184 protein-coding genes, 4 tRNA genes, 1 pseudogene and 1 riboswitch (1 of these 190 running past the window's edge) are annotated in these 230,686 nt (G+C 40.0%); of the genes and pseudogenes, 122 read left to right on the top strand and 67 right to left on the bottom strand.

Annotated elements, in window-relative coordinates; genetic code table 11:
- The 9 genes from B9Y81_RS01955 to B9Y81_RS01915 form a co-directional block, all read left to right on the top strand.
- On the top strand, positions 1-21 hold the end of the coding sequence (locus B9Y81_RS01955) for an SAM-dependent methyltransferase (protein ID WP_085535307.1). 696 nt of this gene lie to the left of the window's left edge; 21 of the gene's 717 nt are visible here — the last part of the coding sequence; the start codon falls outside the window, past its left edge; the stop codon is at positions 19-21.
- A 279-nt stretch (positions 22-300) separates the two neighbouring features.
- Entirely contained in the window at positions 301-2,796 is a 2,496-nt protein-coding gene (locus B9Y81_RS01950; protein ID WP_085535306.1) for an FtsK/SpoIIIE family DNA translocase, read from the top strand.
- Positions 2,793-3,425, top strand: coding sequence for an outer membrane lipoprotein periplasmic chaperone LolA1 (locus B9Y81_RS01945; protein WP_085535305.1), 633 nt, complete (start codon positions 2,793-2,795; stop codon positions 3,423-3,425). The genes B9Y81_RS01950 and B9Y81_RS01945 overlap by 4 nt, the downstream gene beginning before the upstream one ends.
- A gap of 25 nt (positions 3,426-3,450) precedes the next feature.
- Positions 3,451-4,392 (top strand): thioredoxin-disulfide reductase, encoded by a 942-nt coding sequence (gene trxB, locus B9Y81_RS01940; protein WP_085535304.1) that lies wholly within the window; start codon positions 3,451-3,453, stop codon positions 4,390-4,392.
- A gap of 13 nt (positions 4,393-4,405) precedes the next feature.
- On the top strand, positions 4,406-5,170 hold the full coding sequence (locus B9Y81_RS01935; protein ID WP_176221439.1) for a glycerophosphodiester phosphodiesterase family protein: 765 nt from the start codon (positions 4,406-4,408) through the stop codon (positions 5,168-5,170).
- A gap of 17 nt (positions 5,171-5,187) precedes the next feature.
- Positions 5,188-6,663 (top strand): glycoside hydrolase family 10-like protein, encoded by a 1,476-nt coding sequence (locus tag B9Y81_RS01930; RefSeq protein ID WP_245832380.1) that lies wholly within the window; start codon positions 5,188-5,190, stop codon positions 6,661-6,663.
- A gap of 69 nt (positions 6,664-6,732) precedes the next feature.
- Entirely contained in the window at positions 6,733-7,188 is a 456-nt protein-coding gene (locus B9Y81_RS01925) for a hypothetical protein (protein ID WP_085535301.1), read from the top strand.
- 88 nt (positions 7,189-7,276) lie between these two features.
- Complete coding sequence (locus B9Y81_RS01920) at positions 7,277-9,502, top strand: TonB-dependent receptor (protein ID WP_085535300.1); 2,226 nt, start codon at positions 7,277-7,279, stop codon at positions 9,500-9,502.
- 21 nt (positions 9,503-9,523) lie between these two features.
- Positions 9,524-9,841, top strand: coding sequence for a cation transporter (locus B9Y81_RS01915; RefSeq protein ID WP_085535299.1), 318 nt, complete (start codon positions 9,524-9,526; stop codon positions 9,839-9,841).
- 53 nt (positions 9,842-9,894) lie between these two features.
- On the opposite strand, the gene B9Y81_RS01910 is transcribed toward B9Y81_RS01915, so the two are convergent.
- Positions 9,895-10,131: a hypothetical protein gene (locus tag B9Y81_RS01910; protein WP_085535298.1), complete on the bottom strand. Its 237-nt coding sequence runs from the start codon at positions 10,129-10,131 to the stop codon at positions 9,895-9,897.
- Between the two features lie 176 nt (positions 10,132-10,307).
- On the opposite strand from B9Y81_RS01910, the gene B9Y81_RS01905 reads away from it, so the two are divergent.
- The 8 genes from B9Y81_RS01905 to metH all read left to right on the top strand — a co-directional run bounded on the left by B9Y81_RS01905 (position 10,308) and on the right by metH (position 19,505).
- The gene (locus B9Y81_RS01905; protein ID WP_085535297.1) at positions 10,308-10,835 is read left to right on the top strand and encodes an RNA polymerase sigma factor; all 528 of its coding nucleotides are present in this window, start codon (positions 10,308-10,310) and stop codon (positions 10,833-10,835) included.
- A 3-nt stretch (positions 10,836-10,838) separates the two neighbouring features.
- Positions 10,839-12,077 (top strand): porin family protein, encoded by a 1,239-nt coding sequence (locus B9Y81_RS01900; RefSeq protein ID WP_085535296.1) that lies wholly within the window; start codon positions 10,839-10,841, stop codon positions 12,075-12,077.
- Between the two features lie 40 nt (positions 12,078-12,117).
- On the top strand, positions 12,118-12,912 hold the full coding sequence (locus B9Y81_RS01895) for a BFO_2992 family lipoprotein (protein WP_085535295.1): 795 nt from the start codon (positions 12,118-12,120) through the stop codon (positions 12,910-12,912).
- 123 nt (positions 12,913-13,035) lie between these two features.
- Positions 13,036-13,794 (top strand): BFO_2992 family lipoprotein, encoded by a 759-nt coding sequence (locus B9Y81_RS01890; RefSeq protein WP_085535294.1) that lies wholly within the window; start codon positions 13,036-13,038, stop codon positions 13,792-13,794.
- A gap of 18 nt (positions 13,795-13,812) precedes the next feature.
- Positions 13,813-14,382, top strand: coding sequence for a Yip1 family protein (locus B9Y81_RS01885; RefSeq protein WP_085535293.1), 570 nt, complete (start codon positions 13,813-13,815; stop codon positions 14,380-14,382).
- A gap of 13 nt (positions 14,383-14,395) precedes the next feature.
- A complete protein-coding gene (smpB, locus tag B9Y81_RS01880) occupies positions 14,396-14,857 on the top strand; it encodes an SsrA-binding protein SmpB (RefSeq protein ID WP_085535292.1) in 462 nt (153 codons plus the stop codon).
- Between the two features lie 3 nt (positions 14,858-14,860).
- Positions 14,861-15,811, top strand: coding sequence for a nucleoside recognition domain-containing protein (locus B9Y81_RS01875; protein ID WP_085535291.1), 951 nt, complete (start codon positions 14,861-14,863; stop codon positions 15,809-15,811).
- On the top strand, positions 15,804-19,505 hold the full coding sequence (gene metH, locus B9Y81_RS01870; protein ID WP_085535290.1) for a methionine synthase: 3,702 nt from the start codon (positions 15,804-15,806) through the stop codon (positions 19,503-19,505). Before B9Y81_RS01875 ends, metH begins: the two co-directional genes overlap by 8 nt.
- Positions 19,506-19,581: 76 nt before the next feature.
- On the opposite strand, the gene B9Y81_RS01865 is transcribed toward metH, so the two are convergent.
- Entirely contained in the window at positions 19,582-19,908 is a 327-nt protein-coding gene (locus tag B9Y81_RS01865; protein WP_085535289.1) for a cupin domain-containing protein, read from the bottom strand.
- Positions 19,909-20,045: 137 nt separating this feature from the next.
- Between B9Y81_RS01865 and B9Y81_RS01860 the strand changes: the two genes are divergently transcribed.
- Positions 20,046-21,773: a tetratricopeptide repeat-containing S1 family peptidase gene (locus B9Y81_RS01860; protein WP_085535288.1), complete on the top strand. Its 1,728-nt coding sequence runs from the start codon at positions 20,046-20,048 to the stop codon at positions 21,771-21,773.
- A 189-nt stretch (positions 21,774-21,962) separates the two neighbouring features.
- Here the strand turns inward: B9Y81_RS01860 and B9Y81_RS01855 are convergent, their stop codons facing one another.
- A complete protein-coding gene (locus tag B9Y81_RS01855) occupies positions 21,963-22,913 on the bottom strand; it encodes a methylenetetrahydrofolate reductase (protein WP_085535287.1) in 951 nt (316 codons plus the stop codon).
- Between the two features lie 85 nt (positions 22,914-22,998).
- On the opposite strand from B9Y81_RS01855, the gene B9Y81_RS01850 reads away from it, so the two are divergent.
- Complete coding sequence (locus B9Y81_RS01850) at positions 22,999-24,018, top strand: branched-chain amino acid aminotransferase (protein WP_085535286.1); 1,020 nt, start codon at positions 22,999-23,001, stop codon at positions 24,016-24,018.
- 80 nt (positions 24,019-24,098) lie between these two features.
- Here the strand turns inward: B9Y81_RS01850 and B9Y81_RS01845 are convergent, their stop codons facing one another.
- Both B9Y81_RS01845 and B9Y81_RS01840 read right to left on the bottom strand, forming a co-directional pair.
- Positions 24,099-24,770, bottom strand: coding sequence for a porin family protein (locus tag B9Y81_RS01845; RefSeq protein WP_085535285.1), 672 nt, complete (start codon positions 24,768-24,770; stop codon positions 24,099-24,101).
- Positions 24,767-26,566 carry a LysM peptidoglycan-binding domain-containing protein gene (locus B9Y81_RS01840; protein WP_085535284.1) on the bottom strand — a complete coding sequence of 600 codons (1,800 nt, stop codon included), beginning with the start codon at positions 26,564-26,566 and terminating at the stop codon, positions 24,767-24,769. The genes B9Y81_RS01845 and B9Y81_RS01840 overlap by 4 nt, the downstream gene beginning before the upstream one ends.
- A gap of 82 nt (positions 26,567-26,648) precedes the next feature.
- Between B9Y81_RS01840 and B9Y81_RS01835 the strand changes: the two genes are divergently transcribed.
- Genes B9Y81_RS01835 through B9Y81_RS01820 form a run of 4 tightly spaced genes read left to right on the top strand, consistent with a single transcriptional unit; the run spans position 26,649 to position 32,457 of the window.
- On the top strand, positions 26,649-27,983 hold the full coding sequence (locus tag B9Y81_RS01835) for a T9SS type B sorting domain-containing protein (protein ID WP_085535283.1): 1,335 nt from the start codon (positions 26,649-26,651) through the stop codon (positions 27,981-27,983).
- Positions 27,967-28,956, top strand: coding sequence for a lytic transglycosylase domain-containing protein (locus B9Y81_RS01830; RefSeq protein WP_085535282.1), 990 nt, complete (start codon positions 27,967-27,969; stop codon positions 28,954-28,956). The genes B9Y81_RS01835 and B9Y81_RS01830 overlap by 17 nt, the downstream gene beginning before the upstream one ends.
- Positions 28,957-28,970: 14 nt before the next feature.
- The gene (gene uvrA / locus B9Y81_RS01825; protein ID WP_085535281.1) at positions 28,971-31,820 is read left to right on the top strand and encodes an excinuclease ABC subunit UvrA; all 2,850 of its coding nucleotides are present in this window, start codon (positions 28,971-28,973) and stop codon (positions 31,818-31,820) included.
- A 22-nt stretch (positions 31,821-31,842) separates the two neighbouring features.
- Positions 31,843-32,457 carry an IMPACT family protein gene (locus tag B9Y81_RS01820; protein ID WP_085535280.1) on the top strand — a complete coding sequence of 205 codons (615 nt, stop codon included), beginning with the start codon at positions 31,843-31,845 and terminating at the stop codon, positions 32,455-32,457.
- 4 nt (positions 32,458-32,461) lie between these two features.
- On the opposite strand, the gene B9Y81_RS01815 is transcribed toward B9Y81_RS01820, so the two are convergent.
- The gene (locus tag B9Y81_RS01815; RefSeq protein ID WP_085535506.1) at positions 32,462-32,932 is read right to left on the bottom strand and encodes a GAF domain-containing protein; all 471 of its coding nucleotides are present in this window, start codon (positions 32,930-32,932) and stop codon (positions 32,462-32,464) included.
- 131 nt (positions 32,933-33,063) lie between these two features.
- Between B9Y81_RS01815 and B9Y81_RS01810 the strand changes: the two genes are divergently transcribed.
- The gene (locus B9Y81_RS01810) at positions 33,064-33,696 is read left to right on the top strand and encodes a cytidylate kinase-like family protein (RefSeq protein ID WP_085535279.1); all 633 of its coding nucleotides are present in this window, start codon (positions 33,064-33,066) and stop codon (positions 33,694-33,696) included.
- Here the strand turns inward: B9Y81_RS01810 and B9Y81_RS01805 are convergent.
- The 3 genes from B9Y81_RS01805 to B9Y81_RS01795 form a co-directional block, all read right to left on the bottom strand.
- Entirely contained in the window at positions 33,681-34,646 is a 966-nt protein-coding gene (locus tag B9Y81_RS01805) for a hypothetical protein (protein WP_085535278.1), read from the bottom strand. The genes B9Y81_RS01810 and B9Y81_RS01805 overlap by 16 nt on opposite strands.
- An 89-nt stretch (positions 34,647-34,735) precedes the next feature.
- Positions 34,736-36,388, bottom strand: coding sequence for a DUF4153 domain-containing protein (locus B9Y81_RS01800; protein WP_085535277.1), 1,653 nt, complete (start codon positions 36,386-36,388; stop codon positions 34,736-34,738).
- 11 nt (positions 36,389-36,399) lie between these two features.
- Positions 36,400-37,347: an NAD(P)H-dependent flavin oxidoreductase gene (locus B9Y81_RS01795; protein ID WP_085535276.1), complete on the bottom strand. Its 948-nt coding sequence runs from the start codon at positions 37,345-37,347 to the stop codon at positions 36,400-36,402.
- A gap of 95 nt (positions 37,348-37,442) precedes the next feature.
- Between B9Y81_RS01795 and B9Y81_RS01790 the strand changes: the two genes are divergently transcribed.
- Positions 37,443-39,560, top strand: a complete 2,118-nt coding sequence (locus B9Y81_RS01790) for a M3 family metallopeptidase (protein WP_085535275.1) — start codon at positions 37,443-37,445, stop codon at positions 39,558-39,560.
- A 316-nt stretch (positions 39,561-39,876) separates the two neighbouring features.
- Here B9Y81_RS01790 and B9Y81_RS01785 read toward each other — a convergent pair whose 3' ends face one another.
- Complete coding sequence (locus B9Y81_RS01785; RefSeq protein ID WP_085535274.1) at positions 39,877-40,086, bottom strand: PG1828 family lipoprotein; 210 nt, start codon at positions 40,084-40,086, stop codon at positions 39,877-39,879.
- 619 nt (positions 40,087-40,705) lie between these two features.
- Here B9Y81_RS01785 and B9Y81_RS01780 point away from each other — a divergent pair.
- From B9Y81_RS01780 to B9Y81_RS01765, 4 genes are all read left to right on the top strand, one after another.
- Entirely contained in the window at positions 40,706-43,639 is a 2,934-nt protein-coding gene (locus tag B9Y81_RS01780; protein WP_085535505.1) for a SusC/RagA family TonB-linked outer membrane protein, read from the top strand.
- 20 nt (positions 43,640-43,659) lie between these two features.
- Complete coding sequence (locus B9Y81_RS01775) at positions 43,660-45,225, top strand: RagB/SusD family nutrient uptake outer membrane protein (protein ID WP_085535273.1); 1,566 nt, start codon at positions 43,660-43,662, stop codon at positions 45,223-45,225.
- Positions 45,226-45,488: 263 nt separating this feature from the next.
- Entirely contained in the window at positions 45,489-47,801 is a 2,313-nt protein-coding gene (locus B9Y81_RS01770; protein WP_085535272.1) for a TonB-dependent receptor, read from the top strand.
- 5 nt (positions 47,802-47,806) lie between these two features.
- Entirely contained in the window at positions 47,807-48,685 is an 879-nt protein-coding gene (locus tag B9Y81_RS01765) for a DUF4249 domain-containing protein (protein WP_176221430.1), read from the top strand.
- A gap of 65 nt (positions 48,686-48,750) precedes the next feature.
- Here B9Y81_RS01765 and B9Y81_RS01760 read toward each other — a convergent pair whose 3' ends face one another.
- From B9Y81_RS01760 to B9Y81_RS01740, 5 genes are all read right to left on the bottom strand, one after another.
- Positions 48,751-50,073 carry an MATE family efflux transporter gene (locus B9Y81_RS01760; RefSeq protein WP_085535270.1) on the bottom strand — a complete coding sequence of 441 codons (1,323 nt, stop codon included), beginning with the start codon at positions 50,071-50,073 and terminating at the stop codon, positions 48,751-48,753.
- A gap of 183 nt (positions 50,074-50,256) precedes the next feature.
- Positions 50,257-51,672 (bottom strand): MFS transporter, encoded by a 1,416-nt coding sequence (locus B9Y81_RS01755; protein WP_217809487.1) that lies wholly within the window; start codon positions 51,670-51,672, stop codon positions 50,257-50,259.
- A gap of 244 nt (positions 51,673-51,916) precedes the next feature.
- The gene (gene nadD, locus B9Y81_RS01750; protein ID WP_085535268.1) at positions 51,917-52,498 is read right to left on the bottom strand and encodes a nicotinate (nicotinamide) nucleotide adenylyltransferase; all 582 of its coding nucleotides are present in this window, start codon (positions 52,496-52,498) and stop codon (positions 51,917-51,919) included.
- Complete coding sequence (gene gmk, locus B9Y81_RS01745; protein ID WP_085535267.1) at positions 52,495-53,061, bottom strand: guanylate kinase; 567 nt, start codon at positions 53,059-53,061, stop codon at positions 52,495-52,497. The genes nadD and gmk overlap by 4 nt, the downstream gene beginning before the upstream one ends.
- A gap of 5 nt (positions 53,062-53,066) precedes the next feature.
- A complete protein-coding gene (locus B9Y81_RS01740; RefSeq protein ID WP_176221438.1) occupies positions 53,067-53,939 on the bottom strand; it encodes a YicC/YloC family endoribonuclease in 873 nt (290 codons plus the stop codon).
- Positions 53,940-54,248: 309 nt separating this feature from the next.
- Here B9Y81_RS01740 and B9Y81_RS01730 point away from each other — a divergent pair, with 309 nt between their 5' ends.
- Complete coding sequence (locus B9Y81_RS01730; protein ID WP_085535265.1) at positions 54,249-56,672, top strand: TonB-dependent receptor; 2,424 nt, start codon at positions 54,249-54,251, stop codon at positions 56,670-56,672.
- Here B9Y81_RS01730 and B9Y81_RS01725 read toward each other — a convergent pair.
- The 4 genes from B9Y81_RS01725 to B9Y81_RS01710 form a co-directional block, all read right to left on the bottom strand.
- Positions 56,669-57,661, bottom strand: coding sequence for an alpha/beta hydrolase (locus B9Y81_RS01725; RefSeq protein WP_085535264.1), 993 nt, complete (start codon positions 57,659-57,661; stop codon positions 56,669-56,671). The genes B9Y81_RS01730 and B9Y81_RS01725 overlap by 4 nt on opposite strands.
- Positions 57,658-57,930: a DUF4884 domain-containing protein gene (locus B9Y81_RS01720; RefSeq protein WP_085535263.1), complete on the bottom strand. Its 273-nt coding sequence runs from the start codon at positions 57,928-57,930 to the stop codon at positions 57,658-57,660. Before B9Y81_RS01720 ends, B9Y81_RS01725 begins: the two co-directional genes overlap by 4 nt.
- Before the next feature lie 46 nt (positions 57,931-57,976).
- Positions 57,977-58,735, bottom strand: coding sequence for a 4Fe-4S binding protein (locus B9Y81_RS01715; RefSeq protein WP_085535262.1), 759 nt, complete (start codon positions 58,733-58,735; stop codon positions 57,977-57,979).
- Positions 58,736-58,825: 90 nt separating this feature from the next.
- Positions 58,826-59,611, bottom strand: coding sequence for an AraC family transcriptional regulator (locus tag B9Y81_RS01710; RefSeq protein ID WP_085535261.1), 786 nt, complete (start codon positions 59,609-59,611; stop codon positions 58,826-58,828).
- Positions 59,612-59,975: 364 nt separating this feature from the next.
- Between B9Y81_RS01710 and B9Y81_RS01705 the strand changes: the two genes are divergently transcribed.
- The 5 genes from B9Y81_RS01705 (at position 59,976) to B9Y81_RS01685 (ending at position 66,933) form a co-directional block, all read left to right on the top strand.
- On the top strand, positions 59,976-60,830 hold the full coding sequence (locus tag B9Y81_RS01705) for a sugar phosphate isomerase/epimerase family protein (protein WP_085535260.1): 855 nt from the start codon (positions 59,976-59,978) through the stop codon (positions 60,828-60,830).
- Between the two features lie 21 nt (positions 60,831-60,851).
- A complete protein-coding gene (locus B9Y81_RS01700) occupies positions 60,852-62,054 on the top strand; it encodes a Gfo/Idh/MocA family protein (RefSeq protein ID WP_085535259.1) in 1,203 nt (400 codons plus the stop codon).
- 256 nt (positions 62,055-62,310) lie between these two features.
- Positions 62,311-63,717: an MFS transporter gene (locus tag B9Y81_RS01695; RefSeq protein WP_085535258.1), complete on the top strand. Its 1,407-nt coding sequence runs from the start codon at positions 62,311-62,313 to the stop codon at positions 63,715-63,717.
- Between the two features lie 70 nt (positions 63,718-63,787).
- The gene (locus B9Y81_RS01690) at positions 63,788-66,106 is read left to right on the top strand and encodes a TonB-dependent receptor (protein WP_085535257.1); all 2,319 of its coding nucleotides are present in this window, start codon (positions 63,788-63,790) and stop codon (positions 66,104-66,106) included.
- Between the two features lie 38 nt (positions 66,107-66,144).
- Positions 66,145-66,933 carry a histidine phosphatase family protein gene (locus B9Y81_RS01685; protein WP_085535256.1) on the top strand — a complete coding sequence of 263 codons (789 nt, stop codon included), beginning with the start codon at positions 66,145-66,147 and terminating at the stop codon, positions 66,931-66,933.
- A 241-nt stretch (positions 66,934-67,174) separates the two neighbouring features.
- On the opposite strand, the gene B9Y81_RS01680 is transcribed toward B9Y81_RS01685, so the two are convergent.
- The 8 genes from B9Y81_RS01680 to B9Y81_RS01645 form a co-directional block, all read right to left on the bottom strand.
- The gene (locus B9Y81_RS01680) at positions 67,175-68,542 is read right to left on the bottom strand and encodes a sensor histidine kinase (RefSeq protein WP_085535255.1); all 1,368 of its coding nucleotides are present in this window, start codon (positions 68,540-68,542) and stop codon (positions 67,175-67,177) included.
- Positions 68,539-69,228: a response regulator transcription factor gene (locus B9Y81_RS01675; protein ID WP_085535254.1), complete on the bottom strand. Its 690-nt coding sequence runs from the start codon at positions 69,226-69,228 to the stop codon at positions 68,539-68,541. Before B9Y81_RS01675 ends, B9Y81_RS01680 begins: the two co-directional genes overlap by 4 nt.
- A gap of 37 nt (positions 69,229-69,265) precedes the next feature.
- On the bottom strand, positions 69,266-70,516 hold the full coding sequence (locus B9Y81_RS01670) for a TolC family protein (protein ID WP_085535253.1): 1,251 nt from the start codon (positions 70,514-70,516) through the stop codon (positions 69,266-69,268).
- Positions 70,513-73,617, bottom strand: coding sequence for an efflux RND transporter permease subunit (locus B9Y81_RS01665; protein ID WP_085535252.1), 3,105 nt, complete (start codon positions 73,615-73,617; stop codon positions 70,513-70,515). The genes B9Y81_RS01670 and B9Y81_RS01665 overlap by 4 nt, the downstream gene beginning before the upstream one ends.
- A gap of 6 nt (positions 73,618-73,623) precedes the next feature.
- The gene (locus tag B9Y81_RS01660; RefSeq protein WP_085535251.1) at positions 73,624-74,733 is read right to left on the bottom strand and encodes an efflux RND transporter periplasmic adaptor subunit; all 1,110 of its coding nucleotides are present in this window, start codon (positions 74,731-74,733) and stop codon (positions 73,624-73,626) included.
- Between the two features lie 48 nt (positions 74,734-74,781).
- Complete coding sequence (locus B9Y81_RS01655; protein ID WP_085535250.1) at positions 74,782-75,483, bottom strand: MgtC/SapB family protein; 702 nt, start codon at positions 75,481-75,483, stop codon at positions 74,782-74,784.
- Positions 75,484-75,495: 12 nt separating this feature from the next.
- Complete coding sequence (mgtA, locus tag B9Y81_RS01650; protein WP_085535249.1) at positions 75,496-78,153, bottom strand: magnesium-translocating P-type ATPase; 2,658 nt, start codon at positions 78,151-78,153, stop codon at positions 75,496-75,498.
- Between the two features lie 540 nt (positions 78,154-78,693).
- Positions 78,694-79,332 carry a DUF1847 domain-containing protein gene (locus tag B9Y81_RS01645; protein ID WP_085535248.1) on the bottom strand — a complete coding sequence of 213 codons (639 nt, stop codon included), beginning with the start codon at positions 79,330-79,332 and terminating at the stop codon, positions 78,694-78,696.
- An 84-nt stretch (positions 79,333-79,416) separates the two neighbouring features.
- Here B9Y81_RS01645 and B9Y81_RS01640 point away from each other — a divergent pair, with 84 nt between their 5' ends.
- Complete coding sequence (locus tag B9Y81_RS01640; protein WP_085535247.1) at positions 79,417-80,316, top strand: IS1595 family transposase; 900 nt, start codon at positions 79,417-79,419, stop codon at positions 80,314-80,316.
- A 293-nt stretch (positions 80,317-80,609) separates the two neighbouring features.
- Here the strand turns inward: B9Y81_RS01640 and B9Y81_RS01635 are convergent, their stop codons facing one another.
- From B9Y81_RS01635 to B9Y81_RS01610, 6 genes and pseudogenes are all read right to left on the bottom strand, one after another.
- Positions 80,610-80,915 (bottom strand): helix-turn-helix domain-containing protein, encoded by a 306-nt coding sequence (locus B9Y81_RS01635; protein ID WP_085535246.1) that lies wholly within the window; start codon positions 80,913-80,915, stop codon positions 80,610-80,612.
- The gene (locus tag B9Y81_RS01630) at positions 80,887-81,228 is read right to left on the bottom strand and encodes a type II toxin-antitoxin system RelE/ParE family toxin (RefSeq protein WP_085535245.1); all 342 of its coding nucleotides are present in this window, start codon (positions 81,226-81,228) and stop codon (positions 80,887-80,889) included. Before B9Y81_RS01630 ends, B9Y81_RS01635 begins: the two co-directional genes overlap by 29 nt.
- A pseudogene (locus B9Y81_RS15475) lies at positions 81,225-81,581 on the bottom strand (Fic family protein); the annotation flags it as partial. The pseudogene B9Y81_RS15475 and the gene B9Y81_RS01630, both read right to left, overlap by 4 nt.
- Before the next feature lie 523 nt (positions 81,582-82,104).
- Complete coding sequence (locus B9Y81_RS01620; RefSeq protein WP_085535243.1) at positions 82,105-82,470, bottom strand: helix-turn-helix domain-containing protein; 366 nt, start codon at positions 82,468-82,470, stop codon at positions 82,105-82,107.
- A 4-nt stretch (positions 82,471-82,474) separates the two neighbouring features.
- Positions 82,475-82,771 carry a type II toxin-antitoxin system HigB family toxin gene (locus B9Y81_RS01615; protein WP_085535503.1) on the bottom strand — a complete coding sequence of 99 codons (297 nt, stop codon included), beginning with the start codon at positions 82,769-82,771 and terminating at the stop codon, positions 82,475-82,477.
- A gap of 192 nt (positions 82,772-82,963) precedes the next feature.
- Positions 82,964-83,034, bottom strand: a tRNA-Cys gene (locus tag B9Y81_RS01610).
- Between the two features lie 469 nt (positions 83,035-83,503).
- Here B9Y81_RS01610 and thrA point away from each other — a divergent pair.
- Genes thrA through thrC form a run of 3 tightly spaced genes read left to right on the top strand, consistent with a single transcriptional unit; the run spans position 83,504 to position 88,491 of the window.
- Complete coding sequence (gene thrA / locus B9Y81_RS01605) at positions 83,504-85,939, top strand: bifunctional aspartate kinase/homoserine dehydrogenase I (protein ID WP_085535242.1); 2,436 nt, start codon at positions 83,504-83,506, stop codon at positions 85,937-85,939.
- 26 nt (positions 85,940-85,965) lie between these two features.
- Positions 85,966-87,171 carry a cofactor-independent phosphoglycerate mutase gene (locus B9Y81_RS01600; protein WP_085535502.1) on the top strand — a complete coding sequence of 402 codons (1,206 nt, stop codon included), beginning with the start codon at positions 85,966-85,968 and terminating at the stop codon, positions 87,169-87,171.
- Positions 87,172-87,177: 6 nt separating this feature from the next.
- Entirely contained in the window at positions 87,178-88,491 is a 1,314-nt protein-coding gene (gene thrC, locus B9Y81_RS01595) for a threonine synthase (RefSeq protein WP_085535241.1), read from the top strand.
- Positions 88,492-88,547: 56 nt separating this feature from the next.
- Here the strand turns inward: thrC and B9Y81_RS01590 are convergent, their stop codons facing one another.
- From B9Y81_RS01590 to B9Y81_RS01565, 6 genes are all read right to left on the bottom strand, one after another.
- Positions 88,548-88,985, bottom strand: a complete 438-nt coding sequence (locus tag B9Y81_RS01590) for a DUF695 domain-containing protein (RefSeq protein ID WP_085535240.1) — start codon at positions 88,983-88,985, stop codon at positions 88,548-88,550.
- 12 nt (positions 88,986-88,997) lie between these two features.
- A complete protein-coding gene (locus B9Y81_RS01585; RefSeq protein ID WP_085535501.1) occupies positions 88,998-89,897 on the bottom strand; it encodes a bile acid:sodium symporter family protein in 900 nt (299 codons plus the stop codon).
- 95 nt (positions 89,898-89,992) lie between these two features.
- The gene (locus tag B9Y81_RS01580; protein ID WP_085535239.1) at positions 89,993-91,984 is read right to left on the bottom strand and encodes a glucosamine-6-phosphate deaminase; all 1,992 of its coding nucleotides are present in this window, start codon (positions 91,982-91,984) and stop codon (positions 89,993-89,995) included.
- A 70-nt stretch (positions 91,985-92,054) separates the two neighbouring features.
- A complete protein-coding gene (locus B9Y81_RS01575) occupies positions 92,055-93,992 on the bottom strand; it encodes an ABC-F family ATP-binding cassette domain-containing protein (RefSeq protein ID WP_085535238.1) in 1,938 nt (645 codons plus the stop codon).
- A gap of 67 nt (positions 93,993-94,059) precedes the next feature.
- Positions 94,060-94,332, bottom strand: a complete 273-nt coding sequence (locus B9Y81_RS01570; protein WP_139822876.1) for a hypothetical protein — start codon at positions 94,330-94,332, stop codon at positions 94,060-94,062.
- Positions 94,333-94,394: 62 nt separating this feature from the next.
- Positions 94,395-94,607 (bottom strand): Abi family protein, encoded by a 213-nt coding sequence (locus B9Y81_RS01565; RefSeq protein WP_262494093.1) that lies wholly within the window; start codon positions 94,605-94,607, stop codon positions 94,395-94,397.
- Between the two features lie 316 nt (positions 94,608-94,923).
- Between B9Y81_RS01565 and B9Y81_RS01560 the strand changes: the two genes are divergently transcribed.
- From B9Y81_RS01560 to B9Y81_RS01545, 5 genes are read left to right on the top strand one after another with little or no spacing between them, the layout of a single operon-like run.
- Entirely contained in the window at positions 94,924-95,490 is a 567-nt protein-coding gene (locus tag B9Y81_RS01560) for a phosphatase PAP2 family protein (RefSeq protein ID WP_139822875.1), read from the top strand.
- Positions 95,487-96,224, top strand: a complete 738-nt coding sequence (locus tag B9Y81_RS01555; RefSeq protein WP_085535234.1) for a copper homeostasis protein CutC — start codon at positions 95,487-95,489, stop codon at positions 96,222-96,224. The genes B9Y81_RS01560 and B9Y81_RS01555 overlap by 4 nt, the downstream gene beginning before the upstream one ends.
- Before the next feature lie 58 nt (positions 96,225-96,282).
- Positions 96,283-96,483 (top strand): PspC domain-containing protein, encoded by a 201-nt coding sequence (locus tag B9Y81_RS15140; protein ID WP_095996234.1) that lies wholly within the window; start codon positions 96,283-96,285, stop codon positions 96,481-96,483.
- Between the two features lie 3 nt (positions 96,484-96,486).
- Positions 96,487-98,508, top strand: coding sequence for an excinuclease ABC subunit UvrB (uvrB, locus tag B9Y81_RS01550; RefSeq protein WP_095996233.1), 2,022 nt, complete (start codon positions 96,487-96,489; stop codon positions 98,506-98,508).
- Positions 98,509-98,512: 4 nt separating this feature from the next.
- Positions 98,513-99,358, top strand: a complete 846-nt coding sequence (locus tag B9Y81_RS01545; protein WP_085535233.1) for an N-acetylmuramoyl-L-alanine amidase-like domain-containing protein — start codon at positions 98,513-98,515, stop codon at positions 99,356-99,358.
- Here B9Y81_RS01545 and B9Y81_RS01540 read toward each other — a convergent pair.
- Entirely contained in the window at positions 99,355-101,523 is a 2,169-nt protein-coding gene (locus tag B9Y81_RS01540) for a DUF5686 family protein (protein WP_085535232.1), read from the bottom strand. The two genes, B9Y81_RS01545 and B9Y81_RS01540, sit on opposite strands and share 4 nt — an antisense overlap.
- A 167-nt stretch (positions 101,524-101,690) precedes the next feature.
- Here B9Y81_RS01540 and B9Y81_RS01535 point away from each other — a divergent pair, with 167 nt between their 5' ends.
- The 6 genes from B9Y81_RS01535 to B9Y81_RS01510 all read left to right on the top strand — a co-directional run bounded on the left by B9Y81_RS01535 (position 101,691) and on the right by B9Y81_RS01510 (position 110,634).
- Positions 101,691-102,392: a Crp/Fnr family transcriptional regulator gene (locus tag B9Y81_RS01535; RefSeq protein WP_085535500.1), complete on the top strand. Its 702-nt coding sequence runs from the start codon at positions 101,691-101,693 to the stop codon at positions 102,390-102,392.
- A 491-nt stretch (positions 102,393-102,883) separates the two neighbouring features.
- Entirely contained in the window at positions 102,884-104,605 is a 1,722-nt protein-coding gene (locus B9Y81_RS01530; RefSeq protein WP_085535231.1) for a phosphoethanolamine transferase, read from the top strand.
- Positions 104,589-107,066, top strand: a complete 2,478-nt coding sequence (locus B9Y81_RS01525; protein ID WP_245832379.1) for a hybrid sensor histidine kinase/response regulator — start codon at positions 104,589-104,591, stop codon at positions 107,064-107,066. The genes B9Y81_RS01530 and B9Y81_RS01525 overlap by 17 nt, the downstream gene beginning before the upstream one ends.
- Positions 107,067-107,470: 404 nt before the next feature.
- The gene (gene proS, locus B9Y81_RS01520) at positions 107,471-108,952 is read left to right on the top strand and encodes a proline--tRNA ligase (protein WP_085535230.1); all 1,482 of its coding nucleotides are present in this window, start codon (positions 107,471-107,473) and stop codon (positions 108,950-108,952) included.
- 84 nt (positions 108,953-109,036) lie between these two features.
- Positions 109,037-109,846: an alpha/beta hydrolase gene (locus tag B9Y81_RS01515; RefSeq protein WP_085535229.1), complete on the top strand. Its 810-nt coding sequence runs from the start codon at positions 109,037-109,039 to the stop codon at positions 109,844-109,846.
- 68 nt (positions 109,847-109,914) lie between these two features.
- Complete coding sequence (locus tag B9Y81_RS01510) at positions 109,915-110,634, top strand: hypothetical protein (protein WP_085535228.1); 720 nt, start codon at positions 109,915-109,917, stop codon at positions 110,632-110,634.
- Between the two features lie 460 nt (positions 110,635-111,094).
- On the opposite strand, the gene B9Y81_RS01505 is transcribed toward B9Y81_RS01510, so the two are convergent.
- A complete protein-coding gene (locus B9Y81_RS01505) occupies positions 111,095-112,027 on the bottom strand; it encodes a DUF5106 domain-containing protein (protein WP_085535498.1) in 933 nt (310 codons plus the stop codon).
- A 93-nt stretch (positions 112,028-112,120) separates the two neighbouring features.
- On the opposite strand from B9Y81_RS01505, the gene dnaG reads away from it, so the two are divergent.
- From dnaG to B9Y81_RS01485, 4 genes are all read left to right on the top strand, one after another.
- Positions 112,121-114,163, top strand: a complete 2,043-nt coding sequence (gene dnaG / locus B9Y81_RS01500) for a DNA primase (protein WP_085535497.1) — start codon at positions 112,121-112,123, stop codon at positions 114,161-114,163.
- Between the two features lie 15 nt (positions 114,164-114,178).
- Positions 114,179-115,105 (top strand): ABC transporter ATP-binding protein, encoded by a 927-nt coding sequence (locus tag B9Y81_RS01495; protein ID WP_085535227.1) that lies wholly within the window; start codon positions 114,179-114,181, stop codon positions 115,103-115,105.
- Positions 115,102-116,412, top strand: a complete 1,311-nt coding sequence (locus B9Y81_RS01490) for an ABC transporter permease (protein WP_085535226.1) — start codon at positions 115,102-115,104, stop codon at positions 116,410-116,412. The genes B9Y81_RS01495 and B9Y81_RS01490 overlap by 4 nt, the downstream gene beginning before the upstream one ends.
- Before the next feature lie 208 nt (positions 116,413-116,620).
- On the top strand, positions 116,621-119,164 hold the full coding sequence (locus B9Y81_RS01485; RefSeq protein ID WP_245832378.1) for a DUF5686 and carboxypeptidase-like regulatory domain-containing protein: 2,544 nt from the start codon (positions 116,621-116,623) through the stop codon (positions 119,162-119,164).
- Between the two features lie 57 nt (positions 119,165-119,221).
- On the opposite strand, the gene B9Y81_RS01480 is transcribed toward B9Y81_RS01485, so the two are convergent.
- Positions 119,222-119,713, bottom strand: coding sequence for a Dps family protein (locus B9Y81_RS01480; RefSeq protein ID WP_085535225.1), 492 nt, complete (start codon positions 119,711-119,713; stop codon positions 119,222-119,224).
- Positions 119,714-119,957: 244 nt separating this feature from the next.
- Here B9Y81_RS01480 and B9Y81_RS01475 point away from each other — a divergent pair, with 244 nt between their 5' ends.
- The 4 genes from B9Y81_RS01475 to B9Y81_RS01460 all read left to right on the top strand — a co-directional run bounded on the left by B9Y81_RS01475 (position 119,958) and on the right by B9Y81_RS01460 (position 124,770).
- Entirely contained in the window at positions 119,958-121,997 is a 2,040-nt protein-coding gene (locus B9Y81_RS01475) for a M3 family metallopeptidase (RefSeq protein WP_085535495.1), read from the top strand.
- Positions 121,998-122,113: 116 nt separating this feature from the next.
- A complete protein-coding gene (locus B9Y81_RS01470; protein ID WP_085535224.1) occupies positions 122,114-122,566 on the top strand; it encodes a dCMP deaminase family protein in 453 nt (150 codons plus the stop codon).
- Positions 122,559-124,283 (top strand): S41 family peptidase, encoded by a 1,725-nt coding sequence (locus B9Y81_RS01465; protein ID WP_085535223.1) that lies wholly within the window; start codon positions 122,559-122,561, stop codon positions 124,281-124,283. Before B9Y81_RS01470 ends, B9Y81_RS01465 begins: the two co-directional genes overlap by 8 nt.
- Complete coding sequence (locus tag B9Y81_RS01460) at positions 124,240-124,770, top strand: 5-formyltetrahydrofolate cyclo-ligase (protein ID WP_245832377.1); 531 nt, start codon at positions 124,240-124,242, stop codon at positions 124,768-124,770. Before B9Y81_RS01465 ends, B9Y81_RS01460 begins: the two co-directional genes overlap by 44 nt.
- A 1-nt stretch (position 124,771) precedes the next feature.
- On the opposite strand, the gene B9Y81_RS01455 is transcribed toward B9Y81_RS01460, so the two are convergent.
- Both B9Y81_RS01455 and recF read right to left on the bottom strand, forming a co-directional pair.
- On the bottom strand, positions 124,772-125,065 hold the full coding sequence (locus B9Y81_RS01455) for a DciA family protein (protein ID WP_085535221.1): 294 nt from the start codon (positions 125,063-125,065) through the stop codon (positions 124,772-124,774).
- Between the two features lie 3 nt (positions 125,066-125,068).
- On the bottom strand, positions 125,069-126,166 hold the full coding sequence (recF, locus tag B9Y81_RS01450; protein WP_085535220.1) for a DNA replication/repair protein RecF: 1,098 nt from the start codon (positions 126,164-126,166) through the stop codon (positions 125,069-125,071).
- Positions 126,167-126,633: 467 nt separating this feature from the next.
- On the opposite strand from recF, the gene B9Y81_RS01445 reads away from it, so the two are divergent.
- The 12 genes from B9Y81_RS01445 (at position 126,634) to B9Y81_RS01390 (ending at position 135,453) form a co-directional block, all read left to right on the top strand.
- The gene (locus B9Y81_RS01445) at positions 126,634-127,320 is read left to right on the top strand and encodes a tetratricopeptide repeat protein (protein WP_085535219.1); all 687 of its coding nucleotides are present in this window, start codon (positions 126,634-126,636) and stop codon (positions 127,318-127,320) included.
- 2 nt (positions 127,321-127,322) lie between these two features.
- On the top strand, positions 127,323-127,805 hold the full coding sequence (ribH, locus tag B9Y81_RS01440) for a 6,7-dimethyl-8-ribityllumazine synthase (protein ID WP_085535218.1): 483 nt from the start codon (positions 127,323-127,325) through the stop codon (positions 127,803-127,805).
- A 44-nt stretch (positions 127,806-127,849) separates the two neighbouring features.
- Positions 127,850-127,932: transfer RNA gene (locus tag B9Y81_RS01435), tRNA-Tyr, on the top strand.
- A gap of 7 nt (positions 127,933-127,939) precedes the next feature.
- Positions 127,940-128,012 (top strand) — tRNA-Gly (locus B9Y81_RS01430).
- Positions 128,013-128,223: 211 nt separating this feature from the next.
- Positions 128,224-129,735 (top strand): PCMD domain-containing protein, encoded by a 1,512-nt coding sequence (locus B9Y81_RS01425; protein WP_085535217.1) that lies wholly within the window; start codon positions 128,224-128,226, stop codon positions 129,733-129,735.
- An 89-nt stretch (positions 129,736-129,824) separates the two neighbouring features.
- Positions 129,825-130,949, top strand: a complete 1,125-nt coding sequence (locus B9Y81_RS01420) for a PCMD domain-containing protein (protein WP_085535216.1) — start codon at positions 129,825-129,827, stop codon at positions 130,947-130,949.
- A 9-nt stretch (positions 130,950-130,958) separates the two neighbouring features.
- Positions 130,959-131,717 (top strand): porin family protein, encoded by a 759-nt coding sequence (locus tag B9Y81_RS01415; protein WP_085535215.1) that lies wholly within the window; start codon positions 130,959-130,961, stop codon positions 131,715-131,717.
- A 91-nt stretch (positions 131,718-131,808) separates the two neighbouring features.
- Positions 131,809-132,330 (top strand): DUF4199 domain-containing protein, encoded by a 522-nt coding sequence (locus B9Y81_RS01410; protein ID WP_085535214.1) that lies wholly within the window; start codon positions 131,809-131,811, stop codon positions 132,328-132,330.
- A gap of 13 nt (positions 132,331-132,343) precedes the next feature.
- Complete coding sequence (locus B9Y81_RS01405) at positions 132,344-133,300, top strand: glycosyltransferase family 2 protein (protein WP_085535213.1); 957 nt, start codon at positions 132,344-132,346, stop codon at positions 133,298-133,300.
- Complete coding sequence (locus B9Y81_RS01400; RefSeq protein WP_085535212.1) at positions 133,297-133,821, top strand: nitroreductase family protein; 525 nt, start codon at positions 133,297-133,299, stop codon at positions 133,819-133,821. Before B9Y81_RS01405 ends, B9Y81_RS01400 begins: the two co-directional genes overlap by 4 nt.
- A gap of 7 nt (positions 133,822-133,828) precedes the next feature.
- Entirely contained in the window at positions 133,829-134,398 is a 570-nt protein-coding gene (locus B9Y81_RS01395; RefSeq protein ID WP_085535211.1) for a manganese efflux pump MntP, read from the top strand.
- A gap of 26 nt (positions 134,399-134,424) precedes the next feature.
- Positions 134,425-135,453, top strand: coding sequence for an FAD:protein FMN transferase (locus tag B9Y81_RS01390; RefSeq protein ID WP_085535210.1), 1,029 nt, complete (start codon positions 134,425-134,427; stop codon positions 135,451-135,453).
- Positions 135,454-135,455: 2 nt separating this feature from the next.
- On the opposite strand, the gene B9Y81_RS01385 is transcribed toward B9Y81_RS01390, so the two are convergent.
- From B9Y81_RS01385 to B9Y81_RS01370, 4 genes are all read right to left on the bottom strand, one after another.
- Positions 135,456-137,123, bottom strand: a complete 1,668-nt coding sequence (locus B9Y81_RS01385) for a formate--tetrahydrofolate ligase (protein WP_085535209.1) — start codon at positions 137,121-137,123, stop codon at positions 135,456-135,458.
- Between the two features lie 100 nt (positions 137,124-137,223).
- On the bottom strand, positions 137,224-137,871 hold the full coding sequence (locus B9Y81_RS01380) for an HAD family hydrolase (RefSeq protein WP_085535208.1): 648 nt from the start codon (positions 137,869-137,871) through the stop codon (positions 137,224-137,226).
- A gap of 31 nt (positions 137,872-137,902) precedes the next feature.
- A complete protein-coding gene (locus B9Y81_RS01375) occupies positions 137,903-139,198 on the bottom strand; it encodes an MATE family efflux transporter (RefSeq protein ID WP_085535207.1) in 1,296 nt (431 codons plus the stop codon).
- A 19-nt stretch (positions 139,199-139,217) separates the two neighbouring features.
- Complete coding sequence (locus B9Y81_RS01370; protein WP_085535206.1) at positions 139,218-140,363, bottom strand: DUF4861 domain-containing protein; 1,146 nt, start codon at positions 140,361-140,363, stop codon at positions 139,218-139,220.
- Between the two features lie 491 nt (positions 140,364-140,854).
- Between B9Y81_RS01370 and B9Y81_RS01365 the strand changes: the two genes are divergently transcribed.
- The 3 genes from B9Y81_RS01365 to B9Y81_RS01355 all read left to right on the top strand — a co-directional run bounded on the left by B9Y81_RS01365 (position 140,855) and on the right by B9Y81_RS01355 (position 144,513).
- Complete coding sequence (locus tag B9Y81_RS01365; RefSeq protein WP_085535205.1) at positions 140,855-142,189, top strand: NADP-specific glutamate dehydrogenase; 1,335 nt, start codon at positions 140,855-140,857, stop codon at positions 142,187-142,189.
- A 165-nt stretch (positions 142,190-142,354) separates the two neighbouring features.
- The gene (locus B9Y81_RS01360; RefSeq protein WP_085535204.1) at positions 142,355-143,785 is read left to right on the top strand and encodes a RapZ C-terminal domain-containing protein; all 1,431 of its coding nucleotides are present in this window, start codon (positions 142,355-142,357) and stop codon (positions 143,783-143,785) included.
- Positions 143,782-144,513, top strand: a complete 732-nt coding sequence (locus tag B9Y81_RS01355) for a nucleotidyltransferase family protein (protein WP_085535203.1) — start codon at positions 143,782-143,784, stop codon at positions 144,511-144,513. Before B9Y81_RS01360 ends, B9Y81_RS01355 begins: the two co-directional genes overlap by 4 nt.
- 20 nt (positions 144,514-144,533) lie before the next feature.
- On the opposite strand, the gene B9Y81_RS01350 is transcribed toward B9Y81_RS01355, so the two are convergent.
- The gene (locus B9Y81_RS01350) at positions 144,534-147,491 is read right to left on the bottom strand and encodes a PEP/pyruvate-binding domain-containing protein (protein ID WP_085535202.1); all 2,958 of its coding nucleotides are present in this window, start codon (positions 147,489-147,491) and stop codon (positions 144,534-144,536) included.
- Positions 147,492-147,702: 211 nt separating this feature from the next.
- On the opposite strand from B9Y81_RS01350, the gene gdhA reads away from it, so the two are divergent.
- Entirely contained in the window at positions 147,703-149,037 is a 1,335-nt protein-coding gene (gene gdhA, locus B9Y81_RS01345; RefSeq protein ID WP_085535201.1) for an NADP-specific glutamate dehydrogenase, read from the top strand.
- A gap of 71 nt (positions 149,038-149,108) precedes the next feature.
- Here gdhA and ruvC read toward each other — a convergent pair whose 3' ends face one another.
- Positions 149,109-149,666, bottom strand: coding sequence for a crossover junction endodeoxyribonuclease RuvC (ruvC, locus tag B9Y81_RS01340; RefSeq protein WP_085535200.1), 558 nt, complete (start codon positions 149,664-149,666; stop codon positions 149,109-149,111).
- The gene (locus B9Y81_RS01335; RefSeq protein WP_085535199.1) at positions 149,663-149,977 is read right to left on the bottom strand and encodes a DUF4286 family protein; all 315 of its coding nucleotides are present in this window, start codon (positions 149,975-149,977) and stop codon (positions 149,663-149,665) included. The genes ruvC and B9Y81_RS01335 overlap by 4 nt, the downstream gene beginning before the upstream one ends.
- Before the next feature lie 68 nt (positions 149,978-150,045).
- Between B9Y81_RS01335 and B9Y81_RS01330 the strand changes: the two genes are divergently transcribed.
- From B9Y81_RS01330 to B9Y81_RS01205, 26 genes are all read left to right on the top strand, one after another.
- A tRNA-Ala gene (locus B9Y81_RS01330) sits at positions 150,046-150,119 on the top strand.
- 831 nt (positions 150,120-150,950) lie between these two features.
- Complete coding sequence (locus B9Y81_RS01325) at positions 150,951-151,529, top strand: RNA polymerase sigma-70 factor (protein WP_085535198.1); 579 nt, start codon at positions 150,951-150,953, stop codon at positions 151,527-151,529.
- Positions 151,530-151,733: 204 nt separating this feature from the next.
- The gene (locus tag B9Y81_RS01320) at positions 151,734-152,525 is read left to right on the top strand and encodes a FecR family protein (RefSeq protein ID WP_176221428.1); all 792 of its coding nucleotides are present in this window, start codon (positions 151,734-151,736) and stop codon (positions 152,523-152,525) included.
- 143 nt (positions 152,526-152,668) lie between these two features.
- On the top strand, positions 152,669-156,061 hold the full coding sequence (locus B9Y81_RS01315) for a TonB-dependent receptor (RefSeq protein WP_085535196.1): 3,393 nt from the start codon (positions 152,669-152,671) through the stop codon (positions 156,059-156,061).
- 87 nt (positions 156,062-156,148) lie between these two features.
- Entirely contained in the window at positions 156,149-158,032 is a 1,884-nt protein-coding gene (locus tag B9Y81_RS01310) for a RagB/SusD family nutrient uptake outer membrane protein (protein WP_176221427.1), read from the top strand.
- A 17-nt stretch (positions 158,033-158,049) separates the two neighbouring features.
- Positions 158,050-159,372, top strand: coding sequence for a Gfo/Idh/MocA family protein (locus B9Y81_RS01305; protein WP_085535161.1), 1,323 nt, complete (start codon positions 158,050-158,052; stop codon positions 159,370-159,372).
- A 4-nt stretch (positions 159,373-159,376) separates the two neighbouring features.
- Positions 159,377-160,291 carry a sugar phosphate isomerase/epimerase family protein gene (locus B9Y81_RS01300; RefSeq protein ID WP_085535162.1) on the top strand — a complete coding sequence of 305 codons (915 nt, stop codon included), beginning with the start codon at positions 159,377-159,379 and terminating at the stop codon, positions 160,289-160,291.
- 453 nt (positions 160,292-160,744) lie between these two features.
- Complete coding sequence (locus tag B9Y81_RS01295; RefSeq protein ID WP_095996239.1) at positions 160,745-164,071, top strand: SusC/RagA family TonB-linked outer membrane protein; 3,327 nt, start codon at positions 160,745-160,747, stop codon at positions 164,069-164,071.
- 19 nt (positions 164,072-164,090) lie between these two features.
- Complete coding sequence (locus B9Y81_RS01290) at positions 164,091-165,650, top strand: RagB/SusD family nutrient uptake outer membrane protein (protein WP_085535193.1); 1,560 nt, start codon at positions 164,091-164,093, stop codon at positions 165,648-165,650.
- A gap of 18 nt (positions 165,651-165,668) precedes the next feature.
- A complete protein-coding gene (locus tag B9Y81_RS01285; protein WP_085535192.1) occupies positions 165,669-166,433 on the top strand; it encodes an SGNH/GDSL hydrolase family protein in 765 nt (254 codons plus the stop codon).
- A gap of 116 nt (positions 166,434-166,549) precedes the next feature.
- A complete protein-coding gene (locus tag B9Y81_RS01280) occupies positions 166,550-167,500 on the top strand; it encodes a Kelch repeat-containing protein (RefSeq protein WP_176221426.1) in 951 nt (316 codons plus the stop codon).
- Positions 167,500-168,654 (top strand): sialidase family protein, encoded by a 1,155-nt coding sequence (locus tag B9Y81_RS01275; protein WP_085535190.1) that lies wholly within the window; start codon positions 167,500-167,502, stop codon positions 168,652-168,654. Before B9Y81_RS01280 ends, B9Y81_RS01275 begins: the two co-directional genes overlap by 1 nt.
- Before the next feature lie 21 nt (positions 168,655-168,675).
- Positions 168,676-169,152, top strand: coding sequence for a hypothetical protein (locus B9Y81_RS01270; RefSeq protein WP_085535189.1), 477 nt, complete (start codon positions 168,676-168,678; stop codon positions 169,150-169,152).
- A 2-nt stretch (positions 169,153-169,154) separates the two neighbouring features.
- On the top strand, positions 169,155-169,604 hold the full coding sequence (locus B9Y81_RS01265; protein ID WP_085535188.1) for an L-2-amino-thiazoline-4-carboxylic acid hydrolase: 450 nt from the start codon (positions 169,155-169,157) through the stop codon (positions 169,602-169,604).
- Positions 169,601-170,479 (top strand): dihydrodipicolinate synthase family protein, encoded by an 879-nt coding sequence (locus B9Y81_RS01260; RefSeq protein ID WP_085535187.1) that lies wholly within the window; start codon positions 169,601-169,603, stop codon positions 170,477-170,479. Before B9Y81_RS01265 ends, B9Y81_RS01260 begins: the two co-directional genes overlap by 4 nt.
- A gap of 4 nt (positions 170,480-170,483) precedes the next feature.
- A complete protein-coding gene (locus B9Y81_RS01255) occupies positions 170,484-171,734 on the top strand; it encodes an MFS transporter (protein ID WP_085535186.1) in 1,251 nt (416 codons plus the stop codon).
- A gap of 1 nt (position 171,735) precedes the next feature.
- Entirely contained in the window at positions 171,736-172,692 is a 957-nt protein-coding gene (locus B9Y81_RS01250; protein ID WP_085535185.1) for an aldo/keto reductase, read from the top strand.
- Positions 172,693-172,696: 4 nt separating this feature from the next.
- The gene (locus tag B9Y81_RS01245) at positions 172,697-173,476 is read left to right on the top strand and encodes an SDR family oxidoreductase (protein ID WP_217809486.1); all 780 of its coding nucleotides are present in this window, start codon (positions 172,697-172,699) and stop codon (positions 173,474-173,476) included.
- 17 nt (positions 173,477-173,493) lie between these two features.
- Positions 173,494-174,672 carry an N-acetylglucosamine-6-phosphate deacetylase gene (locus B9Y81_RS01240; protein WP_085535183.1) on the top strand — a complete coding sequence of 393 codons (1,179 nt, stop codon included), beginning with the start codon at positions 173,494-173,496 and terminating at the stop codon, positions 174,670-174,672.
- 22 nt (positions 174,673-174,694) lie between these two features.
- On the top strand, positions 174,695-175,639 hold the full coding sequence (locus B9Y81_RS01235) for a 6-phosphogluconolactonase (protein WP_139822873.1): 945 nt from the start codon (positions 174,695-174,697) through the stop codon (positions 175,637-175,639).
- An 11-nt stretch (positions 175,640-175,650) separates the two neighbouring features.
- Entirely contained in the window at positions 175,651-176,967 is a 1,317-nt protein-coding gene (locus B9Y81_RS01230; RefSeq protein ID WP_085535181.1) for a neutral/alkaline non-lysosomal ceramidase N-terminal domain-containing protein, read from the top strand.
- A gap of 1 nt (position 176,968) precedes the next feature.
- The gene (locus B9Y81_RS01225; RefSeq protein ID WP_085535180.1) at positions 176,969-178,399 is read left to right on the top strand and encodes an FGGY-family carbohydrate kinase; all 1,431 of its coding nucleotides are present in this window, start codon (positions 176,969-176,971) and stop codon (positions 178,397-178,399) included.
- A gap of 5 nt (positions 178,400-178,404) precedes the next feature.
- A complete protein-coding gene (locus B9Y81_RS01220) occupies positions 178,405-179,010 on the top strand; it encodes a KpsF/GutQ family sugar-phosphate isomerase (protein ID WP_085535179.1) in 606 nt (201 codons plus the stop codon).
- Positions 179,011-179,016: 6 nt separating this feature from the next.
- Positions 179,017-179,718, top strand: a complete 702-nt coding sequence (locus B9Y81_RS01215) for a triose-phosphate isomerase (protein ID WP_085535178.1) — start codon at positions 179,017-179,019, stop codon at positions 179,716-179,718.
- A 41-nt stretch (positions 179,719-179,759) separates the two neighbouring features.
- Positions 179,760-180,260 (top strand): secondary thiamine-phosphate synthase enzyme YjbQ, encoded by a 501-nt coding sequence (locus B9Y81_RS01210; RefSeq protein ID WP_085535177.1) that lies wholly within the window; start codon positions 179,760-179,762, stop codon positions 180,258-180,260.
- 4 nt (positions 180,261-180,264) lie between these two features.
- Positions 180,265-180,930: a transaldolase family protein gene (locus B9Y81_RS01205; RefSeq protein WP_085535494.1), complete on the top strand. Its 666-nt coding sequence runs from the start codon at positions 180,265-180,267 to the stop codon at positions 180,928-180,930.
- 65 nt (positions 180,931-180,995) lie between these two features.
- On the opposite strand, the gene B9Y81_RS01200 is transcribed toward B9Y81_RS01205, so the two are convergent.
- Genes B9Y81_RS01200 through B9Y81_RS01190 form a run of 3 tightly spaced genes read right to left on the bottom strand, consistent with a single transcriptional unit; the run spans position 180,996 to position 184,647 of the window.
- Positions 180,996-181,529 (bottom strand): acyl-CoA carboxylase biotin carboxyl carrier protein subunit, encoded by a 534-nt coding sequence (locus tag B9Y81_RS01200; RefSeq protein WP_085535176.1) that lies wholly within the window; start codon positions 181,527-181,529, stop codon positions 180,996-180,998.
- 46 nt (positions 181,530-181,575) lie between these two features.
- Positions 181,576-183,087: an acetyl-CoA carboxylase biotin carboxylase subunit gene (accC, locus tag B9Y81_RS01195; protein WP_085535493.1), complete on the bottom strand. Its 1,512-nt coding sequence runs from the start codon at positions 183,085-183,087 to the stop codon at positions 181,576-181,578.
- Between the two features lie 15 nt (positions 183,088-183,102).
- A complete protein-coding gene (locus B9Y81_RS01190) occupies positions 183,103-184,647 on the bottom strand; it encodes an acyl-CoA carboxylase subunit beta (protein ID WP_085535492.1) in 1,545 nt (514 codons plus the stop codon).
- A 1,269-nt stretch (positions 184,648-185,916) separates the two neighbouring features.
- Between B9Y81_RS01190 and B9Y81_RS01185 the strand changes: the two genes are divergently transcribed.
- The 12 genes from B9Y81_RS01185 to rpmA all read left to right on the top strand — a co-directional run bounded on the left by B9Y81_RS01185 (position 185,917) and on the right by rpmA (position 199,931).
- Complete coding sequence (locus B9Y81_RS01185) at positions 185,917-187,230, top strand: ATP-binding protein (protein WP_085535175.1); 1,314 nt, start codon at positions 185,917-185,919, stop codon at positions 187,228-187,230.
- A gap of 1,910 nt (positions 187,231-189,140) precedes the next feature.
- Positions 189,141-189,665, top strand: a complete 525-nt coding sequence (locus B9Y81_RS01175; RefSeq protein WP_085535173.1) for a zinc ribbon domain-containing protein — start codon at positions 189,141-189,143, stop codon at positions 189,663-189,665.
- A gap of 3 nt (positions 189,666-189,668) precedes the next feature.
- Positions 189,669-190,466 carry an inositol monophosphatase family protein gene (locus B9Y81_RS01170; protein WP_085535172.1) on the top strand — a complete coding sequence of 266 codons (798 nt, stop codon included), beginning with the start codon at positions 189,669-189,671 and terminating at the stop codon, positions 190,464-190,466.
- A gap of 14 nt (positions 190,467-190,480) precedes the next feature.
- Positions 190,481-191,704 carry a sugar MFS transporter gene (locus B9Y81_RS01165; protein WP_085535171.1) on the top strand — a complete coding sequence of 408 codons (1,224 nt, stop codon included), beginning with the start codon at positions 190,481-190,483 and terminating at the stop codon, positions 191,702-191,704.
- A gap of 100 nt (positions 191,705-191,804) precedes the next feature.
- Entirely contained in the window at positions 191,805-192,824 is a 1,020-nt protein-coding gene (gene pheS, locus B9Y81_RS01160; protein ID WP_085535170.1) for a phenylalanine--tRNA ligase subunit alpha, read from the top strand.
- A 69-nt stretch (positions 192,825-192,893) separates the two neighbouring features.
- Positions 192,894-193,280, top strand: coding sequence for a fluoride efflux transporter CrcB (crcB, locus tag B9Y81_RS01155; RefSeq protein ID WP_085535169.1), 387 nt, complete (start codon positions 192,894-192,896; stop codon positions 193,278-193,280).
- A 4-nt stretch (positions 193,281-193,284) separates the two neighbouring features.
- Positions 193,285-193,923: an endonuclease III gene (nth, locus tag B9Y81_RS01150; RefSeq protein ID WP_085535168.1), complete on the top strand. Its 639-nt coding sequence runs from the start codon at positions 193,285-193,287 to the stop codon at positions 193,921-193,923.
- Entirely contained in the window at positions 193,920-194,768 is an 849-nt protein-coding gene (locus B9Y81_RS01145; RefSeq protein WP_085535167.1) for a hypothetical protein, read from the top strand. Before nth ends, B9Y81_RS01145 begins: the two co-directional genes overlap by 4 nt.
- Before the next feature lie 195 nt (positions 194,769-194,963).
- Entirely contained in the window at positions 194,964-195,518 is a 555-nt protein-coding gene (locus tag B9Y81_RS01140) for a DUF3332 domain-containing protein (protein ID WP_085535166.1), read from the top strand.
- An 84-nt stretch (positions 195,519-195,602) separates the two neighbouring features.
- Complete coding sequence (locus B9Y81_RS01135; RefSeq protein WP_085535165.1) at positions 195,603-198,989, top strand: glycoside hydrolase family 2 TIM barrel-domain containing protein; 3,387 nt, start codon at positions 195,603-195,605, stop codon at positions 198,987-198,989.
- A gap of 343 nt (positions 198,990-199,332) precedes the next feature.
- Positions 199,333-199,650, top strand: a complete 318-nt coding sequence (gene rplU, locus B9Y81_RS01130; RefSeq protein ID WP_085535164.1) for a 50S ribosomal protein L21 — start codon at positions 199,333-199,335, stop codon at positions 199,648-199,650.
- A gap of 23 nt (positions 199,651-199,673) precedes the next feature.
- Positions 199,674-199,931: a 50S ribosomal protein L27 gene (rpmA, locus tag B9Y81_RS01125; RefSeq protein ID WP_085535163.1), complete on the top strand. Its 258-nt coding sequence runs from the start codon at positions 199,674-199,676 to the stop codon at positions 199,929-199,931.
- A gap of 64 nt (positions 199,932-199,995) precedes the next feature.
- Here the strand turns inward: rpmA and B9Y81_RS01120 are convergent, their stop codons facing one another.
- The 3 genes from B9Y81_RS01120 to B9Y81_RS01110 form a co-directional block, all read right to left on the bottom strand.
- Positions 199,996-200,910: a sugar phosphate isomerase/epimerase family protein gene (locus tag B9Y81_RS01120; protein ID WP_085535162.1), complete on the bottom strand. Its 915-nt coding sequence runs from the start codon at positions 200,908-200,910 to the stop codon at positions 199,996-199,998.
- Positions 200,911-200,914: 4 nt separating this feature from the next.
- Entirely contained in the window at positions 200,915-202,237 is a 1,323-nt protein-coding gene (locus B9Y81_RS01115; RefSeq protein WP_085535161.1) for a Gfo/Idh/MocA family protein, read from the bottom strand.
- 294 nt (positions 202,238-202,531) lie between these two features.
- Entirely contained in the window at positions 202,532-203,686 is a 1,155-nt protein-coding gene (locus B9Y81_RS01110) for a XylR family transcriptional regulator (RefSeq protein WP_085535160.1), read from the bottom strand.
- 197 nt (positions 203,687-203,883) lie between these two features.
- Here B9Y81_RS01110 and B9Y81_RS01105 point away from each other — a divergent pair, with 197 nt between their 5' ends.
- The 4 genes from B9Y81_RS01105 to B9Y81_RS01090 all read left to right on the top strand — a co-directional run bounded on the left by B9Y81_RS01105 (position 203,884) and on the right by B9Y81_RS01090 (position 207,450).
- Positions 203,884-204,561, top strand: a complete 678-nt coding sequence (locus B9Y81_RS01105; protein WP_085535159.1) for a response regulator transcription factor — start codon at positions 203,884-203,886, stop codon at positions 204,559-204,561.
- A gap of 6 nt (positions 204,562-204,567) precedes the next feature.
- Positions 204,568-205,842, top strand: a complete 1,275-nt coding sequence (locus B9Y81_RS01100; RefSeq protein WP_085535158.1) for a sensor histidine kinase — start codon at positions 204,568-204,570, stop codon at positions 205,840-205,842.
- A gap of 304 nt (positions 205,843-206,146) precedes the next feature.
- Positions 206,147-206,590 carry a PepSY-like domain-containing protein gene (locus B9Y81_RS01095; RefSeq protein WP_085535157.1) on the top strand — a complete coding sequence of 148 codons (444 nt, stop codon included), beginning with the start codon at positions 206,147-206,149 and terminating at the stop codon, positions 206,588-206,590.
- Between the two features lie 32 nt (positions 206,591-206,622).
- Positions 206,623-207,450: a PepSY-like domain-containing protein gene (locus B9Y81_RS01090; RefSeq protein WP_085535156.1), complete on the top strand. Its 828-nt coding sequence runs from the start codon at positions 206,623-206,625 to the stop codon at positions 207,448-207,450.
- A 17-nt stretch (positions 207,451-207,467) separates the two neighbouring features.
- On the opposite strand, the gene B9Y81_RS01085 is transcribed toward B9Y81_RS01090, so the two are convergent.
- The 9 genes from B9Y81_RS01085 to B9Y81_RS01045 form a co-directional block, all read right to left on the bottom strand.
- Positions 207,468-208,106, bottom strand: coding sequence for a DUF3256 family protein (locus B9Y81_RS01085; RefSeq protein ID WP_085535155.1), 639 nt, complete (start codon positions 208,104-208,106; stop codon positions 207,468-207,470).
- A gap of 306 nt (positions 208,107-208,412) precedes the next feature.
- Positions 208,413-212,000: a DUF5074 domain-containing protein gene (locus tag B9Y81_RS01080; protein WP_085535154.1), complete on the bottom strand. Its 3,588-nt coding sequence runs from the start codon at positions 211,998-212,000 to the stop codon at positions 208,413-208,415.
- Positions 212,001-212,026: 26 nt separating this feature from the next.
- On the bottom strand, positions 212,027-213,496 hold the full coding sequence (locus B9Y81_RS01075) for a DUF5074 domain-containing protein (protein WP_085535153.1): 1,470 nt from the start codon (positions 213,494-213,496) through the stop codon (positions 212,027-212,029).
- An 18-nt stretch (positions 213,497-213,514) separates the two neighbouring features.
- Positions 213,515-214,714, bottom strand: a complete 1,200-nt coding sequence (locus B9Y81_RS01070; RefSeq protein WP_085535152.1) for a cell surface protein — start codon at positions 214,712-214,714, stop codon at positions 213,515-213,517.
- A gap of 8 nt (positions 214,715-214,722) precedes the next feature.
- A complete protein-coding gene (locus B9Y81_RS01065) occupies positions 214,723-215,895 on the bottom strand; it encodes a YncE family protein (protein ID WP_085535151.1) in 1,173 nt (390 codons plus the stop codon).
- Positions 215,892-217,943, bottom strand: a complete 2,052-nt coding sequence (locus B9Y81_RS01060) for a TonB-dependent receptor (RefSeq protein ID WP_217809485.1) — start codon at positions 217,941-217,943, stop codon at positions 215,892-215,894. Before B9Y81_RS01060 ends, B9Y81_RS01065 begins: the two co-directional genes overlap by 4 nt.
- A 107-nt stretch (positions 217,944-218,050) precedes the next feature.
- Positions 218,051-218,254, bottom strand: a riboswitch (cobalamin riboswitch).
- Between the two features lie 210 nt (positions 218,255-218,464).
- Positions 218,465-219,361 carry a DMT family transporter gene (locus B9Y81_RS01055; protein ID WP_085535150.1) on the bottom strand — a complete coding sequence of 299 codons (897 nt, stop codon included), beginning with the start codon at positions 219,359-219,361 and terminating at the stop codon, positions 218,465-218,467.
- 6 nt (positions 219,362-219,367) lie between these two features.
- Positions 219,368-220,126, bottom strand: a complete 759-nt coding sequence (gene truA / locus B9Y81_RS01050) for a tRNA pseudouridine(38-40) synthase TruA (RefSeq protein WP_085535490.1) — start codon at positions 220,124-220,126, stop codon at positions 219,368-219,370.
- A gap of 48 nt (positions 220,127-220,174) precedes the next feature.
- Positions 220,175-222,460, bottom strand: a complete 2,286-nt coding sequence (locus B9Y81_RS01045) for a GH92 family glycosyl hydrolase (RefSeq protein ID WP_085535149.1) — start codon at positions 222,458-222,460, stop codon at positions 220,175-220,177.
- Positions 222,461-222,866: 406 nt separating this feature from the next.
- Between B9Y81_RS01045 and B9Y81_RS01040 the strand changes: the two genes are divergently transcribed.
- The 6 genes from B9Y81_RS01040 to B9Y81_RS01015 all read left to right on the top strand — a co-directional run bounded on the left by B9Y81_RS01040 (position 222,867) and on the right by B9Y81_RS01015 (position 229,900).
- Positions 222,867-223,724: a helix-turn-helix transcriptional regulator gene (locus tag B9Y81_RS01040; RefSeq protein ID WP_085535148.1), complete on the top strand. Its 858-nt coding sequence runs from the start codon at positions 222,867-222,869 to the stop codon at positions 223,722-223,724.
- A 795-nt stretch (positions 223,725-224,519) separates the two neighbouring features.
- Positions 224,520-225,791, top strand: a complete 1,272-nt coding sequence (locus B9Y81_RS01035) for a replication-associated recombination protein A (protein WP_085535147.1) — start codon at positions 224,520-224,522, stop codon at positions 225,789-225,791.
- A gap of 143 nt (positions 225,792-225,934) precedes the next feature.
- Positions 225,935-227,002 (top strand): 3-phosphoserine/phosphohydroxythreonine transaminase, encoded by a 1,068-nt coding sequence (serC, locus tag B9Y81_RS01030; RefSeq protein ID WP_085535146.1) that lies wholly within the window; start codon positions 225,935-225,937, stop codon positions 227,000-227,002.
- A gap of 2 nt (positions 227,003-227,004) precedes the next feature.
- On the top strand, positions 227,005-227,928 hold the full coding sequence (locus B9Y81_RS01025; RefSeq protein ID WP_085535145.1) for an NAD(P)-dependent oxidoreductase: 924 nt from the start codon (positions 227,005-227,007) through the stop codon (positions 227,926-227,928).
- A gap of 25 nt (positions 227,929-227,953) precedes the next feature.
- Positions 227,954-229,201, top strand: a complete 1,248-nt coding sequence (locus B9Y81_RS01020; protein WP_085535144.1) for a DUF1015 domain-containing protein — start codon at positions 227,954-227,956, stop codon at positions 229,199-229,201.
- A gap of 66 nt (positions 229,202-229,267) precedes the next feature.
- Positions 229,268-229,900 (top strand): HAD family hydrolase, encoded by a 633-nt coding sequence (locus tag B9Y81_RS01015; RefSeq protein ID WP_085535143.1) that lies wholly within the window; start codon positions 229,268-229,270, stop codon positions 229,898-229,900.
- Here the strand turns inward: B9Y81_RS01015 and B9Y81_RS01010 are convergent.
- Positions 229,897-230,664, bottom strand: coding sequence for a DeoR/GlpR family DNA-binding transcription regulator (locus B9Y81_RS01010; RefSeq protein WP_085535142.1), 768 nt, complete (start codon positions 230,662-230,664; stop codon positions 229,897-229,899). The genes B9Y81_RS01015 and B9Y81_RS01010 overlap by 4 nt on opposite strands.
- Positions 230,665-230,686 lie beyond the last annotated feature (22 nt).

The following is a 230,686-nucleotide window of genomic DNA, read 5'->3' as shown; positions in this document are numbered from 1 at the left end:
CATGTTATTCTTAGTTATTGACCATTACTTTGTAAGGAGTTGTATATATTGTCGTTTCCGGAGTCAATTTACACATTGAAACGCTGAATAGATCTCTGTCACAGATTCAATGGGGCATAAAAACGTTTTTCTCAAAAATCATATTCCTGCTTTTATTTTTGGTGCGGTAAATTTTCATCCGTAAATTGGCATTGGTTTTCTACCGGGTATGTCCGATATATTTATTCAATAATTCTGCATACCTTTGTAAGAAGTAAGTCCGTTCGTTTATTGGGGGCTTATTAATAATGATACGTTTATATGGCAAAAAAGAATAGTACGACAAAGCAAGGTAATGGTAGTTCGGGGGAAGGGAAGATAAATTCTATTAAACTGTTTTTTACAAACGAACGTACTCGTTTTGTGACAGGACTGATTATAATGATTTTTACACTGTATCTTGCTCTTGCTCTTATCTCATTTTTCTTTACAGGGGGTGCGGATCAAAGTAAAATAGAGCATGTTCCGGTGGGTGATTTATTGGCAAATCGTGGTTCGGTGGCAAACTGGACCGGCGTGAGAGGCGCGTATATCTCCGACTTGTTAATGAATCGTTGGTTTGGTATTTCCTCTTTCATGATTTTATACTTTTTTGCATCCTGGGGAGCCAAATTGATGAGCCTTAAACGGGTGGTGTTGTTCAGGCGTTTCTTGTTTTCTGCTGTGATGCTTGTTTGGGGCTCTGTTTTTTGCGCGTTTTTCTTTATCAAAGGATATGAAGATTCTTTCCTTTATTTGGGAGGGCAGCACGGGTATTATATTTCGGAAGTGCTGATTAATAATATAGGTATACCGGGTACTTTGTTGTTGCTTGTGGGTTCTTTTCTGATTATTTCCATTTTTGTGTCTAAAAAAACAATTCCATTCTTGCAGAAAGTCTTTACGTTTGGTTGGTTGAGGCGCTTTAAAAAAGGAGATAAACAAACGGATACAGATGACGATCTTGATGAAAATGATGCGGATGAACGTGTGTTTGATACGGAAAAAGAATTGGAGAAAGCGGAAAATGAAAAACTGAAATATGTCAAGAAACCGGGTACAACAATTAATATACCCGAAGATGAAGATAGTATTTTTGAAGTAACAGTTCCGGGCGAAGAGGATACTTACCTGCCATCTGAACCGGAAAAAACAAAACCGGAGGGAGAGAAAGAAGGCGAAAAGGCTGATGCGAACGATCCTGAATTTACGGTAGAGGTTCCGGTGGGCGACGAAGAGCCTTTTGATGCTTCTGAAATGGGTGAGTATGATCCGAAATTGGATTTGTCTTCATTCCGTAATCCAACGATCGACCTGTTGAAGAAGTATGATACAGGTGATCGTCAGGTGGATATGGAAGAACAGATCGAAAATCAGAAAAAGATTAAGCAAACACTCGAAAATTTCGGTATCAGTATTGCTTCTATTAAAGCTACTGTTGGACCGACCATCACACTGTATGAAGTAATTCCGGATGTGGGGGTTCGTATCGCTAAGATCCGTAACCTGGAAGATGATATAGCACTAAGCTTGTCTGCTCTTGGTATTCGTATTATTGCCCCTATGCCGGGTAAAGGTACAATCGGTATTGAGGTGCCGAACAAAGATCCTCAGATTGTTTCGATGCAGTCGGTAATTGGTTCGCGTAAGTTTCAGGAAAGTAAATACGACCTTCCTGTAGCTTTAGGAAAAACGATTACGAATGAAATATTTATGTTCGATCTTTGCAAGATGCCGCACTTATTAGTTGCCGGAGCAACCGGACAGGGTAAGTCGGTAGGTTTGAATGCGGTCATAACTTCCTTATTATATAAGAAACATCCTTCGGAACTGAAGTTCGTATTGGTTGACCCGAAAATGGTTGAGTTCAGTATTTATTCTTCTATCGAGAAACATTATCTTGCCATGCTGCCGGATGCGGATAAGCCGATCATTACTGACTTTACGAAAGTGATTCAAACGCTGAATTCATTGTGTAAGGAGATGGACGACAGGTATGACCTGCTGATGAAAGCGCATACGAGAAATATTAAAGAGTATAACGATAAATTCATCAACCGTCGCCTGAATCCACAAAAAGGACATAAGTTTATGCCTTATATCGTAGTGATTATTGACGAGTTTGGTGATTTGATTATGACTGCCGGTAAAGAAATAGAACTTCCTATTGCCCGTATCGCTCAAAAAGCCCGTGCGGTAGGTATTCACATGATTATCGCGACTCAGCGTCCGTCAACCAATATTATTACGGGTACGATCAAGGCCAACTTCCCTGCGCGCGTGGCGTTCAGAGTTTCGTCTATGATCGACTCACGTACGATTCTGGATTCTCCGGGCGCAAATCAGTTGATTGGACGCGGAGACTTATTGTTCTCGCAGGGTAACGACATGACACGTGTTCAGTGTGCCTTTGTTGATACACCCGAAGTAGAGCAGATATCGAATTATATCGGCAATCAGGTAGGTTATCCTACGGCATTCGCCCTGCCTGAGTATATCGGAGAAAACGATGGCGAGAAAGTTCCGGGGGCGGTTGATTTATCGGATAGGGATCCGTTGTTTGATGAGGCAGCTCGTTTGATTGTAATACAGCAACAGGGATCAACTTCATTGATTCAGCGCAAGTTCGCTATCGGGTATAATCGCGCAGGACGTTTGATGGATCAGCTGGAAGCCGCAGGTATTGTTGGTCCGTTTGAAGGAAGTAAAGCTCGTCAGGTTCTTTTGCAGGACGAATATAGTCTGGAACAATTATTAAACGCATTGAGAGAAAGATGAAAAATATATTATTGTTGATGATGTTATGTGTTTCGGTCGTTGTATCGGCACAAAACGCTACCTCTATTTTAGATAAGGCGGCTAAAGCCTATGACGATGCGAATGGTGTGAAAGCGGAATTCGCGATGCGTATCCGTTCGGACAAGCACCAGACTACCGAAAGTTTTGAAGGCGAGATTCAGATAAAAGGCAATAAATTCAGTTTGAAAACGCCGGATGTTTTGACTTGGTTCGACGGGAAAACACAATGGACATACATGCTTCGTACAGAAGAGGTAAATGTCTCTAATCCGGACGGAGAAGAACTTCAGTATATGAATCCGGCTTTGTTGTTGAAAAATTACAAAAAAGGATTTGATACGAAGTATAAGGGCGAAAGTACCGCGGCAAACGGAAAATCAGCTTATGATGTAACGCTTATTCCACGAAAAAAGGGAAGCGTAACTCAGGTGGATCTGCAGATAGAAAAACTATCTAATTTCCCTGCAGCTTTGACTGTTGTTTCGAAAGACGGAATGACAAGTACCATACGTATTATGAATATCAAAACAGGATTGAACCAATCGGATGATAGTTTTGTTTTCAATGCGTCTGATTTCCCTGAAGCGGAAGTGATAGATCTTAGATAAAAATAAAATATAAAAACCAGATAGTATGACAACAGAAAAAGTACGTTGCCTGATTGTAGGCTCAGGACCTGCCGGATATACGGCTGCGATTTATGCTTCACGTGCTAATTTAGCACCCGTTCTTTATGAAGGATTGCAACCCGGTGGACAGTTAACCACAACAACTGAAGTGGAGAATTTCCCCGGTTATCCACAAGGAATCACAGGACCGGAAATGATGGAAGACCTGAAAAAGCAGGCAGAGCGTTTTGGCGCTGATATCCGCATAGGAATGGCTACTAAAACTGACTTATCTCAGGCGCCCTATAAAGTGACGATTGACGATGAAAAGGTGATTGAAGCAGATGCCCTGATTATTGCTACCGGAGCTACCGCAAAATATCTCGGATTGGAAGATGAGAAGAAATACGCGGGAATGGGTGTTTCAGCCTGTGCTACCTGTGACGGATTCTTTTACAGAAAGAAAGATGTGGCTGTAGTAGGTGGTGGCGATACCGCTTGTGAAGAAGCCCTTTATCTGTCAGGATTGGCTAAAAAAGTATTCCTGATTGTGCGTAAGCCATTCTTGAGAGCTTCTAAAGTAATGCAAGACAGAGTGCTGAATGCGCCGAATATAGAGGTGCTGTTTGAACATAATGCAATCGGACTTTTTGGAAAAAATGGAGTTGAAGGGGTGCATTTAGTGAAACGTCTGGGAGAAGCGGATGAAGAAAAACTTGATATTGCTGTGGATGGCTTCTTTCTGGCTATCGGACATAAACCGAATTCTGATATTTTTAAACCCTGGATTGAAACGGATGAAGTGGGATACATAAAAGTAGAACCGGGAACGCCGAAAACAAAAGTACCGGGTGTGTTTGCCGCCGGTGATGTGGCCGATCCTCATTATCGTCAGGCTGTAACTGCCGCTGGAACCGGCTGTATGGCTGCTATCGAAGCCGAACGTTATTTAATGAACCAAAAATAAAACCACAAGTATGATGAAGTTCCCGAAAACGATCATTTTAGTACTCAGTTTGGTAACGGTACTTTCTGTTACAGCGCAAAACAAAAGTCAGGTAATCGCGCACCGCGGTTACTGGAATACGAAATCCTCCTCACAGAATTCGCTGAAAGCCTTAGAAAAAGCACATGAAATAAATGTGTACGGCTCCGAATTTGATGTTCATTTAACAGCAGATAATGTTTTAGTGGTATATCATGATGATAGGATCGATGGCAGGCGTGTTCAGGATTTGAATTATGCCGATCTGACTAAAATGAGGTTGTTGAACGGAGAAAAAATGCCCACGTTGGAAGCTTATCTGAAAAAAAGCAAGAAGCTGAATGGGTTAAAACTTATTTTTGAGTTAAAATCGCATGCTACTCCGGAAAGAAATCGTGAGGCTGCCCGTAAATCTGTAGAGATGATTGAGAAGATGGGATTAGGGGAGCGTACGGAGTATATCACTTTTAATCTGGATGCCGGAAAAGAATTTATTCGTATCTCTCCACATACACCGGTTTTTTATTTGAACGGAGAACTGGCACCGGCCGAACTGAAAGAATTAGGTTTTGCCGGTCTGGATTATCATGTGAATGTAATGAGAAAAAATCCGGAATGGTTCGAAGCGTGTAAGGCTTTAGGCCTGAAAACGAATGTCTGGACTGTAAATGAGCCGGACGCGATAAAAGAAATGGCGGATTATGGAGCTGACTTTATAACGACAGATACTCCGGAAGTAGCATTGGATGTTGTAAAATAATAATGACAGCTTTTCTGATGAGGAAATCAGTTTTTTTGTATTTGTTTTGTGCTTTTATATCTTTAAATCTCTATGCCGAAGTTCCCAAAACGGAAATCAGGGCGGTATGGCTCACAACAATCTATGGATTAGATTGGCCGAAACGCCCGGCTAAAACCGAAATGGAATACAAGCGTCAACAACGGGAGTTGTGTGTGCTGCTGGATAGTCTTCAGGAGGCTAATTTCAATATGATATTATTGCAGGTACGATTGCGGGGAGATGTGATTTATCGTTCCGCAATCGAACCTGCTTCTAAAGTGTTTTCAGGGCAGTATGGAGTAATGCCCGGTTATGATCCGCTAACTTTTGCTATTGAAGAATGTCATAAACGAGGAATGGAATGTCATGCATGGTTTGTGACCTTTCCGGTAGGTGCGGAAAAAACGGTAAATGAACAGGGAAAACGCTCCATAGTGAAGCGGCGCCCGGAGTTGTGTAAACGACATAACGGAGAATGGTATCTTGATCCCGGAGTGCCCGAAACACGTACTTATCTGCGTTCCTTAGTTAAGGAACTAATCTCAAATTATGAAGTCGATGGCATTCATTTCGACTATATTCGCTACCCGGAACAGGCGCATCGCTTCCCCGACAAAGCTGTCCATCGTAAATACGGAAAAAATAAATCGCTTGCGGAATGGAGGAGAGATAATATTTCTCTTCTTGTATCGGAAGTCTATGATGATGTGAAAAAACTAAAACCCTGGGTGCAGGTGAGCTCTTCGCCATTAGGTAAGTTTAGTCGTATACCCAAGCATCCGAATGCAGGGTGGACTGCTTATGAAAGCGTTTATCAGGATGTGAGAAAATGGCTGCAGGATGGAAAGCACGATATGATTGTGCCTATGATGTACTATCTGTATAATGATTTCTTTCCGTTTGTAGATAATTGGGTGGAGAATTCGAATGGACGATACATCGTGCCCGGTCTTGGTGCTTACCGGATGGAGAATTCGGAGGGTAACTGGGAACTGAATCACTTGACGGATCAGATAGATTACAGTAGGAGTTTCGGTGCAAACGGTGCCTCATACTTCAGGGCCGATAATGTAATGAATAATGATAAAGGATTATTTAGCGAACTAAAGCATACCTATTATAAATACCCTGCCATGCTTCCCCCGCTGACCTGGCTGAGTAACGAGCAACCCGTTTCTCCTGACGAAATTAAAGTAGAACGGATCGGTAATGAACTGAAACTTTCGTGGGAACAGCCCGAAGGAAGTGAAGCTGCTTATTATACTGTTTATTTTTCACAATCAGATACTCTTCAGACTGAATCTCCCCAATCAATTCTGGCAACCGGTGTAAGAAGCACCGTGCTGTATCTACCCGTGAACGGAACAACCGAACAGGAGTTCAGCTTCTCGGTTTCTGCTTCTTCTAAATACCGCATTGAAGGTATACCCTCGAAGGAAACGTATTATTATTATTCTAACTATTCCAAATAACCGGATATTTCGTTAAATAATGTTTTAGTATATCGTTCGTATACTAAAAGAACCGTATTTTTGTTTCGGATGAAGCAACTACTTAAATATACACTGATTTCTTTACTCGCCGGATTAATTTTTTACGGTGGAGCCGGTGTGAATTGGGTTACTTATTGCTGTAATGAATGCTCTAAAGTAGGTATTCGTGCTGCTGTATCTGAAAGCTGCTGTAGTACACATACGTACAAAAACAAAAAAGACAAACGGGTAGAGGCAGAAGCTAAAGAAACCGGAACTTATTCGTTGGTGCGTGGGCTTCATAATTGTGGCGTTGAACGGGTTAACTTTGAATGGACATCTCTTGAGAATGAACGTTCGCTGACTATCCTGCCGTTTATTACCGATACCTTGTATCATTTATCGTACACTTACTTGCTGACTGATTCGGAACAATCGGCAGGTGTATTTATCGAAGAGGGTGATCCTCCCTCTGCTTTACTTCCCCGAACTTATCTTACCTTACTTACTACGCTTTTAATTTGATTTGCGGAATTTGATTTTCAGGATGTAAATAGGCTTACATCCCGAATTATTGTATGTATCGAATCCAAATCAAATTAAACGTATTTCTATGTTAAAAATAAGACAATCAAGTATTATTCTGTTACTGTTATTTATTTCTTTCTCGGTGTTGGCTGGAAAGAAAATTACCGGTCGCGTGTTAGATAAATCCAATCAGCCTGTGATAGGGGCTAATGTGTATTGGGAAAAAAGCCGGAAAGGAACGACAACCGACCTGGATGGTCGTTTTGAGTTGAATCGTGAAGGAGGAGAAGCACGCCTGGTAGCCAGCTATATCGGTTATACTCCGGCTACTGTAGACGTGGGAGATGCGGATCAGAAAATTGAAATAAGCCTCAAAGGAGAAATCGAACTTCAGGAAGTGGTGGTTAGCGAACGACGGGCAGGAACGATTGCTTCGCGTACAAGCGTGTTGCAAACGCAGAAAATAACTTACGATGAGTTATGCAGAGCCGCTTGTTGTAACCTGGCGGAAAGTTTTGAAACAAACCCTTCGGTAGATGTTTCTTACGCGGATGCGGCTACCGGTGCGCGTCAAATCAAATTGTTGGGACTTTCCGGCACGTATGTGCAGATGCTTACTGAGAACTATCCCAACTTCAGAGGGGCAGCTTCTTTGTATGGGCTTGATTATGTTCCGGGCACATGGATGGAAAGTATTCAGGTTTCTAAAGGAACATCGTCTGTAAAGAACGGTTATGAGGCATTGGCCGGACAAATCAATGTGGAATTTAAGAAACCTCCTACGGCGGATATCTTTTCGGCAAACCTGTTTATTAGTGATGCCGAACGCTATGAAGCGAACGCTGATGCGTCCTGGCATATCAACGATAAACTATCGACAGGGCTTTTTGTACATTATTCAAAAGATAATAACGAGCATGACCGCAATGGCGACGGATTTTTGGATATGCCCTTAAAAGAGCAAGTGAATTTGATGAACAGATGGAGTTATTCTTCCGGCAATTATGTGTCTCAATATGGGGTGAGATACCTGCACGAAGATAGAACCGGAGGACAAATTAATCATTCCGATCAAGGCGAGATACACGACCCTTATCGCATTCACTTCAACACGAACCGCGCAGAATTATTTACCAAGCAAGCATTTATCCTAAATCCAGAGAAAGTGGAAAGTGTAGCCCTTATACTTTCGGGCTCGTACCATCAGCAACTGTCCGATTACGATAAATCACCCTATAATATATACCAAAAGAACCTGTACGCCAGTTTGATGTATGAGAAGGAGTTCTCTAAGGAGCATAGTCTAAGCACGGGGCTTAGTCTGAATCATGATGGTTTTGACGAAAACATAACACTTGCCGGTGTACGTACGCCTTATAACCGGAAAGAAACCGTGCCCGGTGCTTATGTGCAATATACATACAATCTGAATGATAAATTAATCTTGCTGGGAGGCGTAAGGGCCGACTATAGTTCGCTTTACGACTTCTTTGTTACCCCTCGCGTACATGTTAAGTATAATCCGTTTGATTGGTTTCACGTACGTGCTTCGGCGGGTAAGGGATTTCGAACGGCAAACGTTTTGGCAGAAAACAATTTCCTGCTTTCAAGCAGTAGGAAGATGATTATCGCTGATAACCTCAAGCAGGAAGAAGCATGGAATACCGGACTGAACTTGTCGTTTTACGTACCTCTGTTTGGAAAAGAACTGACTTTGAATGGGGAGTGGTATTACACCGACTTTATAAATCAGGTGGTTGTAGATGTAGATAGTGATCCTCACGCCGTAAGTTTTTATAATCTGGATGGCCGGTCGTATTCAAATAGCTTCCAGATAGAAGCTACGTATCCGTTTTTCCGTGGCTTTACGTTGACAGCCGCCTACCGGTATACGGATGCCAAGACCGATTTCCAAAATGCGGCGGGAGAAACTTATCGCCTGAAGAAACCGTTGGTTAGTGACTATAAAGGACTTTTAACCGCGTCTTACCAATCGCCTTTGAAAAAATGGCAGGTCGACCTCACCGGGCAATTCAACGGAGGTGGGCGTATGCCTCAGGCCGATGCCGTAAATCCGCTTTGGGATAAAACGTTTGATCCGTTTACGATTGTAAATGCGCAAATAACCCGCTATTTCCGTACCTGGTCTGTGTATTTGGGATCGGAAAACTTATTTGATTTTGAAATGAAGAATCCGATTATTGATGCCCACAATCCGCGAGGAGATAATTTTGACGGAACGATGGTGTGGGGCCCCGTTCACGGACGCAAAGTGTATATCGGGTTCCGGTTTAATATAAGCAGAGATTAATAACCTTTAAAATAAAACAGTATGAAACGATTAATGGTAGCGTTGGTTTGTGTTATGTGTGCTTGTTCGATTGCCTTTGCACAAGACAAACCCAAAAAGAAAAAAGAAACGGTTACATTCTATGTAGAAGAAATGGAATGTCAGAACTGTGTGAAGAAAGTAGAAAAAAACATTGCATTTGAAAAAGGCGTTTCCGATTTGAGATGCGATTTGTCGGATAGAACCGCCAAGGTGACTTACAATACGTCGAAAACGACCCCGGAGCAATTGGCCGCTGCTTTCAAGAAAATAGGAATGGAGGCTGTGGTAACAGAAGGAGCGGATAAAGACAAAAAATGAAATGTTAATTTTTTATGTGGTTCTATACCCCAAAAAACACATCCTTTATTTTTTTAAGCACATCCTTTATTTTTCAAAAAATAACCTTTATGTTTGAAAAAATAACCTTTATGTTTTTGCTCTCTTTTTATGTGTTGAAAATCAGCGTGATTTAGTTTTGCAAAAAAAACGACGATTTCACCTGTTTTTAACTTAAAATTGCGAAGTGCCGTTTGCTTTGTATCGTATAAAAATAAGAAACGGTTAGCCTCTTTTTTTTGAATTAGATTAACTAATTTGTTTTTAGACAAGTATTGAATCTTTCTTTATATTTGCAAAGCCTCTGTATCAGGGGCTTTGTTTTGTTTTGTACGATGTTGAGATGTATTCATTTAAAAAAAACAGAAATAATATGCAGCGTTTAATGAACTCTATACGTCTTAAGGATATACATCTCTCTAATGTGGGGAAGTAGAAAAAGGATTAGATGGACGAACAGCAACTAATAGAGAGTTGTAGGAAGGGAAATAGGATCGGCCAGAAGGAATTATACGACCGGTTTGCACGCAAGATGATGGGGGTTTGCTATCGTTATGTGAACGATAAAGAAACTGCCTCTGATTTGTTGCAGGATGGTTTTGTAAAGGTCTTTCAGAGTTTGGAGTCTTATTCCGGAATAGGATCTTTTGAAGGCTGGGTTCGTAAAATCTTTGTAAACACGGCATTAGAGTATTTGCGAAAATCGGATGTATTGCGTGAGGCTACTGATTTGGATAATACGGCGGAATTAATTCAACCCGACAGTTCGGTGATTTCAGCTATGACTGCCAATGAATTGATGATGTTAGTACAAGAGCTTCCACCGGGTTTCCGGACTGTTTTTAACTTGTTCGCGATTGAGGGTTATTCTCATAAAGAGATAGGCGATATGCTGAATATAACGGAGAGTACCTCTCGTTCTCAATTTACAAGAGCAAGACAAATGTTACAAAAAAAGGTTAATGCATTGCATTGAAAAATGAAAGAAGATAGAGATAAAATAGATGATTTGTTCCGTTCGAAATTATATGATTTTGAATCGGATGCTCTACCTGATGATGTTTGGGATAAGATAGAAGAGCGCCTTCCAAAGCAACGCTTTTCGATTTCCGCGTCAACAAGGCGGAAGTGGTTTAGTGCCGCTGCCGCTATTGCTCTTCTCGTTTTGAGTGGTACGGTTTATTTTCTTCAGAATGAAACGGTCGATCCTGTTTTAGTTCAGGAGCTCGAACAGAAAACCGAAGAGATAAAGTCTGCCCTCCAAGAGCAGGAACAGCCCGTTTCAGTGATTACTGAACCGGTTTCTGCCGCGATTGCTCAGGTCAGAGAAGAACAAGCACCTGTTTTAAGAAGAGCGGTTGTTCAGTCGGCAGCTGCCGAAATGGTTCAGCCGATTGAAGATACGTTGAGAGCAATGGCGGATGAAGCAGACATACAGCATGAAGAGCATGCAGCAACTACGGAAACCGAAACATTCCAAATAGGGGATTTAGAAGAGGAGGCAGTTGCCGCACCTTTGCTGGATAACGAACCTGAAAAAAAGAAGGAAAAACTGAAACGTTGGAACTTTGGCATGGGAGCAGGTAGTTTTACTGCCGGTTCGAACGACGCTGCCAGTATGTATGCTTTCCGGAACACCACGATGGAAAGCCCCCAGTTAGATTTTTTAAACTCCGTTACCGATAAATTCGGCGAAACACCCAAAACCGACATCAAGCATCGTCAGCCCGTTTCGGTTGGACTGTCGGCAAGCTATATGCTGTCTCCACGATGGTTTTTGATGGCCGGAGTCAGCTATTCTTATCTGTCGTCAGACTGGAAAACGAACGGTACTTACAACTCTAAAACAGAACAACGCTTGCACTTTATCGGTTTACCCGTTTCTTTAGCTTATAAAATAGCCGAATGGAATAACTTTATGTGGTACGCCTCAGCAGGCATTAAGCCGGAATTAAATGTTGCCGGATCGGTTAAGGAGATCAAATATGCAAAAGACCAGATGATGGGTACTCCTGAAAAAAATGACCTGAGGATGAAAGAATTGTATTGGTCTGTAAATGCCGGTACCGGTGTGAGCTACCCGCTGTGGCGTTATTTAAATGCTTTTGTAGAGGTTGGCGCCGGGTATTATTTCGATAACGGCAGCACGATAGAAACAATTCATTCGGATAAACCATTCAATGTCAATCTGAGTTTCGGATTACGTTTAGGATTCTGATAAAACGAAAAATATATTAACGAATAAATTTTAAAAACAAATGAAGAAACTTTTTTTAGGCAGCCTGCTGGCTGTATGTGCTTTGTTGATGACCTCTTGTCTGGACGGAGGAAGTAATGAGAGAAGTGGTGTCGGATATGGAGTAATAGGTTATTCAGAAACCTTTAAGCCGGTTATTAAAACAGGGGGAGTACCTTTCTATGCTGTTGAGGTTGCTAATGCATTCAATAAAACTGAAATTGAAATTAATGACTGTTGTGTTTTTTATTATACATTGAATAGTGATATTCCGGAAAACTCCAGCGAATCTCTTGCTGCAAACGGATACTATACGGTAAGTGTTACTCAATATGCTGATATTCCCAAAGGATACGCAAATTCATTCGTGGATGACACGGCAACTATCATTCAAAACGAAATGACGACCATGTCTATTGATATGAGTAATACGGGTATATTGACAGATAAGAACATTAACATGCTTTTTTTAAGTACGATACACGAAAATTATTTCAAAGATCAGAAACAAGAGCTCCGTTTGTCTTACAACAGAGATCAGGAACCGGAAACGGTGAATGGCGACAAAGTGTATAATTTGTTTCTTCGTGTAATTAAAACCGAAGGAGATAAATCGATTTCGTCTACTCAACAACTGATCAATGCGTTTGATATGAACAGATTCATTCAGGATTTTCAGTACAAAGAAGAACAAGACAGCAAAAAGTCTTTAAAGTATAGAATCAATTTTGCTAATTCCTTTACTAAAGACAGCACCCAGATAAACTGGAAAGCGTCAGACATTATGACTTATACGTTCCCAAAGGAAGAAGAGTGATTTAAGACTGATATTTCATAGCGCAAATAAAGAAAAGAGAATAACCGATTATCCGGTTGTTCTCTTTTTTATTAACTTTGTAGTCAACTTTTTAAAATAGTGTGATCACTTAATGCAAGAATAATGAGAATTGAAAAAAAAATATACGGATTGCTTTTGCTGTTATTGCCTTTGTTGGCTGTTTCGTGCTTAGATGATGGGGGCAATCGGATAACGTTGGCTGCTCAGCCGGCCGTTCTGAAGCTGGCTTCGGATGGTAAAAAAGCATTGTTGCTTAAGGGGGGCGATATGATCCATGCGGAAAACTTAGAGACCAACCCTAATCTGGAAGTGGGCGATTGCCTGTTGGCAGACTTTGTGTTGGATTATTCTGACGCGCAAAACATTAAAGATAGTGTTGTTGTTGATTATTACACAGGAGAAATTTCGAATCTTACCCAATTAGCAAAAAATCCGTTGTACCCGGCTCTTTCTGATACCAGCAAGGTGGTCTGGACCGAAAAAACGATTACAAACATTTATGAGAAGAGCGTTTTGTTGGAGGACAATTTGTTCTTATTTACGGACCATTCTATACGGTTTGATATAAAAGGGTTGCAGTTTTCATACGATAAAGAAAGCGGACCGGAAGTAGAAAAGGACGGAAGTCGAATATACGACATTTATTTTCGTATTTTAGGGGATTCGACAAGTACACAGAAAGAAATTAAGTATAATGTTTTGGCTTTAGACTCGCTGATTCATTATCAAGCTCCGATAGAACAAGCAGCAGGAAAAGACAGCCTGAATTTTAGAATTAATTATCTTTCGGCCGTGAAGAATGATTCGACAGGTGCGTGGAAAGCATCGCGGACATACACCATTTTATTGCCGAAGAAATAAAACGAATGATCAGACGGAATGTTTAAAGACGTGTTTAAATGTGTAATAGCCCTCATATCCCAACCTGCCAAGGCCTGGGAGGATTTGAGTGAAGAACAAGCCGAAGAAAATGAAAAGTTTTTTTCCAACTATATCTACCCATTGATTGCATTGGTAGCCATTGCCGCGTTTGTAGGTATTTTGTTTACCCGGAAAGAATTTGATGTGGAGATGGCACTTAAATCTTCTGTCAATTCGCTGGTTTCCGCTTTGGGTGGATTTTTCTTAGGTGCTTATGTGTTGAATGAACTGTGGGTTGGTGTGTTTAAGCGTGAGAAAGATATTAAGCTATGCCAGCGGTTTGTGGGCTATTCTTCGGCATTATTGTTTGTGTTGGCAATTGTTTTAGCCCTATTGCCGGAATTTTTCTTCCTGAAAATATTTATGCTCTATACGGTGTATATTATATGGGAAGGAGCGGCGCCTTATATGCAGGTACAAGATGATGAACGTATGAAGTTTGTCGGGATCTCGTCGGCAGTTGTGTTATTAACACCTGCGATAATAGAAATTATTCTGGTGATGTTGATGCCCGGACTTCGCTTTTGATTGAAAAAAAGTAATGAAAGAAAAGATCAGCAATAATATATTGATAAAAAATAAACGGGCAACCTTCGACTATGAACTGCTCGACAGCTTTACTGCCGGAATTGTACTGACAGGAACAGAAATTAAATCTATCCGTCTGGGAAAGGCAAGTTTAGTTGATACCTTTTGCTTGATCGAAAGAGGTGAGCTATGGGTGAAAAATATGTATATAGCGGAATACTTCTATGGTACATACAATAATCATTCGGCGCGTCGGGATCGTAAATTGCTGCTGACAAAAAAAGAATTGCGAAAGATTGAAACGGCAGCAAAAAATAATGGATTTACCATCATACCCACTCGTATGTTTATCAACAATAAAGGGTTGGCAAAGGTGGTGATAGCTATTGCAAAAGGTAAAAAAGAATACGATAAAAGAGATTCTATTAAAGCTCGTGATGATAAGCGGGAAATGGACCGGGCCTTTAAACGGTGAAAAATGAACAAGGTTATTGACAGAATTTGGTCTTGTGTTAAAAAAGCGTTACCCAAGGCGGGAAAAACATGCCTGTGGTTGTTTAAAATAATTCTGCCGATCTCTCTTCTGGTGAGGTTGTTGCAGTATTCCGGTGTATTGGGTGCGATTTCCGAATTTTTTTATCCCGTGTTTTCACTGATAGGATTGCCGGGAGAGACTGCTATTGTGTTTATCACAAGTCTCTTCACGCCTTTGTATGCTCCGATCGCATTGATCACTTCGATGTCTTTGGGGGTACGTGAGGCAACGATTCTCGCGCTGATGTGTTTGTTGGCACATAATTTGATTGTAGAATCGTCGATTCAGGCAAAAACAGGATCATCCTTCTGGGGAATAACAACATTGCGCATTTTTATGAGCTTTGTTATTGCTTTTACGCTCAACTGGATTATGCCGCAGGAAGGCTGGGGCGTAGTTGCGACAACGCAGAGCGCGGAGGTTTGTGAATCTCTATCGCAAGTGTTTCTTTTGTGGTTTACGTCATCGTTGCAGGTCGTATTGACAATTACGGTTATCGTTACTGCCTTAATGTTGTTGCATTATTTGCTTGTAGAATTTAACTTGTTGAACCGTATATCCTCTTTTTTGTCTCCCTTCATGACTGTGTTCGGATTGCCCAAAGACACGGCGTTTTCCTGGTTAGTCGGAAATCTGGTGGGCTTGGCTTACGGAGGTGGAATTATGGTTGAACAAATGGAAGAAAAGAAGCTCACACGGGAATCCGGCAGGCTTCTGAACATACATCTGGCGATATCGCACTCCTTATTGGAAGATACGCTTATTTTTGTGGCAATAGGAATTCCTATTTTATGGATTATTATTACACGGCTTCTTTTTGCGGTAGCCGTTGTATGGCTTCGCAGAGGCTATGATTATTTTAAAATGAGTAAGCTTAAACATTCTTATGAATAAGAAAAGATTTATAGAGTTATTAAAAGAGCGTATATTGATTCTGGACGGTGGCATGGGGACCATGATCCAGGGGTTTAAACTGAAGGAAGAAGATTATAGAGGAGAGCGTTTCGCGGATTACCCTACTTCTTTGAAGGGGAATAATGATCTGCTTTGCTTAACTCGCCCTGACGTTATTAAAAATATCCATCGTCAGTATCTTGACGCAGGAGCTGATATTTTTGCAACGAATACTTTTAACGCGACTAAAATATCGATGGCAGACTATTCCATGCAGGAGTATGTCCGCGAAATGAATATAGCTGCGGCTACTTTGGCAAGAGAAGTAGCCGATACGTATATGGCAGAATATCCCGGTCGCGAAATTTTTGTGGCCGGCTCAATCGGACCGACAAACAAGACTGCTTCTATGAGTCCGGATGTAAGTAATCCTGCTTATCGGGCAGTCACTTATACCGACTTGTACGAATCCTATAAAGAGCAAGCAGAAGCTTTGATAGACGGAGGGGTAGATATTCTTTTGTTTGAAACGACTTTCGATACACTGAACGTAAAGGCCGGACTCGAGGCGGCGGAAGTTGCCCTGAAAGAAAAGGGGAAAGAGCTACCGATCATGCTTTCGTTGACTTTGGCAGCCCAAGGTGGACGCACTTTTTCCGGTCAGACACTGGAAGCTTTTCTGGCGTCAGTTCAACATACACAAATTGTCAGTATTGGCTTGAATTGTTCGTTCGGAGCTTCAGATATGAAGCCTTATTTGCAAGAATTAGCTCAGAAGGCTCCTTATTTTATCAGTGCCTATCCGAATGCCGGTCTGCCGAATAGTTTCGGTGAATATGATGAAACTCCCGAAACAATGGAAGGACATGTAAGCGCCTTCATCGAAGAGGGACTGGTAAATATTATCGGAGGTTGTTGTGGAACAACGCCTGCGCATATTGGAAAATATCCAGCCATGATAAAAGGGGCTACACCCCATACGCCTGCCAAAAAACCGGATTGTTTGTGGCTATCCGGCATGGAACTGTTGGAAGTTAAGCCGGAGAATAACTTTGTCAATATAGGTGAACGTTGTAATGTGGCCGGATCACGTAAGTTTCTTCGCCTGATCAAGGAAGGAAATTACGAAGAAGCACTAACAATAGCGAGAAAGCAGGTTGAAGACGGTGCCCAGGTGATCGACGTAAACATGGACGACGGTATGCTCAACACCGAAAAAGAAATGGTGACCTTCCTTAACATGATGGCTTCTGAGCCGGATATAGCCCGGGTTCCTGTTATGGTCGATTCTTCCAAATGGAGTGTTATTGAACAAGGCTTGATGTGTTTGCAAGGAAAGAGTATTGTAAACTCGATCAGTTTGAAGGAAGGAGAAGAAGAGTTTCTTTCTCATGCCAGGCGTGTAAAGCAGTTAGGAGCTGCTGTTGTTGTGATGGCATTTGATGAAGTGGGGCAAGCAGATGTTTTTCAGCGTAAAATAGAAGTCTGCGAACGGGCGTATCGTTTGTTAGTTGATAAAGCAGGTTTTAACCCTCAGGATATTATTTTTGATCCGAATATATTAGCCATTGCCACAGGTATAGAAGAGCACAACGGGTATGGCTTAGATTTTATTCAGGCTACAGAATGGATTAAAAAGAACCTCCCCGGTGCTAAAGTGAGCGGTGGAGTAAGTAATCTATCTTTCTCATTCCGTGGAAATGATTATGTGCGTGAAGTGATGCACTCTGTATTCCTTTATCATGCTATAGCCAAAGGTATGGATATGGGAATTGTGAATCCGTCCGGTGCTGTGATATACGACGATATAGAACCCGAATTCCGTAAACTTGTAGAAGATGTAATTCTTGCCCGTAGGCCGGAAGCCGCCGAAGAACTGATTGTGTTCGCTCAGAATCTTCATCAGGAAAAAAACGGTGTAGCGGAAGAACGGCACGAAATTTGGAGAGAACTCTCATTAGACGAACGTCTGGAATATGCACTGATAAAGGGAGTGGGAGATCATCTTGAAGAAGACCTCAAAGAAGCTTTAGAAACCTATCCACGTGCGGTAAATATTATTGACGGTCCGTTAATGAACGGCATGAATAAGGTCGGCGATCTGTTTGGTGCCGGAAAAATGTTTTTACCTCAGGTGGTGAAAACCGCTCGTACGATGAAAAAGGCAGTAGCAATTCTTCAACCTGCCATTGAGGCGGAAAAGACTGTGGGAGGAAGTGTAAAAGCCGGGAAAACGGTCTTTGCTACCGTGAAAGGAGATGTGCATGATATTGGAAAGAATATCGTTTCAATCGTTTTGGCATGCAATAACTACGAGGTTATAGATCTTGGTGTTATGGTGCCTGCGGAAACAATAATAAAGAAGGTGATAGAAGAAAAACCGGACTTTGTAAGTCTATCCGGATTGATTACTCCTTCCTTGGAAGAAATGGCACATGTGGCGAAAGAAATGCAAAAAGCAGGTCTTTCCGTTCCTATTATGGTAGGAGGAGCCACAACATCTAAACTGCATACAGCAGTGAAGATCGCTCCTCATTACGATCATCCTGTTATTCATTTATTGGATGCTTCTCAAAATCCTTTGGTTGCCGCTAAACTACTAAATCCGGATACACGGGAAGAATATACCGAGTCTATAAAAAAGGAATACGAGACGTTAAGAGCATCGTTGCAAGATAAGAAAGAAGAGCTTATCCCACTTTCGGAAGCAAGATCGTTGCCTCAAAAGATTGACTGGTCTGCTTATAATCCGGTGAAACCAAATCAGATGGGTGTGCATGTTATTCCTGCTATTCCGTTAGAAGATATTATTCCATATGTACACTGGAATTTCTTTTTCAGCGCCTGGCGATTAAGCGGACGGTATGCCGAATTAGCTTATTTGCACGATTGCGATGCTTGTCGTGCGGAGTGGCTGAATAAATTTGAAGGCAAGGAAAGAGAAAAAGCTGAGGAAGGAATGAAATTGTTTACTGATGTAAAGAAGTTGCTTGACCGTTTAGTACTGATGAAGGTTGATTACTGTCGGGCGATCTACGGTTTCTTTCCTGCGTCGAGTGAGCATGATATGATTCGTTTGGGCGATATGGAAATACCTGTACTTCGGCAGCAAGCGAAAAAGAAAGATCGGGAAGATTATAAGTCTTTGGCTGATTATGTAATGCCGGCTTCAGAAGGACGAACGGATTACGTTGGAGCTTTCGTTGTGACGGCAGGTGCCGGAGCCGACAAACTTCAGGCGGAATTTGAGGCGGAAGGAGATACATACAGCGCGATGTTATTGCAAAGTTTAACAGACCGTTTGGCTGAAGCTGTAGCCGAGTACCTACACGAAAAGGTACGTAAAGAATTTTGGGGCTATGCCGCTGATGAGGAGCTGACCATTCCTGATCTGTTCCGGGTGAAGTATCAAGGTATTCGTCCTGCGGTAGGATATCCTTCCCTCCCGGATCAGTTGCAAAATCATTTGTTAGACGAACTGCTGGATATGTCTCGTATTGGAGTGACATTAACAGAAAACGGAGCTATGCTTCCAACTGCTACGGTTAGCGGTTTATATTTTGCCCATCCCGAGTCACAATATTTTATGATCGGAACAATAGACGAAGAGCAGTTGAAAGAATATGCGTCTCGTCGGGGTTATACAATTGAACAAACAAAACGTTTGTTGAGCCGCAATGTTCCTTTAGCCTAATTGGTTTGAAATATACCAAAAGCCCGTCATTCCGGTCTTAATCGGAATGACGGGCTTTTACATTTCTATACGCTTGTTACCCTTTTATCATTGTCAGCAACATTTTAAAAGGCTTTACAGCCTGAAGCGCATGTGGAATGTTGGCAGGCATGATGATTGTTTCGCCCTGTTTCAATAAATTGGGCTTGCCACCGATGCGGATTTCTACCTCACCTTCGAGAACTTGCACCATAGCATCGAAAGGAGCGGTATGTTCTGTTAATCCCTGTCCTTCGTCGAAGGAGAATAAGGTGATATTTCCTGCCGCATTCTTCAATATTTGTTTACTAATTACTCCACCTTTAGAGTAATCTATCATTTCGTCTAATTTTAGGATAGTTCCTTTGCTAAACAGTTCATTCATAGTCTTAATGTTTTATCTATTAATATTTACGATAAAGATAATACCTTTTGGCGTCTTGAATTTGTATCTATTGTTACATCCTTTTTAATTAAATAATTAACTTTGCGAGCATTACGAAAAATTGAAAGTTAACGACCATGAATAAACTGATCCTTTCTGTCCTGTTTCTTATGTCTTTAGTGCTGGGCGTTTCCGCTCAGGGAAAAGCTCCTAAATGGATGGATAAAAGCCGTAAGGCAGTTGTGAAAATTACTACATTCGATAATGATAACCGACAATTACATTCCGGAACCGGTTTTTTTGTTTCGGAAAATGGTGAAATCCTTGCCTCTTATTCGTTACTGAAAGGAGCCGCGAAAGCACAGGCCATTGATGTTGACGGAAAAACCTATCCGATTGACCGTATATGGGGAGCCGACGAAATGTATGATGTGATTCGTATGCAGGCAACTACATCCAAAAAGGTTGCTTTTCTTCCTTTAGCAAAAGAACCGGCAGTGGTTGGAAATCCGGTTTATCTGATGCCTTTCTCTACGGATAAAAAAATAGAATTCAAGGAAGGACAAATTAGTGAAGTGAGCAAATTGAAAGACTCGTATGGTTATTATAAGGTGTCATTTCCGCTGACTACTCAGGAAGTGAATTCTCCTGTGCTATTGGCAACCGGTGAGGTTCTTGGTTTGGCACAGGAAGATGCTTCGGGTAAGAATGAAGAATCGTATGCCGTTTCTGCCGGTTATGTGCAAAATCTACGCGTTTCTTCCACAGATCTATTAGGCTCTACCTATAATAAGATAGCGATAAAAAAAGCATGGCCGGAAAGTGTGGATCAGGCGGTAGTTGCTTTGTTTTTAGTACGCACCATGCAAACACCGCAACAATATCTTGAAACATTAAACGATTTCATCACGTTTTTCCCTTCTTCACCTGATGGCTATACAAACAGAGCTTCTCACTATGCAGCAAACCGGAAAGCATTAGCCGCTTCTCAGTCTGAGGAATCAATTTATCTGGATAAGGCATTGGAAGATATAAATACGGCCGCTCGTTATGCTGAAAAACCGGGAGAGGTTCACTTCAACCGGGCGAAACTTATATTTGATATTGTAGCGATGGACACAACGATAGCTAAACCGGAATGGACCATGGATGCAGCCTTGCAAGCCGTTAATGAGGCTATTGCCCAGGAAGATATGACCGCTTACCGCCAGTTGCAAGGGGATATCTGTTTTTATCAGCAGAAGTTCGGAGAGGCTTATGATGCCTACATGAAGATAAATGAATCGGAAATGGCTACTGCCGAATCCTATTATATGGCTGCAAAGGCAAAAGAAAACACGACAGGCTTTAATATAGGAGATGTGATTGCCTTGCTGGATAAAGCGATAGAGAAAACCGGAACTCCTCCCGGTGCTGCCGCGGCAACTTACCTGCTTGAACGGGTAGAGTGGAAGATGCAGTTAATGATGTATCAGGAAGCAATAGCAGATTATGATTTGTATTATCAAGCCGTAGGAGGTAGGGTAGAGGCGCCTTTCTACTATTACCGTGAACAAGCGAAATTCCGTGCCGGCGATTTAACCGGCGCATTGGCCGATATTCAGGAAGCCATCCGTTTACAGCCTTCTCCTGATCATTTGGCGGAAGAGGCCTCTGTTTATATCCGTATGGAAGATTATACCAAAGCGTTGGAGAGTTTGGAAAAAGCATTGGCTTTAGCACCCGATTTTGGTTCTTGCTACCGTTTGAAAGGAATTTGCTTAGTTCGTCAAAACAAGAAAAATGAAGCTTGTGAAGTTTTCAATAAAGCCAAAGAATTAGGCGATCCGTTAGCAAACCGACTGATCCGTGAGCATTGCAAGTAAGGGCACGTTCTCAATGAAAAAATTATAATACTATATAAAAAAAAAGATATCCTTTATTTTTCCAAAAATAAAGGATATCTTTTTAAAAATAAAGGATGTATTTTTCGGGGTGTTTTATGCGTTGATTATCAACGCTATTTTTTGGCCGAAAAAGCCTGATTTTCCCCTTTTCGAAAGTGTGTTTTACTCCTAATAAATCTCTTTTGCGATTTGTCTAACGCTCTCTGTTGCCATCATCGAGTAGAAGTGGATGCTCGGAACGCCATACGCAATCAGTTCTTTGCATTGTTGAATTCCCCATTCAACACCTACCGCCTTTGCTTCATCGTCGTTCTTGCATTTTCTTAGTTCGCCGGCCAACGGTTCCGGAATGTCTGATCTGAATATACGTGGCAATACGGTTAGTTGATTCTGAAACACAATCGGTTTGACTCCCGGAATAATCGGTATGGTAATTCCTTCTGAGCGAAGGCGCTCTACGAAATCGAAGTATTTCTGATTGTCGAAAAACATTTGTGTTACGAGATAGTCCGCCCCGTTACGCACTTTTTCTTTAGCATAGAAAATATCAGAATCCATATTGGGCGCTTCCTCATGCTTTTCCGGATAGCAAGCCATTCCGTAGGAAAAAGGTGTTTCGTTGGCTTCGAATGCCGAACCATCCACCGCGATGCCCCGATTGAAATTGTTTACCTGCTCCTGAAGCTCTGTGGCATAGTTGTGATATAAATTAGGGTCGGTTGTCGGCTCAAGTGTTTTTATATCTCCCCGCAGTAAAAGCAGGTTGTAAACACCCAGAAAATTCAGGTCGATCAACGCATATTCCGTTTCGTCTTTGGTAAACCCCTTGCAAATTATATGCGGAATAGCCGGTATCTTGTATTTGTTCTGTATGGCAGACGCGATAGCTACCGAACCGGGGCGTTTACGCACGTTTACGCGCTGAATGGTATGGTCGGGAAGTGTTTTGTATATATTTTCACTGTGATGTGAAGTGATATTGACATATTTGGGATCAAATTCCAGTAATTTATCAATTACATTGTAAACTTTCTGGATGCTGTTGCCTTTCAAGGGCGGGAGTATTTCGAACGAAAACGCTGTTTTTTTGCTGTTATTTATAAGCTCAATTACTTTCATATTCTAATAAATTTTCAGGCAAATGTAACGATTATACTTCTAAATAGCGTACATTTGTAAATGTTAAATCATAGAACGATGAGATATGGAAAATGTTAACTGGTCTGATCTGTCATTCGGATATATGAAGACTGACTACAATGTGCGGTGTTGTTATCGTAATGGAAAATGGGGAGAACTGGAAGTTTCATCCTCCGAAATAATCAATATCCACATGGCCGCTACCTGCCTTCATTATGGACAGGAAGCTTTTGAGGGATTAAAGGCTTTTAGAGGCAAGGATGGGAAGATTCGTGTCTTCCGTATGGACGAAAACGCAAAACGTATGCAGTCGTCAAGTCGTGGCATTATGATGGCTGAATTGCCTGTAGAGATTTTTGAAGAAGCTGTGCGAAAAGTTGTGAAACTAAACGAACGCTTTATTCCCCCCTATGAAAGTGGTTCTTCTTTGTACATTCGCCCGTTATTAATCGGTACGGGAGCGCAGGTTGGTGTTAAGCCTGCCGATGAGTATCTGTTCGTTGTATTTGTAACACCCGTAGGCCCCTATTTTAAAGGTGGGTTTAAAACATCTCCTGTATGTATTATGCGCAATTATGACCGTGCCGCACCTCATGGCACAGGCACAATTAAGGTGGGTGGAAACTACGCCGCCAGCATGGTTGCCGGAGATAAGGCACGCAAAGGAGGCTATGCGGCTGTTCTTTACCTTGATCCGAAGGAAAAGAAATATATTGATGAGTGCGGACCGGCCAATTTCTTCGGTATACGTGGAAACAGCTATATTACGCCGGCGTCTCTTTCCATATTACCGTCTATCACAAATATGAGTTTAATACAGATTGCTCAGGATATGGGGCTTACCGTAGAGCGTCGCCCGGTTCCGATTGAAGAGTTATCTACTTTTGACGAGGCTGCCGAATGTGGAACAGCGGCAGTGATTGCTCCGATCTCGCAAATCGACGATCTGGATGAAAACAAATCCTATGTTTATTCTAAAGAAGGAAACCCCGGGCCAATATGCGAACGTTTATATAATAAACTTCGCGGTATTCAGTATGGCGATGAACCGGATGTTCATGGTTGGGTGAGAATTATTGAATAGAAAAACAGTATAGAATAAAAAAACGAGGATGGGCTAAAATGAATAGCGCATCCTCGTTTTTTTATGGTGTTGCCTGTCGATCAGAAAATAGGGAAAAGATAGGCCAGCTTAACACTCAGTACTTGGGGAGATGATTTGGCAAAGTAGTCAACGTCGCCTTTGCTGTTGCTGAAGATATCGCCCAACCCGTAATAATAACGCCCTTCCAGACTGAAGGTGCCCACGCCCGTTCTTAATTCAAACCCCGGACCTCCACAAAGTCCCCAGGAGAAGTTATACTGTACCGGTAAATTATGCTGTTTGGTAACCAAACCTTCTATAGCAGCCTCATCAATACGTTGAGAAGTGCTTTCGCTCAGTAAATAACTTATTTTGGGCCCCAAGTTAATAAAGAAACGAGCTCTTTTACCTCCGAAATAAATATGTGTAAGAAAAGGCAGTTCCAGGTAATTGAGCGTGCGGGTGTATTGGTAGTCTTTATCCGGAAAATCTTCGAAATCTTCATCCCAACCGTTTTGGCTGTAATTAATTTCCGCTTGCAACCCGATGTGATTCTCCGTGTTCCATCGCGCCATGATCCCTCCGGTAAAGCCCATTAACTGTTTTGTTTTTACTTTCGGAGCAAAAGAAATGGACGAAAAATTCGTTCCGAACGATGCTCCGATATAAAGTTCCTGTTTGAATGGGGTTTGCGCCTGAGCAATTGCGAGTGCTAACACCCCGAAAAGGATAAGTATGATCTTGTTTTTCATAGTTCTACATCTTCACGACTTATTGAAAAATCTTTCTTGTAATGCACCAGGAATAAGTGCGTGTTTATGAAACCTCCCCAGTTATTAACCCGATGAAAATCGAAGTTGGTCTGTAGGCTTTTGTACCTGATCTTGGGCAGATGGTCTTCAAAATTAGTCCCGTATTTATTCAACGCGGAGAAGAAATACATGCCCGTGTCAAATCCAAGTATTCCGTATTTAGGGAAAGAGTTGATCAGCGGTTTCGAAAACCAGGTTTTGTATCTTACGTAAAAATCATGAATGTCCGGAGACAGATTATCTGCGTAAAAATAGGAATAGATATGTGTGTTCAGTGCGAAAAAGTCGTCTAAACAATCCCGTGTGTAGGTTTGCCATTCAGGATAACCGTATAGCGTCAAACCATATTGCGGTTTTTCATCCGCAATGCTCCTGAGGCTTGTTCTTATTTTGTTTAACGCGTCGAGTGAACCGGAATAGGGTATCACCACATTTCGTTTCGTGCTGTCGAGCAACGCGGTAATATCAGAAGAAAAAGTTTCCTGTTTCCAGTTGCAATCAACGTACGATCTGTTACGCGAATCCAACTCCGCTTTCAATGTTTTGATGTAATCTGTTTTATTGTCTTTATCGTGCGTATTAACCAGAATAATATTGGCATCAGCAAATTGTCTGTTACATAGCTGGGCAGCTTTTGCGTAAATATACGAATGCGGTGTGTTTACCTGAAAAACAGATGCGTTGGAAAGCACATCGTCATTTCTTGAATTAAAAGGAATGATGTACTTGATGTCATGCTTTTTCGCAAATTCGGCAATCAGCGCGATCTGGTCATTCTGCACGGCTCCTATAATTAAGTTAGCCTCTTTCAGCTCATTGTTTTTAAGGATTTCCTTTGTTTTTTTTGTTCCCGATTCTGTGTCGTAAACGGAAAGCATAATCGATACGCCGTTATTCTTCAGGCTATCAATGGCTAACAGCAAACCTTCGTAATATTCAATAAAACGGAGCGACGCGTCGGTACGTACACTTTCATTCGCTTTGAAAGGAAGCAAAAGGGCAACCTTTACCATATTGACACGGTCTATCGTTTTAGGAGCGGTAAGTAAAGCATTCACCTCTTTTTCCCGGGGAGGAGTAAGGGTGCTCACTACGGTTTCTTCAGCCTGTACAGGGATTTTTAATATCATGCCTGCTTTAACACCATTTTTCAGTCGTGGGTTCCTCTCGGTAAGTTCCGTGCTGGAAACATTGAACTTCCGGCATATACTGTACATGGTTTCTTTCCGCTGAACGCGGTATTCAATTTCTTTTGTAATTGTTTTTATCTCTGTGGTAGGCAGATCGTCAATACTGATCGGCGGTATCCGGATAATTTTGCCAATGGTAAACGTTTCTACGGAAAGTCCCGGATTAGCCTTGACGATGTTTGTTGCCGGAATATTGTATTTTACCGTTAAGGAATAGAGCGTTTCTTTGGGTTGAATGGTGTGATAGGTATAAACATCGTCGGGCTTAATGTCGGATTTGGAAGAGGCTTCCTTTTGAGGAATAATAAGTATCGCACCGGCTTTTATTGATTCCTGACTGCCCGGATTTAGCTTGTAAATATCGCTCTCGCTTACCCCATACATGGTGGCGATGGAATAAACAGTTTCTCCACGTTCAATGGTGTGATGAAATATATTACTTTGCGAAACGTTGTTATTAGAGACCGGTTTATCCTGTTGGGAATAGCCGGAGTGCAGAGATAAACTTAATAAAAATAAGAGTATATTTATACGTATCTTGTTCATTTGCTGAAAGGATTATTTAAGGCAAAGATAGTGTAAGTCCATATAAAATACTAATTTTGGAAACTAATTACGGGAGTCCGATATGTTTAAAAGAAGATTAATAAGTTCAGGAATTTTAATCATTTTATTACTGGTTTCTTATAATGTATATGCCCAATATACGATAACGGGGGGAACAGGAACCCCTATGCTGGCCGAACCCAATACAGGAAATGACATAGATGTGTATTTGGTTTATGGCATGAGCGGGGTTGAGATCGGTTATTCTTCCTCCTCTTCTTCGCATCAGTGGTTTCGGTATAAATCAAAAGCACTGGAGGCCGAACCGGTAACTGCCCAACAGAATGGTACAACATCAGTAATAAGTAATCCGGAAGAAGGATACGGTTATTTTGTGAAAGAAACCTCCGGATTCACTAAATACGTCTGGCTTATTGATTACAGTAAATACAAAGCGGAATTGAACAACCTCCGCGTCTCAGGGATAAAGGATGATTGCGGACAAGTGAAATTAGAGGGCGATGGAAAACTCGAGCCGATGTATTATTATACACCGCGCGGAACGAAAATGGAGTTGGTTCGTTTGTTTGAATTAAAATACAATACAGAAGAATTGCGGCAGGATGATCTGTCAACAACAATTATCCCCATACAAAAAACGGATACGATAAAGGGCTACCCATTCGGGCGTAATATAAGTGCCCCTTATACGGATACGGAATTTACGCTGAAGGGAGATATGTTTGCCCGTCATTTTAATATGGAGCAACAGGTTACCTCCGAATGGTATACCACAACTGCCTTGTTGGTAGCTGTAGACACAACATATATTGATAATGGTGATGGCGGTGCGAAAATTCTGGAGGATGGAATCTTTTCGGCACCGCTCGATGTGCGTTTTACCGCTGTTGCGAATGAACCGGTGGCAAATGCTTTTACCTGGAAGATATACAGCAAAACAGACCCATTGCAAAATCCGGCTATTTACCGGGGCAGTGAGGTTGAACATTTATTTGATCGTGAGGGAACATTCGCCATTGAATTGCAGGTGTTGGATAGAACAGGACAGTGTGAAACCGTTTTGTCTGATTATGAAATAACGATCAGTGAATTTTATTGGGATGCTCCGAATGTGTTTTCACCCGGAGCATCGCCCGGTATCAATGATGAGTTTAAGATAAGGTATAAATCAATTACCTCGTTCAAAGGTTGGATATTTAACCGTTGGGGTAATGAAATGTTTTATTGGACCAATCCTGATTTAGGATGGGATGGAAAAAAAGGAGGTAAATATGTGGCACCCGGTGTATATTTTTATATCTTAGAAGCAAAGGGCTCGGACGGCAAAACACATAAAAAGAAAGGAAGTATAAGTATACTTCGATCAAAAACAGAAAGAAATGAAATTATTGAATAAAGAAAAATTTAGTTGTCTGGCAGGAACTTTTATTTGTCTCTCTGCCTGTGTTTCATTAGGATCTAATGATTCGCTTAAAATAGATGGCAGAACTAATAATGCAACTGTTGAGGGTGTCTCTCAGGCAATCACGATGAACCCGGAAATACCCGCTTCGGTTATGTTTTGTGGTGACAAGATCGACCTGACCCGCTATAATATGCACGAAGGTTTAGACCGGGAATTAGCCAGTTTCACTTACTTTCATTCAACTACAATGTTGTTGATAAAGCGTGCGAATCGTTATTTCCCGATAATAGAACCAATTTTGAAAGCAAACGGAATTCCAGATGACTTTAAATACTTGGCTGTGATTGAAAGCCATTTAGATCCGCAGGCATCTTCTCCTGCCCGTGCCGTAGGTATGTGGCAATTGTTGGAAGGAACGGCAAAAGATGAAGGATTGGTTGTTCTCGGGACGGTTGATGAAAGAAGGCACGTTGTAAAATCAACAGAAGCTGCCTGCCGTTATCTGAAGAAAGCATACGCTAAATATAATAGTTGGACGGATGTGGCCGCTTCGTATAACGCGGGCATGGGTCGCATCTCCGGAGAGTTGCAGAAGCAGAGTGCGGATAGTGCCCTTGATCTTTGGTTGGTTGAGGAAACTTCTCGCTATGTGTATAGAATGATGGCGATCAAACAGATTTTTGAAAACCCGACGAAATATGGTTTTGTTCTCAAAGCCGAGGATTTATATAAGCCTATCCGGATGAATCAAGTCAAAGTTACTGCCGATATTCAGGATTTGAGCGCGTTCGCGCAGGAACAAGGTATAACGTATGCCGACCTGAAACGATTTAACTCGTGGTTGAGAGACCGTAAATTAGTGACAGGAGGTAAAACATATTATATAGATATTCCGGAAAAGGAGGATCTGTTTTATAAAACGCCGAATACAGTTGTGCATGACCCTCGTTGGGTTACGAAATAGGATGATTTAGAACAATGAATGATAACACTGCTTTAGAAGAAGGGCTGATTTCCGTATTAGGCGCCCGGGTTCATAATTTAAAAAACATAGATGTCGATATACCGCGCAACAAATTGTCCGTCATAACCGGAATGAGTGGGAGTGGTAAATCGTCGTTGGCTTTTGATACGATCTTTGCCGAAGGACAGCGACGTTATATTGAAACGTTTTCTGCCTACGCGCGTAATTTTCTGGGAAATATCGAAAGACCGGATGTCGATAAGATCACAGGTTTAAGTCCTGTAATCTCTATCGAGCAAAAGACAACAAACAGAAATCCCCGTTCAACCGTCGGAACTACAACAGAGATCTACGACTTCTTACGCTTGCTCTACGCCAGAGCCGGAGAAGCCTACTCGTATCTGAGTGGGGAGAAGATGGTGAAATATACCGAAGAACAGATACTTGATCTGATTCTCGAACATTATAAAGGAAAGAAAACCTATATCCTTGCCCCGGTTGTCAGAAATCGTAAAGGGCATTACAAAGAACTCTTTGAGCAGATACGCAAAAAGGGCTTTCTGAACGTTCGTGTGGATGGCGAATTGCGTGAGATAATTCACGGCATGCGTCTGGATCGTTATAAAATGCACAGTGTAGAAGTGGTAATCGACAAACTGGTAGTCTCCGCCTCTGATGAAAAACGATTGAAAGACAGTGTGCGTATAGCGATGAAACAAGGAGATGGCTTAATCCTTCTACTTGATGCCGATACCAATGAGGTGCGACATTACAGTAAACGCTTGATGTGCCCTATAACCGGACTATCTTACAGTGAGCCGGCGCCGCATAATTTTTCATTTAATTCACCTCATGGTGCTTGCCCGAAATGCAAAGGGCTCGGTGTGGTTAATCTGTTAGATATGGAAAAGATTGTGCCGGACGCATCACTTAGTATTTATAACGGAGGGATTGTTGCGCTTGGTAAGTATAAAAATTCGCTGATATTTTGGCAGATTGATGCCATTTGCGAAAAGTACGGAGTGACAGTTAAAACTCCCATTAAAGATATTCCGGAAGAGGCAATCGACGAGATCATGAATGGAACCGATGAGCGTCTGCAGATTAAAAATGAATCGCTCGGTAATTCGAACTACTTTATTACTTACGAAGGTGTCGCTAAATATATCCTTATGCAACAGGATACGGAGGCATCTGCAACAGCGCAGAAATGGGCAGGGCAATTTATAAAAGAAACCATTTGCCCGGAATGTAATGGGGATAGATTGAATAAAGAGGCATTGAATTATCGTATAGATGGTAAAAATATTGCGGCTTTATCTAAAATCGATGTTTCGGAATTAAGCGAATGGTTAGCTGGTCTTGAAGATCGCATAAGTGAGAAGCAGCGATTGATTGCCGGCGAAATACTAAAAGAAATACGCTCAAGACTTAAGTTCCTTTTGGATGTAGGGCTGGATTATCTGGCTCTTAATCGAGCTTCCGCTTCTTTGTCAGGAGGCGAAAGTCAGCGCATCCGTTTGGCAACCCAGATCGGGAGTCAGTTGGTCAATGTATTATATATTCTGGATGAGCCAAGTATCGGTTTGCATCAACGCGATAATGTGCGACTTATTAATTCATTGAAGGATCTTCGTGATACGGGTAATTCTGTAGTAGTAGTAGAACACGATAAGGATATGATGCTGAATGCGGATTATATCGTAGACCTTGGTCCTAAAGCCGGACGACTCGGTGGGGAAGTCGTATTTGAAGGAACGCCGGACGAGATGTTGAAGTCTGATACAATGACTTCGGCTTACCTGAATGGGAAAGTGAATATTGAAATTCCTGCGGTAAGACGGAAAGGGAACGGTTCATTTATAAAACTAATCGGAGCGACAGGGAATAATCTTAAAAATGTGACGACTCAATTTCCGTTGGGAACGTTGATTTGTGTAACGGGAGTGTCGGGAAGTGGTAAGTCAACGTTAATAAATCATACGCTGCAGCCGATTATCAGTAAAGAGTTTTATCACTCATTGGCAGAGCCGCTTCCTTATCAGTCAATAGAAGGCATTGAGCATATCGATAAAATAGTAAATGTAGATCAGTCTCCTATCGGACGATCTCCGCGAAGTAATCCGGCAACATATACCGGTGTTTTCTCGGATATCCGTAATCTGTTTGTGGAACTGCCCGAATCGAAAATGCGTGGATATAAGCCCGGACGTTTTTCTTTCAACGTATCCGGAGGTCGTTGTGAGACATGTAAAGGAAATGGCTATAAAACGATCGAAATGAATTTCCTGCCGGATGTGCTTGTTCCCTGTGAAGATTGCTTAGGCAAACGATATAACCGCGAAACACTTGAAGTTCGCTTTCGCGGAAAATCGATAGCCGATATTTTGAATATGACAATCAATATGGCAGTTGAGTTCTTCGAAAACATTCCCTCTATCTTGGGCAAAGTAAAAGTTTTGCAAGATGTAGGGTTAGGCTATATAAAGTTAGGACAACCATCTACCACACTTTCAGGAGGAGAGAGCCAACGCGTAAAATTGGCAACCGAATTGGCAAAACGAGACACCGGTAAAACATTATATGTACTTGATGAACCTACAACCGGATTACATTTTGAGGATATTCGGGTGCTGCTCGGAGTGTTGAATAAGTTGGTAGACAAAGGCAATACAATTATTGTGATCGAACATAATCTGGATGTGATTAAAAGCGCGGATTACCTGATAGACATTGGTCCGGAAGGCGGACGTAAAGGTGGAAATATCCTCTTTGAAGGAACACCGGAAGAGATGGTCGCCTCGAAAGCCAAAAGTTTTACCACTCCTTTTCTTAAAGAAGAATTAGCAAACAAACTAAATTAGTATACTAACTACAGAATAGGTAATGGCGGAAGAAGATAGTTATAGAACCATCAAAGGTATATCAGAGGGCTATTATAGCGAAAAAAGAAGTCGTTTCATTTCTTATGCGATTCCTGTACGTACGGTAGAGGACGTAAAAGCGGAATTGGATAAATACAGAAAGCAATATTACGATGCCCGGCATGTCTGCTGGGCATATATGTTGGGACATGCAAGGGAAGAGTATCGTGCCAATGACGATGGCGAGCCTTCCTCTACGGCCGGAAAACCAATACTTGGGCAGATCAATTCCAATCAACTGACAGATATTCTGATCATCGTAATCCGATACTTCGGAGGAATCGAATTGGGTACCGGGGGATTGATTGTCGCCTACAGAGCGGCAGCGGCAGAAGCCATTGCCTCAGCTGATATCGAAGAGAGAACAGTAGATGAAGATATCACCGTTTGTTTTGAATATCCTTTCCTGAACAGTATCATGCGTATCATAAAAGAAGATGGTCCTGAAATTATATCTCAAGACTTTCAAATGGATTGCGAAATGACACTGCGTATTCGGAAGGGAAATGCCGAAAAACTGAAGGCTCGATTAGCAAAAGTCGAGACTGCTACTGTTAAAGGTTGGAAAGAAGAATGATCTTTTAAGACAAAAAACCGACAATCTGTTCTAAATAGTACACATCCTCAGTGGTGAAATCATTTAGTTTGTCACTGTCGATATCTAATACCGCGATTACCTCTTCATTAAGTAGTAAGGGAACCACTACTTCAGACTTAGAATCACTATTGCACGCAATGTGTCCGGGGAATTCATCCACGTTTGGAACCAGGATTGTGTTTCTCTTCTCCCAGGCCATACCGCAAACTCCCTTTCCCTTTTTTATACGTGTGCAGGCTATTGGGCCTTGAAATGGTCCGAGAACCAACTCGTTATTCCGTACAATGTAAAAGCCTACCCAAAAGAAACCGAAAGTCTGCTTTAGTGCGGCAGCTACATTGGCCATATTCGCAACCTGATCAGATTCGCCCAACACTAAAGCTTTGATCTGAGGGATCAGTGTCTCGTATTTTTCCGACTTCAGTTCCCCACCTATAATTAAGTTTTCTGCCATTTGCTTTTTCCCATTTAAAAAGACCGTGAAGTTATAATAATTAATCAAATACGGGAAATAAACAGGTGTATAGTATGGGAAATTCATTGTAAAGTAGTATTTTAGCAGTAATCAATAAAAAATATAAGGCTATGAAGACTAAGATTAGAATTGCTATTGGGCGACAATTTGGTAGCGGAGGCTATGAAGTAGGACACAGATTAGCTGAATTATTAGAAATTTCATTCTATGATAAAGAATTATTGGTGATTGCAGCGAAAGAGAGCGGTTTGAATAAAGCGTTTTTCGAAAAAGCGGATGAACGTTCAACACATGGCTTATCGTATGCTTTTTCTTTAGGACTACCTTACATGGGGATGTTTACCCCCTATACGGACATATTGAGTAATGACGGGCTGTTTAAACTACAGAGTGATACCATTCGTAATGTAGCTAATAAGCAATCTTGTGTTCTTGTAGGACGTTGTGCCGACTATATCTTAAGAGACGATCCTAACTGTTTGAGCGTATTTATTCATAGTCCGCTTGAAAACCGGACAGAACGTACCATGGAAAGATACAAGCTGTCAAGAGAAGAGGCGGAAGAATTAAATTCGAAAACCGATAAACAGCGAGCTGCTTATTATAACTACTATACGAATAAGAAATGGGGTAGTGCCCTTTCTTATCATCTTTCTATTGATGTATCCATTCTGGGTATTGAAGGAACAGCTTTGTTTATAAAAGAACTGATAACGAAAAAATATTTTCAGGATAAAGATTGAATAATTGCACGCTGTTTGTTAAAATATTGAATGCGTTGCATCTCAGCACTTTCGGATATCAATGTTGAATACTTTTTTAGCGACATGATAAAGTCCCGGTTGTAATTATACACCATCGGATCTGTCGAGTAAATCGCATTGATAGAGAAAAGCCTGAATGCCGCCCAATTACCAAACGGAGTACTAATATAAGTATAGGTCGCTTCAAAATTTATATTCGAAATATACACCTGTAGGTTTGTGCCTGTTTTAAATTTCCCCTTGGTTGCGTATTCTTCTAGGTCAAAAAGCAGATGAAGCAGATCTTCTTTAATTAACTCGACGTCTTTCTTGCTTATCAGATTTATATTGATAAAATAATTGACATCGTTAATGAAGCTGGTGAAAATCTGATCATCAAGAATATACATTGTCGACTTTATGTATTGAGTTTCCCGCACATATTCTTTCTGAAGATCCGTGATTCTGTCGGGTATGATAATGTCGGAATACGAATTATACGCATTGCTCTTGTCGTTCTGATAAATCCATTTAAACAGGCGGAATTTAGCCAGATTAGCGTATTTAAGATAAAAAACCTGCGGAATAAGATTAGCGGCCAGTCCTAATTCCGTATTCTCGTAATCTTTCAGGTTTAGATACGCCTCACAATATTCTTTGATTGTTTTTTCATAAGTTAAAATTGGGTCAGCCACGTCAATCATACTCAGGTTGAACTGTGCGTTTTTATTCAACTTCGTACCCACTGTATTATCCAAAGAGATCCCTAATTGTCTCGCAATAATGGCAGCTTCGTTCAACGTGAAAGGAACCTCTCCTCTGAGCCTTCTATACACGGCCTCTTTTCCAATGAAAAGTATTTCAATCAGCACATTTGCTAATCGGGTTCCATCCGGAATTTTACTTTCCATCTCTGCGATGAGAGCTTCGTTTAATGTTTGAACTGTCATATACTAATTTTTTATGCTATTAATATCTATTAAACAAATAAACACCTGTAATTGTATGTATGATTATGCAAAATTAAATAAAAAAATCATTATTTTTTCAGCAGGTTTTTTATTGTAACGTATTCAATTTTTCCATTCGAAATGCTAAGATATTCAATCAGTGCCATACAAGAGTCATTCTTTAAATAAAGGAGACTGTCAACGTTGTTTTTATCGGTTTCTTTAATTAATAAAGCCGGGCGATCAGATAAAAAATTTCGCATGTCAAAAGCGGTGATAACCATGGTATCTGTTTTCAGAATAATAGAATCTTCATTTATTTGTGCAAATACATAGGCATCATGCAATTTTGTATACCCTTCGATGGAAACAACTTGTCCGCCAACTCTCGAATGATAAATATAATCTGTTCCTTTCATGAAACCCGGTGGATTTTGACCGAACAAACCTTCATTGAGCGCATAGACCGAACTATAGCCAAACTTTTGTTGCATATAAGTTCCGGAAGTTTCGTATACCAGGTAGCTGTAGGTTGATATCATTGTTTGATAAGGCTCCATCGAAGTGCTATCATTAATCGTGGCAGGTATATCCTTGTTGCGTATTAATCCGGTTTCGGGATCCTTTAGGTCAAGTGCTTTAATTGTTTTCTTCAGGCGACTTTCCTGAGAGAGTATGCCTATTCTTTTAGCTGTTACCGGTGGGATGAACGTTGCCGAACCCAGCAGAACAATCACAAGATAGATGAAATACAAGTATCTGGTATGCGGAGCTCTGAATGCCAGCACGGAAATAACAGTAATAAGAAGTGCCAACACAAACAGATACACCCGCTCTTCAGTAAAGCCATATTCCCTTATTCTGTATAATATACCAACCCAGAATAATACAAGAATAGGAATAGCAACCAGATGGAAATACTTGAAAAACCAAGCATAATATTCTTTTTTCAGTAATTTCTGACACGCTCTTGCAATGACGGCAATAAACAAAAAGATTGAAATCATATACGAAAGCATACCTTTCGGCAACTCCCAGGTGAACAATATCTTGAGCCCGTAAACATATAACAATATCGAATAAGCGATTAATGCAGGAGATAGGATCCAATTATTCAATATTTCAAAAAATCGATCCGCTTGCCAATAGTAATAATCCTGCTCTCTGTTTTGAAATAAGCAGAAAAGAAAAGGTGCTACAACCGATAACGGGAAAACGACCAGATAGAATATAACTTCGTCCATCTGAGACGTGTTAAAATCGAAAATATAAATAATCGAGGCATAAATGCCGCAAAGCAATCCGGCCAAAGCTAAAGAAAGCACACCGCTGATGGCAATATGATACGGTACGCGTAATGTATCAATCGAAAAACGGAAATTGTCTTTTTGACGTCTGCAAGCTAAGATCGCAGCCAGAGCGATTACCCAACTTATTGCATAGGATGTTTCGGGTGGATTGGGAATGGTTATAAAAGGAGCGACGAAAACAAGTAATAAACTGGAATAATATACCCATCTCAGACGTGCTGCAGAGAAAAGTTGGTTGAATGTAAAACTAATAACCCAGAATAAAGGAATAAGAAAAAGTGCATTATAGATATAATCCGGATACCAAGACCTTGTTTCTTTCTGAATAGAAGCAACTACAAACAAACAGATACTTATTATTATCTCAACAGGAAAAGCTTTTACCGTTGATAAAGCATCCGATTTTAATTTATTCCAGTTTATTTTTTTCATACGTCATCTTTTTAAATGAAACTCATGCCGGATAACTCCTTTGTTTTTTTGTTGAAATCAGTCATTATTTCAGCTATAACTTCACTTACCGATTGTTCTTCTTTAAATAAAGCGGCAACTTGACCTATCTCCAGTTCCCCTTCTTCCAGATTGCCTTCGAAGATGCCCTTCTTAGCTCTTCCTTTACCTAAGAGTGCTCTTAATTCTTCGGCGGATGCGCCTCTTGCCTCGGCTTCCTCTACAGCTGTGGTGAATCCTCCTTTTACCAAACGGGTGGGGGCAAGCTTTTTTAATAACAGTTTGGTGTCTCCTTCATTCAGGCTGAGGCATAGACGCTTAAAGCTTTCGTGCGCCGAACTCTCTTTGGTTAAAGCAAAGCGTGTTCCGATTTGTACCCCTTCCGCACCTAAAGCGAATGTAGCCAACATGGCTTCGCCGGTGCCGATACCTCCGGCTGCTATAAGCGGGAGCGAAGTTGCTTTCCTTACGGCAGGAATAAGGCATAACGTAGTAGTTTCTTCGCGCCCATTATGTCCACCAGCTTCAAAACCTTCCGCTACGATGGCATCTACACCTGCCTCCTCACATTTTACCGCGAATTTAGAGCTGCTTACCACATGTGCTACTTTGATTCCTTTTTCCTGTAAATGTTTGGTCCATGCTTTGGGATTTCCGGCAGAAGTAAACACGATCTTTACCTCCTCGTCAATCAAGATGTTCATAATCGTTTCAATTTCAGGATACATCAGCGGAACATTTACGCCGAAGGGTTTGTCTGTAGCGTCTTTACATTTACGTATATGCTCACGTAAAACTTCAGGGTGCATTGATCCGGCTCCGATTAGTCCTAATCCTCCGGCGTTACTTACCGCCGAAGCTAATTTCCATCCACTGCACCAGACCATACCTCCCTGAATGATGGGGTAGGTTATGTTAAATAATTCGCTGATTCTATTCATGTTTTGTTTGTATTTAGTTTATTTTCGTTCAAAGTAATATAAAATATTCTATATTTGTATTCTTACTCAATAATAATACAATAAATAAATATCGGATGAAAAAATTAATCATGACTGTAGGAATTGCTGTCGTAGTTAGTGCATGTGGGTCGTCAGGTAAAAAGACGGAGAATACAGAAGCTAATAACCCTTTTTTCGCAGAGTACACTACTCCGTTTGGAGTGCCTCCATTTGACCAGATTGAGCTGGAGCACTATAAACCTGCGTTCTTGCAGGGAATGGAAGAACAAGTAAAAGAAATAGCGCAAATTGTTAATCAGACTGCTGAGCCTGATTTCGAAAATACAATTGCGGCATTAGATCAGAGTGGAGCGCTTTATCGCAAGGTGGGTATTGTATTCGGTGGCCAGAATTCAGCGAATACGAATGAGGAAATGCAAAATCTGAGTCGTGAATTGTCTCCGTTGCAATCTAAACATCGAGACGATATCAGCCTTAACCCTGCATTATTTGCGCGTGTGAAAGCTGTTTACGATAAGCGTGAATCACTCGGATTGAATAAAGAGCAGACGAAACTGCTTGAAGAAACCTACAAAAGTTTTGTTCGTGGCGGTGCAAACCTGAATGAGGCGGATCAGGCTAAACTGCGTGAACTGAATAGTGAGATTGCTATGCTGCAACTTACTTTCGGCCAAAATATGCTGAATGAAACCAATGATTTTAAGTTGGTGATTGAAAACGAAGCAGACCTTGCCGGATTGCCCGAAAGCCTGATTGCCAATGGAGCTGCCGTTGCTAAAGCGAATGGTATGGAAGGGAAATGGGTATACACGCTTCATAATCCAAGTGTAATGCCTTTCTTGCAATATGCCGATAACCGTGAACTGCGTGAGAAAATATTTAACGGATATATCAATCGTGGAAATAACGGAAATGCTGCCGATAATAAAGAAGTGGTACGTAAATTGATCAGCTTGCGTCTTGAAAAAGCGAAACTGATGGGTTATGAAGATTATGCTTCATTTGTACTGGAAGAACGCATGGCAAAGAATGCTGATAACGTGTACAAACTACTAAACGAGGTGTGGACACCAACGCTGGTAAAAGCAAAAGAAGAATTAAACGACATCAAAGCTGAGATTAAAAAAGCCGGAGGCAACTTCGAACCGGCCGGTTGGGATTGGCGTTACTATTTTGAAAAAGCGAAGAAAGCAAAATTTGACCTGGACGAAAATCAGGTGCGCCCTTATTTAAAGCTTGAAAACGTATATGAAGGTGTGTTCTATGTGTCAAACAAACTTTATGGCATCACCTTTACGCCTATTAAAAATATTCCATTACCACATCCGGAAGCCGTTGCTTTTGAGTGTAAGGACAAAGACGGTTCTCATTTAGGTGTGCTTTATATGGATTTCTTCCCGCGTGAAAGTAAAAGAGGCGGAGCATGGTGTGGAACTTACCGTTCGCAAACGTATAAAAACGGAAAACGCTTAGCTCCTGTTGTTACTATCGTATGTAATTTTACACCTCCTGCTGCCGGACAACCTGCTTTGTTGAGTGCCGACGAAGCGAATACATTATTCCATGAATTCGGTCATGCCCTGCATAACCTATTTAAAGATGTACATTATTATGGTATTTCGGGTGTTCCGCGTGACTTCGTTGAACTGCCTTCTCAGATAATGGAACATTGGGTATTCGAGCCGGAAGTGTTGAAAGTGTTTGCCAAACATTACGAAACAGGCGAAGTAATCCCTACCGAACTGATTGATAAGTTAGATAAGAGTGGTAAATACGGACAAGGCTTCGCAACCGCTGAATACCTTGCTGCTTCACTATTGGATATGGATTTCCATGTATTGAAAGAAGTACCTGCCGATCTGAACGTGATGGATTTTGAAGCAAAAACATTAAACAAACGTGGACTCTTAGCACAAATACCTTCCCGCTATCGCACCACTTATTTCAACCATACGATGGGTGGAGGTTATACAGCCGGTTACTACAGCTATATCTGGTCTGAAGTATTGGATTGTGACGCTTTCCGTGCATTTAAAGAAACAGGCGATATCTATAATCAGGACGTTGCCGGCAAATTCCGTAACTATGTACTTACACCGGGAGGAATTGACGATGCTTCAGTAATGTATGTAAACTTCCGTGGCAAAGAGCCGGGAACAGATGCGTTACTTGAAAACAGAGGCTTGAAATAAAAAAAACAAATCAACCGTTTATCGGCTGAATTGCTTATTGTAAAGCGTGATGATTACCATGTCATCACGCTTTATTTTTTCTGTAAAAAACAGCCGCCATGGCAAACAAATCAATGCTGAAAACAGCCGCGATTTTTTATAATACTATATGAAAAAAAAGATAAAGGTTATTTTTCAAAAGATAACCTTTATTTTTCGAAAAATAACCTTTATGTTTTTTGCAAATATAAAATACTGATTTACAGCAAATTACAAAACACAAAAAAGGGCGTCTTTATCAGACACCCTCATACCAATAAAAACCTTCCCTTTCTGATTATTCTGCAGGAGCAACTTCAGCCGGAACAGCAGTAGAGTCGGCAGCTTCTTCCAAAGCAGGAGCAACCTCTTCAACTACAGGGGCAGCCTCTTCAACTACAGTTTCAGTTTCTGCTACAGCCTCAGTAGTAGCTTCAGCTGATTTGTTTGCACATGAAGAAAAAGAAACAGCTGCAATAACAGCTACAAATGCTAATACCTTTTTCATTTTAATTCAGTTTTAAGTACCTATAAAGTGTTATATAATTACGATGCAAATGTATAAATATTTGAAACATGTTATACAACATGGTGCATTTTTTTTTAAAAAATATCAACGAATTATGCAATAAAGGGTGTATTTAAACAATTATTTACAAATTGCGGGCTTTTATGTTAAGAAAAATTGACTTATCCGACACTGTTTTTCGTTTTCAGTTAATGTCAAAAAGACATTAAATATGGAAATGTTGTGTTAAATATGCGATAAGGGTGTGTTTGGGTTAATGTTCTTTAAATTCATTTGTTTATGTGGATTATAAGCAAAATAATCTATTTGCCGCATTTGTCAAAATGAAACATAAATCGCCTTATATGTTTTATATTGATATGGTATGGTTTGTGTTTGTTTCTTTTTTCTTTAGAAATTAACCCAAAAAGGTTGTTTGCTATTGGAATTTCTTATCTTTGTCTACAGTTAATATATTCATTTGTTCATAAGTGAAAATGAAAATAAAATATTGCTAATTTAACATATCTAGTACATTATGGAGAAGAAAAGATTATCCTTTCTGAAAAGTGGGCTGAGCTTTGGTATTTGCTTTTTGACCATTGGTATGATGGCTGCGATGCCTACTCAATCGGTATTTGCAGAAGTGAAAATTACTCAGCAATCTGGAAAAATTGCAGGGAAAGTGTTGGATGAATTTGGCGAACCTATCATTGGCGCCAATGTTGTGGAAAAAGGTACGACTAATGGTACGGTTACGGACATAGACGGAAACTACTCTTTAGCCGTAACAAATCCTGACAGAGCTGTTTTACAGTTCTCCTTTATCGGTTATATTACTAAAGAAGAAGCAGTAAAAGGGAAAAGTTCTATCGAGGTGAAATTGGAACCTTCTGTAGTAAATCTTGGTGAAGTTGTTGCCATCGGATATGGTAGTCAAACAAGAAAAGAAATCACGGGTTCTGTGGCAAATATTACAGAAGAGAATTTTAACCAGGGTGTTTCGCGTGATGCGGCTGACTTATTGCAAGGAAAAGTTGCCGGTTTAACGATTACAAGTGGTTCAGGAGATATTTCACGTGACAGCCAGATTCGTTTACGTGGTACTTCTACGTTGCAAAATGACGAAGGACCGCTGATCGTAATCGATGGTATACCGGGAGGTAGCCTAAGTACCGTTGCTCCTCAAGATATAGAATCTATTTCTGTGTTGAAAGACGCTTCATCAGCTGCTATTTATGGTTCTCGTGCGGCCGGTGGTGTTATATTAATTACTACTAAACGTGGATCGGGTAGCAAAACTCAAGTAAACTACAACGGCTATGTTGCAATTGATCAGATGGCTAATAAGCCTGATTTGATGAATGCTGATCAGTGGAGAGCTTATGCGGCAACAGTGCCTGATCAGGATCCGGCTGTGTATGATCAATATGGAGCAGATACGGACTGGTTTGATGAGTTGACCCGTACCGGCGTTTCTCAGAATCATTCGGTTTCTTTGTCCGGTGGTGGTCCGTCAAGTAATTATCGCGCATCCTTTAACTACCTGAATCGTACAGGTATTATGCGTGATAATGATATGGAAAGAATGAACTTCCGTTTTCAATTCCAACAACGTGCGCTTCAAGATAAGCTGCGCTTAGGATTAACAGGTTCTACTACGCTGAATGACTTCCGTGTTCCTTTTTGGGAAAATTTCATGTATGCCTACAATATGCTTCCTGTTTATCCGGTCTATAATAAAGACGGCTCCTATTTTACTAAAGTAAATGATGAGTTTGACCAGGGTAATGCGGTACAGATTCAGGATCTGAACGAACGCCGTTATAAAGGAAGTAACTTTTTTGGTATCGGTGATATTCAGTATACAATAATGGAAGGATTGAATATTCGCACCAACCTTTATACAAGTTATAATGCGAGCGAATTTATGAGATATGATAATTTTGAGACTAAACCCGGAAAGAGTAGTCATGGGTTTGCTGAAAAATCGAACACAATCCGCAAGCGTAATATGATGGAGTGGGTGTTGGATTATGAAAAGTCTTTCGGACAGAATGATGAACATAAGGTTTCGGCAATGGCGGGTTATTCCTGGGAAGAAAACCGATATTCTTACACAATGGCTCGTAGTCGGAATTATCTTATTAATGATTTGAAATGGAATAGTTTGCAATCTGGTGCCAGCCTGCAAAGTGGTGATGTGGAATCACGGGCAAATAATTACAAGTTGATCTCTATGTTTGCGCGTGCGCATTATAGCTATAATGAAAAATACATGGTAACAGCAACGGTGCGTCGGGATGGATCGTCTAAGTTTGGTGATAACCATAAATGGGGGATATTCCCTTCTGTATCTGCTGCCTGGGGTATTTCTCAGGAAGAATTTATGAAGGATGTGTCTTGGCTGAACGACTTGAAGTTGCGTGCAGGTTATGGTGTTACGGGTAACCAAAATGGATTACAGCCTTATAAGAGTTTGCAGATGTATGGCGGTGAGGGTATTTATTATGATAATGGGGTATGGGCTACTGCCTATAGAATCAATCAGAATGCCAACCCGGATTTGAAATGGGAATCTACAGCTATGTTAAACGTAGGGGTTGACTTTACCTTGTTTAATAATCGTGTAAACGGAACGATTGAGTGGTATAACAAGGAAACTTCCGATATGTTATACACTTATCAAGTACCTACACCTCCATTTGTATATAATAAAATGCAGGCCAATGTAGGTGATATGAAAAATACAGGTATTGAAGTTTTATTAAATATTGATATTTTCCGTAAGAAAGATTTTAACTGGAATACTTCAATTAACTTCTCAACAAATAAGAATGAGGTTACTCGTTTGTCTAATGATCTTTATTCAAGTGACCGTATTTATACCGGTAGCCCTTGGATACGTGGAGGTTCTAATATTACGTCACACGTTGTGGAAGAAGGATATCCTATCGGTCAGTTCTTCTTGTTGGAATGTACAGGTATCGATGAAAATGGCAAATACATAATGGTTGATCAAAATAAAGATGGTAAAATTACGGAAGATGACCGTACGTATATGGGTGACGCACAGCCGGACTTTACGTTTGGTTGGAACAACTCTTTTAAATATAAAGAATGGGACTTTAGCTTTTTCTTAAGAGGATCAGTCGGACAGAAAGTGTTGAATAACCCAAGAGCTGCTTATGCAAACAATACGTATCTGATTGGAGCTAACGCATTGAATGATCCGTTGGTTTATCAATTAAAAGAATCTTCCCGTATGTGTTCTTTGTATCTTGAAGATGCTTCTTTTGCACGTCTTGAAAATATGGCCTTAGGTTATACCTTTAATCTGAAAGATAAGAAATGGATTGAGAAATTACGTTTGTACGTATCGGCTCAAAACTTATTTGTAATAACTGGTTATAAAGGGCTTGATCCTGAAGTGGAATTGTTCTTTAATAGTAATCCGGATGCGGATGACGCCGGTTTGTCTCCAGGTATTGAACCTCGTCAGTTCCAGCCTAAAGCAAGAACATTTACGTTTGGTGTGAATCTTACTTTTTAATCTAATTAATGCAAATTGTCATGAAGAAAAGAATATATATAAATCTGATTATCTTATTTTCTGCTGTTTTTGCTTTCTCTTCCTGTCTGAATTTGGATGAAGAGATTGAAGATAAAATTCCGGCTAATAATTTCGGGAAAAATGAGGCGGAAGTAAATGCAATTGTAGGTCCTGTTTATAAAACGCTTTGCCGTTATGCAGCCGGACATAATTTTATGACCCTTCAGGATGCTGCCGGAGATATGTCGCTTGTTCCTTCGAAAAGAGGAGGTGACTGGTGGGATGGTGGCCAATTCCGTGAGATTCATATGCATGATTGGGTGGAAACAAATAACTCTATCTGGGGTGCATGGGATAAATCAACCCAGGCTGTATCTTCTGCTAATCTTGTGCTTAATATTGTGGAAAATATTGAAGGGTTAGATGAGCAAGTGAGAACCCGAATATTGGCTGAAGTACGAGGAGTACGTGCGTTTTGGTTGTATCTGATGATGGATTTCTGGGGAAACATACCTTTGGTTACGGATTTTACACAAACCGACCTGCCGGTGCAATCAAGTAGAAAAGAGGTTTACAACTTTATACTTAAGGAATTGAATGAAATTAAGGATATTGTTCGTGAGGATGTTACGCCTGCATCGTATGGAAAGTTCACAAAAGGAGCGGCTTATACTTTATTGGCTAAGATGTATTTGAATGCGGAGGCATGGGGAGTTGATGATGCTAAGTGGGCTGAAGCAGAAGAAGCGTTAAACGTTGTCATGGAATTAGATTATCAAATTGAGCCAAATTGGAAAACAAACTTTATTCCTAAGAATGAAGTTTCAAGAGAAGCTATTTTTTCGGCCTGTTTTAGTGTAAACGATGCGAGCGGTTTCCGTATGCAATATTATAACTGGTTGCACTATAAAGATAATCTGGCTCTTGGAATTAAACCGGCTGGTAATAACAGTTGGGCTGCTCAACCTGCCTATGTGCATTTGTTTGACGAAGCCGATCAGCGCTTAACCGGTAGTTTTCTTCTCGGTCAGATGTATGATTTAACAACAGGTGAAAAGCTTTACACAGCTCACGATCGCCCTCTTAATCATACGATTGATATTGAAATTATTCCGGGTTCCGAACGTGATGGTACGGTTTGGGGAGATGTTCAACAAGAAGTTGGTGCTCGTAACTGGAAGTGGGATTATGAAACGACTATTGTCGATGCAATGGAAAATGATTTCCATATCTTCCGTTTGGCGGATGTTTACCTGATGAAAGCGGAAGCGTTGGTACGTCAGGGCAAGGATAATGCAGAAGCAACACGTTTGGTAAATGTAATGCGTGAACGAGGCTTTGGTAATGACAGTCATAATTACACAACGGTTACTTTAAAAGAAATCGCTTTAGAACGTAAATTGGAATTTGCATGGGAGCAAATGGCGCGTCAGGACTGTATCCGTTTTGGAACCTATCAGGATGCTCGTTTCTTAAAACCGAATACCCATGGAAAGGATCACCTGAATTTGTTCTTGATCCCTCAAAAGGCATGGCAAACGAATAATAAACTCGTACAGAATCCGGGTTACCCTCCTTTTAAATAAATAGATGTTTTTTTAATATACGAAAAGGCTACTCTGAAAAAGGGTAGCCTTTTTTTGAAGTAATTCAATGGATAGTGTATCATCCTAAAAAACAATAAAAATAGAAGTGTTTCGTTTGTATTGAACCTTCTTTTCCGTTTTTTTGCAAACGAATTTGACTCCACATTGGTTGCCATGTTTAAAAGAAAGCAGCGTTTGATTGTAAAACTGGAGTAATTTTGAATATTGGTTCTTAAAATACGTTTTTATAAGCACGCTAAATTATGTTAAGCAAAACATTAATTGTTTTTTCTTTCTTTTCCTTTTTTGTTTGTTCGGTATATGCTCAAAGGCAAACTGTTACTGTTGAAGGTATAGTCCTTGAGAAATCGACAAAAATACCTTTGCCGGGAGCTACTTTGTTAATTGAGGAGACGCGTAAAGGATATGTTTCTGATGAGTCCGGACGTTTTAAATTTTCAATAGAAAAAGGGAATTATACTTTATTGACTTCATTCGTAGGGTATCAATCAGCCAGAACAAAATTATCGGCATCGAATAATCAGAAGTTGGAAATTGTTTTAGCTGATAATACGGCTTTAGAGGAAGTGGTGGTAACTGCCCGGGCTAAAGATGCCAATATAACAAACCTGAGTATGGGAGTAGAAAGACTTTCTATGAATGAGATCAAAAAAATGCCGGCATTAATGGGAGAGGTTGATGTCATCAAGGCTGTTCAGTTATTGCCCGGTGTTCAGTCTACTTCGGAAGGTAGTTCCGGCTTTAGTGTAAGAGGCGGTTCTCCGGATCAGAACTTGATTTTGCTGGATAACACGACAATTTATAATGCCTCGCACCTTATGGGTTTTTTCTCCGTGTTTAATAATGATGTAGTGAGTGACCTGGAACTTTATAAAGGAGATATACCCTTGAAACATGGTGGACGTTTGTCTTCTTTGCTGGATGTTAAAACAATAGATGATATGCCTGAAAAGTTTTCGGCAACAGGTGGCATCGGACTAATTCTTAGCCGTTTGGTATTGCAAGGGAAAGCGGGAAATAAAACATCATGGATGGTAGGCGGCCGACGTAGTTATGCGGATTTATTTCTGAAATTGTCCAGCGATGAGGATATGAAAGGAATGACACTTTACTTTTATGACTTAAATGCAAAAATGACTCACCGGATCTCGCCAAGAGATAATATTTCGTTGAATATGTATTACGGTCAGGATAATTTCGGAACAAAATTGTCTGGTTTTAAATACGGGAATATGGCTGGTTCTTTAAGTTGGAGTCATAGCTACAGTGAAAGTCTGTATTCTCGTATAGGATTAAATATTAGCAACTATGATTATTTTCTGACTTCGGATGTTGAAGGTGCTAAAATGACTTGGGAGTCGACCATAAATGACATCATGTTGCGCGCAGACTATACCTACAATAATGATGGTTTTCTGAACCTAAGTTTTGGCGGAACGTCTACTTTGCATAGTTTCACTCCGGGAACAGTGAAATCAGAAGATTACGGACAGTTTAAAATTGATAACAGTTATGCGCTGGAAAGTGCCCTGTATGCTTCAAATGAACAATCTCTAACAGATAAATTATCGGTGAAGTACGGACTCCGATGGTCTGTGTTTCAAAATGTAGGAAAAGGAACTGTTTTTACATACGACAATAATTATGAACAGACAGATTCTACGTTCTATAAATCAGGAAAGATATACAATACCTATCATTCACTTGAACCACGTGTCGGAGTTGTTTATAAGCTAACTGATTATTCATCAGTAAAGGCAAGCTATGCGCATAATACGCAGTATATTCAGTTGGCGAATAGTTCTTCATCAAGTTCGCCGCTTGATGTGTGGTTTCTGTCCGGACCAAATATAAAACCGCAAAAGGTAGATATGTTCTCTGCCGGCTATTTCCATAATTTGGATAATAATACGTATGAAACATCGGTCGAGCTATACTACAAATCTTTGAGTAATGTGATTGATTTTGCCGATCATGCCGATCTTATTCTAAATAAACACCTGGAAGCTGAGGTCAGAACAGGAAAAGGCAAGGCATACGGAGCCGAATTTATGGTACGTAAAAATAAAGGCAGACTGAATGGATTTGTCAACTATACGTTATCACGAGCTGAACGAACTATTGCAGAGATCAATAAAGGAAAAACTTATCTGTCTCCCTATGATAAAACAAACAGTGTAAACATTGTTTTAAACTATGAACTGTCACGGAAAGTAACCTTGTCGGGTTTATGGGTTTACGCCACAGGTACACCGACTACATTTCCTTCCGGTCGTTTCGGAATTGATGGGGAGTATTTCCCGGTTTATTCGGGAAGGAACGAATACCGTAAGCCGGACTACCATCGTTTAGATCTGTCATGTACTTACGTTCCCAATCCGGATTCGAAAAAGAAATGGAAAAGCGAATGGAGCTTCTCTATATACAATGCCTACGGACGTAAAAATCCTTATATGATTACATTTGATCAGGAAGCGGATACAGGTATTCCGTATGCTGAAAGTGTATACCTCTTTAATCTGGTACCTTCAATTACTTATAACTTCAAATTTTGATGAAAATGAGAAATATATATACAAACCTGTTAGTCCTTCTGTTTATATTCACGACAAGCTGTACCGAGCGGATTGATCTTGATCTGGATAGCGCGGATCCTGTTATTGTAATTTATGGAACGGTTACAGATACGTTGGCATATCAAAGTGTTGCAATAAGTAGTACAGTTCCTTACTTTGAGATGGAACATAATCCGACTGTATCGGGTGCACATGTAACGATAACAACTTCAGAAAATGAAATTTGGACTCTTTTAGAAAATGATAACCAAAAAGGAACCTATCAGACCGAAACGTTAAGAGCAGGTAAACCCGGTGAAACATATCATCTGAAAGTGGAGTATGACTTTAATCAGGATGGTACAACAGAACTGTATGAGGCTTCCAGCACAATGCTCTCACCAATTCAGTTGGATTCAGTACAGATTGGTCGGATGGATCATATGGGAAAGAATTCATTTACAGTAAATTTGTTTGCACAAGAGCCGGTAGGGGAAGATTTCTATTTCAGCAAGTATTACGTAAATGACACATTGGCTACAAAACTCAGCAAATACGGAATGATGAACGATCTTTTTATGGACGGAGAATATCTGAATGGTTATTTAGTCTATTTTTTTGCTGATATGGCAGAGATAGATGATTATTCGGACAACAGTAAAAAGAATCGTACGTTTCTTAGTTCGGGTGATGAGCTCATTGTCGAATTCAATCGTATAGAAAAGAGCTATTATAAATTTGTAAAACAAGCCCAAGATGTTAAAGATGGCGAAAACCCCATGTTCGGAGGTCCACCATCAAATATACAAGGCAATATCAGTAATGGAGCAGTAGGCTTTTTCTCAACATACAGCCCGGCAAGACTGACGGTTGTTGTTCCATGAGCTGTAAGTGCTTTCGGAAGTTTCAACCTGAATTAATTTGAGCAGGAAAGCGGATTACTAACCCCCTATATTTTCTTATCCTGCCATTTGGCTTTTTTTAGATAGATTGTGCTTAGGATGAATAGTCCTGTGAAATAAACGAATTCTGTGGTGAAACATATTTCTACGGGCATGTGCAAATGGACTGCTATGAAGTATAGGTAGGCAACGTAAAAGGATAATGTTATGAGTTCCAGTGCTAATGCCGAACGTGTATTTCCTGTTCCTGATACGCCACTAAAGGCAATACTGCCGATAGAACAAACCAACATGGCTGCTGATATTACATATAATGACGGAACTGAGGCGTCAACTAAAGACGGATCATTGGTGTAGATAGAGACTAATGTTCTTGGAATCAAACAAACTACCGCCGAGATACAGGCCATGAAGACGAAGGATAAACCGGCTATTTTCTTTATGATCGGGAGCACTTTTTCTGTATAACCTGCACCAATGGTGTTGCTGACAAAGGTGTTGGTCGTTGTTGAGAATGAGTTGATCGGGATAAATAATACCATATAGATACTGCGCACGATATTCGCAACAGCCAGCTCACGCTGTCCGAGACGTTCCACCGCAACGAAAAACATAAACCACGTGCTCATGGAAACAAAGTATTGAACCATTGTGAAAATGGAAATATTCAGGATTCTCTTGAGCAATCCCCAATCAAACGCGCGAAGTTTATTCAGTCCGTATTTTTCTAAGTTTACTTTATGATAAGTATACGTAACGAAAAACAGGATAGATATGATCTCTGCCATAACGGATCCTATGGCTGCTCCTTTAATTCCCATTTCAGGGAAACCCCATTTGCCGAAAATTAGTACATAATCCAGAATTACGTTTGTTACGGCCATCAATATCGCGTTTATTGTGAGAATTTTGGTGCGGGTAATGCCTACAAATAATGCCCTGAACATGACATTCATGAAGGAGAAAAAGAAACCGAACACCCGAATATCCAGAAAATCGATTGTTTTATCTAATAAAACGTCAGACGAGATCATGAGGCGCATTAAATCTTCAGTAAATAAGCGGGATAACCCAAATAATACTGCTGCAAGCGCAAGAAGGAAGAATACACCCTGAATCATAACCGGTCCGATTTGCGTATACTTCTTTTCTCCGTTCCGGCGAGCTATTAGTATCTGAGATCCTGTGCTAAAGCCGAAGGCAATGGTGAAAGCACAGATATAAAAGAGTCCTCCCATGGCAGAAGCTCCTAATTCAACTTCTCCAACATGGCCTAAGAATGCGGTATTGGTTACGTTTATGATGTTTTGGGCGAGTAAGCTCAAAAAAATAGGATAACTGACGATTCCTATTTGCTTGTAAGTGTACATGAAATAAAATTTAGTGCCGCAAAGGTAGTGATTTTTGCAACACGAAAAAGGGGATACACATTGTCTTTTGTGTATCCCCTTTTTTAGAAGTTGGTAGTTAGAAGTTGGTAGTTAGAATGAAAAATATTCCTAACTCCTAACTCCTAACTTCTAACTTCTAACTCCCAACTTCTGTGAAAATCTTCACAGTACAATTGGTTTGTATTTTGGTACTAATATTTTCATGATAACCCATCCGATTAAGTACGACACCGCACAGATGGAGAAGATGATGAAATAGCCGGCTTCGATACCGGTGAAACCCATAAACTGCATTTGTGTAGTCTCTGAATAGTCGAACAACACACCTGAACTGCGGTTGATGATAAAAGAGGCAACACCTCCTGCCATACCGCCGATTCCGGTTATGGTAGCAATGGCCGATCTGGGGAACATATCACCTACGGTCGAGAAGATATTGGCAGACCAGGCTTGATGGGCTGCTCCTGCGATACCGATAATGATTACAGGGATCCAATACGTGATATGACCAAGAGGTTGTGCTAAAAGAGCCAACAGAGGGAAGAAGGCGAATATCAACATCGCTTTCATTCGACCGGCATACGGATTCATTCCTTTTTTGTCTACAAAATAAGAAGGTAGCCAACCGCCGATGATTGATAGAAGAGTGATCATATAAAGTATGAACAGTGGGAAAGCCGCATCTGTAGAAGACATGCCATAGACTGAACTCAGATAAGCCGGAGCCCAGAACAAGAAGAACCACCATACGCCATCCGTCATAAATTTGCCGGCGGCGAAGGCCCAGGTTTGTCTGTATTTGAAACAGTCTATAAAAGACATTTTCTTCACTTCCTCATTTTCTTTAGGCGCTTCCTCTTCCTTGTCGTCTTGCTGGATATAAGCCAATTCCGCCTGATTTACTTTCGGGTTTTGCTCCGGTTTCTTATAAATAAATACCCAGAAGCCCATCCAGATGAAACCCAATGCACCAATGATGATAAAAGCCATTTCCCATCCGAATGCTTTGGCAATGAAAGGAATGGTGATAGGTGCTGCTAATGCGCCTACGGTTGCACCGGCATTGAATATGCTGGTAGAGAAAGCCCTGTCTTTTTTAGGGAAATATTCGGCAGTGGCTTTGATCGCCGCCGGAAAGTTTCCAGCTTCTCCTAAAGCAAGAACAAAACGCGCAAAAATAAACAGAACAACACTGACATTTATTACTTTGCCAACGTTCTCAACCGTACCAATGGCTTCCCGGGCTCCTTCAAAACCTACAAACCAGGTGCCGGTTGTGATACCGGAAGTAGCGATTCCGCAAAAGGCATGAATACATGCTCCGACAGACCATATCCCGATAGCCCAAAGAAATCCTTTTTTGGTATCCATCCAGTCTATAAAGCGGCCGGCAAAAAGCATACATATAGCATAAAGAAGTGAAAAAGCCGCGGTGATATAACCGTAATGAGTATTGGTCCAATGGAACTCCGGAGCGATGAAATCTACCCATGTGAGCGATAACACCTGCCTATCTAAATAATTAATTGTGGTTGCGAAAAAAAGCATAGAGCAAATTACCCACCTGTAATTTGTCATCTTGTTTGTAGTTTTGTTCATGTTTTTCAAGTTATTATTATTTTTTATCCATTCTTCTGTTAGCGTGAATTCTTCGTCTAAATTCAAAGTCTTGGCAAATGTAGAAAAATTTGATATTAAAACGAAAGTATTGTGCTTTATAACATGCCTTACGTCCTTATTCGTTTCTTATTGCCATCAGGCACAAAGGTCAGCGCAGAAATGAAAAAAACAGTAGTTATTTTGGTTTATGATGTGTAAAAATTCATCTGTTCAATGAATTTTTGATCGTTTGAATATCTTCAAATATAGCTTGTGGGAGGAAAAAGCGCAAATCTTTATTCTGGCGTATGCCCTCGCGAATGAAGGTGGAAGAAATTTCAATAAGGGGAGCATCCGCATTTTTTACCAGCGGATAAGCTGCCGGAATGGTTATCGGGTAGTTCATCCGGGGATAGACTAATACCGGATACGTAGTCAGAAGCTTTTCCGAATCTTTCCATCTATCTATAATATGCCAATTATCGGCCCCGATGATCAGTTGGAACTGGTGTTCGGGATACTGCTTCGTAAGAGCCGCCAATGTGTTTATGGTATACAACGGCCGGGGCAGCGAAAACTCGATATCGCAGGCTTTAAACTTTGTATACGATCCGATCGCTTTCTCAACCAGGTGAAGGCGAAAATGATCGTCTAATAAGTCGGCTTTTTTCTTCAGCGGACTTTGCGGTGTAACTAAAAACCAGACTTCATCCAGTTCTCCCATCTCGCAAAGCCAATTCGCGAGAGCAAGATGCCCTATATGTATAGGATTGAAAGAACCGGAGAAAATACCTGTTTTAATCATTTTTCAAGAAATGCTTTAATCACTGCTAAGGCCTCGGATTGTGCTGTTTCGAGCACATCGTTTACAACTACTACGTCGAATTGAGGCGCAAAGGATAATTCGTATTCTGCTTTTTGAACGCGATCGTTAATAATTTCCGGTTTATCTGTGCCCCGGTTTACCAAGCGTTCGCGTAATGCGGCGATACTTGGCGGCTGTATAAATACCGACAAGGCGCGATCTCCGTAATATTTTTTGATGTTACATCCACCCACTACATCTACATCAAACACCACATTGTTTCCTTCAGACAAAATCCGTTCGACTTCGCTTTTTAAAGTTCCGTAAAACTTATCGGTATACACTTCTTCATATTCCAGAAAGTCTCCTCCCTTAATGCGGGCGCGGAATTCGTCGGGGGTGAGGAAGTAATATTCTACGCCGTCTTTTTCTTCGCCTCTTGGCAAACGGCTGGTTGCCGATATCGAGAAGTGAAGATTCAGATTCTGTTGCAGCAGATAGTTGATAATCGTGGATTTGCCTGAGCCCGAAGGCGCTGAAAATATAATGAGTTTTCCTGTCATGATGCTTATAAAACGTTTAATACCTGTTCTTTGATTTGTTCGAGTTCATCTTTCATGCGAACAACGATTTTTTGCATTTCGGCATGGTTGCTTTTGGAACCTAACGTGTTGATTTCGCGCCCCATCTCTTGTGCGATAAAGCCTAATTTTTTACCCGAACTGCTGTCTTCATTCATCGTGCTGATGAAATATTTCAGGTGATTGTCCAATCTTGTTTTCTCTTCATTGATGTCTAATTTCTCAATGTAGTAGATCATTTCCTGCTCGAACCGGTTTTTATCGAAATCAAGACCGGCTATTTTCTCCAGATTATCCTGAATTCTGGACTTCACTTTTTCGATGCGTTCGCCTTCGTATTGTTCTACCTCCGTAAGCAGCGACGCGATGTTGCCAATCTTTTCTTCAAATAATTTGCCTAACATATTGCCTTCCTGTATACGGAATTCCACCAATTGGCTGATTGCGCTTTTTATAGCTTTTTCAACAACATCCCATTCGGTTTCGTCGGCTTCGGGTGCTTCCGTGCGAATTACGTCGGGCAGGCGGAGCAGTACTTTAAACCAGTCTGAAGGCAATTCAATACTTAGTTTTTCCGAAATATCTTTGATTTGTGTATAATAGTTTTCAATAGCAGTGCTGTTGATTTGTGTAGGGGTGTCGCGACCAATGTATTCCACAAAAATGTTGAACTCTATTTTCCCTCTTTCCAAGTTTTGCAGTAACAGGTTGCGTATCTCCATTTCTTTATCTCTGTAAACAGACGGAATACGTGTTGATAAATCCAATTGTTTACTGTTTAGTGCTTTTATTTCAACGGTTACTTTTTTTGAAGGTAATTCGGCAGTAACTTTTCCGAAACCGGTCATCGACTTGATCATATTCATAACTTTTCCGCAAAGTTACATTTTTAAGTTAAAACAACGGCAGAATATTACCTAAAACAGCCGTTTTTAATGTCGTTGAAAATCAATACATAAAGAGTGGTGAAAAACATAAAGGTTATTTTTGAAAATATATCCTTTATTTTTTCAAAAATAACCTTTATGTTTTTTTTTATATTACTATGTGTTTTTTTGCCCATTTTTGATGTGAATTTCAGGATAGGTTGCAAGCCATACTTTTTTTGAGTTGTTTTATACGCTTTTAGCCTTTTCCTCGTTATAAATAGTGAAATAAGTAAAGATTGTATGATGATACGTGCTGTAGCTGCACTACTTTTTATATTCGTTTCTGTAACTGCTTTAGGGCAGGGGCGCATTAAAGTGACCGGAAATGTGCGTGATGGTGATGGAAATCCGCTGGAATTAGTTCTTGTTCAGGTTAAAAATACATTGATCGGTGCGATGACTGACGAGAAAGGGGCTTACTCGCTTTCTGTGGCTCCGGGAGATTCTGTTACGTTGATTTTTTCCTGTCTGGGTTACAATAAAGCCGAAAGAATCATCCCTCAGGCAACCCGTGATATGCGTTTAAACGTGCAAATGAACTATACCGCGCTTCAGTTGGGTGAGGTTGCCGTAACCGCTATGCGTAAACAAACCAGTACGTTGGAATCTGTAGACGCCGATAAGATACGCCTCTTGCCCGACCCGGCGGGAGGAAGCATTGAAAGCTTAGTGGTAACTTTCGCGGGTGTAACTTCCAGCAATGAATTGAGTTCGCAGTATTCCGTTCGTGGCGGTAGTTATGATGAAAATATTGTTTATGTAAACGGGCTGGAAGTATTTCGGCCGTTGTTGATTCGTTCAGGGCAACAAGAAGGGCTTAGTTTTACGAATCCCGACATGACGGAGTCGGTCAATTTCTCTGCCGGTGGATTCGAGGCGCGTTATGGCGACAAAATGAGCTCGGTACTTGATATTACGTATAAGAAACCCGAAAAACTGGAAGGTTCTGTTATGCTCAGTCTTCTTGGGGCGAATGCCTATGTGGGTAGTTCTTCCGGAAAATTCACGCAGGTTACAGGGCTGAGGTATAAAACCGGCAGTTCTTTGCTTTCATCTATGGATACGGATGCGGAGTATGACCCTGAGTTTGTGGATTTACAAACGTATATGACCTATGAGGTTGCTCCTAAATGGGAAGTGAATTTTCTGGGTAATATGGCATTAAATAACTACAGGTTTATTCCGCATAGTCGTGAAACCGCCTTTGGAACCACTCAAAATATGAAGAATCTGTTGGTTGTGTTTGATGGCGGACACGAGCGTGACCGTTTTGAAACGTTCTTTGGAGCCTTGACACTGAAACATCAACTAAACGAGCATACCGAGCTTGGCTTACAAGCTTCGGCATTTACCAGTAAAGAAGAAGAAGGATACGACATCGGTGGTGAATACCTGCTGAGAGAGGGAGACGATACCGGTAAGGGTGATGATTTATCCCGTGAGTTATTGCTGGGCAATTACCATGAACACGCGCGTAACCGTCTTCGTTCTAATATAATTAATGTAGGGCATTATGGTTTTACCCGTATGCGTCAGCATACGCTGAAGTGGGGTGTACAGGCACAAATGGAAAAATTTACCGACCGTATCAACGAATGGGAAAAACGAGATTCGGCAGGTTATACCTTACCGCATACCGGAACAGATGTGAGTTTGATCGCCAATTTGTATTCTAATAATAAAATAGAAAGTACGCGGCTTTCCGCTTATCTGCAGGATGTGTTTAAATTTCGGATCGAACAAGGAATGTTTACACTGACCGCCGGCGTGAGAGGCAGTTATTGGTCGTACAATAAAGAAATGATTTTTAGTCCGCGTGCTTCGCTGGGCTTTATTCCGGCGTTGAATCAAGACCTGACTTTTCGTTTGGCCACCGGATTGTATTATCAAACTCCGTTCTATAAGGAACTTCGCGTAGAAACCAAAGATGAATTTGATAACAGTATCATCAATCTGAATAAAGAAATCAAATCTCAACGTTCTATCCATTTTATACTGGGAGGCGATTATGCTTTCCGCGCATTGGATCGTAACTTTAAATTCAGTGCAGACGCTTACTATAAAAAAATGGACGATCTGATTCCCTATACGGTTGATAATGTGAAAGTACGCTATTATGGCGAAAATTGTGCCACGGGTTATGCGATGGGGCTTGACATGAAACTCTTTGGTGAGTTTGTGCCGGGAGCAGACTCCTGGATCAGTTTCTCATTAATGAAAGCGGAACAGACCATTCGCAGAGACAATATGGAACAGACTGTGCCGATGCCGAATGACCACGGCTATAATTTTTCGTTATTCTTCCAAGATTATTTTCCGGGTAACAAGCGGCTGAAAGTTAATTTGAAAGGGGTGCTTTCGGGCGGAACTCCATTTACTGCTCCAAGGCAACTATATGAAAACGGCTACTATACTATGCCCGCTTACAAACGGGTTGACCTTGGTTTCTCCTACCAGTTGGCGGGAGGCGTTGACGCGATAATGGACCGGGGCTTCTTCCGTAATCTGAAAAACGTTTGGTTAGGGGTAGATGTATTCAACCTGTTCGATATGAAAAACGTAAGTTCTTATTTCTGGATCACGGATGTGGATAATAACTCACATGCTATTCCCAATTACCTGACAGGGCGTCAGTTGAATGTTCGTATCATCGCGGAATTCTAATTGTGCAACCAGTGGCTGATCTTATCGTAAACAATCGTGCGGTAAGGTTCCGCAGAAAGAATAAGGTCGTGCATGCCGTTGGCAACCGTATCCCGGACAACGTTGGTTCCTAACTTTAAACCAAGTGTCTGAATATCGTTTACATCCAGAACGATATCCGCGTTTCTGTATTCCTCCTGCCATGCTGCCGTTTCCGTAAATGATTTATCCGACGACAGCACGAGTACGGGACACGTAAGCGAAAGACCTTTTTTTACCTTCTTATGTCCTTGATGTATAGCACGTAGCCAAGCTGCTTTTTTAGGATAGCCTTCCGGGCGTTTCCATAACGTGTTGAAGGTCCATTCTCCTTTGTGTTCAGCCAGTAAACTTTCCGCATAAGAAGAGAATCCGGTCTTCTCAACAATCCAGTCGGGGAAGAAGCGGGCAAGAAACGAAACTGTAGGGATGGCGACTTTTTCCATAAACCAACTCATATTCATATCCAGAAACGGACTGTTAAGAATCAGGCTTTCTACCGCGTCGTTCTTTCTGGAATCCATATAAAGCGGCGTGATAAGTCCGCCGGTAGAATGCGCCAACAATACGATATGGTCGTTGCCTTCTTTTTTGATTAGTGCCAATGCCGTATCGATATCAGCATAATATTCATCCAGACTTTTACAAAAAGTAGGCTGTTGGTGATCCCGGATAGAACGACCGTACTTTCGCAGATCCAGCGCATAGAAGTTATAGCCGTAGCGTTGAATACTATCGCCCAATGCTGATTGAAAAAAATAATCATTATAGCCGTGAATATACAAAACAGCTTTATTGACCGGTTCCGGTTGTGGTTTTCTGATCAATGTACAATAAACCTCTCCTTCATAATCGGGCTTCATCTGAATGGTCATCTGTTCATAACCCGGTAAGATATCCGGACTATATTGTGCGTTCAAACCCAAAACCGAAAAGAGGAGAGATAGCGTTAGCAGTAGTTGATTTTTCATTGCGTAACCGGATTTACGCGTACTGTATTCTGGATTTTTACATGAGTAGAATCCGAGGTTGCGGAGGTTACGCTGCCATTGCAGTTCGTGAAATAAACATATTCTCCGCGATCCATAAAGCGATAAACTTTGCATCCGTCATGTTCGAATAAATATTCAACGGTATAGCTCTTGTTGTTGTCAGACTCTGTCGTTAGCAAGGGAACCCCGCCACACGACAAAAATGTCAGCACAAAGAACAATGAAGATAGAAGAATTGTATGTTTCATATTTTCCGGAAATTAAGTAAAGACACAAATATAAAGATAGCAATCCTTATAAAGGGAAAAATAGGCTGATTTCTTTCCTTCCGTTATGCGCTTTCGTAAATTTTCTTTTAGCGATATGATAAATCAGACTTCTGTATTTTCGGGTTTTCTGCGGACATAATTCAATGCATCTTCCACAAGAAATACATTTGCTTTTATCGGTCTTCTTTGGTGTGTCGTCAGCAATCGCATTGGTCGGACAAGCTTTTACGCAGACGCCACATTTGTCGCATTGCCTACCTCCGGTGGGTACAAAAGGAATAGCTCCAATTGCGCGATAGGGTATATTGCCGGGCAGGTGCAGGTTGTTTGTGTACCTGTATTTCAGACTTTGCTTTCCAAACTCCCGGGCTGCCTCTAAGTCTGCAGTGTCCGGTCTGCCTTCGGCAACATTCGTGAAAATAGAATGTCTCGCAACAAAAGCTCCCGCGCTGATAACCTTAAATCCGGATTCGATACAAATTTGCTGCAATTCCAGTAGCGTATCTTCAAACTCCCGGTTGCCGTATACGCAAACAAGAATAGCAGGAGTGCCATTCGCTTTGAATTGAGACAAGTGCTCCTTAGCAAGCGAAGGAACCCGTCCATAATAAGCCGGAACGCCAATAACCACAATACTATTGTCTAAGAATACTGTTTTTCCGACACCCTGAGTAATATCATAAGTAACAATATGAGGAGAAATACCCTCAGCAACAGCCTTAACTATTTTCTTAGTAGAAAGAGCCGGACTAAAATAAATCGCATGAACACCATTAACTTCCATAAGTATGATACCTTAATTATAATAGAAATACGCTTATAAAAGTACCATTTTTTCAGAAACCTCCAAGTATACCGACTGAATAGGCGTGTTTTATGTTTTAATAACGGAGTCTCGATAGGCCTTTGGGGTAACGCCGGTTTGCTTTTTAAAAAAGGTGCCAAAGAATGAAGCGTTAGGAAAATTAAGATGATCGGCAATTTCCACAATCGACATATCAGTTGTTTTCAGGAGGTTTTTGGATTCAATAGTTATTACTATTTGTTTCCATTGCTCAAAAGAATGTCCGGTTACTTTTTTTACAATAGACGATAGATAGTTGGATGCCAGGCATAACTTATTTGCGTAAAATGACAATTGTTTTTCTGTTTTAAAATAGGTAAGAATCAGGTACACAAATTCCCGGGCAATTTTATCTTCTTTCGAGGCGTTTTGTAAAGCACCTTTGTTGCTGTCTTTTTTGTAATAGGACGAAAAAATAAGCATATACGACAATAGTAAAGAATTGACAATGGCTTCCTGATATACTAAATCTTTCTTTTTGAAAGTTCTCAACGTTTGAAACAGACTGAGCAGATCATTGATTTCGTTGTCTGTTCGCTGCAATACGGGCACTTCATTCATCATCATAAAATCTTCTTTGTCCATACGAAGGGGTAGCGTAAAGAAGTATTCAAGCGATATGAAAACTAACTTCAATTCGAAATCTGCAGTATCGATAAATCCTTTAACGATACTGTGCGGCGTAATTAATAAGGTATGATTTTTCATTAATTGGTGTATCCTGTTGTTTACAGACACTCTGCCAAGTCCGTTAGTGCATATTCCATATATTAAACCTTCGAAGATGAACTCTTCGGTAACGTTAATGTATTTCATTATTCTGTTTGAATCAGAAATAACGAAACTATGAATTGACTCAATTATTTTATTATCAGTATCCAATGCTGTGTTGTTTGTTTTTGTTAATGTTGTTTTGTTTCTGCGCTTTTATCTTACTTAAAATGCAAATTCATTGAATTTGAACATTCTTCGATTAATATTGAACACAAACAAATTGATCGCCTCCTCTATATTTGCAAATGTAGTAAGGAAGCAAAAACGATCGATTTGAATTTTCCAAAATTAATACAATAATTAAATATTTGTTTAATATCAACAATGTTTATGCGGTTTTAGATTGTCCGAGATTACGAATGTTATTGTACATCAAAACTGTGTTATCATTTAAATTTAATTTATCATGAAAGTAGGAATACAACTTTATTCTGTACGAAACAGTATGGCAAATGATCCTATCGGAACATTGAAAGAGGTTGCTGAAATTGGATACAAAAATATCGAAATCGCAAACCACAATGCAGAAGTGGATCCGGGAGTGGGATTTAACGTAAGTGCTGAAGAAATTAATAAAACCTTGCAAGAATGCGGCGCGAAGGTCATTAGTGGACACGTTTTTCCATTCAGAGCCGAAACTATGGACGCTATCCTGGCTTACCACGCTCAGATAGGAACTAAATTTTTAGTGATGCCTATGGATTTTTATGCTGATAGAGATGAGGTGCTAAGAAAATCCGAAATATTGAATAATGTAGGCGCTAAATGTAGAGAAGCGGGAATTGAATTCGTATATCATAATCATTTTCACGAGTTCCAGGAATTTGGAGGGAAAACAATTTACGAAATGATTATGGAAAATACCGATCCTCAAAACCTGAAGATCGAGCTTGACAGTTACTGGGCATTGCGTGGAGGACAAGATATTGCTTCGTTCATGAAAAAGTATGGAAAACGTATTCGCCTGTTGCATCAAAAAGATTTCCCTGCACAATATAAAGATCAGTTCAATCTGATAGAGGCAGTTCACAAAAACGCGCCGGTTGTTGACTTAACGTATTTCGAAAGTGTTGTTTCTGACGATACATTTACGGAAATAGGACATGGTATTTTGAACATTCAGGGCATTATAAATACGGCCACGGAACACTGTGATGTGGAGTATATCATTTTGGAACAGGATTTCTCTAAACTTGGTGAGTTGGAGAGTTTGAAAGTAAGCATGGAGAGCTTTAAAAAGTTTAATGGGATTGAGTGGTAATTGTTTTAAAGTAGAAAAGCTATGAATGAATTAAAACCTTTGAAAGTTGCTATTATTGGTTGTGGTACTATTAGCCACATTTATATGACCAATATTAAAGAAAAATTTGCGATCCTTGATCTGGTAGCTTGTGCTGACTTAATTGACGATCGGGCGCAAAAAAGAGCCGATGAGTTTGGTCTTAAAAAAATGACCAACGCGGAAATACTGGCAGACAAATCAATTGACTTAGTGATCAATCTGACAACACCTCAGTCTCATTTCGAAGTGTGTAAAGATATATTGAATGCCGGAAAGCATTGTGTGGTAGAAAAAATGATGACAGTAGACTATCCGGAAGCTGAAGAACTGTGCAAACTTGCGGAAGAGAAAAAGCTGATGTTTGGTTCTGCTCCGGATACATTCCTTGGAGGTGGCTGGCAGTCTGTTCGCAAATATGTTGATGATGGTGTGGTTGGTAAGCCAATAAGCGTAAACGCAGTGATCACCTGTTCGTATCAGCCTGTGACTGCTACTTTTGATATCGGTGCAGATAATTTCTTCTTTCCCTTACATCCCGGAGGCGGACTTCCTTACGACTTAGGTGGTTACTATCTACACAATATGATCAACTTGTTTGGACGTGTTAAACGGGTAAGTGGTTTTGGTGGAAATATTGATCCTACCCGTAAGTATGTGAATCCGCATCATCCTAAATATGGAGAAGCGTATCTGGTGAACACTCCAACGTCGTTGTCCGGTATTCTTGAGTTTGAGTCCGGCGTATTAGGTACATTCTTGGTATCCTCAGACTCGGCTGTCTATGATAGTTTTACAGTACAAGGTACAGAAGGAAATCTGAAATTGTTTCATCCTAATTTCTTTAGCGGGTCTATTGTTTTGCAAAGACCGGGAGCTATTGCAGACGAGGAAAAACAGATTGGTATGTTGAAAGAAACAGGCTACAGACCTGCTCCGGATAGCGTTGAGTTGCCGATACTGCATGGCTATTGTGATAACAACAGAGGTTTAGGCGTAGCGGATATGGCTTATGCGATAAAAAACAATCGTAAACCCAGAGTACATCATAGCTTAGGATTGCACGCGATGGAGATAATCCATGGAATGCTGGAAAGTGCAAAAACCGGCGTTACCTATATTATGCAATCGCAAGTAGAGCGTCCTAAAATGAGAAGAACGGGTGTTGAGATTGGCACAGCACAAGAAAATTCATTGGATGATTAAATTGTTTAGACATGTGTTTGTTTCGATAAGAGACGAATACATGTCTTTTTTTTAAATGCTTAAACTTAAAACTGAATAGCAGTGACAAACCGTAAAATCAAAGTTGGTCATTGTCGGATTTGAAAGAATAGGTGAATTTATAAGCAAAGCAGTGAGACCTTAAAATAATAATAATCATTGAAAAACCCTTTTTTGCTAATTGATTCGAAATTCAGTTAGTGATGGTTAATTATCTATACCTGAAAAGCTACATACTATGGATAAAGCAATACAAAATGCTGCGTTACAATCGTCCAAGGTGACGAGTGTGTCCGAAAGATTTTTTTATAGCTCTTACTTCTGGGGGCAGAATATTTCCTATTTCATAGTCATTATGATGCTGCAAACCTACCTGACGGATGTAGTGGGTATTACAGCAGCAGCAGTGGCTACTATTTTTCTTTTTGTACGTATATGGGATGCTATTCTTGATCCGTTCTTTGGCGTGATTATGGACAGGGCTAATTTAAAGCACGGGAAATTCATTCCATGGATCAGGCTGTCGGCCTATTTAATCCCTGCACTGACTGTGTTGATGTTTGTGATTCCCAATAATCTTTCTTACGGAGTCAAGGTTGCTTGGGTAGCTATTGCTCATTTGCTTTGGGGAACCGCCTATACCATTTGTGATGCGCCGATAGCCGGACTCTCAATGGCCATTACGAATAGCGTAAAAGAACGTACCAGTTTAATTTCGTTAGGAAGACTTGGCGCCCTGCTTGCCATGCTTGGCGCTGCTTACTTTTTACCCGAACTAACAAAACAAACCAGCTATGGAACAGGAGTAATTGTGCTTTCTGTCTTGGCTTTTTTCTCTATGCTCCCTATTGGTTATAAGGGAAAAGAGCGGTTTTCTGTAAGTTCGGATTCGACTTTTAATATGAGGGATATTATTCAGTATTTAAAAACAAATAAGTATTTACTTATCTTTTTGTTAGCATTGATTCTTGGTTCAACAAACAATTCGGTGCTGTCGTGTATGAATTATGTTTCAATACAATGCCTGGAAGGTGAAAGCGCAATCAAATATAACATGTTTTCTTTCTATGGAGCTATGGTAGCGGCAGTTCCCGTAGTGATGATACTGTGCAAATACTTTGATAAGTTTTACATATTTATAGGTAGTTATGTCGTTACTGTTGTGGCCAATATTGTTATGTATTTTGCCGGTTATCAGGATTTGACAGTGTACTATATGCTGAACATTATGAAAGGAATGTGCTTTGGATTTACAATGATATTGATCTATACTTTTGTAGCTGATGTTACCATATACGGAGTCTATAAAACCAAGATTCACGCGGAGGGTATATCTTTTGCTCTTCAAACATTCACGCAGAAAATGTTTACGGCTATTGCGTCTTCATTGGTCATGTTCACCCTTTCTGCTGCCGGATATATTTCTTCCAATTTGGCACAAGAAACAATTGTACAACCCCAGGAAGTGGTAGATACAATATGGTTAACGTATAATATTTTCCCTGCGGTTGGGGCATTTATCACCCTGATTATTCTTGTTTTTTTCTACAAATTGAGGGATAAACATGTGAAAATTATGTCTGAGGTCAATAACGGTGAGTTGTCTGAAGCAGAGGCCGAAAAAATGCTTCCGACATACTTGTAGCACCTAAGATCGCCGCATGGCAAAATATAATTCTTAATGAACTAATAACTATTTTAATATTTTAAAACCTATGAAACAGAGAAAACTATCTATTCTTGCAACAAGTCTTTTGGTATTTCTCGGCACATCCACTGTGGTGGCTCAGACGAATACGAAGAACACAGAGACAGCAAAGAGTGACACCGCAAAAGTTGCTCAAAAGGCAGGAGGAACTGCCAATGTGATGCTAAACGCATCGGCTGATAATGGTCCCCGGGCTGTAAATATTGGTTTACCTGCCAGTGTGGGCGGAACGGTTGTGTTGGAAAATGGACTGCCGGTGGTTTATGACTTTATGGGGCAGATGCCTACTGCTGTGTGGAGACAAGATAACGGCGTGTCTAAATTTCAGGTGCTGAATGTATCCGAAACGGCTTTGCTTGCCAGCGACATTGGCGTGTCGGTAAGCACATGGACCAATAGAGGTACAGAAACTGTGAAAGGCGCGGCCGGTTTCACCACCAACTCTTTTGGGTTATTAAGAGGTGATGTTAATATAAGCGGTCCGTTGAAGAACGGATGGTACTATTCGGCTACTGCCTTTTTAAATATGGACCCGGGAACTTTCCGTTCGAATATTTCTACGTTTTTAGATAAAACGCAAATCTACAAGGGCTTTCTGAATAAGAAGTATGAAACCGGACAAATCGGTATTCAGTACAAATTTGCAAACAGTGAATCCATCAACGCCAAACAAAGTCCGTATATCTATCATAAAGACGGTAGCGTGTCAAGACTTCCGGGCTTCCGTATCGGACGTGATTCGTACCTTGAACAATCAGGGATGATTAACGCAATCGATCCTTTGACAGGTGAAGCCGTGGCTTGGGATGCCATGAAAGATGGAGGAAGCACATCACACGTAGTCGATATTTTGGGTGATCAGCAAATAGGTAATGGCATGATATTGGATTATACATTCCGCTATCAGTATTCTAATTCAGGACTATACAATCCATACTTAACGGCAATCACTTCCAGCGTAGATCCGAATGCGGCGGAGGCAGACTTGAAGGCAGGAAATAAAAGATACTATTATGCCGACAGCCCCAACGCTCCATACGAAGGATATGTACAAAACGGCATGATGATCTTCTCGCCGAAATCAAAGAAAAACACCGTGATGGCACGTGTGGAATTAAGTAAGAAAACAGAGAATCATCATTGGATGGTAGGCTTGCACAATTGGTATTACAATGTAGATAAAGCAACTTCGGCTACCTATTCTTATCAGTTTGATGTAGCGCCCAATCCGCGTTCTTTGGTGTACGATGAATGGACCATGGATGCCGATGGTAACGGACAGTGGGTACGTAAAACCGACAAAAGTGGTAATAGCAAACACAATGGTGCTATGCAGTATTATAACGGATTTGAAAACAAAATGGCAGCAGTAGCTACCGAAAAGTGGAAAATCAACGACAGGTTTACGGTAGACGCCGGTACTCGTTTGGAGTGGCAACGCATTGATGGCGACTGGTATTCGGCAGAGGACAGAAAAGCCGGTGGAACAAACTGGGTTTCGGGCAAAACATCCGATGTAAAGAAGGATTGGTTCAACTTTAGCGTAACAGCAAATGCAACATGGAAAGCATTCCAGAATTTCGGATTCCTTGCCGACGCTTATTATTTGCAACAAGCCGGAAAATTAAGCATGTACGCAGGTGCTGACGACCCTCAAATAGACAAATGTGAGATACCTGGATTTGCAGCCGGAGTTTATTTCAATCACCCGATGCTTAGTCTTGTTTCTAAAGTAACCTCTATCAAACGCACAAACTTCAAGAACAACTCAACGTTCAACGATCCGGTAACCGGAGCGGTAGATAAGAAAACAATCAGCTACGATGTAAGTACAATCGGTTGGACTTCCGACGTGTTGTTCCGCCCATTCAAAGGCTTCGACTTACACATGTTGCTTACCCTCCAAAACCCTAAATACAAGAACTATGAGTTTACAACCAGCTGGGGACAAGAGGTTAACAACAACGACAATGTGGCACGTAGCGTATCAAAAACATTGATTGAAATCGACCCAAGCTATACGTTCGGAAAATTCAGAATCTGGGGAAGCGCGCGCTACTTTAGCAAAGAATACGCGAACTATCCCAACACACTGATCTTTAAAGAAAGATGGGAAACCTTTGCCGGCTTGAACTACAAGTACGACAAAAATGTAGACTTCGGAATCAGCGTTGTCAATCTGTTGAACCAAAGCGGTGCTCAGGGTTCTATTTCGGGAACAAACACCACGAATGCCGAACAAGCAACAGCACTATACGACAAACCTTTAGTAGGAACCTATATCCGTCCGTTTACAATCGAATTTAAAACTAAAATCAGATTCTAAAATGTGTTAGTATCTATAACTTTAAAAATAAAATAATCATGAAAACTTACATTTTATTAATCGGCTTCATGCTGTCAGCTTTTGTTCCTACTACTTTTGCACAAAAAAAAGATGCAAAAGATAATACGGTAACACTCTATATTACGCGCCATGGCAAGACTATTTTGAATACGATGGACCGTGTTCAAGGCTGGGCAGACACTCCTCTTACGCCTGCCGGAATTGAGGTTGCGGAATATTTGGGCAAGGGATTGAAAAGCGATGGTATTATATTCAAAGCAGCCTACTCCAGCGACCTTGGTCGTGCTCGCCAAACCGCACGTATCGTATTAGATACAAAAGGACAAAACGAAATGATGATTACAGAAGTACCTCAAATGCGCGAAACTTGTTTCGGTAGTTATGAAGGGGAGTTTAATCCTAGAATGTGGAATGATGCTGCACTTCGCCTTGGTTATAAATCGTATACGGAATTGATGGCAGACCTGGAGAAAGATCCTACATTAATGAAGAAAATGGTGGATGCTTTTGCCGCATTAGAAACTCTTGGCATTGGCGAACCTTATGATGCCGTAAAAGCAAGAGGACAAAAGGCTATTCGTGAAATTGCGGAGAAACAAGCAAAGAACGGTGGAGGAAATGTATTGATGGTAGGTCATGGTATGTCTATCGGAATTTTCCTTTCGGATCTGGATAGTTATGGAAAGAAACCTAACGCGGGTCACATGGGCAATGCTGCCGTATGTAAAGTAACCTACAAAGACGGAAAGTTTACATTAGAGTCTTTTGGCGATATGAGTTATGTAGAAAAAGGCAAAGCGAAATAATCGCTTAAATTTAATAATAGATAATGTGAAAACTCAGGTTTCTCATGCCCTTCTTTCGGATGGGTAATGAGGAACCTGAGTTTTTTTTTGTGCTTTTTTGCCCCTCTTTTATGTTGCTGAAAATCAGATCGTTGTATATACTGAAAAACATAAAGGTTATTTTTACAAACATAAAGGTTATTTTTTGAAAAATAAAGGATATCTTTTTAAACATATAGTAATGTAAAAAACGCCTTACTTTTCAGCAGGGTATTTCGACCTTAAAAATCGTTCCCGAATTTACAACAGAATCAACTTCGATCTTGCTTTTATGAATGCGGATAACTTTATCTACAAGCGCCAATCCGATTCCGTTTCCGTCAATAAATTTCTTGTTCTTTCCTCTGTAAAACGGCTTGAAAATAGTATTTAATTCTTCCTTGTGGATACCTATCCCCGTATCGGAAAAATGGATATGAATACAGTTACCTTCCGAAAAGATCAGGACGGTAGAGGTTTTGTTTTCTGAAAACTTACAATTGTTTTCCATTAAGTTTATAAAAGCTGTTTTCAGTAGATATTCATTTCCCAGCATGGTCAGCTCGGTGTCGTCTTCGCTTGCTTGCGTAAATTGCACATCGATCTTATAGGCCGGATTTCCTTTCAAAACAAAGGTGCGAGCATCCAAAACTATCTCGTCAATACGCACTTCGCTCATCGCTATTTTATTTTCATTGTAACCGGCTTTTGCCAGGTCTAAAAGGCCATTTACCAGTTTTATCAGCCGGGTTACATCGAGTTTGGAATTGCGAAGCGTTTCGATATACTCTTCTACCGTACGCTCTTTCAGCAAGGCGAAATCAATCTCTCCGACCAATGTTGCCAGTGGAGTACGCAGTTCATGCGATGTGTTGCTGACAAACATTTTCTGCGATTCGAAAGACGATTCTATTATATCCAGACTTTTGTTGAATGAAGCAGCCAGTTCACCGAACTCGTCGTTGTCGTTATACCCTGAAATGCGTAGGTCTAAATTGTTGGCTGTAATATTTTTCATTTTCCCGGAAATATCGGATACCGGTTGCAATGCCCTTCGAGCAAGAAAATAGCCGAGGATAAATAAAATAATAATAGATATAATGGTCAGGGCAATCAGGTTAATTACCAGATTATGAAGTTTGCTGTAGCCATAGCCGTCGTAGGCTGCTGCTGTTACAATATAGTGAGCGTTGTTGTAGTTAAACAGAAAACCTACCGCTTGATATTTACCTACATAAAACGTATAATCCTTATTGTTTGCCGCAATGTTCTGAATCAGTTGGGGCGTTTCTTTCACGATGTCGATATCTTTGGCATCATGATAAAGCAAGTTTATTTCAGTGTCGTAAATAGCGACTTCTACCTCATCAATGTATTCGATATTATTTTTATAAATAGAGTGCATCGTTTCGGGACTGGCTTTAGCCTCAAAAAATAAACTGGCTTTGGATACCCCTTCCCGATAGAGGTTTTTATAAAACTCTACCTCACGGTTATGTGCAGTTACCAGGTAGATGACGGTTGCGAAAATAGCCATCAGCACGGCTGTTACCACCGAGTATCGGAGTGCTATCTTGGTTTTTATTTTCATGTTTCTGTTTTAAGTATAAACCCAACTCCGGGATTTGTATGGATAAGTTTGTTGTCGAAATCTTTATCTATTTTTCGTCGTAAGTAATTGATGTAAACATCAATGAAATTTGTTCCGGTGTCAAAGTGCGTGTCCCAAACCCTTTCGGCTATTTCGGCTCGCGGCAATACCCTTTCCGGGTTTTCCATCAGATACTTCAGTAAGTTGAATTCTTTCGGGGTGAGTCTTATCTCTTTGCCCGACCGGAATACTGTGCGGGTGTTTACGTGCATACATAAATCGTCGTACTTTAGTTCGTCCGGTATTGTGTTTTCAGGTTGATTGTTGTTTCTCTTTAATAATACATTAATACGTGCGTTCAGTTCTCTTAAATCGAATGGCTTAACCATATAATCATCTGCTCCTGCATCAAAACCATCCAGTTTATCGTCGGTAGCTCCCAAGGCTGTAAGCATAATTACAGGCACATGCGGATACTTTTCTTTCGCAAACTTTGTGATTTCGAATCCATTGTGATGTGGAAGAATAATATCTGTAATAATCAGATCATACAAGTTTGCGCTGATAAGACGTTTCCCGATATCACCATCAAATGCAAGGGTAACCTCAAAGCCGAACTCGGTTAACCCCTTACCCAAGAGTTCGGCTATTCTTTTTTCATCTTCAATAACAAGTATTTTTCTCATATTCCACAGATTCTATTGAAACAAAGATACTTAAAATCTAAAAATCAATATCCCATATACCACACGCTTTTTGTAATGCAACCAACGACGAAGCAAAGCCTTTTGTTGTTTCCAGATACAGTTCGCGCACTTCATTATAGGTGCGCTGCGCGATAAGAACATCTGTTATATCGCTTTCTCCTCTCTGGTATTTATAGACCATCCCGTCCAGCACTTTTTTAGCATCTTCCAATAAGCCTGTCCGGTATTGTTCTGCTTTTTTTCGGGCGGCTTCAAACAGAAAAAAAGCCTGGGCGATTTCTGTCTGAATTTGCAGTTCTGTATTTTGTTTCTGCACTTTGGTTTGTTCTATACTGTAATTGGCCGCTTTTAGTGCCCCTTTATTCCGGTTCGAAAACTGAAGCGGAATCGACACGCCCGCTGTTACCGATCCGGCCGGTGGTAAAAATCCGTGCCAGTCTCTTTCGTAACTAACCGAAAGCCCCAGATCCATTTTTCGTTCGGCTTTCACCAGTTTGTATTGGTTGCCGGCTACCTCAATGTTTTTACGGGCGGCATACAAGTCTACCCGATTGGTCAACCCGGTTGCAATCAATTCCGGCAATAAATAATCCCGGTCTATATTCGTCCATTTGCCCGAAAGATTCATCAATGAGAGTGTTGTTTGTCCCATATATTGATTAAGTGTTGCCAATGCCGACTTATAAGCCGCCTCCTGTTCAAACACTTCGTTCAGGAGGGTTGCCGCTTCTAATTTAGACTGCCGTGCATCTATTTCGGTGATTTCGCCTAAACGAAAACGGATGCTGTCCGAATTGCTCAGTTCAAGCATATATGCATAAGAACTCTTCTTTACCTCTAAAAGTTCACGTTGCTGCATGGCTTCCAGGTATAAATCGGCCGCTTCGGCGCGTAATTCCTGGTAGTAATACTCCAGCGCCAGTTTCTCCAGATCGGCCTGACTTTTTGCCAAACGTACCCGGGCGCCTCTTTTATTACCTAACTCAAGGGTATAACCAAGTCCCATCGAGAAATTTTCGTTTGCCCCTTCGAATGTAACTTCAGGATCGGGCAAAACCTTTTGGGCAATTACTTCGGCATCGGCAATGCTTACATTGTATTTTTCGGCCAGATAGTTGAGGTTGCTTTTCCCTACCTGATTCAGATATTCCTGAAATGATAAGTTTGCAGTTGCTTGCTCCATGGACTCTTGTGCCCTTGTGTAGGATACAAAACTCAATAAAAAAACAAAAATCAGTATGGTTGTATATTTGCTGTTAGTCTTCATAATTTATCGCTGTTTTTGGGTTCTTGATCTCTTCCGGCTTTCCTTTCAATCAGATAGTAGAAAGCAGGAAGGGCGAATAATGTAATGATAGTAGAGAACATCAGTCCATAAACTATAACTGTTGCTAAAGGGCGTTGCACATCCGAACCGATGCCAGTAGCCAATGATGCCGGAAGTAAACCAAGTATGGCTACCGTTGCGGTCATCAGAATAGGACGAAACCGGTGGCGCGCTCCGTCTTTCACGGCTTTTAACAGACTGAACCCGTTTTTGCGCAATCCGTTTATGTGTGATATCATAAGCACTCCGTTTTGGATAGCCACACCGAATAAAGCAATGAAACCTACTGCCGACGACACATTGAGTGTCATTCCTCTTACATTCAAAGCCAACATGCCGCCAAACAAGGCCAAAGGAACAATCATCAATACTAATCCTGCCTGACGGAATTTGCCGAATGCGGTATAAAGCAGCATGAACATAATGGCTAATGCCAACGGAACAATAATAGCCAATCGAGAATAGGCTCTGTTTTGGTTTTCAAATTGTCCGCCCCATTTTACCTGATATTTGTCGTGATCATAGCTTACATTTTTCTCAATAGCCGTTTGTGCATCTTGCAAGAAAGAAGATAAGTCACGCCCCCGCAGATTCAGTTTTACTGTCAGGTGTCTTTTATTCATTTCGCGTGTAATGGTGCTTTCACCAGTGCTCAGCCTTACCTCTGCCACTTGCGACAACGGAATCTTAGCTCCTGTAGACGATGTAAGTGTCAGGTTCTTGATTTTTTCGGGGGTGTCACGGGCACTTTCAATATACTTGCAGGTTATATCATACACCCTGTCATTCTGGTACAATTGCGATATGGCTTTACCACCGATGGCTACCTCTATCAGATTGCTTACATCGGCTATGTTTAATCCGTATCGCGCAATGGCATCCCTGTTCATGTGCACTTGCAACTGTGGTAGAGGTGGTTCCTGGTCTATATCCAGATCTACTGCGCCGTCTACCTTTTTAAGTGTTTCAAGAATATCTTCGGCTATTCGCCGGGTTTCTTTGAAATCGTTTCCATACACTTTTACTACCAACTCACTGTGTGCACCGGCAATTTTATCCATTACACCGTCTATCATAGGTTGACTGAATCCTACTTTAAAACCGGGCATGCTTTCGTATTCCCGAGACAGTTCGTTAATCAGATCGTCTTTCGTCTTGCCGCTTGGCCATTCACTGTAAGGCTTGATGCCTACCGACACTTCAAAATGAGAAGCTGTCCATGGATCGGTTCCGTCATCGTTGCGTCCGGCCTGTACCGCTACATAAGTAATTTCGGGATATTTCATCGTGCGCTGACGGAGTGTTTCAGATAGTTCACGGGATTTTTCTACCGTTATGCCGGGAGGCAGGTTTACTTGCAGCCAGATAGAACCTTCGTCAAGCGTTGGAAGGAAATCTTTTCCGACATAAGTCGTAAGTCCGATCGCCGCTATAAATATGGCCACAACCGCTACAATTACTTGCTTAGGTTTATCCAGAATCTTATTGACTGTTTCAGCATATTTCAGTGTTAATTTCTCGAGCCATTTATTCTGATATATTTTTCTTGGCTTCCGATACAATGCATATCCAATGCCGGGTATCAGGAATAACGCGACCAACAGTGCCCCTAATAACGCATAACCGACCGTAAATGCCATCGGCGTAAACAGTTTTCGCTCTACTCTTTCGAATGCAAATAAGGGTAAGTAGGCTGTGATAATAATGATAGTAGCAAAAGCAATCGGTTTGGCAACCTCCTTTACCCGTTTGGCGATGTTGTCTTCTTCCAGCTGTATATTCGGATGATCTTCGCGTTTTTTAAGGATGGTTTCCATCATCACAATAGCTCCGTCAACAATTATCCCGAAGTCGATTGCACCCAGAGAAAGCAGATTTGCCGGTATATCCGTAAAGTACATCAGGATAAAAGCAATAAGCAACGAAAAAGGAATGGTTAATGCCACAAGCAGTGCTCCACGCCAGCTGCCCAGAAATAGAATAAGTACAACCACTACCAAAAGCATTCCTTCGAGGAGTGTTCGTGAAACCGTATTCAGCGTGGTGTCTACCAATTCTGTTCTGTCCAGATAGGTATGTATATGCACACCTTCCGGCAATATATTCCTGTTTAGTTCTTCAACAGCCTCACTGATTCCTTCAAGCACTACCGAAGGGTTCTCGTGTTTTAAAAGCAACACGATGCCGGCAACCGTTTCCGAATACTCGCGGCTACGGTCTGAGTATCCCTGAACGCCCTTTCTTTCGAGGTTTCCGTATTTAACCTTCCCCAGATCATTCAGAAAGATGGGTACGCCTTTTTCCGAGCTGACCACTATTCTGCCTAAATCTTCAAGACTTGTTATCTGTCCGATTCCCCGTACAACATATCCTAAATCTCCCCGGTTCAGCATGCTGCCTCCAACGTTGGAGTTGTTGTTTTCGATAGCCTCCATTACCTCATCGAGCGACAAACCGTATTGCTCTAATTTAAGCGGATCTATTTCAATCTGGTATTGGGTGGTTATTCCTCCGAAATTGCTAACGTCGGCCACGCCCGGAACCTCTTTTATCCGGGGTATGATTACCCAGTTTTGCAGATCGGTAAGTTCGCGCAGGGAGTGTTTGTCGCTTTCTATGATGTAACGGTAAATCTCGCCTGTAGGAGAAGTCAACGGATCAAGTCCGGGGATTGCCCCATACGGAAGTTCTACTTCGTTGAGTCGTTCCTGCACACGTTGGCGGCTCCAGTAATCTTCTATACCATCATCAAAAACCAGGGTGATCATTGACAGCCCGAATGTACTTTTGCTACGCATTACATGCATGCCGGGCATACCGTTCAATGCTCGTTCCAAGGGGATGGTTATTTGCTGTTCAACTTCTTCTGCTGCCAATCCGGGCACTTGGGTTACCACTTGCGATGTAACATCGGCAATGTCGGGATAAGCCTCTATCGACAATTGTTTCCAGGAGTAATATCCGAATACGCATAGCAATACAAACAGGCACAGTACTACCCATCTTTTTTGTATCACAGTAAGCATTAAATCTTTCTTCATCGTTGTTTATTTTAAATAGTATCCACCTTCGCTGATAATGATATCTTTATTTGATAGTCCTTTGGAGATCACGGCCGTTCCGTTGCGGGTTGCTTCTACTTCTACCGGAACCTTCAGGAACAGATCGGGCGCTTTTTCTACAAATACATAACTGTCTTTTTCTCCTTGTAAAAGTGCGGTCTCGGGTATTTGTATAAAATCGGAAGGCTTATCTAAGAAGTGCACTGTTGTGTACATGCCTATCTTCAGTAGTTCGTCTTTGTTATCGACAAACGACAACACTCGTATAGCCCGGGTGTCTTCATCTACAGCTTCTTCAACATGAAACACTGTACCCTTGAGGCATTTTTCGGGATATGCTGCAATGTAGATATCCATATTGTCATCTTCATGAATAAACCGGATGTCTTTTTCTTTTACCTGCGCACTTATCCATACTTGCGATAAGTCGGCAATAACGGCAATAGGATCGGAATCGTCTTTTATATACTGTCCTGTTACAATGTTGTTTTCTATAACGTCTCCTGCTATCGGAGAGCGTATAATAAGCGGTTGCCCTAAAGTCATTTCCTCCGCATTTACATGATAAACCTGTAAAGCAGAATATGCATTTTCATATTCCTTTTCGGCTATTTGCAGAACACTCAGGGCTTCTTCCATTTCCTTTTGCGAGCCTACCCCGTTTTTCAGTAAGTCTTCCTTCCGTTTTAGTTCTTTTTGAGCCAGATCTTTTTCAGATTTTGCCTGAAAGAATTCTTTCTGAGCAGTAGTAAAGTCGGCAGAGACTATTTCAAATAAAGGCGTGTTTGCCTGCACTTTTTGTCCTAATCTTATATATGATTTTACTACCCGCCCTGCAAAAGGCGGAGCTATATAGGCAAATTGTGTGGGAACCGGCTGAACTGTTCCGGCTGTTATTACTTCTTTAGAATAGGGGCTGGTTCCGACTTCAGACAGTTTGATCTGTGAAAGTACGACATCAGCATTTTTAATAAAAACACTGTCTCCTTTTACAACAAATGAGCTGTTTTCGTATTGTGCTTCCTTATTATTGCAGCCTGCAAAGCAGATAACGGATACGAACAGGAGTAGTTGAAAAGTTTTTCTCTTCATCATGTTTGTTTTTTTAGGATTAATATTAAATGCAAAAGCAAATCGGTCTTTTTATGTATGGGCGTCTATGTCATCTATCTCCCATTTTATGGAATAGATACCACTTTCCAGCGTAAGGAAAGAAGCTATTTTTTCAATGGTGGCATCTTGTTTGCTGAAGCTGATAATGTCGGCTTCTATAACGGCAGAAGAAGGATTGTCGGCATCATGGCTACTTAATGATTTCAACATTAAATCAGTGTTATTGCCGATATATTGGATAAATAGTACCCGGATATGATTTTCCACATCTTCCTTGCAACAGGCAACAAACTTGTAGTGATATTCCACTAACTCTTTGTCTTCAAATGCCCGTATTTTCATGATTTTATTCGAAAGAGGACGTAAGAAAACATGAACCCCAATGATGAAGGTTGTTCCTATCAATGGCTCATAAAAATATCCGAGTCCGCAGAAAGCACCGATAGCTGCCGTACACCACAAAGTGGCTGCTGTATTAAGGCCTCTTACCGTAGCGCCGTCTTTAAGAATAACGCCTGTACCAAGAAAACCGATGCCGCTGATAATGTAAGAGGCAATACGTCCGGAAGCATCCCCACCTATGCGGGAAGCGATGAACATAAATATGGCAGCACCCAAGGCTACAAGTGTATTGGTGCGAAGACCGGTTGAACGTTGGCGAAATTGACGTTCCAGTCCGATGCACATTCCTAAAAATAAAGCCAGTGAAATATGGATGATAAATGATAGCATAATCTCTGTTTTTTATAACCATTTATGAAATTTGTTTAAATACAGGTTCTTTACAAATTGCGTCAGGAAGCAATAGCCCAACAGTATGCCGACCAACCATGGGAAGTACGACCAGGGTAGGGGAGTCAGCTTTATGGATGCACCCAATGCAGTAAATGGTATGGCTATGCCTATAGCCATAATGGCAAATGTAGTCAGCATGACCGGCCAGGAAGCCCGGCTTTGTATAAATGGAATCTTGCGGGTACGAATCATGTGGACAATGAGTGTCTGAGAAAGAAGCCCTTCAATGAACCATCCCGACTGGAATAATGATTGATCTTCCGGAAGTGTACATTTAAAGACATACCACATCACCAGATAGGTCAGAATATCAAAGATAGAACTGATCGGTCCTATACATATCATGAACCGTTTCAGATCGGACGCATCCCATTTTCTTGGCTTTTGCAAGTATTCTTTATCAACACTGTCAAAAGGAATTGTAACCTGCGAAATGTCATACAAAAGATTTTGTGTAAGTATATGTATAGGCAACATAGGAAGAAACGGAAGGAATGCACTGGCTCCAAGCACACTGAACATATTTCCAAAGTTGGAGCTGGCTGTCATTTTAATGTATTTGGTAATGTTGCCGAATATCTTGCGTCCTTCGATAACTCCTTTCTCAAGCACCATTAAATCTTTCATCAATAAAATAATGTCTGCCGACTCCTTGGCAATGTCCACCGCTGTATCCACCGAGATGCCGATATCCGCCTGACGTAACGCAGGCGCATCGTTTATCCCATCACCCAGAAACCCTACTGTATTGTTCTGTGCTTGAAGAGCTTCTATTACCTTTGATTTCTGTAAAGGCGTTAGTTTGGCAAAAACGTTCGTTTTGACAGCAGCTTTTTCAAGCTCTTCGTTACTCATCTCTTCTATTTGGTGTCCTAAAAGAATGTTTTCTACGCTAAGTCCTACCTGTCGGCATACATTTCTGTTAATAAGCTCACTATCTCCTGATAGCACTTTTACCTCTACACCGTGCTCATGTAATGCCTTAATAGCTGTCGATGCCGAAGCTTTGGGCGGATCTAAGAATGCAAGGTAACCAATCAACACCATCTCCGATTCGTCTTCTACAGCAAAGGAATTTGATTTGTTGACCCAACTTTTCTGTGCTACACCCAGTACTCTCATTCCTTGTTTGTTGAGGTTTGTACTTATTTCGAGCAGCTCTTTTCTTATTTCATCAGAGACCTGAACCGGAATACCGTCTTTTTCAGCAAACATACAAACCGATAAAATTTCCTCTATGGCTCCCTTTGTTATAATCTGCTTTTTTCCTTGCCTGTCTTCTACTACTACAGACATTCTGCGGCGGTTGAAATCGAAAGGTATTTCATCTACTTTTTTATATTGTTCGCCCAAATTTCCAAAATTCAACTCGTTGCAATGGGCTAAGATCGCTTTATCCATAAGGTTCTTTAATCCGGTCTGAAAGAAGCTGTTAAAATAAGCATGACGTAAAACCCGTTCACTGTCTTTACCGTCTACATCCAGATATCGCTCAAGCACGATCTTGTCTTGTGTCAAGGTGCCGGTCTTATCTGTACAAAGAATGTTCATCGCTCCGAAGTTCTGTATAGAGTTCAGATTCTTTACAATCGTTTTATGTTTCGACATTTTTACGGCTCCTTTGGCCAGGTTGGAGGTAACTATCATCGGAAGCATCTCAGGAGTAAGTCCTACAGCCACCGATAGTGCGAACAAAAACGCTTCGAACCAGTCGCCCTTGGTAAATCCATTGATGAAGAATACAAAAGGAACCATAACAATCATAAACCGTATCAGCAGCAGACTTACATTGTTGATGCCTTTGTCGAAACTCGTCTGTGCGCGTTTACCCACTATGTTCTTAGCAATAGTTCCCATATAAGTGCTGCTTCCGGTGCTAACCACGATGGCCCGTGCAGATCCGCTTATAACGTTAGAACCCATAAAGGCTATATTGTTCAATTCGATAACACTTCCCGTTTTAGTCGGTTGTTCTCCTAAAGTATAAGGTGTTTTTTCTACCGCATCAGACTCTCCTGTCAGTGCAGACTGGCTTACAAATAAGTCCTTTACCGAAACAATACGTACATCTGCCGGAATCATATCTCCTGCCGAAAGAAATATAACATCTCCCGGTACAAGATCTACAATGTTTATATCGATAATGGAGTCTGAACCTTTACGAAAGACAGACACTTTATTGTTGACCATTTTCTTTAGAGCCTCACTTGCTTTGTTCGCTTTCCATTCCTGATAAAAACGAAGCAAGCCGCTTAACGTTACCATTGTTGTGATGATAATAACAGTTACCCACTCTCTTTCATCGGGAGCTGCCAGAATAACATCCAAAACAATAGAGATTAATGCCAAAAACATCAATATCCCGATAAACGGATTTATAAAAGCCTTTATTAAAAGGATAAACCATTTATTCTTATTTTCTACTACAATTTCATTAGTCCCAAACTCTTTTAACCGGCTTGCCGCTTCTGCCGGATATAATCCTTCCCGGCGCGAGTTAAGAAATGAATAAACCTGCTCTTTAGATTGCGATGCAGCAAGAAATAACTTTTCACTGTTGAAAGCGAATTCTGCATTTTTCTTTTTTAGTTTTTTTGAGAGCTTCATAGCACGAATTGTTATGTTCTGTAATTTTGGGACAAAGGTATCCCGGCCAAATTTCAAAGGCTGTTAGAGAACTATTAGAAAATTACAGGAAGCTATTAGAAAACTATTAGAAAAGAAGATAAGGCCTTAAAGTCTTCATGGCTTTCGGGTAGTCAAAGAAAAAAACGCTTCTTTTGCACAAAGTACTTGGCGAAGGAATACTTAATAACCATATATCATCTTATTTATCAGGCGATAAAGATATATTTTTTCTGTCATGATTTTAATTTCGCGTAAAAAAAATATTTTTACACTCAGCATGACAAGGAGAAGGAATCGTCCTCTTTTTCATGCCGACTGCCCTCCCTGTCATTCCGACCGAAGTGGAGGAATCTCTGCATATAGCTTCGTTTAAGAATAGTCAGACGCGGTGAGATGCTTCGACAAGCTCAGAATGACAAGCGGTGTGCCGATTTATAACAAGGAAATAGACCGGAAAGAAACTCAAAACAGGATAAAAAAACAACAAAATATTATTTCCTGGAATATTTATACCGGCACTTAGTCCTTAGGCGTGAGCTTCTTGTAATAGGAGGTTGCTGTGTACAATACCGCTGCAGGATTATGTCCTGTAACCCTGTCTTTGGTCACTAAGGTAGTTGCATACGCATCCGAATACTTATAAAATAAACTATCGTGCCCTACACAAAGACCGATAACTACATTTAAATCAGTCTTAATCTTATTGAGCAGCCTTGCCTGAAGAATAGGATTACACATTGCGGCACCAATATTCTCGCACTCCTTAGCAATACCAATCGAAGACTTATCGACCGCACCTACTTTACAGATTACCGAATAAGGTTCAAAATCGTTTGCCCGAAGTATCTTTGCGAAAGTTCTCGCCTCCTTAATCAGACCGATACAATTTGCTATCCCAATTTTCTTAGCTCCGGTTTTACGTGCAAACTCCATAATTTCCTCTACCCGGGTAAGATGACCGTAGCCTTCATATTCAACTTCGGCACTTGCGGTCATTATCTTGTGGTTATTCCCTTCGTCATAACGTTCCAATGCCCATTCCAAATCACCTTCATCAAGATTAGTAGTAGGACAAAACTCAGGATACGAACGAACTTTAAACTTACAATTTTGCGTTCCACAATCAACACAAGTCAATATATTTTTCTCCTTTTCCATAATAAATGTAAATATAGACAAAATAAACTTTTTGGTATAGGCGTTTAGACCGCACTGATTTTTATGATTTGCTACCTTTGTAGCATGAATGAACGAAAACGATTTTTAGGAGTGAACTCAATCAAATTTTACAATACTTTTAGCTCAGATGAAGTCTGCTATGAATACATATCAGCAATCAAATGGAATGATAACGCTTATCAATGTAAAAGATGTGGACATACAAATTTTTGCAAAGGCGTAAGACCTTTTTCAAGAAGATGTACAAGATGTAAATATGACGAAAGTCCCACTTCAGGAACTATGTTTGATAAATGTAAGTTTCCTTTGCACCTGGCTTTTCATATTGCATTTAAGATAAGTACCAAAAAGAAAGGAATGTCCTCTTTAGAGTTGTCTCAAGAATATGAACTGCGACAAAAAACTTGCTGGGAGTTCAAATGGAAAATACAGCAAGCAATGCAAAGCAGTAAAAAGCATTTAATCAAAGGACTAGTTCATGTTGATGAATTCTATATTGGCGGTGAAGAAGAAGGGAAACGAGGTCGTTACAAAGGAGAAAAGAAGCTTGTCATTGTCGCTCTCGAAATAGTTGAGAGTGGAGTTGGACGAGCTTATGCTCAATGTATCGAGGATGCTTCTTCGGCTTCTTTTCGTCCTTTCTTTGAATCATATATCAGTAAAGATGCAAGAATAATTACTGACGAATGGAGAGGTTATATACCCTTGAAAAAAGATTTTCCAAATCTCGAACAGGTAAAATCTGACGACGGAAAAAACTTCAAGGATTTACATATCCACATTATGAACCTGAAAGGTTGGCTCAGAGGAATTCATCATCATTGTACCAAAGAACGTCTTCAAGGATACCTTGATGAATACCACTTTAGGTATAACAGACGTTCAAATATGGAGACAATATTCGATATACTCATAAAAAGAATGGTTTTAAATAATCCTATTCGCTTACAATCAAATAATTAATTAGTGCGGTCTAAACGCCTATACCAATAAACTTTTTTACTATCCAATTCAGCTCCAAGCGTTACTCTTCCATTTTTAAGGACAGACTTTCTGAAATAAATATGGCGATCTTTCCTTTAATCAGCAATTCGTCCTTTAATAAATCCCCGAAAACCGTATAAAAAAACAAAAGGCCTCAATCTTTCGACTGAAATCTTTGATGTTCTCGGCGGATTCGTGTCAGTTATTCTTTTGTTTTGATGATCAGAAAGTTGTGATTTTTTGAAATTGCAATTCGATCGATATCTATTAAATTATGCAATAGGTTTGACTATTTCAATTTTCAAGCCAAGAGCATTCATTATTCGGTAGAATGTCCCTACACTTGGATTAATAGAACCATTCTCTATACGGGATATGTACGACTTTGTACTATTAATTCTTTTGGCAAGTTCGGATTGAGTTACTCTAACTTCCTTTCTTGCGTCATGCAGTATCTGTCCGGTATAGAAAGCATAAGCTTCTTCATCGAACTGCTCCCGTTGAGGCGTACCATGTGCGCCAAACTCTTTTTCAAGTTCTGCACTGATGTCAGTCAGCATGTTGTCTTTTGTACTCATAATATTCCTCCTTAATTTTAATTGCCTTTTCTATTTCTGAAGCGGGTGTTTTCTGTGTTTTCTTTTGAAAGCCATTAAACAAAACCACTATCCGGTCTTCATCAAAAATGAAGAAGATACGGTAAATGTTATTGTTGAAGTTAATACGGATTTCATACACCTCTTCCCGTATTAGTTTTATGAACTTTGTTGGTAAACGGTTTTCGGTTTCAAGAAGCGAGAGTATGTATTTCACTTTCAGCACCTCCTTTTGTGTGAGCGAAGCGATGAAATCTGCATAATATCGACCGAATGCGATTACTTTCCTTTTCATGCCGCAAAGGTATAGAAAGTTTCATAATAGTGAAACTTTTCAGGGTGTTTTATAGATGCAACTTCTAAAATTCCAAAATCGATATTTCTTTTAGGATTTAGGTTCAGTGCCGAACGCCTCTTGAAGAAATTCTCCAACGCATTACCGTTGGTGTCGATCTTTATAAACTGGCAGGCATTCTTTTCAAGATATATCAGACTTGATAAGCTATAAAATCGTTGAGTTGTATCTTCGGAACGAGTTAAAAACAAATCAGAAATGGCTCTGGCAATACGCCCGTTACCATCATCAAATGGATGAATAATAATAAACCATAGATGGGCAATAGCCGATTTCAAAACAAGGTCTGTTTTGGCGTCAACATTTGTCCAGGATCAACCGGAAAATTCGGTTGGCGACAATTATTTACACCTTTTTTAAGTTAAAAACGCCACTTTTTTTCCGTTTTTGGACAACTCCATAGGTTGTTGATAATCAGCATATTGTGTATGTCGAAAAACATAAAGGTTATTTTTGAAAAAATAAAGGATATCTTCAGAAAAATAAAGGATATATTTTCAAACATATAGTATTGCTAAAAAACAACTTCATTTCAAAGTAGAATTTGAATTGTTAATTTGTTAGACGCTGCATATTTGTCAACCGGAAATTCCCATAGTTCCGATATTCCACTTGAACCGTATTAAACGATTGAAAACCATATAAAACACAAAAGGCCTCAATCTTTCGACTGAGACCTTTGAGGTTCCTGGCGGATTCACGCCAATTACCCTTTTGCGCTGAATATCAGAAAATTATGTCTTTTCAACTTTGTTATTTGACTAACATTTGATCACTAAATAATTTATTTGCTATTACCATAGGTTTATAATATTTCTATACTCCCAAAACTATAGAAGCATCAATATTGAGGTTTCTGCTAATGCTTCTTGCAACTTGGTAGGTTGGCTCAATTTTTCCCGAGAGTATTTCACTTATCCGGGAAGGGCTGATGCCGATAAGTTCTGCTAGCCCTTTTTGAGTTAGGTTCATTTCATACATTCTCAATTTGATTGTTTCCGCTAATGAAGGAGTACCAATTGGATAATGTTCGTCTTCGTACTCTTCTACAAGACAGGAAAGCAGTTCTAACTCTATTGAATCTTTGTTATCAATAGGGGTTTCATTGTTTACAATGCCCAGAAGTTCTTCTATGCGCTCCATCACAACATTGTATTCTTTTTCTGTTTTAATCTTTGCCATAATCTTACATTTTAGAACAGTCGTCAATATCATCGTACTCTTTGTGAGTACCAATAAACCTAACGTACACCGTTTTTACTTTAAACAAAATCCTTACTATCAACCGATAAGTATTACCTTTTATGTTAAAGACGTAATTGTCATTTCCAACTGAATCCACACTATTAAAGTTCTTTTTCACATCACTAAAGTTGCTCCAATCAGCTTTTTTAGTCTTTGAGTGCCATTCCTCCAAAGGAGTCTTTGCATCTGTATGCTTCTCGTAGAAATCAACTAATGGCTTCTTCTTGATAATCTTCATCGGTACGATATTTTGTACAAAGATAGGTGTAAAATTCCACAAGGCAAAATATAGTTCCATATATTGTATCTACAAATAAAGAGAAATTATCGGTCTACAAAATTCACTATTCCCTATTGTGGTCGCTGGGTAACAAACTATTGAAAACCATATAAAACACAAAAGGCCTCAATCTTTCGATTGAGACCTTTGAGGTTCCTGGCGGATTCGAACCGCCGTAGACGGTTTTGCAGACCGGTGCCTAGCCACTCGGCCAAGGAACCTTTTGATAAGGGGTGTTCGAATACCCTTATTTTGCGTGTGCAAAGTAAGCTATTCTTTTTGGAATATACAAATATGAACCTTGTAAAATTTCTTTGGGGTAAATGGGGTGTGTTATTACTATATTAAATTTGAAGGGGATTTGATTGTCTTTGTTTTACTTTTTGGGGGGCAAATGTGATGAAATTGCTGTTTTTTTGTCTGTTGTCTTGATATTTTAGCTTGGAATTAAAAAATAATGCGTAATATTGTTCGTCCAATGCACAATTAAAAATAATGACGAATCAAAAGAATTTAAATATTGCGTACTACACATGGGCATTGATGACCCCTTGGGGGGTTCAATTCTACAAATAAACAATTGCGGTGACCACGTCTCCGCCTTGTAGCAATAGGTCTTATTGCACCTTTTTCTATAGGACAGAATTATGTCCTTTTCCGATCAAAAAAAAATAATCTAATTAATAGGCAATGAAGGTATTGAAATTCGGCGGAACATCCGTAGGTTCCGTGGAGAGTATATTAAATGTAAAAAGAATTGTAGAGGCTATTGATGAGCCGGTTATTGTGGTTGTTTCCGCTTTAGGGGGGATAACAGACAAGTTACTTGCTACTTCAGATATGGCTTCGAAAGGTAATATAAGCTATGAAAGCTCTTTTTCTGAAATAATTACCCGTCACTTGAACGTTATCGAAGGGGTGATTCCTGATGCGGAATTGCGGGCGGAGACGTTAAAAAAGACCATGATCTTGTTGGATGAGTTGGGGAATATTTTCAGAGGAATCTATCTGATACAGGATTTATCTACGAAAACATCAGATACTATTGTTAGTTATGGTGAGCGTATTTCATCGCTGATTATATCAAATGTAATAAAGGATGCAAAACTGTTTGATTCACGTAAGTTGATTAAAACAGAACAGCAGTTCAATAAACATATAGTAGATTTTGATCTTACCAATCAGTTAATCCTTGAAGCATTCAATCCGCTACCGAAGGTGTCTTTAGTTCCGGGCTTTATCTCTTCAAATAAAGAAAATGGAGAAGTGAGCAATCTGGGACGTGGAGGTTCTGATTATACGGCTTCTATTTTGGCTACGGCATTAGGTGCGTCTGTTTTGGAAATATGGACAGATGTGGATGGTTTTATGACTGCCGATCCTCGGGTGATTAGTTCTGCATACGTTATCGAACGACTTAGTTTTACTGAGGCTATGGAGTTGTGTAACTTTGGTGCTAAGGTGATTTATCCGCCAACAATCTATCCGGTATACCATAAAAATATTCCTATCCGTATCCTGAATACGTTTAACCCGGAAGCTCCGGGTACTTACATCTCTAAGGAGCGTGTGCCGGAGGAAGGTAAGGCTATTATTAAAGGAATATCTTCTATCAATGACACCTGTCTGATCACTGTTCAGGGATTGGGTATGGTTGGTGTAATTGGAGTGAACTACCGTATTTTTAAGACGCTTGCGAAGAATGGTGTAAGCGTATTTATGGTTTCACAGGCAAGTTCGGAGAATAATACAACTTTTGCCGTTCGAAATGCTGATGCGGATATTGCCGTTGATGTGCTGAACGAGGAGTTTGCATTAGAGCGTTCACAGGGAGAGATCAATGATATTATAGCTGAACGCGATTTGGCTACGGTGGCTATTGTGGGTGAGAATATGAAGCGTACTCCGGGTATTGCCGGTAAATTGTTTGGTACTCTTGGACGTGCCGGTATTAGTGTGATTGCTTGTGCGCAGGGTGCTTCGGAAACGAATATCTCATTCGTAATCAAACTAAAGTACCTGCGAAAAGCGTTGAACTCTATCCACGATTCTTTTTTCTTGTCGGAGTATAAAGTCTTGAATTTGTTTATCGCCGGAATCGGTACTGTTGGCGGAAAGTTGTTGGAGCAGATTCGCATACAACAGCCGAAACTAATTAAAAACGGATTGAGTGTGCGTGTTGTCGGGATAGCGCGTAGCAACCGTGCTATCTTTAAGCGTGAAGGGTTAAACCTGGATACGTATAAAGAGGATTTAGTGGAAAACGGACAATCGAATTCTCCCTCGCTGCTTTGTGAGGAGATTCTCAATATGAATATATTTAATTCCGTGTTTGTTGATTGTACGGCTAATCCGGATGTGGCAGCACTGTATGAGACGTTATTGAAGAATAACGTTTCGGTTGTGGCGGCGAATAAGATCGCGGCTTCTTCTTCTTACGATAATTACATCAAACTGAAAAATACAGCACGCCAAAGAGGAGTGAAGTTTCTTTTTGAAACAAATGTAGGTGCTGGTTTGCCTATAATAAATACAATGAACGACTTGATAAACAGTGGTGACCATATTCTTAAACTGGAAGCTGTTTTGTCCGGTTCGTTAAACTATATCTTTAATACATTAAGTGCCGAAATTCCGTTGAGTCAGGCCATACTGATGGCTAAAGAAGCACATTACGCAGAACCTGACCCACGGATTGATCTTAGTGGTAAGGACGTTGTGCGTAAATTAGTAATTCTTGCCCGTGAAGCCGGATATAAAGTGAACCAGGAAGACGTGAAGCGTGTTTTATTCATACCCGAAACTTATTTTGAAGGAGGATTGGACGATTTCTGGAAGAGGATCAAGGAACTTGATGACGAATTTGAGCTTAAACGCCAGAAGTTGGAGGCTGAGGATAAACATTTCCGCTTTGTGGCCAAGATGGAAAATGGTATATGTGAGGTGGGACTACAAGAAGTGGGAGCACAACATCCATTCTATGAACTGGCCGGTAGTAATAACATTATCATGATTTCTACAGAGCGATACCACGAATACCCGATGATCATTAAGGGCTATGGTGCCGGAGACAATGTAACGGCAGCGGGAGTGTTTGCTGATATTATTTCTATAGCAAACATTTAATAGAGTATAGATTAAAAGGCATAATGATGAAACATATTATTATTCTGGGAGACGGTATGGCGGATGAGCCTATCGATTCTTTGGCAGGTAAGACTCCGTTGCAGTTTGCAACTACTCCTTACATGGATAAGTTGGCGGAGTTAGGTGTATCAGGAATGTTGAAAACAGTTCCGGATGGATTCCATCCGGGAAGTGAAGTGGCTAATCTGGCTGTGTTGGGCTATGACTTGTCTAAAGTATATGAAGGGCGCGGCGTGTTGGAAGCAGCAAGTATAGGTGTTGAATTGCAACCCGGTGAAATGGCTATGCGTTGTAACCTGATCTGTACTGAAGGTGACATACTGAAAAATCATTCATCAGGTCATATATCAACAGAAGAAGCTGATGAGTTGATCCGTTTCCTGAATGAAAAGTTAGGATCGGATACGGTACGTTTTTATACGGGTGTATCTTATCGTCATCTGCTTGTGGTTAAAGGAGGGGATAAGCATCTCGATTGCACACCTCCTCATGATGTGCCTCTTAAACCATTTGCTCCGCTAATGGTGAAGCCGGAGATTCCGGAAGCAAAAGCTACGGCTGATCTTCTTAATGATCTCATTCTGAAATCGCAGGAGTTACTGAAGGAACATCCTGTTAACCTGAAACGTATCGAAAAGGGGAAAGATCCAGCTAATAGCATTTGGCCTTGGTCACCGGGGTATCGTCCGGCAATGGAAACCATGCAAGAATTATATGGCTTTAGTGCGGGAGCAGTAATTTCTGCTGTTGATTTGATACGTGGTATCGGAACTTATGCCGGATTGGAGGTTATTAACGTAGAAGGAGCTACCGGTCTTTATGATACAAACTACGAAGGTAAGGCTCGTGCCGCACTTGAGGCGTTAAAAACAAATGATTTCGTTTACCTTCATATTGAAGCCAGTGACGAAGCCGGGCACGAAGGAGATGTGAAACTAAAGATCCGGACAATCGAAGACCTCGACAGACGGGTGCTTAAGATTATATACGAAACTCTCCAGACATGGAGTGAGCCTGTGGCCATAGCTTTATTGCCCGATCATCCTACACCTTGTGCTATTCGTACGCATACCGGCAAACCTATCCCCTTTGTTATTTATAAGCCGGGACAGACGGCCGACAGCGTGACTCGCTACGATGAGTTTTCTGCTAAGGACGGTAAATACGGCGTGTTGGAGAAAGATCAGTTTATTCGCGAATTTTTAAGATAATACAAGATGAAATATTATAGTACAAATGGACAAGTTGCTCCTGTTTCTTTAGAAGAAGCCGTAGTGAAAGGTCTTGCCGGAGATAAAGGTTTGTTTATGCCTGAAAAGATAGCAACATTGAGCAAATCAACCATTGACGGTCTAAAAGATAAATCTTTTCGCGAAATAGCTTGTACGGTAGCCCGCGCGTTTTTCGGAGAAGATATCGAGCCCGACACCTTGGATGCGTTAGTGAAAGATACGTTGTCGTTCGAAACGCCTGTTGTCCCGGTCAGGAAGAATTGCTATAGCCTTGAGTTGTTTCATGGTCCAACGCTTGCGTTTAAAGATGTGGGTGGTCGTTTTATGGCTCGTTTGCTGGGCTATTTTATAAAAAAGCAAGGATTGAACGATGTAAATGTTCTTGTTGCTACATCCGGAGATACCGGTAGTGCGGTTGCGAATGGCTTTCTTGGTGTGCCCGGTATCCGTGTGTTTGTGCTTTATCCGAAAGGAAAGGTCAGTCCGATACAGGAATGTCAGTTTACAACGCTCGGTCAGAATATCACAGCACTCGAAGTTGATGGAACGTTTGATGACTGTCAGGCTTTGGTTAAGAATGCTTTCATGGATGAAACACTGAACAACCACATGGCATTAACATCAGCGAATTCAATTAATGTAGCCCGTTTCCTTCCCCAATCATTTTACTATTTTAACGCGTACGCTCAATTGGATCGTATGGGTAAAGCCGGAGAAATGGTGGTTTGTGTACCGAGCGGAAACTTTGGCAATATTACCGCCGGACTTTTTGCTGCCCGTATGGGGCTACCCATTAAACGTTTCGTTGCGGCAAATAATCGCAACGATGTGTTTCTTGAATATCTCAACACCGGAAAATATACTCCCCGCCCATCCGTGTCCACGATTGCAAACGCGATGGACGTGGGCGACCCAAGTAACTTTGCCCGTATCCTTGATTTATTTAAAGCGAATGAGGATGTTCATAAAGCGATTTGTTCTAAGATCAGTGCCTATCGTTATACTGATGAACAGATTGCCCAGACAATGCAGACGGTATATAGCGAAACCGGTTACATTCTCGATCCACATGGAGCATGTGGTTATCAGGGTTTGATCGATAGCAAGTTGACCGCTACGGAAACCGGAGTTTTTCTTGAAACAGCTCACCCGGCCAAATTTAAAGAAACAGTAGATAAAATCCTTTCATCGGATATTGAAATACCTGCTAAATTGCAAGCCTTTATGAAAGGAACTAAGCAAAGCGTGGAATTAGACAAAGATTTTGTAGGGTTTAAAGCCTTTTTGCTTAGACAATAACGCATCCTATTTTTTTTGTAGCACCCACGATTGTGGAGCGCTACAAAAATAATAGTTTAATCCTGTCTCCATTCTTTCATTTCATACATATCCAGGTATTCTTCCCAGCCTTCATCCTGTTCAGCGTAAATAGTTATGGGAAGTAATTTGAATGGCGCAAGTGCTTCATTCAGTCGTTCGCCGAATACAGGTACAGAACGGGAATAAAATATCCAGATCTTTTCGCCTCCCCCCGTGTATACAGCAGTCATAATGGCTAACTTGTCTTTTTCCATGATCTTTTGTAGCGCAACTTCAACAGCTTCCATTAATTCCCCAACGGAGCTTGCCGGCATACCTTTTTGATCCGGATCATATCTCCATGTAATTTCGATACGGTCTTTTAACTTTCCGCAGGATGCGAACTCTGATAACTCATCACGTCCCAGGATTGTTATCATATCTCCTGTTTCGTTTTCAGACAAGGCGGTAAACCATTCGTCACTTAATTTCATAATTATATCTTGTTAGGTGTTTATTCCTTTTTTTCTTTTCTTCCACAACTGCCATGAGTTGATAATATTTTGCCAAAGTACGTAAGCGGCCGGAGCTACGGATGAAATAGGGTTAAGATAAACTTGTGCCATCCAAATAGCAAGAATAGTATTCTTTTGCCCTAATCCTTGACCAGACGAAACCGGATCACCGTATTTGCGTCCAATCCTTCTGCCGATTAAAAACTGACCACAGCAAATTAATAAAGAAATGATAGTGCAGCCTATTTCTACAAAATAGTCCGGATTTTCCTGTTCAACAAGAAATTTTACCGTACGCCCCGTTACAATAATAAGCGCAACGGCCCAAAGATAAAAAGAAAGTTGATGTATAGTTAAAATTTTCGCATGTAACCGAGGTGTTGCATAACGAATGAACCATGCCGCCACTAACGGCAAGAGGAGTATAGGTCCCACCTGACTGCAAATATATAGCACGGAGTCGAAGAAGTCCATGTTGTTGTATAAGCCTAAAAGCGGAAACAAAACAGGCACAATAAGTGCGACGGCTATGTTGCAAAAAAGAAGATAACTTGTCAGAAAAGCGATACTACCCCCCAGCATCCCGGTGATTACCGCTGCCGATGTAGCTGTAGGTGCCAGCACACAGATCATTGCCCCTTGCGCGATGATTGGATCAATCCGGTAACAGAGGGCGTAAACAAGCAGCGCGCCTCCGATTTGGACAGCCAATAATTTAGCATGAGCCGGATGAAATCGCATTTCGCGGGGAGATAGCTTACAGAACGTAAGCAAAAGCATGGAGAAAATAAGATAAGGAGTAAGAACTGCCAATTGTCCGCTGACCGGATATGTAATGGCACCCACAATCATTGCCAGCGGCAATGTCCAGTCTTTAATAAATTTAAGCACGCGTACTATATTCATTTATATATGTGTACAAAGTAACAAAAAAAACCGGCATTGTAATAATTAACAAGCCGGCTTCATTATTATCGGGTTATTGCTTAACGCAACGGTTTGTACTGAACAAAAGCTTCAATAGCTTCGTAGGATGCAAGTCCCAAATCTCTGTAAAGATCGGCTGTAGCACGGTTACGATCTTCCGCGCGTTGCCAGAACAAACGCTCGTCGTCTCCGAGGAACGGCGCACTTTCAGCTTGCGATTGGTGCTTCAGAATAGCGATACGTTTCAAACGTAGTTCTTCCGGACTGATAGGCACGGCCATTTCGATGTGGTCCATTTCCCATTCTGCCCAGGCTCCGCGATACATCCAGATGCGGCATTCTTTCATCCATTCATCGTCTTTGATCTCATCTACCGCCGCTAAGATAGCATCCAGACAAACCTTGTGTGTTCCGTGTGGATCCGCAAGGTCTCCTGCTACGAATATCTGATGAGGCTTTACATTTACAAGGAATTCCTTGATAATATCTTTATCTTTTTCGCTGATGTCATTCTTTTTCACTAAACCGGTTTCATAGAATGGTAAATCAAGGAAATGAATATGATCATCTTGTGTGATTCCCGAATGGCGAGCTCCGGCACGTGCTTCTTCTCGGCGGATAGTTCCTTTCATAAAGAGAACATCTTTATGTTCGGCAACTCCTTCTATCTTTTCGTTGCGGAGATAATGAAGGATTTCTTCAGCCTTCTTGGCAACTTCATCTGTGCTCGGTGCATATTTAGCGCAAACATCACGCAGGTATTCGCAATAGCGGATTACTTCATCGTCTGCTACAGCGATATTTCCGGACGTTTGATAAGCTACATGCACATCATGGTTCTGATCGCACAAACGACGGAATGTTCCTCCCATTGAGATCACATCGTCATCCGGGTGTGGACTGAAGATGATTACACGCTTCGGATAAGGCGTAGCGCGCTCCGGACGATTGGAATCATCGGCGTTAGGCTTTCCTCCCGGCCATCCGGTGATGGTATGCTGTATATCGTTAAATATTTTAATGTTTACATTATAAGCCGAACCGTATAGTGCAAGTAGTTCGCCCAAACCATGTTCGCTATAATCTTTATTGGTCAACTTAAGGATAGGCTTGCCCGTTAACTGACATAGCCATACAATCGCGCGACGAATAAGTTTATTGTCCCATTCGCAGCTTGTAACCAACCAAGGGCGACTGATACGTGTAAGCTGGGATGCAGCTGTCAGATCAATTGCTACACGGGCACTCGGAACAACCGTTTGCAGGAATGTAGCAGGGAACGAGTCGCTTACTTTGCCTTCCACTGTTTGTTGGATCAGCTTGGATTTGTTTTCTCCCCATGCCATCACGATGATATTCTTCGCAGCAAGTATGGTAGACATACCCATAGTGATTACACTGGGTGGTACGTTCTCAATTGATTTGAACGTGTTGGCGGCTTCTTTACGGGCATCATTATCTAACAAAACCAAACGTGTGCGGAGCGACGGTGTTGAACCGGGAGAGTTAAACCCGATATTACCGGCATGTCCTACACCAACTAAGATGTAATCGATTCCTCCAAACGATGCGATTTGCTCTTCATACTGGTTGCAGAATTCAGAGGTCGTATCCTTAGACATAAATCCGTCTGGCGTAAAGATGTTGGCAGGATCAATATCTACATGATCCAATAACGCGTCTTTCAAGAAAGCAATATTACTGTTTGCTTCTGATACTAATGGGTAGAATTCATAAACATTAAATACAACTACATTCTGAAAACTCAGGTTTTCTTCTTTGTGCAGTCGGATCAGTTCTTTGAATACACTTTGAGGTGAACGACCTCCAGGTAGTGCTAAAACAAATTTCTTTGCTGCTTTTTGTTTTTTACGAATTTCTGTAGCGATTTCTTTGGCGATAGTAATAGATCCCTCATCGGCCGATTCATAAATAGATGTCGGGATCTTTTCGAAACGCGTGAGTACGGAATACTCGTAGGCATTTTCCGGTCGGTAGTACCGTGTGGGAATTCGCGTTAATGTAATTTGTGAACTAAGATTTGTCTTCATTATTACAACGTTTATAGATTTAAAAGACCGAATTGCAAATATACTAATTTCTATAGTACGTCCGACCTAGTTAACTGTTTAAATCTTCTAATTCTAATGTCAATTCCGTCCATTTTTCCATTGAATCTGACAATTTTTTCTTGAGGTCGCCATATTCGGTGTATAATTTTGTGTCTGAAGCACCTTCAGGAGTTGCCAGCCGGGCTTCAAGTTCACTGATTTTGTTTTCTGTCTTTGAAATGTCTTCCTCACATTCTGTGATTGCTTTTTCTACTTTGCGTATCACTTTGGCCTGTTCTTTCCGGGCTTCGTAAGAAAGCTTGCTGTCGGTTACTTTGGTATCTCCTTGCAGTGTGTCGTCTGATTGTGCCTGGGCAGAACGTTCCAGTTCGCGTAGGTTGTCCATCTTTTTGCGTTCAAGGAAATCATAGATGCCCCCCAGATGCTCTACCACACGTTTATTGCCAAACTCATAGACTTTGTCGACTAAGCCGTCCAGAAACTCACGGTCGTGAGATACGAGGATTACTGTGCCGTCAAACTCTTTCAAGGCATCCTTCAAAACATCTTTAGAACGCATATCCAAGTGGTTGGTAGGCTCATCGAGAATCAACAGATTTACCGGCTCTAACAACAAGCGAATCATGGACAAGCGACTGCGTTCACCTCCGGAAAGCACGCCGACTTTTTTATCCGAAGCCTCTCCTCCAAACATAAATGCACCTAATATATCTCTGATCTTCGTTCGTATATCTCCTTGGGCAACATAATCGATCGTGTCGAAAACCGTCATGTTCTCATTTAGCAACTGCGCTTGATTCTGCGCAAAATAACCAATCTTTACATTATGACCCAATTGCAACTTGCCCTCAAAGTCGATTTCGCCCATAATGCATTTTACTAATGTAGACTTTCCTTCTCCGTTTTTCCCTACAAAAGCAACTTTATCTCCCCGGTTGATGGTAAACGTAGCCTGTTCAAAAACAAGGTGGTTGCCATAACGTTTGGCTAAATCTTCCACGATAACGGGATAAGAACCGGAACGTGGAGCCGGAGGAAACTTAAGGCTCAGCATGGCTGTATCGACATCGTCCACCTCAATGCGTTCTACTTTTTCTAACTGTTTGATGCGCGATTGAACCTGTACAGCCTTTGTCGCTTTATAGCGAAACCGTTCGATAAAGGCTTCCGTATCCGCCAGTTTCTTTTGCTGATTCTCGAAAGCCCGGATTTGTTGTTCGCGTCGCTCCTTGCGCAACACTACGTACTCCGAATATTTCGCTTTATAATCATAGATATGTCCCAGCTCGATTTCTATGGTGCGGAAAGTAGTGTTGTCAATAAAAGCCCTGTCGTGCGAAACAAGGATTACAGCGTTAGCGCGAGTAGCGATAAAGTTTTCCAACCATTGAATAGATTCGATATCCAGGTGGTTGGTCGGCTCGTCGAGTAGGAGAACGTCAGGTCTTTTCAACAATAATTTCGCCAATTCGATACGCATACGCCAACCGCCGCTAAATTCGGAAGTAGGCCGGTCAAAATCTTCACGCTTAAAACCAAGTCCTATTAATGTACGCTCCAGTTCGGCATGAAAATTAGTACCCCCTTCCATCTGAAAAAGTTCGGAAAGATGCGTCACCCGTTCAATCAAGGCATGATAACTTTCGGTTTCATAGTCCGTACGTTCCGCCAATGCGAGATTCAGTCGTTCAATCTCTTGCTCCATTTTTCGGATATGCTCAAAAGCCAGTTCGGCCTCTTCGCGTACGGTATGCGCATCCGAAAGTTGCATTTGCTGAGGCAGATAACCCACGGTAATGTCTTTCGGCAGACTAACATTTCCGGAAGTAGGAGGTTGCAACCCGGCGAATATTTTCAACATGGTTGATTTGCCCGCGCCGTTTTTTCCCACTAAAGCGATGCGGTCTTTTTTATTAACCACAAATGAAACATCATCAAAAAGAGTAAACCCTCCAAACTCTACCGTTAGTCCTTCAACCGATACCATATTCAAATCTTCATTAATAAATAGGATGTAAAGATACAACAAAAGTATCCATTCATCATTTCTTTCCTTACACCCACTTGTTTATTTGTTCTGATTTATCCTCAAATTGCGAGGCAAGTGCTTTTACCTTTGCTTTAAGAATTAGCTTTCTGCCTTTAATGGTGCGAGTAAAAACCAATTCGCAATTAACTACAAGCCGTAGCCATTGACCGGCAAAATATACTGCTGTATTTTTGTTTTTACCGAGTAGTTCGGGTACAGAATGATAATCTTCCTGATCCGTGAAAAACAGCAATAGTAAGGTATATAAATTAAGAACGCCCCTCAAGTATGCTGTCATTACGACGCGCCTGAGAGGCATATTATCTTTACTTGCTTTTTTAAAGCGTTTTTAGTCTTATTTTATACCCCATAAAGATAATGACTTTTATGAGAATACAAGCATTTTAGATGCGTTTTTGAGTCAGATACGCCATAGGGGAAGTTGTTAGGTTGAATGGCAAACTTAATATTCCACAATCGCGCATGATGAGCACTTATGTTTCGAACATAGTTTATAACATGAAGCCAGGAACAGAAAGTTCGTTCGGAAGGAATGCCAAATGATTTTGCAATACTAATAATGTCTTGTCTGTTTTTTCAACGTTTAATCTTCAACGATTATACTATAATATTGGGCGATATTTAGGAGGTAAAAAAAATATGAGGCTCCTCAAAAGACAAAAGCACGGCCGTCAAAAAACAAAAGCAGGAGCCTCAAAAAATAAAAGCACGGCCGTGCTTTTTTTAAAAGGATGTATATCTTGCTAATATATTTGTTGATATTTAGTTGGAAATAAGTGTTTTTTTTGTGTGTAAATTGAATTCTCATTTATGGAATGATCGCATTAATATAGAAGTTCGTATCTTGCACTGTTTTATTATAAAAGATATGCATCAGATTATTGATTTTGATAAACAGTTATTTCTTGATATTAACAGACAACATGCGGAATGGTTGGATCCGGTTATGTTGTTCTTTAGTTCATATACTGCCTGGGGAGTGATTGCCGGGCTGATTTTTTTGTATGTTTTATTCGTGAAATCGAAAGAAAGGCGTTGGCTTGCTGCTTGTTTTATGTTTTTTTCTGTGGCAGCTACAAATTTATCCAATCAACTTATAAAGGTGATTGTTGAACGTCCACGCCCGATTCATGAAACCGCTTTTCTGGATGTTATTCATGCGATAGAAAAGTTTGATACCAGCTACAGTTTTTTTTCGGCTCATTCTTCCTCTTCTTTTGCCTTGGCGATATTTGCCTCGTTGGTTGTGAGAAGGAACTGGTTTACTGTGAGTACCGTTCTGTGGGCATTAATCGTGGGGTATAGCCGTATTTATGTGGGGAAACATTATCCGATGGATGTGGTTGTGGGTATTTTATTTGGTAGCCTGATGGCTGTTTTTTCGTGGAAATTGTATTGTTATTTTAAAAAACGCAAAACAAATAAAGAGGTATGACAAAGAAGAGAATTATTGAGGTTTGTGCTAACTCGGCTCAGAGTTGTGTTGAGGCTGAGGCAGGTGGGGCTACTCGTGTGGAACTATGTGCCGCAATCCCGGAAGGGGGTACTACTCCGAGTTACGGAGAGATAAAAACAGCGCAGGAGTTAACTTCAGTTATTGCTATTAATGTTATAATACGTCCTCGTGGAGGCGATTTTTTATATACTCCGGCTGAGGTTAAATCAATGATGTATGACATTGAAATGGCTAAAGATATGAAGGTGCATGGGGTTGTTTTTGGCTGTCTGACAGCTGAAGGAGATATAGATGTGGAGTTGTTGAAACGTTTGGTCGATGCGTCAAAACCATTGTCGGTTACATTTCATCGTGCTTTTGATGTTTGTCGCGATCCGTTTGTCGCGCTCGAACAGCTTATCGAAGCCGGTTGTGATCGTGTGCTGACTTCGGGCCAGGAAAAAGACGCGGTAACAGGCATTCCCTTATTAGCCAAACTGGTAAAGCAAGCCGCCGGAAGGATTATTATTATGCCCGGCTGTGGTGTACGCGAAGATAATGTTGCGCGTATAGAAGCCGAGACCGGAGCTGTGGAATTCCATACTTCAGCACGAAGCGTAGTGCATAGTAAAATGGTGTATCGTAAAGAACGAGTGCCTATGGGAAGCAGTGCGGTGACATCCGAATTTGAAACAGTTGAAACAGATAGAAATAAGGTAGCTCTTTATTTGTAATATGTTAAGATTTTCCTATTTTTGATCTATTAATCACCCATTTAAAAGAAGAAAGAAGATGGAAACACGCAAAAGATTAAGCCGATCATTGAAAGATAAAATGATAGGCGGTGTTTGTGGAGGTATTGCGAACTATTTTGATGTAGATCCGACGCTTGTGCGTGTCGGGTATATTCTACTTTCTGTATTCACTTTGTTTTCAGGTGTAATTGCGTATTTCATCCTTTGGCTTGTTATGCCTGTCGACCCCGATAATTAAAGAATGAATTTTGAATTATCTTCTCCGTTTAAGCCTACCGGTGATCAGCCGGAGGCTATTGCCGCATTAACGGAAGGCTTGCTTAGCGGAGTTCCTTTCCAAACCTTGCTTGGTGTTACAGGTTCGGGCAAAACTTTTACAGTCGCGAATGTGATTGAGAAAGTGCAACGACCTACCTTGATCCTTAGTCATAATAAAACTTTGGCAGCTCAGCTTTACAGTGAGTTTAAGGCTTTCTTTCCGAATAACGCGGTGGAGTATTTTGTTTCGTATTATGATTATTACCAGCCTGAGGCTTACCTTCCTACTACAGATACCTATATAGAAAAAGACCTGGCCATCAACGATGAGATAGATAAACTTCGTTTGCGGGCAACGGCTTCTTTATTATCCGGACGTAAGGATGTGATTGTTGTTTCTTCTGTTTCTTGCCTGTATGGTATGGCGGACCCGAGTGCTTTTGCCGAGAAAGTGGTGCATCTGGAAACGGGAATGAGGATAGACCGGGATGAAATGATTCGCCGGTTTGTAGGTGCTTTATATGTAAATGACAAAGTGGAATTTCGACGGGGCACGTTTCGCGTGAATGGGGATACAGTGGATATCTTCCCCGCGATTGAAACATTCGATGGAATGGCTTACCGAATAGAATTCTGGGGTGATGAGATAGAGCGAATTTCTACTTTTGAGCCGGATACGGGAAAAGAAATCGATGAACAAAATGAGCTGAATATCTATCCGACTAATCTGTTTGTAACTACACAGGATCAGCTGAACAGGGCAATCGGACAAATTGATGTGGATCTTGGAACTCAGGTAGAGTACTTGAAGTCCATAGGGAAGCATTTTGAAGCCAAGCGTCTTTATGAACGTGTTACGTTTGATCTTGAAATGATCCGGGAATTGGGGCATTGCTCCGGCATTGAAAACTACTCCCGCTATTTTGACGGACGCGAAGCCGGCGAACGTCCTTATTGTTTGTTAGATTATTTCTCCGAAGATTTTATGCTCGTAGTTGACGAAAGTCATGTTACTATACCTCAGATACGTGCCATGTATGGTGGAGACCGTTCGAGAAAACAAAACTTGGTGGAATATGGATTTCGTCTGCCGGCGGCAACGGACAATCGCCCACTTATGTTTGAAGAGTTCGAGTCACTTATTCATTGTGCCATTTACGTTAGTGCGACACCTGCGGATTTTGAATTGGAAAAGAGTGAAGGGGTAATCGTTGATCAGGTGATTCGACCGACCGGACTTCTTGATCCGGTGATTGATATCCGGCCTACAATGAACCAGATTGATGATCTGATGGAAGAAATACAGCGTTGTTCTGCCATTGACGAACGGGTGTTGGTTACTACCCTGACCAAACGTATGGCCGAAGAGCTTACTGCTTACTTGGGTAGGATGGGCGTGCGCTGTAATTATATTCATAGTGATGTGGAAACACTTGACCGCATTCAGATTATGGATGATTTGCGAAAGGGCTTGTTTGATGTGTTGATCGGAGTGAACTTGTTGCGTGAAGGTCTGGATTTACCAGAAGTATCTCTTGTTGCCATACTTGATGCGGATAAAGAAGGATTCCTCAGATCTCACCGTTCGCTGACGCAAACTGCCGGACGCGCGGCCCGTAATGTGAATGGAAAGGTGATCTTCTACGCGGATAAAATCACGGCCAGTATGCAGCTTACTATAGACGAAACGAACCGTAGGCGTGAGAAACAGTTGGCATATAACGAAGCTCATGGCATCACACCTACACAGGTGAAACGAAACACATCTTCCTTGTTGTCGGAAAAAGGTACGCTTGCGATCGATCCTTATGCTTATGTTGAGCCGCAACCAAGCCTTGTTGCAGATCCGGTGATTAGCTACATGTCGCGCCCCCAATTAGAGAAAGCGATTGAACGCACGCGCAAACAAATGGCTGAAGCTGCTAAAAAACTCGACTTTATCGAGGCTGCTCAATATCGGGATGAATTGCTTAAATTGCAGGACTTATTGACTACTAAAAAATAACAGTATGAAATTTTATTACCTTCTATTCGTCGTATTTCTGTGTTCTTTTTCGACCTATGCGGTTGAGGATAAGTTGTACATGGTGCAGCAGGACCGGGAAATTTTTGATCGCTACATCAATTATATTTCAGCGGATGACTATACTTCGCAAGAGGTAATAATGGCTACTTCCATGTTCTTTTTGAATACGCCTTATGTGGCTGCAACCTTGGAAAAGGAACCCGAAGGATTGGTTGTTAATTTGCGGGAGTTGGATTGCACTACGTTTGTAGAAACGGTTTTGTCTCTGTCGAAAACCGTTGTAGACGGAAAACCTTCTTTCGAATCATTCTGTGAAAATCTGAAACAATTCCGTTATCGGAACAGTATTATTGATGGCTATACCAGCCGGCTCCATTATACTACAGATTGGATCTTTGAAAATACCCAAAAGGGCTTGGTAAAGGATGTTACGAAAGAAATAGGTGGAGATCCGTTATCAATTGATTTGTTTTTCATGAGTCGAAACGCTGATAAATATAAGCTGCTGAAAGATAATCCTGCGTTGATCGCCGATATGGCAGCTGTCGAAAAATCGGTCAATGATCGTTCGCATTACTTTATTTCCAAAGATCGGATCGATGCTTGTGGTGAAGGCATTAAGGATGGAGATATGATTTGTTTTGTAACCTCAATAGCCGGTTTAGATGTGTCTCATGTAGGTATTGCCAGATGGGAATCCGGCAGATTGACTTTTGTTCATGCCTCTTCCACGCAGAAAAAGGTAGTTGTACAATCCGGCACATTACAGGAATACGCAAAGTCAGTATCAAAGAATAGTGGCATACTTGTTGTTCGTCCGCAATTTTAAAAAAGTTCAAACGCAAACCGGAATCCGCACCGCTGATATTCTTTGCCTCTGAAGCTAACGAATCCGGCTATATTAAAGATGTTATTACCTATCCCATAGCCAATTTCCGTATAGCTATTCAACACCGGAGTCCATAACTGACCGAAGTAGAAACGTTCGGAAAGTACATATTTCGATATGCCTTTTTTGAACAGATGTAATAGTATGAACGGACTTTCATACATGAAATGAGCTTGTGCATATTTGTCGGACGCATTGTACCACTCTCGTTTTAATAAATGGAATCTGCCTCCCATTTCCTCACTCCATCTGTCCGGGAAGAAACTCTGTCCGAAAAAACGGAAATCAGCAAAATAAACCGACTTCTGTTCCGTATACAAACCGCCACTTATGTTGTAACTTAATTCCCGGCTTAAACCGATCGAAACGGCTTGTTGTACGTTCGCTTCTATTCTGCAATAATCGCCGTTGCTGCTAAGTATTCCGGGAATCCCCCTGGCTACTTCTGCTGTAATTGTCGGATAATAAGAATGCATGTATTCCTTTTTATTCCCGACCATCCTATAGTACATTCTTGGTGTATATGAGGCACTGATAACCGGTGTGAAATCGTTGTAATCTTTGTTTATCAGCTCTGCAATTTCCGGATTGTTAATAGAAAATTCCTTTTTGGAAGGCTTGCGTTGATAATAAGAAAGTCCGGCGGACACCTGAAACCCATGAAAAACCTCAATACTATGTCTGAAATCAGCAAAATAGGTTTTAAAGTAAGGGAGTTCAAAATTATCAAAATTGAAAATAGAATCTTTCGTGTGTTCCTTAATTTCCTGCATGAAGAGCGACGAATAACTTTGATAAGTATTCCCCACCGAGAAACTGAAATTACCTAACCGCTGAGGATAATATTCAAACTCGGTTCCCAGTTTGAGGAAGATTTCTTTTCGCTTGAATATTAATCCGACTTCGGGCAAAAAACGAAACTGACGGTCGTTTTGGTATCTTTTGGTAAAACGGAGTTTTTGCTTGTACGTAATACCGTTCATTCTGGAATATCCCAACTGCGACGGATTAAATAATCCCGAATACCGAAGTTGGGTGCTTTTTATATTCATATTAATAGACCCGGTAAGATTTTCGGTTATCTCAAGATATTTGGCCGATCGTGCCGTATCATTTCCGAGTTGATAAATGGAGGTCATTTCATACAATCTTTTCTCCTCAGCAGAAAGCGGATTGTCACGATAGGTAGCCCAGAATGTAGAATCGTTGATGATCGGTATTTCTTTGTTTGATAAAGAATACTGATTGGTCAAGTCGAGTGATTTCTTCTTTTTAGGTCCATCTGTCTGCTCTATCCATTCAACTTTTTTGTTCTTGAAATTTGAGTGATAAGAGGTTTCAATCACATTTCCTAACAAGCTTACCCGCATTTTAAGATCTGCGTTTTCAGGTAAAATAAATTTCCCTTTCTCCTTATTATAGGATATAACCAGATTGAAATCCGCAAAATTATAACGACCGTTTATGTCTATTTTATCAACAGTCCATTCTTCATCCCTGATGTAGATGAAACCGGAGATTAGGTTTTGACTTTCCATCTTAGGGGTAAGACGTATCTTGTAGACCGTATAACCATCGTATTGTTCGCTGCCGTCGAGGTCAAAAGCATAATAAGAAAAAGCGTTTGTGGATATGGGAGTTAGCAAGTCTTCCTTATAAAGCGTAGGAGAGTAGAGGTTTATATTGAGGAAATTAAGTGCCTCCTGCTGTTTCTTTTGATTGGGAATACTATTCCCAGTAATGGCTTTGATTTCATGTTTGTAAATGTTGGGAGCGGTATATTGGGAAAAGCTGGCAATCTCGAACAACATATCTCTGTTTTTTCGGTTTACCGGCAATATGTGATGAGCCAAACGAATAAGCGCGTTGTTTTGTAGAATCTCCGTACGTCCTTTAATGTAAATCTCGGCCTCGTATTTGGCGAGTGTTTTTTCGTGTTTAGAGGCAGCCCATATCACACAGTGCATAATTGAGTCTGCGATCTCGGTCGAGGTATGTTTGTTGTCGAGTGCAGATAAAACATGCTTTTTTCTGTCCGCTACGGTTAAGGCGGTTAATTGGAATGCAACAGAAAGAAATATGAGTATGAAGAAAAACCTATTCAATTATTCCACTTTATTTTGATCTGATTACAAACGTAAAAAATAAAAATGAAAAAGCTTGATTTGTGACCCGAAATATTAAGAACGATATAATTATTCAATCGTATTATATTACTACATTAAAAGAAATAATGTATATTTGTGCTTCACAAGTATGTTATATAGCAGTCGTGGTTAAACAACAACAAGGAGAGGTCGATTTGTCGGCCAGCTTATCAGATGTATGGAGAGTCCTGACCGATAAGGAACGGGATATACTCCGCGGTAGTTCGACGATCCAACAGTTCAAACGCAATGAGTTGATTTACTGTGAGGGCGACGAGCCAAAGGATATGATGTGCTTACTGAAAGGTAAGGTGAAAATCTTCAAAGAAGGTGTTGGAGGGAGAAGTCAGATTATCAGAATGATTAAGCCGGTTCAGTATTTCGGATACCGGGCTAATTTCGCTCAGGAAGATTATCTGACAAACGCAGCTGCATTTGAGGCTTCTACGGTGTGTCTTATTCCAATGACTGTTGTTACGGATCTGTTGATGGGGAATGCAAACCTGGCTATGTTCTTTATACGGCAGTTGTCGGTTGATTTAGGAATAGCAGATGAAAGAACTGTAAATCTGACCCAGAAGCATATCCGCGGGCGTTTGGCAGAATCTCTTTTGTTCCTTAAAGAAAGCTATGGGTTGGAAGAAGACGGTGCGACATTGAGTATTTATCTGGCGCGTGAAGACTTGGCAAACCTGTCCAATATGACTACATCAAATGCTATACGTACGTTATCCACTTTTGTGTCCGAGCGTATAATCGCTTTAGATGGGCGTAAGATAAAGCTCATAGATGAAGAAAAGTTAAAAAAGATTAGCAAAATGGGTTGAAATTGATCCGACAAAATAAGAAGAGGGGGCTTCCGGTAATTCCGAAAGTCCCCTCTTCTGTTTTGAAGGAATTAAAGCGAATTTTTTATAATACTATCTGATTGAAAATATATCCTTTATTTTTCCAAAAATAACCTTTATTTCCGGAAAAATAACCTTTATGTTTTAGAGGGGTTATAATATGCTGATTATCATGAAGATATAAAAGTGGTAAAAACAGGCAGCCAAGCCCTGTTTTTATCTGTGAAAATGAGAAAAAAAGTCGTTGCCGAGCGGTCTTTTCGCTTCATTTGATTCAATGTGAAAACCGGTCTTATTGTTAATAATGTATAATAAGCCGCTATCGGAACTTGTTCGCGTTCTTTTCAATAACTTTTATGAATTATGAAATTCATATCTCCATAATTACTTTTATTTTTGCAAGTTGTATCAGACCTTATTTAAATGAGAGATAGTATGTGTAGTTTTGAGTATTTCTTTATTATTTGTAAATGCGGAGTGTAAATTTAATTAAGCAATGGTGTTGTGAGCAAACACATTTGTATTTTGTGTTTGTTGTATTATCCATTATTCCAAATCTGGTGTTGTTTTTCACAGAACCGCTACCGGTGCTTTTGGGTTTATCCGCAGTTATTCTCCCCATGTCTGTTTTGATGTTGGTTTTACTTCTCGCATCTAAACCGGGGATAGTTATGTGGTTTTTGGTGCCCAAAGTGATTTTAGATGGTGGGCAGCTTGTTTTGCTGTATCTTTTTGGCGAGTCGGTAATTGCTGTAGATATGTTTTTAAACTTAACGAGCTCTAATGCTTCGGAAGCAAGCGAATTGTTGTCGAATATATTTATTGTTATTAGCTGTGTGTTCCTTTTCTATACGTTGCCTACGTTGGTGTTGGCGTTTCATTCTACGTTGCTGAAGAATAAACTTCCGGTTGATTTCCGATGGAGATGGGCAAAGCGCGGAGGCATACTCCTGCTGATCAGTCTGCTGGTTTGTTCTTCGTCGGCATTTCTCGATTATCGCTTTTTATTTAAGAACGATGTTTATCCGGGCAATGCTATATATAATCTGTGTTTTGCAATTAATAAATCAAGGAAAAACACCAATTATAAGAAAACGTCAGCAGGTTTTACCTTTAACTCAGTAAAAACCGAAAGAGCAGATGGTAAGCGCGAAGTGTATGTGTTGGTTGTCGGAGAAACCGGTAGGGCAATGGAATGGAGTTTGTATGGCTATGAACGTGAAACAACGCCGAATCTGCAAAAAACGCCTAACCTGATTTACCTGAAGGACGCAATTACGCAATCGAATAATACGCATAAGAGCGTTCCGGTTATCCTGTCGGCAGCAAGTGCGGAAAATTATGCGATTCTGTACGAACAAAAAAGTATAGTAACGGCATTTAAAGAAGCAGGTTTTAAAACGGTAGTTATCGCAAATCAGAAGCTGACTACTTCTATAATTGAATGCTTTTATCGAGAAGCGGATACATTTATTGATATAAGCTCCTTTAAAACCGGATCGTACCTGAAGTCGCCGTATGATGACGCGTTGCTACCCTATCTGGAAAAGGAAATGACAGAATCAGCCGGCAATCTGTTTATTGTTCTCCACACCTATGGTTCCCATTTTAATTATTACGAACGCTATCCAAGGGAGTTTTCAATATTTACACCCGATAAAGCGGATGGAATAAGGGCTGCGCTGAAGAAAGAATTACGTAATGCTTATGATAATACAATCTGCTATACGGATTATGTGTTGAGCGAAATAATCAAGCGGATAGATAAGTCGAACACCTGTGCGGCTTTAGCCTATTTAACTGATCACGGTGAAGATATTTTTGACGATAAGCGCAATCGGTATTTGCATGCTTCGCCCATTCCTACCTATTATCAATTGCATATTCCGTATATTTATTGGTTTTCGGAAGATTACAAAGCCTCTTTTCCTGAAAAATATGACTGGATAAGTAAGCACGCAGACTTGCCGGTAAGTACCAACAGTTTGTTTCACACCATTTTGGATGTAGCAAATATTAAAACAGATGTGTCTGATATGTCTTATGCATTATCATCAGAATTGTTCGAAGTCAGAGACCGGATGTATCTTGGAGATCATGACGATCCTGTACCTTTCTGGGAGATAGGATTGAAAAAGCAAGATTTTGAGATGCTCGACAAATGGAATATTGTGTATGAAAAAAAACAATGAAACGATTGAAGAAAAGTCTAAAAATCTAACCCTGAAAGTTATTTTGGGTTATATCTTTTTTGCTGTAATTGCTTTCGGCTCTATCTTCTATATTCTAAGTATAATAAAAGGCATGAGTACTGACGATGGAACGGAGCAAGAACAACGTGAAAAGAAACATCTCATTACCCGCATCATCTCATTATTAAACGAAAGTGCTTCAGTTGGTCAGCCTATTGGTATGACGGATGAGTATTTTGAGCTTTTCAACCAAACAATGGATGAATCCCTGATTTATTTAGATGAGTTGCGCGATGTGCTGACAGACTCTTTTCACATCCAGGGGGTTGATACAATCGACGTGTTGATTGAAAATAAAAGATTGAACACGACTGAGTTGTATTCTATCTGGAAAGAGATGAACAAAACAAAGGTGTACAAGGCGAAACCTAAAACAATGGCCTTGGATACCGTTACGCAAGTAGCTGTAAAAGAACAAGTACAGACTAAAACAGACTCGGTCGTTATTATCCGGAAGAAAAAGAATTTTTTTAAAAGACTGGCCGATGCTTTTGTGCCACCCAAAGAAGAAGTAGGAGTTGTGGTAAACACCACGAGTGATTTGCGAACTGATACAACACATAATATTTCAAATCAGGAGGAAAAACAGGCGGCTTTACTAAAAGATTTTCAGGATAAGCTGGAGAAAGAGCGCAAGCAGTTTAATTATCAGCTATACGATAAAGCAACGGAGCTACGACATAATGATGTGCTAATCAATGCGCGTATAAATCAAATACTCTACGCAATTGAAGAAGAGGAAACCATTACTTCGATGGAGAAATTGGCAAATAAGCAAAAGCTTTACAAGGAATCCGCACGTATATTGGGTATTGTCGTTATTATCGCTATTCTGGTGATTCTTGGTTTTGTGTTTATAATTAGCCGGGATATTTCGCGAAGCCTATATTACAGGCTTCAATTGGAAAAGGCAAAGCAATATGCGGAAGAACTATTGGTGAAACAAGAAAAATTCATGTTAACCATCAGCCATGATATTCGCGCACCGATGTCGTCCATAATTGGATATATTGAACTGTTGTTAAAGCGAAAACCGGATGAGCGGCAGCGTTATTATCTGGAAAATATGGTGAGTTCGTCTAATCATATTCTTGCTTTGGTCAATGATTTGCTGGATTTTCATCGTTTGGATTCAGGGAAAATGGAGATACAGAAGGTAGCTTTCAATGTTAAGCTATTGTTTGATGATATTTTCCTAAGCTTCAAGCCAATCGCTGATGCGAAGAAAATAGAATTCCGGATGAATATTAGTAAGCCGGGAACTGACTTGACCTATTCGGGAGATACGATTAGAATAAGGCAGATTGTAAGTAATTTGTTGTCCAACGCACTCAAATTTACACATACCGGAAAAGTTATTTTGTCGGTCGATGTTAAAGATGGAGTGCTAGATCTTTCTGTGCATGATACGGGCCCCGGTATTCCTGAAGAAGAGCAAAACTCGATATTCGGAGAGTTTACCCGGTTGAAAAATGAGAAAAAGGAGGGTTTCGGACTCGGACTGTCTATTACTCGTAAGCTTATCGAACTGATGGAAGGAACCATCTCGTTGGAAAGCAAATTAGGCGAAGGAAGTACATTTTATGTGAGTATACCCTTGGTGGAAATTGAAAAAGAAACAATCGCGAACACCCCAACCCCGTCAAATACCACTGAGTCTGAACTGAAAGTAAACGGACATACCATCAAGTGTTTATTGGTAGACGATGATCCTCTTCAGCTGGCACTAACGGAAGAACTGTTAAAGCAGAACGCGATTGAGGTCGAAACCTGTGTGGATCCCCAAAAAGTACTTTCATTAGTGGAAAATCAGTCTTATGATGTGGTGATTTCGGATATTCAAATGCCCGGCTTAGACGGTTTTGAACTGGTGAAACTAATCCGTGCTTCCGGTATCGAAGGAGCAGCAGATTTACCTATCGTCGCTTTATCCGCCAGTGTGGCGAATGAGGAAGATGTTTACCTGAAGGCAGGCTTCACCGGATTCTTGAATAAACCGTTTACGGCAAAAGAACTTGTATCTGTTCTTAATGACCTTTTAGCAACGGATTTTGATCAGGATATGGTACTGGATTTTTCCTCTTTGACCGACTTTGCCGAAGGGGATAAAGAAGCCCTAAATACAATTTTGGAAACCTTTAAAAAGGAAACTTCAGATAATGTAGAGTTGCTTAAATCTACAGTAAACCAGCTTGATCGTGAGAAAGCGTCAAAGGTGGCGCATAAGATGATTCCGGTGTTTTCAATGATCGGAGCAAACCATTTGGTTCAGCGTTTAAGACTTTTGGAAAAGAACGACAACGAACTTTCTGATGAGGCATGGCGATCTCTGATAGCAGAAGTAGACAACCAGATAAAATCGGTTATGGCGGATGTTACTAAACAAATGTGGGGAGTATAGTGGGGAAAAAATCCACAGCTCCACATCTTTTTCCCCATTTTATGAATAATGATCAAATGTGCTTTCTGAATGAATGTTAACTAAAATGTGTTGATTGTCAGGGCTCAATGTTTTATCTGATGGAATGCTGAAACGTTTGGCACGATATTCGAATAATAGGTAGTATATCGAAACAGTACGTTTCTACATTTACACACGTTTTACACAAAGAAAAAGAAAGATTAGGTTAGTAGAATTTAAATTGAGTCTGCGAAAAATAGAAAGTGCCTTCCTCAGAGGTGCTTTCTTTGTTTATAGGCATGATATGTATTGTAATCGGGTAACTTTCGGAACAAAATATTTTATACCTTTGCAAATCTTAAAGTAATAATATTGAACGTTATATATTAGAAGTAAAAACAGAAATGGCAAAGGAGTTGAAAGAACTTACCAAGCGTAGTGAAAATTACGCGCAATGGTATCAGGATCTGGTGATCAAAGCCAATTTGGCGGAAAATTCGGCAGTGCGTGGTTGTATGGTTATTAAACCGTACGGTTATGCGATTTGGGAAAAAATGCAGCATATACTTGATGCTAAGTTTAAGGAAACAGGACATGAAAATGCCTATTTCCCCTTATTGATACCGAAGTCATTTCTAAGTAAAGAAGCCGAACACGTTGAAGGTTTTGCAAAAGAATGCGCGGTTGTAACTCATTATCGTTTAAGAACGAATGCAGACAAAACCGGTGTGGAGGTCGACCCCAATGCTAAATTGGAAGAAGAGTTGATTATTCGTCCTACTTCCGAAACGATTATCTGGAATACCTATCGGAATTGGATACAGTCTTATCGGGACTTGCCGATTCTTTGTAATCAATGGGCAAATGTGATGCGCTGGGAGATGCGTACCCGTCTGTTCCTTCGTACTGCCGAATTCTTATGGCAAGAAGGACATACTGCTCATGCCACACAGGAAGAAGCATTGGAAGAAGCCCGTATTATACACGATATTTATGCTGATTTTGCCGAAAACTATATGGCATTGCCTGTTGTAAAGGGATCGAAAACAGCGAGCGAACGTTTTGCCGGAGCGATTGAAACATACACTATTGAGGCTATGATGCAGGATGGAAAAGCATTACAAGCCGGAACATCGCACTTCCTCGGACAAAACTTCGGTAAAGCGTTTGATGTAACATTTATCGACAAAAACGGTCAGACGGATCATGCTTGGGCAACTTCCTGGGGTGTATCTACTCGTTTGATCGGTGCGTTGATTATGGCACATTCAGATGACAATGGCTTGGTTTTGCCTCCTCAATTGGCTCCGATTCAGGTCGTAATTGTTCCGATTTATCGCAACGACGAGCAATTAGCACAAATCAGTGAAAAGGTGAAAGGTATTGTTGCTAATCTAAAGAAAATGGGAATTTCCGTGAAATTCGATGATGCCGACAATAAAAAGCCGGGATGGAAATTTGCGGAGTATGAACTGAAGGGTGTACCTGTACGTCTTGCGATGGGAGGACGTGACCTGGAGAATAATACAATAGAAGTAATGCGTCGTGACACTTTAGTGAAAGAAACAATCACTTGCGACGGTATCGAAGAATTTGTGAAAAATCTGTTGGACGAAATTCAGCAGAATATCTTTAAGAAAGCATTCGACTATCGCGCTTCTCATACAGTAGAAGCGGATACTTATGACGACTTTAAAGTAAAGTTGGACGAAGGTAATTTTATTCTTGCTCACTGGGACGGCACATCTGAAACAGAAGAACAGATCAAGAATGAAACGAAAGCAACGATTCGCTGTATCCCACTGGAAGGAGACGAGACTCCGGGCGTATGTATAGTGACCGGTAAACCTTCTGCCCGTCGTGTATTATTTGCACGTTCTTATTAAAAAACAGACCGATAATATAAAAGGCGAATGGAAACGTTTGCCTTTTTTATTATATTCACCACCCGATAATTTAATATGATTAAAATGAAAAAGATCAATGCCCTTTTACTCCTCTTGGTTTGCAGCGCGTCATCTTTATATGCTGCAAAAGTAGATACAATCCTGGTTCGAAGCAACTCAATGAATAAACAAGTGGAGGTAGTTGTCGTTTCCCCGTCAGGAGCTAAATCTGAAGCTCCGGTTGTTTATTTACTTCATGGTTATAGCGGCAATGCCCGTTCCTGGATTGGAATTAAACCTGATCTTCCGAAAATAGCAGACCAAACAGGAATAACTTTCGTTTGTCCCGATGGGAAAAATAGTTGGTATTGGGATAGCCCGAAAGACCCTTCTTACCGTTACGAAACATTTGTAGCAAAAGAATTAGTCGACTATATCGATGCGAATTATCCGGTAAAGAAAGACCGTAGCGCAAGAGCCATTACAGGTTTGAGCATGGGCGGACATGGTGCCATGTGGTTAGCCCTAAGGAATAAATCTGTTTTTGGAGCAGTGGGTAGTACCAGTGGCGGGGTAGACATTCGCCCATTCCCAAATAATTGGGAAATGAGTAAGCAATTAGGAGAAGCAAGCAGTAATCGGGAAATCTGGGAACAACATACTGTAATCAATCAGATAGATCGCTTAAAAAATGGAGATCTGGCCATAATTGTTGATTGCGGATACGGTGATTTCTTTTATGAAGTGAATCTGGACTTGCACAAAAAGCTTCGCAAATATCAAATAGATCATGAATTTCAGGTTCGTCCCGGTGTTCATAACGCTGACTACTGGCGTAATTCAATAGACTATCAGATATTATATTTTAAGAAGTTCTTTGACGGAAAGAAATGAAAATATAATTTATTATCAAGACATATTTGTTGTATAAGTTTTTATTATTTTAAACTTTAATTCTTTTTATGAAAAACAGTATTGTAAGGACATTCGTTCTTGTCCTTTTTGCCCTTTCTGTGTTAAAGCTTAGTGCACAACAAGAGGTAAAGCCCTTTGAACATTTATCTGTGTCCGCTAATGTTAGTACCCTTGGAGTGGGCTTGCAGGTTGCATCACCAATTAATAATTTCCTCTCTCTTAGAACAGGACTGATGGTGTTTAGTTATTCTTATAATTACGATTACGACGGTATTATAAGATATGAGGGCTATTCAAGCACTGATCCTATTCCAATGAAAGCAAAAGGTAACATGGTGAACGGTTTGTTATTGGCTGATTTTTTTCCTTTCCGTAAAAGCACTTTTCATTTAACAGGAGGTGTTTATATGGGAACCTCCGGAATTGTTAAGATCTCCGGAAAAGCGGATCGTTTAGTCGAAATCGGAGATATAATTGTTAAACCATCCGATGAGAATGTTACAGTTCAGTTAGAGACAAATGCACTTAAGCCTTATTTGGGATTGGGTTTTGGAAATTCCGTGACAAAAAACAAACGTGTCGGTTTTAAATTTGAATTAGGTGCTATGTTTCACGGTAGACCCAAGTTTGTCGTAACCGAAGGGCAATTGATTGCAGATTTAGATCACTTAGAAATAAGTGACAAACTCGATAGCTTTAATAAGTTTATGAAAAATTTTACGGTTTATCCAGTGCTTAACTTTCAGTTAAATTTCCGTGCGTTTTAGTATGAAAAAAGTCGCCGTCACGACAAACCTCTTTAATTAAGTTTTCGTTTAAAATCCACTGTTCTTCATAGGTCAGTGGTTTTTTTGTCCGGTATGTAAAATCATATTTGTATAAAACAAAAAAAGGTTGTCATCACGACAACCAATCTTCATTGCTAACTTTAAAATCTAATACCATGAAAAACACAGTGCAAATATATGGAGAAAATATGTTTTGAAACATATTTATGAAACATATTTTTCTGTTGTTAACATTATTTGGCTTAACTGCCGGACTGGGGTTGTAATAGGAGAGATAATCTGTGAAAAATGATCTCAATTAATGCTTCTAAAAACATATTACTATATCTATAAAAACATAAAGGTTATTTTTCAAAATATATCCTTTATTTTTCGAAAAATAACCTTTATGTTTTTAGTCTTTGAAAATCAATGCTTTTTCGAGATGTAATTCAGCGGCTTATTTTGTTGAAAGAAATGCTTCAATTTCTTCTATGGCCGCGTCTTTCAATACTACTTTCTTGTCTTTATCTAAGAGGTAGAGTGTGGGAATTGCTTTGAGGTCGTATATCTCTTCGTTTTTGAGGTAGACGTCCTGATCGTAGCCGCTTACCCAACCGGCGTTTTTAGGGATGTTGTTGAGGTATTTTTTCCATTCTGTCAGGTCTTCGTCCGGATATATAGCTACTATTTTTAAATTTTTACTATTGGTTAAATTGGCAATCAGAGGAGAAGTCTTCATCTTTCCGCTGGTTTCTTCGCATGCCGGACAGCCCGGGTTGTAAAAATAGACAAGGATATATTCTGCTTTCTGTTGGTACAGCGATTGTTTTTGTCCGTTTTCCAATGTAAATGTAAAATCGTGGGCAAGCGTTCCTAACCTGTTCTTTTGGGCAAGTTGCAATAAACTCTGCGGACGGATTTTTTCTGTATCGTCTAAAGTAGGAGAGGCGATTGCCGACTCCAGAATAGGGATGAAAAACTCTTCGTTTCTCATCGGCGAATTAGGGTCGTACAGGTATTTTTCAAATAACTCGAAGAAATGCGCAAATACCTTTTTTTCTGCGCCGGCTTTATCCATCGTGCTTCTTAGTGCGGCAGATGCCACTTCCAGTGTTGTGTGTGGAAGTATGTCGATGTAATCCACAAACGGCTGTTCGATTGCGTCCGGATAGGCGAGGTTTGTTGTGTCGGAAAAATTAAATTTATTCCAATAGTTTTTTACGAGATATTCCGCGCGCTCATCAGGGCTGGTCAATATGCTCGGGATATCAATCATTTGGAATACAGGGCGATTGGTTTGTTGAACTTCTTCATTCTGAGTGGCAGAAGAGTTGGAAGCATTACATGATGCACAAAGCATCATCAGCGCAAAAACGTATACAAATTTCATAATCATTGTCTTATGTATTTAAAGCTTACAAAGATATATCTTTCTATAAAAATAATCGTATTTTTGTTCATCTATAGATTTTTTAAGATTGAAATGATTGATCAACTAACGATAGACCGGATTCTTGATGCAGCCAATATTGTGGATGTCGTGTCTGAGTTTGTTACACTGAGGAAAAGGGGGGTGAATTACGTGGGATTATGTCCGTTTCATGCGGATAAAACCCCGTCTTTTTACGTTTCTCCGGCAAAGAATATTTGCAAATGTTTTTCGTGCGGCGAAGGTGGTACGGCTGTTCACTTTATTATGAAGCATGAACAGATTACCTATTTTGACGCTTTACGCATTCTTGCCAAAAAATACAATATCGAAATACAGGAACGGGAGCTTACCGATAAGGAAAAAGAAACACAAAGCACCCGTGAGAGTATGTTTATTATCAATACTTGGGCGCAAAATTATTTTTCAACGATTCTGCACGAGCATGTAGAGGGGAGAAGTGTGGGTTTGCGCTATTTCGCCGAAAGGGGATTCAGGGAAGATACCATTCGTAAGTTTCAGTTGGGGTATAGTCTGGATCAATGGGATGCGCTTTTTCAGGAGTCCCAGCGTAAGGGCTATAAACAAGAATTTCTGGAAAAAACAGGTTTGGTTATTGCCTATGATAACGGAAAAGTAAACGACCGATTTCGCGGGCGTGTTTTATTCCCGATCCATACGGTAAGTGGAAAAGTGGTCGGGTTTGGTGGGCGTATTCTGAAAAAGGATGAAAAAGCCGCTAAATACGTCAACTCTCCCGAAAGTGAAATATACCACAAGAGTAATGAGCTTTACGGGATGTTTTTTGCAAAACAGGCGATTGTAAAAAACGATAAATGTTTTTTAGTGGAAGGCTATACGGATGTGATCTCCATGCATCAGGCCGGAATAGAAAACGTTGTAGCCTCTTCGGGTACAGCCTTAACCCCCGGACAGATACGTATGATTCACCGTTTTACTAACAATATAACGGTATTGTATGACGGCGACGCTGCCGGTATAAAGGCCGCCTTGCGTGGGATAGACCTTTTGTTGGAAGAGGGGATGAATATAAAGGTTGTTTTACTGCCCGACGGGGAAGACCCGGACTCTTTTGCACGCAAACATAACGCCGCCGGCTTTACCGGTTTTATCGAGAAAAACGAAACGGACTTTATTCGTTTTAAAACAGAACTTTTGCTGGGTGATGCGGAAAAAGATCCGATGCAACGTTCCGGGTTAATTACAGATATTATCAATTCGATCGCGATCATTCCGAATGATATCGCGCGTACATTTTATATACGTGAGTGTAGCTCTATGATGGAAGTAGACGAACGTCTTGTGCTTGCTCAGGTAAATAAACTTCGTTTGCAAAAACAAGCCCCAGTTCCGGTCCGACCTGCTGCTCCGCCTATTTATGCCGGTGAACCCAATCCGGAGGCAAGTACTGTTTCCCCCGGTGATGCGCCTCCTATTTCGGAAGAAGAACTGCTGCGGATGGAAGGTGGCTTGCAGGTAAAGGAGTCTCCGCAGGAGATTTTTGTACAACGTTCGCCTTATGAAGTATTCGAAATCGCCTTGTTGCGCTATATTGTTCGCTACGGCGAACGCGTATTGTATGATTATACGGACGAGGAAACCAATGAACATATCGTTATGCGCGTGGCCGAATTTATTCATTTCGATATGGCGCGTGATGATCTGGCCTTTATGACTCCTCTTTTTAAGCAAATGCTGGAAGAAGCGGCAGAGCGTTGTAAACAAGAAGGGTTTTTCGCGCATAAATATTTTCTTGCGCACCCTGATGCCAATGTCAGCCGATTGGCAGCCAATCTGATAGACGATAAGTACGAACTCAGTAAATACCACTCGAAATACCGGGAACTGGAGCAGGAAGAAGATAATTTGGATCAGTACGTGCCCCGGGATTTGTATGCGTTAAAGGATGCGTATATCAGGCATCAGATCAAACTCATTCAGAATTCGATCAAAAAGGCGCAGGCAGAAGGTAATATGGAGGAAATAATTAAAAAAATGCAGGAATTAGCTAAGTTGAACGAGATTAAGAACGTACTTAGTAAACAACTTGGCGAACGAATTATATTAAAGATGTAACCAAAAACAAATTGTATGAATTTTTTAGAAACAGAAGATGTCGTTAAACAATATTCCGGCCATTTAGCGCTCAATAAAGTGAGTATTCAGGTAGCTAAAGGGAAGGTTTTTGGTTTGCTTGGTCCCAATGGAGCCGGAAAAACCACACTTATCAGAATAATAAACCGAATTACGGCTCCGGATAGTGGAGTGGTTCGTTTTGATGGCAGGTTGTCTCTTCCCGAAGATATTTACCGGATCGGATACATGCCTGAAGAACGAGGTTTGTATAAAAAAATGAAAGTAGGCGAACAGGCGGTATATCTGGCGCAATTAAAAGGTTTGTCTTATCCGGTTGCCCGCAAACGGTTGATCCATTGGTTCGAAAAGTTTGATATCATGTCTTGGTGGAACCGTAAACTGGAAGAGTTATCCAAAGGGATGCAACAGAAAATTCAGTTTATCATCACCGTGATCCATGAACCGCCTTTGTTGATATTCGATGAGCCATTTAGTGGATTCGACCCGGTTAACGCCGATCTACTGAAACGTGAAATACTTGACCTGAAGGACCAAGGGCATACAATCATCTTTTCTACACACAACATGGCTTCGGTTGAAGAAATATGCGATGATATCGCGTTGATCAACCGGTCGGAAGTGGTGTTGTCGGGAGATGTAACAGAAGTACGTAATCGTTTTAAAGGAAATACGTTCCTGCTGAAAGTACTTTCTTCCGAAAATACGGTTGACATGGCGAGTGACAAATATTCCATTCTGTCTGATACAACGGAAAGAGGCGTTCGCGAACTTCGCATTCATAAGGAAGCCGATATGAGCAATTCGGAACTGTTGGGTTTCTTAACCAAGCAGGGCGAAATTCTTTCTTTCTCCGAAGAATTGCCTTCGATGAACGATATATTTATTAATACAGTATCTACACCAAACCCTAAAGCCGTATGAATAAAATCGGATTAATTATAAAACGCGAATACTTGCGCAGAGTTAGTAAAAAGTCGTTTTTACTATTAACATTCCTGTTGCCTTTTCTTTTTGTCGCCATGATATTTGTACCGTTTTGGCTTTCTACGCTTAAAGGAGATGACGTGCATAATATTGCTGTTCTTGATGATACCGGTAAATACTCCGGCTTATTTCAGGATACGGAAACCTATCGTTTTATACAGGGGGGGAAATCGCTTGAAGACTATCGTATAAGTGATAAAAAAGAAATATTTGCCTTTCTGAGTATAACCGATGATCTGTTGGAAAATCCTTCGGCTGCAATTATTTATTCGGAGAAACAGATTCCGGGTGAATTAAGTCGACTGGTGAATCAGGCCATTGCTAAAGAATTGGAAGAAGAGAAGATGGCTTCGTTTAATATCCCCAATCTGAAAGAGATTATACAAGAGTCAAAGATCAATTTCAATGTGCAGACCATTAAGTGGAGTGCCGATGGAACAGAAAGCCGATCTTCTTCTATGGTAGCCTCAATAACAGGTATGGTTTTTACCATGCTGATCTATATGTTTATTATGATTTATGGCGGTATGGTGATGCAGGGAGTTATGGAAGAAAAAAGCAACCGTATTATAGAGGTTATTATTTCGTCTGTGCGTCCGTTCGATCTGATGATGGGTAAAATTATAGGAATTTGCTTTGTTGGGTTAACACAATTATTCCTCTGGGGGATTCTTACGATGGCTCTTCTACTTGGATCGCAACTAATTTTCGGTATTGGAATGGGTTCGGATATGGCTGCGGTAGGTGCTATGAATCAGCCTGGACTGAATGCGCCCGATATCCTTGCCAATAATTCCGAGGTGTTTGAAATGCTCAATACGATCAACTTTACGGAAATAGGTCTGTTCTTCATCCTGTTTTTCATCGGCGGATATATGCTTTACGCTTCTTTATTTGCCGCGATTGGCTCGGCTGTTGATTCGCAGGAGGATACACAACAGTTTATGATACCGATCACTGTTTTGATGGTCTTCGCTTTGTATGCGGGTATTTACAGCATGGAAAACCCGGATGGACCGTTGGCATTTTGGTGTTCGTTGATTCCGCTTACATCACCAATCGTAATGATGATCCGTTTACCTTTCGATGTACCTTACTGGCAATTACTTTTGTCTGTTGCTTTATTATATGGAACCGCTATCTTAATTACCTGGTTCTCGGCTAAAATATACCGGGTCGGTATTTTGATGTATGGCAAGAAGCCGGATTTAAAAGAATTGATTAAATGGATGAGATATAAGTAACTACGCAAACAGGAGATGGGAAAAAGAGCGTCATTCTTTAAAACATAAGGGATGACGCTCTTTTTATGTTTACCTCAAAGACGGCGAGAAACACTTTTCGCTTTTTATTTGTTATACTTTCTAAATGGAATAATATGCACGTATTTGGGCACATTCGTGCAATAGTATAATTGTTTATTTTTGCCCATTGTATTTAATAGGTGAAATTTTGGATAGAGTTATCTGGGTTATCTTCTTCCTTGGTGTTCAGGTTGGTGCGCTTTTTGCACAAAGTACGCCAATAAAAGGAGTTGTCGCTGATTCGATAACCGGCGAAAAGCTGGCTTACGTATCGATATTACTTGAAGGTACATCAATTGGTACCACTACTGCTGATAACGGAACATTCTCGTTGAATGTTCCTTCTAAAAAATCAGTCTTGTTGATTTCTTATTTAGGATATAGGGAAAAGCGAATAAACATCGTTCCCGGCAAATCGAACAATTTGAAAATAGAACTTGCTCCCTCCACTATTAATTTGAATGAAATAGTGATTAAGCCTAAGAAAGAGAAGTACACAAAAAAAGAAAATCCGGCGGTTTTGTTTATCCGTAAGGCTATTGAGGCAAAGGAATATTCGGATCCGAAGAATCACGATTTCTTTTCGTATAATAAATATGAGAATATTGTACTCGCGCTCAACCAATACAGAGCGAAGAAAGCTAAATCTGAAGGTAAGTTCGGGTTCTTGTCTGATTTTGTTGATACGGTAGGCGTAGATAACACCGTACTTCCCTTATCCGAAAAGGAAAAATACGAGACAATGTATTACAGGAAATCTCCCAAATCGGAAAAAAGCGTTATTCACGGTCTGAAAGCGAATGGTGTTGACGAAATGTTTACACAGGATGGTATGCAGCAAATTTTGAATGAAGTGTTTCGCGAGGTAGATTTATTTCAGAATGATATACCACTTTTTCTTAACCGGTTTGTTAGTCCGTTGTCTTCTATCGGTCCCAGCTTTTACAAGTATTACCTGCTGGACACCTTGGAGTTTAACAATCAAAAATGCGTAGATCTCGGTTTTGTTCCGTTTAATTCGGAATCGTTTGGATTTACCGGGCATTTATACATTACGTTGGATTCAACTTATTTTGTTCAACACGCGCAGTTAAATGTGCCGAAAGATATCAATCTTAATTTTGTGAATCAAATGAGTATTGAGCAAAGTTTTGAACGAAGAGAAGATGGCACACGAATTATAACAAAAGATGATATCAGTGTAGTGCTAAACCTTACCTCAGGTCCAAAGGGAATTTATGCAAGACGATTGAATGTGTATAGCGATCACTCCTTTGAGGAACCTTCGGATTTGTCTGTTTTTGATGTGCTCGGAGCAAATGTTACCGCAAAGGATGCCGCCCTGAAGCCGGACGATTTCTGGTTGAACGCCCGCCCCGATGAATTAAACGAAAAGAGTTTGAACCGGGTGGCCGCATTGATGAAAAGACTGCGTGAAATACCGGTCTTTTATGTAACCGAGAAGGTCGTTTCGGCATTAGTAGCCGGTTATATCCCCACACACGTCGATCCGAAAAAAAGCAAGTTTGAGTTTGGCCCTATGAATACAATGATTAGTGCGAATGCTATAGAAGGAACCCGTTTTCGTTTAGGAGGTACCACTATGACGGCGCTTAGTAAACGCTTCTTTTTGGATGGTTATGCGGCTTACGGCACAAAAGACAAAGAATGGAAGTATGACATTATCGGCGAGTATTCATTTATAGACAAAACAGAGTTCCGCAAAGAGTTTCCGGTGCATTCGCTGCGGTTTGAGTACATCTATGACATCAATCAACTGGGGCAGCATTACCTGTATACGAACAAGGATAATATGTTTCTGGCATTTAAAAGACAAAAAGATGATCGTGCCACTTATTTGCGCAATGCCGAACTAACCTATACGCGGGAGTATTATAATAATCTATCCTACAAGGTTATCTTGAGGAACAAAAAAGAATACGCCACACCTTATGCGGAGTTCAATCAAATCGCGGCGGAAGGACAGGTAACCCCGTTGAACGACTATAAAATGAGCGAACTGGAGTTGGGATTCAGGTATGCGCCAAATGAAAAGTTTTACGAAAGCCGTAACTATCGTTACCCGGTAACCTTCGACGCGCCTGTGTTTAGCTTTTCGCATATTATTGCCGGGAAAGGCGTGTTGGGTTCGGACTATACGTATAACCGAACTGACTTAGCCATTCAGAAACGTTTCTGGTTTTCCGCCTTCGGATACCTCGATGTTATCGGGAAAACAGGCAAGGTATGGAACAAAGTGCCCTATCCTCTGCTGATTCTACCCAATGCAAACCTGTCGTATACCATTCAGCCGGAATCATATACCAATATGAATGCCATTGAGTTTATTAATGACGAATATGTGTCATGGGATATTACCTACTATGCGAATGGTTTGCTATTAAACCGCATTCCTTTATTGAAGAAGATGAAGCTGAGGGAGGTGTTTTCCTTTAGAGGTCTATACGGCAACCTGACGGATAAAAATAATCCCTGGAAGAAAGGAGAGGGACTTTTCGCGTTTCCTGAACGTTCGCATGTGATGGGAGATGATCCTTACCTGGAAGCCGGAGTCGGTGTAGAGAACATTCTGAAGTTTTTCCGGTTGGATTATGTGTGGCGTATGACTTATCTGGACAATCCCGGAATTGACAAACACGGATTGCGTTTCAGTTTTGTGTTTAAGTTCTAAAATAAAAAAGAGGCTGATCTTACGACCAACCTCTTTTTCGATTTGTTTTTATATGAATTATTTTTCTTTGCAATCGCAAGTAGAATAAGCCACCAGCATCCAAACTAACTTTTCCTGTTCTTTCAGGTAGTCGCTCATTAAAGCTACCGTTGATTCATCATTTACTTCTCCGGCAAGCGCAAGAACTTTTCTTTCCTCACCAATCAGATAACCGTACGTGTCAAGCACATTCTTCAAAGCTTGTTCGCCGCAAGTAGTAACCTCGGTTTCTTTTATTTTTGAAGTCTTCAGGTATTCGCTGAATTTATTTTCAGGAACACCACCCAGCATCAGGATACGTTCTGCAATCTCATCTACTTTTTCTGCAGTATCGTCATACAATTCTTCGAATTTAGAATGAAGAACAAAGAAACCATGACCTTTAATATTCCAGTGGAAATTACGTAAGTTTGTATAGAATACTTGATAGTCTGACAATAATTGTTGAAGAGCTTTTGTTACTTTGCTTGCTCCTGAAGCATCCAAGTGAAGATAATCTAATGTTTTCATAATTCTTAATCTTTAATTAATACGTTGTGTTTTTTTTATTACAAAGATACACTTATAATAACCGTTTGTCAAACAGATTGTGTCTATATTAAGATAGAATAAAATGATAGAGATAATAGTGATAGATAATCGGTTTCATTGTTTTTATTAACTTTGCTAACGGTTTATTTTATAACACAAATTAATTCCAATAAGTATGAATAAGGCTTTAATAGTAATAATCTCAATGTTAAATATTACATGTATGATACACGCGCAAAACAATCCTTTCTTTAAACCATATAACACCCCCTTCGGAACGCTTCCTTTTGACAAAATAAAGCCCGAACATTATGAACCTGCTTTTGATAAAGCGATAGCCGAACTGGAAGATGAAATTACGGGTATTGCTAACAATCCGGCTGCTCCGGAATTTGAGAATACGATTGTTGCTTTAGAAAGGAGCGGAAAACTACTGGATCGTGTCAGATCTGCATTCTTCAATGTATTGAATGCCTCCTCGACTGATGAAATGATGGAGATATCCCAACGTGTTTCTCCGAAATTGTCAGCCAGTTCAAATAATATTTACCTGAACGAGGCCTTGTTCGGAAGGGTTAAGCAGATATACGATCAGAAAGATAACCTAAACCTGTCTGTTGAAGATAAGCGTTTGCTGGAAAAAACCTATGAGGCTTTCCAGAAAAGCGGTGCTACGCTTGATGCGCAAGGTAAAGAAAAATACCGTAGTTTGAGTACGGAATTAAGTCTGCTCAATCTTCAATTCAATCAAAATGCGTTAAAAGATAAAAACAGGTTTGAATATCTGATTACAAACGAAGTTGATCTGGCAGGATTGCCGGAAAGTGTACGTGAAGCTGCTGTGGCAATGGCACGCGAAAAAGGAAAAGAAGGCTGGTTGTTTGACCTTTCTTATCCGAGCTACGTCCCCTTTATGCGTTATGCGGATAACAGAACCCTGCGTGAAATGATGTACAAGGAATACTTAAGCGTAGGAAACAAAGGGGATGAGTTTGACAACAAAGAGGTGATCCGTAAGATTGTAAATATCCGGTTAGAGATAGCTCGCTTAATGGGTAATCGTAATTTTGCGGAATATCGTTTGCAATATACCATGGCAAAGAACCAGGAGAATGTGTATAAACTTCTGAATGACCTTCTGGATGCTTATAAGCCGGTTGCCGAAGCGGAATACAAAGAAGTTGCTGAATTTGCAGAAGGATTAACTCCAATAATGCCCTGGGATTGGAATTATTACGCTGAAAAACTTAAAGACAGCAAGTTTAGCGTGAATGATGAAATGACACGTCCTTATTTTGAGTTGAGTAACGCTACGAAAGCTGTGTTCGGACTGGCTACTCAATTATACGGAATTACTTTCAAAGAAAATAAGGAAATCCCGGTGTATCATCCCGAAGTTACTGCTTATGAGGTGTATGATGAAGACGGCACATTCCTGTCGGTACTTTATACAGACTTTCACCCCCGTTCGGGCAAACAATCCGGAGCCTGGATGAGCAGTATGAAATCACAATACAAGGAAGCGGATGGTAAAGATAGCCGTCCCCAAATTATTATTGTGATGAACTTTACCCGCCCTACTGAAACCAAACCATCATTATTGACGTATGATGAAGTGAATACTTTCCTGCATGAGTTTGGCCATGCCCTGCACGGTATGTTGGCCGAAGGAACCTATTCCAGTTTGTCGGGCACAAGTGTTTCCCGTGATTTTGTGGAATTACCATCGCAGATCATGGAAAATTGGCTTGAAGAGAAAGAATTCCTTGACATTATTGCTGTTCATTATGAAACCGGAGAAAAGATTCCGGCGGAATTGATTGATAACTTATTGAATGCGGCCAATTATAACGCGGGATATCTTTGCAGCAGACAACTAAGCTTTGGTTTGTTGGATATGGCCTGGCATACAATAACAGAGCCGTTTGCAGGAGATGTAATTGCTTTTGAGAAACAGGCCTGGGCACCGGCAATGATTTTACCGGAAGTGCCGGGTACATTGATGAGCAGCAACTTCTCGCATTTATTTGCCGGTGGATACGCGGCCGGTTACTATGGTTACAAGTGGGCCGAAGTGCTCGACGCGGACGCTTTCGCTGCTTTTAAGAAAGCCGGTATCTTTAATAAAGAAGTTGCTCGTTCTTTCCGCGAGAATATTTTGTCAAAAGGTGATACAGAGGATCCTGCTGTACTCTATAAACGATTCCGTGGGCAAGAACCTACAATTGATGCCCTGTTAGAACGAAACGGAATAAAGAAATAAAACCCGGAAGGGCCTGTTTTATGCATACTTTATAATAAATTAAACAGCTTACCGGGTCTTAGTCTGCTAAGAATCATTACATTTGCGACTAATAATGTGAATTGCTATTTCATTATATGGAGAAAAAGACAGAAAGCAGACAGCTGGAAATAGATAGACGGTACTTAAGAATGGCACTGGTTTGGGCGGAAAACTCTTATTGCAAACGCCGCAGGGTAGGGGCACTCATCGTAAAAGACAAAATGATTATCTCGGATGGTTATAATGGTACGCCCGCAGGTTTTGAAAACGTGTGCGAAGACGAGAACAATGTAACCAAACCCTATGTATTACATGCGGAGGCTAATGCGATTACAAAAGTAGCTGCGTCGTCAAACAGCAGCAAAGGTGCAACGATCTATGTCACGGCAGCACCTTGTATTGAGTGTGCCAAACTAATTATCCAATCGGGCATTGAGCGTGTCGTTTATTCTGAAAAGTACAGAATTGAAGATGGATCTAACCTGCTGATCAGGGCTGGTATACAAGTGGATTTTGTTGAAGTGGAAAAAGATAAAAATAATGAATAAAAACAAGCGACTGAGTATTTGGCTTCCGGTAATTATCGCAACAAGTATTGCACTTGGTATTTTTATAGGGAATTATTACTTTGTAATCGGTCAGGGAAAAAGGCAAACCTACTCCCGTGGAAATAAAATAAATGCCATATTGGATATTATCGATCAACAATATGTGGATACGGTTAATATGGTTGATCTCGTAGAAGGAACAATTCCGAAAATCTTCAGTGAACTCGATCCGCACTCGGTGTACATCTCGGCTGCGGACGCGCAGGTAGCTAACGAGGAATTAGAAGGTTCTTTCAGTGGTATCGGTGTTTCTTTTAATATGCAGACAGATACGATACTTGTGATTAGTGTGATTCCGGGAGGTCCGGCCGAAAAAGCGGGGCTATTGCCATTTGACCGTATCATTACGATTAACGACTCCACTTACGCGGGAAATAGTTCAAGTCAGTCGCTGATTATGAAAACACTCCGCGGTGATAAAAACAGTACCGTAACCTTAGGGGTAAAGCGTGGAGGTGAGAAAGAGCTACTTTCTTTTGACGTAACCCGTGGTGATGTGCCGGTTCATTCGGTGGATGTTGCTTATGCATTGACTAAAGATATTGGCTATATAAAGGTAAGCAAGTTCGGGCGTACAACGTACAATGATTTTCTTACTGCTATTGCCCAACTGAAACAGGAGGGATCAACAGCTTTTGTAATCGACCTACGCGGAAATACCGGAGGGTATATGGATGCCGCGATTAATATGATCAACGAATTTATGCCGGACGGGCGGTTGATTGTGTACACCGAAGGTAAATCTTTCCCCCGACGGGATGTATATGCTAACGGCACAGGTACTTGTAAGGAAGATCCGATTGTTGTGCTTACTGATGAGATATCTGCTTCCGCAAGCGAGATATTCGCCGGTGCCATACAAGATAACGACCGGGGTTTGATTATCGGCAGAAGAACTTATGGCAAAGGGCTTGTACAGGCTCCTATACCTTTAAGTGATGGATCCGAACTTCGTCTCACTATTGCTCGTTATTATGTGCCTTCCGGACGTAGTATTCAGAAAACGTACGAGTTGGGTAAAACGGAAGACTATGATCTGGACATTTACAACCGCTTTATGCACGGAGAGTTTGACTCGGCTGACAGCATAAAAGTAGACGATAATCTTCGATTTGAAACAATGGAAGGTCGTCCGGTTTATGGTGGCGGAGGAATTATGCCTGATATATTTATCCCGCGTGATACAAGTGGAATAACTTCTTATTTCTCCAGTGTTGTAAATTCAGGAATAATTTATCAATACGCTTTGGAATATTCAGACAGGAACAGAGAGCGTTTCTCTTCCTTTAAAGATTATAAGGAATTGTATCGCTATTTGCAACAACAACCTTTGCTCGAGGAATTTACAAACTTTGCGGTAACTAAGGGGATACGAAAAAGACCAACATTAATTAATGTGTCGGGTAAACTTATAGAGAATCATTTGCAGGCTTATATCATACGAAACTTCTTTGATGAAGCCGGATTCTATCCTGTCTTCCTGAAAGATGATCCGAGTTTGCTGCGCGCAATCAAGGAACTGAATGAGGGAAGAACCTTATCTTTCATTGAATTTATACAAAAAGCGACTCATGGAGGAAATCTTCGAAGCCAAACGATCCCTTCGAAGGCTTATGGCCTTGCGAAAGAAAGAGTATTCCCGGACTTTATTGTCTGATCTTTCTTGCCTCGCGTTGGAACAGATAGAGCAACTCGACGTATTCCAACGCGCGGATAGTTTTGCTATTTATCACGCGATGCCGGATGAAGTGCAAACCGCCTCGTTTATTCAGAAATGGGCTTCGCACAAAACGATCTACCTCCCGGTGATCTGTGGCGATTTATTGGAGTTGCACCAATATGAAGCGGACGATACACTGAAGCCCGGTGTTTTCGGTATACTTGAGCCTATTCCCTTTTCAACAGTAAAGAAGCCTAAACCCGACCTGATTATAACTCCGGGCGTTGCGTTCGATAAGGACATGAATCGTATGGGGCGGGGGAAAGGGTATTACGACAAACTCTTCACAGAGCCGGAACTGCAAAACGCGATGCGCGTAGGACTTTGCTTTCATTTTCAGCTTGTGCCCGAAGTGCCTTCCTGCCCGAACGACATAAAGATGGAGCTGATTGTTACTGACAAAGAAGTGATAATGCCTATCTGAATTACCGGATCACAATCTCCTTTATAACCGCAGACCGCGCGTAGTCGTTGAGGCTTTTGACCAATCGATCCCGGCAAAGGGTTAATTCATTGCGCAATACGGAGGAGGTTAGCGAAACATACAGTACTTGGTCTTTTACATAAAGGTTTCGTGTGTATTGAAGAACCATATCCCCCAACACTACACCCCAGGCTCTTTTTATACGTATCTCCAGGATTTTTTCGTACAACTCGGTGTTCTCCTCAAAGATGTCTCGGAGCACTTCGCCAATCATTTGTGTGTTTTTCCGTTGCATAGGCTACACTGTCAGCGGTTTTACTTCACCGTTATCCACTTTAAATAAAGAGTAGTTATTGCCTGTTAATGACAGGATTTCATCCAGGTATTTCCGGTTGGTATCCGTGATGAAAATTTGACCGAACTGCTCATTATTCACCAACTGGATAATCTGTTCTACCCGGTTGGCGTCTAACTTATCAAACAGATCATCTAATAATAGAATAGGCGTGGTGTTTCCTTTCTCTTTCAGGAACGCGAATTGCGCTAACTTGAGGGCGATCAGGAAGGTTTTGTTCTGGCCTTGCGAGCCAACTCTACGGATCAACGACTCGTTGAGAAGCATTTCTAATTCATCTTTATGAATACCGGTGGAGGTATAGGATAATATGCTGTCGCGCTCCCTGTTTTGGGCTAATAGTTCCTGCAATTCCCCCTTGTCTAAATGAGAAACATAGCGCAGGTCAACCCCTTCCGAGAAACCACAAATCCGGTGGTAATAGTCGTTAAAGATAGGCACGAAATCCTCCACCAAACGTTTGCGGGTTTCGTACACCAGTTTGCCGTACATAGCCAGCTGCATCTCCAGTACTTCGAAAAGAGAATAATCCCGGGATTGATTCTTTAGCAACACATTTCTTTGATGAAGCGCCTTATTATATTGTATAAGCGCGTGCAGGTATTGCTTGTCTTGTTGAGAAATGATCATATCCAGGAAACGGCGCCTTTCATCGCTCCCCCCTCTGATCAGTTCCACATCCGCAGGAGAGATCATTACCAAAGGCAGAAGTCCGATGTGTTCGGATAGTTTATCGTATTCCTTTTTGTTGCGTTTAAACTGCTTTCTTTGTCCGGCACGGATTGCGCAAAAAATATCCTCTTCACGTCCGGCGTAATCATACCCTCCCTGAACGACGCACATATCCTGTCCGTTTTTTATAATCTGGCTGTCCGGCGTGTTAATATGACTTTTAGTAAAAGACAAATAATAGATGGCATCCAGCAGATTCGTTTTTCCCATACCATTGTTTCCGAAAAAACAATTGATCTTAGAAGAGAACCCGACTTCCGCCTGTTCAATATTCTTATAATTAAGGATAGAAAGCTTTTTGAGTATCATTACAGACTTTTTTGAATCAAGGACGCACCATCCTTGTTAAGACAAATGTACTATAAAAAAGTCAAACACGATTTATTCCTATTAAAAAGAGCCGGTATACTATATAACGATAATAATAAAGGATATTTTCCTTTTTCCATATATATAGAAAAACTTTACCACAGATGTAGAAAAGTTTTTCCACAGATATAGAAAAAGAGAAATATCCTTTATTGGCAAGATTATATCCTAAAGGGCAAATAAAATAATACGGATAATAAATTTTGAGTGCTATACATGGTTGCGAATCGCAGACAAATTTTTCATTGTCGTGTGTATGAAATACTTTGCACAAGGGAGTTCTATGTGTAAAAACAAAAAATATAAGGAATAATATCGCTATATCGGTAAAAAAAACTACTTTTGCGCTTTAAATCGTCCTGCGTGATGTTTTAAATGATAATAAACAAATAACTTATAATATAATTATGGCTACCAAAGGTAAAAATACCGACGCGGAATTAGAAGTTGGCGAAATTGTTTCGAAAACAGAACACTTTATTGAAAAAAACCAAAAGCAGATTATTTACGGAATTATTGGTGTGGCAGTTGTAGTTGGCCTGTATCTGGGATTCCATTATGGATACTCAGAGCCACGTGAAAAAACTGCCTCGATTGCCTTATTTAAAGGCGAACAGTATTTCGCAAAAGACTCTTTCGCATTGGCGTTGAATGGCAATGGTGCAGACTATGCCGGATTTGAATCGATAGCGAAAGAATACGGAGGTACTTCTGCCGGAAATTTAGCAAAAGCTTATGCAGGTATTTGTTACTTCAAACAAGGCGATAATGACAAAGCTATCGATCTGTTGAAATCTTTCAGCTCGAAAGATCAGATGGTTTCGCCGGCCGTTACCGGTATGATCGGAGATGCGTATGTAAATGCAGGTAAAGTAAAAGAAGGAATCAGCTATTTTGAACAAGCTGCTTCTAAAGCGAATAATAAATTGATCAGCCCGATTTACTTGAAAAAGGCAGGAGTTGCTTATGAGAGCCTGAAACAATACAAAGACGCGGTAAAAGCTTACACAACGATAAAAGAAGCTTACGCCTCTTCAACAGAAGCGTCTGATATTGATAAGTATATTGTGCGTGCTTCAGAATTGAGCAAATAATTATGGCGACAGCATATCAGAATTTATCCGATTACGATTTCAACAGCGTTCCCGATGCTTCGGAAATGAGCTTTGGAATTATTGTTTCGGAATGGAATAAGCATATTACGGAAAAGCTTTTAGAAGGAGCCTGTAATACGCTGGAGAAACACGGCGTGAAGCCGGAAAATATTGTTGTAAAACGTGTTCCGGGAAGTTTCGAACTTACGTTTGGCGCAAAAAAACTGGCCGAATCACAAGATGTAAATGCTGTGATCGTTTTAGGTTGTGTAGTTAAAGGAGATACGCCGCATTTTGATTATGTATGTTCAGGTGTTACGCAAGGTGTTACAGAGTTAAACCTGATGTATGATATCCCATTCATATTCGGATTGTTAACTACAGACAACATGCAACAAGCAGAAGACCGTGCAGGTGGAAAGTTAGGTAACAAAGGCGATGAAGCTGCAATTACTGCAATAAAAATGATAGATTTTTCTTGCTAATTAAAAATTAATTTCTACCTTTGCATCGCAAAAGAAAATAATGGGGGCAGTTACCAGAGTGGCCAAATGGGGCTGACTGTAACTCAGCTGGCTTACGCCTTCGGTGGTTCGAATCCATCACTGCCCACAAAATTGCGGAAGTAGCTCAGTTGATAGAGCATTAGCCTTCCAAGCTGAGGGTCGCGGGTTTGAGCCCCGTCTTCCGCTCTATCGAGAGGATAACTTTTAAACAAGTTATCCTCTTTTTGGTTTGATATAGTGATATTCCTTAATCTATAGGCCCTAATTAGATTATTTTGGTGCAAATCCACTTTAATACGTGAAATGACAAAAAATATTTGTTACTTTATCGTCATTTTTGGATAGAGTGATGCTTTTTTTGTGAAAAAAGGCTTTATATAACTAAATACGTGAGTATATGAAAAAGAATTTATTTTATGTAATTGTTTTATTGTGTTCTGTAAGTTTGTTTAGTGCTTGTAGTGACGATGATGATCCTAAAGTAGCTGACGACTCTATAACGGGAGTGTATAAAGGAACGTTGGATATAAATGCTACGCTTACTGAAGGGACTGAGATTAAGGATCAGCTTCCTCAAAAAATTTACATTGATAAGACTGGTGATAATAAGCTGAAGCTGCAATTAAAAAATTTCCAATTCAGTGGCTTTTCTGTTGGAGATATTGTGGTTAGTGATATTGATGTGAAAAATGATGGAGGTGTTCATGCCTTTTCAAGTCAGACAAAATCAGAACTTAGTAATCTTGGAACTTGCGATCTGGATATTAATGGAACCATCGAAGGAGAAAAAACGAATATTACAATCGGAGTTAATGTAGTTGAAGGGTTAGTGAAGGGAACGAAAGTTGAAGTGAAATTTAATGGAACAAAACTTGCCGTAGATCAAAGTTCGACGGCTTTGATCACTGAATTTACTTTTAGCTCGGAGTATGTAACAACTCAACCGCTAATTGATGGAAAGAACATAATATTCTATGTTGCTGACACAATTCCTGTTGAAGCGTTAGCGGCTTTAGCTCCTGAAATTAAAATATCAGACAAGGCTACTATTTCTCCTAAGAGCGGTGAGAAGCAGGACTTCTCTAAAGCTGTTACTTATACGGTGACTTCCGAAGACGGGATAACGACTGCTGTTTATACTGTTTCTGTAGGTGGTAAGGGTCGTAAATATGGATTTGAAGAATGGGTTGTCGCAAATGAAGGGCAAACACCTGAGAATACTTTTTATGAAGTAGCAGGAGGATGGTCTTCAAGTAATACCGGAGCCTTCCTGTTGAAAGCCATGCAAATGACTGACCGTGTTGTTGTAACACAAAATGATGATGCTTATTCAGGAAAATCTGCTGCACGGATTGAAACATTGGATACAAAAGGAGCTGATTATGGTTTCGTGAAGGTGCCTAAAGTAACTACAGGTACATTGTTCTTAGGAGAGTTTGAAACGGAAATGACAAATACCTTGGCAAGCACAAAATTCGGGGTTCCTTTTTCTACGAAGCCAAGTGTACTGAAAGGATACTATAAATATGCTCCAGGTGAAGTCTATTATAAGTCTTCTAAAGATGAAGCGAATGAATTTACTGTTGTAGAAGGTCAAAAGGATGAATGTGCAATCAACGCCATTCTTTACGAAGTATCGACTTTTGATGATCCAAATTATGAAGAATATCTGACAGGAGTAAATGCTTATACCTCAGATAAACTGGTCGCTGTAGCTCAGCTTCAGGACGGAACTGCAAAAGCGGAATATACATCGTTTGAATTTGAATTTCAGTATATAAAGGCTTATGATCCTGCTAAGAAATATCGATTAGCTATTATTTGTTCATCCAGTAAAGATGGTGATAGCTTTAGCGGAGCTCCTGGAAGTGTACTCTTTGTTGATGACTTTGAGTTGATTTCTGAATAATTCAGCTTAGGTTTGAAAATATTAATAAAGCCCTTTTAGCCGGAGAAATTTGTGCTAAGAGGGTTTCTTTCTTCATTTATTCTTATTTTATGAAAACAAGATTTTTACTATTGTTTATTCTCGGCGCTTTCGGTTTTTCTTCTTGTATAAAGGACGAACCACTAAGCCCAGAGGCTGATATGATCAGTTTTTCGTTGCCCGCGAGTATCATGTTGAGCGATCCTCTTTTTAACAGGGGAGAAGAAGGAGTAACGGAGGTGCTGATTACCATATCAAAAGGAGAAGATGTTTCGTCGTTAACTCCGGAAATAACGATAACCGAAGGTGCCACTATTGTTCCGGCTATTGGAATTGCACAGGATTTTTCACAGCCGGTAACGTATACCGTAACTTCACCGGATGGAAAGCAAAAGCGCTTGTATAAAATTACGCTAAACTCCTATATGTTTTATCAAAGTGATTTTGACAATTGGGATATATATACCAATAATATTGGAACAGCCAGGTATGAACTGCCGTTTGAATATAGCGAAGGAGATAAAAATAAAATCTATATCTGGTCGTCGAGTAATCGTGGGGTGGCTTTGTATCAACAATATCTTGAACCGGAAAAATACCCGGTAGCCTCTATTCAGAGTGATGGCGGGAAAATGGCTGTGTTAAGAACAGACCTGGGTCCGGGTAATGTAATGAACATACAATATATTCCGGTAGTGGCCGGTTCGCTGTTTACCGGAACAATGGATTTGACAAATGCGATTAAAGATCCTTTGTCGTCAACAAAATTTGGTGTGGTCTGTGATTATCTTCCGGACCGTTTGCAAGGAAGGTATAGTTATTTGGCCGGTAGTGGAAACTATATTCTGAAAGCGGATAAGGGAAGTGTAGAGATTCCTAACAGAAAGGACAGTTGCGCGCTTTACGGAGTTTTATTTAAAGTAGATGAAACGCTGACTATGCTTGATGGTACCAGCATTCTTAATCATCCCAACATTGTTGCTTCAACAGAAAACCGTTACAGAGGCTCAACTCCGAACGGAGAGATGATGAACTTTGATATTCCTTTTGTTTACAAACCGGGAGTAGAAATAGACTTTTCTAAAAACAAGTATAAACTGGCTATCGTATTCTCGTCCAGCTATAATGGCGATTTGTATTCCGGAACACCGGGCAGCAAAATGAGAGTTGATAATGTAAGGGTAACGCGTAAATAGATAATTGTCATGAAAAATAAACACACAATAATTCTACTGATTGGCCTTCTGTTTCTGACAAACCCTTTGTTTGCACAGACAGACAACGCCAAATGGACGCACGAAATAAGAATAGGGCTAAATCTGGGTGGAACAGCACCTTTGCCTTTGCCGGCGGAAATCAGGAAGATCAATTCGTTTACGGCGCAGGTAAACCCCGTGATCGGTATCCGTTCTACCCGATGGTTTGAAAGTAATAATCAATGGGGTGTTTCATCCGGTATAACCATTGATTACAAAGGGATGAATACTTCGGCCGATGTGAAGTACTGGCATACCGATCTGGTTGTTGGCGAGGGCGATCAAACAGGACGATTTACCGGAACCTTTTCGGGCAGGAATGCTACAAAAGTAAAGAACGGTTATTTTACAATTCCCGTTTTGGCGTCTTACAGACCTTTTGCAAACTGGCGTTTTCATGCCGGAGGTTATTTCTCCTGGATTCATACGTCAAAATTCTCAGGCACAGCCACTGATGGTTACATTCGTGAAGGCGGACCTACCGGCGACCGGATAACCGTGGAAAATTCAATATACGATTTTTCCGACCATCTGAAAGATATTGACGCCGGAATTATGGCCGGAGCGAACTGGAATTTGACCAAACGAATTGCAGCGACCGGTGAGCTGACTTGGGGACTTGTTCCTATTTTTCCGGCAGATTTTAAAGGCGTGAGTTATAAGATGTATAATATTTATTTCTCCTTAGGACTTTCTTATCAGTTATAAAAGGGTAGGGCAAGGGTACTATTTTGAGGTTAGTGTTCTGATATTGCTAATAAATAGTTACTTTTGCCTTGTTCTAAATAAATACGAAAAAATGAAAGGCGATAGAAATATGTTACTTAAAAGCGCGATGGTTTACGGACTCATAATGGGGCTGTTCTGGGCTTTTAAGTATGTTTTTTTCGTGTTAAGCGTTTCATACTCTTTCTTTTCGTTTGTTTATTGGGGACTGACATTTTTCGTTCCTTTCCTACTGGCAGTATTGATTTTACATTCTCGGGTCTATTTACCGAATAGAATCAGTTTTTCACAAGACTGGTCGTTAGGTGTGTTGATTTATGTTTTTGCGGCACTATTTGTTTCTTTGGAACATTATATTTTTTATCGTTATCTGGCTCCTCCTAATTTTATTGCTGATTCTTTAAGCTCGGCAATTGCCCTGATTAATAATTCGGGAGTTAGTCAGGAAATGAAAGAGACAGTTGAAGCTATGGCAACTCCTACACCGATACAAATGACTATACAAGGCATATTCAATAATATATTATACGGTATTGTTGTTTCCTTCCCGGTTGCGTTTATTACCAACCGGATCAATGTAAAAAATAAAAAATAGAAAAGCGATAATAATGGATATATCTGTGGTTATACCGCTATATAACGAAGAGGAATCACTTCCTGAACTATTCAGCTGGATTGAACGGGTTATGAATGATCATCATTTTACGTATGAAGTTATCTTTATTGATGATGGAAGTACGGATAGTTCATGGACTGTAATAGAGGCATTAAGTAAGAAGTCTGAAAATGTAAAAGGTATTAAATTCAGACGTAACTATGGGAAATCTCCGGGGCTGCATTGTGGTTTTCAACGTGCGGAAGGAGATGTGGTGATAACAATGGATGCCGATTTACAAGATAGCCCGGATGAAATTCCCGAACTATACCGGATGATAAAAGAGGATGGATATGACTTGGTTTCCGGTTGGAAGAAAAAACGTTATGATCCGGTTTTTTCAAAAAACCTGCCTTCTAAAATCTTCAATGCAACAGCCCGGAAGTTTTCCGGAATCAAAAATCTGCATGACTTTAACTGCGGTCTGAAAGCCTATAAAAATATCGTAATAAAGAATATTGAGGTGTATAATGATATGCACCGTTATATTCCTTATTTAGCCAAGATAGCCGGCTTTAGTAAAATTGGCGAGAAGGTTGTTCAGCATCAGGCGCGTAAATACGGAACAACCAAGTTTGGTTTGAACCGTTTCGTGAATGGTTATTTAGACCTGATAACATTATGGTTTACCTCGAAGTTCGGAAAAAAACCGATGCATTTTTTCGGTGTATGGGGCAGCGTAATGTTTCTTGTAGGTTTTATTTCGCTGATCATCGTACTTAGCATGAAGCTTGTATCCATGTTTTCCGGAGGAGACCTAAGGCCTTTGGTAACCAATTCTCCGTATTTCTACATATCACTAACTGCAATGATTTTGGGAACACAGATGTTCCTGTCGGGTTTTATTGGTGAATTAATATCAAGAAACGCGTCTAATAGAAATAATTATAAAATTCAAACAGAATTATGACTTTTGCTGAATTAGCACAAAGAAGACTGTCTGTTCGTGATTACTTAACGCAACCAATAGAAGAACAAAAGATCGAACGGATCTTAGATGCTGCCAGACTCGCTCCTTCAGCGAATAATTTTCAGCCGTGGCGTTTTGTCGTTGTTACTTCGGAAAAAGGACGTGAAGCTATAATCAAATCTTATCCGCGTGATTGGATAAAGCCGGTGCCCTTGTTTCTTCTTGTATGTGGCAATCGAAATGAATCCTGGAAACGCAAATCGGATGATAAGGATCATTTAGATATTGATCTGGGTATAGTGATTGAGCATATATGCCTTGCCGCAACCGAAGAAGAGCTGGGAAGTTGCATCGTTTGTAATTTTGATACAGCATTATGTCGCGCGTTTTTTAATTTGCCCGAAGCTATTGAACCGGCGGCAATTATTCCGATCGGTTATCCAACTAATCCTGATATATTTACTAATAGCCTGAAGAAAAGAAAGAGTATCTCTGAAGTGGTGTTGAGAGAGTCTTTCTAAATACAATATGATATTTTTAGACACTATGCTTCTTGCTGCAGGGCTATCCATGGATAGTATGGCAGTGTCAATAACTGGCGGAGCTGTAATTGGTCGTTGCACAATGAAAAGTGTAATGAGGATTGCTTCTGCAATGGGATTATTTCAGGCAGGCATGACAGTGCTTGGCTATCTTTTAGGGATGGGGTTTGAACAGTATATTTCAGATATTGACCATTGGATCGCGTTTCTTCTTCTGACTGCTATTGGAATAAAAGCAATTTATGAGAGCTTTAATGACAGAGAAGAGCCTGAAACACATCGTAATCCGTTTTGTAATAAAACACTTTGTGGTTTAGCCATAGCCACAAGTATTGACGCCTTTGCTGTAGGAATAACATTCGCGATATTAAATTACAGTATTTTTATGCGAGCTACAACCATCGGAATCATTACTTTTGTATTTTCTGCGTTTGGCGTTTATTTCGGCAGCCATTTTGGTCGAAAAATGAATCTTAACGTAGACTTAATAGGTGGTATTTTTCTGATTTGTATTGGGTTGAAAATTCTTCTTGAGCATATTTGGTTTACCTCCTGATCAACAATTTTTAATGAGAAATTTTTATGTCAAAGCACGCTTTATTTTCACTCTTGTTTTTCTTGATCTTTCTGTCATCCTGTAATAAAGAAAAGGTTTATTATGAAGAGAAAGGTAGCATTTTTCATACGATTTATGCAATTAAATATCAGTCATCCAAGCCATTAACCGCAGAGATCGATGCGGAATTCCAGAAGTTCAGCTTGTCGCTTAATCCTTTTAATCCGAATTCGATAATTTCAAAGGTAAACAGAAATGAGCCGGTCGAATTAGACGAATGGTTTGTTGAAGTCTTTAATAAGGCGCAGGAAATATCCGGGATAAGTAACGGGGCATTTGATATTACCTGTGCACCGCTGATTAACCTTTGGGGGTTCGGATTTGCTAATATGGACAGTGTCTCTCAGCACATGATCGATAGTCTGAAAACATTTACCGGCTATGAAAAGATTAGAATTGATAATGGACAAATTAAAAAAGACGACTCGCGTGTTATTCTAAATACATCGGCTATCGCTAAAGGATTTTCTTGTGATGTAATTGCTCGCTTGATGGAAAAAGAAGGGGTTGAAAATTACATGATCGAAATCGGTGGAGAGTTTGTAGTAAAAGGCGTTAACCCCAATGGGAAATGCTGGAGCATAGGGATTAATGAACCTGAAGATGATTCTACCGGAATGATTAATGTCGCGAAAGAGGTGGTAAGACTTTGTAAGAAAGGCGGCATCGCTACTTCCGGCAACTATCGTAATTATTACATTAAAGATGGCAAGAGATATGCCCACACAATTGATCCGGTAACCGGCTATCCTGCTGAAAAATCAATATTAAGTGCTACAGTTATTGCCGACGATTGCATGACGGCTGATGCCTATGCGACTGTTTTTATGGTGTTGGGGGTAGAGCAGGCGGCCGAAATTGCAAAGAAAGTTCCTGAAATTGAATATTTCCTGATCTATACGGGCGAGAATGGAGAGGAGCGGGTTTCCTATTCGGAAGGCTTGTTAAAATACCTCCCGAATAGAAAAGAATTAGCTGTTTTAGAAAATCCCTGAGATTAACTCAATCCTTCGATCAGTCCGTCAACGACATCGATCTTCTGTGCCTGTGGAATCTTTGGCAGGCCCGGCATACGCATGATCTCACCCATGATAATTACAATCATTTCTGAGCCGCTGTTGATAACGATGTCTCTTACCACCAATTCAAAATCTTTTGCTACGCCGTAAGCTTTCGCATCCGCTGAGAAAGAATATTGCGTTTTAGCGATACAGATCGGGAAGTGCGAAAAGCCCAGTTCTTCAACCTGTTTTATTTTCTTTTCAGCAGGCGAAGAATAGACGATGGAGGCTGCTCCGTAAATCTTTTCGGTAACCTTTTTTACTTTAGTGCGGATAGAATCACTGTCTTCATAGGTGAACTGAAGTGGTTTAGAAGGTCGCTTCTCGATTGTGTCTACAACAAGACGGGCAAGCTCTTCGCCACCTTTACCACCTTCGGCAAACACGGTGTTCATGGCGAATCCTACACCTAACTTGCGGCAATGTTCGTCAACTAAGGCTATTTCTTCATCGGTGTCTGTCGCGAATCGATTAAAAGTAACGATCACTTCCTGACCGAAACTTTTCATGTTCTCTATATGTTTGTCCAGATTGGCAAGTCCGTTCTTTAATCCTTCAATGTTCTGTTCTTTGATTTTGTCTTCAGGTACACCGCCGTGCATTTTTAAACTTTGGGCAGTTGCGACAATCACGGTTAATTTGGGGGCTAAGCCGGTTTTCCGGCATTTGATGTTGAAGAATTTTTCAGCTCCCAAGTCGGCACCAAAACCTGCTTCCGTTATCACATAATCTCCATAAGAAAGAGCCATTTTGGTGGCAAGAACGGAGTTGCATCCATGAGCAATGTTAGCAAAAGGACCTCCGTGTACAAATGCCGCCGTGTTTTCTGTTGTTTGAACTAAATTAGGCAGTAAAGCGTCTTTCAGCAAGGCAGTGATAGCACCCGAAATGCCCAGATCGTTAACCGTGAAAGGCTTATTTTCAAAAGTATACCCTAAAAGGATATTTCCTACGCGACGGCGAAGATCGTCTAGGTCGGTAGATAAACAGAATATCGCCATAATTTCCGAAGCCGGGGTAATGTCAAATCCGGATTCGGTAGGTATGCCATTTGCCGAGCCTCCTAAACCGGTTATCACATTTCGTAAACTACGGTCATTTACATCCAATACGCGTTTCCATTTAATTTCTTTTAAACCACTACCTGTTTTTCTGTTCTGATAAATGTAGTTATCAAGCAACGCAGTGATCATGTTGTGCGCTGAAGTGATCGCATGGAAATCTCCCGTAAAATGCAGGTTTATATTCTCCATCGGAACTACTTGAGCATAACCACCTCCGGCTGCTCCTCCCTTCATGCCAAAGCATGGACCGAGAGACGGCTCACGAAGCGCAACAATCGCGTTTTTTTTAATTCTGTTTAACCCCAGCGCCAAACCGATAGAAACGGTTGTTTTTCCGATTCCGGCCTTAGTCGGTGTAATTGCCGTTACTAAAATCAGATTGCTCTTCCGTACTTTTTCCTCATTAATAAAACGAAGCGGTACTTTAGCAATATGGTGACCGTAATTAAGCACTTCTTCATGCGGAATGCCTGTTTTATCCGCTACTTCATTGATTTTTGAAAGAGATACACTTCTCGCGATTTCGATGTCAGATTTCATGCGTATTTATTGATTAAGATGTATTATGATAACAAAAAGATTTGAATAAGGTTGTTGTTCGTTGTGTCAAACAACCAGCGTTATACTTTCGTAAAACACGTTAGATAAAAGACGCTATTTCCCACGCCTCATCTACTATATGTTTAGGATTAAATTTTTCCAGTTCCGCTCTGGGACGAAATCCCCAGGTTACGCCAACGCCATCTACTTCACTGTTCAGAACAGTTTGCATATCTACTCCCGAGTCGCCTACATATAGCGTGTTTTCTTTCGTTATTCCCGTATGCGCTAAAATTTGATTTACGATAGACGGATCCGGCTTTGGAGGAATACCTTCCCTTTGTCCAAGCACTATCGCAAAAGAAATGTTGGGAAAGAAATGACGTATTAACTCTTCTGTGGCAGACTGGTATTTGTTGGATGCGACGGCAAGCGTGATCCCTTTTGCCTGCAAGGCCGCGAGTAACTCCGGAATGCCCGGATAAGGAGAACTATAATCCGTATGATGCTTATCGTAATAGGGTAAAAAAGACGCCCTTATCAAGCGAATGTTTTCTTCCGTTTTTTCTCCATCCGGTAGTGCGCGTTCGAATAGTTTGTTTATGCCATTTCCTACAAAAAAATTATAAGCTGCTGTTTCGTGTGTAGGAAATCCATTTTGTGATAAGGCGTAATTAGTGCTGACTGCCAGGTCGGCAATCGTGTTTAGGAGTGTTCCGTCCAGATCGAATATCACTAATTGCTTCATGCTTTGTTTTTTATTTAGTTTATATACAAAGTTACCCAAATTCTTTAATAAAAGAACGACTCCAGAACGTTTGAAGGATACCTCTGAACGAGAGATAACAAATGAAAGCCAACCAAAGCGCATGATTTCCCAGCTGATTGTTTAATAAGAAGAATAAAAAGAAAAACAAAAAGGAAGAGATCAACATGGAATATAACATTTTTCTTGTTTGAGTAGCTCCGATAAAAATCCCGTCCCATAAAAAAGCGGAAAATCCCGCAAGAGGAATCGCCAGTACCCAATAAAAATAGTTTGCTGAAGTAGAAATGACGTCTTTATTATTCGTAAGCAAACGCAGAAAATCTTTCCCGCCTAATAAATAAAGGAGCGTAAAGAAAACAGCTAATGAAATTCCCCAAACAAATAATTGACGGATCATTCTCAGCAGGGCTACACGATTGCCGGCTCCTACAAAACGTCCGGTCAATGCCTCACCGGCATAAGCGAATCCATCCATGAAATAAGAATAAAGGGTGAACAGCTGCATGAGTAAGGCGTTGACGGCCAATACTAAGTCGCCTTGTTTGGCGCCTGTGGTGGTGAAAAAGGTTGTTACGGAAACAAGACAAAGCGTGCGGAGAAAAATATCGCTGTTTACCGAAAAGAATATCCGCATTGCTTTTGATTCAAAGCTTTTCCTGAAATTGAAATGCACCTTCAGTCTGCTGTAATAAATAAGCCAGAAACCTATGGCCATAAACACACCACTGTATTGGGCAATCAATGTGGCAGAAGCGAGTCCTGCAATACCCAGATCAAAAACATAAACAAGAAGCAGGCTGCCAATAATATTAATGATGTTTTGTGTGATGGCGATTATCATAGGGATACGCGTGTTTTGCATTCCGATAAACCAACCCGTAAAACAATATAAACTAAGTATTGCCGGAGCACCCCAGATGCAGATCCGGAAATAAATCGTAGCTAAAGCGGCTACTTCATTACTGCTCTCTACCAATCGGAACGTGAGCCATTCTATCGGATACTGCAGAAGGATGAGGGCTAATGCCAAACCTAAGGCGATTGTGATAGAGCGGGTGAGTAGCTGCATCAATCCTTTCAGATTACGTTCTCCATACGCTTGAGCGGCTAAACCTCCCGTACCCATACGCAGAAACCCAAACACCCAATATATAATATTGAACATCATCGTTCCTACCGCTATTGCACCAATATAGGAAGCAGAACCCAAATGCCCGACAATAGCCATATCGACCAACCCTAATAAAGGAACAGTGATATTAGAAACGATAGAAGGAATGGCTAATCGTAATATTTGCCTGTTCATCGCTTATGTAAACAGACGCTTATTCATAACTAACTTCAAGCGGCTCTTTAAGTTGCGTACTAAATGCTTTAACATAGCTAAACCAGTCTGCCGGAGTTTCAAACCCCCATTTGTTCCAGCCTGCGCCAAAGTAATAAACAAACTCACTACCCGGTTTATAGTCTGCAATACCTAAAATATGACCGTTTGCTCCGCGTTCCGCTTTTTCTTTGTCGGAAAAATAAACCGCTTTAGCTTCATTCAAAGCCAAAGGGAAAGCAGCACCGATATAAGTTTGTCCGTTTTCGGGATCAGCCGGATCAGCATAGGCTATGTATCCCCCGTCCTTACTTACCACAAACTCATCACTTGGTTCATGCAATACGATACCGGCCGCAACGGGCAAAGATTCGGTCAGGTTTTTATAGAAAACCGTAACCTTATTCATTTGCGTACCCGCATCTAAGGAGATGGTACGATGCTCAATAACAGAATTGTTCTCATTAATAGTCAGTGGATTGTAGGTTAGTTTTACCGTGAAACGCAACGGACCGTTGTCTACAATCTCGAATGTTTTATAGCAATAGGGATACGCGATCGAGTCGTTAACGATCAATGCCGGAGCACCTGCTCCCAACGTAGGGCCTACTTTATAATAGTCTAAACCATTGCCATGATCGGTATGATATGAAATTTTATCTTCCAGTTCCTTGCGGTAACGTTCCTTAACCACCAGTTCGGGCACACGTTTAACCCAAATGTCAAACCCATAAGCCTTTTCGCCCGTAGCCTGTAGGGCAGGACCGTAGGTTCTGAACGCGATGCGGTCGTTTTCCCAGGCAATATCATCCACCCGTTCCGGATAAAGTTTGCCAAAAACGACAGGTGTATAAGGTTCCGGACTACCTTCTTTGATTGTATAAGTCACCTTATTATTTGCCGTTATATTAACCGGAAAAATCACCTTGTTGTCAAACGTTTTCTGATAAGGAATCTGTTTGTCATTCGCATCCGTAATGATAAAATCCTTATCCTGCATTTTTAAAATAATGCCGGTGAGCGGTAGTTCCACAATTTCATTCGTGCGGTCGAATGAAGAAGGGTTAGCAACAGTTACTTTAAATGAATTTTTGTTTGTACAACCAATAAGTACCAGAAGCAGTAAAAAACTAATCGTTTTATTCATACATTATAATATAGACAGATTTATATTTTAATTGACGTATGCAAATAAGCACAATAAAAGCGAAAAAGGAAAATTTTAATCCTGTAAAAAAACAGCGTTTCAAATAAAATGCAGGGAGAAAGGAGTAATTTGATAAATAAAAGGATGTTTATTCAAACACAAAGTATATTTTGCTTTTTCCATATATATAGAAAAACTTTACCACAACTGTAGAAAAGTTTTTCCACAGATATAGAAAAAGGAAAATAAAGGATATGTTTTTTTAAATAAAGTAACTTTTCATTTTTTTGTTATAAAATAGATTTCTAAATAAACTATAGAATGAATATATATATCATTGATTAGTTGTTTTGATGACTAAATGACTTTTATTGCTTATTTTTGCTTTCAAATATTTGTTAGTTGGGCGTAAATGCTTACCTTTGTTCGGTCGTTGGTCAACGACATTCTGACGAATAGGTATATGGTATAACATTCAAAATAATCATTCAATGAAATCTAATGAAGTATTGGACCTTCTAAAAAGAAAATTTCCAAATGAACCGGAGTATCATCAGGCAGTTGCTGAAGTTTTAACTACAATTGAAGATGTATATAATGAACATCCTGAATTTGAAAAAACAAATCTGATTGAGCGTCTGTGTATTCCGGACAGAATTTTTTCTTTCCGTGTAACCTGGGTGGATGATAAAGGCAACGTACATACGAATATGGGATACCGTGTGCAGCATAATAATGCGATTGGACCTTATAAAGGTGGGATTCGTTTCCACTCATCTGTTAATCTGGGTATTCTGAAGTTTCTGGCTTTTGAACAAACATTTAAAAACTCACTGACAACTTTGCCTATGGGCGGAGGAAAGGGAGGTTCGGATTTCAGCCCGCGTGGAAAGTCTAATGCTGAAATTATGCGTTTCTGTCAGGCTTTTGTGATGGAGCTTTGGCGTCATATCGGTCCGGACACGGATGTTCCTGCCGGTGATATAGGTGTAGGTGGGCGTGAAGTGGCTTACATGTATGGAATGTATAAAAAACTGGCACGCGAAAATACGGGAACATTCACAGGTAAGGGAATTGAATTCGGCGGATCGTTGATTCGTCCGGAAGCTACCGGATATGGAAATGTATATTTCCTGCTGGAAATGCTTAAAACCCGCAATATTGATATCAAAGGAAAAACAGTTGCCGTTTCCGGATCCGGAAATGTGGCACAATATACAACTGAGAAATTAATCAGTCTTGGGGCGAAAGTGGTAACGCTTTCAGACTCAGACGGCTATATTTATGATCCCGAAGGCATTGATGCTGAAAAGCTGAAACATATAATGGATCTGAAAAACCTGTATCGCGGTCGTATTCGTGAATACGCCGAAGAGTATGGTTGTAAATATGTGGCAGGTGGTCGCCCATGGCATGAAAAATGCGATATCGCCATGCCGAGTGCTACCCAGAATGAATTAAACGAAGACGACGCCAAAGCGTTGTTGGCCAATGGATGTTTCGCGGTTTCAGAAGGAGCAAACATGCCCTCAACGCCCGAAGCTATCGACGCATTCCTTAAAGCGAAAATTCTTTATGCCCCGGGTAAGGCTGCAAATGCCGGTGGTGTGTCGGTGTCTGGACTGGAGATGACACAAAATGCCATGAAGCTGAGTTGGGCAAGTGAAGAGGTAGATGAAAAATTAAAAAGTATAATGTTCTCAATTCACGAACAATGTGTGAAGTATGGAACCGAAGCCGATGGAACTATCAATTATGTTAAAGGCGCAAATATTGCCGGATTTATGAAGGTTGCCAAAGCGATGATGTCGCAGGGCATTTTGTAAGAAATCTATTGCATCTGAGATTAATAATCATGCGAAGGGAGGTTTTACTAACTTAAGTTAGCGGCCTCCCTTCCTTTTTTCTTTATATAGGTTTCAATATATTTATCGGATTAGAATTGCCTTTTGTGCATTAAAGTTTTAACTTCGTAGCATAAATGCATAACAATGGTTGCCGACGAACTGAGAAAACTTTATTTATCTAACATTGGTGTCCCTGCGAAAGATATAACAGAATTGCCATCTTCCGGATCAAACCGGAGGTATTTCCGTTTGACCGGAGAGAAAACACTAATAGGTGTTAGCGGAACCTCTAAAGAGGAAAACAGAGCTTTTATTTATATGTCTTCTCATTTCAGAAGACAGGGTTTGCCGGTACCTAAGGTGTACCATGTTTCGGGCAACGAACTTTTTTACCTGCAGGAAGATCTGGGGGATTCGTTGTTGTTTGACGAAATAGTGAAAGGACGCCAAAGTAGTGTTTTTGATGAAGACGAACGTAGATTGTTACGCAAAACAATTCATTTGTTACCGCAAATACAGTTTAAAGGAGCCGAAGGAATGGATTTTTCGTATTGTTATCCACAAGCGGAATTCAATGAGCGCGCCGTACTTTGGGACTTGAATTATTTTAAATATTGTTTTCTTAAATCGACCGGTCTCGACTTTCAGGAAAATCGCCTGGAAGACGATTTCAATAAATTAGTAAAAGTATTGCTCGATAAACCCTCTTCTACTTTCCTTTACCGGGATTTTCAATCGCGAAATGTGATGGTGAAAGACGGGGAACCCTGGTTTATCGATTTTCAAGGTGGACGAAAAGGTCCGGTTTATTACGATATAGCCTCCTTCTTGTGGCAGGCAAAGGCACGATTTCCGGAAGACCTCAGGTTTGAACTCGTTGATGAATACATCGATGCGTTATCCGAATTTACAACCGTAGATCGTGAGGATTTTCTTTTACGCTTACGCCACTTCGTGCTTTTCCGTACACTTCAGGTTTTAGGAGCCTATGGGTTTCGCGGGTATTTCGAAAAGAAGCCGCACTTTATTCAAAGTATTCCTTATGCCATTGAGAACCTGAAACACCTGCTTCGGGAAGACTATATAGAATACCCTTACCTTTGTGCCGTATTGAAGGACTTATGCTTATTGTCGCAATTTTCAGACGATATGCAAAAGAGAATGCTGGAAGTCAAGGTGGTAAGCTTTTCCTATAAAAAGGGAATACCCAATGACCCTTCGGGTAATGGGGGAGGGTTTGTGTTTGATTGCCGGGCAATAAATAATCCGGGTAAATACGAACGCTACAACCATTTCAACGGACTGGATGAGCCGGTTGTTGAATTCTTAGAGAAAGACGGAGAGATCACACACTTTCTTGATAATGCTTATACCCTGGTTGATGCTACGGTAAAGCGGTATCTTGACAGAGGATTCACGAATTTGATGATTTGTTTTGGCTGTACCGGAGGCAGACACCGTTCGGTGTATTCGGCACAGCATCTGGCAGAACATTTGCATGCTAAATTTGGGGTAAAAGTTCATTTAACCCATAGGGAACAGAATATTGATCAAACATTTGACGCCATAATATGAAAGCAATGATTTTTGCAGCCGGTATCGGTTCGCGTTTGAAGCCATTAACAGATGAAGTTCCGAAGGCTTTAATTCCGCTGAATGGGAAACCTATGCTTGAACATGTGATTTTGAAATTGAAAGCAGCGGGTTTTCATCATGTAATTATTAATGTACATCATTTCGGACAGCAGATAATTGATTATCTGACTGCTAACGATAATTTTGGATTGGATATTCAAATCTCTGACGAAAGTGATTATCTGCTCGATACCGGAGGTGGAATAAAGAAAGCAATGAGTTTCCTGCAAGGAGACGAGCCCTTCCTGATTCACAATGTGGATATCATTTCGAATGTGGATCTTCGGGCGCTATATGACTATCATCTGGCTAATAATCCGCTGGCAACCCTTTTGGTAAGTAAACGCGAAACTTCCCGCTATCTGTTGTTTGACAAGCAATCCAAACTTTGCGGTTGGCGTAACAGAGAAACCGGTGAAGTGAAATCTTATTTCCCCGACTTTGATCCTTTACAATATACGGAATACGCTTTTGGGGGTGTTCATGTACTTTCGCCCAAGATTTTTGAATGGATGGAAGAGTGGACCGGGAAATTTCCGATCATAAATTTCTATCTTTCTATTTGCGCTAAGACTGATATTCTGGCTTATCCATCTGAAGATCTGAGTCTTTTTGATGTGGGTAAACCGGACTTTTTAGCCAAAGCGGAAGAATGGATGAAGGCTTAATAAATGGTGTAAGCACCGGCTTAATCCGGTTTAAGGATTAAGCCAATACCTTTTTTACCATTCATCTTAATTATCACAGGTTTGTTAAAACGCACATGTCGAAGATGTTTTGTCTCTTCGATAGCAGGTAGTCCGTTCAGAAAATCTTCATCAAACCAACCATCGTTTTTGAATGGATTAACGGTGAAATAACCGACCCCGAATGACGTCAGATTCTGGAAAAAATGTGTTCCCTGACTTGGGTCTATCCGATAATTCTCAAGTCCGCATTCTACAATAACCCGGGCATGGCAAATGTGAGGCCATTTTATCGGAATGCCTAACCATGGGTCGCTACTTCCCCAACGACCGGGACCTACCAGAATATACCCGGACTCCGAATTGGTGAACTTGCTGTTCAGTTTCTCTAATTCAAACCCGATCAGCTGATTGTCTGCCGAGTTAAACGCTTCGGTTTTAACATAGATAATGTCTTGTACGTTCTGTATGATGCCATGTCCTAACGCGCTGGTTGAATAAAGAATAGTGTCTTGTTGATCCGTTTGCGTAAGATCTTCGTTCATTACTTCCTTATTTTCCACGATCGGTCTTACCTGTAGTAAATAAAAGGTAGCCTGTGTGAAATCATTCGGATTAATGGTAACGGCGAATTCTATTTCTATAGGACGCCCCATCTCTTCTTGTCCTACGTGCAAAATCCTGTCTAACGTTTCTGCCAGTGGAAATACATCGTGTTGAAGAATGTTGGCAAAAGAAAGTATTTTGCGTCCTCCGGGGTAGAATCCGTCACGAATAACCTGATCGTAAGGATCATAGGTGGAAACTAAAAATTTGAGTCCGCCATCGGTTTCCGCGTCTTTTAAATTCAGTCTGAGCAGGTTGAAAGAATCATCTATCGCAAACTGTTTGGCTTGATTGGTCAGGTCGAGCGCGTAAAACCGGGTTTGTGTTTCTCGTAAGGCAAAGTCGAGTGTGCTCATTTGCAGAATACTGTGCGGATGACGAGGCGAGAAACGTAGTGTTTGTCCGCCATCAACAATATACTTCCCTAAACCAAGAGCGATGTTAACAATGCCGTCTTCCGCCTTTTCGTTACCGATGGGGTAGAAGTTGAGCGAACGGGCAACACCCGATATGTTCGGATAGAAATGTGTGTTATACTGTGTGCCCACAACTTCTTGCAGTACAATCGCCATTTTTTCCTGGTCGATAACATTGGAAGTCGCGGTCATATAGGCTTTGCTGTCCTTGTAAAACACGGAAGCATATACCGCTTTGATCGCATCGCTAACCGCCCGAAGCATTTCATACTTATCATCAACCTTCGGAATCATATAGGTCGAATAAATACCGGCAAAAGGTTGATAGTGTGAATCCTCCAGCAAGCTGGAAGAGCGCACTGCAAGCGGACCTTTTATTACATCAAAGAAGGCGATAAAATCTTCCACTAAATCAGCCGGCAGACTCGACCTTAGGAAATATTTTAAGATATCTTCGTCGGAAGCGTCACTCAAAGCAAGCGGATAGAGATCATTCGTTTCCATAAACGTATCGAAGATATCTGTACAGATAACAACTGTTCTGGGGATATTAACCCCGAAGTGATTGCTGTCGAACTCCGGATAACGTTTTACCATGGCTCCGATAAAAGCCAGACCACGCCCTTTACCTCCTAACGATCCCTCTCCGATACGGGCAAAATTACTGTATTCGTCGAATCGTTCTTTCTGGTAAACAGCAACAACGCCGGTATTCTTCATCCGTCTGTACTGAACAATGAGGTCAAAAATCAACTGCCGGGCTTCACTCATGTCTTTATAGTCACTTACAGCTATTCGCTTCAGCACTTCTGCCGGTGGGAACATGGCCCGTGAATAGAAAAAGCGCGAGAAATGATTACGACAAAGGTGATACAAAATCGATTCGTCCGGTATGTTGAATATCTTTTTTTGCAGGTCTTTCAGATCATGTATACGCATGATCTCCTGTTTGGTTTTGGGATTAAGAATAACAAAATCACCAAATCCAAATCGTTGCATGATCTTTTTGCGTAAATCCTGCGGATAACTTTTCGAATTTTTGTCGATGAAAGACGCTTTCAGCTTTTTGGCATAAACTACATTATCTGATTCGGAAGATTCCATAACAATGGGAATAATCATCCCGGTATCTCTGACATACTGCCCGAACCGGTAACCGGCGTAGGGATCCTTTTTCCCTTCACGAGGAAAACTCATGTCTGAAATAATGCCCAGAATGTTGTCTCTGTACTGGTCAAATATCCTGACTGCTTCCTCATAGTTGCGGGCAAGTTTAATTTTAGGCCGGCCACGCATACGCAATGTGCGTTGATGTGCGTTCAGCGCCTCTTTTGAAAATTCCTGACTTTGTTCCAGCACGAAGCGATACAGGTGAGGTAAGGCCGAAGAATAGAAGCGAATCGAGTCTTCCACCAACAAAATAATCTGAACACCTACGCTGAGCGTATCGTCCGGCGCATTCATCTTGTCTTCTATCAACTTAATGATTGCCAATAGCAACTCGGAGTTTCCAAGCCAACTGAAAATGTAGTCAAAAGCACTTAAATCTTCATTCGCGACACGTTTGGAAACTTCTTTTGAAAAAGGTGTTAATACAACGATCGGAATTTCCTGATAAAGCGACTTGATCACTTTAGCCGAACCAAACATGTCCGCGTCATCCATATTAGGCATGTATATAACCAACTCAAAGTTGCGCTTTGAAAGCTCGGCTAAAGCTTCTTTCTTTGTGCTGACTTGCGTAAAACGTGGAGGATATCGCAAACTTAGTCCCACATATTCATTGAATATTTGTTCATCCACGCGCCCGTCATCTTCCAGCATAAAGGAATCGTACTTGGTGGCTATCAGTAATATATTGTAGATACGCTTATTCATCAGGTTGGCAAATGAGGTATCTTTAAAGACAAGATTCTTGAAATTAGGAATATTGCTCATAATTAATCATCGTATTTATCGCGTCAAAAATAGCTAAAAACATAAGATAAACCTATAAGAAACACGGATATAGCCATAAAACGCAATTACCCTGACAGGATTTTTGAATATGTTGTACAAAAGGCGAAAAAAGACAGACGGAAACTTGGTTAACTCCTGTTTTTCCATACATTTGTGATCAATATGTAAGTCTAACTAAAAAATGATGCTTATGAAAACAGACCTGATTCTTGCAGAGCTTGAAGCAAAACATCCTGGAGAGAAGGAATACTTGCAAGCCGTAAAAGAAGTTCTTCTTTCAATAGAAGATGTGTATAACCAACATCCGGAATTCGAAAAAGCTGGTATTATTGAGCGTCTGGTCGAACCTGAACGGATACTCACATTTCGGGTGCCTTGGGTAGATGACAAAGGAAAAGTTCAGGTAAACCTTGGTTATCGCGTACAATATAATAACGCAATTGGTCCGTATAAAGGAGGTATCCGCTTCCACCCGTCTGTAAATCTTTCAATATTGAAATTTCTCGGTTTCGAACAAACGTTTAAAAATGCATTGACAACATTGCCTATGGGTGGTGGTAAAGGCGGTTCCGACTTCTCTATTCGCGGAAAGAGCGACGCGGAGATCATGCGTTTCTGCCAAGCCTTTATACTCGAGTTGTGGCATAATATAGGACCGGACACAGATGTTCCGGCCGGTGATATAGGTGTTGGCGGACGAGAAGTAGGCTATATGTATGGTATGTATAAGAAACTGGCACGTGAAAACACCGGAACATTTACAGGAAAAGGAATGGAATTCGGAGGTTCTATCCTTCGTCCGGAAGCAACCGGATTCGGCGCCCTTTATTTTGTGCACCAAATGCTGAAAACGCATGGCATAGATATTAAAGGTAAGAGTGTGTCAGTCTCCGGTTTTGGAAATGTGGCCTGGGGTGCTACAATAAAGGCTACAGAATTAGGTGCTAAAGTAGTTACGATTTCAGGACCTGACGGATACATCTATGATCCGGATGGCATTTCCGGTAAAAAGATTGATTATATGCTTGAGTTACGTAACTCAGGGAATGATATTGTAGCCCCTTACGCAGATGAATTCCCAGGTGCGACTTTCTTCCCCAATAAAAAACCATGGGAACATAAAGTAGATATCGCGCTTCCGTGTGCTACACAGAATGAGTTAAATGAAGAAGATGCACGTATGCTAATCGCAAACAAAACACTCTGCGTGGCTGAGGTATCCAATATGGGCTGTACGGCTGAAGCAGTGGATTTATTTATTGAGCATAATCAGCTATTTGCACCCGGAAAGGCTGTTAATGCCGGTGGTGTAGCAACATCCGGACTGGAAATGACACAAAATGCGATGCATATTTCGTGGACAGCAGCTGAAGTAGATGCGAAGCTACATCAAATTATGGGAAGTATCCACGATCAGTGTGTGGCTCATGGCAATGATGGAAAATATATTAATTATGTAAAAGGAGCGAATATCGCAGGCTTTATGAAAGTAGCCCGTGCAATGATGGCACAAGGGGTTGTATAAGAATTAAACTATTTGAATGATTAAAACAGAGGCTCTTCAAACAATACTTGAAGGGCCTCATTTCTTATTTATCACCTTATCTTTTTGGGGTTTTTGGCAATAAAATCCTTCCATCCTGTGTATTTCTTTTCAGCAATAGGATTATTCGATTGCAGATAATGACAAAGCGCGGCGGCCAGTCCGTCTGTTGCATCCAGTTGCGGTAGCATTGACGATTCAGGGATATGTAGTATACGTTGCAACATACCTGCTACCTGCTCTTTAGACGCATTACCATTTCCGGTGATAGCCATTTTAATCTTCAAGGGAGCGTATTCAAAAATCGGAATATCCCTATTTAAGGCCGCAGACATGGCAACACCTTGTGCCCGGCCTAATTTCAACATACTCTGCACATTCTTTCCGAAAAAAGGAGCCTCAATAGCCAATTCATCCGGATGATATTGATCGATTAAGGAAGTAACGCGTTCGAAAATTTTTCGAAGACGCAGATAGTGATCATCAAACTTATTCAATTGCAATACACCAATAGCCTCCATGCTCGGCTTATTCCCCCTAACAACTAAAATTCCATAACCCATGACAATCGTACCCGGATCAATTCCTAAGATGACACGCTCTTTACTCATTTTCTCCAGTCAATTTCTTCAAGAAGCGTACTAAACCCGGCAATTTTAGGCCCAAACTTAGCAACCAACTCTTGATGCAAAAGTTTACCCTCGCTTTCTAACCAAAAATTTAACGTGTCGATGTTCTTAACATGAAACTGAACAGAGAAATTCACCCCCTCATCTTCCGAATCATGCAAAACTTTCCGAAGTAAAGGATTCAGAAGAAAACCACTTGCACTTGCGCGAGGCAAATACACCTCCCTTAAGAAAGCAACGCCCTCATCCAAAACCCCATTATCTATATGAAAAGTAGTGTTGTAAACAATCATATCTCTTTATTTTATCACACAAAGATAGGATATATCAGGAAAACGCCTATATTTGCACTCGAAATTATGGGGCATTAGCTCATCTGGCTAGAGCGTTAGACTGGCAGTCTAAAGGTGATCGGTTCGAGTCCGATATGCTCCACTTTATAAGAGAAGTCATTGTTTTGGCTTCTCTTTTTTGTTAAAGTGAAATTAAGAAAAAACTCCAAATAAATAGTTGATAATAAGCACATTATGGTTTGTTTGTTATGTGTAAAATTAGTAAAACTGATTTTTTTTGACCAAAGGACTCCACATTAACTGGTGTATCCAAAGTGTACATTAATTGTTAAAACTATGTTAATGTATAGTCCAAGTGTATAGTGGAAAACCATGTACACTAAAAAACATTATGGCCTTAATATTTCTATTCATCAATATATGGAAATTCAAATTGGCGACAATAATTTTACTCCTTTTTTAAGTTAAAAACGGCACTTTGTTTGCTGGTTTTGGATGTCTCCTTATCCTTTTGATAATCAATGAATTGTGTGTTTCGAAAAACATAAAGGTTATTTTTGGAAAAATAAAGGTTATCTTCAGAAAAATAAAGGATATATTTTCAAACATATAGTATTGCAAAAAAACGCCTCCATTTCAGCGTGAAATTTGAATTGTTAATTTGCTTCAGTAAAAGGCAATATGTAAACCGGACTTTCTGCCTGATCTAAATGAAGTCTGAATAAAAAAATCCTGATTGGAATTGTATTTAAAATCATCATTTTTATCGACAAAATTAATGGTGAAAAATAGGGCAGGGTTTTATGTTTTTTTGTCCTGCAAAAAATAAATGTATCTTTACCATGTTGCTAATTTTATTTACAGATAGTGAGATTTAGTACTGAGGGTAGTCGAATTGTCTTAAAATAGTCAAATTTGAGAGACCCTAAATCTGTAATATTTTTTTTAAATCAACAATTTATAGGATTAACCGATGCATGATATTAATCATACACAAGACTTGAAAAAACTGAATAGGATAATTCGAAAGTATGAAAAACCGCTGATTCATTTTGCTTTTTCCTATACTGGCGATTTTGAAGCATCAGAAGATTATGTTCTTGAATCATTCATGGAGTATTGGACAAATAGAGATAGTTTGACTAACCAGGCTAACTCAAATATACTTGCGTTCATTCTTACCGTAGTAAAACACAAATGCTTAAACCACCTCAGGCAAAGAAAATATCAAGAGTCGATTTCAGATAATATTCGTGATTTGTATCAATGGGAGTTGGATTTGCAGATTAACTCCTTGTCATCTTGTGAGCCTAACGAATTATTTAAAACAGAAATTACTGCAATTGTGGAGGATACGTTAAGTAAATTACCATCAGACACAAGAAAGATATTTATTATGAGTAGGGATGAAAATAAAACCAGAAAAGAGATTGCTGAAATTATGAATATGAGTGTCAAAGGTGTTGAATATCATATTTCAAGAGCCTTGGTCGAGTTAAGAACTAATCTGAAAGATTATCTGTTTTATATTTTGTTAACTATTTACAACTAGGCTGTTGTCCTCCCCGTGTTCTTTATATATAGTTCGCAAACTATAAAAAGAATGAAGGAGCCGGATTTACATAAATTTTTCTCAGGTAGTTTCTCTGAAAAAGAAAAAATACATTTAAAGCATTATTTGGAGGAACATCCAGATTATTACGATCATTTCCTGAAGGAGAGGAAGATTTATAATCTGAGCTTATTTAGCCGACAGTTGAGTACACCTAAAAAAGAACAAGCTGTCAATAAGCATTTTCTTAAAAAGATTTATTGGACTTATTCAAAGGCCGCAGTACTACTTTTGTTGATATTCATTTCCTTTTATTCTTTATATACTAAAAAGACTGTCACACCGCATACCGCCTATCAAACAATAACGGTTCCATTTGGTCAACGGGTTAATATAGACCTTCCTGATGGAAGTAAAGTCTGCTTAAACGCAGGTACTTCTATAAAATATCCTGTGACTTTTAACGAAGACGTTCGCGAAGTAATAATTGAAGGAGAGGCCTATTTTGATATTTTCAGAAATGAAAATATTCCCTTTCGTGTATCTGCCGGTAATCATAAAATAGAAGTTTTAGGAACAAAGTTTAACGTTAATGTTGATGTCTCTAAAAATAGATTTGAAACAGCCCTTTTTGAAGGGTCTGTAAAAATTGTTGATGCATCATCTCCTGAAAAATATGTGAAATTAGATCCAAATACACTGTGTAGCTATCTAAATGGAGATCTGCAAATTTCAACATTAACCGACCTCGAAAAATTTGACTGGCGGGATGGTATTCTAAGTTTTCATAAAGAACGTTTTGACGATATAATGACTGTTTTTGAGAAGTCGTATGGTTGTAAAATAAATGTATTAAACCAAAATGTAAATCAATATCTATATACAGGTAAGTTTCTTCAAACCGATGGTATAGATTATGCTTTAGGCCTCTTGCAGGAGAGTATCCGTTTTTCTTATTTCCGGGATAAAAAAACGAATACAATAATCATTAAGTAGGGTATTAATAAAACACACAGCCTATGAAACAACCTTTTTGTCGGTTTTAGTTGAAAAATATTCAGTTAACCATTAAATCCAGATAAAGAATTTACTTTCTGGAGAAGAGAAGTATTAATACTAGAATTTTAGATCGTAAAATTATGGAAAAAAAACTATTATGGAGATTTTGCAATATTAAATCTGTATGCCTTCAGGTTATTCTCTTATTCTCGTGCATAGTGTATTCATCTGCTCTTGAAGTTAAGTCCCAAAAAACGGACGTGACTATAAATGAGAAAAATATAAATGTAGAACAAGCCCTTCGCGTTATTGAACAGCAGACGGACTATATGTTTGTTTACAACACACAAATAGATATGGATAGGATTGTGTCTATTAGTGTGGAAAATGAATCTATTTCCGACGTTTTGGATAAACTGTTCAAAGGAACCGGTGTAAAGTATAAAATAGAAGGTTCGCATATTGTGCTGTCGGTTCAAAAGGAAAAAGAGAAGCCCTCAACAAATCAGGTTACACAAAAAAAGAAAATAACAGGTACTGTATTAGATGAGAAAGGTGAAGCTATTATTGGAGCCAATGTCGTAATCAAAGGTACTACTGATGGAACAATAACTGATTTTGACGGAAAGTTCTCGCTGGATGTTTCTACTGGCAATGTGGTAGAAATAAGATATGTAGGTTATATACAGCAGTCTATAGTGATAGATTCACAAAGTACGCTTACTGTAAAACTGTTAGAGGATCGTCAGGCTTTAGGTGAAGTGGTTGTTATTGGTTATGGTGTACAAAAGAAGGAAAACCTTGTTGGTGCAGTTGCTGCCATACAGGGGGAAGAAATTGCTTCTACGAATGCTTTTGATGTAACAAATGCTATTTCAGGAAGATTGCCGGGGGCAACGGTAATACAAGGTTCGGGTGAACCTGGAAAAGATGAAGCGCAGATACTTATTCGTGGACGATCTACTTTAGGGGATCGAAAAGGTGATTCGAAACCATTAAATCCTTTAGTCGTAATTGATGGTATTCCTGACAGAAGTTTGTATGAGATTGATCCAAATGATATAGAAAGTATATCTGTGCTGAAGGATGCGTCTGCGGCAATCTATGGATCGCGTGCTGCAAATGGGGTAATACTTGTTACAACAAAAAGCGGAGCTAGTCAGAAAGCAAAATTAGATTATCAATTTTCTGCCAGCTTTAAAGCTCCGACAATTCTGCCTAAACTTGCAAATGCCGGTGAATATTCTCAGTATATTTCAGATTATCAGGATTATGAAGGGCTAAGCAGACTTTATTCTGACAGGGATATTGAATTGTTTAAAAGCGGAATAGACCCATGGGAGCATCCTAATTCCGATTGGATGGGCGATTTGGTTAAAGACTGGACAACAGATACCCGGCATAGCTTATCTATTAATGGTGGGTATGAAAAAATGAGGTATTATGTTTCTTTCGGCTATAAAAACAATCAGGCGTTTTATAAGCAAGAATCCACAAAATACAAACAGTATAATTTAAGAGCCAAAATTGATGTGCCTATCACCGATTGGCTTGACGCATCTGTTCAATATGCCGGATTTATGACGTCAAAGAAATATCCTACAACAGAAACATCCAAGTTGGTTGGATGGGCTACTTTAGTTGTTCCTACAGTTCCTTCTTTTTGGCCTACCGGAGAACCCGGACCCGATTTTGAAGGTGGTGTGAATCCTGTTGTCAACACAAGTTTTGATGCAGGATACGACGAGCAGGAAAACTATAAAAACGAGCTGACATTCCGTGCATCCATTAAACCTCCTATGATTGAGGGATTATCTATTGATGGATTCTTTAATTATGATGTGAGCAATTATAATAAGAAAGTTTTTAAAAAACCATGGACTTTATATTATGCTGATTATGAAACAGCAGTAAGAAATGAAGATGGTTTTATCACCAGTATGGATCTTGAACCCCGTTTGCGTGGTCTTGATTCTCCTGAACTGACTCAGGAAAATTCAAGAACAAGAAAGCAAATGTTTAATATCAGTTTTAATTACGGACGAACATTTGGAGATCACACATTCTCTATTTTTGGTGCTTTTGAACAGTTAGACGAAGATTACTTTATTTTTGATGCCTATCGTAAATACTTCATTTCTGATTTAGTTCAAGCTTTAGATGCAGGAGGTGAGAAAGATAAATCGAATTCCGGTAAACTGAGCATTTATGCTCGTCAATCCTGGATTAGCCGATTAAACTATAGCTATAAAGACAGGTATTTGATGGAATTTATATTTCGTCGTGATGGTTCTATTAAATTTCCTCCTTCCAGCAGATGGGGAAATTTCCCGGCAATTCTTTTAGCATGGCGTGCATCAGAAGAAAGTTTCTGGAAAGAGAACTTATCGTTTATTGACTATTTCAAACTGAGGGGAACTTATGGTAAAATGGGGATGGACCCGGGAGATCCTTTCCAATATATTAATAAATATGCTCTTGATGCAGGGGTAACATTGGGTAGTTCAAAAGATGTGGTAACAAAGATTTACCAGTCTGTAGTTGCAAACTCTAATATAACATGGGAGAAACAAACTACCTATAACTTTGGATTTGATTCTCAATTTTTGAATCAAATGTTCCACTTAAATACAGAGTTTTTCTTTAACAGACGTTCCGATATTCTTGTAAAGAAAAATGCGTCTGTGCCCAGTTTTACCGGTTTGGCATTGCCCGACGAAAATATAGGTATAGTGGATAATAGAGGTTTCGAAATCGACGCCGGTTTTCATAAAAAATTTGGAGAAGTAAGACTCGATTTATCGGGAAACCTGAGCTTGGCGCGTAATAAAGTGAAGTTTATGGATGAACCTGAACGTGCTGTGGAATGGCAAAGAGAAACCGGTCATCCGTATGGAACAAAATTAGTATATAATGCAATAGGAATATTTAAAACACAAGCCGAAGTAGATGCATACCCTCATTGGGCTGGAGCAAAACCGGGAGATGTGATTTTTGAAGATTATAATGGGGATGGCGTGATTAATGCGGATGACCGTATTTTAATGGATAAAACTGATGCTCCTGAGTTATTCTATGGTATTAAGTTGGATCTGGCATATAAAAACTGGTCGTTCTCTGCATTGGCACAAGGACAAGGTAACTACTATGTAAGTTCTATTGAAGGTAATAGAGGTGTTGGTCAGAATGTGTTCCAATGGATTGCAAATGGTTATTGGACTCCTGAGAATAGCAATTCAAATCAAGCCAGACCTTTTCATCGTGCTGATCAATACTGGTCATATTTAAGTAATGGTAATTCTTATTGGTATGATAATATGGCTTATCTACGATTGAAGAGTGTTATGGTCAATTATACTATTCCTCAACTTTTAACTAAAAAAGTTGGTGTTTCTAAAGCTGATGTATATGTGTCGGGCTATAATTTATTCCTGATCTATTCAGCTCAAAGAAATTATGACCCTGAAGTGGCTAATCCTCAATATTATCCGGCGATGAAATCCATTAATCTGGGTGTTAAACTTACTTTTTGACGGCATACAAATGATAAAATCACAAAAAATATGGAAAAGAATAATTTGATATATAAGTGTTGCATTTCTGTTATTGCAATAATATTTATGACAACATCTTGTGATAATGTACTTAATCAAGATCCGGTTGACTCATTTAATGAAGAATCTTTATTCCGGGACATAAATCTGGTAGAGGCCTTTTTGTATCAGTGTTATGATCAAATAGGTGGTGATCATGAGAATGTATTGGGAATGAAAGAGGATTTGTTGTCTTCTTCTACAGATGAGTTACTTAATATTCATAGGGCAGGTAATGTAACATTCACAAAAGGTACATTAACGCCAAGTTATTTAGGGCATTTCGGAGGTACAGGAAATAGTGTAGGTGTAAGGTATAGTTTTATACTCTGGCATGATCTGTATAGGAATATTAAAAACGTCAATACGTTATTGGATGGAATTGATGATGTACCTGTAAAAACAGCTGCTGAAGAAGCTAAGCTACAGCAGATAAAAGCAGAAGCACTTTTTATTAGGGCTTTTGACTATACGAATCTCCTGAGATCTTATGGCGGGTTGGTGCTTTCGGATAAAAAATATGATTTGAAAGATGACTTCCTTCTGCCAAAACGCTCTACTCTGCAGGAAACAGTAGACTTTATTCTCAAGGATGTTGATCTGGCTATTGAAGGTTTACCTCTTAAAGCGGATATTGAACAAGGGCGAGCAACAAAAGGAACAGCGGCTGCATTAAAGTCAAGATTGTTGAGCTTTGTTGCCGGAGAGCTTACTAACGGAGGATATGAAGCTTCTAATCCTTTGGTTTCCTTTGATGGAGGGAATCGAACAGACAGGTTGTTGGCTGCAAAGAATGCTGCGAAAGAAGTGCTGGATGGTAAATATGGCAAATATGCGCTGACCGGTGCAGCTGGAGAACCTTCCGCAGATATTACTGAAGCGGAGATACAAGCTTATGCTGAAAATTATGCCGGAATATTTTTACAGAAAGGCGTTTGGGACGACGAAATTATATTTGGTGTACAATACCTGAATAAACAAGGGAATGTTGCTAGGAATAATCTCTACTGGGGACCTAACGGTTATAATTGTTGGGGGAATAATGAACCGATAGAAGATTTGGTACGGGAATATGAAATGAAAGATGGATCTTCTTTCCAATGGGACAAATATAAACCGGGAGATAAAAGTGTTAGAGCTTTCACTAAACAACAATTGGAGACGGATCCTGAACATAATCCATATATTGGAAGAGAGCCTCGTTTTTATGCATCTATTTTATTTGACGGAGCTCCTTGGAGAGATAGACCTTCTACTGACAATAAGATTCAGATAGGACATAAAATTAAACGTCCGGGCAACGCCTTGATTGGAAAAGATGTGGCAAGCCTGATGAGCGAGATAAGTAAAATGGAGTCTGATCAAATAGGTGGAGCAGATTCAAGATCTGCGGCAAACCAAGCATGGAATGGTACAAAAACAGGGTATTATATACGTAAAATGCTTGATGTTACGTTGAACGGAGAAATCGATAATAATGAAAATACCTGGGTTGAGATGAGATTGGCTGAGGTCATGCTGGATTATGCTGAAGCTTGCATTGAATTAGGTGAAGTAGAAGAAGGTTTGAAGGCTGTTAATAAAATAAGAAATCGAGCAGGATTACCTGGAAGAGAGTTGTCTGCAGACCAGAATCAGGCACGTGAATGGTATAGACATGAACGCCTTATCGAAATGATGGGAGAGGGTGACCGTTGGTATAGCATACGTAAATGGATGATTTGTGATAAAGTAATAAAGAGTTTTAGTCCTACATATATTTATCATTTTGAGGACGGAGTTTCGATATATATCTATAATACAACAACTCTGGCGGATACCAGAGAGTGGAATAAAAGGCAATATTGGTTGCCGATAGCTATCGAAGAAATGAATAAAGCTCCTCAGTTACAGCAAAATCCGGGTTATTAACTTTAAATCAAAATAGTATGAAGTTTTCAAGAAGAAATTTTATTAAAACGGCAGGTGTAGCCACTGTTGGTACGCTTATTCCTAAAAGTACGATTTTAGCATCCGAATCGGCCTGGTCGGCCAATAGCAATACGCTAAAAGTCGGGTTGATAGGTTGTGGCGGACGTGGCACGGGCGCGGCAGAAGAGGCGCTGAATGCCGATCCCAATGTTGTGCTGACTGCCATGGCTGATGCTTTCGGTGATCAGCTGGACGCTTCTTATAAGAAGTTGAAAGGGAAAATGGCGCAGAAGGTACAGGTGCCGGACAATAAGAAATTCGTAGGTCTGGATGCTTATCAGAAGCTGATTGATTCGGATGTTGATGTTGTTCTTTTGGCAGCTCCTCCCGCTTTTCGCCCAATGCATCTTGAAGCCGCGGTAAATGCGGGAAAACACATTTTCTGTGAGAAACCGTTTGCCGTAGATGGTCCCGGTTTGCGTAGGGTAATTATGGCGGCTCAAAAGGCAAGAGAAAAATCGCTGTCGTTAGTCTCCGGTTTTTGCTGGAGATATCACCTCCCCAAAAGAGAAACGTTTGGCCGGGTTCTAAATGGACAAATCGGAGAAATCCTTTCGGCCGAGGCAACTTACAATACCGGCGAACTTTGGTCTAAAGATCGTCAGAATGGCTGGTCGGACTTTGAGTATCAGCTACGGAACTGGTTGTATTACAACTGGCTTTCGGGCGATCACATCATAGAGCAGGCCATACATAGCCTTGATATGTTGCAGTGGGGAATGGGCGACGCCATGCCTATTCGGGTCAGCGGTACCGGAGGAAGACAAAAAAGGGTGGATCCTAAATTCGGTAATGTCTATGATCACTTTGCGGTTACTTACGAATATTCAAATGGGGCAAAAGCTTACTTCTCTTGTCGCCAGCAGACAAACACCGCTCCTTCGTATGCCGTGGAGCTAACCGGAAAAGACGGTAAATGTATTGTGGATTGCCGTACCGGACTGCACGAAATAAAAGGAAAAAATCCTTGGGTATATGCCGACGAAACCAAGTTTACGGACGAAAACGCGTACCAGCGTTCGAAAGTCCGGAGCATGTATCAACAGGAACACGATGAACTGTTCGCTTCTATCAGAGACAATAGGCCGATCAATGACGGCGACTGGATGACGCGCTCTAACTTAGTGGCTCTTGCCGGAAGAATGGCCGGTTACACCGGTCAGACCATCTCTTGTGAACAAGCACTTTGCTCATTGGAAACCCTGTTTCCTGAGAATGTATCATGGGACACAAAGCATACTATTCCAATTGCCATTCCGGGCATAACTCAATTAAAATAAGTATATGGAACGAAGAAATTTTATAAAATCAGCTGCTGTTTTATCCGGATTGTCTGTCGTCCCGTCTTTTGTTACAGCCTCAACAGAAGAGACGCAGATCATCAATCAGAAGAAACTTAAAAAAGGCTTGGGGTATGGCATGATAAAAGAAGATATCCCGCTTCTCGATAAGTTTAAAATGGTAAAAGATCTCGGTTTTGACGGAATCGAATTTAATGCGCCCGTTGAGATACCGATAAAAGAGCTGTTGGACGCAAAAGCTAAAACGGGGATTGAATTGCCCAGCGTGGTGAACAAGGACCACTGGTCTAAACCCCTTTCCCATCCTGATCCGAAAGTAAGACAGGAATGCATTGATTCGGTTGCTAAGTCGTTGGAGGAAGTAAAAGCGCTTGGCGGAGATACCGTATTGGTCGTTCCGGGCGTTGTAAACGAAACAATTCCCTATGAGCAAGCCTACAACACCGCCTTGGAATCCATTCGAAAACTCATTCCGGCGGTCGAAAAAACAGGTATGTATATCGGTCTGGAGAATGTATGGAGCAACTTTATACTAAGTCCCGTTGAAGCCCGCCGCTTTGTTGATGAAATAAATCACCCGCTGATAGGTTGGTATTTTGACATCGGAAACATCTTGCGTTACGGTTGGCCGGAGCACTGGATTGAAACACTAAATTCCAGAATAGTAAAACTTCACATCAAGGAATTTAGTCGCGAAGCCATGAATAAAAAAGGCCTTTGGGAAGGATTTAACGTCGAACTCCTCGAAGGAGACAACAACTGGCCGGTAGTAATGAAGGCAGTAAGCAAGATAAACTACACCGGAGGATGGGTTACAGCCGAAGTAGGCGGAGGAGACAGAAACCACCTAAAGAAAATCTCAGAACAAATGGATCGCATTTTTGCTTATTATAAATAGAAGATCACCCCGAATTATAACGTAGAGGTAGCCTATTTTTGTAGACTACCTCTATTTGTTTTCCTATTACCACGACACATAACACTAATATTAAGGAATTTACATATACCTAAAACACTTATTTTAACAACATTTAAAATCAATGTTTATAATAAACTGTCCGCAAAACGCATTACCTCACACCATAAATGTCACTTTTCCCTGTGCTTTTTCGCAATTTATCATTCCTTATTCGCAAACTATCCAAATTAAGGCAATAATAATCCTTTGTTTTGCTACAGTTAAAATCAGAGTACAAAATAAACATGAAAGGAGGTGGAAAATAACAATTCGCTAAGTCTGAAAACAAATAAAGTATATCTAAAATCACTATTATGTTTTTAACCAATTAAAATGTTACAAAAACATTCCGTAGCATTTTGATACAAAAATATCATTTTATCAATCATGAATATAAAAAAAATAATACTCTTTATAGCCATTTGCCTTCTGCCAACATATTTACTGGCACAAACCACACAAGAAGGCAAAAAAGCAATTACGGGAGTGGTATTAGATGACCAAAACGAGTCTATGCCGGGAGTGAATGTTGTGGTTAAAGGCCTAAACACAGGAGTTGTAACAGACATCGATGGAAATTACTCTATACTTGTTTCTAATGATGATATTCTAGTTTTCTCCTTTATTGGATATACCACACAAGAAATTGCAGTGGGTAATAAAACTAAAATCGATGTTGCTTTAAGAGGAGATACAGAATTAATAGATGAAATAGTTGTTACTGGATATGGAGGACGACAGAGACGTTCTAAATTAACAAACTCCATTGCAACAGTAAAAAATGAAACTCTAAAATCGGGCTTGTACTCTAATCCGGCACAAGCTTTATCTGGAGCAGTAGCCGGGTTAAAAGTAATACAATCGTCAGGAAGTCCTAGTGCTGCTCCAACTATTGTCTTGCGTGGAGGAACAAATTTAGATGGAACTGGATCTCCATTAATTATGATTGATGGTCAAGTTAGAGACAATCTAAATGACATAAATCCAGAAGATATTGAATCCTTAGAAGTCTTAAAAGATGCAGGAGCTACAGCTTTATATGGAGCCAGAGCAAATAATGGGGTGATTTTAGTTACAACTAAAACAGGAAAATCAGGAAAATCCTCCATTTCATTTAAAGCTAGAGTCGGTATTAATTATTTAAATAATCCATATGAGATGATGAATGGTGGCGACTATCTTTATTGGATGCGCTCAGCGGTTAAAAATGCTTCTCAAATATGGCAAAATCAAAAAGGAGATTGGCAAGGATATACAAATATGTCTTCTTTAGACGGGGTACAACCTTATGGAGTTGGGAATTTATATTGGGATCCAAACAATCCAACAATTGCTTTAGATGGAAATAAGGATGCAAGAGCAGTTTGGAGCCCAATGATTTTGGATGACACAAATCGCTTTCTTTTGTCTGAGGGATGGCAAACAATGAAAGATCCCATAACTGGTGAGACTATCATTTATACAGAATTTGATTATGCAAAAGCTGCATTCAAAAATCCTTCAATTACACAAGATTATAATATTGCTTTGTCAGGAGGTAATGATAAGGGACATTACTATGCTGGAATTGGTTATTATGATGCTGAAGGTATACCTATAAAAACTTATTATAAAAGGATAACAGCTATTTTTAATGGTGATTATAAAATCAAGCCTTGGCTAACCTCATACACTACCTTCAATTTTGCGAATACAAACAAAAAAGAAAGTGCAAATATTGGATATGGAGATTATTTTGGAAGAATGCTAAGCGCACCTCCAACTATGCGAGGCTATAACGCAGATGGAGAAGAATTGTTGGGAAGAAGTGCAACTGATGGAAATCCGAAAAAAAATATAGACAAGTTTATTCGTGATCTAAATACAGATAAATTCACATTAGGCCAATCCTTTCAATTCGATCTTTTTAATGGCTTTTATGTTAAAGCTAGTGCATTGTGGGCATACGATGAAAATTTCAATGAAACTTTTGATAAAGATTATCTTTCCGCTCCAGGAATTTGGTCAAGGACTCGTAGTACAGCCGCCAGCTTTGAACGTAAAAAACGGCAGACATATAATATAATTGCAAATTATGACTTTTTAATTCAGAAAAATCACGCATTTAGCACTTTATTGGGATTTGAGTACTTTGATGATTATCTGAAAGGCTTTAATGCTAGTGGATCTGGAGCTCCAACTGATGATTTTCAAGATTTAGGACTTACTTCTTCAGACAAAAATAAACGAAATATTGATTCCTGGCATATACGACAACGAATTATGTCTTTTATGGGACGAATTAATTATGATTACAAAGAGAAATATTTAGCGTCTGTAACTTTTAGAAGAGATGGATATTCTACCTTGATTGATAATAGATGGGGATTATTCCCTGGCGTTTCATTAGGATGGGTTTTCGGTAAAGAAAATTTCATGCAAAAAATGACAGATATTATATCGTTTGCAAAATTAAGAAGTAGCTATGGGGTTAATGGTAATGTATCAGGCGTTGGAGCATATGAACTTCAAGGAGCTTATGGAACAGCAAACTATGACGGTACAGTTGGGTATAAATTAACTCAAATTCCTAATCAGTCTTTACAATGGGAAAAATCTAATACTTTTGAAATAGGTTTGGATTTGGGCTGGCTCAATAATGCAATAAATTCCAATATAACGTATTACAACCGTACAACAGTAGATAAGTTTGCAAATATTCCATTACCTGGAAGTTCGGGGATAACAAGCATTCGTTCTAATAATGGAGAAATTAACAATAAAGGATTAGAACTCGAACTTGGCTTTAAAGTACTTAATAATGATGAATGGAAATGGAATATTAATGCAAATATTGCTTATAACAAAAATAAAATTATCAAACTACCTGAAAATGGTTTAGAAAGAAATCGTCAAAGTGCTATTCAAGTTTATACCGGAAATGGAGATGAACGAATTTGGGTTGGAGGATATCAGGAAGGACAGGAGCCTGGTGCTATATATGCGTATGTTGCAGAAGGTATATATAAAAGTGAAGAAGAAGTAATGTCGCTTGCTGCAAACAGAATTGATAAAACAGTAAGTTCGACTGGAGCTGGGAAGTTTTTATACGGTCCAAATGAATGGGCAAAATTAACCGATGCACAAAAAGGAAATGCTTACCCGATTCAAGCCGGCGATGTTATTTGGAAAGATGTAAATAAGGATGGAATAATAGACACCTATGACAAGGTTTACATGGGCAACACAACTCCGAAATGGCTTGGAGGATTCACTAATGTTTTATCATGGAAAGGCATTACTTTCTCTTCCAAATTTGATTTTGCCTTAGGTCATTACCAAGTGGATACGGCTCGACCATTTTTCATGGGATGTATGCAAGGATCCTTTAATTCTATAATTGACACGAGAGATTCTTGGAGTCCTGAAAATCCTAATGCAAAATACCCTAAATATTATTGGGCAGATCAGGCTGGTAAACGGAATTACGATCGACCATCAAATAGTTTATTTATTTATAATGCAAGCTATTTAGCAATCAGGGAATTGTCTTTGAACTATCGTTTACCTCAAACACTTACCCAAAAAATAGGTGCGGAAAATGCAGAATTTTCAATTACCGGACAAAATTTAGGATACATAACAAATTCTAAATTATATACTCCTGAACAAGGAGGAAATACAGGTAGTGGATATGCTCTACCAAGAACTGTGATATTGGGAGTTTCTATTACGTATTAATAAATAATTATCAAAAAAAATGAAACAAATAATTAAATATTTATCAGCATTATTTATTTTTTATGCTTGTGATAGTCTGGATCTTACTCCTGAAGATTATTATGGTAGTGGAAGCTTTTGGAATAACTCATCGCAGGTCGAAGGTTTTATGCTTGGCTTACATAATGATCTACGCAGCACAGATCGATCTGTTTTTAACTTAGGAGAAGCACGTGGGGGAACATCTGTACTCGGAGCAACTGCACTCGGAACAAGTATAATTAATACTACTCCAATAAAAGATAATAATTTCACAAAAGACAATACCGGAATTTCAAATTGGAATGGCTATTATTCAAAAATCCTACAAGTCAATATTTTTATAGGGAAAGTTGAAAATGAATGTTCTTTTCTTTCAGATACTGAAAAAAGTTATTTTTTAGGACAAGCTTATGGATTAAGAGCCTTTTATTATTTTATATTATATCGTACTTATGGTGGGGTACCAGTTATTGATAATGCTGCAGTTTTAAATGGAGCAACAAATGCACAAGATTTGTACACCAAACGCTCAACAGCAAAAGAAACATTAAGTTTTATCAAAGAAGATATAAATAAATCCGAATCTTATTTTGCATCTTCAACCTTAACAACCAATCCTAAATCTTTATGGTCAAGTGATGCAACTTTAATGCTGAAAGGAGAAATTTATTTATGGTCCGCAAAAGTTACCACCCAAGATCAAATTCCGTCTGTTGATGATATTCAAATAGCAAAAAAAGCAATCTCTTCTTTAATAAATAAATACTCCTTATGTCCAAATTTCGAAGATGTTTTTAGTTGCATAAACAAAGGTAATGATGAAATAATTTTCACAATTCGATACCTAGAAGGTGAGGCTACAAGCTGGGCATGGGATTTTGTTTATCCAAATTTCAATTTTGTAGATCAGGTCTACGGTAGGGATGGCATAATAATGGGTGATACATTAGATGCTAAAAGCACAGGATATTATTTTAATGCGTATAAATTTGAGTTGTTTGAATCTTATGATTCTATGGATATGCGTAGAGATGCCACATTTCTAGACTTTTACATGAAAGATGAAAACAAATCAATAACAGGAAAAGGTCTTATTCTTAGAAAATTTATGGGCATCATCAACAGTACTAATAACCGAATATACGTTTCTGACATTCCTATTTATCGTTACGCGGAAACTCTTTTACTAATGGCTGAAATAGAAAACAAATTGGGTAATAATCCTGCTCAATATATAAATGAGGTGCGTAAAAGAGCCTATGGACTTAATTTTAATCCAGAAATACATGAGTATAAAGATCTAGGTTATTCACAAAATGAGCTTGCTATTTTAAAAGAACGTGATAAAGAATTTGTTTGGGAAGGTAAACGCTGGTATGATGTATGTCGTATGCAAGATGCCGAAGGTAAACCACTTGTTTTTTCAACTGATATAACATATGGTTCCACTCAACCGATATTGAATTTTGATTCTGAAGCACATAAATTATTATGGCCAATAGATGTTAATACATTAAACAATGATCCTCTTCTTGAACAAACACCAGGATATGAATAAATATCACAATAAACACTCATGAAAAAAAAACTATTATTCTTTCTTTTTACAAATATCATTCTATTGCAAGCAATTGAATTTAATACTATTGAGTCTGATTTTTCTGACAGAACAAAGATTAAAGAGTTAATAGATAATAAATCACCAATAAACTGGGTATTTACAGGAAATAGCATAACACAAGGAGCAAAGCATACACATGGTATGCGAGCTTTTCCGGAAATTTTTTCGGAACGCATTAGATGGGAAATGCAAAGATCAATGGATTTTATTATCAATTCAGCTATTAGTGGTCATACGACGCAGAATATTTTAAATGATTTCGATAAAAGAATAACTCAATTCAATCCTAAAGTCGTTGTCTTGATGTTAGGTACTAATGATGCATCAATAAATAAAAATATTAGCGTTAAAGAATATGGTGAAAATTTGGAAAAACTAATTGGCCGGATTCGAAAAATTGATGCTATTCCTATATTAATGACCCCGACAATAATAATAATCGAAAAATCCTCAGAGAGAAAGGCTATTAACGATTATGTGTTAAAAATGAGAGAAGTATCACGAAAGAATAATGTGGTTTTAGTTGATAACTGGGAAATATGGAATACAAGTTTACAAAATAAATATCAAGGAGAAGTACATAAGAAATTACTAAATGATCCTCTACATCCCAATGGTTACGGACATATGGAAATAGCTATAGCTTTATTTAAAGCATTATCAATTTTTGATCCGAATGCTGCAAGTTGCGGAGGTGAATATTACGAAGGTGATCATTAAATAGTTTAAATAGCATGAAATATAACAGTGTCAAAATAGCGTTGTATTGTATATTATTATTTATGAGTTTCAATACGTATGCTGTTCAAAATACTAATATTAAATCACTCTTATTTATGAATTTATTATTAACGAACGAGAATCAAATAAGCTCCTCCAAACATTCAAAAGTTATTGAAGGTATTGCTCTTCCTGAAAATTCTGAAAGAGGTGGGCATGTGGGTGGAATGATTAATGGAAAGCCAATTATCTTAGGTGGAACAAGTTGGAATAAGGAAAAAACTTCTAAGACAATACTGAAAAATTCTTTAATATTCGAAGATGATCACTGGACCGAAGGTATTCCTTTGCCTATTCCATTAGCATATTCGATTTTCTGTCATAATGAAACAGGGCTATACATCGCAGGCGGAACCACAGATGGTAATAATATGTCAAACGAAGTTTACGTATTAAAAGCAATTAATAATAAAAACGAGTGGGACAAATTGCCTAATCTGCCTGAATGTATTGGTTTTGGATCCGGCGCTATTTTAAACAACAAATTCTATGTTTCTGGAGGAACCTCAAATGAAGGATATTCAGATAAAATGTGGGTATTGGATATTTGTCAGCCTAACAAAGGTTGGGTTAAGTGTGGATCAATTCCAGGATCTCCAAGGATATTGCATGCTTTAGTGGCATGCGAGAATTATTTATATGTAATTGGAGGTTTATCAGAAGTCAGTCCTTTAACTCCCCTATCAGATCTTTTTCGTTATAATCCTGAAAAAGATAAATGGGAGAAATTAAAGAATCTACCATTTAATGGCTATGGTTGGATGGGTCAATCTCTTGATGCGAATAAGATACTAATAACCGGGCGAGCTGACGGGATGGTTCATAAAGGAATTTGGACAATCGATGTGAAATCCGGGTTAGCAAATAATATAGGATCATTAATAATACAATCAACGACAGCACCTTTGATAAAGATTTCTGAGGAAGAATGGTGGCTAATTGGAGGGGAGCCAGATTCAAATAAAACAAGAACAGGAAAAGTTTCAATAATAAAATTTAAAAAATAATGAAAAAGCAATCTATTAAAACAAGACATTACAAAACCACATGTTTTTGGGCATTTTTTTTATCAATTTTCGTTATGGCATGTAATGCAAACAAAAGTACAAATGCAAGCACTATTGATCCGGAAATAGTATTAACACTTGCTCCGGGTAAAGACAACCCGCGTAATAGTGAGGGAGATTTTGTAACATTAAAAGATGGGCAGATTATGTTTATATATAGCCGTTACACCGGAACTTCATCTAGTGATCATGCCCCAGCATATTTAGCGGCTCGTTACTCAAATGATAATGGTCAAACATGGACTTTAGAAGATAAAGTAATACTGTCTAATGAAGGGGGGATGAATATAATGTCAGTATCCTTACTTCGTTTGAAAAATGGCAATATAGCCCTTTTCTATTTGAAAAAAAACTCAATAGAAGATTGTATTCCAATGATGCGTATTTCTAAAGATGAAGGAAACTCTTGGAGTGAACCTATTGTTTGCATAACAGACAAAAGTGGCTATTTTGTCTTAAACAATGCACGAGTAATACAATTAGAAGATGGAAGACTACTTATGCCTGTTGCATTACATAAAACGTCTAATGGTGAATGGAAAGAGCAAGCTGATTTGTATTGTTATTACTCTGAAGATAACGGCAATACATGGAAATCAAGTACAAGTGTTCCAAATCTCACCAATATTATAACCCAAGAACCAGGAGTAATAGAGCTAAGAGATGGTCGGATAATGATGTATATCCGTGCAAGTGGTGGTCATCAACAACTCTCTTTTTCAACAGATAAAGGTGCTAGTTGGAGTCATATTGAGAGTAGTAATATTGCCTCACCTATATCTCCTGCAACTATAGAAAAGATTCCGGGAAGTGATGATTGGTTGTTAGTGTGGAATAATAATGATGGTTCTGATGCTAAGACAAAAGGACAAAGAACTCCATTAACAATGGCGATCTCCAAAGATGAAGGTAAAACATGGAAAAAAATCAAAAATATTCAGGAAGATCCTGATGGTTGGTATTGTTACATCGCAATCCGTTTTATAGATAATGATAATCTATTGCTTGGATATTGCGCAGGAAGTCAGTCTAATAATACAGGATTATCTTTCACAAATATAACAAGACTTAACAAACAGTGGATATACAAATAATTAATCTTATTCAAATTGTTTATGGGAACACAGAACAAAATAAAAATAATGCGGAGAAATGCATCCGATAACAAATATTTACACAAAGATTTTCATTTATCAATGAATATTCTCTTAAACTATATATATAATAATTGGGGGAAAGAAGCTCTGATAAGCTATTTGCAACAATATACCTGTAGTTTCCATAAACCATTATCTGAACAAATAAAAATCGGCAATATTCATGATCTGGCTATATACTTTAAGGAAGTCTACAAAAAAGAAGAATGGCCGGTACAAATTAATCATGGAAAAGACTTTCTTGAAATAGAGCAATCTGCATGCCCCGGGATTAGTCATATAAAATCTAAAGGGGAACTTCCTTGTCCATTATATATTGAGACATACCGAACTGTTTATAACACATTGTGCCTTAACACTCCTTTTGAATATACTCTTGAGTACTATGATGAAGAAACAGGGGCATGCAAACAAATTTTTAAAAGAAAGGGGTAAAAATGATTTCATGTACAGAATTTATACCAGCATATAGTGAAGGATTCAAGTTCCTTGAACAAATTAACGGAAAAGATGAAGTGAAAAAGTTTTGGAAGGAATTATCAGAAATATATCTAAAAGAAACTTTGTCAAAATTAATCTTAGAAAAAGGTTTGGAAGGATGTTTTGAGTATTGGTCTCAATCACTAAACGAAGAGGCTGCTGATTTTACAATGATATTAGATCAGGATAAAGAAGAGTTTAAAATTGATATGCATAAATGTCCTTCAAGAGGCATGTTGACAGAATTAAAACACATGATTCCATATCATTCGTATTGTGATCATTGCGAGGCCCTATACCGGCCAATTGTTGAAAAAGCAGGCTATACTTATGAAACAAATGTTGATTGCGGTAATTCAACTTGCAATATAACTATAAAAAAACAGATTAAAAATCAAAAAAAATGAGCAAAAAGAGTTTTTATCCTGCTTTAGGTACCCCAACAAATCTTGACGGGACATTAAACGTTGATAGTTTTAATAAACAAGTAGAATTGATGATTGAATCAGGAGCTCAAGGTGTATTGTGTTTAGGTTCAATGGGTAAAATGGCAACCATAAAAAATACAGAATATCCCAAAATTGTTGCTCAATGTTGTTCTTCTGTGAATAATAAAGTCCCGATTATGGTGGGAGTTATGGATTGTTCGATAGATAGAGTTTTAGATAGGATTGAAGCATTAGACAACGCGCAAATAGATGGAGTTGTTGCAACTCTACCCTTCTACAATAAATTAAATGATAATGAAATTGTTACTTTTTTTACAGTCCTTGCTAAAGAGACGAAATACCCTATATACATCTATGATTTACCTGTTGTTACACAATCGTCTATTAATATAAATCATTTAAAAAGTCTTATAAGCAACTCAAATATTAGAGGTATAAAAACAGGAAATCTTCACTTGATACAAGAAATACACAGACATAAACTCACAAATTACAATCAACTATTCTCGGTTTTTTATAGTAATCTTGATCTTTTTGACATTGCATTAAAACTCGGAATAAATAAAAATTTAGATGGAATGTTCACTTGTACACCTTATAATTCAAAAGAGATGTATAAAACGGGGAATAGTGATGCTGTAAATTTAAATCATCTTATCAATATTTTGAGATTGAGGGATCTGTTCATCAAAGAAAATGTTTTATCTGCATATTCATATGCCATGAAACTACTACAATGTCCTGGGAATTATCATCCGGACTACGCCTTACCCATATCTGAAAACTTAAAAGAAAATATTGAAGTGTTAATGAAAGAAATAGGAGAAATCTAAAGTAATGGTCATTGATTCTTCTAAATATAAACTACCCAAAGGAGCCTGGCTCGTCGTTTTTTTTCTATTTGTAGTAGGTGCTTTGAATTATATTGATCGTAACATGTTAACAACCATGCGTAGTTCAATTATTGATTCGATAGAAATGAGCGATGCCCAGTTCGGTTTGTTAACCTCCGTGTTTTTATGGACATATGGTTTTCTTAGTCCTTTTGCCGGATTTATCGCTGATAAATTTAATAGAAGTCATGTTATTATTTCAAGTTTGGTAATATGGTCTATTGTTACTTGGTTAACCGGACACGCCACTACTTATAATCAACTTTTAATTTCACGAGCATTAATGGGAGTAAGTGAAGCTTTCTATATGCCGGCAGCTTTAGCTTTAATTGTAGATTATCACAGAGGAAAAACACAGTCTTTAGCCACTGGAATAAATCTTACAGGAGTAATGATTGGCTCAAGTTTAGGTTTCATCGGAGGCTGGATTGCAGAAAAATACACTTGGAATCTAGCATTTAATGGATTTGGTATAATCGGAGTAGCTTTTGCAGTAATTCTTTTTTTCTTTCTTAAAGATGCACCTGATGACAACAACTCAACAAGAAAAGACATGGTAGAAAAAGTTCTTTTTTTTAATGCAATAAAAAAAATATTCAGTAAATCTGCATTTCTATATCTACTTATTTTCTGGGGGATTTTAGGTTTGGTTAATTGGATGATTGTTGCTTGGCTACCTACTTATTATAAAGAGACCTTCAATCTGTCTCAAAGTTTAGCTGGAATATATGCTACTGCTTATTTTTATCCGGCATCAATAGTTGGATTGTTAGCTGGAGGTTTTATCGCTGATAAATGGAGTGAAAACAATCATCTGGCAAAAATTATAACTCCATTAATTGGACTTACAATCGCTGCTCCGAGCATTCTTTGCGGAAGTATAACTACTACTCTTATCCTAACAATAACCTTCTTCTTCATTTATGGATTATCTAGCAAATTTACTGACACTAACATAATGCCTATGCTATGTTTGATAGTTGATAGAAAATACATCGCAACAGGTTATGGTGTACTTAACATGTTCTCAACTATTATAGGTGGATTGGGTGTTTATCTTGCAGGTATGATGAGGGACTCTCAAACAAATCTTTCATTTATATATCAAATATCAGGGGTTGCAATAATAGCCTGTATTGGTATATTATGTCTAGTAATTAAAAGTGTGAAAAAGGAGAAAAAGAATTTATATTAATATGAAACAAAATGAATTAGGTAAAACAGGATTGTTCGTTTCTGAAATTGCATTTGGAGGTGTTGAAATAGGAATACCTTATGGGATTGGAGTGAAAACAAACTCTGATATGCTGACAGAAAAGGAGGCTATAGCATTGCTTAATGCTGCTTTGGAAAATGGGATTAATTACTTTGACACAGCCCGAATGTATGGCAATAGCGAATATATAATTGGTAAAACATTTAAAGAAAAAAGAGAACAAGTAGTTATAGCTACGAAGTGCTGTCATTTTTTAGATAAAAACGGTGAAATACCAGAAGTCTCAAAATTGGAAAAATGTTTAATGGAATCTTTTCATAAAAGTCTTGAGGCACTTAAAACTGATTATATAGATATATATATGCTTCATCAAGTAAATGAAGATATTATTGAAAATGAAACCATCATCAATTTTTTCTCAAAATTAAAGGAAGAAGGCAAAATTAGAGCGACAGGAGTATCTACATATACCTTGAATGAGACAAAAAAAGCTATTCAGCAGAATGTATGGGATATCCTACAACTTCCATTTAATCTTATGGATCAAAGACAAAAAAGCCTTTTTAACGATGCAAGTAAAAATGGTGTTGGCATTGTTATTCGCTCTGTATTACTTAAAGGATTATTAAGTAATCGCGGTAAAAATTTGCACCCCAAATTAGAAAATGTGGAAAAGCATATTGAAAGTTATAATGTATTCTTAGAGCAAACTAAATTCAATTTACCAACATTAGCAATAAAGTTTGCCCTTTCTTTTCCGGAAGTATCTTCTGTATTAGTCGGTATTGATAAAACAGAATATTTAGAGCAAGCTCTAAATGCTGGACAAGGAAGATGCCTAACAAAAGAAGAATTAGATATAGCTATCAAGCTATCTTTCCCTAACCCTGAATTTATAGATTTATCATATTGGGATAAAATGAACTGGTTAAAATAAAATAATGATGAATATAAATAAATTATTCAGCTTAAAAGGTAAAACCATTCTGGTTTCCGGCGGTGCAGGTTTATATGGAAAATGTATTGTTGAAGGATTGGCAGAAGCTGGTGGAACGATTATTATTGCTTCTCGAAATTTGGCGAAAGTTGTTGAGACTGCAAATCAATTTCGTAATCAAGGATATGATATATATGCCATGCAGGTTGATCAAGGTGATCATACATCAGTTTTAAACCTTAAAGCTGAGATAATAAAGCAGTTCGGTCGGTTAGACGTTTTTATAAACAATGCAGTAGCAAGGCCAATGAAAGGCTATAACGAGCCCATTGAACATTTTGCTGAATCAATGCACATTAACGCTACAGGGTCTATGGATATTCTTCGTGAAATGTGTGGGCTGATTGAAGATAGTGGAGGGGGAAGTGTTATTAATATTGCTTCTATGATGGGTATGCATGGTCCCGACCTTTCTAATTACGATGGAACTGATATGGGGTGGCCTCCACCTGATTACTTTTTTCATAGAGCAGGACTTATTAATCTAACCCGTTATCTGGCTAAGATCTTTGCCGGGAAGAACATTCGTGTAAATTGTGTTAGTCCTGGTGGTTTATTTAATTACCAACCGAAACAATTCGTAGAGAATTATTGTAAAAAAGTACCTGTGGGTAGAATGGCCAATACGGATGATATAAAAGGTTTGATGGTGCTGTTAGCTTCTGAAGCTGGAGCATACATTAATGGTCAAAATATACTTATGGATGGTGGAATGCATGCGTAATTAAAGTATCCAGCAATATGACAAAAGAAAAAAATAGGAACGATTTGATTGTTTTCTCAGGCAAGATTGTCAGCGGAGATTATATCATTGAAGGATATCTCTCCATTGAAAATGGCAAAGTTAAAGCTATTACTACCACAAAACCCATAGGTGATGTTATTGATTTGGGAGAGGTATATATTGTGCCGGGATTTATAGACTTACATATACATGGCATTCATTATTCTTTGGTTGATAATGGAGTAGCTGATTTAGAGAAAATATGTAAAATACTGCCTCAATATGGTGTAACGGGGTTTTTACCAACTGTTGCGCCAAGATCAAAAGGAGAAGATGTGTTGTTTCTCTCTCAATTAGCAAAAGCGAATATTGAAGGAGCAAAAATTTTAGGATTTCATCTTGAAGGACCTTTTCTGAAGATTACAGGATCTTTGACTTCAGACGCTATTTCGTCGGCTGAAACAGCCAGAGTTGAAAACTTAATGGAGGCGGCAAAGCCTTATAAAGCAATATTCAGTATCTCTCCGGATGTGGAAGGTATTATCAAATTAATTCCCCTGATGGCACAAAACAACACGCCTGTTTTTATTACGCATACTGCTGCGAATGTAGAACAAACACAAAAAGCAATCAATGCAGGAGCACGTCATGCCACACACTTCTATGATGTATTTCCTTGCCCTCCCGTTACAGAGCCCGGTGTGCGACCTTGTGGTGCTGTTGAAGCCATACTGGCGGATGAACGGGTAAGTGTTGACTTTATTTTGGATGGCGTGCATGTTGATCCGGTTGCTGTTAAGATGGCACTGAAATGCAAGCCGGAAGCCACAGGTAAGGTTTGCTTGATTACTGATGCTAATGTTGGAGCAGGTTTAGAACCGGGACGATTTGTGTTCGGTAATAGCGGTGAGATAGAATTCGCTTACAAAGGAGCACCGGCTCGTTCTGTAAACGGGCATACCCTCGCCGGTAGTGGTTTGACGATGGATCGAGCGCTACGAAATGCCATAGATTGGTTAGGTGTTGACATCGTGCAGGCATCTAAACTTTTAAGTGCAAATCCGGCAAAAGTGATTGGTTTGGAAAATACAAAAGGGGTCTTGAAAAAGGAATACGATGCTGACTTTGTTATTCTAAATCGGGAATATGAAGTTCTGCAAACATGGGTAAATGGGCAATGCTATTATAAATCTTAAACATAACAAACACTATTTTAATATGAAAAACTTGTCTGAACAATTCGAATTTACCCCATCAGAATGGGTGCCATTTAAAGATAAAAATGAAATAAACAGAGTGGCAAAAATAAAAAAAGAGGAGATAGAAAAACACTCAAATCCGGATTTTAAGATAAAGGTAGTTCCCGACATGGATGTTGATTATTTATGGATCACGGATATGTTTAAAAGAATAAAAAAAGCATCAGAAACCGGAGAACGACTTGTAATGATTTTGCCAAATCCGGCTCCCGTTTATCGACATCTGGCACGACTCATCAATGCTTGTCAAATAGACTGTCGTAACGTGTATGCTTTTGCTATGGATGAATACGCGGATGAAAATGGCAAAATAGCTCCGGAAAACTGGGAGTTTGGTTTTACAAATGCAATGATGAAGTATTTTTATTATGAAATAGAGGAAAAATTAAGGCCACCTAAAAAGCAGATCGTCGGGTTTACAAATCAAAATATACAACATTATAGTCAAATGATTGCTGATCTTGGAGGTGCTGATATTTGTTACAGCGGTCCTGGGTGGACCGGGCATTTGGCATTTATTGAACCTGATGCTCCCGAATTCCAAGCACCTTTAGAGGAGTGGAAACAGTTGAGTGCGAGAATTTGCACGTTGAGTCCGTTTACGCTTGCACAAAATTCATTACATGGCTGTTTTGGCAAGAGCGGCAACTTGGCAGCTATCCCACCTAAAGCAGCTACTATTGGTCCTGCTGATGTAATCAATGCTAAAAATAGGTTTGACACGCATGCTATTACGGTACATGGAACCAGTACAGCATGGCAACGCTTTATCAGTCGTTTAGTGCTTCACGGACCGGTAACTCCTTTAGTTCCCGAATCGATTTTACAAACACTCCCCACTGAGGTATATGTCTCGGAAACAATCGCTCAAAATATTGAAACAGATTGGAGTAAAGGGTATTAAAAACATACACAATGATAAAACAATTGAAAGCAGGTGCTGCTGTTCGGAACATTACACCGAAGAAACCGCATTTTCTGTTCGGTTATCCATTCGTCGAAAGAATGAGTACCGGTGTTCATGATTGGTTATATAGTTCTGCCCTATATCTGTCAGATGGAGATCAACAAACAATCTTCATTTCTAATGATGTAATTTACGTGAATAAAGACTCAGTAGCACGTATCCGCAAAGCAATAAATAAACAAACCGGAATTCCGGAAGAAAATATTTTGATTGCAGCTACACATACACATTCCGGTCCGGTAACAGTCGATTGTGTAATAAGTGCAAACGACCCGATAGTTCCAAAGGCCGACAAAGCGTATGTAGAAGAGATGGAACGAAAAACAATCGAATCTGCTTGTGCGGCATTCAATCAAGCCGTACCTGCTCAATCTGCTTTTTTGAAAGCAGACGGTACGGGCATAGGAACCAACAGGCATAATCCATTAGGTCCTAAAGACCTGGAAATTCCTGTATTGATTCTTAAAAATCAAGACAATGAATACATCGCTACAATGCTTGTATGTAATATGCATCCTACGGTATTGCATGAAGACTCTACATTATATACTTCCGATTTTCCATTCTATACACGTGATATTTTACAAAAGTTGTTTTTAGGTGTTGATTGTCCGGTGATTTATTTCACGGGTGCTTGCGGAAATCAAAGCCCAAGACATGTTACAAAAGAAAACACTTTTGCGGAGGCTAAACGTTTGGGCAATATTGTAGCTCAGGCAATCGGAGAAAAACTAGTAAGTGATTTAACCTATTCTTCAGTCGTAAAAATAGGTTGTAAACAACGGTTGGTTGAGTTGAAAAGAAAATGTTTTCCTTCAGTTGAGTCGGCAGAGCAACATCGTTTGTCAGCTAAAAAGAAATTTGAAACATTAAAGGAGCATTCGCAAAACACACAAGAAATTCGTTCTGCTGAAGTTGATTGGTTTGGGAGTGAAGAGATTGCGTTCCTATCCAAACTCTCCTCGTCAGAAACACTGGAGGCCGCTTACGCCAAATGTCTTCCTGCGGAAATACAAATCATAAATATTGATGATTGGAACTTTGTTGCTTGGCCCGGCGAAATATTTATAGAATATGCGCTTCAGCTTAAGGAACAAGCAAAAAATGCCTTTTTGATCACCCTTGCCAATGGTGAACTACAAGGGTATATATCTACCGAAGAAGCTAATGAAAAAGGATATTATGAGGCTTCTAATTCGCTGTTCGATTATACTTCCGGTGCTATTTTACTGGAAGAAACACTGAAAGAATTAAAATCAATTTGAAATGAGTTTTTTTCTTGGCATAGATTTAGGTACAAGTTATTTCAAAGCAGGAGTTTTTGATGAACAAGGCAATCTAAGAGGTCTGGGACGTTGCTATGTCAACAAAGAAACAGGGAATATGGGGATTTGTGAATTGCCTGTGGCTGTCTTTTGGAAAACATTACGTTCCTGTTTGGGAGAAGCGATAAAAAACGCAGCTATTCAACCCGAAGAGATAAAAACAGTCTCTTATTCGTCTCAAGCTAATAGTTTTGTATTGCTTGATCATTCAGATGAACCTTTAACCCCCCTAATTCTTTGGCCGGATCAAAGAGCAGAGAATAACGCTGATTCTTTACAGCGTTTAATCAATAATCCTGATTTTAATCAGATAACCGGTTTGGGAATTGCACCTAATAATCAATCTCTTGCAGCAAAGATCGAATGGTTTAGAATCTTACGCCCGCAGATATGGAAACAGGTGAAAACGGTCTTGTCAATTTCGGATTACCTTACCTTCTCACTTACAGGAGAAAAAGTTACTGATTATAGCACCTCATCCATGACCGGTTTATTCAGTATCCCGGATAAAAAGTGGTGGAACGATGCTCTTGCTGTTTTTTGCATTGATCTGCATTACTTAGCAGTACCGACAGCAATAGGCTCTTTGATCGGCCGGATATCTTCAAAAGGGGCAAAACTTACCGGTTTATCTACTCATACAGCTTTCTATGTAGGAGCTTTAGATCATCACATGGTTGCTGTAGGAGCCGGCTTGCCGGTTCTTGATCAGATTAGTGAATCAACAGGAACTGTTTTAGCTGCTGTTAACTACAAACAGGGATATTCCCCCCAAAAAGGGGTGAATATCGCTCCGGGATTAGAAGATAATTATTATTTCCAAATGGCATTCGAGGAAAATGGGGCTTCTGCATTAGAGTGGTATCAAAAAAACTATATGCCGGAATTGTCTATAGAACAACTGTTGACATTAGCCTGCACTATTCCTCCCGGCTGCAACGGATTAACAGCAAACCCGTCTGCAAACAAATACAAGGATTTAGAGGGTTTTAAACCTCATAAAAAACAGTACGAACCAGCGCATTTTGTACGTGCTATTCTTGAATCTACCAGTTTGAGCTTATTGAGTTTACTGATAAACATGGGAGAAGAAGCAACAGGTAAACAAGTTGTTTCATCGGGAGGAGGAGCAAAGAGCCGGCTCTGGATGCAAATCAAAGCCGATATGATAAATAAAACCTTTTTACTGCCGGAATGCAATGAATTGGCTTGTCAAGGGGCAGCCATGTTAGGTTTTATGGGAAATACTCCGGCAAAAAATCACGATAAAACCATAGCACTATGGGTGAGATATAAAGACGTAATGACCCCTGATCCCAAGAACACGCATGAATACTTTAACTGGAAAGCAAATCAAACTATAAAACAGTAAATAATATGGAAAATTCCACGAAAGAAAGAATTATACAATGCGCGATGGATTCATTAACTATCGAATCTAATGCAATCGCTGACATTAAAACATATATAGAAACCGAGAAGCTTGAAGAGGCTGTTAATCTTTTAAGTTCCTGCCCGAAGATCATTACTTGTGCAAGTGGAACCTCAGGAATAGCAGCAAAGAAATTTGCCCATTCCTTATGTTGTATTGAACTAAACGCCTGGTTTCTTTCTCCATCAGAAGCTGTACATGGAGGATTAGGGTGCATAAAAGAAGGAGATGCAGTGGTGATGATTTCTCGTGGGGGCAAAACAGTCGAATTGTTGCCCATCCTTGATGTATGTATTAAGAAAAAAGCAAAACTCATCGTTATAACAGAAAACCGGAATTCGCCATTAGCACAAAAAGCCCAGATCGTTATTCTTATGAAAATAAATAGAGAAAGCGATCCGCTCAATATCATGGCTACCTCAAGTTTCATTGTAACAATAGCTATTATGGATGCAATTTTAGCTGCATTAATGGATGTCTCCAAGTATACACTCGAACAATTTGCACTGATCCATCCCGGAGGAGCGGTTGGTTCTAAACTAAATAAATAAAAAACCATGTATAAAGGATTTAAAATTAAACCACCTTTTTTTGAGATAGGCCCGAAGGCATTTCTCTATGGAGAAAAGATGTTGAAGTTAGCCAAGGTTGCAGATGAAGCAGCTCAAAAGTATGATGTGAGTATCATTATAACCCCTCAGCCATCAGATCTTTACCTTTTGGCACAGGAAACCAAAAACATATATCTCTTTGCTCAGCACATGGATCCGGTCATTGTCGGACGTGGACAGGGCAGTATCCTGCCCGAAGCCATCAAGGCAGCCGGAGCAGTAGGAGTTATGCTAAATCACGCCGAAAAACCAATGACAATTGCCGATTTATATAGGTCGATTAAGCGTGCAGATGAAGTTGGATTAGCTACTATTGTGTGTGCCGATTCTATTAAAGAAGCGGAAGCAATCGCACTTTTCGCACCAAACATTATTGTTGCGGAACCAACAGAACTGATCGGTACCGGGCAAACAAGCGATGAAGAATACGTAATTGCCACAACATCTGCAATAAAAAAGATCAATCCGGAAATACAGGTGCTTCAGGCTGCCGGTATCAAAAACGAAGAAGACGTATACCGTGTAATCAAAGCTGGTGCCGATGCAACCGGAACAACAAGTGGCATTATGAAAGCCGAAAACCCGGAAGCAATGTTGGACGAAATGATTCGAGCTGTTCGTATGGCTTGGGATGAAGTGCATTCATAAAATTAAATTATAATTCTATTTTAATAAAAAGGAGATACAAAATGAAAATTTACAGAGAAAACATTGAGGTTCAATCACAAGATCACAGACCGGATTTTCACAATGTTACGGAAGGAGTAAAACAAATCATCAAAAAATCGGGAGTTGAAAATGGTATTTGTGTGGTATACTCGCACCACACTACATGTTCAGTAATAACTCAGGAATGTTCACATGACCTGAACTATTTCGGCAGGGAGTTTTTGCAGCAAGATTTAAACAACATTATGGAGAAACTCATCCCGACTTGCCGTACGGAAGGGCAATACCTGCACCCGGGCCCCAAACATATTGACTTTGCGTTGAGTATTCCGGGAGAAGAGGCAAAAGGCAGTTTGAATACAGATGCTCATTTACGTTCGGTTTTTTTCGGACGCTCAGAAACAATACCTTTAATTGATGGTAAGTTGTCTCTGGGAGATTTTGGTTATATTTATTTTATCGACTGGGATCAGGTTCGTGAAAGAAAAAGAGTTTGTGAAGTTCATATTATAGGTGTATAAGCGTATGAAATACTTAGCAGACACGGCTAATATTGATGAAATAAAAGAGTTGCTCAATTATCTCCCCATAGAAGGAGTGACTACAAATCCTACACTATTAGCACATTCAAAAAAGAAGCTCTCTCAAATCATACCGGAAATACTTCAGCTTCTTGGCGACAAGATGATACATATTCAGGTGATGAGTGAAAAATCAGAAGATATGTTACGTGAAGCTAAACGATATCGGGACTATTTTCAATTAAATGAAAAGTACTTCGTTAAAATTCCTGTAACTAAAGAGGGAATCCGGGCAATTAAAATGGTTAAAGAGGCGGGTATGAATGTTACGGCAACCGCTGTATTTACACAACAGCAAGCTTTAATCGCTGCTAAGGCAGGTGCGGATTTTGTTGCTCCATACGTAAACCGGCTGGATAACATTGGAGCACAGGGTGTTAATGTTGTTTCTGATATTGTAAAAACATTCACGCTGCATTCTCTCCCTTGCAACGTATTAGGGGCGAGCTTTAAGAATGTAAATCAAGTTTATCAGGTAAGTTTAAACGGTTGTCATGCGGTGACTCTTTCGTATGAAATCTTTAATTTACTGATAAAACATCCAATGACGGACAAGGGTGTTGCTGATTTTACAAAGGACGGGATTCCGTATTATGATATTCAGTTTTAACGGATACAATTACCCCGAATAACAACATAGAGGTAGCCTACAAAAAATAGGCTACCTCTATTTCTTTACTCTATTACCATGATTTTGTCTCTTTGGCTGACTTTGTCGGTGTCTTTTACGAAAATTTCTTTGACGATGCCGCTTGATGTGGCTTTTATTTCGTTCTCCATTTTCATGGCTACAAGTACACATAACGGGTCTCCGGCCTTTACCTCGCTGCCTTCTTTGACGTAGACTTTGAGTATCACACCGGGCATGGGGGCGGTGATGATCTGTACGCCGGCATGGGCGGACTTTTCATGTTCGTGCCGGGTTCGGGCAAGTTCATTGATGAGGTTGATATGGAACAGGTCGCCACGGTTAATCACTTCATAGGATGTGGTGTCTACCTGGGTCAGCTGCACACCGTTCGAGCGGTTGTCGATGATCACCGAATACAAGGAGTCACCTCCTACGTTGTAGTCCACTTCGTATTCTTTACCGTTTACAAGCACCTTTTTTATGGGTCCGTCCTCAATTATTTCAACTTTATATTCTCTGTCGGGGAAATCTTCCACCTGGGCGTAATATGTTGCTAATGGTTTATTGACATCTTTCATACGATTATCGTTTAATTTTTACATGTTCGTTTCATAACGTTGCAAATCAATAGTTGTTTGCTGTCATCTGTAATTTGCCGTAATATTTCCACAGAGATTCACCTATTACCGGAAGGGTAGTTGCGCGTGCTGCGGCTGATTTTTCCAGTTCGTAATGCCGAAGCGCGGCAGTTATAACCGCTACGGTCGGGTCGCTGCTCTTTTTCTTTTTAAGGTCTTCCTTGTCAAAACGCGTATCGATAAAGGTGGTGTCGTAATCCCCCTTTTCAAATGCTTCGTTCATCAACACACGCTGATGGAAAGGAATGGTGGTTTTTATACCGAGCATTTTGTATTCACGCAGAGCACGTCGCATTGTTTCAATGGCCGATTGACGCGTACGTCCCCACGAACATAGCTTGGCAATCATCGAGTCGTAATGCAACGAAACCTCAAAGCCGGCGTAAACCGAGCTGTCCAGACGAATGTTACGTCCTTCGGGTACTTCCCTCACCTTGATGATTCCCGGAGACGGCATAAAGTTGTTCACCGGATCTTCCGCATATACACGGCATTCTATGGCATATCCCTGAAAATTAATGTCCTCCTGCTTATAGGGGAGTTTGTTGCCTCCGGCTATTTCTATCATATCACGTACGATGTCCACCCCTGTACATAATTCCGTAACGGGATGCTCAACCTGCAAACGGGTATTCATTTCCAGAAAGTAGAAGTTCTGCTCTTTATCAACCATAAACTCCAATGTTCCCGCGCTGTAATAGTTAATTTTCTTAGCGGCTTTTACGGCCAGTTCCAGCATGGCAGTCCTTACTTCGGGTTTCAGGTAGGGAGACGGAGCTTCCTCAATCAACTTCTGGTTTCGCCGTTGTATCGAACATTCTCTTTCGCCGAGATGGACTACATTTCCGTAGCGGTCGCCTAACACCTGCACCTCAACGTGATGCGGTTTTTCAATGTATTTTTCAATATAAACGGCATCATTTCCAAAAGCATTACCGGCCTCCGATTTTGACAAGCGTATAGCCGCTTCCAGTTCATCTTCGGAATGCACAAGTCGCATCCCTTTTCCACCACCGCCGGCCAGTGCCTTCAGCATAATAGGATAACCTACTTCTTCGGCTACCTGACGCGCCTCTTCTACAGAAGCAAGCGGCTTTTCAATACCGAGAACTACAGGCAATCCGGCCTCTTTCATTAATTTCCTCGCTTCGGTTTTTATACCCATACACTCAATAATATCTGCGCTCGGACCGATGAATATGATCCCTTCTTTCTCGCATTGACGGGCAAAATCGGCGTTTTCAGACAAGAAACCATATCCGGGATGGATGGCGGCTCCGGTCTTTTTGGCTATATCCAGTATCTTCCGGGGTTTAAGATAAGAAGTGTCTTCTAACGAATCAGATACACAATAAGCCTCTTCCGCGTAACGAACATGAAGCGCGCCGCGATCCACATGCGTATATATGGCTACAGTATCCAGTCCCATTATCCGACATGTGCGGAAAATGCGCAAAGCTATTTCACCTCTATTGGCTACTAATATTTTCTTTATCATCATATCGTCTTGTGTTTAAAGTGGTAAGTTGGAATGTTTTTTGGGAGGGTTGGACTGCCGCTTGTTGGCAAGCATCTCAAAACTTCTGATCAACCTCATACGGGTTACCGCAGGGTCTATCACCTCATCCATATAACCTAATTCGGCCGCACGATAGGGGTTGGCGAATTTTTCCCTGTAATCCTCCTGCAATTCTTTTCGTTTGGTTTCAGGCGCATCCGACTTTTCAATTTCTTTTTTGAAAAGGATATTTACTGCCCCATCCGGTCCCATTACCGCGATTTCGGCGGTGGGATAAGCAAAATTAATATCCCCGCGAATGTGCTTTGAACTCATTACACAGTAAGCACCTCCATACGATTTGCGTACAACGATCGTTACCTTGGGAACAGTCGCCTCGCAATAAGCATAAAGCAACTTAGCCCCATGCCGTATAATTCCGTCGTACTCCTGATTAATGCCGGGAAGGAATCCGGGAACATCCACCAGCGTCAGCAGCGGAATGTTAAACGCATCACAGAAACGCACAAAACGCGCGGCTTTTACCGATGCGTTAATATCCAACGTACCCGCAAGTACGGCAGGTTGGTTGGCAACCACTCCCACGGTTTTTCCGTTCAGCCTGATATAACCTGTAACAATGTTCATCGCAAACTCCTCCTGCACTTCAAAAAAACGATAATCATCCGCTATCTCGTTGATCATTTCCTTGATGTTGTACGGTTGATTCGGATTAGTAGGGATCAGGTCTTCCAAGCTCGAAGTCGGACGCGTTGGCGAATCAAGCGTAGGAACAAACGGAGGTTCTTCCATATTATTTCCGGGCAGATAAGAAATCAGTTCCCGAATGCGATTGATACAATCAATGTCGTTCTCCGCGCTAAAATGAGCCACTCCGGATTTAGTCATATGAATATCCGTACCTCCCAGATCTTCTTTCGACACCTCTTCCTGCGTAACACTCTTTACCACATCCGGACCAGTTATAAACATATAACTACTTTGCTTAACCATAAAAATAAAGTCGGTCAAAGCAGGAGAATACACAGCTCCCCCGGCACAAGGGCCCATGATCGCGCTGATTTGCGGAATAACGCCCGACGCCATAGAGTTTTTCAAGAAAATATCCGCATATCCGCCCAGAGATCGCACCCCTTCCTGAATACGAGCTCCGCCCGAATCGTTCAGACCAATAACGGGAGCACCCATGTGCATGGCCATATCCATTACCTTACATATTTTTTTAGCATACGTTTCAGACAAGGCGCCACCAAAAACAGTAAAATCCTGTGCGAAAACAAAAACCAATCGCTCACCAATCATTCCGTAGCCCGTAACTACGCCATCACCCGGAATTTTGGAACTCTGCATTCCGAAATCAGTTGTACGATGCACTACAAACTTATCGAGTTCGATAAAAGAACCTTTTTCCAACAAAAGTTCAATTCGTTCACGAGCAGTCAGTTTACCCATTTGATGTTGCTTTTCTATCCTTTTAGAGCCACCACCCAGTTCAGCCTGGCGATTTAATTCTTCAAGTTTTTTCAGGAGATCTTTCATTGTAAATAAGACTAAGATTTTCAATACTAACGTGATAAAATCTGTACCCATCCATTAACATAGCGCAACGATGTAAATACAGCTGAAGAGAGACAAACAAACTATCCGGACAATAAAACAGAGCGCGATAGTTTAGTCGGTATAAGCACATCTATCAGATCAAACAGAATCTCCGGTTACCATATTCGTCGATCCGAAACAAATTAACATTTCAAACTCCGCCTTGAAATATAGGCGTTTTTTTACAATACTATCTTTCTGAAAAGATATCCTTTATTTTTTTGAAAATAACCTTTATTTTCGAAAAAATAACCTTTATGTTTTAAAAATATTCAACATACTGATTATCAGTAACATATAAAATCAAGAAAAATAAGACAAAAACCCCCGATTTTAACTTAAAATCGCAAGAAAATTTTCTTTCCCACCACTATAACTGTATAACCCCGAGCCTGTCGAAACATCCCATCCCAACCCACTGTCATGTTGAGCCTGTCGAAACATCTCACCGCGTCTGACTATTCTTAAACGAAGCTTTATGCAGAGATCTCTCCACTTCGGTCGAGATGACTGGAAAGGATGGTCGAGATGACAGGGGAGGATGATCGGGTTTACAGGGAAGGGTGGACAGAATGACAAAAGAAAAGCGGTTCCTACCCGGAAAAGAGCGCGATGCCGCGATAAGCGGCGAGCCGTGAAAAAAACGGCCTCATTGGATGAGCGTTAAGAAAAACCCGGAGCGAAAGCGTTAAAAACAAATCGTTGTTTGAGCGCAGCGAGTTTCGATTTGTTTAGCGAAAGCGCAGTGTTTTTTAGCGAAGGAAGTGCAGCCTTGATCTTTTTTGCTTCGTTTTTTGATCAAGCCAAAAAATGATGTGGGGTCACAGGGGTGAAACCCCTTAAAACTCTGTCCCCTCCACTGTCATGTTGAGCCTGTCGAAACATCTCACCGCGTCTGACTATTCTTAAACGAAGCTATACGCAGAGATCTCTCCACTTCGGTCGAGATGACAGGGGAAGGATGTCGGGTTAACGGGAAAGGTGGTTGGGTTAACAGGAAAGGGTGGTTGGGTTAATCGGAAGGGTGTCGGTGTTCGTAGGGGCGAAAAATCTTTCGCCAAATACCAACCATAGCAACAACCTTTTATCGTTTAAAACCAACTTTTGAATATAATAATGTATTGTTTTGCATAAAGTCATGGGGTAAAAATGTATATTTGCTCATAAAGTCGTAGGGTAAAAGTGTAAAATAGAGAAAAAAACAACTATATGAGAAGAACAGCATTAAGTTTCTTGCAGAAATGGAAACATAAAAACACACGGAAACCTCTTATAATAAGAGGAGCTCGCCAAGTTGGCAAAACTTGGCTGATGAAAGAATTTGCCAAAACCGAATATGAGAATTTCGCTTATATAAATTTTGAAGACAATCAACAACTAAAAACATTGTTCTTAAACGATTTCGATATACCTCGTATTTTATTGGCAATCCAGATCGCAACAGGAATAAAACCAGAGCCAAACAAAACATTGATTATATTCGATGAGATTCAAGAAGCAGAGAGAGCTTTAACCTCATTGAAATATTTTAGGGAAAACGCTCCCGAATACCATATTGTAGCAGCAGGATCTTTACTCGGAATTGCACTACATGAAAACACATCTTTTCCAGTAGGTAAAGTTGAGTTCTTAGATCTATACCCGCTAAGTTTTGCTGAATTTTTAGACGCATTGGGCGAACACGATTTGAATAATTTGATTAAGACTGAGCAGTGGGTAATGATAAACACGTTTAAAACAAAGTATATAGAGCTACTAAAGCAATATTACTATGTGGGAGGTATGCCCGAAGTGGTTTCAAACTATGCAATTAATCAGGATTTTAGCGAAGTACGTCAGATTCAGCAGCAAATACTAAATTCATACGAACAGGATTTCTCAAAACATGCTCCTACAGATGTTGTTCCACGCATCCGTATGGTTTGGAATTCCGTACCTGCACAATTATCGAAAGAAAATCGTAAATTCATTTACGGATTGATAAAACAAGGAGCCAGAGCCAAAGAATTTGAATTAGCGTTAGCTTGGTTAATAGATTGCGGCTTAATACATAAGATCAATAGAGTATCTAAGCCGGCCTTACCATTGAAAGCCTATGAAGATATGGGTGCCTTTAAACTGTATCTGCTTGATATCGGTTTGTTGGGAGCGATGGCAAACCTTGATGTGAAAACGTTGCTTGATGGCAACCAGATTTTCACCGAGTTTAAAGGAGCTTTAACCGAACAGTATGTTTTGCAACAATTGGTTACAGATGCGGAAATCTCAATATTCTATTGGTCGTCGGAAAAATCGATTGGAGAAATAGATTTACTTATACAGTACAAAAACGAAGTAGTTCCGATAGAAGTAAAAGCAGCCGAAAACCTTCAAGCAAAAAGCTTACGAGCTTTTGTTGAAAAGAATAAATCTAAAATGGCAATACGAACTTCCATGTCAGATTTTAGAGAAGAAATATGGTTAACAAACTTACCATTATATGCAATCAACGAATTGACAAGCTATCTCGAATCAAAAAACTAATCAGAAACGAAGCTATACGCAGAGATCTCTCCACTCCGGTCGAGATGACAGGCAAGGGTGGTCGGAATGACAAAAGAAAAGCGGTTCCTACCCGGAAAAGAGCGCGATGCCGCGCTAAGCGGCGAGCCGTGAAAAAAACGGCCTCATTGGATGAGCGTTAAGAAAAACCCGGAGCGAAAGCGTTAAAAACAAATCGTTGTTTGAGCGTAGCGAGTTTCGATTTGTTTAGCGAAAGCGCAGTGTTTTTTAGCGAAGGAAGTGCAGCCTTGATCTTTTTTGCTTCGTTTTTTGGATCAAGCCAAAAAATGATGTGGGGTCGCAGGGGTGAAACCCCTTAAAAACCCTGTCCCCTCCCATGTCATCCTGAGCCTGTCGAAGGATCTCATACCGTCTGACTATTATTAAACGAAGCTATATGCAGGGATCTCTCCACTTCGGTCGAGATGACAAAGAAGGGTGGTCGGGATGAAAAAAGAAGAACGATTGGGGTCGCAGGGGTGAAACCCCTTAAAACTCTGTCCCAACCACTGTCATGTTGAGCCTGTCGAAACATCTCACCGCGTCTGACTATTGTTTAATGAAGCTTCATGCAGAGATCTCTCCACTCCGGTCGAGATGACAGGGAAGAGATGGTCGGAATGACAGGGAAGAGATGGTCGGAATGACAGGGAGAAGTGTCGGGGTGAAAAAGAAGGAGATTAGTAATAAAATGTTTCTAAATCTGATGTTTTTGGTTTTGTGATTGCGATACAGAAGTTATTATATTAATTTTACTGATAATATTCAGCCAAAATACAGCTTTATGTGCCGCGGAAAAAAATTATCTGTCCACATTATCGGCTCGGAATATTGTTGAGTCAAGCCAACAAGTTTCTCGTTTTCGCTTAACTAAAGAATTCGCAATAACTATCGATCCAATTTTTAAAGAAATTTTTGGATTTCCTGTAAAAGTAGATCCTAACGATTTCAAATCTATTACTATATCTATAGAACTAGACAATAATTGCAATATTTATGAATATTCATTTACTTTTCCTACAAAAAAGAAAAAAGACCTCCCACAATGGGAGAAAAAGCTATATCAGTTTGGAGAACATATAAAAGAGATAAACTTTCTTCCATTTATAGATATATGGGATAAAGACAAATTTGTAGGTACGTCACTGACTTTAAATATGTATGATTTTTATAGATATTCTGAACAATCAGATCGAATGCTGTTCATAGACTAGTCTTTTAAACCTCGTTTCATAAGCTCCGACAGATCGAAATATCCTCACTGTAATATGATGGAGTGAGGATGTTTTTAGTGAATTCATACTTATTGTACATTTTTTCTTCTCTGTACCGTTTGCCTAAATTATTACTGAATTAAATTGCTATTTTCATTTTCCTAATAAATTTTATATCGTATCTGAAAAACTCCCGCATCGTTTTGCCTGACAGCCACCATGCCATTGACTTATCTGCATCTCCGTTTGTGTATCGGGAAATTTTTCAGTGCGGTGTTTCTCCATGCCCTTTTTGATGGAGAGACTGCTGTTAATTCGTATTTAAATCTTTCAGAGAACCATGTTTATAGAGCAATTGCTGATAATACTAAAGCATTTTTAGCTAATTCTTATTCGTATTTCAACTTAGAATTACTGTCCACAATTGATTATATTGTGCAACATGAAAAAATAACAGACATTGAGAATATTAAAGTGCATTTGCATAATTGGAGTAACAGAAAAAAAACACTGTTTTCAAATGATCACTTTATTAAAATTGCATTGAATAAAATACAAACGATATCTTGATTTACTAAATCCAAATTTACCAAACACTTACCGTATTCAATACGGATTTGCTGCCTTTGCGAAATCTTTGCCTTATATTTGTACATATATGTAGTTATTTTTACATCTATGATAAAATGTAATCAATGTGGAATTGACAGTTCGGATACAGCCCGGTTCTGTTCTAATTGCGGAAATAAGTTAGCTGTTGACAGACTAATCGAAAAGAAACCGAAAAACAAAATCCTGTTGGGGGTTGTTGTGGTAACACTCGGTGTCTGGATGATGTTTATGGTCGTATATCAAGTGTTTTTCAGTGTTTCTGCCGTTGATAAAGAACTGATTGATACGGCAAGTAAAACGAACGCGAACTGCCCCATGATGATTGATCATCTTACCAGATTAGATAACGTATTGGCAATACCGCCCAAAACGATTCAGTATTACTATACCTTAGTTAAGTTCGAAAACATGTTTGCCGATACGTTGCTTTTAAAGGATCAAATTAAGCAAAATGCCATAAATACTTTTCGAACCAGTCCTGACGCAAAATTTTTTCGGGATCATAAAATAATAATTAATTACCAATATAAAGATATACATGGTAATTATCTGTTTCAAATAAATGTAACTCCCGAACAATATAGTGAATGATATATGAAGAATTTGAAGGAACTTACTGCTGATGTTTGTGTAATTGCAAAACAGGTAGGTGTTTTTTTGAGAGAAGAAAGAAAAGTGTTTTCTTCTGACCGGGTTGAACGGAAAGATAGTCACGACTATGTTTCTTATGTTGACAAAACGGCGGAAAAAATGCTTGTGAAAGAATTGGCCGGGCTTTTGCCGAATGCAGGGTTCATTACGGAAGAAAACACGGTTGCTCCGTCCGGAAAAGAGTTGAACTGGATTATTGATCCGTTGGACGGAACAACAAATTACATTCAGGACTGTGCGCCCTATTGTATTAGTCTCGCTTTAAGAAATGGAGAAGATCTCTTGATTGGGGTAGTGTATGAGGTGTGTCGTGACGAGTGTTACTCGGCATGGAAAGGTGGAGGAGCCTATCTTAATGAGAAACAAATCCGGGTTACCTCCAAAACCATTGACGAAGCATTTATAGGATTGGATGTTCCCTATAATGCCGGGGAATATAAGCCGATAATTCATCGACTGATGGATGCGCTTTATGGTAGAGTTTCCAGTATTCGTATTAACGGGTCTGCCGCTATGGGTCTGTGTTATGTTGCGGCCGGAAGATACGACGGTTGGATGGAGGCACATATTAAAGTGTGGGACTATTCGGCAGGAGTTCTACTTGTAAGAGAGGCCGGAGGACGAATTACGGACTATAACGGAAATGAGAATATCCTGAATACGCATCATATAATTGCATCGAATAAACTAATTCACGACGATTTGCAGAAGGCCCTCCCTTCTCCCTACCAGTCTGAATAATCATTTGTTAGAACATGGAAAATACTAAACTGAAAAAATCAATATTCAAAGCTCCGGGAGGCAAGAGCTATTTGTTACCGTTTATACTTGTGACCAGTCTTTTCCTGATGTGGGGATTAGCGCATGGATTGCTGGATGTGTTGAACAAACATTTTCAGGAAGCGTTTACGATGACTAAGGCACAATCCGGATTAGTGCAATTCTCAACATACATCGCTTACGGCGTATTCGGAATCCCTGCGGGATTGTTTATGAGACGTTATGGGTATAAAAAAGGAATACTGCTTGGCTTGTCTATCTATGCTGTAGGTGCGTTCGGATTTATCCCGGCGGCATTCATGGGATCGGCAGATCCGTTTCTTATTGCTTTGTTTGTGGTGGCTTGCGGATTATGTATATTGGAAACGGCAGCCAACCCGTATGCTACCGTGCTGGGACCGAAAGAAAGCGCAGCGCAGCGGCTTAATCTTTCCCAATCATTTAACGGTTTAGGTTGGATATTGGGGCCGTATATTGGCGGGCAATTAATTCTGGGTGCTTCCGCAAATGATACGATGGCGTTAACGAAACCTTATATACTAACAGGATTATGCGTTGTTGTTATCGCGGTTTTTATATTTTTCACCAAGCTCCCTGATATTGTTGAGGAAGATGAGGTAAAAGAAACCGCCGATACGAAACTGAAGCCGATGTGGCAACATAAGCATTTTGTTCTTGCCGTTATTGCGCAATTTCTTTATTGCGCTGCTCAAACCGGCATATTCAGTTTCTTTATTAACTATGTAACCGAACACGATACAACAACAACGCCGGTGCAGGCTGCTCAATACCTGGCCTTTGGCGGAATGCTCCTGTTTATGATCGGGCGACTGTCGGGAAGTGTTATTATGGCGAAGTTCAAACCAAACAAAATACTTGCATTTTATGCTTTCATGTGCTGTGTAACCATGATTTTGGTGATACTTCCTTTAGGCTATGTTTCTCTTTACGCTTTGTATGTAACGTTTTTCTTCATGTCGATTATGTTTCCTACTATTTTCGCTCTGGGACTTGCCGATATGGGTTCGTACACAAAAAAAGCCTCTTCTTATATTATAGTAGGTGTGTCAGGAGGTGCGTTTGCGCCGATGTTAATGGGCTATTTAGGTGAAGAAAATATGGCGGTAGGATTTATAATTCCTTTGGTTTGTTTTGCTTATATCTTATTCTTTGGTTTGAAAGGATTTAAAATGAGATGATTGCAGACTGTACCTGTTCTGATAAAAAAGAGAGATAAAGAGTTGCAGTCTCGGAAGAAAGGCGTAAATTTGTCCGGTTAATAAAAACACAGCAGTTGAGATGATCGATAGGATAAAGACTCTGCTTAAGGAAGTAGATGAATTAAAGGCAAATAATGCGGAAGAGCTGGAAGCCCTGCGTATTAAATATTTGAGTAAGAAAGGTGAAATTTCCGCATTGATGAATGATTTTCGTAATGTGGCTGCCGAACAAAAGCGTGAGGTAGGTCAGTTCTTAAATGAATTGAAAGAAGCCGCACAAGAGAAAATCAATACATTAAAAGAAGAATTTTCAAACACAGGAAATGTTGATACGGATATCGATCTTTCCCGTACCTCTTATCCTATAGCCTTAGGAACGCGTCATCCTATTTCTATCGTTAAAAAAGAGATATGTGATATTTTCGCTCGTCTTGGCTTTAGCATAGCTGAAGGACCGGAGATTGAAGATGACTGGCATGTGTTTTCTTCATTGAACTTTGCGGAAGATCATCCAGCCCGTGATATGCAGGACACGTTCTTTATTCAGCACAATCCGGATGTATTACTTCGCACGCATACTTCTTCTGTACAGACAAGAGTAATGGAAAAGCAGGAGCCTCCGATCAGGATTATCTGCCCGGGACGTGTTTATCGTAACGAAGCGATCTCCTATCGCGCGCACTGTTTCTTTCATCAGGTAGAAGCACTTTATGTAGATAAAGATGTGTCGTTTGCTGATTTGAAACAAGCGTTATTATTTTTTGCTAAAGAGCTATTCGGACAAGATACAAAAATACGTTTGCGCCCTTCTTATTTCCCTTTTACAGAGCCTTCGGCCGAAATGGATATTTCATGTAACCTTTGTGGAGGAAAAGGATGTCCGTTCTGTAAACACACCGGTTGGGTGGAAATATTAGGTTGCGGTATGGTTGATCCGAATGTACTTGAAAACTGTGGAATCAACAGTAAAATATATACCGGCTACGCTTTAGGTATGGGTGTAGAGCGGATTACGAATCTTAAATACCAAGTGAAAGACTTACGTATGTTCTCAGAAAACGACGTTCGTTTCCTGAGACAATTTGAGTCGGCCAATTAAATTGAAAACCTATAATCATTACCATCCCCGGGCTTTTTAACCAGCCCGGGGAAAACACAGGGAGTTGTTATGGTAAAGGTATTATTATTGATTGCGGGAGGTGCTTTAGGTACTGTTTTCAGGTATCAACTATCAAACTGGATACAACATACTGTTTTATCTGCCTTTCCTTATGGGATTCTTGCAGTTAACATAGCCGGTTCCTTTGTAATAGGCTTTTGCTGGAGCCTTTCCGACGCATTCGGTTTCTCTTCTAATTTTAAACTTTTCCTGTTTACAGGATTACTTGGTGGCTTTACAACCTTCTCTTCCTTTACCCTGGATGCCATGCTCTTATTAAAGGCCGGTGAGTATAAGATTGCTCTCTCCTACATATTAGCCAGCAATATATTAGGTCTGTCAGCTGTTTTTTTAGGATATTTGTTGGGAAAATATGCTTCGGCGTTAATCAAGTGAGGAAATGCTAAAGAAAGAACGATATAAATATATTCTGGATTGGTTTGAAAAAAATGTTCCTGTTGCTGAGACTGAACTGCATTATAAAGATCCATATCAACTTTTAGTTGCGGTTATTCTTTCGGCGCAATGCACAGATAAGCGTGTGAATATGACGACTCCCGCCCTGTTTGAGCAATATCCGACCGCGGAGTTGTTGGCTAAAGCTACGCCGGAAGAGGTTTTTGGGTATATAAAAAGCATATCGTATCCAAACAATAAGTCCAAGCATTTAGTTGGTATGGCACAAACGCTAATGGATGAGTTTAGTGGTGTTGTACCTTCATCTGTTGAAGATTTGCAGAAACTACCCGGTGTAGGACGAAAAACAGCCAATGTGATTGCTTCTGTTGTCTTTAATAAGCCGACCATGGCAGTAGATACACATGTATTCCGGGTATCTGCCCGATTAGGCTTTACTCCGAATAGTAAAACTCCTTTGGAAACAGAAAAAGAATTAGTGAAACATATCCCCGAAAAGATAATTCCTAAGGCACATCACTGGTTAATATTACATGGGCGATACATTTGTTTGGCACGCAAACCTAAATGTTTAGAATGCGGATTACAGCCTTGGTGTGCCTATTTTCAACGTCAACGATGAGGGCTTATCGAAATGAAATTGCAGGAGCTCTAATTATTTCTTTAGCAATAATCGGAACGATTGTATTTTTCCTATTGCATCTCAAAGAGAAAAAAGCGGAAGGAAGTCTGGATCTATATAGTTTAATTCTGCCTGATGTTGACTATGTTTTATCCATTAATAAACCGATCCAATTTTCGAAAGTACTTGAACATCATCCACAGTTAAAGAATTATTTCAAAACACTGATTCCGGAAGAATATTTCAATTTGCTTAGTCAGGTTAAACATTCTTCCATTTTATTGGCCTGTTATCCGCAGGGTGTTGTGATATACTATCATCTATATAATGAGCAAGACGAGGTGTTTGCTTGTTTTCCAAAAGAATCTTTCGTTGCTGTCAAAAACGAAGCAATACATTTCGAGTTCTATCCGAAAGCGCCTAATCAATATTTAGGAAAGTATATATATGAAGGAGTTGGCGTGGCAAGCAGTAGCCGGAAACTGTTGGAACTTGTTGCCGAATGTCACAGAAAGAAAAATAACACGTCCATTTTTTTTCAGAAAGGACTAAAAGACAAGATAGATAACGAAGCGATACTAAACGCAATATTTCAGTACGACTTCGAGCCCGGCTGGCAAACTATCGACCTGTTTTTGCACGAAGAACAGGTGTGTTGTTTATATAACCATACATTTGCTGAAATAACAGACAGCATTGTGGCTTCCACAGCTGATAGCCTTAAGCTGCTGATTGAAGATCAAATACCTGACATTCATGTACAATCCGGAATAAGTATAGCCGATTCGATCGTTTACTATACATTTTGCACTCCTTTGAATCCGGAAGTGTTATCTTCGAAATAAAACAACATCAACTCTTGCCCTGTCGAAAGAAAGCCGATCCGTAGAATTCCATTGAAAAAAATGCAAAATATTTCTGTTAACACCGTGAAAAAATGACATTTATGCACAATTAAACGAGAAAAAGTATCATATCTCTTTGAAAGTTTTTATCTTCGCCATAATATTATTAATACTTGTTTAAATAAATTTATTCTTATGAAGAAGAGAAGTTTTAATCTATTAATGGCTGCTACACTGGCAAGTAGCCTTATGTTTACATCATGTATCGGTTCATTTGGCTTGACAAACAAGCTACTTGATTGGAATAGAGGCGTAGATTCAAAATTTGTAAACGAATTAGTCTTTATCGCGTTTCACATTGTACCCGTTTATCCTATTGCTGTAATGGCGGATATATTGGTTATTAACTCAATTGAATTCTGGAGTGGTAGTAACCCTGTAGCAGATGTCGGCGCTGTGAAAACCATTGAAACAAATGAAGGAACTTACGCTATTGAAACAAAAGCGGATGGTTACAGTATTCAGAAAGAAGGAGAAGAAACTTCTGTAGAATTAGTTTATAACAAAGAAGATAATAGCTGGAATGTAGAAGCTGAAGGCGAAACTCATAAGCTACTCGAGTTTAAAGATAACGACAAAGTAGTTATGTTCCTTTCAGATGGACAAAGCATGGAAGTTGAACTTAGTCAGGCAGGCGTTCTCGCTTTCCAACAAGTTGTTCAGCATGCTTCTTTTTATGCTGCACGTTAATTTAACCAAATAGGAGACTCCTTTACTTTCAAAAGGAGTCTCTGCTTTTTATACTTAATCGCCATTTTAAATACTAAACAAAACATGAAAAACTCAGCAAAAAAATTATTGTTGACAGGACTCTTCGTCACCTGTCTTGTCCAAAACCCTGCTGCCTTAGCAAATGAAGGTATTCAGCCTAAACCTTATTGGCAAGACATACAAACCGTAGAGGTGAATAAAGAAGAGCCACGAACTTCATTTATGAGCTACCCGGATCGTAATTCCGCCTTATCAAAATCGTTTGAAGAGAGTCCTTTTTACATGTCTCTTAACGGAACATGGAAATTCCTTTATGTAGATGGCTACAAGAAATTACCGGCGAACGCAACCGAGGATGGACTCAACATATCCTCATGGGATAATATTGTTGTACCCGGAAACTGGGAGCGTCAAGGTTATGGCGCCGCTGTTTATGTGAATCACGGGTATGAATTTAAGGCACGCAATCCGGAGCCTCCGTTATTACCCGAAGCGAACCCGGTGGGTGTTTACCGTAGAGACATCGAAGTGCCTGCTGAATGGGACGGACGCGATATTTATCTTCAGGTTGGAGGAGCTAAAAACGGACTTTACGTTTACCTGAATGGAAAAGAAATCGGTTACAGTGAAGACTCTAAAAATCCAGCAGACTTTTTGTTGAATCCTTATCTGCGTCCGGGGAAAAACGAATTGGCGCTGAAAATATTCCGTTGGAGTACCGGTTCCTATCTTGAATGCCAGGACATGTGGCGAGTAAGCGGAATAGAAAGAGATGTTATACTGTATTCCCAACCAAAAGTTGCCGTAAAAGATTTCCGTATTGTTTCCACATTGGATGAGCAGTATAAGGATGGTATCTTTAAACTGGGCGTAGATGTGAAAAACCATACAACGGAAACCAAAGAAATTAAAGTAAGCTATGAATTACTTGATAAACAAAAACGAGTAATTGGTCAGCAAGAAGAATCCGTTTGGATAAATGGAGATGCTGTTCAACGGGCTTCATTTGAGCAACTCATTCCTGAAGTAAACAAATGGACTTCTGAAACGCCGAATCTCTACAGCCTGTTAATGACAATCAAAGTAGATAATCAAATCGTTGAAGTAGTACCTTTCCGTGTTGGATTCCGGAAAATAGAAATTAAGGAAATTGATCAGATCAGCGGAAATGGAAAACCTTATACCGTATTTATGGTTAATGGACAAGCCATTAAATTAAAAGGAACAAATATTCACGAGCACGATCCGAAGACAGGGCGTTATGTTTCAGAAGAACTGATGCGTAAAGACTTTCAGCTTATGAAGCAACATAATCTTAACGCTGTTCGTTTGAGCCATTATCCGCAGGCACGTCGTTTTTATGAACTGTGTGATGAGTTCGGTCTTTATGTTTATGATGAAGCGAATATAGAATCTCATGGCATGTATTACAACCTGAGCAAGGGCAACTCTTTAGGAAATAACCCGGAATGGCTGAAACCTCATTTACATCGTGTGACCAATATGTTTGAGCGTAACAAAAACCATGCGTCTGTTACTATTTTTTCTTTAGGGAATGAAGCAGGTAACGGATACAACTTCTACCAGGCGTATTTGTTACTAAAAGACAAGGATAAACAGCTGATGAATCGTCCGGTTTGTTACGAACGAGCTCTTTGGGAATGGAATACAGATATGTATGTACCGCAGTATCCGGGGGCTGAATGGCTTGCTAAAATTGGTGCAGAAGGTAGTGATCGTCCGATTGTGCCTTCAGAGTATTCGCATTCAATGGGCAACTCATCGGGCAACTTATGGGATCAATGGAAAGAAATTTATAAATACCCTAATCTGCAGGGAGGTTTCCTATGGGATTGGGTAGACCAGGCTTTTGAAGAGATCGATGATAAAGGACGTTTGTATTATACATACGGAGGTGACTATGGCGTAAACGAACCAAGTGATGGTAATTTTGCCTGTAATGGTGTAGTCGGACCGGACAGGGTTCCGCATCCGGGACTGACAGAAGTAAAATATTCACATCAGAACTTTGGTTTTGATGCTGTTGATGTAGATCGTGGTATTTTCCGTATTACAAATCGTTTTTATTTTACCCCAAGTAATAAGTATGCCATTTCTTACCGGATTCTCGGAGATGGAAAAGAATTGAAAAACGGCAGACTTCCGCTAAATCTGGCTCCTCAGGCTTCTGAAGAGGTTACGATCCCTGTTGCCGGATTAAAAGCTCAGGCAGGAGTAGAATACTTCGTTAACTTCAGTGTGAAAACAACTGTGGCTGATGCTCTGATTCCTGCCGGACACGAAATCGCCTACGATCAGTTTCAATTATCACTAAAGGGAGAAGAGGTAGCTTATAAAACACGTGGCCCTAAGCTTGTGGCATCTACTGAGGGAGATTTATTGAAAGTGAATTCTTCAAAAGTAAACTTTGTATTTGACAAAAAAACGGGTTTAGTTACCTCTTATAAAGTAGGCGGAACTGAATACTTTGCTGAAGGTTTCGGTATTCAACCGAACTTCTGGCGTGGTCCGAATGATAATGATTACGGAAACGGTATGCCCAAGCGTCTGCAAATCTGGAAACAAAGCAGCAAGAGTTTTAATGTTACCGATGCGAAAGTTGAGGTTGTTGATGACAATGCATTCTTAAGTAGCACGTACTTATTGCCGGCCGGAAACCTGTATATTGTTACTTACAAGATATATCCGAGTGGTGTAGTGCATGTGGCAGCCCGCTTTACCTCAACCGAGATGGATGCAGCTCAAACTGAAGTTTCAGAAGCTACGCGTACGGCAACCTTTACGCCGGGCAATGATGAGGCACGTAAAGCATCATCTAAGTTGAATGTACCTCGTATCGGTGTGCGTTTTCGTATGCCGGTAACTATGAACTCTGTTCAGTATTTAGGACGTGGTCCGGAGGAAAATTACTGGGATAGAAATGCCGGAACAAAAGTTGGCTTATATAAAACCACCGCGGAAGATATGTATGTAGCCTATGTTCGTCCACAGGAAAATGGCCACCGTACTGATACACGCTGGGTTTCATTAACCACGGGAAAAGGCAAAGGGCTGATGATAAAAGCGGACGAAACAATAGGCTTTAATGCCCTGAGAAATACCATTGAAGATTTTGATTCAGAAGAAGCCTTACCCCATTCCCGTCAGTGGAATAACTTTTCACCGGAAGAAATCGCGAATCATGATGAAGCAGCAGCTAAAAACGTGTTGCGACGTATGCATCATATTAACGATATAAACCCACGTGATTTTGTAGAAGTATGTGTGGATTATAAACAACAAGGAGTAGCCGGTTATAATAGCTGGGGAGCTCGTCCTGAACCGGCCTATGCATTACCTGCAAATAAAGAATACAACTGGGGATTCACGTTGATTCCTGTAGATAATGAACATTCAGCCGCAGACAAAGCGAAATATAAATACAATTAGAGCCTGTTTAAATTTTGCTCGTTGTTGTTTTGAGAATTGTTTTCGAGGATATTTTCTTGTTTTGAAGAGGAGCATAGCGGGCTATGTGACGAAATAAAACAAGGGAATAGACCGAAAAGAAACTCAAAACAGGACGAAACAACAACATAATATTATTCTTCGGAAAATTTAAACAGGGACTTAATACTATTAAAACAGGGTGCAAAAACGACAAAAACAGGCTAAAGACTTGTGTATTTTGTAAATAAGGTCTATTTTTGCACTCTGAATTCCGCAGGGGGTAAATAAGCGATACACAAATGCATCCACCCCCGGGACATAACCTGTATTAATTATAAGACAGATGTACGTAATCGTAGAAATTAACGGACAGCAGTTCAAAGCTGAACAAGGAAAGAAATTATTCGTTCACCACATCCAGAATGCGGAAAGCGGAGCTGTTGTTGAGTTTGATCGCGTGTTATTGGTTGACAATGACGGAGCGGTAAAAGTAGGAGCGCCTACAGTTGAAGGAGCAAAAGTAGTATGTGAAGTACTTTCTCCATTAGTGAAGGGTGACAAAGTGTTGATCTTCCACAAAAAGAGAAGAAAAGGACACCGTAAACTGAACGGTCACCGTCAACAGTTTACAGAAGTGAGTATTAAAGAAATTGTTGCTTAACATTTTAAAAGACTTAAAAAGAAATGGCACATAAGAAAGGCGTTGGTAGTTCAAAGAACGGCCGTGAATCGCATAGCAAACGTTTAGGAGTAAAACTTTTTGGTGGAGAAGTAGCAAAAGCAGGTAACATTTTGGTTCGCCAAAGAGGAACTGTTCATCATCCGGGCACAAACGTAGGTATCGGTAAAGACCATACTTTGTTTGCTTTGACTGATGGAGTTGTTGTATTCAGCAAAGGAAAAGAAAACAGATCTTTCGTTTCAGTTAAAGCTGAAGCATAATATAAGATTTACAATGAAAAGGGAGGCTCTTCGATTAATTCGATAGTCTCCCTTTTTTTGTCTGCTACTTATAATAAGCAAAAATGCGATCCATTTGTTCTGAGATTTTCTTTAGGTGGTTTCTGTCTCCTCCGCCTACTTCGGCTGTAACCCATCCTCCGGTGTAGTTTATCTTGCTTACTGCCTTCATTACTACCGGCCAGTTGTTGTCTCCTTCGAGGAGTTCGACGTTAAATCCTTCCCAAAGGCCTTTTTTATTCATGGCTTCGCGACTAAATTCCTTGATGTGAAGTTTTACTATTCTGGAATTTAGTGTTTCAATCCAGTGCTCCGGCCAACCGTAACGCAAGATGTTTCCGATGTCAAAATACCAACCTATCAGCGGGTGATTTATTTCATCAACAAAGCGGCGGGCTTCAACGGGACTTAGTATAAAGTTGCTCCATACATTCTCCAGACCGATATACATACCTGTTTTTTCGACCGCCGGAATGAGTTTTCGAATGGATTCCAAGGCGGTGTTGTAGGCTTGCTCATAGGGAATTGTTTCGTTTACAACGCCCGGAACGACCAATACGGTATCTCCGCCAAGCGCTTTTACTTCCTCCAACGACTTAGCAACCGAATCAATGCATTCCTGTCTTACTTTCGGATCAGGATGGGAAAGGGGTTTAGACCAGTGGTCCTTGTTCACCACGCTGGGCAATTCAATCCCCGTTTTAGCTTTTGCGTCCAACAGCTCTTTTATCGGTATCTCAACGGGCGCATTAAATTCGATTCCGTCAAAACCGAGATCTTTTACCATTTTAAACTTATCGAGAAGCGGGATATCTTCTTTTATCATGCCATACCCCAAGCCTTTTTTAAGTTTCTTCTGATTGATGATCTGCGTCTCTTCTGTTGAGGCTGTAACAAAAGACGGGACGACAGACAATCCGGATAAAACAGCAGCTGATTTTATAAAATTTCTTCGTTCCATATACTTATTTTAATTGAGTTATGCCCGGAATGGCAATTGGAATAGTATGCTTTGTGTCCCATGATACATTCTCAGGAAACAGGGTTTCCAATGAGCAAAGTGCTTGTTCACAAGAGATGGTCTGACCGGTGTAACCGGCCATTCTTCCGGCAAGAGCCACTAAGTTAGAGCGCGTCATCCAGTCGCCGTCATTGATCGGCCTATTGTCTCTGATAGAAGCGAACAGTTCATCGTGTTCCTGTTGATACATGCTCCGGACTTTCGAACGCTGGTACGCGTTTTCGTCCGTAAACTTGGTTTCGTCGGCATATACCCAAGGATTTTTTCCTTTTATTTCGTGCAGTCCGGTACGGCAATCCACAATACATTTACCGTCTTTTCCGGTTAGCTCCACGGCATACGAAGGAGCGGTGTTTGTCTGCTGGCGACAAGAGAAGTAAGCTTTTGCCCCATTTGAATATTCGTAAGTAACCGCAAAGTGATCATAGACATTACCGAATTTAGGATCCACCCTTTTTTGTCTTCCTCCGGTACCGCTGACCCGAATAGGCATGGCGTCGCCCATTCCCCACTGCAACATATCAAGGCTATGTATGGCCTGCTCTATGATGTGATCGCCCGAAAGCCAGTTGTAATACAACCAGTTCCGTAGCTGATACTCAAAGTCCGACCAGCCATTCTGACGATCTTTAGACCAAAGTTCGCCGGTATTGTAAGTTGCCTCGGCCGAAAGGATTTCTCCGATTTGTCCATTTAGAACCCGGCCAAACGTTTCTCTTTTGGGGAGGTGATATCTCCAGCAAAAACCGGAGACTAACGACAGCGATTTTTCTCTTGCCTTTTGAGCCGCCATAATTACCCTACGCAAACCGGGACCATCTACGGCAAACGGTTTCTCACAGAAAATGTGTTTTCCCGCATTTACCGCGGCTTCAAGATGCATTGGGCGAAAAGCGGGAGGAGCTGCCAAAAGAACAACATCAACATCCGAATCAATCAGCTTCTGATAAGCATCCAGACCTACGAATTTCTTATTGTCCGGCACCTGTACCTTCTGCGCCATTTTCCCTTTCAACTTCTTATAAGAAGCGTCCAGCTGATCACCGAAAGCATCAGCCATGGCAGTCAGCACAACATTGGGATCGGCATTCAGCGCCTCTTCTGCCGCGCCCGTGCCACGTCCGCCACAACCTATCAACCCAACTTTTAGCGTATTGCTATTGGCCGACCAGGCCGATTCGGATGCTAAAATCGTACTTTTAGGAATAAGCGTGCCAACAGTGGCTACACCTGCCGTTTTAATAAAATTTCTTCTTGAAAACTTCATACTATTTTGATTTAAAGTTAATAACAGCTATTAGTCGTGTTATAGCAAAAAGCGTATTGGTCTTATAATTCAGAGTTGAAATGTGGATAATATTACAGTAGCCTTTTAGAGAACAGAAATATTATCGATATATATAGGTCAACTTATATTGATCTCAAATAAAAACAAAGCAAATACTTATTATTGCTTTAAATGAGATAGTTTACGAATAAAAAATGATATTTTGCGCAAAATACAAATAAAGTCTAACATAGTTGTCTTTTTAATTGTCAGAAAATGAAATTAGTAGCGTTTTTAAAGTTCTGCATATTTTTTTCTGAATTCTATAGGGCTGTAACCTTTGTGTTTCTTAAAAATACGATATACATTCCGCACATCATTAAAACCCATGTGAATGGTTATTTCAAGTAAACTTTTATTGGTTGTAATCAGCATATCGGCAATAGAATCTATTTTGTGGTCTAAAATATACTGATAAATGGAACAGCCCATAATTTTCTTGAATTTTATCTCTAAACTTCTTCTCGAAAGAGGGACGACATGCGTTAAGGTATCGACCGAAAAGTTGCTGGTTATATTCTCGTCGATATAATTAACGACTTGTAAAATATACTCATCGGCAATATTATATTTCTCGGTAGATTGACGTAACTTAATACGAATAGGATCGATCATGATATTAAAAGGGATATTCTCTTTATTCATGATTAATCGATGCAACATTTCTCCTGTTTTATATCCTCCTCTTTCATCATCAGTTATAATAGAAGAGATGGACGGATGGGATAAATTACAGATTAACTCATCATTATCAACCCCAAGAAGAGATAACTCTTTAGGTATATTTATGTTGTTGAATTTACACATTTCAGAAATTTGCAATGCGAAATTATCATCACATGCAAGCAAACCAACAGGTTTTGGCAGGGATAGTAACCACCGGTCTAACTCAATATGACTTCTACTCCATTGAGCGTCATTTAGTTGTTTTGATTCGAAATAAAAATAATCGCCACCCAGTTTTTCTACTTCCCGTCTAAAACCCTCAGCTCTTTGTTTTGACCAGAAAAAATCCTTGTTTCCGTAAAATGCGAAGTTGTGGAACTTGCGCTTTGCAAAGAAACGCGCTGCCATGATGCCGGCACCGATATAATCACCTCCTATTTTGGAAAAGGCGGAAATCTCATTTTTATAACTTTGTGTGAAAACCGGAATATCAGCTTTGATCAAGAAACCAATTTCCTCATATTCCCATTGCGTAATAACGGCATCTATTTGCCAGTCTTTTATTTTTTCAAGAATACCTTTTTCGCCATAAAGCGTTTTATAATAAGCCGGTAAACGATAGAAATCCCAAGGGCCATGATGCTCGGAGTAGCGAATAAGCCCGGTCAGAAAGCGACGACTGAACTCAGTTGAGGAATCAATTAGTATCAGTATTTTTATCATATTATTTTAGGTGTTAAAACTTTATTCATTGCCTGTATTCCTCCTATATCGCTATAAATATAATTCTTTTTATTGTACAAGATAAATGCTGAAATTAAAATGATACGGTCAGCTTCCTAAAACATAACACCAGCATTCCAGAAATTTGTCAGAATCTTTCGTTAATTTTGTTTTGAGCAAAAAAAAACAATAATCGTATGAAAATCCTGGTAATTGAAGATTCGGACTCATTACGTGAAACGATAATCCGTTCATTGGAAAAGGAAAGGTATGTTGTGGAAAGTGCCGCTAACTATCAAGATGGATTGGCGAAGGTGAGTGATTATGATTATGACTGTATCGTGCTTGATATTATGCTTCCCGGAGGGAGTGGGTTGGCACTGTTGCAGGAGCTGAAGAAAATAAGAAAGAGAGATAGTGTTATTATTATATCCGCGAAAGATTCTATTGAAGATCGAATTACCGGCTTGGATTTAGGGGCTGATGATTACCTGACCAAACCGTTTCATTTGGCCGAACTCAATGCCCGGATTAAAAGCGTAATTCGCCGTAAACAGCAGGATGGTGATTTGGATATCTCGTTAGAAAATCTGGTTATCTATCCGGATAGACACACGGTTTATGTAGATGAGCAAGAGCTGGTTTTAAATCGGAAAGAGTTTGATTTACTCTATTATTTCGTGATAAACCCCGGACGGGTGCTCGAAAAGAGTGCGTTGGTTGAATCGGTATGGGGAGATTATATAGATCAGGTGGATAGTTTCGATTTTATATACAGCCAGGTGAAAAACCTGCGAAAAAAAATGAAAGCCGCCGGTGCGATACCCGAAATTAAAGCCGTTTACGGCTTTGGCTATAAATTAGTAACTGAATAAAGGGCGATGAAATTAAGTCATTACACCATTCGGAATCTGTTGTTTCCTTTGTTTCTGATCATTTTGGTATGGTCGTCTGTGTTTTATGTGCTCATTATGCACGAGATAGACGATGAAACAAATGACACGCTGGAGAATTACAAGGAATTGATTATCCGAAAAGCACTGACTGATCCTGATTTTGATTACTCTTATTCCAACGAAATGACCCGCTATAGAATACGGGAAGTAGATCCGGCAACGGCTAAGTTGTCTGAGAATTACTTTTATGATTCCACCACCTACATTGAAACTGAAATGGAAGACGAGCCGGTTCGCATACTCAGGTGTTATTATATGGATGCGGCGGGGAGATGCTATGAGCTTGAGGTGGAAACTTCCACTTTAGAGAAAGAAGACATGGCCGAAACGATCTTCTGGAGTATTGTGGTCTTGTATTTTGTTCTGCTGTGTTGTATTTTAGTGGTTACTCATTATGTGTTTAGGAAAAGTTTCACTCCGCTTTATGGTTTGTTGAATTGGTTGAAAAGGATTCACCCCGGGAAAAATGAAGAGGTATATGAGATGAACACAAAAGTAGATGAATTTGTCTCTTTAAATAAAGCCTTGGTAGAGTCTGTTCACCGAAACAGGGAGATTTACAATCAACAAAAACAGTTTGTGGAAAACGCGGCGCACGAATTGCAGACGCCATTGGCGATTGTAACAAATAAATTAGAGTTGTTAAGTGAGAATCCGGATTGCACGGAAACACAACTGAAAGAAATAGGGGATATATATAATGTAATAAGAGGAGTGATCAAAATGAACAAATCGCTGCTCTTGTTGTCGCGAATTGAAAACAGACAGTATCCCGAAACTACCCAAGTAAACATGAATGAGCTTCTGCACCACCTGTTGGAATCGTTTACTGCTGTTTATGAAAAGAGAGCCCTACAAATTCAGCTAGAAGAAAAAGAGACACTTTTATGTAAAATGAATGAATCATTAGCGAGGGTGTTAATCGCTAATTTGCTGAAAAACGCTTTTGTACATAATTATGAGGAAGGGGTTATTGCTATCCGGATTTCCCGTAACCGGTTTACGATTTCAAACACAAGCAACAACGCCGTACTAAACAAAGCGAAGTTGTATAGCCGTTTTAATAAAGAGGGAACCGCGTCAGACTCGACCGGTTTAGGTTTGGCAGTCGTTAAATCGATCTCCTCATTGTATGAAATCGAAATCGCCTATGACTTTAAGGACAAAATGCATAGTTTTTGTCTGACGTTTAAAAATTGAGCGTCTAAAAAAAACGAAAACAAGTAAGACTTTCCACTCTAAAAATCACTCCGATTTCCGGGGTGTTTTTTTATAATACTATATAAGAAAAAAGATATCCTTTATTTTTCAAAAGATATCCTTTATTTTTCGAAAAATAACCTTTATGTTTTTTGGTTTTGTAAATGCAAGATTATCAGCTATATACATTTGGTGAAAAAAACGTGTGTTTACAGCTGATTTTGAACTCACTTTTTGGAAAAGTTCCTAATTTTTTCCAAAATCGTGTGTTTTATTTGCAGTATAAACTTATAAATACTTGGATATGCGTAAATGGATATTTTTTTTGTTAGGAATGGTTTTATTCGTGAATGTAACATCTGCTGATAATAAGGTGTATACAACAGACCTGAACAGCTTGCCTGAAAACAGCAGACAGTTTTTAACAGCTCATTTCAATGGGATCAAAGTTTCGCACATCAGTGTGGAAAAAAACTGGTATGGCATAAAAGATTATGATGTTATTCTGACCGACGGAACTGAAGTGGAATTTCGTAAGAATGGGGAATGGAAAGAAGTGAGCCGTAGGAATATTGCTGTGCCCACCGCTATCATTATTACGCCTATTGCAGAATATGTGAAAGCAAACTTCTCAGAGAATTATATTGTTTCTATAGAATATGATAATAAGAAGTATGAGGTGAAATTGAACAATGGGATGGAGTTGGATTTCGACCGGAATGGGCGTTTGCAAAAAGTTGATTATTAATATTATTAGTTCATTAAATAAAAAGAGAAGTTATGATGAAAGTAAAATTGTTTATGTTATTATTCGCATTTAGTGCGGTTGCGTTTGTTGGTTGTGACGACGATGATGATGATTTTCTGCCCGAAACGTCTGTTGTTAGTGCATTTACATCTAAGTATCCCAAGGCTGAAAAAGTATCCTGGGGGAATAAAACAGATTACAAAGTTGCGGAATTTATACTCGACAACCACGAAATGGAAGCCTGGTTTGACACTCAGGGTAATTGGTTTATGACTGAAACCGACATTCGTTTCGAAGAATTGCCTTTGGCCGTACAGGAAAAACATGTTTTGGGAGTATACGCCAATTGGAAAGTAGACGATGTAGATAGGATTGAACGCTACAATACCGAAACTATTTATGTGGTAGAGGTAGAAAAAGACAAACAGGAGGTGGAGTTGATCTATGCGGCAGACGGAACGCTGATAAAAGTAATAACCGACGACACAGGCAAACCGCATCAGCCGTTAGTAATCACGAAGGCGATAACCGACTTTATATCGGATAAATATCCCGGAGCAAAAATTCTTGAATATGATTCGGAAAAAAACCGAATAGAGGTGGATATACTACACAATGCAATCTACAAAGATGTTTTGTTTTCGCTTGAAGGAGAATGGATCCGCACAGAGTGGGATGTTTATAAAAGAGATGTGCCAGCGGTTGTTTTGCAAACGATCGAGCAAAAATACAGTGGTTATAAGATTGATGATATCGAATTTCACGAAACCCCGGCAGGCTCACGTTATGCTTTTGAATTAGAAAAAGGAGACATGGAAATTAACGTTTATCTTACTCCTGAAGGCGTAGAGATAAACTGATACGAAAAATCGATTCATTATTTAAAACGAGAATTCTCCCAGGTGAACAACTTGGGAGTTTCTTTTATATAAGGGGTAACTTTTCCGCGCTCTTCGCTACTTAAATATAAAGGAGTTGTATAGGTGGCTGTCAATGTCAGGTTATCAGGGTTTAGATTGTATTTAATCAACTCCATGTCTAAGCGGGATATGGCGTCTTTGTAGGCGTCAGCGGATTTGTCTGCATCTTCCTTAACGAACCAATCTCCTTTTACGGGCGTGAATAAATCATCAGAACTGAGCGGATGCCATTCTGTTGTGAAAAAGCCAATTCTACTATCTGCCACAGGTGCGTTGATAGTAGTTATCATACAAATAATGTTTGTGTTGTTGATTAACGGAAGGAGTTTGATTTCTACCGTGCTGCGTTCTGTAGATTGAAGCAACAGATAATTTCCTGTCAGATTCAGAAGCGAGGAAGTGCCGTTCATCGTGTTTTGTAAAGTTGCCGGCTTTCCTGTGTTGTATAGGTCTATCAGGTCTTTCCGCCAGGCACTTTCCAGGTGCGGAACATATTCGTCCGGCATATTTGCAAATAAGGTAGCCATGTCCTGTGCCTTGACCACGGGACAGATTATCAGAAGGATGAGAATGAATTTAACTATATTGCGCTTCATTTGTAAACTGTTGTTTTTATCATTTTGATTACAAATATAGGAAAGACACAGAAACGATCCCTTTTTTATCCATTAATAAACCTTTATCATTAATTTGGCTAAAAAAGAATGATTGATTTTTTATCTTAGAAAAATAGCTCTCAAGGCTTTTGTTGAAGTTTTTCATATTAAAAACAATTTTATGTATGTGAAGAGAATTTGAAATTCGTTTACTTGTGAGTGTTTGTTGGTAGTGGAAAGTTCAACTTATTTAAATAAAAAAAGGGTATGCCACTTTTGACATACCCTCTTAATTTGTTGTATCATTTATTTGTTTATGAATTTCAATGATCTGTTGTTGAATCTAACGATGTAGATGCCTTTTCTAAGAGAATTAGTTTGTATTCTGTTTTCTCCTTCAATTACATTATAAATGATTGCTATATTACCTGAAATATCATATATAGCAGCTAATCCCTTGACAGGCGTATTAATAATGATTGTTTCCGAAACAGGTTCAACATAAATTGAAAATCCATTATTAGCGACATTTTCTATACTTGTACTTCTATCTGATATGGTAATCCGGCAGCTTGCAGTATATCCTCCATCTTCAGTAGTAACAGAAATCGTTGCCTCTCCATAAGAAATGGCAGTAACCAGCCCATTAGCATCAACTGTTGCAATAGCAGTGTTATCGCTCGCCCAAGTTACAGTCTTATCATATGCATCAATAGGATTCACAGTTGCATTAAGTTGAAGTGTTTCAGCTATTGCCAAAGTTTTGCTTGTTTCATCTAAAGTAACTCCCGTTACATATATTGAAGGGTCTTCGATAGTTACCGCAAACGTTTTAGTCGTAACCTGACCGTTGGAATTGAATTTAACCTCTACGTCTGCGCTTCCGTATTGTCCGGTAATCGGTGTAAACACAATCGTATCGTTTATGATAATATATGTAAATAAACTCTCATCCGAAACGGAAATAATAGACTTGATAATAGCCGCATTGCGATTATCACTATCGCTTACCTTATCGCTTAAAGCAATCTTAGTTTCGCCCTTAATCGTAATATCTGTCAGTGATTCGGAAACAACAGGAGCATGTACGTCGGGAAATACCGTCATAGCCGGGAACCAATAGTAATCGTTTAGTTCATAGATGTTTTTTACGGCTGCTGTTTGTCCATCAATGATATGTACTCTGTTTTTTTGGTAATTTGCTCCATATCCGGTGCTGGTTGTTGTAATAATTACTTCATCCGTAGCCGGGTTTACGTTCAACCCTGAGCCATAAAAGGCTTCTTTTCCGTCATAGCCGCTTAGTTCATAGAATGGAGTACCTAAAAAGTCGGCTGCTTCCACATCATCGTTGTCAATATCATATTTGAAGACTTTTGTTCCGAAGAAGGTCATGGTCGAGCCGTTCATCTTCGCCCAATAGATTGTGTTTGTTTCTTCACTTGCTGCCATCACTCCTGAAGTCCATGCGCCCCATGTGCTTGGGATCTGGGCTGCTGTAGGGATATTTATCTTTTTTTCAATTTCAAAAGTATATGGATTTATTTTCCATAAACCATCTTTATAGGCAGAAGCCCACAAAGACCCGTCTTTACTTTGCACAATACTTCCGATATTTTTACACTCTATCGTCTCTTTAACGGTATGTGTCTTAGCATCAATGACAAGAATTCCTTTACTTTGTTTACAGGCAAAAACATAGTCTCCGACACGAAGCATGGTTCCGATTTGTCCTGCATATAGACTGCCTCCACCCGTTTCAGCGATTAAATTCCCGATTGTCAGGTCGTCAATATTGAATAGCGCTATTCCGCCACTTCCTCCAATATAGCCTGTATGTTCATCAACGCCAAGGAATGAACGTCCGTCTCCGATTGCACCTAATATATCAAATCCGGCTTTTTTCTTTAATGTCTTAGCATCGGCAACCACTAAACGCCCTCCCGGAGTGTATTGTGTATCTCCACCATCAGCTTCTTGCTTGGAAACGAAATAAAAGTTATCGCCATAAATAGTCCCGAACTGGGTGGTACAGCCGAAACCCTGTTTAGGATTCTCTCTTGTATAAGCACGATATACCCATTCTCCGTTTTCTTTCAGGAAGTTAACTGAACCGTTGGTATGGCCAAACCAATCTTCATTGACAAAGAATGTCCCTTTAGTATAATCCACTACCTCCCAAACATATTCCGATACTGGGTTGAAGTCTGTTCCTAATGTCACTTCTCCGAAGTTAGTATCGAAGTTCCAAGCATTCCATGAACCACCGGTCAGTTCTTTACTCAATATTGATTCGGATGATGGAGTAAAGTAATTACCATCTTCTTCCATGATCAGATAATTCCAGATGCCGTTTGTGGTTACTCCCGACTGCCAATGATCGTCTTGATCCCTTACTGCATACTTATCGTAATCGGTAGTTATTGCAGAAATCAATCCTTCGACAGGATATTGCGGATAAGTAGTTTGGTCGTTATAGATAACAGCCGTAGTATTTATGCCGTTCAGGTCGAAACCGAAACCACCGATTACTACCGGGTTACTTTCGTTCAATAGGATGAAGAAACGTTCGTCTTCACGGGCAATGTCTTTGAGCATATCTATTACTTTCTTATCACCACTCCAACGGTATCCCCAAGTAAGGGCGTCTTTTTCTTTTCCGTCGTTCCATTTGATGGTTACGCCAGCTTGTTTATCTCCTACACCCACCCAAAACACAATGTCTTCAAATGAAAATGGTTTTACGTCAATTACAACGTTACATTCTGTATAACAATCGTCACTGATTTTAGCGGTTATCGTTGCAGAGCCAGTACTGATTGCTGTAATTTTTCCGTTTGCATTGACAGTAGCAATGGCATCGTTGCTGCTTGTCCAAGTAATACTTTGTCCTTGATATGATTTTTGATAGATAGTAGGTGTTAATTGCAAATCGTCGCTTACATACATAGTCGCCGTATTATTGTCCAAAATCATGGGCAAAGCAGCTATCATTGGTTCGCGTGGATTTACACCTTCCCAACTATCCCAACCATCCTGAAATCCCCAGGCATCCCAACTACCATTGGATAATACTCTTAAGGTGGCTCCTAAGCCTGAATAACTGAATTCGTCCGAAATATCATCTTTGACAAGATAAGACCAGTAACCTTCGTACCATGCCGAGCGCCATTTTGAACCTGTAGTTGTTGGTTTCCAATAGTCATAGTCATAAGCGGCATATCCATAGTTGGTGTAGTTGAACGGGTGGTCTATTATTCCGCTATTTAAGCCTTCTTGTAAAGCTGTGTTTATTTGGGTGAGAGGATCAGTCGGGCAACTTGTTTGTCCCATGTTCGAATTGGGAGAATCGAACTTGAAGGAGATACGGCTGTCCGTGCTGGCTCCATCCAAATCATATTCGAGCCCTATTGTGCTTCGAGGATAGCCGTATCCTATTCCACAGATTGTATTGCCCAAGTTTGTTAGTTGAGTTAACAGAAGGAAATTTTCGTCTTCTTTGGCAATCTCTGAAATCATATTCAATCCGTTTGCCTCTCCATCCCAACGATATCCCCATACCATTGCATTTCCTCCATCATAGTACCAATCAATTACTAAAGCGGCTTTATTTTCGCCTTCGCCCACCCAAAAACGGATGTCGTCAAATGTAAAATCTTCCGCACTTCTTAGTAAAGAAGATTTGCTGTTGTTCATTTGTGACTCAGAGCGTGGAACACCTTGTGCTACAATCGCATTACTTTGAGTGGATGCAGGACTTTGTGTCCTTGTTTTACTTTGTCCGACGGTTATGTCAGGACGAGGAATTCCTTGCGTCCTAAAATCGTTTTGTTGGGCAAGTACGGTTCCGAAGTATAGGAACCACAATAAAAGAAATGATAAACACTTTTTCATTTGTTTTTGTATTTAAGTTGAGTATATTATTTTATGATTATCTTCCGGGAAACAATATCCGCTCCTTTTATTCCGCATAGGATATAAATTCCCTTATCCACATAGAGCGCTTTCGAGTAATCATCGTTCGTTACATTCATTTCTTTCATCTTCACTCCGCTGATGTTGTATAAAGAGAAGCGATAATCGCGGAAGTTCTTTATGTATAACGTATTTCCCAAAGTATAGATATGATGTTTAGCCATGATATTGGGCGTGATAATCGATGTGGCTGATGGATTAACAGGGAAGATAGGCATTGCAGGAAACCAATAATTAGTTATCATGGAGTATTCTTGTAGTAGTTCTCCGCGATTACTTATACGTACTGTTTGATATGTGGGATCTTGAAATTCGTGGAAGAGTGAGCAATAGAGCTCGTCGGTTTTGGGATGTATTCTAAAACCTGCTCCATAGAGAATCCAGTTGCCAGGCATCTGTTCGAAGTCATAGACTAAGGAAAACTTTTTTTTATCTATATCATAAGAGAATATTCTTCTTCCTTTGAACCAAGAGTTACCGTTGTTTCCCGCCCAATAGATTTTGTTTTCTTGTTCGCTGGCGCAAAAACCGTCGGCAGTCCACGCGTACCACGAGTTGGGAATGTCTTCGATACCCTCGTCATTCGGTATTTGGATGGTATCTGCCTCAAAGGTATAGGGGTCCATCTTTATTACATATGGCAAAGTCGCTCCTGTCCCTTTTACATTGGCAGCCATACTTATCCAGAGATTTCCGTCTTTCGATTGAACAATAGAACCGAATCCGCTTTGCGTTGTCGTCCCGTTATTATTATATTCGGGAGCAGAAATAGTTTTGATAACCTTATCCGTATCAGGATCGATGATTATAAGTCCATATTGCTGATGAATGGCGAAGACATAATCATCACTTCGTACCATCGTGCCGATTTGAGCATAGTACAATTGTCCGTATCCCGAGCCGTTGGGATTGCCCGTTCCTGCAATCTGTCCGCCGATAGTCATGTTTTCTATATCATAAATCCATATTCCGTTACTGGTACCGATATAACCTTTCTTCTCGCTAACACCCAGAAAGGAACGTCCGTCGGCAATGGACTTGCCGTTCTCATTCGCGGCAATGATCTGAAACTCTTTAAGGCAAACCATAGTCTTTGCATCACAAACAGTAAGACGACTACCCGTGATGCTTGCACCGGGGTCTCGCTCCTGTTTAGACACGATATAGAACTTGCCGTTGTAGATTGTCCCGAATTGGCTTGTGCAGCCTAATTCCTTTCCGGGATTAGTCTTTTGGAACACTCTGTACGTCCATTCTCCTTCGTCGGAAAGGAAGTTGATCGTACTGTTTTGATGCCCATACCAGTCTTCATTTAAGAAGAAGACTCCGTTTGTGTATTCGGTATCATCGCTTTCTTGACAGAAAGCGCTTATTGAGACCGATAAAAATAGTAGTAGAGTATAAATTTTATTCATGTGTATAATAATTAGTTGTTATTTTATATGTAAATCTTGCGCCCTTATTATCTCGGTAGAAGTTTCTCCTATCCAGCCGCAAACCTGATTGACGGCAGTATATACCCGGATAAAATCAACTCCCGGCAGGTGAACTGGATTCCCGTTGCTATCGACCGCCCAGCCTATATCAAAACTAACGAGAGATGTGGAGTCGTTCGGATGGTTATCTACATATCCCCAATCGTAAGCATATTGTACCCAATAAGTTCCCATTCCACTGATATCTTCAGCATTATCCTTTAGGCGAGTACCTTTGAAGTTTAGTTGGTCTGAGTTTATCCATTTAGGATAGTATTCTTGCGTATGGAACCTGTTTTTTGGAATATAACCTGTTGTTCCCAGATTATCCACCCAACCGATATAAGTCTGGTCGGTAATGTTTCCTGTCTCATCAGGAACAGGTTCTTTATTGGTATCAGGTCGAGAATAGGTTATTTTATAGTTCTTTATTGTTTCGGGCTTGTAATATTCGCTCCCTGCCAGTTCAAACCATTCATCGTCATCGGGTATTCCGTTCCGATTCTTATCGAAGGCTACCATGACGATGCCCGGCTCACAGCTTCCACCCGGATTATCGACTTCTACTAAGGAGTAGAAGGCATTTCCCAATATGGAGAAATCTTTTTCCCCTGTTACATTCATAACTGTATGGTCGAAACCGAACGTTACATAGCCACCGAAACCGCCGAGAGTAATCATCACATCGTTCTTACCCGAGATGTTCTCCTCTGCTTTTTTACGCATGATTTCTTCCGTATCGCCATTTTCGTATAAAGGCATTTCGTTGACGAACTGTCCGGGGGCGGGCTTGTATTCGAGTACGCGAGAGATAAAAGCGCTATATTCCACCACTTCGTGCAATACTTCTACCTGAAAGTTATGCGTATAAGGATTGTGCGGGTCGATAATCTCGAAACGCAGGTTGTAAGTACCTTCGTCTTTCCGGACAAAGGTATAGTCGCGCTCTTCCGAAAGTAAAGAGTCTCGTCCATCGGTTAATAGCATACTCCAACGGTATGCTTCTCCCGTAAAGCCGGGAGTAAAACGGTGTGCTTGCATTCTCGACAGATAGTAAGTATCATCTATGCCTAAACTGACAATAGGAGTATCATGTTCGCATCCCCAAAAGAGAAGGATTGAACCGAATAGAATTAGTAGTCTATATGCTTTTTTCATGTTTTTTCTTATTTATATAGGAATACCATATGAGCAGGAATATCTCCTGTGCTGACTCGCCATTTACGTTTGCCTTCCTTGTTATAGCAGGAAAGAGTACCTGTAGAAACATAGTTCTTGGCATCTGTCACATAGATGTCTCCTATTTCAGGGTGGACGTTTATACCGTAGGGCATCTTGATTTCTTTCTCTGTGCCATCTGTAATAAAGTTCTTGCTGACTACTTCTTTGGTTTGTATATTTACAATGGCATAAGTCAAAGCGCTCTCGCCCGTTAGATTATCATAATCATGGCTATAGAGATAAAGGGAATCGCCATGAATTGCCATATTAGAGCAAGGGATATTAATCGTATCTGTAACGACCATATCATTATACCCGACTTTTTTTTCGAGTACATACAGATTGGAAGGAACGCTTCCGTAAGGAGAATAAATATCGTTGTAATTACCCCGTGAACTGACCCAAAGTTTTCCGTATTTATCGGCACGGATGCGATGCAGGTTTAGTCCGACGTTAACCTTTCTAACCTGTTTGAAGCCTTCCAATTCCACTACGGATACTGTATTGTCATAATATGGAACGCGGTATCCGCCAGAGTTAGCGACATAGAGGTATTCGCCCAACACTTCCATCTCTTCAGGTTGATAACCGACCGTTATTTTATTGACGATTTCCAATGTGTTGGTATTTATCTTATAGACAGCTCCCAGAGGTGCATTTGGGTCGATAAGAACTCCTGAAACAAAGGAGCTTACGTATGCATAGCCGCGGTAGAAGCGCACGTATCGACAATTCGGAATATCTATCTGTTTGATACGGACTCCTGTGTAAGCATCCAAGACCTCCACTTTATGAGAGCAGTTTACCACGATATAAAGTTTATCTTCATATACCTGAATATCATTGCCTACATCACCGAGTTCTTTTACAACCGCAGGATTTCGTTCGGCATAAATATTCCGCAGGTAAACGGAAGTTGTAAAGTCGAGGTAATCCATCGTGCATTTGTTGCTTCCCATATTACCCTCATTTACCAGGTACATCCCCATAACCTCCGAGTCGTAATTGATTTCTTCAGGGATGACTTGAAACTCGCTCACAACAATATGTTCATCTTCACGACAAGAGAATAATAATATCCCTAAGAGTAGAATGATATGTAATCTTATGTTCTTCATAATTCTACGACTAAGGATATTCTGTAATTTCGCTTTGGCATTGGATAGTTGAAAATAACTTCATAGTCCTGATTCAGCAGGTTGTTTACTTCTGCTGTAGCTTTGAAGTTCATATTGTTTATTTTGAATGATTTTACGAGAGAAATGTCGTGTGTGTACCAAGGCTGAACGTGATTGTAGATGATATTATCCGATTGGCTATAACGTTCGCCTGTGTAGATAAAACTGTAGTTCAATGTCCACGTTTTGTACATAGCCGAGGCTATTGCGGTTCCGCTGTGGCACGGGATGTAAGGAATTTGATTGGCATAAAAGGTATCGGTTGGGTCGGTAAAGTCTTGCGCTTTCTGATATGTATATTGCAGTTTGGTTTGCAGGAAAACCTTATCTATCTGGAAGAGATTACCTACGGATGCATCTAATCCCTTTATCTTGACTAAGCCGAGATTATAGGTAGTCCATTTGAACATGGGGCTTTTGGGTGTGCAGATGATTTTATCTTCTACTTGGTTGTAATAGGCATCGACTTGCGCTTCTATGCTTTTGAAGAAAAAGTGTTTCAGTTGTTTGGTATATTTCAGTCCGACGTTATACTGTGTGGCATATTCAGGCTTGATGTCGGAGCTTATCATTTCCACATAGTACATTTCATTGAATGTGGCTGTACGGAAAATCTTTTTATAGAAGGCATTAAGCCGTAAATCTTCTTTCGGAAGCAGTTTGTAAGATGCGAAAACAGCAGGAGCGAGAACATGTTTATCTTCCGGAGCAATATATTTTTTCACTGACTCATGAACAAATGTGCCCAATATACTTGCTTGTACTTTCAGGCGATTAAAGTCAAATGATGTTGCCAAAGATAACCAATGAGAATAGCGTGTCGGGTAGGCAAAGACATCGTAATCATCCATTCGCTGAAAGTCGGCATCCAATGTATTCCATTGGAAGTCATAGGAAAATGAAACATCCCACCATTTGGTTATCGGGAAAAGATTGGCGGTGGCGATATAGAATTCTTTCTGCCGGAACTTGTTGTTAGTGGGATAGAGAGAATAGTCGAAGTTTTCGAAATGGGTATAGTCGCTGGCATATTTCACATTCAGCAATGTATTCCAACGGCTACTTATATTCATCTTCATATTGCCTTGTATGAAAGAATTTACGTCGCCCATACGTTCGCCACGCCGCCATACATTATTAATGACTGCACCTGGGACCCCTCTGTCTGAACTGTAATTGTAGGCATGAATATTCCATGAACCTTTAGAGAATACACCATAAAGAGATGTTTCGATTCGAGAGGCATTTATATCACTGTTTTGTCGAGTGGCAACTGTGTCATAAGCAACAGTGTTTGTATTGGGGAAGACCCGTTTGTAGTGGACTTTATATTTCCCGCTGGAATTAATCCATTCCCCGTTGAGCGACATACTTACATTATCGCTTATCTTATATTCGACCAGCATAGAGGGATTAATCAAATCGAAAGAGCCGAACTTGAGATTAGCTTTTATGTTTGTATTCTTATCTCCCCCGAAACTTGGTTTGCGAGGCGTTATATAAATGCTGCTGGCAGAACTAAAGTCGCGGGCGGATTGGAATATCTTGCTTTTCTGTCCATTGTAAAGGGCAATCTCCTCAATATTATCCATCGAGAACTTGCCTAAATCGACTTGTCCGTTCTGGGCATTCCCCAGTTGAATACCATTATAGAAGACACCGACTTGATTAGTTCCCATACTACGGATGTTGATTGTTTTTAGTCCGCCTACTCCGCCAAAATCTTTGAGTTGTACGCCCGAGAAGTAGCGAATAGCATCAGCTACGGAGAAGGAGTTGAGCACTTCGAGCTCTTTGCCTGATAGTTTCTGGGCAGGGATGATTTCGCTGTGCTGTTTGGCCGTAACTACAACTTCATCTAACAAGAGAGTCTTTGCGATACTGTCTGTTTGGTTCTGAGCAATTAATGAAAATTGCAAAGACATTCCTACTACTATGGAGAATATAAATCCCCTTACCCCTAAACAGTGACGTTTATTGGAAAACATAAAAAACCATTTGATTAATTACCAAATAGCTTCCTCGTGGACAAACTGAAATCAAATGAAATTATGCCGATTGCATTTGGTCTCAAAGCTCTATTCCTCGAAAGCTTTAAAATTATAGAACATCGGTAGGTCTCCTGACTTGTCCCCGTTTTGAACTGCCTTCCCATCCGTCGGTTGACGGACAGTGGCGATAGTGTTGCCAAAACGTTGCATAGGACTTACAGTAGCGGGTCTGTTCAGGATTTGCACCTGATTCCCTATTAATCAGATATATAGAAGTATATATCCAAACCAATGCCGGGATAAAGGTAAGATATATTTTTAATATGTAAGTAATATTCTGTAGATATGGTCCTTGTAATATTTGATTTTATATCATAAAAGTATACTCTATGTGGTCCTGTTTTTATGTGAAACGGATTATAATCCTTATTTGTATACAAAACAACATCTTGACGTTGTGTCTGAATTTCAAATGTTTTAAATAATACTTTGCGATTTTTAATGGAATAGTATAACCTTTATCTTGAGCCGATATAAAGGAATATCATCCCGAGGAAGACAAGGAAAAGATCGAAGGCTTTACTTTTCAGATTCTTTTCATGGAAAAACAAAGCTCCGGCAAAGAAGGTTACCAGCACATTGCTACGCCTGATCATGGCTACTACTGAAATCAGAGAATCCGGATCGCTCAGTGCATAGAAATAGATCCAGTCTGCCAACACCAGAAATACGGATATGAAAATGATATTCCAATGCCATGTAAAGGGCGTGCTGTTTTTGCGGCGTGGATACCAAAGGAAGATCAGGATGAATGTCATGATAATGAACTGATAAACGTTAAACCAGACTTGTACGGTCATTACATCTAAGCTTTTCATCAGGTGTTTGTCATACAAACCGCTAATAGCCCCCATGATGATGGATAAAATGGTGAATAGAATCCATTTGTTGTTGGTGAAACGTATTCCTTCTTTTTTTCCGGCTGTGGAGAGGAGATAAAAAGAGGCTATTGATAAAAGTACCCCAACCCACTGAAAAAGGTTCAGTCGTTCTCCGAAAATAAGCATGGCTCCCAGCAGGGTAATTACAGGTTGTGTAGCTTTGATCGGTCCCGTGATCGTTAACGGCAGATGTTTGACTGCGAAATAACCGAATATCCAGGATGAAAGGACAATAACGGCTTTTAGCAATACAGCCATGTGGGTTGAAAATGAAACACGGGGAACATAAAAAAGCGTATCGTTTAATACCGGTGTGCAATACGACAGCAGAATAAAAGGAACAAACAATAAACTACTTACTAATGTATTAACGAATAAAACGGGGATAACCGCGTTGTTTGCCAACGAAACTTTTTTGTTTACTTCATAGCAGCCTAAAAGAAAGGCAGAAGCAAACGCTAAACTTAACCACATATTTTTTTATTTATCAACCTTAAACAACTGTTCTGGATAACTGACCTCTGCCAGAAATAAGGCCTGCCCCGGAACAGACGTGCCGGCCTTGTTTCTATCTTTTGCCTCGATAACGTTACGAAATTCGTTGATCGTCATTTTACCCCTACCTACCTCCAACAACGTGCCGACAATGGCACGTACCATATTCCTCAGAAAACGATCTGCTTGTATAGTAAACCTCCACATGTTCTCTTCCTGTGTCCATTCGGCATGCATAATCCGGCAATTGTTTGTTTTTACATCGGTGTGTAATTTGCTGAAACTGGTAAAGTCGGTGTATTCAAACAATACATGGCATGCCTCATTCATTGCCGCATAGTTTATTGTGCCATGAAGCTTATACGAGAAATCGAAATTAAACGGGTCTTTTTTTGTTGTGATATAATAATGGTAGGTGCGTGAAATCGCGTCAAAGCGGGCATGTGCATCAGGTGTTACAGGAACGATGCGGTAGATAGCAACCTCTTTAGGCAGTAACCGGTTTAGTTTCTCAACCAGAAAAGGGAGGTCGGCTATCGGCTCCGACCAATCGAAGTGAGCCACCATAGACCGGGCATGTACGCCGGCATCCGTGCGCCCGGCTCCTACAATAGGAACCGGTTGACGGAATAATGTAGCTAATGCTTCTTCTATACATTGCTGTACTGTAATGCCGTTTGGTTGTACTTGCCAGCCACAAAATGGCTTACCGTTATATCCTAAATAAATAAAATAGCGATTCACATTCAACGAATATTGTAACTGCCTGCAAAGGTACGCATTTTTTCTCTTTTATTCTTTAGAGAAAGAGTAGGGGAAATCGGTTTCGGAAACCCCACGCTTTTTGTTTGGTTCGGCAGACATGTCGAAAGAAATAACCGCCCCTTTCATTATATCTGCATGTGTGATGTAATTTTTTGTGTAGTTCTTGCCGTTGAGTTTCATTGTTGATATGTATCGGTTGGCTTTGTCGTTGTTCTTCGAATTAATTTTTAAGACTTTTCCGTTTTCTAATTTGACAGTGGCGGATTTAAAGAGCGGCGAACCGATAATGTATTGATCCGTGCCCGGACAAACCGGATAGAAACCCAAAGCGGAGAATACATACCAGGCGGATGTCTGTCCGTTATCTTCATCACCGCAATAACCGTCAGGTCCGTCGGTGTAAAGTTTATCCATTACCTCACGAAGCCAATATTGGCTTTTCCAGGGTTGTCCGGAATAATTGTATAAATAGATCATGTGTTGTATAGGCTGATTTCCATGCGCGTATTGCCCCATATTCATCACTTGCATTTCACGCATTTCATGAATCATGCCCCGGCTTTTCATTCCCTCCATGCCGGGAACAATAAAGACGGAGTCAAGCATGGTGTTAAACATCGTATATCCTCCCATCAGATCGATCAATCCTTGTGGATCATGGAAAACCGACCAGCTATAATGCCAGCTATTACCTTCGGTAAAGTCGCGACTCCAATCCGTCGGACTGAATTTGCCGTGAAAGCGTCCGTCTTTTCCTTTACCTCTCATCAGTTTATATTCCGGATCAAACAGATTTTTGTAGTTCATCGCTCTTTTGGCATAGATATCGATCTCTGTTGCCGGTTTATTTAGGGCTTTTCCAAGTTGGTAGATTGTCCAGTCATTGTAAGCATATTCTAATGTACGCGCGACGTTTTGGCTGATTTCCGTGTCATTCGGTATATAGCCATATTCATTGTAGTAGTTGTAACCGGCACGTCCGGAGGCTGCCACTGTAGGATGTACGTTGTTTGCTCCGTTCTTTAATGCTTTCCAAAGTGTTTCGACATCATAGCCCCGAAGACCTTTCAGGTAAGCGTCTGCCACGACGGAGGCTGAATTGTTTCCTACCATGGTGTTACGATGTCCCGGACTTGACCATTCGGGAAGGAAGCCGCTTTCTTTGTAAGCATTGGCTAATCCTTCCTGCATTTTCACATTCATGGAAGGGTAAACCATATTTAAGAACGGGAACAGACAGCGGAAGGTGTCCCAAAAACCGGTGTCGGCAAACATATATCCGGGCAAAACTTCACCATTGTATGGACTATAATGTACGATTTGCCCTTTTGCGTCGATTTCATAGAAACTACGCGGGAAAAGTACCGAGCGATAAAGACAAGAATAGAATGTGCGCAAATTGTCGATGTTATCATCTTCAATGGTAATGCGCCCTAAAGTTTCATTCCAGACTTCCTCTCCTTTATCTACGATCTGATCAAAAGAATCGTTCCGGAGTTCTTTTAAATTAAGTTCCGCTTGTTCGAAGCTTATAAACGAAGACGCTACACGCGCATGAACAACCTCATGCCTTTTGGTTTGAAAACCGATGATAGCTCCGGTATGCTCTTCGGATGCTTCCAATTCGTTTTTTCGAATTTCCAGATCACCCACCGTTGCTTGATATGTAAATGATTTATCAAAAGTGATCACGAAATAGTTTTTGAAATTTTCGGGCACTCCACCGCTGTTGCGTGTAGTATAGCCTATGATTTTATTTTCTTCCGGAATAATTTTAATGTATGAACCTCGGTCAAAAGCATCGACTACGACGTATGATTTATCTGATTCCGGAAAAGTGAACCGAAACATGGCCGCGCGATCAGTCGGTGTAATTTCAGTTGTTATATCATGATCGGCCAGATGCACTTTGTAATAATGAGGCTTCGCGATTTCGGCTTTATGGGAGAACCAACTGGCGCGTTTATCCTGATCGAACACCAATTTTCCGGAAACCGGCATGATTGAGAACTGACCGTAATCGTTCATCCATGGACTTGGTTGGTGAGTTTGCTTGAAGCCTTTGATCTTGTCTGCAGTATAAGTATAGGTCCAGCCATTTCCCATACTTCCGGTTTGCGGTACCCAGAAATTCATGCCCCATGGACGTGCAATGGCAGGATAGGTATTGCCTGTAGATAGTTCGAACTTCGACAGTGTTCCTGCTAAAGGGTTAACATAGTCAACAAGGTTAAGTGTTTTTTGTGCAAGTCCTGGTAATGAAAATAAGACCGAACAAATGAGAGTAAATAATCTTTCTTTGGTTTTAAACATGATATTTTTATTTATTATTCGCTTTTGCAAAAATATTCTCTTTCAATATATTACATAAATTATTTTTCTTTTTTGTGCGAGTTTTAAGTATTATATACATAATTTCAAAAACAAATTGTGGGCTTTTTTTGTTACAACTGAATAAGTGGCAATTTTCTTGCGATGTAGCTTTTTGACTTTTTATTGTTGTTTGCTATAGTTTGTGTATTTTTGTCTCTAATATTAAGGTGAAAGTATTTACGGACGCTGAAAATTAGCCAAAGCAAATGTGTGAATTAATTCTATTTTTGAAGGAAACAGAAGAGTAACATTTTATTATTTCTATTTTATCAAAACATACAATAATGAGGAATACCTCAGTGTACAATTAGAAAATACCTATTGTAGAAAATCTCAAAAGCAAAAAATGGTAATTAAATATTTAGAAGAACATAAGGCTTGTTTTAATTATGAAATAGGAAATGAGCCTTTAATTGAATTAATTGAAGGCAAGGCAGACGCTTGTGGAAAGTTATTTTTGAATAATCATATTGTTTTATATGTTGTAAATGGCGAAGTAGCGTTCAGTTACAATTCTTATTCTGATGTTTTGGTTTCGGAAAATCAGATGTATTTTGTACCGATCGGTAGTGAACTGACCTATAAATCGACAGCCGGATTTAAGTGTTTTATGTTTAGGTTGGAAGATCAAATTCGTTTTTGCGATTGTTTTACCGGCCCCATGCTGAAAAAAAAGCTGATCAACATAAAAAAAGAATCACCCTTTGTTTTATCTGCAAATCAATTAATCCGGAGTTTCGTAGACGGAGTTGAATGTTTGCTTGCCCATAAAATGTTTTGCCGTATATTTTTTGACTACAAACGGAAAGAACTACTTTATATGCTTCGTGGTTTTTATACAAAAGATGAATTAGCGCTTTTCTTTTACGAAGGATTGTCTGATAATATTACGTTTTCAAGTGAAGTGGTTAGAAATTTCCGTCGTTTTTCAACTGTCTCTGCACTTGCGGAATCATTACACTATACGGTGTCCGGATTTGAAAAGCGGTTTAAGAAAACATTTGGTGTGTCTCCATCCAAATGGATGAGAGAGCAAAAATCCAGAGAGATTTATAGGGATGTTTGTTCGAGTAAGCTAAACTTTAAGCAGATTTCGGATAAATATAATTTTTCCTCGACAAGTACTTTTAGTGATTTTTACAAGACTACTTTTGGGGAAACACCGGGGGTAACCCGAAAAAAACAATGCAAAGGATTAGTTTGACTAATTAAGGGGCGTGTTTAAAGAATTCTATTCCCATTAACTTGTGTTATTTTTGCAGATCAAAACTAATAACTGGTCTGCTAATTGATCCTATTGAGAAATGATTGGGATATATAGACTATGAGAAAATATTAAATACAACTTGATTCATCTGAAATTAGAATCAATTGAAAAAGTAGAAATGTATCTCTGTTAATTTTGTTATAATGATAAAAAAAAGATTATGCTGAAAACAGGTTTAAATAATTTAGTGATTTTTTTCCTCCTATCCATAACGTTGGTTTCGTGCAATACAAATCTGCACATCACCATTCCGGGAAAACCTTAAGGTTCGAATGGGCTTTCTGTTTGTGAAGTTTTGTGGCGTAGGATTGAAATAGCTTAAGAGATCACCCCGGTACAGTTAATATAAGTGAAGCTGACAGAAAGGTGATAATTGAGAGAATTGCAAAAACAGATTATTGGAACTATGTTTCTGATAAATAATCTTAAGGGATATAATCAGATAGATTAGTTAACAATTAGAATTATTATAAATAACAATAGAGTATTAGAAGGAAGCCCATTGAGAAATCCGCTTCTTCGTTGATAAAACAATGTTTAGTCAAATAGAGAATATGCCGGTTGTGAAACCGGCATATTCTAGTTTAATAACTACTGTTTTTAGCGGATAAAAATAATCTCCCTCCCTTTTCTGTTAAAATTTACGGTATGTGCCTTTTATACGGAATTTTTCTTTTACTATTTTGTGGTTGATCCTTTGTCAAGTGGATAAAATATGCGAATTTTGTTTCTATGATAAGTCAACCTTTAGCTGAGAGATTACGCCCAAAAACGCTGGATGACTATATAGGACAAAAGCATCTGGTGGGAGAAGGAGCTGTGTTGCGTAGAATGATAGACGCGGGAAGAGTGCCTTCTTTTATCTTGTGGGGACCTCCCGGTGTAGGAAAAACAACATTAGCCCAGATCATTGCGAATAGATTAGAGACGACTTTTTATACCTTGAGCGCAATCAGCTCCGGCGTTAAGGATGTTCGTGAAATTATTGATCAAGCCAAGAAAAACAAGTTTTTTAATACGACTTCACCTTTATTATTCATTGATGAAATTCACCGGTTTAGTAAATCTCAGCAAGATTCATTGTTGCATGCTGTTGAGACGGGGGTAGTTACGCTGATAGGCGCAACTACGGAGAATCCTTCATTTGAAGTTATTCGCCCTTTGTTATCTCGTTGTCAGGTTTATGTGCTGAAATCGCTGGATAAAGGTGATTTGTTGGAATTGTTGAATCATGCAATTCAACATGATATTGTACTTAAGGAGAAGAAAATAACGTTGACTGAAACGGGGGCTTTGCTTCGGTATTCAGGTGGTGACGCTCGTAAACTTCTGAATATTCTTGAATTAGTAGTTGCCGCTGAAGAAAGCGATCATGTTGAGATAACAAATGTCAAAGTTGTTGAACGATTGCAAGAGAATCCCGCAGCCTATGATAAGGGTGGGGAAATGCATTATGACATCATTTCTGCATTTATCAAATCGATACGTGGTAGTGATCCGGATGGCGCAATCTATTGGCTGGCTCGTATGGTGGCGGGAGGTGAAGATCCCGAGTTTATAGCCCGGAGACTTGTTATTTCTGCTGCCGAAGATGTTGGTTTAGCTAACCCCAATGCCTTATTGTTGGCAAACGCCTGTTTTGACACCCTGAAGAAGATCGGTTGGCCCGAAGGGCGTATTGTTTTAGCCGAAACAACGATCTATCTGGCTTGTTGCCCAAAGAGTAATTCGGCTTACCTGTCGATTGATAAAGCCATTGCTTATGTTAATCAAACGGGTAACGTACCGGTGCCTCTTCATCTGCGAAATGCCCCGACTAAGTTAATGTCTGAGCTTAACTATGGCGCTGATTATAAGTATGCGCACGACTACCCCAACCACTTTGTGAAGCAAGAGTATTTACCTCATGAAATGCTGAATGAACGTTTTTGGGAAGGACAGGATAATCCGGCCGAAAAGAAATTAGTTGAACATGTGAAAGCGTTATGGGGAGGGCGTTATTAGTGTTAATATGCCATTGTAAATTGATTTTTAATAACTAAATGGTTGCTGTATTCAAAAAAAAGCGTACATTAGCCGCCTGTTAAAAAACAGGATTGGTGTAGTAAGTTATTATAATATTTATATAAAATTAAATTCATAAAAGTATGAAGAAGCACAATTTTTATGCGGGTCCTTCTATCCTAAGCGAGTATACGATAAAGAATACCGCTGCAGCGGTAAATGATTTTGCTGGTACAGGGTTGTCCTTACTCGAAGTTTCGCATAGAAGTAAAGAATTCGTTGCCGTAAGTGACGAGGCGAGAGCCTTGGTTAAGGAGCTTTTAGATGTTCCGGCAGGTTACGAAGTGGTTTTTCTCGGGGGAGGTGCAAGTATGCAATTCTGTATGGTGCCTTTCAATCTACTAAACAAGAAAGCTTCTTATTTGGATTCGGGGACATGGGCTTCCAATGCTATAAAGGAAGCCAAGTTCTTTGGAGAAGTCGAAGTTGTAGCTTCGTCAAAAGAAGCAAATTATTCATATATACCAAAAGGATATTCGATCGCGGACGATACGGATTATTTTCATTTTACATCTAATAATACTATCTTCGGTACGGAGATGAGGTATGATCCGGATGTGAAAGCGCGTTTGGTAGCCGATATGTCGTCTGATATTTTCTCGCGTCCGGTGGATGTGTCCAAATATGATGTTATTTATGCCGGTGCACAAAAAAATCTCGGCCCGGCTGGTGTAACATTGGTTATTGTACGTGAGGATGCGCTTGGACATGTGGAACGTCCGATCCCTACTATCTTAAATTTTAAAACGCATATAGCAAAAGAATCCATGTTTAACACACCACCGGTAATGCCTATTTACGCAAGTCTTCAGACATTGAAGCTTTATAAAGAATTAGGCGGTGTGAAAGTGCTGGAAAAGAAAAATATTGACAAAGCTGCTATCCTTTATGATGAAATAGATCGTAATAAATTGTTCAGAGGAACAGCTGCTGTAGAAGATCGTTCTATAATGAATGTTTGCTTTGTTATGAACGAAGAATACAAAGAGCTTGAAGCAGAATTTAACGCATTTGCATCGGCCGCCGGAATGGTAGGTATTAAAGGACATCGTTCTGTTGGAGGGTTCCGTGCTTCTATCTATAATGCTATGGATAAAAGCAGTGTGGAAGCTTTGATTCAAGTAATGAAAGATTTTGAAAAGAAACATTGAGTATGGCAAAGATATTAATCGCAACAGACAAGCCTTTCGCACCCGTAGCTGTTCAGGGAATACGGGAAATTGTTGAGAAGGAGGGATTTGAATTAGTACTGCTTGAGAAATATACGGAAAAAGCACAATTGCTGGATGCCGTTAAGAATGTTGATGCGATAATTATTCGTAGTGACATTATTGATCAGGAAGTGTTGAACGCGGCTAAACAACTTAAAATCGTAGTTCGTGCCGGAGCTGGATACGATAATGTTGATCTGGATGCTGCTACTGCTAATAATGTATGCGTAATGAACACGCCGGGACAGAATGCGAATGCTGTAGCCGAATTGGTGTTTGGTATGTTGCTTTATGGAATTCGTGGTTTCTTTAATGGAACAGCGGGTATTGAACTGAAAGATAAAAAACTGGGGATATTGGCTTATGGACACGTAGGACGTAATGTGGCTCGGGTTGGTAAGGGCTTTGGAATGGATCAATATGCTTATGACGCCTACGCATCGACAGTTACCATAGAAAATGACGGTGTAAAAGCATTGACTTCTGTTGAAGATTTGTTTAAGACCTGCCAGATTGTATCTTTGCATATCCCGGCAACGGCAGAAACAAAGAAATCGATCAATTTCGAATTGATGAATTCAATGCCTAAAGGAGCGATTGTTGTGAATACTGCCCGTAAAGAAGTTGTGGATGACGAAGGGTTACTGAAGATGTTTTCCGAGCGATCGGACTTTAAGTATTTTACAGATATTCAGCCTGGAAATCACGCGGAGCTATTGGCCGCTTATCCGGATCGCTATTTTGCGACTCCTAAAAAGATGGGTGCCCAAACTGCAGAAGCTAATATAAATGCCGGTCTTGCAGCAGCAAATCAAATTGTAGATTTCCTGAAAAATGGAAATGAGCAATACAAAGTGAATAAATAACAATTGTCTAACAAAATAACATGTAATGGCGGTAATAAAACCATTTAAAGGAATCAGACCACCTGTCGATTTGGTTGAGAAAGTAGCTTCTCGACCATACGATGTTTTGAATTCTGAAGAAGCTCGTGAAGAAGCGAAAGGAAACGAAAAGTCGTTGTATCGTATTATTAAACCGGAAATAGATTTTCCTGTAGGAACAGATGAGCACGATGCGGCTGTGTATGAAAAAGCCGTCGAAAACTTTAAACTGTTTCAGGAAAAAGGCTGGTTGGTGCAAGATCAAAAAGAAATGTACTATGTGTATGCTCAGACGATGAACGGGCGTACGCAATATGGCTTAGTTGTTTGTGCTTCAGTTGAAGATTATCTGAAAGGTAATATTAAGAAACATGAATTAACAAGGCGGGATAAAGAGGAAGACAGAATGAAGCATGTGCGCATCAATAACGCGAATGTCGAACCAGTTTTCTTTGCTTATCCGGATAATGCTGAGTTGGATGGTATTGTGAAAAAATATACCGATAAAGCTCCTGAATATGATTTTGTTGCTCCATTAGATGGTTTTGGTCATACCTTTTGGCCTATTGATAATGTGCAGGATATTCAGCGCATAACGGAACTGTTTGCAGCTATTCCTTCCTTGTACATTGCGGATGGGCATCATCGTTCAGCTGCCGCAGCTTTAGTAGGAGCAGAAAAGGCCAAACAAAATCCTGCCCATCGTGGGGATGAGGAATATAATTATTTCATGGCAGTATGTTTTCCGGCCAGTCAGCTTACAATCATCGATTATAATCGTGTAGTTAAAGACTTAAATGGACTTTCTGATGCGGAATTTCTGGCTAAGTTATCAGATAACTTCATCATTGAAGAAAAGGGAACGGATATTTACACACCGGCAGCATTGCATAATTTCTCTCTTTATCTATCCGGTAAGTGGTATTCTTTAACCGCAAAGCCGGGCACATACAATGATAATGACCCAATTGGCGTGTTGGATGTGACTATTTCTTCTAATCTTGTGTTGGATGAAATCTTAGGAATTAAGGATTTGCGTTCTGATAAACGTATAGATTTCGTTGGTGGAATACGCGGGTTAGGTGAGTTGAAACGTCGTGTGGATAATGGAGAGATGAAAGTCGCATTGGCACTTTATCCTGTTTCTATGAAACAATTGATTGATATCGCCGATACCGGTAACATTATGCCTCCGAAAACAACCTGGTTTGAGCCGAAGCTTCGCTCCGGGCTGGTTATTCATAGTTTAGACTAATTAATATTATATGGGGCAGGCTGAAAACCTGCCCTTTTTGTTGAAATAAAAACCGTAAACTATCAGATGAGTAAAATAAAGAATATCGTTTTTGATTTGGGAGGAGTGATTATTGATTTAGATCGAGATAGCTCGCTTAAGCGATTTAAGGAAATAGGTGTTGCTAATATAGAAGACTATCTGGACCCTTATGAGCAAAGAGGAATCTTTCTTGAGTTAGAAAACGGAGGTGTAGATATTGAAGAATTCCGGATTAAACTAAGTGAAATTGTAGAAAAACCTTTGACAACCGAGGAGGTTCAGTCTGGATGGTTGGGTTTTATAGAGGCTGTGCCACAGTATAAGCTGGATTATATACTGGAATTACGAAAAAACTATAATGTTTTTATTCTTAGTAATACGAATCCGGTCGTTATGGAATGGGCTAAAACTCCTGCTTTTTCCGAAGCCGGGCTTCCTGTTACCGATTATTGTGATAAATTTTATGCTTCATTCGAAATGAAAGTTACTAAGCCAAATCCCCGGATTTTCGATTTGATGATACAGGACTCCGGTATGCTTGCTTCCGAAACTCTGTTTGTCGATGATGGTAAACTAAATGTTGAAACAGGAGCAAAGCTGGGATTTTTAACTTACCAACCATTGAATAAAGAAGATTGGCGCAAACCAATAGATCAGATATTGCAAGGGAATGCTTAAACAAGTGTCACCTTTATCTCGCGCTCACGTAACATTTCGATAATATGCGTGGGCGCATTTTTATTTGTTATAATATGGTGAACTTTGTCGATGTCGCAAATCTTGCAAAAACCTCGTTTGCCGAATTTGGAGGAATCAGTCAGGATGATGATTTCTTGCGAAGCATCAATCATCTGCTGATTAATACGAGCTTCGTTCATGTTGCTGGTCGTCAGTCCGTAATCTAAATCTATGCCGTCAACGCCCAGGAAAAGTTTGTTGCATGAAAGGCTTTCAAGGATATTTTCAGCATAGTGCCCGATGATAGAAACTGAGTTCTTCCTCATAATACCACCAAGTTGGATTACTTCAATATTCGGATTGTAACAAAGCGTCAGCGAAACCTTGACGGAAGAAGTGATAACTGTTATCATTTCATCTATTGTGCTGATTGCGTCGGCAAATGACAATAGCGTGGTTCCGGATGCAATAATAATTTTGTCGTTCTCGTTTAATAGTTGAGCCGCTGCACGCGCGATACCTACTTTCTCTTCCTGATTTATTTTCTCCTTGTCGTCAATATGTCTGTCGGTGATGATCGCACTCATACTGCTTGCACTGCCGTGATTGCGGTAGAGCATTTTCCTTCCCTCAAGATGTTTTAAATCCTTTCGTATCGTCACTTCCGAAACCTCTAATGTTTCGCTTAGCTCCTGTACCTTTACGTGACCTTTATTTTTTATTTGTTCCAGTATATATTGGTGTCTTTCGGCAATACTTCGCATAGCGTTTGTGTTTTGTGTGTTT

Source organism: Massilibacteroides vaginae, assembly GCF_900178525.1.
GTDB lineage: Bacteria > Bacteroidota > Bacteroidia > Bacteroidales > Tannerellaceae > Massilibacteroides > Massilibacteroides vaginae.
This window is presented reverse-complemented; position numbering and strand designations above follow the sequence as displayed.

Excerpts from the sequence above, each read along its gene's own strand:
- B9Y81_RS01950 (WP_085535306.1), top strand. The coding sequence starts at position 301 with ATGGCAAAAAAGAATAGTACGACAAAGCAAGGTAATGGTAGTTCGGGG.
- ruvC (WP_085535200.1), bottom strand. The coding sequence starts at position 149,666 with ATGAGTAAAGAGCGTGTCATCTTAGGAATTGATCCGGGTACGATTGTC.
- B9Y81_RS01740 (WP_176221438.1), bottom strand. The coding sequence starts at position 53,939 with ATGATCAAGTCGATGACCGGTTTCGGAAAAGTTACTGCCGAATTACCT.
- B9Y81_RS01795 (WP_085535276.1), bottom strand. The coding sequence starts at position 37,347 with ATGAATAGAATCAGCGAATTATTTAACATAACCTACCCCATCATTCAG.
- B9Y81_RS01810 (WP_085535279.1), top strand. The coding sequence starts at position 33,064 with ATGAAGACTAAGATTAGAATTGCTATTGGGCGACAATTTGGTAGCGGA.
- B9Y81_RS01930 (WP_245832380.1), top strand. The coding sequence starts at position 5,188 with ATGAGGAAATCAGTTTTTTTGTATTTGTTTTGTGCTTTTATATCTTTA.
- B9Y81_RS01770 (WP_085535272.1), top strand. The coding sequence starts at position 45,489 with ATGTTAAGCAAAACATTAATTGTTTTTTCTTTCTTTTCCTTTTTTGTT.
- B9Y81_RS01070 (WP_085535152.1), bottom strand. The coding sequence starts at position 214,714 with ATGAAAAAAGCATATAGACTACTAATTCTATTCGGTTCAATCCTTCTC.
- B9Y81_RS01400 (WP_085535212.1), top strand. The coding sequence starts at position 133,297 with ATGACTTTTGCTGAATTAGCACAAAGAAGACTGTCTGTTCGTGATTAC.
- recF (WP_085535220.1), bottom strand. The coding sequence starts at position 126,166 with ATGATACTCAAAAAGCTTTCTATCCTTAATTATAAGAATATTGAACAG.
- B9Y81_RS01210 (WP_085535177.1), top strand. The coding sequence starts at position 179,760 with ATGAAAATTTACAGAGAAAACATTGAGGTTCAATCACAAGATCACAGA.
- B9Y81_RS01895 (WP_085535295.1), top strand. The coding sequence starts at position 12,118 with ATGAAGAAACTTTTTTTAGGCAGCCTGCTGGCTGTATGTGCTTTGTTG.
- B9Y81_RS01075 (WP_085535153.1), bottom strand. The coding sequence starts at position 213,496 with ATGAATAAAATTTATACTCTACTACTATTTTTATCGGTCTCAATAAGC.
- B9Y81_RS01055 (WP_085535150.1), bottom strand. The coding sequence starts at position 219,361 with ATGTGGTTAAGTTTAGCGTTTGCTTCTGCCTTTCTTTTAGGCTGCTAT.
- B9Y81_RS01860 (WP_085535288.1), top strand. The coding sequence starts at position 20,046 with ATGAATAAACTGATCCTTTCTGTCCTGTTTCTTATGTCTTTAGTGCTG.
- B9Y81_RS01025 (WP_085535145.1), top strand. The coding sequence starts at position 227,005 with ATGGCAAAGATATTAATCGCAACAGACAAGCCTTTCGCACCCGTAGCT.
- B9Y81_RS01360 (WP_085535204.1), top strand. The coding sequence starts at position 142,355 with ATGGTTGCCGACGAACTGAGAAAACTTTATTTATCTAACATTGGTGTC.
- B9Y81_RS01020 (WP_085535144.1), top strand. The coding sequence starts at position 227,954 with ATGGCGGTAATAAAACCATTTAAAGGAATCAGACCACCTGTCGATTTG.
- B9Y81_RS01255 (WP_085535186.1), top strand. The coding sequence starts at position 170,484 with ATGGTCATTGATTCTTCTAAATATAAACTACCCAAAGGAGCCTGGCTC.
- B9Y81_RS01280 (WP_176221426.1), top strand. The coding sequence starts at position 166,550 with ATGAATTTATTATTAACGAACGAGAATCAAATAAGCTCCTCCAAACAT.
- B9Y81_RS01905 (WP_085535297.1), top strand. The coding sequence starts at position 10,308 with ATGGACGAACAGCAACTAATAGAGAGTTGTAGGAAGGGAAATAGGATC.
- B9Y81_RS01615 (WP_085535503.1), bottom strand. The coding sequence starts at position 82,771 with ATGAAGATTATCAAGAAGAAGCCATTAGTTGATTTCTACGAGAAGCAT.
- B9Y81_RS01165 (WP_085535171.1), top strand. The coding sequence starts at position 190,481 with ATGGAAAATACTAAACTGAAAAAATCAATATTCAAAGCTCCGGGAGGC.
- B9Y81_RS01475 (WP_085535495.1), top strand. The coding sequence starts at position 119,958 with ATGATACACGCGCAAAACAATCCTTTCTTTAAACCATATAACACCCCC.
- dnaG (WP_085535497.1), top strand. The coding sequence starts at position 112,121 with ATGATTGATCAACTAACGATAGACCGGATTCTTGATGCAGCCAATATT.
- B9Y81_RS01245 (WP_217809486.1), top strand. The coding sequence starts at position 172,697 with ATGATGAATATAAATAAATTATTCAGCTTAAAAGGTAAAACCATTCTG.
- B9Y81_RS01790 (WP_085535275.1), top strand. The coding sequence starts at position 37,443 with ATGAAAAAATTAATCATGACTGTAGGAATTGCTGTCGTAGTTAGTGCA.
- B9Y81_RS01060 (WP_217809485.1), bottom strand. The coding sequence starts at position 217,943 with ATGTTTTCCAATAAACGTCACTGTTTAGGGGTAAGGGGATTTATATTC.
- B9Y81_RS01675 (WP_085535254.1), bottom strand. The coding sequence starts at position 69,228 with ATGAGAAAAATACTTGTTATTGAAGATGAAAAAAGAATAGCCGAACTC.
- B9Y81_RS01385 (WP_085535209.1), bottom strand. The coding sequence starts at position 137,123 with ATGAAATCTGACATCGAAATCGCGAGAAGTGTATCTCTTTCAAAAATC.
- trxB (WP_085535304.1), top strand. The coding sequence starts at position 3,451 with ATGACAACAGAAAAAGTACGTTGCCTGATTGTAGGCTCAGGACCTGCC.
- B9Y81_RS01575 (WP_085535238.1), bottom strand. The coding sequence starts at position 93,992 with ATGGTATCGGTTGAAGGACTAACGGTAGAGTTTGGAGGGTTTACTCTT.
- B9Y81_RS01670 (WP_085535253.1), bottom strand. The coding sequence starts at position 70,516 with ATGAAGACTAACAGCAAATATACAACCATACTGATTTTTGTTTTTTTA.
- B9Y81_RS01105 (WP_085535159.1), top strand. The coding sequence starts at position 203,884 with ATGAAAATCCTGGTAATTGAAGATTCGGACTCATTACGTGAAACGATA.
- B9Y81_RS01555 (WP_085535234.1), top strand. The coding sequence starts at position 95,487 with ATGACAAAGAAGAGAATTATTGAGGTTTGTGCTAACTCGGCTCAGAGT.
- B9Y81_RS01080 (WP_085535154.1), bottom strand. The coding sequence starts at position 212,000 with ATGAAAAAGTGTTTATCATTTCTTTTATTGTGGTTCCTATACTTCGGA.
- B9Y81_RS01455 (WP_085535221.1), bottom strand. The coding sequence starts at position 125,065 with ATGCAACGGAAAAACACACAAATGATTGGCGAAGTGCTCCGAGACATC.
- B9Y81_RS01620 (WP_085535243.1), bottom strand. The coding sequence starts at position 82,470 with ATGGCAAAGATTAAAACAGAAAAAGAATACAATGTTGTGATGGAGCGC.
- mgtA (WP_085535249.1), bottom strand. The coding sequence starts at position 78,153 with ATGAAGCTCTCAAAAAAACTAAAAAAGAAAAATGCAGAATTCGCTTTC.
- B9Y81_RS01110 (WP_085535160.1), bottom strand. The coding sequence starts at position 203,686 with ATGATAAAAATACTGATACTAATTGATTCCTCAACTGAGTTCAGTCGT.
- B9Y81_RS01325 (WP_085535198.1), top strand. The coding sequence starts at position 150,951 with ATGCATGATATTAATCATACACAAGACTTGAAAAAACTGAATAGGATA.
- B9Y81_RS01100 (WP_085535158.1), top strand. The coding sequence starts at position 204,568 with ATGAAATTAAGTCATTACACCATTCGGAATCTGTTGTTTCCTTTGTTT.
- ribH (WP_085535218.1), top strand. The coding sequence starts at position 127,323 with ATGGCGACAGCATATCAGAATTTATCCGATTACGATTTCAACAGCGTT.
- B9Y81_RS01730 (WP_085535265.1), top strand. The coding sequence starts at position 54,249 with ATGATGATACGTGCTGTAGCTGCACTACTTTTTATATTCGTTTCTGTA.
- B9Y81_RS01560 (WP_139822875.1), top strand. The coding sequence starts at position 94,924 with ATGCATCAGATTATTGATTTTGATAAACAGTTATTTCTTGATATTAAC.
- B9Y81_RS01630 (WP_085535245.1), bottom strand. The coding sequence starts at position 81,228 with ATGAAAAGGAAAGTAATCGCATTCGGTCGATATTATGCAGATTTCATC.
- B9Y81_RS01515 (WP_085535229.1), top strand. The coding sequence starts at position 109,037 with ATGAAAAAGATCAATGCCCTTTTACTCCTCTTGGTTTGCAGCGCGTCA.
- B9Y81_RS01140 (WP_085535166.1), top strand. The coding sequence starts at position 194,964 with ATGAAGAAGAGAAGTTTTAATCTATTAATGGCTGCTACACTGGCAAGT.
- B9Y81_RS01085 (WP_085535155.1), bottom strand. The coding sequence starts at position 208,106 with ATGAAGCGCAATATAGTTAAATTCATTCTCATCCTTCTGATAATCTGT.
- metH (WP_085535290.1), top strand. The coding sequence starts at position 15,804 with ATGAATAAGAAAAGATTTATAGAGTTATTAAAAGAGCGTATATTGATT.
- B9Y81_RS01270 (WP_085535189.1), top strand. The coding sequence starts at position 168,676 with ATGGGAACACAGAACAAAATAAAAATAATGCGGAGAAATGCATCCGAT.
- B9Y81_RS01830 (WP_085535282.1), top strand. The coding sequence starts at position 27,967 with ATGAAATTATTGAATAAAGAAAAATTTAGTTGTCTGGCAGGAACTTTT.
- B9Y81_RS01590 (WP_085535240.1), bottom strand. The coding sequence starts at position 88,985 with ATGAAATTAAGTGACGAATGGTTTACCGCCTTGTCTGAAAACGAAACA.
- B9Y81_RS01290 (WP_085535193.1), top strand. The coding sequence starts at position 164,091 with ATGAAACAAATAATTAAATATTTATCAGCATTATTTATTTTTTATGCT.
- B9Y81_RS01600 (WP_085535502.1), top strand. The coding sequence starts at position 85,966 with ATGAAACATATTATTATTCTGGGAGACGGTATGGCGGATGAGCCTATC.
- thrA (WP_085535242.1), top strand. The coding sequence starts at position 83,504 with ATGAAGGTATTGAAATTCGGCGGAACATCCGTAGGTTCCGTGGAGAGT.
- B9Y81_RS01490 (WP_085535226.1), top strand. The coding sequence starts at position 115,102 with ATGAATAAAATCGGATTAATTATAAAACGCGAATACTTGCGCAGAGTT.
- B9Y81_RS01570 (WP_139822876.1), bottom strand. The coding sequence starts at position 94,332 with ATGACAGCATACTTGAGGGGCGTTCTTAATTTATATACCTTACTATTG.
- B9Y81_RS01065 (WP_085535151.1), bottom strand. The coding sequence starts at position 215,895 with ATGAAGAACATAAGATTACATATCATTCTACTCTTAGGGATATTATTA.
- B9Y81_RS01230 (WP_085535181.1), top strand. The coding sequence starts at position 175,651 with ATGATAAAACAATTGAAAGCAGGTGCTGCTGTTCGGAACATTACACCG.
- B9Y81_RS01215 (WP_085535178.1), top strand. The coding sequence starts at position 179,017 with ATGTATAAAGGATTTAAAATTAAACCACCTTTTTTTGAGATAGGCCCG.
- B9Y81_RS01725 (WP_085535264.1), bottom strand. The coding sequence starts at position 57,661 with ATGAAAAATCAACTACTGCTAACGCTATCTCTCCTCTTTTCGGTTTTG.
- B9Y81_RS01700 (WP_085535259.1), top strand. The coding sequence starts at position 60,852 with ATGAATGAATTAAAACCTTTGAAAGTTGCTATTATTGGTTGTGGTACT.
- B9Y81_RS01920 (WP_085535300.1), top strand. The coding sequence starts at position 7,277 with ATGTTAAAAATAAGACAATCAAGTATTATTCTGTTACTGTTATTTATT.
- B9Y81_RS01120 (WP_085535162.1), bottom strand. The coding sequence starts at position 200,910 with ATGGAACGAAGAAATTTTATAAAATCAGCTGCTGTTTTATCCGGATTG.
- B9Y81_RS01945 (WP_085535305.1), top strand. The coding sequence starts at position 2,793 with ATGAAAAATATATTATTGTTGATGATGTTATGTGTTTCGGTCGTTGTA.
- B9Y81_RS01205 (WP_085535494.1), top strand. The coding sequence starts at position 180,265 with ATGAAATACTTAGCAGACACGGCTAATATTGATGAAATAAAAGAGTTG.
- B9Y81_RS01090 (WP_085535156.1), top strand. The coding sequence starts at position 206,623 with ATGATGAAAGTAAAATTGTTTATGTTATTATTCGCATTTAGTGCGGTT.
- B9Y81_RS01580 (WP_085535239.1), bottom strand. The coding sequence starts at position 91,984 with ATGAAGACAAATCTTAGTTCACAAATTACATTAACGCGAATTCCCACA.
- B9Y81_RS01720 (WP_085535263.1), bottom strand. The coding sequence starts at position 57,930 with ATGAAACATACAATTCTTCTATCTTCATTGTTCTTTGTGCTGACATTT.
- gdhA (WP_085535201.1), top strand. The coding sequence starts at position 147,703 with ATGAAAACAGACCTGATTCTTGCAGAGCTTGAAGCAAAACATCCTGGA.
- B9Y81_RS01765 (WP_176221430.1), top strand. The coding sequence starts at position 47,807 with ATGAGAAATATATATACAAACCTGTTAGTCCTTCTGTTTATATTCACG.
- B9Y81_RS01380 (WP_085535208.1), bottom strand. The coding sequence starts at position 137,871 with ATGAAGCAATTAGTGATATTCGATCTGGACGGAACACTCCTAAACACG.
- nth (WP_085535168.1), top strand. The coding sequence starts at position 193,285 with ATGCTAAAGAAAGAACGATATAAATATATTCTGGATTGGTTTGAAAAA.
- B9Y81_RS01865 (WP_085535289.1), bottom strand. The coding sequence starts at position 19,908 with ATGAATGAACTGTTTAGCAAAGGAACTATCCTAAAATTAGACGAAATG.
- B9Y81_RS01310 (WP_176221427.1), top strand. The coding sequence starts at position 156,149 with ATGACAACATCTTGTGATAATGTACTTAATCAAGATCCGGTTGACTCA.
- B9Y81_RS01015 (WP_085535143.1), top strand. The coding sequence starts at position 229,268 with ATGAGTAAAATAAAGAATATCGTTTTTGATTTGGGAGGAGTGATTATT.
- B9Y81_RS01715 (WP_085535262.1), bottom strand. The coding sequence starts at position 58,735 with ATGGAAGTTAATGGTGTTCATGCGATTTATTTTAGTCCGGCTCTTTCT.
- rpmA (WP_085535163.1), top strand. The coding sequence starts at position 199,674 with ATGGCACATAAGAAAGGCGTTGGTAGTTCAAAGAACGGCCGTGAATCG.
- B9Y81_RS01915 (WP_085535299.1), top strand. The coding sequence starts at position 9,524 with ATGAAACGATTAATGGTAGCGTTGGTTTGTGTTATGTGTGCTTGTTCG.
- B9Y81_RS01710 (WP_085535261.1), bottom strand. The coding sequence starts at position 59,611 with ATGAAATACATTAACGTTACCGAAGAGTTCATCTTCGAAGGTTTAATA.
- B9Y81_RS01045 (WP_085535149.1), bottom strand. The coding sequence starts at position 222,460 with ATGTTTAAAACCAAAGAAAGATTATTTACTCTCATTTGTTCGGTCTTA.
- B9Y81_RS01250 (WP_085535185.1), top strand. The coding sequence starts at position 171,736 with ATGAAACAAAATGAATTAGGTAAAACAGGATTGTTCGTTTCTGAAATT.
- B9Y81_RS01890 (WP_085535294.1), top strand. The coding sequence starts at position 13,036 with ATGAGAATTGAAAAAAAAATATACGGATTGCTTTTGCTGTTATTGCCT.
- B9Y81_RS01425 (WP_085535217.1), top strand. The coding sequence starts at position 128,224 with ATGAAAAAGAATTTATTTTATGTAATTGTTTTATTGTGTTCTGTAAGT.
- B9Y81_RS01465 (WP_085535223.1), top strand. The coding sequence starts at position 122,559 with ATGAATAAAAACAAGCGACTGAGTATTTGGCTTCCGGTAATTATCGCA.
- B9Y81_RS01835 (WP_085535283.1), top strand. The coding sequence starts at position 26,649 with ATGTTTAAAAGAAGATTAATAAGTTCAGGAATTTTAATCATTTTATTA.
- B9Y81_RS01300 (WP_085535162.1), top strand. The coding sequence starts at position 159,377 with ATGGAACGAAGAAATTTTATAAAATCAGCTGCTGTTTTATCCGGATTG.
- nadD (WP_085535268.1), bottom strand. The coding sequence starts at position 52,498 with ATGATTAAAACAGGTATTTTCTCCGGTTCTTTCAATCCTATACATATA.
- B9Y81_RS01375 (WP_085535207.1), bottom strand. The coding sequence starts at position 139,198 with ATGAACAGGCAAATATTACGATTAGCCATTCCTTCTATCGTTTCTAAT.
- B9Y81_RS01285 (WP_085535192.1), top strand. The coding sequence starts at position 165,669 with ATGAAAAAAAAACTATTATTCTTTCTTTTTACAAATATCATTCTATTG.
- B9Y81_RS01040 (WP_085535148.1), top strand. The coding sequence starts at position 222,867 with ATGGTAATTAAATATTTAGAAGAACATAAGGCTTGTTTTAATTATGAA.
- B9Y81_RS01935 (WP_176221439.1), top strand. The coding sequence starts at position 4,406 with ATGAAGTTCCCGAAAACGATCATTTTAGTACTCAGTTTGGTAACGGTA.
- B9Y81_RS01695 (WP_085535258.1), top strand. The coding sequence starts at position 62,311 with ATGGATAAAGCAATACAAAATGCTGCGTTACAATCGTCCAAGGTGACG.
- thrC (WP_085535241.1), top strand. The coding sequence starts at position 87,178 with ATGAAATATTATAGTACAAATGGACAAGTTGCTCCTGTTTCTTTAGAA.
- B9Y81_RS01135 (WP_085535165.1), top strand. The coding sequence starts at position 195,603 with ATGAAAAACTCAGCAAAAAAATTATTGTTGACAGGACTCTTCGTCACC.
- B9Y81_RS01305 (WP_085535161.1), top strand. The coding sequence starts at position 158,050 with ATGAAGTTTTCAAGAAGAAATTTTATTAAAACGGCAGGTGTAGCCACT.
- B9Y81_RS01815 (WP_085535506.1), bottom strand. The coding sequence starts at position 32,932 with ATGGCAGAAAACTTAATTATAGGTGGGGAACTGAAGTCGGAAAAATAC.
- B9Y81_RS01200 (WP_085535176.1), bottom strand. The coding sequence starts at position 181,529 with ATGAAAGATGTCAATAAACCATTAGCAACATATTACGCCCAGGTGGAA.
- B9Y81_RS01235 (WP_139822873.1), top strand. The coding sequence starts at position 174,695 with ATGAAAAACTTGTCTGAACAATTCGAATTTACCCCATCAGAATGGGTG.
- B9Y81_RS01850 (WP_085535286.1), top strand. The coding sequence starts at position 22,999 with ATGGAAAATGTTAACTGGTCTGATCTGTCATTCGGATATATGAAGACT.
- B9Y81_RS01170 (WP_085535172.1), top strand. The coding sequence starts at position 189,669 with ATGAAGAATTTGAAGGAACTTACTGCTGATGTTTGTGTAATTGCAAAA.
- B9Y81_RS01690 (WP_085535257.1), top strand. The coding sequence starts at position 63,788 with ATGAAACAGAGAAAACTATCTATTCTTGCAACAAGTCTTTTGGTATTT.
- B9Y81_RS01480 (WP_085535225.1), bottom strand. The coding sequence starts at position 119,713 with ATGAAAACATTAGATTATCTTCACTTGGATGCTTCAGGAGCAAGCAAA.
- B9Y81_RS01370 (WP_085535206.1), bottom strand. The coding sequence starts at position 140,363 with ATGAATAAAACGATTAGTTTTTTACTGCTTCTGGTACTTATTGGTTGT.
- B9Y81_RS01470 (WP_085535224.1), top strand. The coding sequence starts at position 122,114 with ATGGAGAAAAAGACAGAAAGCAGACAGCTGGAAATAGATAGACGGTAC.
- B9Y81_RS01010 (WP_085535142.1), bottom strand. The coding sequence starts at position 230,664 with ATGCGAAGTATTGCCGAAAGACACCAATATATACTGGAACAAATAAAA.
- rplU (WP_085535164.1), top strand. The coding sequence starts at position 199,333 with ATGTACGTAATCGTAGAAATTAACGGACAGCAGTTCAAAGCTGAACAA.
- B9Y81_RS01875 (WP_085535291.1), top strand. The coding sequence starts at position 14,861 with ATGAACAAGGTTATTGACAGAATTTGGTCTTGTGTTAAAAAAGCGTTA.
- proS (WP_085535230.1), top strand. The coding sequence starts at position 107,471 with ATGGCAAAGGAGTTGAAAGAACTTACCAAGCGTAGTGAAAATTACGCG.
- B9Y81_RS01415 (WP_085535215.1), top strand. The coding sequence starts at position 130,959 with ATGAAAAATAAACACACAATAATTCTACTGATTGGCCTTCTGTTTCTG.
- B9Y81_RS01145 (WP_085535167.1), top strand. The coding sequence starts at position 193,920 with ATGAGGGCTTATCGAAATGAAATTGCAGGAGCTCTAATTATTTCTTTA.
- B9Y81_RS01260 (WP_085535187.1), top strand. The coding sequence starts at position 169,601 with ATGAGCAAAAAGAGTTTTTATCCTGCTTTAGGTACCCCAACAAATCTT.
- B9Y81_RS01390 (WP_085535210.1), top strand. The coding sequence starts at position 134,425 with ATGTCAAAGCACGCTTTATTTTCACTCTTGTTTTTCTTGATCTTTCTG.
- B9Y81_RS01780 (WP_085535505.1), top strand. The coding sequence starts at position 40,706 with ATGCCTACTCAATCGGTATTTGCAGAAGTGAAAATTACTCAGCAATCT.
- B9Y81_RS01840 (WP_085535284.1), bottom strand. The coding sequence starts at position 26,566 with ATGAACAAGATACGTATAAATATACTCTTATTTTTATTAAGTTTATCT.
- B9Y81_RS01635 (WP_085535246.1), bottom strand. The coding sequence starts at position 80,915 with ATGAGTACAAAAGACAACATGCTGACTGACATCAGTGCAGAACTTGAA.
- B9Y81_RS15140 (WP_095996234.1), top strand. The coding sequence starts at position 96,283 with ATGGAAACACGCAAAAGATTAAGCCGATCATTGAAAGATAAAATGATA.
- B9Y81_RS01855 (WP_085535287.1), bottom strand. The coding sequence starts at position 22,913 with ATGAAAGTAATTGAGCTTATAAATAACAGCAAAAAAACAGCGTTTTCG.
- B9Y81_RS01705 (WP_085535260.1), top strand. The coding sequence starts at position 59,976 with ATGAAAGTAGGAATACAACTTTATTCTGTACGAAACAGTATGGCAAAT.
- B9Y81_RS01820 (WP_085535280.1), top strand. The coding sequence starts at position 31,843 with ATGGCGGAAGAAGATAGTTATAGAACCATCAAAGGTATATCAGAGGGC.
- B9Y81_RS01505 (WP_085535498.1), bottom strand. The coding sequence starts at position 112,027 with ATGAAATTTGTATACGTTTTTGCGCTGATGATGCTTTGTGCATCATGT.
- B9Y81_RS01185 (WP_085535175.1), top strand. The coding sequence starts at position 185,917 with ATGAGAAGAACAGCATTAAGTTTCTTGCAGAAATGGAAACATAAAAAC.
- B9Y81_RS01275 (WP_085535190.1), top strand. The coding sequence starts at position 167,500 with ATGAAAAAGCAATCTATTAAAACAAGACATTACAAAACCACATGTTTT.
- B9Y81_RS01800 (WP_085535277.1), bottom strand. The coding sequence starts at position 36,388 with ATGAAAAAAATAAACTGGAATAAATTAAAATCGGATGCTTTATCAACG.
- B9Y81_RS01095 (WP_085535157.1), top strand. The coding sequence starts at position 206,147 with ATGCGTAAATGGATATTTTTTTTGTTAGGAATGGTTTTATTCGTGAAT.
- B9Y81_RS01420 (WP_085535216.1), top strand. The coding sequence starts at position 129,825 with ATGAAAACAAGATTTTTACTATTGTTTATTCTCGGCGCTTTCGGTTTT.
- B9Y81_RS01355 (WP_085535203.1), top strand. The coding sequence starts at position 143,782 with ATGAAAGCAATGATTTTTGCAGCCGGTATCGGTTCGCGTTTGAAGCCA.
- B9Y81_RS01510 (WP_085535228.1), top strand. The coding sequence starts at position 109,915 with ATGAAAAACAGTATTGTAAGGACATTCGTTCTTGTCCTTTTTGCCCTT.
- B9Y81_RS01645 (WP_085535248.1), bottom strand. The coding sequence starts at position 79,332 with ATGGAAAAGGAGAAAAATATATTGACTTGTGTTGATTGTGGAACGCAA.
- serC (WP_085535146.1), top strand. The coding sequence starts at position 225,935 with ATGAAGAAGCACAATTTTTATGCGGGTCCTTCTATCCTAAGCGAGTAT.
- B9Y81_RS01410 (WP_085535214.1), top strand. The coding sequence starts at position 131,809 with ATGAAAGGCGATAGAAATATGTTACTTAAAAGCGCGATGGTTTACGGA.
- B9Y81_RS01680 (WP_085535255.1), bottom strand. The coding sequence starts at position 68,542 with ATGAAAATAAAAACCAAGATAGCACTCCGATACTCGGTGGTAACAGCC.
- B9Y81_RS01395 (WP_085535211.1), top strand. The coding sequence starts at position 133,829 with ATGATATTTTTAGACACTATGCTTCTTGCTGCAGGGCTATCCATGGAT.
- B9Y81_RS01460 (WP_245832377.1), top strand. The coding sequence starts at position 124,240 with ATGGCCTTGCGAAAGAAAGAGTATTCCCGGACTTTATTGTCTGATCTT.
- gmk (WP_085535267.1), bottom strand. The coding sequence starts at position 53,061 with ATGACAGGAAAACTCATTATATTTTCAGCGCCTTCGGGCTCAGGCAAA.
- B9Y81_RS01405 (WP_085535213.1), top strand. The coding sequence starts at position 132,344 with ATGGATATATCTGTGGTTATACCGCTATATAACGAAGAGGAATCACTT.
- crcB (WP_085535169.1), top strand. The coding sequence starts at position 192,894 with ATGGTAAAGGTATTATTATTGATTGCGGGAGGTGCTTTAGGTACTGTT.
- B9Y81_RS01335 (WP_085535199.1), bottom strand. The coding sequence starts at position 149,977 with ATGATTGTTTACAACACTACTTTTCATATAGATAATGGGGTTTTGGAT.
- B9Y81_RS01350 (WP_085535202.1), bottom strand. The coding sequence starts at position 147,491 with ATGAGCAATATTCCTAATTTCAAGAATCTTGTCTTTAAAGATACCTCA.
- accC (WP_085535493.1), bottom strand. The coding sequence starts at position 183,087 with ATGATAAAGAAAATATTAGTAGCCAATAGAGGTGAAATAGCTTTGCGC.
- B9Y81_RS01175 (WP_085535173.1), top strand. The coding sequence starts at position 189,141 with ATGATAAAATGTAATCAATGTGGAATTGACAGTTCGGATACAGCCCGG.
- B9Y81_RS01365 (WP_085535205.1), top strand. The coding sequence starts at position 140,855 with ATGAAATCTAATGAAGTATTGGACCTTCTAAAAAGAAAATTTCCAAAT.
- B9Y81_RS01220 (WP_085535179.1), top strand. The coding sequence starts at position 178,405 with ATGGAAAATTCCACGAAAGAAAGAATTATACAATGCGCGATGGATTCA.
- B9Y81_RS01190 (WP_085535492.1), bottom strand. The coding sequence starts at position 184,647 with ATGAAAGATCTCCTGAAAAAACTTGAAGAATTAAATCGCCAGGCTGAA.
- uvrB (WP_095996233.1), top strand. The coding sequence starts at position 96,487 with ATGAATTTTGAATTATCTTCTCCGTTTAAGCCTACCGGTGATCAGCCG.
- smpB (WP_085535292.1), top strand. The coding sequence starts at position 14,396 with ATGAAAGAAAAGATCAGCAATAATATATTGATAAAAAATAAACGGGCA.
- B9Y81_RS01115 (WP_085535161.1), bottom strand. The coding sequence starts at position 202,237 with ATGAAGTTTTCAAGAAGAAATTTTATTAAAACGGCAGGTGTAGCCACT.
- B9Y81_RS01445 (WP_085535219.1), top strand. The coding sequence starts at position 126,634 with ATGGCTACCAAAGGTAAAAATACCGACGCGGAATTAGAAGTTGGCGAA.
- B9Y81_RS01655 (WP_085535250.1), bottom strand. The coding sequence starts at position 75,483 with ATGCTATCATTTATCATCCATATTTCACTGGCTTTATTTTTAGGAATG.
- B9Y81_RS01315 (WP_085535196.1), top strand. The coding sequence starts at position 152,669 with ATGGAAAAAAAACTATTATGGAGATTTTGCAATATTAAATCTGTATGC.
- pheS (WP_085535170.1), top strand. The coding sequence starts at position 191,805 with ATGATCGATAGGATAAAGACTCTGCTTAAGGAAGTAGATGAATTAAAG.
- B9Y81_RS01525 (WP_245832379.1), top strand. The coding sequence starts at position 104,589 with ATGAAAAAAAACAATGAAACGATTGAAGAAAAGTCTAAAAATCTAACC.
- uvrA (WP_085535281.1), top strand. The coding sequence starts at position 28,971 with ATGAATGATAACACTGCTTTAGAAGAAGGGCTGATTTCCGTATTAGGC.
- B9Y81_RS01665 (WP_085535252.1), bottom strand. The coding sequence starts at position 73,617 with ATGAAGAAAGATTTAATGCTTACTGTGATACAAAAAAGATGGGTAGTA.
- B9Y81_RS01640 (WP_085535247.1), top strand. The coding sequence starts at position 79,417 with ATGAATGAACGAAAACGATTTTTAGGAGTGAACTCAATCAAATTTTAC.
- B9Y81_RS01225 (WP_085535180.1), top strand. The coding sequence starts at position 176,969 with ATGAGTTTTTTTCTTGGCATAGATTTAGGTACAAGTTATTTCAAAGCA.
- B9Y81_RS01685 (WP_085535256.1), top strand. The coding sequence starts at position 66,145 with ATGAAAACTTACATTTTATTAATCGGCTTCATGCTGTCAGCTTTTGTT.
- B9Y81_RS01265 (WP_085535188.1), top strand. The coding sequence starts at position 169,155 with ATGATTTCATGTACAGAATTTATACCAGCATATAGTGAAGGATTCAAG.
- B9Y81_RS01240 (WP_085535183.1), top strand. The coding sequence starts at position 173,494 with ATGACAAAAGAAAAAAATAGGAACGATTTGATTGTTTTCTCAGGCAAG.
- B9Y81_RS01530 (WP_085535231.1), top strand. The coding sequence starts at position 102,884 with ATGCGGAGTGTAAATTTAATTAAGCAATGGTGTTGTGAGCAAACACAT.
- B9Y81_RS01545 (WP_085535233.1), top strand. The coding sequence starts at position 98,513 with ATGAAATTTTATTACCTTCTATTCGTCGTATTTCTGTGTTCTTTTTCG.
- B9Y81_RS01785 (WP_085535274.1), bottom strand. The coding sequence starts at position 40,086 with ATGAAAAAGGTATTAGCATTTGTAGCTGTTATTGCAGCTGTTTCTTTT.
- B9Y81_RS01885 (WP_085535293.1), top strand. The coding sequence starts at position 13,813 with ATGTTTAAAGACGTGTTTAAATGTGTAATAGCCCTCATATCCCAACCT.
- B9Y81_RS01660 (WP_085535251.1), bottom strand. The coding sequence starts at position 74,733 with ATGATGAAGAGAAAAACTTTTCAACTACTCCTGTTCGTATCCGTTATC.
- B9Y81_RS01035 (WP_085535147.1), top strand. The coding sequence starts at position 224,520 with ATGATAAGTCAACCTTTAGCTGAGAGATTACGCCCAAAAACGCTGGAT.
- B9Y81_RS01755 (WP_217809487.1), bottom strand. The coding sequence starts at position 51,672 with ATGACAAATTACAGGTGGGTAATTTGCTCTATGCTTTTTTTCGCAACC.
- B9Y81_RS01845 (WP_085535285.1), bottom strand. The coding sequence starts at position 24,770 with ATGAAAAACAAGATCATACTTATCCTTTTCGGGGTGTTAGCACTCGCA.
- B9Y81_RS01900 (WP_085535296.1), top strand. The coding sequence starts at position 10,839 with ATGAAAGAAGATAGAGATAAAATAGATGATTTGTTCCGTTCGAAATTA.
- B9Y81_RS01760 (WP_085535270.1), bottom strand. The coding sequence starts at position 50,073 with ATGTACACTTACAAGCAAATAGGAATCGTCAGTTATCCTATTTTTTTG.
- B9Y81_RS01925 (WP_085535301.1), top strand. The coding sequence starts at position 6,733 with ATGAAGCAACTACTTAAATATACACTGATTTCTTTACTCGCCGGATTA.
- B9Y81_RS01775 (WP_085535273.1), top strand. The coding sequence starts at position 43,660 with ATGAAGAAAAGAATATATATAAATCTGATTATCTTATTTTCTGCTGTT.
- B9Y81_RS01495 (WP_085535227.1), top strand. The coding sequence starts at position 114,179 with ATGAATTTTTTAGAAACAGAAGATGTCGTTAAACAATATTCCGGCCAT.
- B9Y81_RS01805 (WP_085535278.1), bottom strand. The coding sequence starts at position 34,646 with ATGACAGTTCAAACATTAAACGAAGCTCTCATCGCAGAGATGGAAAGT.